The following is a 230,686-nucleotide window of genomic DNA, read 5'->3' as shown; positions in this document are numbered from 1 at the left end:
GCGGTGAGTCCGGCCAGAAGAACACCGGGCGCACCTCGGGATTCTTGATCGGCAGAAAGTCGTAAGGCCCGGCGAGACCGATCCAGCCGCGCAAATCCTTGGGCGACATGCCCACCGCCGCGAGCCACTCACCATCCAGCGCAAGCATCGCTGCGTTGTATCCGCCAGAGCTGTGACCCATCACATACAAGCGCTGCGGGTTGCCGGCAAACTCGCGGATATGCGCTTTGGTCCACGCCACCGCCCGCGCGCCGTCCTGCAGAAACAGTGGATAGCGCACCTGTGGATACAAACGGTAATCCGCCACCACCGTGACTATCCCCCGGGACGCCAGCGCTTCACCGACAAAGCGGTAGTCAACGCGCGAGCCACTGTTCCAGCTGCCGCCATAGAAAAACACCACCACCGGCGCGCCCGCCATCGGCTGATGCGGCACATACACATCGAGCTTCTGCCGAGGGTCGTCGCCATACGCGATGCCCATGGTTTTGTCGTAGGTGCTGTCCGGCGTCAGCGCGTTGAGCAACTGCACGGGCGAGCAACCGCTCAGCGCCAGCAGCAACACACTGCCGATCACAGCGCCCACCCCTTGCCGGAATAACCGTGTCATACGCGCCGAACCTCGCCTCAGGACTGATCGCCGCGCCACTGGCGTCGTACATGGTCAAGCCGCTGCTGTTGGGTCAAACCCACCGGCGGTGGCACCAGCACGGCACGCGGATGCAGCAAGCGTAGCCATAACCAGCCATCGAGCACGGTGCGGTCGCTGAATCCCAGCGCCAGGCCTTGTTGAACATGGGAGGACATCGTCGCGTAATCGGTTCCCAACGATTGGCACCAGCGCCAGATGTGCTGTTCCAGCAAGCAGGTTTGCAAGCGTTCGCGCTGGCGCCGGGTCAGGCTTTCTTCGATGCTCAGCGGTTCGACGGCAAGCCCCGGATTGCGCAACTGCTGCCAGCCCTGGCTGCCAATCGCGCGGTCGGCCCAAGTGCCGCCGAACCAGCGCAACTGACGGATCGGCCCGAGCCAGCGGCTCAATTCGGAGGCGTCGCAAGCGTCGAAAAAATAGCTCGCGGTCTGCCGGTTGTAATAGCTGAGCAACGCCCGATGACTCAATCCGAACGACACTGTGAGCATGCGCTGCAAATGCCTCAGCAACTGTTGCGCCGAGACCTCACTGCCCAGCAACAGCCCACGCCAGGTGTCCGGATCGCGGTGACACAACGCGGCCAATGCCGGGCAATCGCGCAACTCGATCAACACCGGGCCATGCTCGCTGACCGGTTCAAACTCGGTGCCATCGAACAGCTTGAAGCACCGCACATCGGCAAAGGCCTGGCGCAATACCAGCAAGGCCTGCGGTGCATCCGGGCCATCGAGCAACAGCCACTGCGCCATGGGCTCAAGCGCCGCGCCAGTCATGTTGTGCCGCTCTGTTCAAGGGCGGTGACCAGTCGACAACTGCACACCGGCTCTGCGCAGTGACTGAAACTGCCGCCGCCGGGGATCAGGCACAACAGCAGCAACGGCTCGCCGGACGCCAGCAGTTGCTGCAGGCCTTCACTCACCAGGCTGTCGGGCAGTGGCGGGGCATCGTCGGGCTCGGTGACGACAAGTGGCGGTTGCAGTACACCGCTGATCATCGGCTGATCCGGATCGCCCTCGAAAAAGCTCACCACCACCTCGACGCCATCGCTCAGCGCCGCCAATGGCGTTTGCGCCACGGATGGCGCGAGCGGTAGCCAACAGTGACTCGGCGCGGCGCCTTCGCCTTGATAGAGCCAATCGAATTGCACCGCCACCGGGCGCTGGCAATCAGGCTGCGGTTCGTCCACCGTCACCACCCACGCCCGTTGCAAGCTGTGCATGCGCGAGGGCGCAGTGGCTGATGCACACGGCACCTGCAACGCACCAAACAAGCGATTGGCATAAGGACGTTCGAGGGAGGGATCGGCGCGATGTTCAATGCGTGTGAGCAACCATGGGCGATTGCATTCGGCGAAAGGATGACCGGCCAATCGCAGCCAATGACCGCTGCGCAACGCCGCCAGCTCACTTTGTCCTTCGGCCTGTTGCTGGCCCGATGAGCTGGCCTGCACGGTCTCTTGCAACTGCCATTGGTGCAAGGTGCGAGAAGCGTTATGCCCATTGTCCTCGCGCTGATACCGCGCGGCACCGGCCAAGGGCAACTGCGCCGGATCATCGGCAAAAACCAGACAATGCCGGTCACGGTCGTGTTCAAAGTAATAGTGAATCCGCGCCTGCGCGCACAAGCGCTGGAGCAGTTGCAGATCGGACTCGCGGTATTGGGTGCAGAACGTCCGGGGCGCGTACTCCCCGCGTAACTCGAAGCGGCGCTGGGCACCGACGATGCCGTGCTCTCTGAGCACCTGTTCGATGATCTGCGGCACCGAACGGCCACTGAAGATTCGTTGGCTGAAGCGCAGCGCGAGGCAACCCAGTTTCGGCCCCAGACGGATCCGGCTCAACCGCAAACCCTGTCCATGATCATGCTCATGCTGGACAAGGCTCTGCAATTGCCCGTGCACACCCTCTCCCGACGGCCCGAAACAGAGGAACGCCGAACGGTAAAGCAGACCGGCGAGATCCAGGTGCGGATCGTCGATCAACACATCGATCTCGAACGCAAAGGATTCGCTGAGGGCTTCGCTACCGGTAAAGGCCAGGACTTCGAAGGGGTCGGACAGGCCCGCTACATCGAGACGAAACGACGACTCGTTGACTGGTTCGAACATGGGCGGATCTCTACAGGAGGGGCGGTCGGGGATTCTCGCCGAGAGCCATGGCCGAGTAGAGAGCTGAAGTACAACTTAGGAAATGACCTACGTGAAAAGCAGACCGGATGACTTTGCTGGCCGGGGATGCCAAGCATTTCGCGAAGATTTTGGGAGATATCCCACCGGGTCATGCGAATTTTCCACCACTTTCGGAAAAAATTCGGACAACCCGGCGAGATCGCCACCTGGCGTCAGGAGGACAGGTAGGAGGAACGGGTCAGGCCCAGACGCAAGGCATCGAGAAATTGCGTGCGCTCGCTGGCACTGATGCGGGCACTGGCGCACTTGTCGCGGTAGTGAGTCATCAGTTCTTCCGGCGACAAGTGCACGTAACGCAGCATGTCTTCGATGGTGTCGTGGGTCTCGATGCCAGCGTGGTACACGCTGCCATCGGCGTTCTGGTAGATGTTCACCGAGTCGGTGTCGCCGAACAGGTTGTGCATGTCGCCAAGGATTTCCTGATAGGCGCCGACCAGGAATACGCCCAGCAGGTAGTCTTCGCCTTCATTCAAACCGTGTACTGGCAGGCTGGTTTCGATGCTCTGCTCGTCGACGTACTGGTTGATCTTGCCGTCGGAATCGCAGGTCAGATCCTGCAACACCGCGCGGCGCAGCGGCTCTTCGTCGAGACGGTGCAGCGGGATGATCGGCAGGACCTGATCGATCGCCCAGGTGTCCGGCAGGCTCTGGAATACCGAGAAGTTGCAGATGTACTTGTCGGCCAGTTTGTCGTTGAGTTCGTCGAGCACCTGACGGTGCGAACGCTGACGCGCTTTCAGCGAGTTGTGCAGGCGACGGCAGACAGCGAAGTAGCATTGCTCGGCCAGGGCTTTTTCAGCCAGGGTCAGTTTGCCGTCGGCGTACTGCGCAGCCACATCGCTCATGTAGTGCGTGGCACGCCAGTAGGTTTCGGTGACCATTTCGATGTCGGTCGGGCCGAGCAGATCAACCAGCCACTGCACGGTTTCCGGCAGCGCTTCCTTGTTTTCGATCTGCGGGATTTCGTCGTTGTGCTTCTCGACGTCGGTGACCTGCACGACCAGCATCGCGTGGTGCGCGGTCAGCGAGCGGCCGCTCTCGGAGAAGATGTGCGGGTGCGGCAACGCCTGCGCGTCGCAGAACTCCTTGAGCATGCCGACCACGACACCGGCGTAATCGTCCATGTCGTAGTTGATCGAGCTGGCGTTGCGCGAGTGCGTGCCGTCGTAGTCGACACCGAGACCACCACCGACGTCGATGTGATCAACCGGCAGACCGAGGTTGCGCAGCTCGCCGTAGTAACGGATCGCTTCCTTGAAGCCGTGCTGGTAGTCGGCCAGGTTGGCGATCTGCGAACCCATGTGGAAGTGCAGCAGACGGATGCCCTGATCGAGACCGGCCGCGCGGAAACGCTCGACCACCGACAGCAGTTGCGCCGCCGACAGACCGAACTTGGATTTTTCGCCACCGGTGTCCGCCCACTTCGACGACGCCAGCGACGACAGACGCACGCGCAGGCCGACCTGTGGCTTGACCTTCAGCGAGGCAGCTTCTTCGATCACCAGACCGACTTCGGATTCTTTCTCGATGACGATGAACACGTTGTGACCGAGCTTCTGACCCATCAGCGCCAGACGGATGAACTCACGATCCTTGTAACCGTTGCAGACGATGGTGCCACCCTTCGGCGCCAGCGCCAGCACGGCCAGCAGCTCAGGCTTGGAGCCGGCTTCCAGGCCGATGGACACGTCCTGGGTAGCAATGATGTTCTCGATCACCGCTTCTTGCTGGTTAACCTTGATCGGGTACAGCGCGGTGTACTTGCTCTGGTATTCCAGACGCTCGATGTTGGCATCGAAGGCGCCGGTCAACTGGCGGACACGGTCTTGCAGGATGTCGGGAAAACGGACCAGCAACGGCAAAGACAAACCGCTCTTGCGCAGTTGGTCGACTTGCTCGAACAGGTCGATAGGCGAGCTGCTCGGGCCGTTCGGACGAACTTCGACGCGACCGGCGTCATTGATCGCGAAATACCCGGCCCCCCAATGGCGAATCCCGTAAACACTGCGGCTGTCCGCAACTGTCCATTGGCTGCCATCGTCTTTGCGTGTGCGTCGTACGGACATCGAAGTCCCCTATAAAGAAGTCATAGTGCGTCGCCTGATCGCAGGCCGGCGCAGTCTAAAGAATGAAAATGACGGTTCGTCAGTGCGGCGGTAGACCTCACTGACTGCGTGGAGTTTAGAAACCGGTCATGAACAGGCTCTGTGAAAACCATGGAGACGACGCCGGATCTGAAGTGTTTCAGCGCCGGATCAAGCCGCAGATGGATTTCACAGAGGCTGCTAGCCGCCGGACTTCTTCGCTTTGAAACCGTGCTTGATCAGCTCAGCCAAGAGTAGCTCGACATGATCGCCCTGGATTTCGATGATGCCGTCTTTCAACGCCCCGCCAGTGCCGCAACGTTTCTTCAACGTTGTCGCCAACTCTTTGAGCGCGTCTTCGGCCAGTGGCACGCCGGTGATGGTGGTCACCGTCTTGCCGCCACGGCCCTTGCTCTCGCGACGCACGCGGGCAATGCCGTCACCGGCCGGGATCACGGTTTGTTTGCAGATACAGGCGTCTACCGGCTTACTGCATTCCGGGCAATGACGACCTGCGTCGGTGGAAAATACCAGGCCACCAAGGGCGGCGAAGGATGCGGCTTTTTTGGCCACCGGCAATCCTCTTGGGAGGACAAAGACTGATCGCGACCTTGGGCAAGGTCATCGACCGCGAAGCCCCACTCAGGCAGGGGCAGCGCTACTGCACCGGATGCTTCAATAAAAGCAGGACGGTGCAGCTTGAAAAGGTCGCGCAGTGTAACGGCAAAAATCCCGATTGCTAAGTGCCAATCGGCGCCAATTTATGTGTTCTTTGCGACGTCGCTTTGCTGCGCCTTCAGATAGCGCTTCAAAGCGGCCAGAGAGTCCGGGCAATAAGGCTTCTGCTCGATTTCCCGCATGACCTGATCGACTGGAATAAACCGCGCTTCCAGCACTTCTTCAGGTTGCAGGTTCAACGGGCCGTCCCACACGGCAGAAAACGCCGAACACCACAGACGATTGCCGGTGTCTTCGAAGTAGAAATGGTCATGGGCCGTCAGCTCTACGCCGCTGACGCCCAATTCTTCTTCCAGCTCACGGGCCGCCGACTCGGCGTAGGTCTCGTCCGCCTGCACCATGCCGCCCGCCGCGACATCCCAGTAGCCGGGATAAATCGCCTTGCTCAAGGTGCGCCGGTGCACGCAAAGCTCACCGGCGGAATTGAACAACATGATGTAAGTGCCTCGACCAATCAGCCCACGCTCGCGCAGATCGGCACGGACGAGCGCGCCGAGCAGGTTGTCCTGCTCGTCGACCCAGGCGATCTGTTCGGCATCCGAGGCGGCGCGATGGGCCGCCTCTCTGGCGTTCTGACTCATGAATCAGCCCTGATTGAGCAGTTGACGCAAATCGATCACCGCGGCGTTGGCACGGGAAATATAGTTGGCCATGACCAGCGAGTGGTTGGCGAGGACGCCGAAGCCGCTTCCGTTAAGAATCATAGGACTCCAGACCGGTTCCTGCGAGGCTTCCAGTTCACGGATGATCTGACGCACGCTGACCGTGGCATTCTTCTTCGCCAGCACATCGGCGAAGTCGACCTCGATGGCGCGCAGCAGGTGCGACAGCGCCCAGGCCTGACCACGCGCTTCGTAGAACACGTTGTCGATCTGCATCCACGGAGTCTCGACGACTTCTTCGTCAACCTGTGGTACTTCGCCGATCGCCGGCACTTCGGTTTTCAGCGCGGTATTGAGTTTGACCCGGCCAACGCTGGCCGACAGGCGTTGCGACAGCGAACCGAGACGGGTGCCGACATCGCCCAGCCAGTTGTTCAGGTTGTCGGCGCGGGCATAGAACAGCGCGTTTTTCTGGGTTGGATCAGACAGGCGAGCCTGATAGCGGCTCAGCGAGTTGATGCCTTCCTGATATTCCGACTCACTCGACGGCAGGATCCAGCTTTTGTTGTCGAAGTTGAAACGCGGCTCGGCCTTGGCCAGATCGGCATCTTCCGCCGACTGCGATTGCGAACGGGCAAAGTCTTTACGCAGAGCCCGGGTCAGGTCACGCACCTGCACCAGAACGCCGTATTCCCAGCTTGGCGTGTTGTCCATCCACAGGCCTGGCGGGAAGCGGTCGTTGGAAATGTAGCCGCCCGGCTTGTTGAGCAAGGTGCCGGCAACGGTCTTCAGGGTTTCGACGGTGGTGTAGCCGATCACCATCTGCTTGCCTTCTTTCTCGGCCGCCACTTGCGCATTTTGCGCGACCGGAAACAGCGCCGGCTCCTGGCTCCAGTACCAGCCCAGGCCAATGGTCACCAGCAGATAGAGGCCGATCAGCGTGGCCAAAGCTCGGCTGAACAGCACCCCACCGACATAGCTGCGGGCGGCCGACTTGGGCTCGGCGGCACGTTCAGGCGCGCTGCCCGCGCGGTTTTTCCAGTCCAGCATGGCGATATCCTTTCAATCACTTGGGTTCAACGGTTCGACCACAACCATACAACAACGTGCCAAGGCCGGGCACCCGCGCGTAAAGATAAGCCGCAATTCGTATGGCCGAATGACGCTTCGACGATGACTAAGGGAATCCCCGATGCCCACGCTTCAGCCCATTGGCTTGAAAACCATCGCAAAGGTCACTCAGCGCTCGGGTAAAAGCACGACAGCGTGGTCATCCTGATCACCCTGTTTAGTCAGGGAGTGCCCGGTCTACGGGGACTTGTCAGACGCCAAGGTCAAAAACAAAACCGTCCGGTCAGAAACTGAATGGTGACGCATTGCAGATTATTGACGTACGACACTCGTGTAAGGGAAAAGAGGTGCTAGCATAGAGCCACCAGTCGATCTCAGCATGCAGCCTAACTAGTAGTCAGGATATGACCGAGCCAGAAGACCCCAGCCGTGAGCGTCTCAAGCACCACTTTGCCCAGCGGGTAATTCATCAGGCACGTCAGATTCTTGAGATATGGCAGCGCCTGCAACGCAGTGAGTGGTCCACTGTCGACCTCGCCGAACTGAGCGAGGCCAACCTGCGCCTGCTGCGTTTTGCCGAGCGCTTCGAACAGCCCGAACACACTCAACTGGCGCGGCACATCAGCCAGTCGCTGGAAGCGGTGGACGCCAACCGCGGACGCCTCAGCAGCGGCCTGATCACCGACCTCAATCGCTTGATGCAGCGCTTGTCGCGCACCGGCCTGCGCCACGGCGATCAACTCGACCAGACCTTCCTGCCGCCGCTGCGTAAACCGGTCTACGTGATGCTGCAGGATCACGACCGCGCCGAACGGCTGGCCAAACAACTGGAATTCTTCGGTCTGAGCGCACAGGCGCTGGACAGTGTTTCGGCCTTTCGCTCCTCGATGGTCGAGCGCCTGCCGGCAGCGATCGTCATGGACGTGGATTTCAGCGGCGCCGGCATCGGCCTGAAGCTCGCCGCCGAAGCCCAGGTCGGGCTGGAAGAGCCGCTACCGCTGCTGTTCTTCAGCCTGCACGAAACCGACACACCGACGCGTCTCGCCGCCGTGCGCGCCGGTGGCCAGGAATTCCTCACCGGCACTCTCGAAGCGTCGAGCCTGCTGGAAAAGATCGAAGTCCTCACCTGCGTCGCCCAGTACGAACCTTATAAAGTGTTGATCATCGACGACTCACGCGCGCAGGCCCTGCACACCGAACGCCTGCTCAACAGCGCCGGCATCGTCACGCGCACCTTGATCGAACCGATTCAGGCGATGGCCGAACTGGCAGATTTCCAGCCGGACCTGATCATCCTCGACATGTACATGCCGGCCTGCACCGGCACCGAACTGGCCAAAGTGATTCGCCACAATGATCGCTACGTCAGCGTGCCGATCATTTATCTGTCGGCCGAAGACGATCTGGACAAGCAACTCGACGCCATGAGCGAAGGCGGCGATGACTTCCTGACCAAACCGATCAAGCCGCGCCACCTGATCACTACCGTGCGCAACCGCGCCGCCCGCGCGCGCAATCTGAAAGCACGGATGGTCCGCGACAGCCTTACCGGCCTGTACAACCACACGCATATTCTGCAACTGCTCGAGGATTGCTCATTCCGCGCCCGCCGCGAGAACAAGCCGCTGAGCTTTGCCATGCTCGACATCGACCACTTCAAACGGGTCAACGACAGTCACGGCCATCCGATGGGCGACCGTGTGATCAAGAGCCTCGCGCTGTTTCTCAAGCAGCGTTTGCGCAAAACCGATTTCATTGGCCGATACGGCGGCGAAGAATTCGCCATCGTCATGCCCGACACTGATATAGAAGCCGCGCACAAAGTGCTCGACGAAATCCGCCAGCGCTTCGCCGAAATCCATTATCCGGCGCAGCCGCAGGATTTGTGGTGCACCTTCAGTGCCGGCGTGGTGGAAATGCACGATGACTGCGACAGCCTGATGATGGCCAGTCAGGCCGACGAAGCGCTGTACCGGGCCAAGGGGGCCGGGCGCAACCGGGTGCAGACCGCGCGCGACTCAAAGCAAAGTGCCACTTTTTCATCAGATTCCACTGATTCGGTCATAACCCTGTAACAGAACCGCAATAAATTCAGGCGCTTACCATTTCTGCCGTTGGTAGCCGTCATGCGCCTGAAGTTGCTCACCAATCTCAATACGCTGCTGCTGGTCGCCGTGTGCCTGGCACTCGGCGCTACGCTGTGGTGGTCGCAAAAAGCCCTCGAACGCCCGTATCTGTTGATGGAGCGTTATCTTGGGCTGTCGCAACAATTTCAGAACGAGGTGGCACGCAACGTTGAGGACTACCTCGGCAGCGGTGATGCCCTGCGCCTGAGCAGCGCCAGCCAGGCCATCGATAGCCTGCGCAAAGAACTCGATGAGTTGCCGCCGGCGCTGGCTGAAACGCTGCGCCCGAGCCTGTCGGGCCTGGATGAGTTCAGCAAAACCGACTTGCTCGCGGCCGGCAAACTGGCGGGTGATCCGCAGGCGTTGCTATTGCAGGCCGAGCGCGAATTGAGCGCCAGCCTCGATCAGTTCAGCACCTACGCCAACGGTAATCCGGCTTATCTGGCGCCGTTGCTCATCGCCTCTCAGCACTTGGGCAAACTGTCACTGGCGCGGGGCAAACTGGTCAGCAGCGGGCGCAGCGAACTGGCGGCCGATGTTGAGCGCGAAGTCACCAGTATTCGCTCGCAGGCTCAAGCGCTTGATGCCCTGCCGCTGCTCGGCGTCGTCGCCAACAATGAATCGGGCAGCGACGACTTCGCGGCGATGATGGGCATCGAGAACAGTGAAAAAACCGTCGCCGAAGATGTCGGGGTCGGCCTCAAGCGTGAACTCAACAGTTTGTTGGCCCGCTACCCGGCGGAGCTTGCGCGCACTCGCGACCAGATCCAGAAACGCGCCGACCTCAGCGCCGCCACTCACCAGAAAATCGCCGCCGTACAGCAAGCCATCGCCGGACTAGAGCCGGTGGTACGCGCCCAGCACGGCCAGATCCAAGACGAAGTACGCTTGATGCAAGGCGTGATGATCGGCCTGATTCTGCTGATCGCGTTGCTGATCGATACCTTGCAGCGCCGGCTCTCGCGCACCCTGACCAATCTGGCGCCGGCGCTTTCGACCTGGGCCGAAGGCGATTTCAGCCGCGATATTCAGTTGGGCAAGACCAACCGCGAACTGCACGACATCGAAGCCTCGCTAAACCGCTTACGTGCCTATCTGGTGGATCTGGTCGGGACGATTCGTGGCAACGCCGAACAAGTCGCGGGCAGCAGCCGCACCCTCGCCGAACTGAGCAACGACTTGCACAGCGGCGCCGAACATCAGGCCGGTGACACCGCGCTGATCCGCGATTCCCTCGGCGAACTTGAAGCGACAATCCAGCAAGTTGCCGGTGATGCACAACAGGCAGCAGAGGCCAGCCGTCACGCCGGACTGGCCGTTGTGCATGGCCAGACCGTGATCGGCCAAAGCCTGACCGGCCTGCACGCGCTGGTCGGTGAAGTTCAGGGCAACGCGCAGATGATCGAGCATTTGGCCGAAGAGTCGGCAACCATTGGCGGCGTGTTGACGGTGATCCGCTCGATTGCCGACCAGACCAACCTGCTGGCGCTGAACGCGGCGATTGAAGCGGCGCGCGCCGGGGAAATGGGCCGTGGTTTTGCCGTGGTGGCCGAGGAAGTGCGCTCGCTGGCACAACGCACCGCCGGTGCTACAGCGGAAATTCAGACGCTGATCGCCGGCCTGCAAACAGCGGCGCGGCAATCGGTCGAAGGCATGCGCGCACAGGTCGAACACGCCGAAGCCACAGCCAACCAGGCGCAAGCAGCGGATGGCGCGCTGGATAAAATCGTCGGCGCGATCCAGACCATCTCCGAGACGGCGATCCGCATTGCCGATGTCACTGCGCAACAGAGCGGCGCTGTCAGCGAGATTCGCGATCACAGTGAGCGGATTCATCAGTTGGGTGGGGATAACTTGCTGCGGATCGGCCAAGGTCGCGAACAGGGCGAGAACTTGCTGGTTCTTGGCGGGCAACTGCATACAGCCGTTCAGGCCTTTCGTGTCTGATAGACCGCTATCGCGAGCAGGCTCACTCCTACAAGGGATCGCATTCCAACTGTAGGAGTGAGCCTGCTCGCGATAGCGTCATTTGTATCACCGCCTATCTTGCAGAAATGACCGGATCAAATCACTTGGTCACATATTTCGCGCAAACATCGGCCATCGTGCTGGCTATTGCATAGAACTGGACAGTCACAAAGTCTTTGCGGCATAGTCGCCGGGTTCTGACGATTGCTCACCCATAACAAGGACTACGCAGATGGCAACCCTCCTGGTGCTGCACGGCCCCAACCTGAACCTGCTCGGCACCCGCGAACCCGGCACTTACGGTTCAACGACCCTGGCGCAGATCAATCAGGATCTGGAGCGCCGCGCCCGTGAAGCCGGCCATCACCTGCTGTATCTGCAAAGCAATGCCGAGTACGAATTGATCGACCGCATCCACGCTGCGCGCGGCGAAGGCGTCGATTTCATTCTGATCAATCCGGCGGCTTTTACGCATACAAGTGTCGCATTACGTGACGCGTTGCTGGGAGTGAGCATCCCATTCATCGAAGTGCATTTGTCCAACGTGCACAAACGCGAACCTTTCCGCCATCACTCTTACTTCTCCGATGTAGCGGTGGGAGTGATCTGCGGCCTTGGCGCCAGCGGTTACCGACTGGCCCTGGAGGCTGCACTAGAACAGCTTGAAACACAGGCAACGACTTGAACTACAAGCGTTAAGCGCCCCTGACCGACCCTTGGGAGTTGATGATTCATGGATATCCGTAAAGTTAAGAAACTGATCGAATTGCTGGAAGAGTCCGGCATCGACGAGCTCGAGATCAAGGAAGGCGAAGAGTCCGTACGCATCAGCCGTCACAGCAAGACCCCGGCTCAGCAGTACTACGCGCCGGCGCCGATGCAAGCGCCGGCTGCCGCACCTGTTGCTGCTGCTCCGGTGGCTGCCGCCGCCCCGGCTGCCGCTGCTGCTCCAGCGCTGAACGGCACCGTTGCCCGTTCGCCGATGGTCGGCACGTTCTACCGTAAATCTTCGCCAACCTCGCCGTCCTTCGTTGAAGTCGGCCAGACCGTGAAGAAAGGCGACACTCTGTGCATCGTCGAAGCCATGAAGATGATGAACCACATCGAAGCTGAAACCAGCGGTGTGATCGAGTCCATCCTCGTCGAAGACGGCCAGCCGGTTGAGTACGACCAACCGCTGTTCACCATCGTTTGAACTGCGGAGAGCCTTTGATGACTGCGAAGTTGGAAAAAGTTCTGATCGCTAACCGCGGTGAGATCGCCCTGCGGATTCTGCGTGCCTGCAAAGAGATGGGCATCAAGACCGTCGCCGTTTACTCCAAGGCCGACAAAGAGCTGATGCACCTGGGTCTGGCAGACGAATCCGTCTGCATCGGCCCGGCTTCTGCCGCGCACTCTTACCTGCACATCCCGGCCATCATCGCTGCCGCTGAAGTGACTGGCGCTACCGCCATTCACCCAGGCTACGGTTTCCTCGCGGAAAACGCCGATTTTGCCGAGCAGGTCGAGAACTCCGGCTTCGCTTTCATCGGCCCGAAAGCCGAAACCATCCGCCTGATGGGCGACAAGGTTTCGGCCAAGCACGCGATGATCGAAGCAGGCGTGCCAACCGTTCCAGGTTCCGACGGCCCACTGCCGGAAGACGAAGAAACGGCGCTGCGCATCGGTCGTGAAGTCGGCTACCCGGTGATCATCAAAGCCGCTGGCGGCGGTGGTGGTCGCGGCATGCGTGTGGTGCACAAGGAAGAAGACCTGATCGCCTTCGCCAAACTGACCCGCACCGAAGCTGGCGCGGCGTTCGGCAACCCGATGGTGTATCTGGAAAAATTCCTCACCAACCCGCGTCACGTCGAAGTGCAAGTGCTGTCCGACGGCCAGGGTCATGCGATCCATCTGGGCGACCGCGATTGCTCGCTGCAACGTCGTCACCAGAAAGTTCTCGAAGAGGCGCCGGCACCGGGCATCGACGAGAAGGCACGCGAAGAAGTGCTGGCTCGCTGCGTCAAGGCGTGCATCGACATCGGCTACCGTGGCGCCGGTACTTTCGAGTTCCTCTACGAGAACGGTCGTTTCTACTTCATCGAAATGAACACCCGTGTTCAGGTGGAGCACCCGGTTTCGGAAATGGTCACCGGTATCGACATCGTCAAGGAGATGCTCAGCATCGCCGCTGGCAACAAGCTGTCGTTCACGCAGGATGACGTGGTGATCCGCGGTCACTCGCTGGAATGCCGGATCAACGCTGAAGACCCGAAAACCTTCATGCCGAGCCCGGGTACGGTCAAGCATTTCCACGCCCCAGGCGGCAACGGCGTTCGCGTCGATTCGCACCTGTACAGTGGCTATGCGGTTCCGCCGAACTACGACTCGCTGATCGGCAAGCTGATCACTTACGGTGCCACCCGCGACGAAGCCATGGCCCGCATGCGCAATGCCCTGGACGAAATCGTGGTTGACGGGATCAAGACCAACATCCCGCTGCACCGTGATCTGGTTCGCGACGAAGGCTTCTGCAAGGGTGGTGTGAACATTCACTACCTCGAGCACAAGCTGGCTGGCGAGAAGCACTAAGCTTCAGCCCGCACCTGACAAAGCCGCCTTCGGGCGGCTTTGTTGTTTCTGCTGCAAAGTCAAAAGATCGCAGCCTGCGGCAGCTCCTGCCTTGGAATGCGAACTCCTGTAGGAGCTGCCGCAGGCTGCGATCTTTTGATCTTCAACCATGTTCGTGTTCTGCCGCGCGCTCGCGTAAACTTGCGCGCTTCTCGCCGGCCGCTAGGCTGCAATCAATATTTTTCAAAGGTGCCCGCCATGCCTTGGCTGCAAGTACGTCTCGCCATCAGCCCGGAACAAGCCGAAACCTACGAAGACGCTTTCCTTGAAGTCGGCGCTGTGTCGGTGACCTTCATGGACGCCGAAGATCAGCCGATCTTCGAACCGGAACTCAACACCACCCCGTTGTGGGCGCACACGCACCTGCTGGCGCTGTTCGAAGGCGGTACCGAACCGGCACCGGTTCTGGCCCATCTGGAACTGCTGACCGGCAGCCCGCTACCCGAGCATCACAGCGAAGTCATCGAAGACCAGGACTGGGAACGCAGCTGGATGGACGGTTTTGAGCCGATGCGTTTCGGCCAGCGCCTGTGGATCGTGCCGAGCTGGCACGCCGCGCCGGAACCTGATGCGGTCAACCTGCTGCTCGATCCGGGTCTGGCCTTCGGCACCGGCACGCACCCGACCACCGCGCTCTGCCTGGAATGGCTCGACGGTCAGGACCTGAAAGACTGCAACGTGCTCGACTTCGGTTGCGGCTCGGGGATTCTGGCGATCGCCGCCCTGCTGCTCGGCGCCAAGGAAGCGGTCGGCACTGACATCGACGTGCAGGCGCTGGAAGCTTCGCGCGACAACGCCGGGCGCAACAACATTGCCGATGAGCTGTTCCCGCTGTACTTGCCGGAAGATCTGCCGCAAGTTCAAGCCGATGTGCTGGTCGCCAACATTCTTGCCGGCCCGCTGGTTTCGCTGGCGCCGCAACTGTCCGGGCTGGTCAAGTCCGGTGGACGCCTGGCGCTGTCGGGCATCCTCGCTGAGCAGGGTGACGAAGTGGCTGCAGCTTACGCGCAGGACTTTGATCTCGACCCGATCGCCAATCGCGATGGCTGGGTGCGCATCACTGGCCGTCGGCGCTAATATGTCCGCCTGCATAATCCGGATCGCCGCATGACCGACAGTTTCGTCACCCAGTGCCCGCATTGCCAAACCAGTTTCCGCGTCAGCCATGCTCAATTGAGCGTGGCCCGCGGGGTGGTTCGCTGCGGCTCCTGCCTGCAAGTGTTCAACGCCGCCAAACAGCTGCTGGAACAACACGCCGGCAAGGACGCGGTGACGCCGGTTGCACCACCGCTCGCCGAGCTGCCTGTCGAGGCGTCGCCGAGCATTGCCGCGCCGCCTGTTGTCGAGCCCCCCGCCATTGAACCTGCGGCACCGCGTGCCATCAGCCAGAAACAATGGAGCGCCTCGGCGCTTGATCTCGACAGCCTCGATCTGGACGAAGAACTGGCCCGTCTCGAACAACGGGAAATCCAGCCCGCCACCGAACTCGGCCGCCCGCGCGAAGAGTCCCTGAGCGCCCGTCGCGACAGCCCCGAGCCCGATGATGCCGCATGGCCTGGCAGCCTGTTCAGCGAACCCGCCGATGAGCGGATCCCTGAGCCGGACGACGAGCCACAAGCCGACGACATTGAACCGCTCACCTCCGAGCGCACCGAGCCTTCGCTGTCGCTGGAACCGGTGGATGTGGATGACGAGCCGGCGATTCCGCATCTGCGCTTGCACGACCCGATCGACCCGAATGCCCGCCGCGAACGCTTGTCGGCCAGCGACGAGGTCGATGACGACGATTTGCCATCGATCGAACCGCTGCGCAAAAAGCGCGAGCGCGCAGAACCCGGCGTACGTGCCGAAGTCCTGCAGGACCTGACCGACGACCCACTGCAACTGGACTGGCAGAAACGCCGCTCACCGTGGGGACGCCGCTTGCTTTGGCTGTTGTTGGTCCTGCTGGCGGCAGGTGGACTGGCTGCCCAGTACATTTCCTATCATTTCGATGAACTGGCTCGACAGGATCAATACCGCCCGTGGTTTCAGCAAATCTGCCCGCAGATCGGCTGCACGGTGCCGTCCAAGGTCGACATCGCCCGGATCAAGAGCAGCAATCTGGTGGTGCGCAGTCACCCGGAGTTCAACGGTGCACTGGTGGTCGACGCGATCATTTATAACCGCGCGACGTTCTCTCAGCCCTTTCCATTACTGGAACTGCGCTTCGCCGACCTCAACGGTCACCTGATCGCCAGTCGTCGTTTCAAACCCGGCGAGTACCTTAGAGGAGATCTCGAAGGTCTGGCCGAAATGCCGCCGCAGACGCCGATCCATATTGCGCTGGATATTCTCGATCCCGGCCCCAAAGCGGTGAATTACAGCCTGAGTTTCCACTCACCCGAGTGAATCCCTGCATGGCTTTCGAATTGACGGCGGTTTTCTGACTTTGCCAGCCACGACCAAACCGGCGGCGATAACAGAATAACTGTTCAGATTTTGTTCAATTCAGCCTTTATCCAGTCATCGAGAGCGGGTATCATGCCAACCCTTTTTCGAACTCTCATGATCCGGCCCCACCTCAGGGAAGTCCTATGTCGGCGGTACGCATCGGCCCATACACATTGCAGAACGGCTTGATTCTCGCCCCGATGGCGGGCGTCACCGATCAGCCCTTTCGTCAGCTGTGCAAGCGTTTGGGCGCAGGGCTTGTAGTCTCGGAAATGGTCACCAGTGACATGAGCCTGTGGAACACCCGCAAGTCGCGCATGCGCATGATCCACGAGGGCGATCCCGAGCCACGCTCGGTACAGATCGCCGGTGGTGATGCACAGATGCTGGCGGACGCAGCGCGGGCCAACGTCGAACTGGGCGCACAGATTATTGATATCAACATGGGTTGCCCGGCAAAGAAGGTCTGCAACAAGGCCGCCGGTTCCGCGTTGTTGAAAGATGAAGCACTGGTCACCGAGATCCTGCAGGCCGTTGTGGCTGCGGTTGATGTGCCGGTCACCTTGAAGATCCGCACCGGCTGGGATCGCGACAACAAGAACGGCCTGACCGTGGCGAAGATCGCCGAGCAGGCCGGGATCACCGCGCTGGCAGTGCACGGCCGCACTCGCGCCGATCTGTACAAGGGTGAAGCCGAGTACGACACGATTGCCGCGATCAAGCAGGCCGTGTCGATCCCGGTGTTCGCCAATGGCGATATCGATTCGCCGGAGAAGGCCCGTTACGTGCTTGACGCGACCGGTGCCGATGGCCTGTTGGTAGGCCGCGCCGCCCAAGGGCGGCCATGGATTTTTCGCGAGATCGAACACTTCCTGCGTACCGGCGAGAAATTGCCGGCGCCGGAGCTGATCGAAGTGGAACACATACTGCTGGAGCATCTGGCCGCACTTCACGCTTTCTATGGGGACGTGATGGGCGTGCGCATTGCGCGCAAGCATGTGGGCTGGTATCTCGCAACCTTGCCGGGCGCCAGGGAGTTTCGCGCCCACTTCAATCGTTTGGATGGTACGGAAACACAATGCGCCAATGTTCGGGAGTTCTTCGCCGAGCATTACAAGAGCCTGACAGGGGACGAAGAAGGGGTGGCCGCATGACGATGATGACCGAGACTTTAGTGAGTGGAACAGCACCCGTGAGCGACAACGTGAATTTGAAACAGCACCTCAATACCCCGAGCGAAGAAGGCCAGACCCTTCGCGGGAGTGTCGAGAAGGCGCTGCACAATTATTTCGCCCACCTTGAGGGCGCGTCCGTCACGGATGTGTACAACCTGGTGCTCTCCGAAGTCGAGGCTCCCCTGCTCGAAAGCGTGATGAACTACGTCAAGGGCAACCAGACCAAGGCCAGTGAGCTGCTGGGACTTAACCGCGGCACGCTGCGCAAGAAACTCAAGCAGTACGATCTGCTGTAAGCATTCAATCAAACCAGAAAGGCGCCCGCGTAAAAAACGGTCGCCTTTTTTGCTGACTTCCTTTGCTTTTGATGGAAATTGAGATGACCGACCAGACTACCCGCCTGCCGATCCGCCGCGCCTTGATCAGCGTTTCCGACAAGACCGGGATCCTCGAATTCGCCAAGGAGCTTGAAGCCCTGGGCGTCGAGATCCTCTCCACCGGCGGGACGTTCAAGCTGCTGCGCGACAACGGTGTTGCCGCAGTGGAAGTCGCGGATTACACCGGTTTCGCCGAGATGATGGACGGTCGGGTGAAAACCCTGCACCCGAAAATCCACGGCGGCATCCTCGGTCGTCGCGGTATCGACGATGCAATCATGAGCGAGCACGGCATCAAGCCGATCGATCTGGTTGCCGTTAACCTCTATCCGTTCGAAGCCACCATCAACAAGCCAGGCTGCGACCTGCCGACCGCCATCGAGAACATCGACATCGGCGGCCCGACCATGGTCCGTTCGGCAGCGAAAAACCATAAAGACGTAGCGATCGTGGTAAATGCCAGCGATTACGCCAGCGTGCTCGAAGGCCTCAAGGCCGGTGGCCTGACCTACGCTCAGCGTTTCGACCTGATGCTCAAGGCCTTCGAACACACCGCCGCCTACGACGGCATGATCGCCAACTACATGGGCACCGTGAACCAGGCCGCTGAAACCCTGAGCACTGAAGGCCGCAGCGAATTCCCGCGCACCTTCAACAGCCAGTTCATCAAGGCCCAGGAAATGCGTTACGGCGAGAACCCGCACCAGAGCGCGGCGTTCTACGTGGAAGCCAAGCCTGCCGAAGTCGGCATCGCCACCGCGACCCAACTGCAAGGCAAAGAGCTGTCGTACAACAACGTGGCCGACACCGACGCCGCGCTGGAATGCGTGAAGAGCTTCGTCAAGCCAGCCTGCGTGATCGTCAAGCACGCCAACCCATGCGGCGTGGCAGTCAGCCCGGACGCTGAGGGCGGCATCCGTCAGGCCTACGAACTGGCTTACGCGACTGACACCGAATCTGCGTTCGGCGGCATCATTGCCTTCAACCGTGAACTGGATGCCGAGACCGCCAAAGCGATCGTCGAGCGTCAGTTCGTGGAAGTGATCATCGCCCCTAGCGTCAGCGAAGAAGCCCGCGCCATTGTTGCGGCGAAAGCCAACGTACGTCTGCTGGCCTGCGGCGAGTGGTCGGCTGACCGCGCTGCAGCGTGGGACTACAAGCGCGTCAACGGCGGCCTGCTGGTACAGAGCCGCGACATCGGCATGATCAGCGCCGATGACCTGAAAGTCGTGACCAAACGTGCGCCGACCGAACAGGAGATCCACGACCTGATCTTCGCCTGGAAAGTCGCCAAGTACGTTAAGTCCAACGCCATCGTCTACGCCAAGAACCGTCAGACCATCGGTGTCGGCGCAGGCCAGATGAGCCGCGTAAACTCGGCACGTATCGCCGCAATCAAGGCTGAGCACGCCGGTCTGCAAGTGGCCGGTTCGGTGATGGCATCGGACGCGTTCTTCCCGTTCCGTGACGGTCTGGACAACGCGGCCAAGGTCGGTATCACTGCGGTGATCCAGCCGGGTGGCTCGATGCGCGATGCTGAAGTGATTGCTGCTGCCGATGAGGCTGGCATCGCGATGGTGTTCACCGGCATGCGCCACTTCCGTCACTGATTATTGCTTGATCGTACCCACGCTCTGCGTGGGCACGCAGCCCGGGACGCTCCGCGTCCCTCGGACGCAGAGCGTCCGTAGAGGCATTCCCACGCAGAGCGTGGGAACGATCAGCCCCCACAGAATTAGCGTCATCCGAGGTTTTTGAAATGAATGTTTTGATCATTGGCAGCGGTGGCCGTGAACACGCCCTGGCCTGGAAAGTGGCTCAGGATCCGCGCGTGCAGAAGGTTTTTGTCGCTCCGGGCAACGCTGGCACCGCCATTGAAGCCAAGTGCGAAAACGTCGCCATCGACGTGCTGGCCCTTGAGCAACTGGCCGACTTCGCCGAGAAAAACGTTGCCCTGACCATCGTCGGCCCGGAAGTGCCGCTGGTGGCTGGCGTCGTTGACCTGTTCCGCTCCCGTGGCCTGGACTGCTTCGGTCCGACCGCCGGCGCTGCGCAACTGGAAGGTTCGAAAGCCTTCACCAAGGATTTCCTCGCCCGTCACAAGATTCCGACCGCCGACTATCAGAACTTCACCGAGATCGAGCCGGCCCTGGCTTATCTGCGTGAAAAAGGCGCACCGATCGTGATCAAGGCCGATGGCCTGGCCGCCGGTAAAGGCGTGATCGTCGCCATGACCCTGGCTGAAGCCGAAGACGCCGTGCGTGACATGCTCGCCGGCAACGCTTTCGGTGACGCTGGTTCGCGCGTGGTCATCGAAGAATTCCTCGACGGCGAAGAAGCTTCGTTCATCGTCATGGTCGACGGCAAAAACGTTTTGCCGATGGCCACCAGCCAGGACCACAAACGTGTTGGCGACGGCGACAGCGGCCCGAACACTGGCGGCATGGGTGCCTACTCCCCTGCCCCAGTGGTCACCGCCGACGTGCACAAGCGCGTGATGGATCTGGTGATCTGGCCGACCGTGCGCGGCATGGCTGAGGAAGGCAACGTCTACACCGGTTTCCTGTATGCCGGTCTGATGATCGACAAAGCCGGCAACCCGAAAGTCATCGAGTTCAACTGCCGCTTCGGCGATCCGGAAACCCAACCGGTGATGCTGCGTCTGCAGTCGAGCCTGGTGCTGCTGGTTGAAGCGGCGCTCGCGCAAGCGCTGGACAAGGTCGAAGCCCAATGGGATCCACGCCCGAGCGTCGGCATCGTGCTGGCCGCTGGCGGCTACCCGGGCGACTACGCCAAGGGCGCAGCGATCAACGGTCTCGATGCTGCGGCGAAGCTGGAAGGCAAAGTCTTCCACGCCGGCACGGCACTGAAAGACGGCAACGTCGTCACTGCCGGCGGTCGCGTGCTCTGCGCCACCGCAATGGGCGCCAGCGTCGGTGAAGCGCAGCAGCAAGCCTACAAGCTCGCGGCCGCCATCGACTGGGAAGGCTGCTTCTACCGCAAGGACATTGGCTACCGCGCCATTGCCCGTGAACGTGGCGAAACCCAGGAATAAGCTGTCGATCAAGTCCGGCGAGGGATACCGTTCCTCGCCGGGCTGTTCCGCCGCCGCGCATCGTTATATTCTGGCATCAACCTACGAAGGGATTTCGCCGTGCGCTGGCTCAGGATTGCCATAAGCTTCACCGTCACGTTGCTGACCTTGCTCTGCATGCTTCCGGCCCAGGCCGCGCAAGGCAGTGGCTGGTCGGTATTGCTCGACGATCAGGGCAATCTGCAACTGAGCGATATCCGCTCCGCTCGCTACACCAATCAATTCAGCCCCATCGACCTTGACCGCCTCACCGCGTCCGAACCCGATGGCGCCTTGTGGCTGCGTTTCAGGCTGGCACCGGGCAAGCACGAGCAAGTGCTGCGCATCTTTGCCCCCGACCTGTCACAGCTCAATCTCTACGTACTCGACGGCGACAAGCTGATCGAGCAGCGCAACACCGGCACCGACCAGCCGCAGGCCGAACGGCCGTTGCCGAGCAGCGACTTCATGTTGCCGTTGCCGCAGAGCGACAAACCCCTCGACGTGTATCTGCGCCTGGTGTCCGACCATCAGTTGCGCCCGCACGTCACCCTGCAATCGGCGGTGATGAGCGCGGCCAATCACAATCAGACGCTGGTCTTCGGTTTACTGTTCGGCTGCCTCGGCATGCTGCTGTTGCACAATCTGGTGCGCTACGCCTATTCCCGCTCGCGCAGCAGCTTATGGCTGGCGGTCTGCGAAGGCCTGCTGGGCCTGAGCCTGTTGCTGCTGCTCAACCTCGCCGGTCCCTGGCTGCCGAACTGGCATGCGGTGCAGACGCCGGGCGCCTATCTGGCGTTGCTGCTGACGGCGCCGGCCGGGCTGATGTTCGCCTATCGCTTCTTCGCCCCGCTCGGCCCGCATCCGCTGAACAAACTGTTGCTGGGCGACATTCTGTTTATCGTGACCTGCAGCCTGTTGCTGCTGTTCGTCAACACCCTGCCGCTGAACATCATCACTTATGCACTGGTGGCGCTGGCCGGCCTGAGCATGTTGTTCGTCGCGTTCTATCATTGGCAGAAGGGTTACCGCCCGGCGCGTTTGTTCGTCGCGGCGATGGTGGTGTTCAACATCGGCACGCTGATCATTCTTCCGGCCTTGCTGGGGCTGACATTGGTCTCGCCGCAAGGCTTGATCATGACCCTGATGGCATTCATCTGCATCAGCGGCCTGCTGATGAGCATCGCCCTCGGTGAGCGTCAGCGCAGCATCACCGAAAGCCGTTTCAGCGTCAGCCGCGACCTCGCCGCAAGCAATGCCGAGATCAACGCCAAAGCCGAATTCCTCGCCAAGATCAGCCACGAAATCCGCACGCCGATGAACGGCGTGCTCGGCATGACTGAACTGCTGCTGGGCACGCCACTGTCGGTCAAGCAACGCGATTACGTGCAGACCATCCACAGCGCCGGCAACGAACTGCTGACGTTGATCAACGAGATCCTCGACATTTCCAAGCTTGAATCCGGGCAGATCGAACTGGACGACGTGCAGTTCGACCTTAATGCCTTGATCGATGACTGCCTGAGCATTTACCGCGCCAAGGCCGAACAGCAGAACGTCGAACTGATCAGCTTCATCCAGCCGCAAGTGCCGCGAGTGATCAGCGGTGACCCGACCCGTCTGCGTCAGACGCTGCTGAGCCTGCTGGAAAACGCTCTGAAGAAAACCGATGAAGGTGAAGTGCTGATCGTCGTCGCGCTCGACGAACGCAGCAGCAAGCCACGCCTGCGCATCGCTGTGCAGGACAGCGGCCAACCGATGGATCAGGAAGAACGCGACGCGCTGATGCACGCCGAACTGCACAGCAAGCACTTCCTCTCGGCGAATCGCTTGGGCGGCAATCTCGGTCTGGTCATCGCGCGGCAACTGATTCGTTTGATGCAGGGCGAATTCGGCATCAAGAGCGGCGCCAATCAGGGCAGCACCTTATGGTTGACCCTGCCGCTGGATCCGGATCGCCTCGAACACCCGACCTCCGATCTCGACAGCCCATTGCAAGGCGCACGAGTGTTGGTGGTCGACGACAACGACACCTGTCGCAAAGTGCTGGTGCAGCAATGCAGCGCGTGGGGGCTGAATGTCAGCGCCGTGCCTTCCGGCAAGGAAGCGTTGGCCCTGTTGCGCACCAAGGCGCACCTGCGCGATTACTTTGATGTGGTGTTGCTCGATCAGAACATGCCGGGCATGACCGGCATGCAGCTCGCGGCCAAGATCAAGGAAGACCCGAGCCTGAACCACGACATTCTGCTGATCATGCTCACCGGCATCAGCAATGCGCCGAGCAAGATCATCGCGCGCAACTCGGGGATCAAACGCATCCTCGCCAAACCGGTGGCCGGCTACACCCTCAAGACTACGCTGGCCGACGAACTCAACCAGCGCAACAAAGGCCAAGTGGTGTTCCAGCCGCAAGTGGTCACCCCAGCCACGGCTGCCAAAGTGCCGAGCGACTTCCGCATCCTCGTTGCCGAAGACAACACGATTTCGACCAAAGTGATTCGCGGCATGCTCGGCAAGCTCAACCTGCAACCGGACACCGCCGCCAACGGCGAAGAAGCCCTGCAAGCGATGAAAGCCCAGCGTTACGACCTGGTGCTGATGGACTGCGAAATGCCGATTCTCGATGGCTTCTCGGCGACCCAGCAACTGCGCGCGTGGGAAGTCAGCAACCAACGCATCCGCACGCCGATCGTGGCATTGACGGCGCACATTCTCGCCGAGCACAAGGAGCGCGCGCGTCAGGCCGGGATGGATGGGCACATGTCCAAGCCGGTCGAGTTGTCGCAATTGCGCGAGCTGATCGAGCACTGGGTTGCCCAGCGAGATCAGCAGAATCGGACGGCGTCGACCTTCTGAGCAGGATCGTATTGTTATTCGATCAGATCTCCAGGCCATCAAGGTATTTGAGTGAGCCGGTGATGACGGAGTTTTTCACCTTTTCGCGAAACTGTGCGTAATGCAGCGTGTTGAATGTAATGGCAGCAATTTGTTCAACGCTGTTGTGGATGAGTGTTTCATCCTCGCTGAACAAAAACCCGCTGGCCTCTCTCTCGATCTGGAACTGGCGGTGATAGATGCCCATTTCCACTTTGTTCGGGCCACTCATCACGCAGGGGATCATTTGAAAATATCCGACATTGGCACGCAGGCTCGAGGACTCGAACAGCCTGAGTGCCAATGCGTCACGCTCCATCACCTGCAGCGCACGCCGCATAGGTTCGCAGAACTGTTCACCCAATACCGCCGCGATACGCTGCGTTGCCTGACTGGCCATCAGATTATTGCGCGACGGCGTCAAGGTTTGCGGTTTCGGCACGTCCCATCCGACAAATTTCAGGACATTCCTGTAGTACTCGAACCAGTCCCCCGATAGTCCGTCCTCGAACGCCGCGCGCGTTGCTCTTTGCGCATAGGCTGTGCTCATGTAGATGTCGTCTCGATGGGTCGCAGGCAGGCCACCGGCAAACGCCACGACACTGCCGCCCACCACCGCAGCCTGCGGTGTAATCAAGTCCTTCATGCCGTAATCTCCTTGGGCAGATTCAGCACTGCCACGCTGTCCGCAAGTTTGTCCCTGACTTTCCTGGCAATCGCCTCACGCGCGCCGCTGTAGCGAATTTCCGACAGACTTGCCCGGGCGTGATGCACATGGACCAAGCCTTGAACCTCTTCGCACTGATACAACTGTTGAAATGGATTTTGGCTTAACTCGAGTGACGCCTCGAACTCAACAAACGCGCTTGCTATCGAATCGGCAGCATTCGCGACAATTACCAGTAGATGTACCTTCGCCAACGGCGGCGGCATGCTGTCCGACTCGGCCGTAGCCGATATTTTCATGAAACTGCGCAATCGCTGGATGGCGAGTTCGTCGCCCGGTATTTGTGCCATTCGCTGCAGAACAGCACCCATTACTCGGGTTTCAGACATGGCATCATTGCTTAACGCTGTATTGAAAAACTCCAGCGCGGACTGACTTCCGGGATTGCTGACCTGCCATGTCTGCTTCGACTTCTGATGGCGCAACCAGAAATCATCAAGGACACTCACGTACGTGCCGTACCAATCCGGGGACAGGGATTTTTCACGTTTCTTATTGGCAACCAGTTGCGCCAGCAAAATCGAATTGACCAGATCGCTATAAACTTCCAGCCGTTCACCATCGGGAATAATCACCACACAAGCCCCGACAATCAGAACTAAACACTCATCATCCATGTTAGGCCTCCGTAATAAAAAAGGGCAGTCGCCATGACTACCCTTCTTCTGTCAATCAGATTTCATACTCTTCGATTTTCGATACCACGTTCAGACCCAGCTTAGTCCTGATGGCCATGCGCGCCTTATCAGCAACTTCGGTATTCTTGGCAAAGATCGTTTCACCGGTGTACAACTTCACATTGCGAATATCCACATCGACAAACATAACTTTAGTAGAAGTATTGCGACGCAGAAAACGCACAGCGCCGACGGCCATGATGGCTTCACCATTAACTTCGGTACAGACGCCAGCGGTGATGCCGCCAACGCCGTGGTTCAGCAGATTGCGCTCATACAGAGTCAATGCGGTGTCGCGTTTTTTCAAAGCGGCGATGGCGTCGCCCGCCGTCTTCAGCATCAGCGCAGTTGCAGGACCAGGCACCGCAAGACCCGCTACCACCGAGCCGAGAATTTCCAGGACCAGTTTATCCATCCGTACGCTGGTGCCCGCAACCTCCAGATCGTTGTAGTACTTGGTAACAGGCGTCCAGCCTGAGTTGGTCATGACCTCGCGAAACAGCAGATACCACTCCAGGCCCTGGCTTTCGAGCGGGAATTTCTTGTTGGCTACAAGTGTCGCGAAAAGAAAGGCATTTTGTGCGTCGGTCCGATTGTCATCCGTCAGATGAGCAGAAAATGCCAAAAGACCCTCGCCAACAACTGCCGCCTTTGTCGGCGCTTCCACGGCGTCACCCGAATTAAGGGTCAGGGCAACACCACGACCTTGAATAGTTGGAACCTCATCAATTTCATATTGCTGCAAAGCACTAATGCAGTTGGCGACATAGAGTTGTTGCATTACTGGGTTATCCACTTTCAATTCCTTATCATCATTTAAGCAAGCCTTCATTAACTTGCGAAAACGACCATAACCAAAGACACCAACACCCCACAAACAAAAACATGTAACACTACTTACCAAAGCAATAAAACCATAACTAACAAACAACTAAACCAATAACAATCAGCGCTATAAAAGTCGATACCCCAACCCCGCAAAGCGCTGATAGACTCCATCCCCACTCTCCTTCCCAGCGAGACATGACCATGCTCCACGTGTTGTTCAGCGTTTACCTGAAGATGCTGGTGCTCTACAGCCCGTTCTTCGTGCTGTCCTGTTTTATCAGTCTGACCCGCGGTTATTCGCGCAAGGAGCAACGGCGGCTGGCCTGGAAGGTCGCGGTGGCGACGCTGGTCTCCAGCGTCCTGCTGTATTTGTTCGGACGGGTGATTTTCGATGTGTTCGGCATCACCGTGGATGCGTTTCGCATCGGCGCCGGCAGTGTCCTGTTCATTTCGGCGCTGGGCATGGCGCAGGGCAAACCGGCGGTACAGGCCGACAACGTGCAGCAGGACGTCACCATTGTGCCGCTGACCATCCCGTTGACGGTTGGCCCGGGCACAATCGGTGCCTTGCTGGTGATGGGTGTCAGCCAGCCGCATTGGGACGACAAGCTCACCGCGATCATCAGTATCGCGCTGGCCAGCTTCACCGTGGGCGTGGTGCTCTACCTGTCCAATCGTATTGAGCGGATTCTGGGGGATCAGGGATTGCAGATCGTCAGTCGTTTAATGGGATTGTTCGTCTGCGCCCTGGCGGCGCAGATCATTTTTACCGGGATCAAAGGCTATTTGGTGCCCTGAAACCGGCCCCGGAGTGCGCCGGCCAAAATTAAAACGCCGCGAACGACAACGTTCGCGGCGTTTTGGTTTTCAGACGAATTCACCGGTCAGAGCAAATGGTCAGCCAGCACCGCCAGGCTGGCAGTTGCGTCATTGCCCTGCACGCTCGCCAAAGCCTTGAAGCATTGTTCGAGTGCGAACACGTACTGACGGCCAGCGATTTTGACAGCCAGTTCGCATGAACCCTGCTCCTCGATCCCGCGTACGATCAGACTGTGGCCATTGTCCGGATCGGCCAGTACCAGGTGGCCATCGATCCGCGACATCAGCCAATGCCCACACTCGGGCATATCCAGCACCAACAAGCCAGGTTCCGTCTCCTGCTCCGCGGATGGGCGCCGCACATCGACAACGATGCAATCGAGTCGCTGCCAGGTTGCGGCCGATATCCGATAACCCTCCGTGCGCGAACCGAAGGTCAGAATCAACCGTTCGACGCTGTCCGCAAGCAATGGCTGTACCTCAGTGAGGTCATCACTCACTTCCAGCACCATGACCTCCTCGTCACGGTGGGCGTAGCTACCCGGCAACCAGACGCCATCGACCGTTCCGGCGCTGAAGATCAATGGGTCAATCGGGTCGAACAGCAGCGGATTGGCCGCATCACGCGTACCAAGGAACGTAGCCCATTTTCCATCGTCCCGAGCAGACACCTCGAATAGTCGATCAAGCTTCGGCACGTAGTATTGGTAGCGATTGCCGGTATTTTCAACGGGAAGAAACGCGGCATGGTCTTGCCCGTCCAGCAGCTTTTTTAAACGCTCCTGCAATTGCACAGACGTCTGGCCCGGGACGTATGACCAGCGGTTTTCCATGCCGACAATGCGCGCCGGCTGCTGATCCTGCAGTTGCAGCGTCACACCTTCGCGGGTACGCCCGAGCAGCCCGTCGCCATGCGGCAGCACTTCGCAAAACGCCCACGATGACCAAACTCGCTCGGCCTGTGGCAACGCTTGGCGATGCAGCAACACGCTGCCTTTGCCGAACGCCGCGTGCATCTGCTCGAGAGCAACCAGCGTCTGGCGCCACAGCTGCCCGGAAGTAATATCAAGCAACCAAACTGCTTGCCGGTCGGGCGTTAGCCCCAGCAACGTAAGCTCGTGGCTGCCCATGGCGTCCATCAACACAAGTTTTTCGTCAATACACCACACTGGCAGAAACGTCTGACTCGCTTGGGCACGCAAGCCGATGATTGCAAACGCGGTGCTGCTGTATTCCATGGCAAGCGCCGGTAATGCCGTCAGCCAGTCGGGGTTTTGTTGCAGCCAACGTTGGCCGAGGCCGACAAATTTCAGCACAGGTCTATCAAGCTCGGACAGCCAATTGTCGTCCTTGGCGCCGAGGTCGACTTCGAACATTCGCCCATCGTCTTGGGTGGCCAGGAAGCTTTCGCCAACGCGCGTAACATCGATCACACCTTTCGCAAGCGCCTTGTGCCATGGCACGTTGTCACGCAGTTCTATGCCATGACTGAGCATTTGACTTTGCCGGCTGTAAAACAGCAGCGCAGCGGCGGGATCAGAGGCTCGCGGCATCAGCATCACCCTGTCCGCGTCACTGTCGGTGTCTGCTGGGAAGTACCTGTCGTGATGCGCGGCAATCCATGCCCGCTCAAGCAACTGATCGAAGGACCAGGCACGGGCGTGAATGTATGGCGCGTAGGTCCAGGTGCTGATGGGCGAAGCCATACCGGGTGTCTCGTCTACGTAGGGACGGCGTTGTTTCTGGCGATGGCGGAAAAACGCGATTCTCGTGCCCTCCTCGGGCTTGAGGAAAGATTTTTCCAGACCGGGCGACCACATGTGGATGTCCGTCAGGGTCACTTCGCGGTCGGTCAGATGAAACTCCAGTGTCGTGCGCACATTCATGGACTTTTGTTCTAGCAACTGCTGCGAGACTCGCAGAGTGCCGTCCGCCAGTTGCCCGAAAGCGCTGATTTTCGTACCGGGCTCCACACTCAATAACCGATAACGATGCACGACCAGGCCGCTGATCACAGCCACGCGCCAGACCGTGGCATGCTCGGGATGATAAAACCACGCATGGGCAGCGCTGGCGGCGCCCAGCATCAGGCCGTCGTTGACTTCGCGCGGCAGCTCGCGCGCGTACAACAAGCGTTTTCGAGCGACATCGTAAAAAGCGGTTGTGCGCACTGCGTGGCTGGCCGGATTGAACGGCACCCTGAACCGGTGAAGCGTGACGTAACCAGTGCCCAGACGCCCTTCATTGTCTCGCTGGCGCAGATGGGCAAGGACATCACGCGGATTGTCTTTAGCATCGTTGAGGGTGATGGAAAGCAGGCGCAGCGACTGACGTTGCCAGTCCAGTTGAAACAACTCTCCCCCGGCCAGTTCGATCAGCCCCTCGAAGGCCGACAGCACGATACCGTCGACCGTTAGTTGACGCCCCGCCAGGTATGTCTGCAGGGCGCCGTCGTCCATCGTGGATACGTCATCAAAGCAGACCTGCTCAATGCTGGCCCAAGGAGCATGCACCAGCCATTGCGTCGCTCCATTGAATTTCACGGTTTTCAGTCCCGGGGTCAGACGGAACTGGCAGCGGTCTGACGTGGCGCTGATTTCGTAGGACAGCTTGTGCTGGCACTCCATCGGCAAGGTCGGCACCGCTAGTTGGCGCACCTGCTCATCCAGCACCACGCTGATCGTTGTCGCTTTATAGACCGGATGCAGTTTGTAGAGGATGTGTTTGAAAGAGGGTGTGCTGTGCAGATAAAAACGCCGGTTGCCCTGCTCGTCGTATTCCAGCTTGTCCGCCGCACTGTCGCGCAATTGCGGATAGCGTGTGTGGATGCGCTTATCCAGATGTCTCGTCAGCGTATCGCCCAGTGCCGCGAACGGATTAAAGTACGAGTAAAAGTCTGGCTCAGGCATTTCACTGGCGTTACGAGGCTCGACCTGCTCTCCCGGCAGAGGCTCGTACACATAGCCCGCGCCTCCCAGTTGATATTCGTAGCCGTAATAGCAGAGTGGTGTGCAAGGCAGCACCACGGTATGCAGTGAAGCGGCCCCGTGGATATTCAGCGCTGCGCTCTCGGGGAGACCGAAAGCCTGGCGGATATTGAGGGAACGGTGTATCTGCTGCGGGTCATCGTTGTATTTCGGCAATTCGAGTGCGCCGCCGCCCCATGGATAAAAGCGCTGGCTGTCAAAGCTAACCCGCCTGTCCTGCAGATCCAGATGGGTGATCACGGCTTCTGGCGGGAACTGCAATACACCCTCTGCGACAGTGAAAGCGCCCGGTTTGTAAGCGTTGTGGATGGCACGCAAATGATTGCCGACCGCTGTTGCCTTGTCGGCAATCTGCCCAAGATTGCTGGCGATGGCCGTGGCACCGATGCCGATGCCGAGTAACGGCACAGACAGAAAAGCCGCCGCTGCGCCAACCGTTCCGCCTGCCGCCAATGCAGCAACATCCAATCCCAACGCTATTGTGTTGAACGCCAGAGACGTGGAGAACTGCGAGCGCTGCTCGTAATTTTGCGCCAGTGACAGGTTATGGATGTCGAAGCCGATGTTGACCAGCGAAAACGCAAAACCAACGCCGGTTGCCCCGCGACCGAGCACACGGCCGGACAACGACGATTGGCGCAGGACCAACGCCTGTTCACTGGCCACCACTTGCCGCACCAGGTTGATCATCTGTGCGGTGTCGCTGAGCACGCCAAAACCCAACTGCGCATAGCTGACGTAAACCTGGACTTGAAGCGCAATCGACAAGGCTGGCAACTGATCCCCGGCCTGGTATTCACGATGGCGCAGTTCGCTGATCAGCGTCTGGATCGCAAAGGCGAAACTCAAGCGGCTGCCTCCATCAGCCTCGGCCGGGCCACTGGGTTTGCCTGCCTTCACGCTCTGATGCAGATGCTGCTTGAGCTGAGTGAAGCGCGGGTCGGCCGTGCTCACGGTTCGCACTTGATGCGGATTCTGTGCATCGACCAACGTCAGCGAAAAGTCACCGTCCGCCTGAGGTGTGAGCGTTTCCAGCAACGGCAGATATTCACGCCCCAACGAGTGCTCACTGCGCAACTGCTGCATGGCCTGAGCAAACGCCTGCGCCCAATAGCGCGCATCCACTTGCGCCAGGTTGGCACCCATCCGCGCGTTTTCACCGAGCGAACGCTGGCGCGCCACGGCCTGCTTTGCCCAGACTGGGCCACTGCGTGAATCACGCGAAGGAATGCGCAAAAAACTGTCCAGGGGCAAACCCGTCGATAGCGTGCGGGCCGCCATTGCCTCAGTGTTCAACTCGATCACGTTGAATCGCGCCCCGGCCATGTCGCCCAGACCGTAGAGCCTGGCCAGTGCACTGTCGCCGGCGCTCAGATAACGCTCAACGCCAAGTTTCACCTGCGCGCTTTCGGCGAACGCATAAATGGCAAAGTTCGGGTCGTAGAATCGATAGACGAATTGACCTCCTGCCTGCACTTTGGCCACCAGCAAGGCGTGATCGCCGGTGTCGAGCAACAGGACGGTGGCTGCACTTTTCGCCTCCAGTGTCTGTATGACCGAGTCCAGACTCTGCAAGCCACGGGAGTCACCAATGGCACTGGCAGGCAAGGCTCGCAGTTCATTCAACGCACTGAGCAATGCCTGTGAACTGGGTTGCTGGTGGTTGATGTTGGCCGTGGCAACATGCCCCACCAGTGTCCGTTCGGCCGACTCACCGGCAGCCACCGCTGCGCCCATCAGCAACGCCAGCGGATAACACCGGCGCCCCGGATCACTGCTCGTGTGCATCAGCAAATCCTGCGACAGCTGCCGGGCCGAGGTCGCGCCGGCCTCGAAGAATATCTCGCGCACCTGCGCACTGCGCTGGAGAATCCGCGAGCGGAACTCGCCTTGCGCCGTGTGATTGATCTGCCCGATACGTTCGCCCCATTGGCGCAAGGTCAAGGGTTCAAACAGTGCCTGAACCTTGAGTTCGCGGGCTGTCAGGACGTCATGCGCTTGTCCACGCGCCAGCCCGGCCTCGAAGTCGGGCGACTGCCGCTGGCGCAGGGCTTTTTCAACCGCATCATAGCGAGCGAAAGTGCCGTCGCCGTCAGTCTCGACAGCAAGGTCGCGCACGGTTTGCCAGACGCTGGCAAAGCTCGCGTCGTCCAGACTTGTCGCGCCGAAAATCCCCCCGAGCATGACGCGCACCAACGGGCTGAGTTGTTCCAGCGGCAGAGAATCATGGGCGATGCGGCTGAGCAGTTCATTGAGGTTGCTTGAGGATTCGGCGCCCTGGGAAACGGGCAGCTCGCGCACAGGTTGCGCAAGGATCAACTGACGATTTTCAAAGCCGATGGAAAAGGCTTTGGTGAAGCTGATGTCACCGCTGAGTTTGTCCCTCATGGCTCGCACAAAGGGTTCGCCCAGATCATCCATCAATTGTTGCAGGACCGACGTCAGCAGCACCGCTTTACCGCCCACCACCGGCCAGCCTTGTTTGAACGTCAGCGTCTGTTGCGGCTGAAGCAGATCCGCCAGTTGCCCGGTATAGCGTGATTTGAGTTTGCCGGTTTTCCACTTTTCCTGCTCTTTGGCCAGCCATTGCTCGGCGTCATCATTGACGGTCCAACCGGAGATCGCTTCCTCCTCGGTCTGCACGTTGTAACCCTCGGCCAGTCGCAAGCGCTCCTGAACCGTAACCTCGTTGTGCGGCAGGAGGTGAGTCTCGACGTAATTTTTCAGCCCGGTCACCGCTGCACCGGGTCCGGTAAGCGCAATAGTGCCGCGCGATCCGACGCGAATACCATCACGGTAGTAGCTTAAAATCGCCTCGCTCAACTTACCCAGAAAATCCTGCAGCGTGCGCGTCAGTTGCCCCTGCTCGATTTTCTCGTTCATGACGTTTTCTATGACATCGAGCAATCGTTCAGTCTGTGACCAGTCTACCGACGATGCGATGGCCGCCTGCTCAACGGCCTGCAGGCAGTCATAGTTGAAGCGGATCAATTGCATGACCGCGAGCGTCATCTCGCTTTGCGGCTGTGCCAGCAGATAAGCGTTCATCTCTCTGCTGAATTGCGTGCCCATTCGCAGACCGTGTTGCGGGCTGACGACTTCACGCGGTGCGACAAATATATGCTTGACGCCGGGCTTGCTGCGGGCAAAGACCAGCAGTGCCTCGCGATGTGCGGCAGGCAAAGTGTCCGTGTGATCGGCGTAGCGCAGGCGGTCGCGACCGGGCATCAACGTTTCATCATGATTGAGCAAAAGCTGCAACACCCCCAGCCGTTGCTCGTCACTGAACCCGCTGATGTCGACACCGCCCAGTCTGTCAGCCAGCGGCGGCAGATAATCCATGTCGCTGTAACGACCACCCTCGGCATATTCGGTTTGCAAGCGAACAACATCGCTTGCCGCCGCAAAGTTACCGCGCATTGACACTTCGCGTTGATAGACATCCTCTAGAAAGTGCCCGGCGAACTCCCGTCGAACATCACGCAACTGCAAGTCGCTGCCGGCCATTTGCTGATGGCTTTGCAAGCAGCGTTGACGGAAGGCTTCCAGCGTCGTGCGGTCTTTGCCGTAAGCGCGCACCATCAGGTCGATCCGGGCCTGATCAGCTTTCCCTTGCCATTGCGGTTGTTGCAGGTACTCGAACATCTCGCGCTTTAATACACGCGCACGATCTTCGATCATCTTTGCAAGTTCATCGGGGTTGCTCACGGTGTCCCCGCCAGACTCCATTGCAGCAACTCTGGCGCTGTCGGATATAACCCGATTCATTTCGAAAGCCAGTAACGCATCGCTGTCGTACCAGAGATTGAACTGGTAATTCTCGGCAGCCAGCACCTGACGCCAGATGTTCATGTAATCGCGCTGGATATTGCCAACCTCACTGCCACCCACCCAGACGAAGTGCATGACTGCGGGTATCGGACTGGGCACGTCACTGAGCATGTTTACAGTGCCTGCCAAGCGGGCGATGTAAGCGCGCAATTGTTCTTCGACGGTATCGATCAACGCTATTGCGGGCGCTGAGTTACGCTTTGCCAAGCGTTCAAAATTTTCCAGAAAGAGTGTTACAACCTGCAGCTTTTCAGCGAGGCTGGTGGCTAGTCCGGCCTGCTCGTAAAGCGCCACCAACATTGCATATTCGGCAGAAGCGGAAAACGCCTTGAATGCGCGCTTTAACGCGGAGTATTCATCGGCGGAAATAAAATCAAACTCGTCAACATATTGCTCCATGACACCCATCAAACTTCATCCTTTATTCGTTGAGAGAATCCTCGACGAAGTTAGTCTGCCTGCGGGGTAACTTCAAAAAGCACAAAACTCAAATAGTTTCCCAAGAAATATCAAACAACAGACAAGTTGCTTCCGCGCACGATTCGGTAACAAACAGACGCGTGCCCCGTCGTTCGATAAACAAGCGAAGCGGCGCTCCCAACGGATGCACCGCCGTAATTCAAAATTAATCGTCCGGGAATGAATTTCGACTTGATGTCACACCGAGGCAACTTATTTACAACTTGCCTCGGCTCGGCACTCAGGAAAGCGGCTTTTCGCCGTACCAGCGCGGCGTGTAAACCCAATCACCACCGCTGGCACGCGCAAACGTGCAGGTGGTCGAAGAACCAATCAGCACCATGGTGCGCATGTCCACCTGCTCGGGAGTTAATGCGCCAAGTGTCGTGGTGCGCAGGGTCTGTCCCGGACGGCCGATGTCGCGGCCCAACACCACGGGGGTTTCAGCTGAGCGATGCTGCGCGACAATCTCCAGCGCCCGGCCCAATTGCCACGGACGTGCACGGGAGATCGGGTTGTAGAACGCCAAGGCCAGATCCGCTTCAGCAGCCAGATCCAGACGCTTTTCGATGATCGACCACGGTTTGAGGTTGTCCGACAGCGACATCACGCAGAAGTCATGGCCCAGCGGCGCTCCGGCTTGCGCGGCGGTGGCCAGCGAAGCGGAAACGCCCGGAAGGATTTCCAGATCGACGCTGTGCCACGCCGGATCAGCCGATTCGTGCAACGCTTCGAGCACTGCCGCAGCCATGGCGAACACACCCGGGTCGCCCGAGGACACAACGATCACCGAACGCCCCTCGGCGGCCAGTCTGAACGCGTGACGGGCGCGTTGCATTTCTTCGCGGTTATCGGTGCAGTGCTGCACTTGATCGTCGCGAAAAGGACCGGCCATGCGTACGTAGGTTTCGTAACCGAGCACATCGGTGGCGCGAGCCAATTCGGCTTTCACCGCCGGCACCATCAGTTCGGCAGCGCCGGGGCCGAGGCCGATCACCGCGAGACGACCGCGTGGCCGGCCAATGTTCGAAACATCCAACGGCTGCTCGGCAACCGCGATTGCCATGCCGTGGCTGACCACGACTGCAGCCTCAGGCACTGCGGCACGTGCCAGATTTTCGATGTCGCTTTGCGCCGCAACAAAGCGCAGCGGCACTCCCAGCTCAAGCGCCGCTTCACGCAAACGTGGCGAAGCCATTTGCGTCTCGCTGGCCAGCAGACAGGCCAGCGACGGCACGGCGATTTGCGCCTGCAGCAACGCACTGCGAACGGCATCCGCCAGGTCCACGATTTCAGCACTCACCGCCACCGCCACGCTGCGTGGATAGATCAGTAACTCACTGGCGCTCGCTTCACGCGCGGCACTGCCGATATGAATCGAGCGCTGCGCCTGTGGGTCTTCCGGCAGTTGCGCCTGATCCAGCCACGGCGCCGCGCCTTCGATGCGCACGCTGTGGCCGGCCAACAGATCAGAGACAAAACGCTTGCCCAGTTCCAGATCGCCCAGCGCGTAACCACTCGGGGGATTGAGCAGGCACGTACCAAAACGCAACTCGCCGCTGGTGGTGATCGCCGCAGCGACTTGCAGCCCGGCAGCGATGTCCCGCGCCATGACATTCACCCCGCCGAGGCCGCCCAACAGCGGCACCACGGCGCTGCCGTCTTCGGCCACCACGAGCACTGCCGGCTCGGCGCCCTTTTCCAGCAACAGCGGCGCCAGCGTGCGGATGACGATGCCGGCCGCGCACAGGGCAATGATCGGCGTGTCCTGCTGATACAGCGCGCGCAGGGTCGCGCCGAATTCCTGATAGGTGCAATCGGCGCCTTCGACGCGCCCGGCGAGGCCGTGGATCTGCGCCGCCGGATAGACCTGCTGAATGCGCCGTGCGGTGGCCAGGCTACCCTGACCGAGAATGACGATGGCTGGCGTGGATTGAGTCATCAGCCTTGCCACCGTTCGCCCGGCACGATGATCAGCGAGAAGTACGGCGACGACATCGGCTCGACCTGATCCATCGGCACGATCTTCTGATTGGCCATGGTTGCGCGCTCGACGTACAGCGCACGCTCGGCCAAGCCGAGTTCTTCCAGCACCTGACGCACCTTGGGGAAGTTGCGCCCCAGCTTCATGATCACCGCCGCGTCGGCATCGGCCAGACGTCGCTTCAGCTCTTCATGGGGCAACACGCCGGAAAGCACCGACAGGCTCTGATTGCGATACACCAGCGGCGCGCCCAGCACCGAAGCGCCGCCGAGCATCGAGCACACGCCCGGCACCACTTGCGCTTCGTAACGGCTGGCGAGGCGATCGTGCAGGTACATGTAGGAGCCGTAGAAGAACGGATCACCTTCACAGATCACCGCGACATCGCGACCGGCATCCAGGTGTGCCGCGATGGTTTCGGCAGCCTCATCGTAGAAATCGCTGATGACCTGTTCATACGAGAGCGGAGCCGGCAGCACTTCGGTGGTCACCGGGTACACCAGCGGCAGCAGATTCTGTGCGTCTTGCAGGTGCGCTTCGATGATGCCGAACGCGTTGCCCTTTTTGCCCTTGGCAACGAAGTACGCCACCACCGGCGATTCGCGCAGCAGGCGCAGGGCTTTGACAGTAATCAGTTCCGGATCACCCGGGCCGACGCCCAGACCAATCAAACGTCCTTTGGCCTGCATCATTCGATCTCCGTGGCGAGGGCATTGACGGCGGCGGCGGCCATGGCGCTGCCACCGAGACGGCCTTGCATGATTACGAACGGTACGCCACGGCTGTCGGCGGCCAGCGCGGCTTTCGATTCGGCAGCGCCGACGAAGCCGACCGGGAAACCAAGAATCAATGCCGGTTTCGGTGCCCCGGCGTCGAGCATCTCCAACAGATAGAAGAGTGCGGTCGGTGCGTTGCCGATCACCACTACGCTGCCTTCCAGGTGCGGACGCCAGAGTTCCAGTGCGGCGGCGGAGCGGGTATTGCCCAACTCGCGAGCCAGCTCCGGCACGCTCTCGTCGCGCAAGGTGCAGATCACTTCGTTATTGGCCGGCAGGCGTGCACGGGTCACGCCTTCGGAGACCATCCGCGCATCGCAGAGGATCGGCGCACCGGCGGCCAGCGCATCGCGCCCGGCCTTACCCGCACCTTCGGAGAATTGCAGGCCGTCGACGGCTTCGACCATGCCGCAGGCGTGGATCACCCGCACCGCGAGTTTTTCCAGATCGGCCGGGATGCGCGCCAGATTGGCCTCGCTGCGAATGATCGCGAAGGAGTTGCGATAAATCTCCTGACCGTCGCGGATGTAATCAAGCATCAAGGGGGCTCCGAGAGCGGGTGGCGAGCAGGGTCGCGACCGCTTCAATAGTAAGGTTGCGTGCGTGCAGCGCGCCGAAACCCGGCAGCGTCGCATCGCGAAAATAGAGGTCGTAAAGACCGGGATTGACGGCCAGCAACGTCACCGGGGCACAGTGGGCGGCGGCGCACGAGCGCGAGCAACCACTGAGGTGGATGTTGAGGGCAGCAGGCAGCAACGTCGCCAGAAGGCGGGCGTCCTGCTTGGTGTCGGCCAGGCCTTTGCCGCAGCCATTGGAACCGGTGCAGGCGATCAGCCGTGCAAGCGGTTCGCCAGCGCGGGTCTGCAGGTTCAGTCGCTGAAAACCTTCCAGCACTTGGACCGCATCACCTGCATTGACGTCGGGCAGCAGCAGGCTTTGCCAAGGGGTGAAGCGCAGGCTGCCATTGCCGAACTGGCGGGCCAGTTGCGCCGCCCCGCGCAGCATCACCGGATCAAGACGGCCCAGCGCCGGCACTGCACCGATGTACACCCGCCCCGAGGTATTTTGCGGATGAGCGCCGATGTGCAGATCGTCCGCCACGGCCGCGCGCTGCCAATGGCTGATCGGCTTGATCGGCAAGCGCGTGCTCAGTTGCCCGATAAACGCCGAGAGCGGCAACTCGTCGAGCAAATGGCGCATGCGCGTCTGCTCGGGCCGCGCCAACTCAAGAAACAATTCCAGCACCGCAACCACCAGTGCATGGCCGTGTTCCAGCGCCACTGCGCCGACCGCGCGATCCGTCGGGCAACCGGCCAGACCGAACGCCAACAAGGTTTCACCGTCACACTCGAACGCTGACAACCACAGATCATGGGGATGTTCGAGCATCGCCAGTGCTTCACCGCCATCGAGTTGCACGGCGAACTTGGCGCTCAGCTCGTGGAACCGGGGATGGCTTTGCAAGGTGTCGAGGATCTGCCCGGCGAGGCCTCGAGTGTCGAAATGCATCTGCCGATCAATCCCGGCCGCAGGGCTGAGCATCAGGTTGCGCACATCGTCAGCGGCCGCCGTGCGCGGACCAAGACCGGCGGCAAGCAAGCCTTCGATCAGTGCCGCAGATTGCTGGCCGATCCCACGGATTTGCAGATTGGCGCGGTTGGTCGCCTCGATAGCCCCGCCGAACTGTTCGGCAACGTCGGCCACCGCGTCAGCCTGATCGGCGCTGATCGAACCACCGTTGAGTTTGATCCGACAGATACCGCCGTCCAGTGCCTGGACGATACGCAGCAACCCCGGGCAGGCCGAGGGGCGTAAGGCGGTGGACATCGGGTGTTCGTTCAAGGGGCTGACCGGCTGCGTGGGAAAGGCGCTTCGCGGGCGAAGGCGCGGTATTATGCCTGCTTTGTCCGCTGGCATGAAAAGACTGCCCGTCGGAACGGCGTGTTTAGAGGAATATAGATGTCACCCTGGCTGACGGTAGTGGGAATCGGTGAAGACGGCTTCAAGGGCCTGGGCAAAAACGCCCGGCGTGCCCTGCTGGGCGCCTCGCGGATCGTCGGTGGCCAGCGTCAACTGGATTTGCTGCCGGTGTGTATTCGCGGCGAACGGCAATTGTGGCCCAGCCCGTTTGCCCTCGCGCCGGTGCTGGCGCAGCGTGGCGAAGCGGTCTGCGTGCTGGCCAGTGGTGACCCGATGTTCTACGGCGTCGGTGCCAGCCTCGCCCGCCAGGTGCCAAGCGAGGAAATGCTGATCCTGCCAGCGCCGTCGTCCTGTTCACTGGCTGCTGCTCGTCTCGGCTGGCCGTTGCAGGAGGTGGTGACGCTGTCGCTGGTGGCCCGACCACTGGCGGCACTCAATGCACAACTGTTCAGTGGCGTGCGTCTGTTGTTGCTAAGCAACGACGGCCAGAGTCCGACTGCTGTTGCGCAATTGCTCCGTGAGCGCGGATTTGGTTCGAGTCGCCTGAGCGTGCTTGAGCATCTTGGCGGTGACGCCGAACGGCGCATCGACAGCACCGCCAATGCCTGGAATGCGACGTCGGTGGCCGACCTCAATGTCATCGCTATCGAATGTCTGGCCGACGCCGACGCCCCGCGCCTGTCACGTTTGGCCGGACTGCCGGATTCGGCATTCCAGCACGACGGCCAGTTGACCAAGCGCGACGTACGCGCCATCACCCTCGCCCGTCTCGCCCCGACCCCCGGCGAACTGCTCTGGGATGTCGGCGCCGGCAGCGGTTCGATCGGCATCGAGTGGATGCGCGCGCACCCGAGTTGCCGCGTCTTGGCCATTGAAGCCGACGAAGGTCGCCAGCGATTGATCGAACACAACCGCGATGCGCTGGGTGTGCCCGGTCTGCAATTGATTCGCGGCAAGGCACCGCAGGCGCTGGTCGGACTGGAGCGCCCGGACGCGATTTTCATCGGCGGCGGCGTGACCCGTGAAGGCGTGTTCGAAACCTGCTGGGAACAGCTCAAACCCGGTGGCCGTCTGGTCGCCAACGCGGTGACCCTGCAAAGCGAAGTGGCCCTGATGAATTGGCGCGAACGTTACGGTGGCGAGCTGACGCGCATCCATGTCGCCCAGGCGCAACCGCTCGGCGAGTTCGACACCTGGCGGCAGGCGTTGCCGATCACTTTGCTCGATCTGGTCAAACCCCTCGATGCGTGACGAAACCGCCGAACAACCTGCGCCCCTGCGCAGCGGCCTGACCACCGGCAGCTGCGCCACCGCCACCAGCCTTGCCGCCGCACGCTTGCTGCTCGGCGGGCTGTCCGCCGATGCAGTGCAGATCGTGTTGCCGAAGGGCAAACAGGTGCAGATGCGCCTGGAGTTCTGTCGTTTGACCGACGACGGCGCCGAGGCCGGGACGATCAAGGATGCCGGTGACGATCCCGACGTGACCCACGGTGCGCTGCTCTACTCGCGGGTGCGGCTGCTGAGTGAGCCGGGAATTCGCTTCAATGCCGGTGCCGGCGTGGGCACCGTGACTCGGCCGGGGCTGGTGCTCGGCGTTGGTGAGCCGGCAATCAACCCGGTGCCGCGCAAGATGATCAGCGATCACCTGAGCCTGCTCGCCGCCGAGACCGGCTACGGCGGCGGCTTCGACGTCACTGTCAATGTCGAGGGCGGCGAAGCGCTGGCGCTGAAAACCATGAACCCACGGCTGGGCATTCTCGGTGGATTATCGATCCTCGGCACCAGCGGCATCGTCCGGCCGTTTTCCTGTGCGGCTTACATCGCTTCGATTCATCAGGGTATCGACGTCGCCAAGACCAACGGGTATCTGCACATCGCCGCCTGCACCGGCAACGCCAGCGAAGACACCATGCGTCGGGTCTACAACCTGCCGGAAATCGCCCTGATCGAAATGGGCGATTTTGTCGGTGCAGTGCTCAAGCATGTGCGCAAAGTGCCTGTGGATAAACTCAGCCTGTGCGGCGGCTTCGGCAAGATCAGCAAACTGGCCGCCGGGCACATGGACCTGCACTCGCGGCATTCGAGTATTGATTTGCCGCAACTGGCGGAGTGGGCGGCGGCGATTGGCGCCGATGCGGCGTTGCAGCAAGGCATTCGCGAGGCCAATACCAGTCAGCAAGCATTGGCCATGGCCAGTGCGGCGGGGATCGCCCTCGGTGATGAAGTCTGCCGCCATGCGCTGAATTTTGCCCGCAGCGTGGTGCCGGCGCAGGTGCAGGTCGAGGTGTTTGCGATTGATCGTCAGGGCGGGATTGTCGGGCAGGCCGGAGGTTTTGCATGAAGCGGATTTTGCTGCTCGGCGGCGTCACGGAAGCGCTGGCAATTGCTCGCACGCTGGGGGCAGAACATATCTATAGCCTCGCCGGGGTTGGCCGGGTGCCGACGGATCTGACTTGTCAGGTGCGCGTCGGTGGCTACGGGGGCGCTGAAGGTCTGGCGCAATTCATTCGTGACGAAGGCATCGATCTGTTGCTCGACGCCACGCATCCCTACGCCGCACAGATCAGCCAGAACGCCGCGACCGCCGCGCGACTGAGCGGCATCCCCTGCTGGGCTTTGCGCCGTCCGGCATGGCAGCCGCAACCCGGTGATGACTGGCGCGAAGTCAGCGACTGGGCCGAGTTGATCGCGACCCTCAAGCCGTTTCGCCGACCGCTGTTCACCCTCGGCCGCGAACCGCTGCAACACCTCGATGAAATCCCCGCCGACCAGTTCTGGACCCTGCGCGCCCTCGACGTCTATCCCGGCAACCAACGCTGCGAAGTCATCGGCGCGCGCGGGCCATTTCTGCTGGAGGATGAGCGAGCGCTGTTCGAGCGACGGCAGATCGATGTGTTGATCAGCAAGAACAGCGGCAGCACCGCGACCGAGCCGAAGCTGGAAGTGGCGCGCGAGCGTGGGGTGCCGGTGATTGTGTTGAAGCGACCGGGGTTGCCAGAGGTTGATCGGGAATTTCGATCAGCGTCTGAAGTCCTTGAAGCCCTGACGACGTCAGACTTTTCCTGACTTCGAATTTATTTGCGAATTTACCTGCAATTTTTGAGGACGCAGCCGACTGTTTTTCACTACATCCTCACCCCAATACTTCGGTTCCTTTAATCCCGACAAGCAGACAGCCAAGAAAAGCGGCTTGCCAGCTTGTATCCCAAGGAATACGATCCCGACATGATCGCTTTTGAACGATCCCGCATATTTTCCGAATGGCTCGACTCCTTGAAAGACATCAAAGGGAAAGGCCGAATCATCTCCAGAATTAAAACAGCCGAAAATGGCAACTTCGGTGATTGCGGGTTCGTCGGTGACACTGTTTATGAAATGCGTGTTCATTACGGCCCCGGTTACAGGATGTACTTCACACGCAAAGGCGAAGTGATTTATCTACTGCTGATCGGGGGCGACAAATCGACACAAAAAAGAGATATCAAACGCGCCGTGCAGATGGCTCATAACATCGGAAATGAGGAGTAAATCATGACCGAAGAATTCGCCCGTTTTGACGCCGCCGAGTACCTCAAAACTCCCGAGGACATGGCGGCGTATCTGGATGCCTGTTTTGACGACGATGAAGGCGACGGCGTCCTTATCCGTGCAGCGCTCAATGACATCGCCCGGGCTCAAGGCATGACACAAGTGGCGCGGGATGCAGGTTTGGGCCGCGAAAGTCTTTATAAAGCGCTGAGTAGCACTGGCAATCCCGAATTCGCAACTATCATGAAAGTCATGAAGGCTCTGGGTTTGCGATTGCATGCCGTAACACTGTGAACGCGCTGCGACACCAAACCGCACGACGCTTTTTTACTTATCGGCCCTGATCAGGCTAAATAGCCGCGCCTGATCGCCCACCCAATGGATCTGTCCCATGAACCGACACCGGCTAGCAATTGCCTGGATCGCCTGCTTTGCAGTGCTGTTCAACATGCTCGCCATGCCGATGACCGGGGCGATGGCGCAGGCGGCCAATTCACCGGCCGAACAGTTGCTCTGGAGCAGTTTCTGCACCGGCAGCGGGACCAAGATGGTGGCGATCAACATCGGCGCCACCGATCAGAAGGCCCCGAGCAACGACACTCATTCGAACATGCAGCATTGCTGGTGCTGCTCGGGCTCGGCGCCGTTGGTGGCGTTGCCGGGGCATTCGCCGCAGCTGTATTTCGCCCGCTACGAAAGCAACCGCAGCGTCGCACCCGCCTCGTTGCAAACACCCACTCCGCGCCAGCAATGGCCGAGTCTCAATCCCCGCGCTTCCCCTCTGGTTTGATTTGTTCGCGCAATTGACCTGCGTTTCAAATCGTTCTGGAGAACTGCCATGTTGAACAAACTCATCATCGTCGCTGCGCTGCTGTTGCCGGCGTGCTTTGCCCATGCCCACGAATACAAGGCCGGCGAACTTGAGATCGCCCACCCGTGGTCGCAGGAACTGCCGCCGAATGCGCCAACCGTTGCTGCCTATTTCATCATTCACAACGCAGGCAAGACTGATGATCGCCTGCTCAGCGTGAAAACGCCGATTGCTGAGGAAGCGCAACTGCACGAGCACGTCATGCAGGGCGATCTGATGAAGATGCAGCAAGTGAAGAGCGTGGCCATTCCGGCCGGTGGCAACGTGACGTTCGCGCCGATGGCCTATCACGTGATGCTGCTCAATCCGACCGATCGCAGCCTGCTCAGCGATGGCAAACGCTTCCCGCTGACGCTGCATTTCGAGAAGGCCGGTGACGTCACCGTCGAAGTCTCGGTGCAGAAGAAACCACCGGAAACCACGCAGGCCCACGCGCACGCTCAGTAAGCCTTCCGGCAGACTCCGCCCATGCGCCCGCTGAGCGCCAGGCCCTCCCGGCAACGCCGTCAGACTCAACACCTGACCCGCGGCAGCTGGATCGCCCTGTTCGCCATGTTGATGATCTTCATCGGCCCACTGATTTCTCAGTCGATGCCGATGGATCAACACGCCTCGACATCGATGCCAATGCGCATGGACATGTCGATGGACATGCCGGGCATGGATCACAGCGGCCACGACGCCAAGCCCTCAGCCGAACACTGCCCGCCACAATCCTCGCACCACGTGCTGTGGGAAAAGTGCGGCTATTGCAGCCTGCTGTTCAATTGCCCGGCACTGACCGGTGGCGGCGATTTCGTCGCCTTCAATATTCCGCCGCTGAACACCTTCACCCCGCCCTATCCACGTCTGGGCCACGCCCGGCAGACCTTCTTCCCCGGCGCCCGCACCCGCGCCCCGCCCGTCGCAGCGTAAACACCGCACCTTTGATTGCACACGGTGGAGAAGACAGCTTCAGGCTGCCGGCCGTGTCGTTTACGACTGTTTGATGGAAATTGTCATGTCCAGGTTTACTGCTGTTCCACGCTTGGGTTCTGCCCCGGCGTCCTTCGCTTTGAACGAATCGCGGATTCGTTTCAGGCACGCTACCGCCGTCCTTTGCGGCGTTCTGCTGTCCCCGCTGGTGCTGGCCGATGATCACGCCGCGCACAACGAAGAACTCAGCCCGACGGTGATTACCGCAATCGCCCCGAGCTCGCCGCTGACCATCGTCACCAATCCAAAAGATCCACGCCAACCAGTGCCGGCCAGTGACGGCGGCGATTATCTGAAAACCATTCCGGGCTTCGCACTGGTACGCAATGGCGGCACCAACGGCGATCCGGTGCTGCGCGGCATGTTCGGCTCACGCCTGAACATTCTCACCAACGGCAGCATGATGCTCGGTGCCTGCCCGGGCCGGATGGACGCGCCGACTTCGTACATCTCGCCGGAAACCTACGACAAACTGACCGTGATCAAAGGCCCGCAAACCGTGCTTTGGGGTCCGGGCGCGTCGGCGGGTACGGTGCTGTTTGATCGTGAGCCGGAGAGCTTCGGCGAACTCGGCACCCGCGTGAACGCAAGCATTCTGGCTGGCTCCCACGGACGTTTTGACAAGGTTGTCGACGCCGCTGCCGGTGGCCCGTTGGGCTACGTGCGAGTAATCGGCAACACCGCGCATTCCGACGACTACCGCGACGGCAACAACGACATCGTCGCCTCGCGCTACGACAAGTGGAACGGCGACATCGCGGTCGGCTGGACCCCGGACGCCGACACTCTGATCGAACTCACCGCCGGCAAGGGCGATGGCGAAGCGCGCTACGCCGGACGCGGCATGGACGGCTCGCAGTTCCTGCGCGAGAGCCTCGGTTTGCGTTTCGAAAAATCCAATATCACGGACGTGCTGGAGAAACTCGAAGCGCAGGTCTACTACAACTACGCCGACCACGTTATGGACAACTACACCCTGCGCACGCCGTCCGGCACCGGCATGATGGCGGGGCCGATGGCGTCCAATGTCGACCGCCGCACCCTCGGCGCGCGGATCAAAGCGACCTGGCGCTGGGCTGATATTCAGTTGATCACCGGCCTCGACGCGCAGACCAACGAGCACCGCCAGCGCAGCGGCATGGGCATCGACACCTACAAGGATCAGCCGTACAGCAAGGACGCCGATTTCCATAACTACGGCGTGTTCAGCGAAATGACCTGGTACGCCGCCGACCGTGATCGCCTGATCACTGGCGCCCGCGTCGACCGCGCTTCGGCCAAGGATTACCGGCAAACCACCGGCTCGGGAATGATGACTCGCCCGAACCCGACCGCCGACGACACCCGTGCCGATACCCTGCCGAGCGGTTTCGTCCGTTACGAGCATGACCTCGCCGACAGCCCGACCACGCTCTATGCAGGCCTCGGCCACGCGCAACGCTTCCCGGATTACTGGGAGCTGTTTTCGCCCAAGTCCGGCCCGGCGGGATCGGTCAACGCGTTCGATTCGATCAAACCCGAGAAGACCACCCAGTTCGACTTCGGCGTGAACTACAAGCGCGCCGACCTCGAAGCCTGGGCCTCGGGTTACATCGGTGTAGTCCGCGATTACATCCTCTTCGACTACTCCCCGGGAATGATGGGCATGAGCACCTCGCGCGCCGAGAACATCGACGCGCGAATCATGGGCGGTGAACTCGGTGCCGCGTACAAACTCACCGATAACTGGAAAGCCGATGCGACCCTGGCCTACGCCTGGGGCAAGAACAGCAGCGACGGCACGGCCCTGCCGCAAATGCCGCCACTGGATGCACGCTTCGGTCTGACCTATAGCGAAGACAACTGGAGCGCCGGCGCACTGTGGAGGGTGGTTGCCGCGCAGAACCGTATCGACCAGAACAAGGGCAACGTGGTCGGCAAGGATTACGACAAGAGTTCGGGCTTCGGCGTGTTCTCACTCAACGGTGCCTATCGGATCAACAAGAACTGGAAGGTCAGCAGCGGCGTCGACAACCTGTTCGGCAAAGCTTACGCCGAACACCTGAACCTGGCGGGCAACGCCGGGTTCGGCTACCCGGCCAATGACCCGCAAGCGATCAATGAGCCGGGGCGCACGCTCTGGACCAAGGTCGACATGAGTTTCTAACAAGAAAAGTCAAAAGATCGCAGCCCGCATGTACCCCTGTAGGAGCTGCCGAAGGCTGCGATCTCTTGATCTAGAAAAATTCGCCCAGCGGAGCACACGTGATGAAACAGCCCAAACCGAATTTCTACAACCTGGCCTGGCGTTGGCATTTTTACGCCGGTCTCTTCGTCGCCCCCTTCATGGTGATGCTGGCCCTGACCGGCATCATTTACCTGTTCAAACCGCAACTCGATTCGCTGATGTACAGCAGCCTGCTCAACGTCCCCGCAGGGCATCACACTGTCCCGGCCGATGACCTGCTGCAACGAGTGAAAAGTGCCTATCCGCAAGGCCAGGTCACCCAGTATCTGCCGCCAGTGAACGCCGAACGCAGCGCACAGTTTGTGGTGAAAAACGCCGGCCAGGAACTCAACATCTTCGTCGATCCGTACCACGGCGACATCCTCGGCGAGCAGGATGCCAAGCAGAACCTGCAGGCCATTGCCCGGGCGATCCACGGCGAATTGATGATCGGCACCGTCGGTGACCGCCTTATCGAAATGGCCGCCGGTTGGGGCGTGGTGCTGGTGGTGTCCGGCCTGTTCCTGTGGTGGCCGCGCGGTCAGGCCGCGGGGATTCTGTGGCCGCGGTTGAACAGTCGCGGTCGCGTGTTGTGGCGTGACCTGCACGCGGTCACCGGGTTCTGGGGCGCGACCTTGCTGCTGGTGATGTTGCTCAGTGGCATGACCTGGACCGGCTTCTGGGGCAAGCAATACGCGCAGGTGTGGAACGTGTTCCCGGCGGCGATGTGGGACAACGTGCCGACCTCCGACGTCGAGGCGCGAACCCTTAACAGCGCCACCCGCCAGACCGTGCCTTGGGCGATGGAAAACACGCCGATGCCGATGTCCGGCGACCACGCCGAACACATGAATCACGGCGCCACCAACGCGGAGCCCGCAGCACCCGCCATCAGCCTGCAAGACGTGCAAAACATCGCCACCCAGCGCAAAGTCGAGCCGGGCTACAGCATCACCCTGGCGACCACTGCCACCGGCGTGTTCACCATCGCTGTGTTCGCCGATGACCCGCGCAACGATGCGACCCTGCACGTCGATCAATACACCGGCAAGGTCCTCGCCGATGTGCGTTTCGAACAATACGGCAGCGTTGCCCGCGCCACGGAAATCGGCGTAATGCTTCACGAAGGCAAGATGTTCGGCACCTTCAACCAGATTGTCGTGCTGCTGATCTGCCTGATGATTCTGCTCAGCGCCGTCAGCGGTGTAGTGATCTGGTGGAAGCGTCGGCCGCAAGGCAAATTGGGTGTGCCGCCGCTGCGTCATGATTTGCCGAAGTGGAAAACCGGGGTGGTGATCATGTTGGCGCTGGCGGTGGTGTTTCCGCTGGTGGGGGCTTCGCTGGTGGTGGTGTGGTTGCTGGATCGATTGCTACTGGCGCGGATGAACCGACCAACCGGGTCTGCCTCGACTTCTTCCTGAACCCGCACTCGATCTTCTTCAACGCCAATCCCGTGCAGGGTCGCCTGCACGGGATTTTTTTGCGCCCCAATCTGGCGCGGCGGCCTGCACCAACGCGCCATGGACGTTCCTTCGTGGTGCATGCGCCATGCAGTCAACCGCTCTAACACGACATTTTCTTGCCAAAACCCGACCGGGCACAGCCCTTGCAAAACACCCTTCAGTCGTCCGCATCTGCCAACCAAAAAAACTTCAAACGTTCATGGAGATCGCACAATGAAGCGTCGCAGTTTGATCAAGGCTTTCACACTCACGGCATCCATTGCCGCGATGGGCATGACCTGGACTGTCCAGGCCGCCGAGACCATCAAGGTCGGGATTCTGCATTCGTTGTCCGGCACCATGGCGATCTCCGAAACGTCGCTCAAAGACATGGCGCTGATGACCATCGACGAGATCAACGCCAAGGGCGGTGTGAACGGCAAGATGCTCGAACCGGTGGTGGTTGACCCGGCATCGAACTGGCCGCTGTTCGCCGAAAAAGGCCGGCAGCTGCTGACTCAGGACAAGGTCGCCGTGGTGTTCGGCTGCTGGACCTCGGTGTCGCGCAAATCGGTATTGCCGGTGTTCGAAGAGCTCAATGGCCTGTTGTTCTATCCGGTGCAATACGAAGGCGAAGAGATGTCGCCGAACGTCTTCTACACCGGCGCCGCGCCAAACCAGCAGGCGATCCCGGCGGTTGAATATCTGATGAGCGAAGAAGGTGGCAGCGCCAAACGCTACTTCCTGCTCGGCACCGACTACGTCTACCCACGCACCACCAACAAGATCCTGCGCTCGTTCCTGCACTCCAAAGGCGTCGCCGACAAAGACATCGAAGAGGTCTACACGCCGTTCGGCCACAGCGACTATCAGACCATTGTTGCCAACATCAAAAAATTCTCCGCCGGTGGCAAGACTGCGGTCATCTCGACCGTCAACGGCGACTCCAACGTGCCGTTCTATAAAGAGCTGGCCAACCAGGGTCTGAAAGCCACCGACGTACCGGTTGTAGCGTTCTCGGTCGGCGAAGAAGAACTGCGCGGCATCGACACCAAACCGCTGGTGGGCAACCTCGCGGCGTGGAACTACTTCGAGTCGGTGGAGAACCCGCAGAACAAGAAATTCGTCGCTGACTGGAAGGCCTACGCGAAGAAACACAACCTGCCGGGCGCCGACAAAGCCGTGACCAACGACCCGATGGAAGCCACTTATGTCGGCATTCATATGTGGGCGCAGGCGGTGGAAAAAGCCAAATCCACCGACGTCGACAAAGTCCGCGAAGCCCTCGCCGGCCAGACCTTTGCCGCGCCGTCGGGTTACACGCTGACCATGGACAAGACCAATCACCACCTGCACAAACCGGTGATGATCGGCGAGATTCAGGCTGATGGTCAGTTCAACGTGGTGTGGCAGACCGAAGGGCCGATCCGCGCGCAACCGTGGAGCCCGTTCATTCAGGGCAACGACAAGAAGCCGGATTATGCGGTGAAGAGCAACTGAGGCGGATTCAGTTTTTGAGGCGGGCTTTAGATCCCCCCCCTCACCCCGGCCCTCTCCCTCAGGGAGAGGGGGAAAGGGAGCCGATCTTCATGCCTTTCAAAGCCTGAGTTCGGCTCGAATTCGCAGGTCGCAGCACATCGTTCAAACACCTCGGTCAGTCCCCTCAATTTCAAGAGGGAGAGGGGGAAAGGGAGCCGATCTTCATGCTTTTCAAAGCCTGAGTTCGACTCGAATTCGCAGGTCGCAGCACATCGTCCAGACACCTCGGTCAGTCCCCTCTCCCTCTGGGAGAGGGTTAGGGTGAGGGGGCGGTTGAACAGGACACCACTAATGCCCACTGCCATACACCGCTTTCTCATAGCCATCGCACTATTGCTGCCAATGCTGGCCCATGCCGGCGACGCCGAAGACTTCGTCGCGGCCAATCCTGTGCAACAAGCCAAACTGCTGGAAACCTGGGCCGCGCAGCCCGACCCGGCGCGTATCGAATTGCTCAACGCCCTGCAACAAGGCGAGCTGACGATCGACGGCCAACCGAAAACCCTGCGCCTGAACAATCGCCTGCGGGGTCTGATCGACACCGCGATGGCCAGCCATCAATTGCTCGCCGCCGACGCCAAAATCCGTCTGACTGCCGCGCAGCAATTGCAGAAAAGCGCGAAACCCGCGCAGCTGAAATTCCTCGACCAGCAACTCGCTGGCGAAAAAGATGAAAGCGTCCATGCCGCCCTGAGCCTGGCGCTGGCCAATCTGCAACTGGTCGACACTGATCCGGCCGTACGACTCGCGGCGGTGCGATTGCTTGGCGAAACCGGCGATCCACTGGCGCGCACGCGCCTCGAAGGTTTGCTCGAACCCGGCGTCGAAGCCGATGCCGGCGTACGCACGGCGGCCGAAACCAGCCTCGCCCAAGTCAAACGCAAACTGCTGATCGGCGAGATCCTCGGCCAGGCGTTCAGCGGCATGTCGCTCGGTTCGATTCTGCTGTTGGCAGCGCTTGGTCTGGCAATCACGTTCGGCCTGCTCGGCGTGATCAACATGGCCCACGGCGAGATGCTGATGCTCGGCGCCTACTCGACGTATGTGGTGCAGTTGATGTTCCAGCGCTACGCACCGCAAGCGATTGAGTTTTATCCGTTGATTGCGCTGCCGGTGGCGTTCTTTGTCACGGCGGCGATCGGCATGGCGCTAGAGCGCACGGTGATTCGCCACCTCTACGGCCGCCCACTGGAAACCCTGCTCGCCACCTGGGGCATCAGCCTGATGCTGATTCAACTGGTGCGCCTGTTGTTCGGCGCGCAGAACGTTGAAGTGGCCAACCCGGCGTGGCTGTCCGGCGGCATTCAAGTGCTGCCGAATCTGGTGCTGCCGTACAACCGCATCGTCATCATCGCGTTCGCACTGTTCGTCGTCGTACTGACCTGGTTGCTGCTGAATAAAACCCGCCTCGGCCTCAACGTGCGCGCCGTTACCCAGAACCGCAACATGGCCGCCTGCTGCGGCGTGCCGACCGGGCGCGTCGATATGCTCGCCTTCGGCCTCGGCTCGGGCATCGCCGGCCTCGGCGGCGTAGCGCTGAGTCAGATCGGCAACGTCGGCCCGGACCTCGGCCAAAGCTACATCATCGATTCATTTCTGGTGGTGGTGCTCGGCGGTGTTGGCCAGTTGGCCGGCAGCGTGCTTGCAGCCTTCGGCCTGGGTATCGCCAACAAGATTCTCGAACCGCAGATCGGTGCGGTGCTCGGCAAGATCCTGATCCTCGCGCTGATCATTCTGTTTATCCAGAAACGTCCGCAAGGCCTCTTCGCACTGAAAGGACGGGTGATCGACTGATGAACCAGCCTCTGTTAGTCACGGCCACGCAAAAGGCCGGGCCGAAAATCACCCTCGCGATTGGCGCGGTAATCCTCGCTCTGCTGATCGCCCTGCCGCTGCTGTCGTTATTGTCGCCCGACAATGCGCTGCACATCTCGGCGTACACGCTGACGCTGGTTGGCAAAATCCTCTGCTACGCCATCGTCGCCCTGGCGCTGGATCTGGTCTGGGGTTACGCCGGTTTGCTGTCGCTGGGTCACGGCCTGTTCTTCGCTCTCGGCGGTTATGCGATGGGCATGTACCTGATGCGTCAGGCCGCCGGCGATGGCTTGCCGGCGTTCATGACCTTTCTGTCGTGGAGCGAATTGCCGTGGTACTGGACCGGCACCAGCAACTTTATCTGGGCGATGTGTCTGGTGGTGTTGGCGCCGGGATTGCTGGCGCTGGTCTTCGGTTTCTTCGCTTTCCGTTCGCGGATCAAAGGCGTGTATTTCTCGATCATGACCCAGGCCCTGACCTTCGCCGGCATGCTCTTGTTTTTCCGCAACGAGACCGGGTTTGGCGGCAACAACGGCTTTACCAATTTCCGCACGATTCTCGGTTTCGGTATCACCGAACCGGGCACCCGTGCGGTGCTGTTTCTGGCGACGGTGTTGTTGCTGGTGGCGAGCCTGTTCATCGGCTGGCGCTTGGCGCAGAGCAAGTTCGGCCGCGTGCTGACTGCGCTGCGCGATGCGGAAAACCGCTTGATGTTCTGCGGCTACGACCCGCGCGGTTTCAAGCTGTTCGTGTGGGTGTTGAGTGCGGTGTTGTGTGGCCTGGCCGGGGCGTTGTACGTGCCGCAAGTGGGCATCATCAACCCGAGCGAAATGTCGCCAACCAACTCCATCGAAGCAGCGGTATGGGTTGCCCTTGGCGGTCGCGGCACGCTGATCGGCCCGCTGCTCGGCGCCGGTGTGGTCAACGGCATGAAGAGCTGGTTCACCGTGGCCTTCCCGGAATACTGGCTGTTTTTTCTCGGCGCGCTGTTCATTGTCGTGACGCTGTACCTGCCCAAAGGCGTGATCGGTCTGCTGAAGAAACGAGGTGAACAATGAGAGTCACGGCGAGCGCTGAATTCATGCTGGAACCGGCCTTCTTTCCCGTCGAACCGAACAAGGACGCCGGCACCAGCCGCGACTCGATCGGCCTCGGCCAGCGCGTCGGCCCGGGCCTCGACACCCGTCACGGCACGATCCTCACACTGGAAGACATCAGCGTCAGCTTCGATGGATTTCGTGCGCTGAACAATCTCAACCTGTACATCGGCGTCGGCGAATTGCGCTGCATCATCGGCCCTAACGGCGCGGGTAAAACCACGCTGATGGACGTGATCACCGGCAAGACTCGGCCGAGTCACGGCAAAGCCTGGTTCGGCGAAACGCTGGATCTGACTCAAATGAGTGAAGTGCAAATCGCTCAGGCCGGCATCGGCCGCAAGTTTCAGAAGCCGACGGTGTTCGAGGCGCTGAGCGTGTTTGAAAACCTGGAACTGGCGCAGAAAACCGACAAGTCGGTGTGGGCCAGTTTGCGTGCGCGCTTGAGCGGCGAGCAAAAAGATCGAATCAGCGAAGTGCTGGAGACGATTCGCCTGACCACCTCGGTCAATCGTCAGGCAGGCTTGCTCTCCCACGGTCAGAAGCAGTTTCTCGAGATCGGCATGTTGCTGATGCAGGATCCGCAATTGCTCCTGCTCGATGAGCCGGTGGCGGGTATGACCGATGCGGAAACCGAGTTCACGGCTGAACTGTTCAAGTCGCTGGCGGGCAAGCATTCGCTGATGGTGGTGGAGCATGACATGGGCTTTGTCGGCTCGATTGCCGACCACGTCACCGTATTGCATCAGGGCAGCGTTCTGGCGGAAGGCTCGCTTGAGCAAGTGCAGGAAAACGAGCGCGTGATTGAGGTTTACCTCGGCCGCTGAAGCTGCAAACACTCATCAAAACTGTGGGAGCTGGCTTGCCAGCGATGAGGCCGGCACATCCAGCATTAATGCCGACTGATCCACCGCTATCGCTGGCAAGCCAGCTCCCACAGGGTTCTGTGTGCAACAGGGAGAATTTGGAAATGCTGCAAGTCGACAAGCTGCACCAGTACTACGGCGGTAGCCACATCCTGCGTGGCCTCTCCTTCGACGTGAAAGTCGGCGAAGTCACCTGCCTGCTCGGCCGTAACGGTGTCGGCAAAACCACCCTGCTCAAATGCCTGATGGGCCTGCTGCCGGCCAAAGAAGGCGTAGTCAATTGGGAAGGCAAACCGATCACCACGTTCAAGCCACACCAGCGGGTTCACGCCGGGATTGCCTACGTGCCACAGGGCCGGGAAATCTTCGGCCGCCTGACCGTGGAAGAGAATCTGCTGATGGGTCTGTCGCGTTTTCCCGGCAGTGAAGCCAAGGAAGTCCCAAGTTTCATCTACGAATTGTTCCCGGTGCTGCTACAAATGAAGCAGCGTCGCGGCGGCGACCTCTCCGGTGGTCAGCAACAGCAGTTGGCGATTGGTCGCGCATTGGCCAGCCGCCCGCGCTTGCTGATCCTCGACGAGCCTACCGAAGGCATTCAACCTTCGGTGATCAAGGAGATCGGCGCGGTGATCAAGAAACTCGCGGCGCGCGGTGATATGGCGATTCTGCTGGTCGAGCAGTTCTACGATTTCGCCGCGGAACTGGCCGATCAGTATCTGGTGATGTCCCGGGGCGAAATCGTCCAGCAGGGTCGCGGTGAAAATATGGAGGCCGAGGGTGTACGCGGGCTGGTAACGATCTAGTACAACGAATTAATCTGTAGCTTCCTAACGATAATTACACACCATGAATTCGACTGTTGCACCTGCCCTGTTTACCCCGAGCTGGCACGCCGCGCTGGAACTCGCTTATGCCCGTTTCGGCGACTGCACGCGCCCGGTCATGCGCCGACACCTCGGGCCGCTGCGGGTGCAAAAGCACCTGTACGCCGAAGGCCCTGAAGTCTGTCAGCACATCATCGTCCACCCGCCGGGCGGGATTGCCGGCGGTGATCGGCTGGACATCAGCGCGCGCGTCGAAGCCGACGCCTGGGCGCAGATCACCAGCCCCGGTGCCGCCAAGTGGTATCGCGCGGGTGGGCCGGCGTATCAAAAACTGGATTTGAAAGTGGCAGCCGGCGGGACGCTGGAATGGCTGCCGCAGGAAACCATCGTCTATAGCGCCGCGCAGGCTGAGCTGAGCACTTCGATTGAACTTGAGGGTGATGCACGGCTGTTTTACTGGGATGTGGTGGCGCTGGGTCGCCCGGCCAGTGGCGAACGTTTTGACCACGGGCATTTTCAGGCGCACCTGGATATTCGCCGCGATGGCCGATTGCTCTGGCACGAGCGCCAGCGCATTGTCGGTGATGACGGTTTGCTTGATTCGCCGATTGGCCTGGATGGCAATCCGGTGTTTGCAACGTTGTTGGTGACCGGTGAGATTGAGGCTGAGTTGCTGGAGCGCTGCCGCTCGCTGGATCACCAGGTTCGCGGGGATTTGACGCAATTGCCGGGACTTTTGGTTGCCCGTTGTCTGGCCAGTGAAGCGTTGCTCGCACGGGCCTGGCTCATCGATTTATGGCGCTTGCTGCGTCCGGTGCTTCTGGATCGCGAGGCGGTGTCACCGAGAATATGGAACACCTGAAAGCAACCCTCACCCCCCGCCCTCTCCCGGAGGGAGAGGGAGCCCGACCGAGTCGTTTGAAATGAATTTAACTGACTGAACGAATACCGCTGACTGAACCGGCCATTGAAAACAACCGAGATCAGTCCCCTCTCCCTCGCAAGAGGGAGCCTGACCGAGTCGCTTGAAATGAATTTAACTGACTGAACGAATACCGCTGACTGAACCGGCCATTGAAAACAACCGAGATCAGTCCCCTCTCCTTCGCAAGAGGGAGCCTGACCGAGTCGCTTGAAATGAATTTAACTGACTGAACGAATACCGCTGACTGAACCGGCCATTGAAAACAACCGAGATCAGTCCCCTCTCCTTCGGGAGAGGGCTAGGGTGAGGGGCTGCTCCAACTGGCACCCCACACCGGCAAGAACCTCACAAATCTGCCCTGATGGAACCCCACAATGGACCTGACCCCACGCGAAAAAGACAAGCTGCTGATCTTCACCGCCGGCCTCGTCGCCGAGCGGCGTCTGGCGCGCGGCGTGAAACTCAATTACCCGGAAGCCATGGCCTACATCTCCGCCGCTCTGCTTGAAGGCGCGCGTGACGGCCAGACCGTGGCCGAGCTGATGCACTACGGCACCACCCTGCTCAGCCGTGAACAAGTGATGGAAGGCATCCCGGAAATGATCCCGGAGATCCAGGTCGAAGCGACGTTCCCCGACGGCACCAAACTGGTCACCGTCCACCAACCGATCGTCTGAGGCTACGCCATGACTTACACCATTCGCGACGCCGTCCACGCCGACCTACCGGCGATCCGCGACATCTATAACGATGCCGTAATCAACACCACGGCGATCTGGAATGAACAGGCCGTCGACCTCGGCAACCGCCAGGCGTGGTTCAGCGCGCGTCAGGCCCAGGCCTATCCGATTCTGGTAATCATCGACGGTGACAACAGCGTACTCGGCTACGCTTCATTCGGTGACTGGCGGCCGTTCGACGGCTTTCGCCACACCGTCGAACATTCGGTTTATGTGCGCAGCGATCAACGCGGCAACGGCCTCGGCCCGCAATTGATGGCAGCGCTGATCGAGCGCGCCAGAACCTGCGACAAACACGTGATGGTCGCCGCCATCGAAAGCGGCAACGCCGCCTCGATTCGCCTGCACGAGCGCGCCGGTTTCAGCATCACCGGGCAGATGCCGCAGGTCGGCACCAAGTTCGGCCGCTGGCTCGACCTGACCTTCATGCAACTGACCCTCAACCCTGGCGCGGAGCCGCCTGACGCCAACAAGGAGTGACACCGATGAACGCCGCCCAACTGCGCCGCGTCAATGCTGAAAGTTTTGCCCACTACCGTCAGGGCCTGATTGATCTGCTGCTTGATGCGGTCGGTTACGGCGCCAGTGTCGGCTTCATGGCCGACCTCGATGCGGCTCAGGCGCGCGCCTATTTCGATGAGGTGCAGGACAACGTCAACAAAGGCAGCGTGCTGCTCTGGGTGGTGGTCAAGGACGAGCAGGTGCTGGCCAGTGTGCAACTGGGCCTGTGTCAGAAGGCTAACGGTCTCAACCGCGCCGAGGTGCAGAAACTGCTGGTGCGCGAACACGCACGGCGTCGCGGTCTCGGTCAGCAATTGATGAGTGCGCTGGAACTCGAAGCGCCCAAACACAAGCGCGGCATGCTCTACCTCGACACCGAGGCCGGCTCGCCCGCCGAAGATTTCTACAAGGCGTTGGGTTACACCCGCGCGGGCCAGATTCCCGATTACGCCTGCGACCCGCACGGCACCTATCGACCGACCGCCCTCTATTACAAGATTCTGCAAGGAGCCCAGTGATGATTCCTGGCGAGTACCAGATCCAGCCCGGCGACATCGAACTCAACGTCGGCCGTCGCACCGTCAGCCTGAAAGTCGCCAACAGCGGCGACCGGCCGATCCAGGTCGGTTCGCACTATCACTTTTTTGAAACCAATGACGCGCTGACCTTTGATCGTGCAGCGAGCCGTGGCATGCGCCTGAATATTCCGGCGGGGACGGCGGTGCGCTTCGAGCCGGGGCAGAGTCGCGAAGTCGAGCTGGTCGATTACGCCGGGCATCGGCGGGTGTTCGGGTTTGCCGGACGGGTCATGGGTGATCTCTGATATCGGCGTGCACCGCTGCCCCTCACCCCAGCCCTCTCCCGAGGGAGAGGGAGCCGATCACCGACAGCCGCCCCACCGTGAACAGTCCCCTCTGCGGAGCTGATCACCGATAGCCGACCCACCGCGAACAGTCCCCTCTGCGGAGCTGATCACCGATAGCCGATCCACCGCGAACAGTCCCCTCTGCGGAGCTGATCACCGATAGCCGGCCCACCGCGCACAGTCCCCTCTCCCTCTGGGAGAGGGCTAGGGTGAGGGTCGATGGCTCACCACTATTTTCCTGAAGGACGCTGCATGAAAATCTCCAGACAAGCCTACGCCGACATGTTCGGCCCCACCGTCGGCGACAAGGTGCGCCTAGCCGACACCGAGCTGTGGATCGAAGTCGAACAAGACTTCACCACCTACGGCGAAGAAGTGAAGTTCGGGGGCGGCAAAGTCATCCGCGACGGCCAGGGCCAAAGCCAACTGCTCGCGGCCGAAGTCGTCGACACGCTGATCACCAACGCGCTGATCATCGACCACTGGGGCATCGTCAAAGCCGACGTCGGCCTCAAGGACGGGCGCATCGCCGCGATCGGCAAGGCCGGCAACCCCGACGTGCAGCCGAACGTGACCATCGCCATCGGCGCCGGCACCGAAGTGATCGCCGGCGAAGGCATGATCCTCACCGCCGGCGGCATCGACACGCACATCCACTTCATCTGCCCGCAGCAGATCGAAGAAGCGCTGATGAGCGGCGTCACCACCATGATCGGCGGCGGCACCGGACCTGCCACCGGCACCAACGCCACCACCTGCACCTCCGGGCCTTGGCACCTGGCGCGCATGCTTCAGGCCGCCGACGCCTTCCCGATGAACATCGGCCTCACCGGCAAAGGCAACGCCAGCCTGCCGGAGCCGTTGATCGAGCAGGTCAAGGCCGGCGCCATCGGCTTGAAATTGCACGAAGACTGGGGCACCACCCCGGCGAGCATCGACAACTGCCTGAACGTCGCCGACCAGTTCGATGTGCAGGTAGCGATCCACACCGACACCCTCAACGAATCCGGTTTCGTCGAAACCACCCTCGGCGCGTTCAAGGGCCGCACCATTCACACCTATCACACCGAAGGTGCCGGTGGCGGTCACGCACCGGACATCATCAAGGCCTGCGGCTTCCCTAACGTATTGCCGAGCTCGACCAACCCGACCCGGCCGTTCACCCGCAACACCATCGACGAACACCTCGACATGCTGATGGTCTGCCACCACCTCGACCCGAGCATTGCCGAAGACGTCGCCTTCGCCGAAAGCCGCATCCGCCGCGAAACGATTGCCGCCGAAGACATTCTTCACGACCTCGGCGCATTCTCGATGATCAGCTCCGACAGCCAGGCCATGGGCCGCGTCGGCGAAGTCATCACGCGCACCTGGCAGACCGCCGACAAGATGAAAAAACAGCGCGGCCCACTGCCGCAGGACGGCGCAGGCAACGACAACTTCCGCGCCAAACGCTACATCGCCAAATACACGATCAACCCGGCGATCACCCATGGCATCAGCCATGAAGTCGGTTCGATCGAAGTCGGCAAATGGGCGGATCTGGTGCTGTGGCGCCCGGCATTCTTTGGTGTGAAACCGACGCTGATCCTCAAGGGCGGTGCAATTGCCGCCAGCCTGATGGGCGATGCCAACGCCTCGATTCCGACACCGCAACCGGTGCACTACCGCCCGATGTTCGCCAGCTACGGCGGCTCGCTGCATGCCACCAGCCTGACCTTTATCAGTCAGGCTGCGCAGGAAGCCGGGCTGCCGGAAGCGTTGGGTTTGAAGAAAAAGATTGGCGTAGTGAAGGGCTGCCGTGACGTGCAGAAAACCGATCTGATTCACAACGACTATCTGCCGAACATCGATGTTGATCCGCAGACCTATCAGGTCAAGGCTGACGGGGTGTTGCTGTGGTGTGAGCCGGCGGAGACGCTGCCGATGGCGCAGCGGTATTTCCTGTTCTAACCAAAAAAAGGCCCTTCGGGGCCTTTTCAATGTTGAGTCAGAAACTCCGCGTTATCGTTCATCGCTGGCAAGCCAGCTCCCACAGGTTCTGCGCCGATCCGAGATCTACATTCCAACGCAAAACCCTGTGGGAGCTGGCTTGCCAGCGATTAGGCCAGCTCAGCCACAACAAGATTTTCAGGCTGACTACTCCACCACCAACCGCCCCAAGCGCTGCCGCAACATACGGTTCTCGGCACGCAACTCACGCACCTCTTCCAGCAGGTCCAGCGCCAGCGCAACGCCCTCCCACTCCAGCTCCAGATCACGGCGCAACTTCGCCGCACGTTTGGCCAACGCCAATTCGTAATCGGTGAAGCGCCACTCCCGGGGCTGCGCGCCCTGAGGTTCGAGGATGCCGTGCTCGACGATTTCGATCACGTAGACGTCCGACAAATCGGCCGCCTCACAGAATTCTGCCAGGTCCAGTTGAACGATCAGGGGGCTGCTCATGATGGGCTACTCCGTCGTCGAATTCAGAAGTTCTCGCGCGGGTTGAACGCGGCTTTCTTCGCCAGTTCCTGCCACAGCGCCTTGACCTCGTCGTCCGAGGTTTTCGGCATCACGGCTTTGAGCTGGACGAACAGGTAACCGCGCTCGCCTGCCTTGTTTTTCAGGCCATGACCCTTGGCGCGCATGCGCTGGCCGTTCTGGCTGCCGGCCGGAACCTTGAGGTTGATCTTGCCGGTCAGGGTCGGCACCGCCACTTCAGCACCCAGCGCCAGTTCCCACGGTGCCAGCGGCAAGGTGATGATCAGGTTTTCGCCTTCAACATCGAATTTCGGGTGTGGCGCAAAACGAATGGTCAGATACAGGTCGCCATTCGCCCCGCCACCGACGCCCGGTGCGCCCTGGCCTTTGAGGCGGATGCGTTCGCCGTCGGTCACGCCCGCCGGAATTTTCACGTTCAGGCTCTTGCTGGTATTGCTGACGTGCTGGCCGTTGGCGTTGTATTGCGGCACCTGGAAGGTGACTTTCTTCGATTCGTTAGCGAGCGTCTCCTCGAGGAAGATCGGCAGTTCCATTTCCACGTCTTGCCCTCGGCGCCCAGCACTGCGTTGTTGCCGACCTTCGCCGCCACCGAAACCGGGGCCGCGATTGCCGAAGATCGAACTGAAGAAGTCCGAGAAGTCGCCGGTGTCAGCACCGCCGCCGCCAAAGCCACCACGGCTCTGCCAGCCCGGTGGCCCCTGGAACGGCTGACCATGCTGGCCATAACGGCGCAGCTCGTCATATTCGGCGCGTTTGTCGGCGCTTTTCAGCGCTTCATAAGCTTCCGAGGCGTCTTTGAATTTGGCCTCGGCGTCTTTTTCCTTGCTGACATCGGGGTGGTATTTGCGCGCCAGCTTGCGATAGGCAGCCTTGATTGCCTTGTCGTCTGCTGTCGGCTCCACGCCAAGTATCTTGTAATAGTCTTTGAAGTCCATCGAAGGAATCACCATCCGTTATCGATTTCGCGCCGATGCCAGCATGCGCCGATTCGCGCGTGCCGGGTTGACCGATCTCAAGGTTGTGACCGGGTGGCGCAGCAGAAGTTTATCGGCAGTGGACGGCGGTTCTTGCGACCGCCGGTGGTTCTGCCGGCCCATGCCAGCAAGTTTGGGGCGAAGCTGCGATTTTCAACCAGTTTAGTCGTGAAATAGCAGATGACCGGCCTTCGATTCTGGCGCGCACTGACATACACTGCGCGGCCGTTTTTTTGACCGGAACCGAAAGACATGAAAGACGCCTCTCCAGCCCGTGCCTGCGGCATCGACTTCGGCACGTCCAACTCCACCGTCGGCTGGCTGCGCCCCGGCATGGAAACGATGATCGCGCTGGAAGACGACAAGATCACCCTGCCGTCGGTGGTCTTCTTCAACATCGAGGAACGCCGCCCGGTTTACGGCCGTCTGGCGCTGCACGAGTACCTGGAAGGCTACGAAGGCCGGCTGATGCGCTCGCTGAAAAGCCTGCTCGGTTCCAAGCTGATCAAGCACGACACCAGCGTGCTCGGCACGGCGATGCCGTTCAAGGACCTGCTCGGCCTGTTCATCGGCCAGTTGAAGAGCCGTGCGGAAACCGCCGCTGGTCGGGAATTCGAGCAGGTGGTGCTCGGGCGTCCGGTGTTCTTCGTCGATGACGATCCGCTGGCTGACCAGGAAGCGGAAGACACCCTGGTCGAAGTGGCGCGCAAGATCGGCTTCAAGGACGTGTCGTTCCAGTACGAACCGATCGCCGCCGCCTTCGACTACGAGTCGACCATCGAAAAAGAAGAGCTGGTGCTGATCGTCGACATCGGCGGTGGTACCTCCGACTTCTCGCTGGTGCGCCTGTCGCCCGAGCGTCGTGGCCTCGATAACCGTCACGATGACATCCTCGCCACCGGCGGTGTGCACATCGGCGGGACCGATTTCGACAAACAGCTGAGCCTGCAAGGTCTGATGCCGCTGTTCGGCTACGGCAGCCGCATGAAGAGCGGCGCCTACATGCCGACCAGCCACCACATGAACCTGGCGACCTGGCACACCATCAACTCGGTGTACTCGCAAAAATCCAGCCTGGCGCTGGGCAGCATGCGCTACGACATCGAAGACACTGGCGGCATCGATCGCCTGTTCAAGTTGATCGAACAACGCGCCGGGCACTGGCTGGCGATGGAAGTCGAAGAAACCAAGATCCAGCTGACCCACACCGACAGCCGCCATGTGCCGCTGGACCGGATCGAGGCCGGACTGAGCGTGGAATTGACGCGCGCGCTGTTCGAGTCGGCGATCGACGCGTTGCTGGAGCGGGTACGCGGCAGTGTCACACAGTTGCTGAACGATGCCGGTGTGGCGGTGGATCAGGTCGATACGGTGTTCTTCACCGGTGGTTCGAGCGGGATTCCGGCGCTGCGCAACAGCGTGTCGGCGATGTTGCCGAATGCGCGGCATGTTGAAGGGAATATCTTTGGCAGCATTGGTAGCGGTCTGGCGATTGAAGCGATGAAACGCTACGGCGCCATGAACTGATGATCGTTCCCACGCTCTGCGTGGGAATGTCGCCATGGACGCTCTGCGTCCGCTGTTGAGGTTGTGACGCGGAGCGTCACGGGATGCATTCCCACGCAGAGCGTGGGAACGATCACGGAGTGGTTAGACCATCCCGCCCAACTTCAACTCACTCTTCAGGTACGCATAATAAATCGGCCCCGCCACCACCCCCGGCAGGCCGAACGCGGCCTCGAACACCAGCATCGCCAACAGCAACTCCCACGACTTGGCACTGATCTGCCCGCCAACGATGCGCGCGTTGAGAAAGTACTCGAGCTTGTGGATAAAAATCAGATAGCCCAGCGCGGCAATCGCCACCCAGATCGACAGTGACAGGCCGACGATGGTGATCAGCGTGTTCGACATCAGGTTGCCGATCACCGGTAACAGGCCGAGCAGGAAGGTCAGCACGATCAGGGTTTTGGTCAGTGGCAACTTGATGCCGAACATCGGCAGGATCACCGCGAGGAAGATCCCGGTGAAGAAGGTGTTGAGCAGGGAAATCTTGATCTGCGCGAAGACAATGTTGCGGAAGGCCTGCACCAGCAAGTGCAAGCGATCAAACAGGGCCGCAGCCAGCGGTTTGCGCTTGGTCACGTCGGGGATGCGCTGCAAGGCAATGATCGCGCCGAGCACCATGCCGATCAGCAGCGTGACGAACATGTGTGCGGCGTCTTTGCCGACCAGTTGCAGGTCAGACAGGTGCTTGCTCATCCACTCGCCAATCGCCACGCGAAACTCGGCAGCACTGGCCGGTAGATAGGCGTCGATGAACGGCGGCAATTGCCCGCGCGCGCGGTCGACCACACCCATGAATTTGTCGAGGGAAGCGCCGGGGTTTTCCGCTTCATGCAGGAGAAAACTGATCGCGCCGGCGAAGATCAACGCCAGCACACTCACCACCAAAGTGCCGAGCAACGCCACCGCCAGCCAACGCGCGCGGCGGCCTTCGATCAGCCGTTGCAGTTGCGGGGTGAGCATGTTGACCAGTTCAAATACCAACAGCCCGGCCAGCAGACTCGGCAACAAGCGCAACGGTAGCACCAGCAGCAAACCGCCGAAAATGATGATGCAACTGACCCAGAACACTACATGACGCTCAGAAAACGTTGGCATACAGCCTCAAAACGAACGGCGTAAAAGGATTGGCAGTCTGCCAGCGTTCCGGGGGGAGCACTAGGGATATGCGGTGCTTCAGGTCCCCTCACCCTAACCCTCTCCCAAAGGGAGAGGGAACCGATCGAGGAATGGCGAAAAAATCCGGCGACCTGCCAGTCCTGTATTGAATCCAGAATCGGCCAGATAGTTCAGGTCGATGGATATCTGAAAACAACACGGTCAGTCCCCTCTTCCCTCCGGGAGAGGGGACCGATTGGGGGATGCTCTGGATACCCGGTGACCTGAAATAGCGCCATGGAATCCATAATCGACCGGTTTTTTCAGGTCGACGAGTTTCTTGAGACACCGCGGTCAGTCCCCTCTCCCTCTGGGAGAGGGTTAGGGTGAGGGCGCCCCCCACAGAACCAGGTTATTTTTTCTTCAGGCAATCACTCATGAACGTCTTGCGCGCATCGCCGGTCAGGGCTTTGGTGGCGGCATCGGCGTTGCAGGTTTTCATTTTCTGCTGCTGCGGGGTCAGGGCCTTGGCATCGTTGGCCGCTGGCGTTGCCTTGAGGCAGGTGCTCATGAAGGTTTTGCGCTCATCGCCTTTCAGACTCTTGGCGGTCGCATCGGCATTGCAGGTGGTCATTTTGTTCTGTTGCGCCGTGGCGGCGAAACCTTGGGAACACAGGAGCAAACCAATCATCAACAAAGGCACACGCAACATCTTCATGGAGTTTTCTCCTTGTCGCCGCACCGATGGGTGCGACCTCTGCTGAAGTGTAGCCAAATCCTGTTACACCTTCCTGCCTTCCAGATGGCTACGGCGATACTGTTCCGGCGTGCACCCGGCCTGCCGCGCGAACATGGCGATAAATGCCGAGCCACTGCTGTAACCGAGGTCGAAGGCGATCTCCTGCACACTGCGTGAAGTTTCCAGCGCCTCGATCGCGGCGAGATAACGCAGACGCTGGCGCCACTCGCCGAAACTCATCCCCAGCTCCCGAACGAATTGCCGGGCCAGCGTGCGTTCGCTGACGTGCACCTGCAGCGCCCAATGCGCCAGCGGCTGATTGTTGCCCGGTTCGGCCTGCAAGGTTTCGAGAATCGCCAGCAACCCCGGACTGCTCGCGTACGGCAGATAGCATTCGTGCACTGGCGCCTGTTGCAGTTGATCGACGAGAACCTGAGCCAGACGCTGATCGGCATCGAGTTCAGGGATCTTCACGTCACGGGCGGCGAAGTCTTTGAGAATCGCCTTGAGAATGTCGCTGATCGCCAGGGTACAGGCGCGCTTGGGCAGTTCGGCGCAGACCTTGGGGTCAAGGCACACCGCGCGATAGTTGACCGGTTGATGGCTGTAGAAACTGTGCTCGACCTGCGGCGGTACCCACACCGCGTACTGTGGCGGTGACATGAAACGGCTGCCGTCGACGTCCATGTGCAGCACGCCATGAGCGGCGTACTCCAGCGTGCCCCACGGATGGCGATGCGGCGCGGCGTATTCATGGGCATTGAAGTCGGCGTAGCGGAAGTACACCGCCGATGGGAGTTCGCTGAAATCCAGCAGATCGATGTGTTTGCTGTTCATGCTGTCCGGTTTCAGAGGCAGGTTGTCCGGTTCGAAGTATAGGCCTGCATCCAGACAAGGGATAATCGCCCTTCATCAACGTAATGGTTTCAACTCATGCAATACGCGTTTCCGCTGCTGGCGATTTTTATCTGGGCCGGCAATACCGTGATCAACAAACTCGCGGTCGGGGCAATCTTCCCCGCCGAGATCGGTTTCTATCGCTGGCTCCTCGCCGGTTTGCTGTTCACCCCGTTCATGCTCAAAGCGGTGATCGCGCACTGGCCGCAGATCCGCCCGAACCTGGGCAAGATTTTCATCCTCGGCGTACTCGGCATGGCGGTGTATCAAAGCCTCGCCTACTTCGCCGCAACCCTGACCACCGCCACCAACATGGGCATCATCCTGTCGCTGATGCCGTTGATGTCGCTGGCCATGGCAATCATCAGTCTCGGTCAGCGCCTGACGGCGGGGGCACTGGTCGGTGCGGTGTTGTCGTTTGCCGGTGTGCTGGTGGTGGTGTCCTCCGGCAGCCTCGGCGCTTTGCTGCAACACGGCGTGAACATGGGTGATGCGATGATGCTGATCGCGACCCTCGCGTATGCGATCTACAGCACTTTGCTGAAAAAATGGCAGCTGCGCCTGCCGCCGCTGGTGTTGCTGTATTTGCAGGTGCTGGTGGCGATTGTCGTGTTGTTTCCGCTATACGCAGCTTCGCCGAAGACCGGGCTGACTCTGCAGAACATTCCGCTGGTGCTGTATGCGTGCCTGCTGGCGTCGATGCTCGCGCCGCTGGCGTGGATGCAGGCTGTGCAGCGTCTGGGGCCGAGCCGCACGACGTTGTTCTTTAACCTGCTGCCATTGATTACCGCGCTGATTGCGGCGGTGGTGTTGAAGGAGCAGTTGGCGATGTATCACTTGGTGGGCGGGTTGTTGACATTGGGCGGGGTGATTCTTTCCGAGCGCTGGACGACCATGTTGGGCCGCCGAATCAGCGTTGCCTGATGGAAAAGATCGCAGCCTGCGGCAGCTCCTACATGAGTTCGGGGCGTTCACAAAATTTGTGTTCGACACTGAACCCGTAGGAGCTGCCGCAGGCTGCGATCTTTTGATCCTAAAGGCCTGCAGCCTTCAGCCGCGCCGCATGCTCGACAAACAGTCGCACCGGATCTGCACCCTTGCCGACCAGCCCCAGCGACTGATTGACGATATCGAAGTGGTCCAGCGGATAGTCATCACCAATCACCGTGCCCAGATGCGAGCTATACCGCCCGACCATCCCATCGCACTGCCCCGGTTCACGCACAAACGTTTTCGCAAACAACCGGCAACTTCGATTCGTCCCGTCAAACAGATTGCCGCCACGATCCGTCTTGCCCGGCTGCAATGTCCCCGACCACGAGTAATAGCGCACGCCGTTGACCTCTTCCGGCCCGTGCCCGCCCCACGTTTCCGGCAAGCCCTGTGGATAACGCTGGTTGAACAGCGCCACGCCCTCAGTGGTCAGCGATTGATGCGAGGCGTGAATATCCACCGGCAGTTTCGGCCCGTGGTAACCGGTTTCCATTAGCGCCATCAGCCAGCCGACAAAACGCAGCAATGCCTCAAGCACACGACCCTTGGCGCTGTCCGCCGGGTAATGTTTTTGCAGATAGTCGGCCAGTTCCGAACCATGATTCGGCCCGGCGACCGACGTCACCGAGGCCACCAGATCCGGCCGCTTCGCCGCCGCATAGCGCGCCGTCAATGAGCCCTGACTGTGGCCGAACAGGTTGACCTTTTGCGCCCCGGTTTCGCGCAAGACCTCATCGATGCGCGCCAGCAACTGCTCGCCGCGCACCTCTGTGGAGTTGAGCGGCGACACCTGCACCGCAATCACCGTCGCACCACCCCGGCGCAGTGCCTTGACGATGCCGTACCAGTACGGATAGAGCACCAGCCGGATAAACCCGAGCATTCCGGGCACCAACACCAATGGATAACGCGTCGACATGGGCAAACATCCTTGTGGTCGGTGAGTGGATGCCAGACGTGCAAAACGCCCGCCAAGCATCCTCCCTGATCATGACAACTCAACGACCAGCCTACTTCAGGCCCACCACCCCCGCCACAATCAGCCCTACCGAAACCAGTTTGACCAGCGTCAGGCTCTCACCCAACAGGGCAAAGCCGAGGAACACCGTGCCCAGCGAACCAATCGCGGTCCAGATCGGGTAAGCGATGCTCACCGGCAGCTCGCGCATCGCCAGGGTCAGGAAGTAGATCCCGCCGACCGCCGCAATCACCGCGGTCAACGAGGGCCACAGCCGGGTGAAGCCCTCGGCGTACTTCATGCCCATGGCGAAGGTCACTTCAAACCCGGCGGCGATCAGCAAGAACAGCCAGGCCACCTAGAACTCCCGGGCAAGGCTGAGCAAACGCTGCTCCGCCTCGGCCACCGATACCGCGAAAGTGCGTTCGGCGGACTCTTCGCCCTCGGCTGCGACCACGCTGACGTCATTGATGCCGATGAAACCCAGCGCCGTGCGCAACCATGGATCGGCGTGGTTCAAGGCTTCCAGTTCACCACCCGGACCGAAGCCGAAGCCACCGCGACTGGTGACGATCAAGGCTTTCTTGCCCTGCAACAAAGGCGTGTACTGGGCGACGCCATTGTCCAGCGTGTGATCGAAGGTCAGCCCCAGGCGCACGATCTGATCGACCCAGGCCTTGAGGCCGCTGGGCACACTGAAGTTGTACATCGGTGTGGAAATCAGCAGCAGGTCGTGCTCGAACAACTCGCCAACCAATTGATCGCTCAGGGCCAGATCGGCCTGCATCGACAGTGGGCGTGCTTCAGGCTGTGGATAAAACGCGGCGGCGACAAAGGCTTCGTTGACCGCCGGAATCAGTGCCCGCCCGACCTCGCGGCGAGTCACTTGCGCCTGCGGATGACGCACTTGCCAGGCACTGAGAAAATGTTCCGCCAGACGCCGCGAATGGGAACGGTCGCCACGTGGGCTGGCATGGATCGCAAGAATTTTACTCATCTGAAACTCCTTGAGGCTAGACTTGAGTTGGCGTGTCGTTGCAGATTGCAGGTGTCACCCCTAAGCCTCAAATGAGCAAAAGTCAGTCTGGATGAGTTTATTTCATCCATGGAGTTTTCAATGTTCGCCTCGCTGCCTCTCACCGCCCTGCGCGCTTTTGAATCGGCGTCACGGCTGCTCAGTTTCAAGGCTGCCGCCGAAGAACTGTCGGTCACGCCCACGGCGATTTCTCACCAGATCCGGTCGCTGGAAGACTGGCTCGGCCTCGCGTTGTTCGAACGCCTGCCACGCCAGGTGCGCCTGACCGAGGGCGGCGAGCGCCTGTTTCGCAGCCTGCACGGCGCATTGCTGGAAGTGGCGCAGAGCGTCGATACCCTGCGCCCGCAGCGCAACGCCAGCACGCTGACGCTATCGACCACCGCCGCGTTTGCCGCGTTGTGGCTGGTGCCGCGCCTCGGACGCTTTTATGCGCAGCATCCGAACATCAACGTGCGCCTCGACACCCACTGCGAAGTCATCGATCTGCATCAGGACGCCAGCGTCGATCTGGTGTTGCGCTACAGCCTCGACGACTACCCGAACCTGTACGGTCTGTGCCTGTTCGATGAATCGTTCGGCGTTTATGGCTCGCCCGAGCAAGTGGCGCTGTCAGCGCGGCGTACGCCAACGTTGATCAGCGTGCGCTGGCACAACTCGAAACTGTATGCCCATGGCTGGGAAGCGTGGTGCGCCAAGGCCGAGGAAAACTGGCTGAACCAGCAACCGGCGATCCGCGAATACGATGAAGAACATTACGCCCTGCAAGCGGCGATCGCCGGGCAAGGGCTGGTGCTGGCGAGCAATATTCTGGTGTCGGAGAGCGTCGCCAGCGGTTTGCTGGTGCCGTACAAGGGCGAGGTTCAGGTCGATGGCGCCGGTTACAGCGCGTTGTGTGTGCCGGGGCGTGAGCGGCATCCGCCGGTGCGGGCGTTTTTTGCCTGGTTGCGCGACGAAGCGCAGCGCTCGGGACTGGTGCCAACGTCGCAGCAAATCGGGTAAAACTTTTTGCAACGCTCATGACTCACAGCTTAGGTAGCGACCGCGTCCGCAGAACGTGGCGACAATCGGATTAGCCTCCAGGAGATCGAAATGAGCGACGACCTGCATCTGTCAGATGTTCAAACCTTGCGCGACCGTGCGCGCCAACATGTCGAGAATGGCGCCGTCACCGAGGGCTACAGCGCCGACCGTGAAGAGGTGCTGCGCTTGCTCAATGAATCGCTGGCCACTGAACTGGTCTGCGTGCTGCGCTACAAGCGCCACTATTTCATGGCCAATGGCGTGAAAGCCCATGTGGCCGCCGAAGAGTTTCTCGAGCACGCCACCCAGGAAGCCGAGCACGCCGACCGTCTGGCCGAGCGCATCGTGCAATTAGGCGGCGAGCCTGAGTTCAACCCCGACCTGCTGTCGAAAATGTCCCACGCGCAATATGTGGCCGGCAACACCCTCAAAGAGATGGTCTACGAAGACCTCGTTGCCGAGCGGATCGCCATCGACAGCTATCGCGAGATCATTCAGTACATCGGCGAGAAGGACCCGACTACGCGGCGTATCTTCGAAGATATTCTGGCGCAGGAAGAAGAACATGCCGATGACATGGCTGACATCCTGAACGACCTGTAACCCCTGACGACTGATCGTTCCCACGCTCCGCGTGGGAATGCAGCCCGGCACGCTCCGCGTGCCTTTTTATTGCCGAACGCGGAGCGTCCGTTGAGGCATTCCCACGCAGAGCGTGGGAACGATCAGAAAATCGCCTTCGCGAGCACCGATTACTTGGTCGGTTTTACGGTGACAGGCGCCTTGCCCGCCTTCATCTGCTCCAGCAACGGCGCGCACTGATTCGGCTCACCGCCACTCGGCGCCACCAGCGCCAACAGCCCCGCCGCCGGTGCGGCAATCACGCCCAACGCAACCATCCCCGCTCCACGCAACATCAGCGGCACGGCCTTCACGCCGGCATCCGGCTTGATGAACTTGCCCCGCACATACAGCGGCGAACGCAGGGAGATCAAACGCCAGCCCTTGGATTCCGGCGTTACCGTCAGATCCAGTTGCTCGGTGGCCATGTTCGCCGTGCCGTCGATATAGATGATCGCGTTCTCGGTATCGAAGACAAACAACTGCGTGGTCGCCAGACCGGTCTTGATGTCAAAGTCGGCGGCTGCGCAGTTGATCTTCACTTCCTTGTCGCCAAAGATCTTGCCGACCACATAGTTGCCGACGTTGAGCCCGGCCAGTTCCATCAGCTCACGGCTGATCGCGCCGTCGTTGATCAGCATCTTCAACTTGCCGTTGGCCCCGCCCAGCAGCTTGGCCACCGAGTTGCCGCGACCAGTGATATCGGCGTCGCCATTCAGCTCACCAAAACTGGTCTTCATCGGTTCGAAAGTCGGGAACAGCTCTTTGAGTTTGAACCTACGCGCAGTCAGCTTCGCCCGGCCTTCCAATGGTTCGGTGCGGCCATTGAGGCGAATCTGTGCATCGAGATTACCGCCAGCGACACCGAAGCGCAGCGGCTCCAGGCTGAGTTCGCCGTCGTTGAGTTTCAGGTGGGTATAAAGATCGTTGAACGGCAGTTTCTCGCTGTGGACGATGCGCTTGCCGGTGAACTCGACGTCGGCGTCCATCGCGCGCCAGCGATCAGTCTTGAACTCTTCCACCGGCAGCACTTTATCGGCCGGCTGTTTGCTCTCGCCACCGCGGGCCTTTTGCTTGTCATTGGAGTCGGCGCCGATCAGCGGTGCGAGGTCAGCGAACAACAGTTGATTGGAGAGCAACGCGCCGCTGAGTTTTGGTCGCGGCTGGCTGGCGACGTAGGTCAGGTCGCCATGAATATCACTGCTGCCGATCTTGCCGTTGAACTGCTCATAGGTAAATTTCGCCCCGGCCTCGTCATGCAGCTTGGCGATCAAATGGCCGTCGGTGGCGTACGGTGGCGTATCCGGCAGGGTCACGCCGGTCAGCGGATAGAGATTGCCGAGGCTGGCGCCGGCCAGTTTCAAGCGCAGATCGAGGGCGCCGAGATTGAGCGGATCGGTCAGCGTGCCAGCCAGTTCGATGCTGGTGTCGCCGATCTTCGCCTGGGCCTGCAGCGGGAATGGCTTGCGCGCATCCTGCAAAGCGAGCAACCCGCCGATCTTGCCTTGGCCGGTGAGGTTCTGCCCGTGGTATTGGCCTTTGACCTTCAAGGCAAACGCATAATCCTGCGGCGCACCGCCCTTGTCCTGCGCGGTTTTCGCCGCCTTGGCACCAACGATGTCGCTGTACGGGATCGGCTTGCCCAGCGGATCGATCAGCACATCGAGATTGGTCTTGAGTGTCTGATCGTCGAGGGTGACGTGCCCCTTGTCGAACCCGATCGCGCCGATGTCGACCACCCAGTTCGACGGTTCAGCGTTCGGATCTTTCGGGTCGAACTTGAACGTCCAGTTGGCGCGGCCATCGGCCAGACGCTGCAACTGGGCATTGGGCTCGGTCAGGTCGATGCGCGGAATCACCACCCGTTGCGCCAACAGCGCCAGCGGCGAGATACGCAGCTCAACGCGCTTGAGCGTGACCATCTGCGGTTGCTTCGACCAGTCCGGGTTGCCCAGGCTCAAGTCCTCGGCGACCACGTGCGGCCACGGCACCCACGCGCGCCAGCCACCCTCGTCCGGCTCGCGCTGCCAGATCACCGCGAGATTGCCGTTGATGGCAAACGGTCGGTGCAGTTCTTCCGAGACTTTGGCGTTGAGCGGCGGTTTGATCCGGTTCCAGTCGAAGAACACGATGATCAATACCAGCACGGCCAGTAGCAGCACGAGGATGGCGAAGGTCCAGCTGAAGATTTTTCCAGTGCGCGTCATGCACAAAGCTCCTGATCACGACCGCACGCAAAGACTGCGGCGCACGGCTGAAACGGCGGGCCAAAGCGGCCCTCATGAAATCTACGACTGGCAAACCAGCCGCAGGTTTAATCGAAAGGCCGATTACTGCGCAAAAAGTCGCGCGAAATCTGACCAATCAGTCGAACAGTGTTACCGCGACCGCACTTTTGCGAGGCGCGAGTGAGTCGGAAATACCCACCTCGGTGCAAAACCGTCGGCCGGAAAGCCGCGATCTAGAGCCTCCCGGCAGAACAATCAATTCTGTTGATTATTACCATTGCGTTTATGAACTTTTATATCGACTTATCGAGAGTAGCATTGCCCTCGTACCCACTTTATCGCCCTCCCAAGGAGCAACCCATCATGAAACGCCAATTACTGCTCAGCCTTACCCTGTCGATGCTAGCCAGCACTGCTTTCGCCCTGCCCGCTGCCGACCAAGCGACTCCGCAAGTTAAATCCAGCCACTCGGTATTCAGCCAAACCGTAGCAGCTGATGGTTCGGACCGTACTCCACAAGGCCAGACCCTGGCTGAAGGCGGCCGCGATCGCCTGGAAGAGAAAGGTCTGGTTCAAGACGGCTACGACAAGACTCCTCAAGGTCAAACTCTGGCGTCGGACGGTAGCGACCGCACTCCACAAGGCCAGACCCTGGCGTCCGACGGTAGCGACCGCACCCCACAAGGCCAGACCCTGGCGTCCGACGGTAGCGACCGCACTCCACAAGGCCAGACCCTGGCTTCTGACGGCGGCGACCGCACCCCACAAGGCCAGACCCTGGCTTCCGATGGCGGCGATCGCACTCCACAAGGCCAGACCCTTGCCGAAGGTGGTGGTGACCGTGTGATCGAACGCAACAGCGCTTTGAGCTAAGCCCATGGCGGCCTCGAAAAAAAGCCCAATCCACGGATTGGGCTTTTGACTTTTCCGTCCCGATAAAATCTTCCGCTGCATGCCCTCCCGTTCGACGCCGACAAAGCCGATTTGCTAGAGTGCGGCGCTTGTCCTGCCAAAGAACACACCCTGCGATGCTGCCCCGCGCCGAACAGAAACAACAGACCCGCAACGCCTTGATGGACGCTGCCCGCCACCTGATGGAAAGCGGCCGAGGATTCGGCAGCCTGAGCCTGCGTGAAGTGACGAAAACCGCCGGGATTGTGCCCACCGGTTTCTACCGGCATTTTGCCGATATGGACGAGTTAGGCTTGGTGCTGGTCAGCGAAGTCGGCCAGACCTTCCGCGAAACCATTCGCTTGGTGCGCCACAACGAATTCGTCATGGGCGGCATTATCGACGCCTCGGTGCGGATTTTCCTCGACGTGGTCAGCGCCAATCGCTCGCAATTCCTGTTTCTTGCGCGCGAGCAGTACGGCGGTTCGCTGCCGGTGCGCCAGGCGATCGGGCGCTTGCGCGAGAACATCAGTTCCGACCTCGCGGCCGACCTGACGATGATGCCCAAACTGCAGCATCTGGATGCCGCCGGTTTGAGCGTGATGGCTGACCTGATCGTCAAATCGGTGTTCGCTACCCTCCCCGACATCATCGACCCGCCCGCCGAAGCCCTGCCGGAGCATCTGACGCCGCAGGCGAAGATTACCCAGCAACTGCGCTTTATCTTTATCGGCCTCAAGCACTGGCAAGGGCTAGGCAGTACCGAGTAACAACCTCTTCCTTACTGATACATCCGGTCCCCTGTAGGCCTTCGCCTGCTCGCGATAGCGGTTTAACAGCTACATATTTGCTGACTGACACTGCGCTATCGCGAGCAGGCTCACTCCTACAAAGGTGCGGCGCCACAGCCTCCATTTGGTGCATTAAAAAATCTTCACGCACCAAAACCTTTCATATTCCCGCAACATCTTGAAACATCCACTACGCTCCGACAGGGATTTCCTACATCTCGTCCGATTGGCAAGGCCCTTGCTCTAGCCAGAGTATTGTCCATAGCTGGAAGCTTTCCGATGCTGGTGATTCACCGCAGAATCGACCCTCAACCCGTCTGGGCCGCCGAGTTGCACCTGACCTTCGAAGCACGGAGCAAAAGCCGTTTGCGCTGTTTCAGTGCCGAGGGCGAAGACGTCGGGTTGTTTTTGGAGCGCGGTCAGTCGCCGCTGTATGACGGCGAATGCCTACAGGCTGAAGACGGCCGCATCGTCCGCGTCTGCGCCCGTCCCGAACACCTGTTGCATGTCACCTGCGCCAACGCCTTCGAACTGACCCGCGCTGCCTATCACTTGGGTAACCGCCACGTCGCCCTGCAAGTCGGCGATGGCTGGCTGCGTTTGCTCGACGACTACGTGCTCAAAGCCATGCTGGAACAGCTTGGTGCGCAGGTCGAAGCGATCGAAGCGCCATTCCAGCCGGAGCACGGCGCCTATGGCGGCGGCCATCACCATTCACGCCACGGCGACGAAGACTTCAATTACGCGCCGAAACTCCATCAGTTCGGCGTACGCCTGTGAATCCGGCCTGGGCGCTGCTGCGCCTGGCCAGTCCGCAGCTGCCGATTGGTGGCTACAGCTATTCACAAGGCCTGGAAATGGCCGTGGATAACGGCCGCGTCAACAACCCGGACAGCGCGCGGCGCTGGATCAGCGATCAGTTGCTGCTCAACCTCGCTCGCTTCGAAGCGCCGCTATTGCTCGCGCATTGCCAGGCGGCGGCGGATGAACAGTGGGCTGATTTGCAGATCCTTTGCGAAAGCCATCGCGCCAGTCGCGAGACGCGCGAGTTGCATCTGGAGAGCCGGCAGATGGGCTATTCGTTGCAGCAGTTGCTCAACGGTTTGCCAGAACTCGACGCATCCGCCCGCAGCTTTCTCGATCAATGCACTGAACCGCATCTGGCCCTGTGCTGGGCGCTGGCCGCGCGCGCCTGGGGTATCAACCCGCAGGACGCGCTCGCCGCGTGGTTGTGGAGCTGGCTGGAAAACCAGCTCGCCGTATTGATGAAAACCCTGCCGCTGGGTCAGCAAGCCGCGCAACGCCTGACCAGCGAACTGCTGCCGCTGCTGCAACAGGCGCAGCAGGACGCCAGCCGAATCGATCCCGAACACATGGGCAGCGCCGCGTTTGGTCTGTCCCTGGCGTGCATGGCCCACGAGCGCCAGTACAGCCGACTCTTCCGTTCTTAGGAGAAACACTCGATGAACACACAACCTCTGCGCGTCGGCATCGGCGGCCCGGTCGGTTCCGGCAAAACCGCGTTGACTCTGGCCCTGTGCCTGGCCTTGCGCGAGCGCTACAACCTTGCCGTGGTCACCAACGATATCTATACCCGCGAAGACGCCGACTTTCTCGTGCGCAACGAAGCCTTGGCGCCGGAGCGGATCATCGGCGTGGAAACCGGTGGCTGCCCGCACACGGCGATCCGCGAAGACGCCTCGATCAACCTGGAAGCGGTCGATCAACTGAACCGGCGTTTTCCGGGACTGGATCTGATCCTGGTGGAATCCGGTGGTGACAACCTCTCGGCGACTTTCAGCCCGGAGCTGTCCGACCTGACCATCTACGTGATCGACGTTTCGGCCGGCGACAAGCTACCGCGCAAGGGCGGGCCGGGGATCTGCAAATCCGATTTGCTGGTGATCAACAAGATCGACCTCGCGCCGCTGGTGGGCGCCTCGCTGGAGATGATGGACAGCGACACAAAACGCATGCGCAACGGCAAGCCGTTCGTCTTCAGCAACCAGAAAACCGGCCAAGGCCTTGAAGCCATCATCGCCTTCATCGAACGCCAAGGCCTGCTGACCGCAGCCTGATTTAATTTTCAACAAGGAAGCTTCTTCATGACACTCAAACGTATTCTTGGCGCTGTGGCGCTATTGCTGACTCCGGCATTGGCCTTCGCTCATCCGGGGCATGGCGACAGCGGTTTGATCGCCGGTATCAGCCACCCGATCGGCGGCCTCGACCATTTGTTGGCGATGGTCGCTGTCGGTCTGTGGGCCGCGCAGCAGCAAGGCGCGGCGCGCTGGGCGCTGCCGTGCACGTTTGTCGGCACCATGCTGATTGGCGGCATGCTCGGGTTTGAAGGGCTGGAACTGCCGGCGCTGGAAAGCGGGATTGCCGCGTCAGTGTTGGCGCTGGGCTTGGCCGTGGCACTGGCGGTGCGTCCGCCGTTGGTCATGGCGGTGGTGGCGACGGCGGTGTTTGCGCTGTTCCATGGCGTGGCGCATGGCTTGGAACTGCCGGACATGAGCAGTCCTTGGGCGTATGCGGCGGGTTTTGTGGCCGCGACAGCTGCACTGCATGCGGCGGGTTATGCAGTAGTGCGTTTCCTGCCTAAGGCTGCGGCACCGTTGGTGCGCCTTGCAGGTGCTGCCTCAGCAATAACAGGCGCCTGGCTGCTGGCAGGCTAATCTCCATCGCCTGTACCGGCCTCATCGCTGGCAAGCCAGCTCCCACAAGGATATTTGGTGTTCACACAATTGTGGACTTACCCAATCACCTGTGGGAGCTGGCTTGCCAGCGATGACGGCCGATCAGACACCAAGACTCTAACGGCCGCCGCTCTGCTACCATGTCGCGCAATCGCCCCAGCCGTGACGACGTCCGCCCATGCCCCACGCTTCCCGCTCCACCTCCCTGCCTGAATTGACCGCCCTGTTTGGCGCTGTGCAACAGCACTTCGTCGACGTGATCGTGCCGCTCTGGCAAGGCCCGGGCTGGAACGCCGACATGGCGTTGCCCTATGAGGCGCTGGACGCCGCGCATCAGCCGCTGCCACCGCAGCGCTACCGGGCGATGGCCTGTGCGCGACAGCTGTATCTGTTTTCCAGTCTGATCGGAGTTGTGGATAACGCTGAAGTCCGTGCGGCGGCGCTGTTCCGCTCCTTGCAACGGCACTTTCATGATGCCGATCATGGCGGCTGGTTCTACAGCATCGATGCGCAGGGCAAGCCGCTGGATCAGCGCAAGGATCTCTACACCCACGCGTTTATCCTGTTTGCCTGCGCGCATTACTGGGCAAAGTCCGGCGATCCGCTGGTCGAGTCGACGCTGAACGCGGCCCTGGAAATCATTGGCCGACGCTTCGCCACCGGCGATGGATTGTACGAAGCCTGCCTGGAACGCGACTGGATCACCCTGCAAACCGGTCCGCTGCAAAACCCGTTGATGCATCTGGCCGAAGCATTCCTCGCGACCCTTGCCGTGCGCGAAGATGCCCAGACGCAGAAAGCACTGCTGGAGTTATGCACAGCCATGCACAAGCGGTTCGTCGATCCGCAATATGGCGTGTTGATGGAGAAGCCGCTCGGCGCTGTGGATAACTGGTATGAGCCGGGGCACCAGTTCGAATGGTATTTCCTGCTCGAATCGTCGCCGTTGTTGCGCGGTTCGAAATTGCACGCCGCACTGGATCGAGCGTTTGCGTTCACCGAGCAATACGGTGTGGTGCAGCCATCCGGCGCGGTGCGGGCAATGCTCGATCTGGAAATGGACGGACGCCCGCGAGACTCGACCCAGCGGATCTGGGCTCAGGCGGAATATCTGCGCGCGCTGACCTTGCGTCAGGGCAGTGAAGCGGTGGTGCTGCGCCAGTTGCAGGCGTTGCAGCAGCGATTCCTGCATGCGGGTGGCTGGCATGAGTGTCGGGATGAGTTGGGCGAGGTTAGCCGCAAGGACATGCCTTCGACTACGCCGTATCACTTGGCGACTTGCTATAGCGGCCTGGCTGAATATCTGCGCTGACGGATAAATAGCTATCGCGAGCAGGCTCACTTCTACAGGGGAACGCATTCCAAATGTAGGAGTGAGCCTGCTCCGGGCGGCGATCCGACGTATGGCCGTTACGCGGTCTTCAGGCAATCCACTTCTTGTCCCCGGTAAAGCTGATGGTCAACCATCGCGCCGCATCCGGCTTGCCCAGTTTCGCCGAAATCTCCTCGCGCAACGCATCCAGCTGTCCGACATTGCTCAACGCATAATCCGCCGGCAACACCACATGAATCTCGATAAACCGTGCCCGTCCGTGCTTCTGCACGTACGACACGTAATCATCGAAACCATGCTCGGTTTTCGCCGCCTCCATCACCTGCCGGACCTGATCATCCAGTGTATCCGGCGCAATCCCCAGCACATCGCGTAAGGCCGGGCCAAGGATCTTGAACGCTGGCGGCAACATGGTCAGCGCCAGCACGATCAGGATCAACGGGTCGACATACACTGCCCACTCGCCATAGCCCTGGGACTTGAGCAGCAACGCCGCGAGGAAACTGATCAACAGGCCCACGGACAGCATCGCGTCCACTAGCCAGCTGATGTTGTCGAACTGGATCAGGCTGGATTTGAGCTTGCGATTACGCCGACGCACGTAGAAGAAATAAGCGAACTCGACAACGGTAAACACCGCCGCATAAATGATCACCAGCCCCAGTTCGATCTCGCGGCCACCGTTGATGATGCCAAACACGCCGTTGAGAAACGCGTAGATCGCGATCAACATCAGGAAGCTGCCTTCGATCAGCAGCACCATCGGCTCCAGGTGCCAGAAACCGAACTGGAAACGGTGATTGCTTTCCTTGGCGATCAACTTGGCCGTGATCAACATCAGGACTTTGATGAACGTTGCGATCAGCGAGAAAAAACCATCGAACAGGATGGATTGCGAACCAGAAACAAAACCGGTGACGATCCCGGCAATCGCCACAGCCAACATCAGAATGGTCGATTGTTTGAGCAGTGCCTGCTCACCTCGGTTACTCACTTTGACTCCTCGAAAAACCTTGAAAACCGCGGGGTGCGGTTGGGTTGTTGCGAGGGGAGTTTACCTTATCGCCATTTTTTGCCTGTTCTGGCCTCATCGCTGGCAAGCCAGCTCCCACAAGTATCGAGCCGTTCACAAGATTTGTGTACGCCAATAAACCTGTGGGAGCTGGCTTGCCAGCGATTGGCCTTAACGCGGTGTCAGGCCTTATTGCGCTCAATGGCAAACCCGGCCCAGGTCTGGCTCACCGGCATCAATTCCAGGCTGTTGATGTTGATGTGCGCCGGCGCATTCATCACCCAGAAAATCGTTTCGGCGATGTCCTGCGGCTGGATCGGCTCGGCACCGGCGTAAGTCGCGTTGTAACGCTCCTGATCGCCAGCAAAACGCACCAGCGAGAACTCGCTCTCACACAGTCCTGGCTCGATGTTGCTGACCCGCACACCGGTGCCCTGCAAGTCGCAACGCAGGTTCAGCGAGAACTGTTTAACGAACGCTTTGGTCGCGCCATACACGTGGCTGCCCGGGTACGGATAGTTGCCCGCGATGGAGCCAAGGTTGACGATGCCGGCGCCACGGCCATGGGCAATCAGGCGCGGCAGCAGCAGGCGGGTTGCGTACATCAGGCCTTTGACGTTGGTGTCGACCATGGTGTCCCAATCGTCCAGATCGCACTTCGGCGCCGGGTCCACGCCCAGTGCCAGACCTGCGTTGTTGATCAGGCCACGCAGCTTGGCGAACGATGGCGGCAAGTTGGCAATCGCCTCCTCCATCGCCTTGCGATCGCGCACATCGAGCACCAGGCCATGCACTTCGGTCTGCTTCGACAGCTCGGCGCACAGCGCATTGAGGCGTTCTTCACGACGACCGGTCAGCACCAGTTTCCAGCCAGCCTCGGCAAAACGGCGGGCACAGGCTTCACCAAATCCGGACGTCGCGCCGGTGATAAACAGGGTGTTGGACATCGTGTTCTCCTTGCTTCGACCGCCGGGGCAGCCCTTGGAATAGAAAATCAGCAGGCAGCATGCCCGCCCGCGCATTCACGGGCAACACCCACAAGCTGTACAAAAAACAACCAATCGCACCAACGCTATAGCAACCGTGGCCTGTAGCCATGTGCACGCATGTTATCCACAGTCCCTTCCACAGTTTCCGGGGGCAAGTGCAAACGCGCAAAGCCGCGCCACACAAGGCTTTGCGGGCGAAATAGAAAGTTTTTTGCTTGACCCTGAAGTGGCGGATGTGCGGGACATGGCATTTTGCACGAGCGGACAGTCAACACAGTGATTGCGCGAGGCCAGTAATTACGGCCCTCAGCGCAGTCTTTCCAGAGTTTAATCACAGACTTATCCACAGGCTTGTTGACATGCAATGGCCGCTGAGGCGGCACCCAAAAAAAGGTTGACAACGACGTCTCCCGCTCTCGTAAAAATGCCTGATCAAAAAACAACCACATCCTTGCAGGCCACGGCGCACAAGGCGCGCAGCCAGATACACCCACGTTATTCACAGCCAGCTCCACAGTAACCGGGGACAAGTCAAAACTGTGGAAAAACAGCCATTTGCAGCGTCTATATGTCGCGCTTTGGCAGCTTGGGGAATTTGTTTTCCACAATTCCACGCAAGACTTGAAATCACTGATCAATTCCCTGTAGGAGCTGCCGAAGGCTGCGATCTTTTGATCTTTAAAGACAACATCAAAAGATCGCAGCCTTCGGCAGCTCCTACACAGGCGTGCGGTATGTTTGCGGAATGAAAAAGCCCCGGGACTTGCGTCGCCGGGGCTGTGCATAACGCTGGAAGAATCAGTGCCCGCCCAGATAGGCGTTACGCACCTCCTCATTCACTAGCAACTCTTTACCCGTGCCGGTCAGGCGAATCTCGCCGTTGACCATCACATACGCGCGGTCAGACAGTTTCAGCGCATGGTTGGCGTTCTGCTCGACCAGAAAAATGGTCATGCCGGTTTTCGCCAGTTCACGCAGGGTCGCAAAGATCTGCTTCACCACAATCGGCGCCAACCCGAGGCTAGGTTCATCGAGCAGCAACAGCTTCGGTCGACTCATCAGTGCCCGAGCAATGGCGAGCATTTGCTGTTCACCGCCAGACATGGTCATCGCCCGTTGGTTACGTCGCTCTTCCAGCCGTGGAAACAGCGTAAACATGCGCTGCATGTCCTCTTTGGCGTACTTGTCGCCAATCGGGATGGTGCCCATCAGCAGGTTCTCCTCGACGGTCATGTCGGGAAACACCCGCCGCCCTTCCGGCGACTGCGCAATGCCGTTGGAAGCAATGTAGTGCGAGGACTTGTGGGTGATATCGACGCCTTGATAAAGGATCTGCCCGCCCGCGGCCCGTGGCTGGCCGAAGATCGACATCAGCAACGTCGATTTCCCCGCCCCGTTGGAGCCGATCAGGCTGACGGTTTCCCCTTCATTGATCTGCAGCGACACACCTTTGAGGGCCTGGATCGGGCCGTAGAACACGTCGAGGTCTTTGAGTTCGAGGATCGGTTGCGTCATACCAGCTCCTCTTCGTCGGCGCCCAGATAGGCAGCGATCACTTTCGGATCGTTACGGATCACTTCAGGTCCGCCTTCGGCGATGACGATGCCGTGGTCCAGCACCACGATGTGATCGGAAATACTCATAACCATGCCCATGTCGTGTTCGATCAGCACCACGGTCAGATCGTGCTCGTCGCGCAGCAGCCGGATCATCGCGCTCAGCGCTTCGGTTTCCTGAGGGTTGAGTCCGGCGGCCGGTTCGTCCAGGCAGATGATCTGCGGCCGCGTGCACATGGCTCGGGCGATCTCCAGACGGCGTTGCTGACCGTAGGAAAGTTCACCGGCGAGACGGTTGGCACAGTCCACCAGATCGACCACTTCCAGCCAGTAGAACGCGCAGTCCAGCGCGTCACTTTCGGCCTTGCGGTAGCCCTTGGTGTTGAGGATGCCGGCGAGCATGTTGCGGTTGACCCACATGTGCTGGGCCACCAGCAGGTTTTCCAGTACCGACATTTCCTTGAACAGACGAATGTTCTGGAATGTCCGCGCCAGGCCTGCACGGTTTACCAGGTGCGTACCGCCGAACATCTTGTAGTACATGCGGCTGAGGAAGGATTTCGGCGAGACAAAATCCGTCGGTTTGAACGACTCGCCCAGCAACTGAATGACGTTGGTCTGCTGGCCGCGCACATTGAGTTCGATCTTGCCGCCGGTGGCTTTGTAGAACCCGGTCAGGCAGTTGAACACCGTGGTCTTGCCGGCGCCGTTGGGGCCGATCAGGGCGAAGATCGAGTTGCGTTTTACCTTCAGGCTGACATCGCTCAAGGCCTTGATGCCACCGAAATGCATCATCAGTTTTTCAACAGAGAGTACGACTTCACTCATGGCGCAGTCCTCTCATAATGAATGGCACCTTTGCGTGGAGTGACCCCGGTACGGCTGATGCGAATCAGCCCGCGTGGTCGCCAGATCATCATCAACACCATCAGGATGCCGAACAGCAGCACGCGATATTCAGCGAAGCCGCGCAGCAATTCCGGAGCGACGGTGAGTACGAACGCGGCAATCACCACGCCGATGGTCGAGCCCATGCCGCCGAGCACGACGATGGCGAGGATCAGTGCCGATTCGAAGAAGGTGAACGAGGTCGGGTTGACGAAGCCCTGGTAGGTGGCGAAAAACACCCCGGCCAGACCTGCGGTCGATGCACCGATAGTGAACGCCGAGAGCTTGACCAGCACGTGGTTGAGGCCCATCGAGCGGCAGGCGATTTCATCTTCACGCAAGGCTTCCCAGGCGCGACCGACCGGCATTTTCACCAGCCGATGCTTGATGTACAGCACAGCCAACACCACGAGGAACAACACCGCATAGATGAAGTAATACTTCACGTCCGGGTTGTAGGCGATGCCGAAGAACTCGTGAAACGGCACCCCGCCATCCTTCGCCCGTTTGCCGAATTCCAGACCGAAGAACGTCGGCAGTGGCGCTGGCATACCGTTCGGGCCGCCGGTCAGCGACAACCAGTTGTTGAGGACCAGGCGAATGATTTCACCGAAGCCCAAGGTCACGATTGCCAGATAGTCGCCGTGCAGACGCAACACCGGGAAGCCAAGGATGCACCCGGCCAGCCCGGCAGTGATCGCCGCCAGCGGCAACACCGTCCAAAAGCCCAGACCGAGATACTGATAACCGAGCGCCAGACCGTAGGCACCGATGGCGTAGAACGCCACGTAACCCAGATCGAGCAGACCGGCCAGACCGACCACAATGTTCAACCCCAACCCCAGCAGCACGTAGATCAATCCGAGGATCACCACGCCCAGCAGATAGGAGTTGGAAACAAACGGCACGATGATCGCCAGCACAATCAGCAGCGGGATGATCCAGCGCAGGCTCGATTTATGGTCGCTTGGCAGCACATGCACACCGGAACCGGTGCTCTCGAATCCGTCGAGGATTTTCAGGCCCTTGGGTGTTTGCAGGAACAGGCTGAGGGCGAAGCGGCCGATCATGACAATGCCGATAATCCACGCCACGCGGGTCGGCTCAAGATTGAAGCTGTAACCCTCGAGTACGACGCCGACAATCGGCCCGAATACGATCAGGGCAATCAGGCCGGCCAGAATCGCCTCAACCAGGCTTTTTTTGATATCAATGCTTTTTTGAGTGGTTGAAGACATCGCTTACACCTTCGACACAAGAGGACGGCCCAACAGGCCCTGCGGCCGGAAGACCAGAACAAGTACGAGCAGCGAGAAGCTGAACACGTCTTTGTAGTCGGAGTTGACCAGACCGGAGAACAGCGACTCGGAAATGCCGAGGATGATCCCGCCGAGCATGGCCCCGGGCAGCGAACCGATCCCGCCAAGCACCGCCGCGGTGAACGCCTTGATGCCGATGATGAAGCCGGCATAGAAGTCGAAAGTGCCGTAGTTCATGGTGATCAGCACGCCGGCCAGCGCCGCCATGGCTGCACCGATGATGAACACATAGGAAATGACCCGATCGGTATTGATGCCGAGGATCGAAGCCATCTTGCGGTCTTGCTGGGTCGCACGGCACATGCGTCCGAGCTTGGTGTACTTGATGACGTAGGTCAGCAGACCCATGCCGACGAACGCGGCCACCAGAATGAAGACTTTGGTGTAGGTCAGTTGCACGAAGCCAGTACCGACTTCAACACGCCACGCCCCGGTCAGCAGGGTAGGCACACCCTGTTGTTTGGCGCCTTGGGCGATCTGTGCGTAGTTTTGCAGGATCAGGGAGATACCGATGGCGCTGATCAACGGTGCCAGTCGGGTCGAGTTGCGCAGGGGTTTGTAAGCGACTCGCTCGATGACCCAGCCATACACCGCCGTGATTACGATGGTGAAAATCAGGGTGCCGAGCATCAGCAGCGGGAAGGATTCAATACCGAAGTACGCCAGCAGAGCCAGACTGATTGCCGCCAGGTAAGCAGAAATCATGTAAACCTCGCCGTGGGCGAAGTTGATCATGCCGATGATGCCGTAGACCATTGTGTAGCCGATGGCGATCAGGCCATAGACCGACCCGAGGGTCAGGCCGTTGACCAGTTGCTGCAGGAAAATACCATCCATAACGCAATCTCACGCAGTGAGAACCTGCACACCTGTGATGTGCGGTTCTTCTAGGAAAAATACAGATTTACGTCGGAGCAATGTCAGAGCGCGAACAGTTCGATCACCGCAGGACCTTGTGGGAGCTGGCTTGCCAGCGATAGCGGTAGAACATTCAACACAGTTGTCGACTGTCAGGCCGTCATCGCGGGCAAGCCCGCTCCCACAGGGATTTGCGGAGTTCAAACGGTCGCGTCAGCCCTTACTTCTGTTTTTCCAGCTGGTGATATTTGCCGTCCTTGTCCCACTGGTAAACCACGTAGTCGGAGACTTTCAGGTCGCCCTTGGAGTCCCAGGTTTTTTCGCCCATGACGGTTTTCACCGGATTTTTCTTCAGCCAGGCTGCGGCCTCTTCGCCCTTGTTGGACTTGGCACCGTTGAACGCGGCAGCCAGGGTCTGCACCGAAGCGTAGGCGTACAGGGTGTAACCCTCAGGCTCGGTACCGGCCTTGCGGAAAGCGTCTACCACAGTCTTGCTGTCTGGCAGCAGGCGCGGGTCGGCGCCGAAGGTCATCAGCACGCCGTCGACGAATTGCGGGCCACCGGCAGTGGTCACCAGTTCGTCAGTCACGATGCCGTCATCGGACATGAACTTGACGTCTTTCAGGCCTTGTTCACGCAGCTGGCGAACCAGCGGGCCGGCCTCCGGGTGCAGACCGCCGAAGTAGACGACGTCGGCGCCGGCGCCACGGATCTTGGTGACGATGGTGCTGAAGTCTTTTTCACCACGGGTCAGGCCTTCGTACAACACAGGCGTCACGCCACGCTTGACCAGTTGTGCCTTGGTGGCATCCGCCAAGCCTTGGCCGTAGGTGTCTTTGTCGTGCAGCACAACGACTTTCTTGCCCTTGAGCACGTCGACGATGTAGTCGCCGGCCACAATGCCCTGTTGGTCGTCACGCCCGCACATACGGAACATGGCGCTGAGGCCGCGCTCGGTGACTTGCGGGTTGGTCGAACCCGGGGTGATGGCGATGATCCCGGCTTCGTCGTAGATTTCCGACGCTGGAATGGTCGAAGAGGAGCAGAAGTGACCGACCACGCCGGCGACTTTCTGGTTGGTGAGGTCCTTGGCGACCGTCACGGCCTGCTTCGGCTCGCAGGCGTCATCGCCTTTGACCAGAACGATTTTCTCCCCGTTGACGCCACCCGCCGCGTTGACTGCATCAGCCGCTGCCTGTGCACCCTTCATGTACTGCTCGCCAAATGCCGCGTTGGCGCCCGTCATTGGACCCGCTACACCGATTTTCACATCAGCTTGAGCAAACGCAGAAACACCCAACGCAGTAGCCACTGCGAGGGCCAGAAAGCCTTTCTTGTAAAACGTCTGGGACATGAGGTGGTGCTCCAAGGTTTTTTTTAGTTGGCACTGCGACTTCACTTCACTGAATGCTCAGAGCAAGGGCCGTGCCATCGGTTTTTTATTCTTCAAAAAGTCGCTGCTTTCTTGTTATTTCGACTGTTTCGTTCCCATTTTCATTGGGCGTGCAACCGTCTAAACCGCGGAAGGTGAAACCATTTGTTTTTTCAGGCGCAACCCGCACGCGCCATCATTGCAACCGCGGCGCCAAACGACGTGCAACCAGCCTGTAACAGCCCGCGTCACCGAACTGCACACTGCTGGTGCGGGACTGCTACAACCCGCACCATTACAGGCTAGTCGCTGCATCGAAAAGCGCCGCTTCCGGCAACATATTTCAACACTCAAATGACGATGCGCAGGCACTGGCCCGCGTGATACAGCGAGAAACCGGCCTCATACAGGCAACTGCGCAAGCCCACGCCGGCCAAGGGCTGCATCGGTGCGAAGGGAATCGGCAGGGCTTGCGGATTGCCGTTACACAGATAATCAGCGAAAGCCTTGCCGACCACGGTGCCGGTAGTGACGCCACGGCCGTTGTAACCGGTGACGGCCACCAGTCCCGGCGCCGGCTCGAACAAACGCATGAGGTGATCGGGTGTAAACGCAATGCGCCCGGTCCAGGTGCATTCCCACTCGACGGGTTTCAGATTGGGGAAGTAATGCTGCTGCACGCGATCGGCCCAGGCCTTGAGAAACCAGGTCGGCTTCTGATTGCCGTTGCCGAGGCTGCCGAGCAATAACCGGCCTTCTTTGTCGCGACGAATGCTGCTCAGCACTTGCCGCGTATCCCACGAGCCCTGCCCGCCCGGGAGAATTTGCTGCGCGGCGTCTTCGGTCAACGGCACCGACGCGACCTGATAGTAGTAACCGGGGAAGAAGTTGCGCTTGAGCTCGGTCCAGTCGCCTTCGGTGTAGGCGTTGGAGGCGATGACCACTTGCTCGGCCAGCACCGAACCGTGCTCGGTCTGCACCGACCATTTCGTGCCCTGACGCTCAAGGCGAGTGACCGGTGAATGATCGAACAGTTGCCCGCCGAGACCGCTTACCGCATTGGCCAGCCCGGTGACATAAGCCATCGGATTGAGCGTACCGGCGCGGCGATCAAGCAACGCAGCGGCGATTTTTTGCGTGCCCGTGGCTTGCTCGCACGCCTTGCCAGTGAGCAATTCGACTGGCGCGCCACGGCGTTTCCATTGTTGTTCACGACTGCGCAGATCCGCTTCGCCCTTGGCGTTGTGCGCCATGTGCAGGGTGCCTTCGCGGCGTAACTGACAATCGATGTTGTACTTATCCACAAGGCTGAACACCAGCGCTGGCGCCGCCCCGAGCATGCGATTGAGCTGACTGCCGACCGCTTCGCCAAACCCGGCTTCGATCTCGTCCGGTGGAATCCACATGCCAGCGTTGACCAGCCCGACGTTGCGCCCGGAACCACCGTGACCAGCGCGATGGGCCTCCAGCACGCAGACGCTTTTGCCCTTTTCCAACAGATGCAGCGCCGCCGACAACCCGGTAAACCCGGCGCCGATCACGCAGACATCGACCTTCACTTCGCCCCGCAGCCCGGTGTTATCCGGCCTTTGCGGTGTGAGTTTTTCCCACAGACATTCTTCGCGTAACGGCATTGCCAGACTCCAACAGAAACCTAACAAACACTGCAAAATGATCGTTCCCACGCTCTGCGTGGGAATGCAGTCAGGGACGCTCTGCGTCCCAAAAGCGAACGCGGAGCGTCCGCTGAGGCATTCCCACGCAGAGCGAGGGAACGATCGATCTCAACCTATCAGTCGAATGTGATGCCCTGCGCCAGCGGCAGCTCCAGCGAGTAGTTCACGGTGTTGGTCTGGCGGCGCATGTACGCGCGCCACGCATCGGAGCCGGACTCACGACCGCCACCGGTTTCCTTCTCGCCACCAAAAGCGCCGCCGATTTCGGCACCGCTCGGGCCGATGTTGACGTTGGCGATACCGCAATCACTGCCCACCGCCGACATGAACTGCTCGGCTTCACGCACGTCCGTGGTGAAAATGCACGACGACAAACCTTGCGGTACAGCGTTATTCAGACGCAGCGCTTCCTGGAAATCGCTGTAGCCGACCACGTACAGAATCGGTGCGAAGGTTTCGCTACACACCACATCGCTCTGCTCCGGCATTTCAACAATCGCTGGCGAAACGTAATAAGCATTGGGGAACTGGTCTTCCAGTTGACGCTTGCCGCCAAATACCCGCCCCCCCTCGCTCAACGCCTGCTCCAGCGCGTCCTGCATGTTTTCGAAGCTGTGCTTGTCGATCAGCGGGCCGACCAGATTGCCTTCCAGCGGGTTGCCGATGCGCACTTTCGAGTAAGCGGCCTTGAGACGAGTTACGATTTCTTCTTTGACCGACTCATGAGCGATCAGACGGCGCAAGGTGGTGCAGCGCTGGCCGGCCGTGCCGACCGCACTGAACAGAATTGCGCGCACGGCCATGTCGAGATCCGCGCTCGGGCCGAGGATCATCGCGTTGTTACCGCCCAATTCCAGAATGCTGCGAGCGAAACGAGCGGCGACTTTCGGCGCCACTTCGCGGCCCATGCGTGTGCTGCCAGTGGCGCTGATCAACGCAACACGCGGGTCATCGACCAAGGCTTCGCCAGCGTCGCGGCCACCAATAATCACCTGGCAAAGATTCGCTGGGGCGTCGGTGAAATTCTTCACTACACGATCAAACAGCGCTTGGCAGGCCAACGCGGTCAGCGGGGTTTTCTCCGACGGTTTCCACACCACCGGGTTACCGCAGACCAGCGCCAGCGTGGTGTTCCACGCCCACACCGCCACCGGGAAGTTGAACGCGCTGATCACCCCGACCACGCCCAGTGGGTGCCAGGTTTCACGCATGTGGTGGCCCGGACGCTCGGAGGCGATGGTCAAACCGTACAACTGGCGGGACAGGCCGACGGCGAAATCGCAGATGTCGATCATCTCCTGCACTTCACCGAGACCTTCCTGGGTGATCTTGCCGGCCTCCCAGGAAACCAGCTCACCGAGATCAGCCTTGTATTCGCGCAGCACTTCACCAAACTGACGCACCAGCTCGCCGCGACGCGGGGCCGGCACCTTGCGCCATTGCTCGAACGCATGATCTGCGCGACTGATGTGCTGCTCGACTTCGGCCGGGCCTTCCCAGTTGACGGCGGCAATGCGGCTGCCGTCGATCGGTGAATGCACCGGCACTTTGCCGTTCTGATAAAGGGCCGGGTTCACACCAAGACGATCAAGCAATGCGGCAACCATGGGTCACTCCTCAAGCAAAAAACTGAATGTGTGCGGACGCTTTTTCGCGACCGGGCAGGCCTTTAGTTGTAGCGTCACAATGGCAAGGCAACAAACGACCTTTACGCGAGATATCATTCCGTTTATTCATGCTGGGCATAGAAAGACAAGAAAAGGATCAGCCATGCTGAACAAACGCCACCTGCCATCGATCACCGCATTGCAGTGTTTCGAGGCCGTGACCCGTCACCTGAGTTTCACCCGCGCCGCCGAGGAGCTGAACCTGACCCAGAGCGCAGTGAGCAAACAGGTCGCGCAGCTTGAAGAGCTGCTGCAGCACTTGTTGTTCCGCCGGGTGCGTCGGCGCTTGCAGATGACCCCGGCCGGGGATTTGTACTTGGTCGAAGTACGAAAAATCCTCACGCAAGTGGAAATGTCGACGCATTACCTGCGTTCCTACGGCGGCGAAACTGAAGTCCTGCGCGTGTCGACGCCATCGACCTTCGGCGCGCGCTGGCTGGTGCCGCGCCTGAAAGGCTGGCGGCTACGTCATCCTTCCATTCACCTGGATTTGTGCAACGAGCAAGAAGCGGATGACCTGCTGCAAGGGCGCAGTGATCTGGCGTTCTATTTTGGTCAGGGCTCACGGCCCGGCACTGAATGCCTGAAGTTGTTCGGCGAAGAACTGGTGCCGGTGTGCGCGCCGGGCAGCCTGCCGGACACGCCGTTCACTGATCCGACGCAACTTACCGATCTGGTCCTCCTGCAAAATGCCTCGCGCCCGCAAGCCTGGCACGACTGGTTCGACAGTCAGGGTTACCAGACCGAACACAGCTACCACGGGCCGCGTTTCGAAACCTTTTATATGTGCATCCGCGCCGCGCAGGTCGGTTGCGGTGTGGCGTTGTTGCCACGGTTTCTGGTGGAAGAGGAATTGGCCGACGGCAAACTGGTCATTCCCTGGCAGCATGCAATGCCCAGTTCCGACGCCTATTACCTGGCGTATCCAGAGCATGCGGCGGAAGTGCCAAAGGTACGGGATTTTGTGAAATGGATGCTGGAGCAGATCGATAGCCCGAATGACTGACCCGATTGAAAAATGTGAGAGCGAGCCTGCTCGCGAAGAGGCCGGCACATGCAATACCTATTTCGACTGAATTGACGCCTTCGCGAGCAGGCTCGCTCCCACCAGGGTTCTGCGGTGATCTAAAAAATTGCTGGCAATCTTCGTCCCTGATATGCGCCACTAGCGCCATTGTTTGAGACCGCGCACAGGCGCGGCGCACCTGGAGACCCCGTTATGAGCGAGAGCGTGTTTGCCGATCGCATCGTGCAGAACCTGCTCGACACCGACTTCTACAAACTGACGATGATGCAGGCGGTGCTGCACAACTACCCCAACGTCGAAGTCGAATGGGAGTTTCGTTGCCGTAATAGCGAAGATCTGCGCCCGTATCTGGCCGAGATCCGTTTTCAGATCGAGCGTCTGGCCGAACTGAGCCTGAGCGCCGATCAACTGAGTTTTCTTGAGCGGATCAGCTTCCTCAAACCGGATTTCCTGCGTTTTCTCGGATTGTTCCGCTTCAACCTGCGCTATCTGCACACCGGTATCGAGAACGGCGAACTGTTCATCCGTCTGCGCGGGCCGTGGCTGCATGTGATTCTCTACGAAGTGCCGTTGCTGGCGATCGTCAGCGAAGTGCGCAATCGCTATCGCTACCGCGAAACAGTGCTTGAACAAGCGCGCGAACAGCTCTATCGCAAGTTCGACTGGCTGACCGCCAACGCCTCGGCCGACGAGTTATCGCAGTTGCAGGTCGCCGACTTCGGCACCCGCCGGCGCTTTTCGTTCGGCGTGCAGGCAGAAGTGGTGAACGTGCTCAAGCACGACTTCCCCGGCCGTTTTGTCGGCACCAGTAACGTGCATCTGTCACGAGAACTGGACATGAAACCGCTGGGCACCATGGCCCACGAATGGATCATGGCGCACCAGCAACTCGGTCCACGGCTGATCGATAGCCAGATCGCCGCGCTCGATTGCTGGGTCCGCGAATACCGTGGCCTGCTGGGGATCGCGCTCACCGATTGCATCACCACCGATGCATTTCTCGGCGACTTCGACCTGTTCTTCGCCAAGCTGTTTGACGGCCTGCGCCATGACTCCGGCGATCCTGTGGTGTGGGGCGAAAAATGCATTGCGCACTATCACAAGCTCGGCATCGACCCGATGAGCAAGACCCTGGTGTTCTCCGACAGCCTGACCCTGCCCAAGTCGCTGGAGATCTTCCGCGCCCTGCACGGCCGGATCAATGTCAGCTTCGGCATCGGCACCAACCTCACCTGTGACATTCCGGGTGTCGAACCGATGAGCATCGTGCTTAAAATGACCGCCTGCAACGGCCAACCGGTGGCGAAGATCTCCGACGAGCCAGGCAAGTCCCACTGCAAAGACCCGAATTTCGTCGCTTATTTGCGACACGTTTTCCAGGTTCCTGCCGATTCCAGTCTATCTAGCAAGGAGTGAATTCATGCAAGCCGTACAGCGTGAGATTGCTGAACAGCTCAAGGTGCAACCGCCGTTCGCCGACTACCAGGCCCTGCAGGCCGAAGTCGCCCGGCGCATTACCTTTATTCAGGATTGTCTGGTCAATTCCGGGCTCAAGACACTGGTGCTGGGCATCAGCGGCGGCGTCGACTCGCTGACCGCCGGCCTGTTGGCCCAGCGGGCGATGCGTGAGCTGCGCGACCAGACCGGCGACAACAGCTACAAATTCATCGCCGTGCGCCTGCCGTACGAAACCCAGTTCGACGAGCACGACGCCCAAGCCTCGGTGGATTTCATCGCCCCGGACGAACGTCACACGGTCAACATCGGCCCAGCGGTGAAATCGCTGGCCAGTGAAGTGGCGGCGTTTGAAGGCAAGCACGCGGTGTCGGTGGACTTCGTATTGGGCAACACCAAGGCGCGCATGCGCATGGTCGCGCAGTACACCATCGCCGGCGCGGCGCACGGGTTGGTAATCGGCACCGATCACGCGGCAGAAGCGGTGATGGGTTTCTTCACCAAGTTTGGTGACGGCGCCTGCGATCTGGCACCGCTCAGCGGTCTGGTGAAGAATCAGGTTCGCGCGATTGCCCGCAGCTTTGGCGCGCCGGAGTCGCTGGTCGAGAAAGTGCCAACGGCGGATCTGGAAGATCTGTCGCCAGGCAAACCGGATGAAGCATCGCACGGCGTGACCTATGCCGAGATCGATGCGTTCCTGCACGGTGAGCCGGTGCGTCAGGAAGCGTTCGACATCATCGTCGCGACCTACAACAAGACTCATCACAAACGCGTGATGCCGTTTGCGCCTTAAGCGCTGATGGAATGAAAAAGCCCGCTGAGGAGTGATCCTCAGCGGGCTTTTCTTTGGCCATTGCTTTCATTGATGCGAATGGCCCCTTCGCGAGCAGGCTCGCTCCCACATTGATGGCGCAAACCTGTGGGAGCGAGCCTGCTCGCGAAGAACGATGACGCGGTTGACCGGCTTACTTGACAGTAATGGTGCCTTTCATCATCGAGATGTGGCCTGGGAACGAGCAGAAGAAGCCGTATTTATCAGTGCCGGCCAGCTTCGACACGTCGAAGGTTACCGAGTCAGTTTCCTTGGCACCGATGATTTTGGTGTGCGCGATCACGCGAGCATCGCCATCTTTCAGGTAGTTTTTGTCGATGCCAGCAGCCAGGCCATCAGTGGCGATTGGCTGCATGTCCGCTTCTTTGCTGATTACCAGGTTATGGCCCATGACGTTCTTCGGCAGGCTGCCGGAGTGAGTCAGTTCAACGGTGAAAGTCTTGCAGCTCTTGTCGATCACGATTTCCTTGGTGTTGAAGGACATCTGATCGGTGGAGTCAACGGTGGTTTTGCACTCGGCAGCCATCAATTGGCTGCTGGCCAGCGCCAGCAGGGATACCGCAACAACTTTGGAAAACATGGTGAATCTCCAAGGCAGGGTTAACAAAAACACGAATGGTGGAAAGACTGCCTGAAATCTTCGCAAGTTCCTATGACTTGAGTCAAAAATTGTATACAACTTTCAGGCTATGACACTCATCGAGACAATCTAACGGCCAGAATTCCGGGCCCGGCCTATGATCGGCGCATTTACTGAGACGGAGTGCCTGTCATGTTCTTTAACGGTCTGTTGTGCAGTTTGCTCGCCGCCTACGCCTGTGGCGCCAGCGGTACCTTTGAATCACCGGAACGCGAAGTTTAGCCCTTGGATCGAGGCGTGCCAGCCATTACCCTGTGACGGATTGACCCAGGAGGAAGGCATGTCTCTGAAATCCGTTTGTGTATTTTGCGGTGCCAACGCCGGCACTGTTCCGGCTTACACCGAAGCCGCCATCGCCCTTGGCCGGGCCTTGGCTGAACGCAAGTTGACCCTGGTCTACGGCGGTGGTGCTGTGGGTCTGATGGGCATTGTTGCCGATGCGGCGCTGGCCGCTGGCGGCGAAGTGATCGGCATCATCCCGCAGAGCCTGATGGACAAGGAAATCGGCCACAAAAGCCTGACACGCCTGGAAGTGGTCAACGGCATGCATGCGCGCAAGGCGCGCATGGCTGAACTCAGCGATGCGTTTATCGCCCTGCCCGGCGGCCTCGGCACACTGGAAGAGCTGTTCGAAGTCTGGACCTGGGGCCAGCTCGGCTACCACGGCAAACCGCTGGGCTTGCTGGAAGTGAACGGCTTTTACAGCAAACTCACCGCATTTCTTGACCATATCGTCGGCGAAGGCTTCGTTCGCGCGCCACACCGTGACATGCTGCAAGTGAGCGAATCGCCGCAAACACTGCTCGATGCCCTGGATAACTGGAAGCCGACCATCACGCCCAAGTGGGTCGACCAAAAACCCGGCTAACCACGAGGCACCGATACAGGGCAGAATATGCGCCGCTCAACCTCACCTTCGACCCAAGAGGATCGCCCATGGCCAAACCCAATTACTCCTTCGCCAAACGTCAACGAGACCTGGCAAAGGAACAGAAGAAAGAGGAAAAGCTTCAGCGCAAGAAACAAACCGCTGAAGAAGCAGCACTGAACCCTGACGGTGAAGTGGCGACGCAAGATGATGTTGATGCAACCGATGCGACTGAAACACCGAAAGATCAGGCGCCCGACGCCTGAACCCCACCGGGTTTGATGATCGAATCAGGCCCTGCGGATTTGTGACGGGGCTGGCAGTTTCACTGCTGGCCCTCACAGCCCTCCCCCTTCCCAAACACACCCAAATTCCCATGTGGGAGCGAGCCTGCTCGCGATAGCGGTGTGTCAGTTGAAATATTTGCTGCTGACACACCGCTATCGCGAGCAGGCTCACTCCTACAGTTTGATCGGCGTTAATCCAGAGGCATTACGGTGACGCGCACTTCCGGGTCGTGATTGCCGCCACCGAGGATCACCCCACGCAACGGCGACACATCAGAGAAATCCCGCCCCCACGCCAATGTGATGTGCTCCAGCGCCGGTTGCACATTGTTGGTTGGATCAAAATCCACCCAGCCCAGCACCGGACAAAATACCGACACCCACGCATGCGATGCGTCGGCGCCGATCAAGCGTGGCTGCCCCGGCGGCGGCTGCGTCAGCAAATAACCACTGATGTAGCGCGCCGCCAGCCCTCGCGAGCGCACGCACGCCAACATCAAGTGCGCGAAGTCCTGACACACCCCGCGTCGCCGCTCCAGCACTTCCACCAGCGGGGTCGCCACTTGGGTTGCTTCGGCATCGAAGGTGAACTCGCTGAAGATCTTCTGCATCAAGTCCTGCACGCCCAACAGCAACGGTAGGCCCGGCGGGAAACAACTCTGAGAGAACTCGACGAAACTGCGCTTCAAATGTACGTACGGTGACTGGAAGCGGTAGCGACAGGCTTCGAGCAACTCAGCGGACAACGGCTGGCTGCTGTAGGTCAGCGCATCGCGGGTCAGCTCCCAGGCGGGCGACTGATTGAAATCCAGCACAGGCCGCGCCAGCACTTCCACCGTGAGTTGTGCATTGACCTGCAATTCGTCATGCGGGCGTTCGAAGGCCAGTCGGGTCAACGGATTACCAAACACATCCAGCTCATCGCGCCGCGCTGTCGGGTCCGGACTGATCAGCAATTGCTGTTCGGTACAACGCTGCCAATCGCATTTCCGCGGCCACAAGTGCGCCAGTTGCTGCGCCAGGGAAACCGGGCTGTCGTAGTGATAACAGGTGTCGTGGAAAATCTGGTATCGAGCATTCATCAGACGGACACCGTGCGTTGGCTAACGTCATCGACATGAGCGAAATGACGCAGAGCCAAGCGATCCGAGACCTGCCCACTGGCCTCGGCAATCTCTTGCAGCAGATCCGCCAGACCGCTCAAAGCCGCTCGTACGCTGGACTCACCGAACAATGGATTCTCCAGACAACCCAGATCGAACCGTGCCAGACGCTCGACCAGTCGCGGCAACCCCGCTTCCCGTGGCGCGCCAAAATCATCGTTCAAACGTTTCAACGTGCGCGTGACCAGTTTCAACTGGAACAACACCGCGTGCGGGTTCTGCTCGTCCAGCAGCAATAGGTCGAGCACCGGAATCAATTGCGCCACGGCCAGATAACGTGAGCGATAGGTGATGCTGCTGTTGCCCAACTCCAGCAACCACTCCAGGCCCGCCTGATCGAAAGCACCGGCGCCACGCAGAAACGCCGCGAGGCTACTGCTGAGAAACTGCAGTCGCTCGATACGCCGGCCAATCATCAGAAAGCGCCAGCCTTCGTCGCGGGTCATGTCGTCGAGGGCAAACCCGGACAACGCCGCCAGCGACATCACCAGCCGGTTGAGGAAATCCAGCAGTTCGCCGAAGTCAGGCTCGTCGGTGTCCAGTTCCATCGCTTCGCGCTGCAACTCCACCAGCGCCTGCCAGTTCTCCCGCGAAAGCTTGCCGCGCACCTGTGACGCCGCCCACTGCAAGCGTTGCAGGTTGGAACGCAGGCTGAACGACCAGTCTTCACCGAGCAATGCAGCGAGCAAGCGCTCGGGCAGCTCTCCTTCATCCGGCAACAATGTCAACCGCTCACCGAGATCGACCGCCGCCTGCAACGCTTGCGGGTCATCACCATCGACATACCGCGCAAGCATGATGCGCAGCAGCCGCGCACTGTCGTCGCAGCGCTCGCAGTAACGGCCGAACCAGAACAGGTTCTCCACCACTCGCGAGGGTAGATATGGATCGCGCCGCACCAGATCGTGCACCCCTACATTACGCTGGCTCTTCCATTGCTCGCCGCTGGGTGGACGATCGCCAAGTACCCAAGTGTCCTTGCTCGCCCCGCCGCGCTGCATCGATACCACTTCGGCATCAGCCTCGGCGGCCACCCGGGTCAGACCACCGGGGAGCACACGATAACCATCACCACCGGCCACGGCGTACATGCGCATGCCGATCGCCCGCGGTTGCAGTTGACCGTTTTCGGCCTGCCAGATCGGCGCCTGGGACAGTTGAGCCAATTCTTGCGCCACATAAGCATAAGGGCGCGCCTGCATGCGCTCGGCAAGCGTGTGACGCTGTTTTTCACTCAGATCACGGCCAAATACAGGCGTGAAGCTTTGCGAGGGAAACGCCGGTTTGATCAACAGCTCAGGTAGTTTTTCCAAGGCCTGCGCCAGCACCGGTGGCTCGCCGCACCACCACGTCGCAATCGAGGGCAGGATCAGATCTTCGCCAAACAGGTATTGATTGATCTTCGGTAAAAAACCCAGCAAACCCGGCGATTCCAGAACGCCGCTGCCCAACGCGTTGGCAACCAGGACTCGCCCCTGACGCACGGCTTCGAGCAGACCGGGCACGCCGAGCGCCGAATCCGTACGCAGCTCCAGCGGATCGCAGAAATCATCATCGAGCCGGCGCATGATCGCGTGCACCCGACGCAGTCCGCTGAGGGTTTTCAGGTAGACAGTGGCATCGCGCACCGTCAGGTCACCGCCCTCGACCAGGGGGTAACCGAGCTGACGAGCCAGATACAAGTGTTCGAAATAGCTTTCGTTGAAGCGCCCAGGCGTGAGCAGCACCACCAGCGGCGCCTCATCGTCACTCGGTGCCTGCCGTGCAAGGGTTTCCTGCAATGTGCGGAAAAACCCGGCCAGATGCTGCACCTTCAGATCCCGGTACAACTCAGGAAAGGCGCGGGACACGATGGTGCGGTTTTCCAAAGCATAACCGGCGCCCGACGGTGCTTGTGTGCGATCCGCCGTGACCCACCAGCGCCCATCCGGCGTGCGCGCCAGATCCACGGCATACAGATGCAGGTACGCGTCTTCCGGCGGTGCAATGCCCTGACAAGGCCATAGGAAATTGTTGTGTCCAAACACCAGTTCAGCCGGCAACAGGCCTTCGCTGATCAATCGTTGCGGCCCGTACAAATCAGCCAACACCGCATTGAGCAGGCGTGCACGTTGAGCGATGCCCGCCGACAAATGCTGCCATTCATCTGCGGCAATCACGTGGGGCAACAGATCCAGCTCCCACGGCCGATCCGCGCCTTTGGGATCGGCATAGACGTTATAGGTGACACCGTTTTCCTGAATCTGCCGCGCCAGCAAAGACTGTCGCTGCATCAGTTGCGCCGGGGTGCTGCGCTGCAACTGATCGAACAGCCGCCGCCAGTGCGGGCGCACCGCGCCACTGCCGTCGAGCAGTTCGTGATAAGTGCCCGCCGTCAGCGGGTAGCGGTCTAGCAGGTCAGGCATGGAAAGCTCGGCAGACAGCAAAGAACGGTCAGACTAACGCAGGCACATGACATGCGGATATACGAAAAATCCGCATGTCGCGTGCGATCTAGAAACGTCGCAAATCGATTGTCATCGGTAGCTCGTCACTGATTTCCACGTTGGGTATAGGAAGTTTCCCCGGCGTGTGTCCGACGCGGAAGAATCGCGCCATGCGCCGGCTCTCCGCTTCGTTGGCATTGACCGGCAACGTCTCGTAATTACGCCCGCCCGGATGGGCAACGTGGTACTGGCAACCGCCCAGCGAACGGCCCATCCAGGTGTCGAGCAAATCGAACACCAGCGGTGCGTGCACGGGAATCGTCGGTTGCAGACAGTTGGCCGGTTGCCACGCACGGTAACGCACACCCGCGACGAACTCGCCCACGCGCCCGGTCGGGTGCAACGGCACCGCGATGCCATTACAGGTCAGCAAATAACGCTGCGGCGGCAGCCCTTTGAGCTTGACCTGCAGACGCTCCAGAGATGAGTCGACGTAACGCACCGTGCCGCCTGCCGCGCCCTCCTCGCCCAGCACATGCCAAGGCTCCAGCGCCTGACGCAGCTCCAGTTCGATGCCGTTGACGGCATAATCGCCGACCTTGGGAAAACGAAACTCCAGATGCGCGGCAAACCATTCCGCGCGCAGCGGATAACCGGCGTTGTTCAGCTCCACGATGACGTCGGCGAAGTCCTGCTCGATAAAGTGCGGCAGCAAGAAACGATCGTGCAGCTCGGTGCCCCAACGCGCCAGTTTCGGCGGCGCATAAGGCTCGCGCCAGAAACGTGCGACCAGCGCCCGCAGCAACAGCTGCTGGGCCAGGCTCATGCGCGCATGGGGCGGCATTTCAAAGGCGCGCAGTTCCAACAAGCCAAGACGTCCGGTGGCGCCATCCGGCGAATACAGTTTGTCGATACAGAACTCGGCACGGTGCGTGTTGCCGGTGACGTCGATCAGCAGGTTGCGCAGCAGACGATCCACCAGCCACGGCGCGCACTCCTCACCCGGCTCGGGCATCTGCGCGAAAGCGATTTCCAGTTCGTACAGTGCATCATTGCGCGCCTCGTCGACACGCGGCGCCTGCGACGTCGGGCCGATGAACAATCCGGAAAACAGATACGACAGCGACGGATGGTTTTGCCAGTAGCTGATCAGGCTGCGCAGCAGATCCGGGCGACGCAGAAACGGTGAATCCGCCGGCGTCGCACCACCGAGCACAAAATGGTTACCGCCGCCGGTGCCAGTGTGGCGACCATCGATCATGAATTTCTCGGTGGTCAGTCGGGTTTGCCGTGCCTCTTCATAGAGAAACTCAGTGCGTTCGACCAATTCGTCCCAGGTCGCCGACGGCTGCACATTGACCTCGATCACACCGGGATCCGGGGTGATGCGGAAGTTGCTCAGGCGCGGATCGCTTGGCGGCTCGTAGCCTTCCAGCAACACCGGGCAATGCAGTTCTTCAGCCGTCGCTTCGATGGCGGCCACCAGTTCCAGGTAATCCTCGACCCGTTCCAGCGGCGGCATGAACAGGTACAAACGTCCCTCGCGCGCTTCGGCGCAGAACGCGGTGCGGGTCAGCCAGTCGGCGGACTCGTCGATTTTCGGCGCGCGTTCGTCAGGCGCCGCCGCTTCTCCCGGACTGTTGAGCTGCGCGGTGTCTGGCAACGCGGCGAAGTCCTGATTCGGATCCTGTGGATGAATAAACGGATACTCGGCCGCCTTCACCCACGGCTGCGAACCCAGTGGCAAGCGATAACCCAGCGGCGAATCGCCCGGCACCAAACGGCAATGTTCGTCGCGCAGATACCAGCGCCCGCTCTGCCATTGGTCGCCCTTGGCAGTGCGCGCCAGCGGCAGCACCTGGCCGATCACCTTGTTCAGGCCCTGACTGAAGACCTTGCGCAGTCGCGCGCGCTCCAGCGGCTCCTCTAGACGCGAGTCTTCGGCGCTGACATTGCTCGGTAATGTGCCTTCGCGCCAGAGGTAATAGAAATTGTCCTCGTAGGCCGGGAAGACAAAGCGTGTAGGCAATTTCAGGCGTTCGGCAACGCTGGCGAGAAAGCGCCCAGCCAATTCGCTATTGGCGCCGTAATCCTGCTGTTCGTCGGCGATCAGCGCGGCGTTGCGCCAGATCGGCACGCCGTCGCGGCGCCAATAGCAATTGAGCGACCAGCGCGGCAGTTGCTCGCCCGGGTACCACTTGCCCTGACCGAAATGCACCAGACCATTCGGCGCGTAGTGTTTGCGCATGCGCTGGAACAGTTCGGCGGAGAGCTGACGCTTGGCCGGCCCCAGCGCAGCGGTGTTCCACTCGGCGCCATCCGGGTCATCGATGGAAACGAAGGTCGGCTCGCCGCCCATGGTCAGGCGCACGTCATCCGCCAGCAGGTCAGCATCGATCTGCCGGCCCAGCGCCTGAATTGCCAGCCACTGCTCATCGGTGTAGGGCTTGGTGACGCGCGGCGCCTCCCAGATCCGTTCCACCGACATCTCATGGCTGAACACACATTCGCACGGCTCGACCAAGCCACTGATCGGTGCCGCCGAGGACGGATCGGGACTGCAGGCCAACGGGATATGCCCTTCACCAGCAAACAGCCCGGACGTGGCATCCAGGCCGATCCAGCCGGCACCCGGCAAATACACCTCGCACCAGGCGTGCAGATCGGTGAAGTCGACGTCCGTACCGGACGGGCCGTCGAGGCTCTTCACATCGGCGGTCAGTTGAATCAGGTAGCCGGAGACAAAACGTGCCGCCAACCCGAGGTTGCGCAACAACTGCACCAGCAACCACGCCGAATCCCGGCAAGAGCCAGAGGCATGTTCGAGAGTGTGTTCCGGGGTTTGCACGCCCGGTTCCATGCGAATCAGATAGCCGATGTCTTCGCTCAGGCGCTGGTTGAGCGCCACCAGAAAATCCACCGCCGGCAACGGCGTGCGGTCGATTCCGTCCAGATAGGCCTTGAATTTCGGCGTTAGCGGTAAGGTTTCGAGGTACGGCGCCAGCTCCTTGCGCTCATCGGCGGCGTAGGCGAAGGGGATTTTCTCGGCGTAGGGTTCGAGGAAGAAGTCGAACGGATTGAACACGGCCATTTCGGCGAGCAGATCGACTTCAATACGCAACTCATTGGTCTTCTCGGGGAACACCAATCGGGCGAGGTAGTTGCCCTGCGGATCCTGCTGCCAGTTGATGAAATGCTGCTCGGGCGAAACTTTCAGCGCATACGACAGAATCCGCGTGCGGCTGTGGGCGGCCGGGCGCAGGCGAACGATCTGCGGGCCGAGTTCGACAGCGCGGTCGTAGCGGTAATGCGTGACGTGATGCAATGCGACATGAATCGACACGGCGTGCCTCCTGCGAGCCTAAGCGTATTCGAAAGCGCGCAAGACTTATGCCATGCAGAGGCTTGGGCGCTTTCCCGGAATGCTTAGGGCAGTACAGCACCAAAATCGGGCGATGCGGGGAAATGGTTTGGGCTGATTGCACGTAAATGTTGCGAAGAGCCCCTCACCCTAGCCCTCCCGAAACGTCGGACCGCCCATAGGGAGAGGGAACTGACCGACGTGGTTGTTGGAGATACGCCGACGTGAAAGTCCTGAGTCGAACTTCGATTTTGAAAAGCACAGCGATCGGCTCCCTTCCCCTCGCCCCCCATGGGGGAGAGGGCTGGGGTGAGGGGGATGGATCTCCCGGACAACGCAATATCCAGCCCCAGAAATGCAGAACGCCAACCCGAAGGTTGGCGTTCTGTTCAGCTCAAGCGATGTTTAGCGCGGTACGACCGGCTTGCGGGTCGGTTTCGGCCCCTTGCCTTTCGCGGCGTCTTTACGCTCTTTCGCAGCCTGCTGGTTGCGGGCAAACGCCGCCGCCTTGGCCTGTTCCCGCTTGTCCCAAGGATTACCGCCATCACTGGCACGCGGCGGCAGGCCGGTGTGCTGAGTGAGGATCTTGGTGGTCTTCTCTTTGCCTTCCTTCGCCACTTTATGGCTGCCGGCCGGCGTCGAGTTCTTGCGACGGGCGCTCTGGTAGCTGTCAGTCGCCGGCTGATGAGTCGGGATCAACTGATCCTTGCCCGAACCGATCAAGTCACCACGGCCCATGCGGATCAGCGCTTCACGCAGCATCGGCCAGCCTTTCGGGTCGTGATAACGCAAGAACGCCTTGTGCAGACGACGCTGCTCTTCGCTCTTGACGATGGTCACGCCGTCGCTCTTGTAAGTGACCTTGCGCAGCGGGTTCTTGCCCGAGTGGTACATCGCGGTGGCGGTGGCCATCGGCGACGGGTAGAACGCTTGCACCTGGTCAGCGCGGAAGCCATTGCCCTTGAGCCACAGGGCCAGGTTCATCATGTCTTCGTCGGTGGTGCCCGGGTGGGCGGCGATGAAGTACGGAATCAGGTACTGCTCTTTGCCCGCTTCCTTGGTGTACTTCTCGAACATGCGCTTGAACTTGTCATAGCTGCCAATGCCCGGTTTCATCATCTGGTTGAGCGGACCTTCCTCGGTGTGTTCCGGGGCGATCTTCAGGTAACCACCAACGTGGTGGGTCACCAGCTCTTTGACGTACTCCGGCGACTCGACCGCGAGGTCGTAGCGCAGGCCGGAAGCGATCAGAATCTTCTTCACACCCGGCAATGCACGGGCGCTGCGGTACAGCTGAATCAGCGAAGAGTGGTCGGTGTTGAGGTTCGGGCAAATGCCCGGGAACACGCAGGACGGCTTGCGGCACGCGGATTCGATTTCCGGCGTTTTGCAGGCGATGCGGTACATGTTCGCGGTCGGGCCGCCGAGGTCGGAAATGACGCCGGTGAAGCCTGGAACCTTGTCGCGGATCTCTTCGATTTCGCGAATGATCGACTCTTCGGAACGGTTCTGGATGATCCGGCCTTCGTGCTCGGTGATCGAGCAGAAGGTGCAGCCACCGAAGCAGCCACGCATGATGTTCACCGAGAAACGGATCATGTCGTAGGCCGGGATCTTCTCCTTGCCATACGCCGGGTGCGGAACACGGGCGTAAGGCATGCCGAACACGTAGTCCATTTCTTCAGTGGTCATCGGAATCGGCGGCGGGTTGAACCAGACGTCGACTTCGCCGTGCTTCTGCACCAGTGCGCGGGCGTTGCCCGGGTTGGTTTCGAGGTGCAGCACGCGGTTGGCGTGGGCATACAGAACGGCGTCGCCGCGGACCTTTTCAACTGACGGTAGACGAATCACGGTCTTGTCACGGGTCATGCGCGGGCTGGCCAGAATCTGTACGACCTTGGCTTCCTGCGGATCTTCAACCGGACCTTTTTCCTGCTCGATGGCGCAGGCCTGGGTGTCCTGGGTATTCACGTACGGGTTGATGATCTTGTCGACCTTACCCGGACGGTCGATACGCGTCGAGTCGACTTCGTACCAGTCTTTCGGCGTATCGCGACGAATGAACGCGGTGCCGCGCACGTCGGTGATGTCTTCGATCTTGTGCCCGTAGGACAGACGCTGAGCGACTTCGACAATTGCGCGTTCGGCGTTGCCGTACAGCAGAATGTCGGCGCTGGCGTCGATCAGGATCGAGTTACGCACGCGATCCTGCCAGTAGTCGTAGTGGGCGATGCGGCGCAGCGAGGCTTCGATGCCGCCGAGGACGATCGGCACATGCTTGTAGGCTTCCTTGCAGCGCTGGCTATAAACCAGGCTCGCGCGGTCCGGACGCTTGCCGGCCATGCCGCCAGGCGTGTAAGCGTCGTCGGAACGGATTTTCTTGTCCGCGGTGTAGCGGTTGATCATCGAGTCCATGTTGCCCGCCGCAACGCCGAAGAACAGGTTCGGCTCGCCGAGCTTCATGAAGTCGTCTTTGGACTGCCAGTTCGGCTGCGCAATGATCCCGACGCGAAAGCCCTGAGACTCCAGCAGCCGGCCAATGATCGCCATGCCGAACGACGGGTGATCGACGTAGGCATCACCGGTAACAATGATGATGTCGCACGAATCCCAGCCAAGCTGATCCATCTCCTCCCTGCTCATCGGCAGGAATGGCGCTGGCCCGAAACATTCGGCCCAATATTTTGGATAGTCAAATAACGGCTTGGCTGCTTGCATGTCGACGACCGGTGTTGAAGTGAAAATTCGCGGGCGCGGAATATAGCACAAAAAATAACCAATTCCGACGGCAATGGTCGGTTTCTCTTACAACCGGCGTCGAGCCTGCCCGATAACCCGTAACCGGCAAAAAATCATCGTTCAAACTTAACATTCATCAGTCCGGTGCCTGCGCCAACTGATATGGCAACCCTTCAAGGATGAAGCAATGTCACCCAAACAGCCCGCCAAGGGCAGCATTAAAGTCAACACACCAACCAGCCCGGATGCGCCGCAGCAAGGCAATACCGGGCGAGCGCCACGGACGGGGCCTGAACCGTCCCTGTCTGTCCACCCGGCAACGCGGCCGGGTGGCACTCACGGCGCTCACGGCACTGACAGCCCTGAGGTAACAAGACCACCGCCCGTCGTCATCACGCACACGACAACCGCCTCGGTGAAAACAGGCGCAACGGGACCAAAATCGCTGGAGAGTTACCGTATCCTCGCACCTGACCGTTTGCCCCGGGCCAATACCGAGGGCTTGAGGATGTACAAGGGCCGCGAATACGTCGATGTCGCGCACGACAGCATCGTGATGGTCGGGGTCGATCCGCAGACCGGCCTCTACCGCGCCCAACTCGCGGCCGAGCGCGTGGCCTCTGGTCCGCTACTGCTGCGCGACAGCGACAGCGGTCTGTGGCATTCGCTCGAGGACGGTGACGCCGTTACCTTGATCGACACTCACCTGCAGACGTTGCACACCAATCTCGATCTCACACGTGCCAAGGCCGACAGCGACGGGTTGTTGCGCCACGAGGGTCGGCTGTACCTGCCCCTGCACAATCAGGTTTATCAGGTCATGCACGATGTGAGTGCATCCACGGCGACACACAAAGCGTGGCGCATCGTCAATCCGAAAGACCCCGTGGCAATCGACAGCGCAAATATCTTCCGGGCCAGCCGCAGCGGCGAAACGCGGTCGGTCAGGCGTGATGAGGGCAATCGCTGGGTCTATCATTTGCCAGATCTGAAGGGAGGTATTCAGGACGCGGAGATTGTCCGCCTGAGTAAAGACACGTTGATGCAGATGTATGAGCCTTTTCACAAGGCCCACACGGAGTTGACGAACTCGTCGGACCGGCATAACACCCTCTGGGCGCAAACCCAAAAACTGGCGGAAGGCAGCGCAGAGCGAATCGCAAAACTGCTGAGTCTCGAAGTGCATTTGCTCAAGCATGTGCAGAAACAGGCGGATTTCGTGGAGTCGCTGGTGCTCAACAGGAAATGGCTGGTCCTTGCGAAAGCCAGCGGGCTGTTCAAGCAGGAACTGCACACCTTCCGCATAGAGCGCGCCGAGTTCCTGAACCGCCTCATGGCAGCCATGGATCTGCGGGTGAAGCCAACGATCTCCAGTCTCGATGCCGACAGTTGCAAGCGAATCATCCCTCACCTGAACAAGAAGCTGAGGTTTATCGAAGAACGTGAAGTGGTGCTGGCAGAAATCAGAAAAGCCGACCCCGGAGCGGCGCCGATACTCGAAGAAATCAGGCAGCAAGTTCCGTCGGCCGAGCGCATCAACTTCAACAAGCTGACCCTCTATATACACCTGTTTGCGGGCACACCCGAGCATTCGCCCAATACCACCATGCCCTCGCTTTCAGCCGTCGACCTGGTCACCGCAGACCTGAAAAACATTCCGCAACATGAGCATCCGATGGCGCTGCTTTTGAGCCTTGATCAGATCAGGGCGGACAAGTCCCGATTTGAAATGCAACTGGCCGCCAACGCTGACACCGATGCTTTGAGGGCCGGGTATCTGAGGGAAATCCTCGATCTGATTGATCCATTCGAGAAGCGAATCGAAAACCGGCTGAGCGACATTCTGGAGTCGATCGGGCGCGATCGCGAGCTGCCCAACATCGACCACGATATCGATTTCGATTTCCTTCCAGCACTGCCTGACCCTTCCGAAAGCCCCCGCCCGTCAGCCCCCAGAAAGATTTTCCGGGTCCGCCAGCACGGCACGTACCGGGTTCTGGTCGGCGAAACGGAAACGGCGCTGGACGGCAACGTCATCGTCAAGGTGCCGGACCCGTTGCGCCCCGGTTCGCCATCCGCCCGCTACGAAAAAAGACAGGGCGAATGGTTGCCAGTGCGGCCACCCATCGTCAGTACACCCAGACCACAACTGGTCGCCGAGGCAAAACGGTTACTGGTCGACGTTGAACAACACGTCGCCAAGGCCAAGGTGGACGAAGCGAAAAAAACCAATCCGACCGAGATTCTTGAAGGCTTGGGCAAAGAGGCGGAAAGCCTCAACGAGCAGGCAAGACGCCTGGAAAGCCATGATGACGCGACCAATGACGCCGAGATCCTCGCCCTGGCTGCGCGATTGCGCAGCGCTGCCGACTCACTGGATGCGCATGGCCAAAGTGTTCTGGTGCGCATGTACAAGAACAGGGACGTGCTCGACATCGTGCGTTTGAACTACCTGATGGATGCCAAAGAAGTCAGCGTGAGCAAAACCGTTGAGCGCAAGCAATCGGGCAAAGGCAGGGACAAGTCGTTTCTCGATGTTTATTCGATCACTGATCGCACCGACGGCACACCGTTATGGGAGGCACATTTCCACTATGACCAGCACAACGCCGCGCCGCTGAGTTTCACTACACGAGGCGGTCACCTCAAAACCCTCGAACAGAGCCGACGCGGCATCGACGCTCAGCGCCGCGATGAACAGGCTGGCTTGCCGCACGTGGCCATCTGGCGCCAGACCTTCGATGGCAAGACCGCGCGCAAAATATTTGCACTGGCCAGCCCGGCTGGCGTGCCTTCCAAGCCTGAGTAAAGAACTCAGGGCCATACGATCAATCAGGCAATGACGCCGTCCCTGCCATCAGCTCCCGCTCAGGCGAGCTGATGCGCAAACCTGCAAGGATAGAAAGACATGCCCGTTAAATCGCCTCCCAGAGGCAACAATTCCGGCAATCCCCCGGTTCGCCAAAACGCTGGGGCAGACGTGGACACCCCGCGCCTCGACTTGCCAGCGCGCGCAGATTTAGAGATCTCGATACCCGGTGGGCAAACGCCACGACCGGGCCGCTTACCAACGCCAGCCGATATCGATGCGATCGAGCCGGCTCCGAGCATCACGATTCATCGACCCGCGTTGCCGTTTGAAAATCCGCGTGCGCCTAGCCAGTCCCTGGAACATTACTGGGTGCCTGCGGCCACAGGTTTGTCGGATCGCAACGCTGACGGCTTGCGAACGCACAAGGGCCGCCAGTATGCCGATGTACCTGGCGGCATCGTGATGGTCAGCAAAGATGCGCAAACAGGACTGTATCGCGCCAGGCTGCCCAGCGAGTCCAGCCCCTCGGGGCCCGTGCTGCTGCGAGACTCCAGCGCGGGACTCTGGCATGAACTGGAACACTTCGAGCCCATCGGGGTGCCATTATCGAGCACCCGCCTGGAAGCTTTCCGTACGCCACTGGATTTCAGTGACGTTCAAAGGGGCAGCGATGGCCTCCACCGGCTCAACGGCAAGCTCTATGCGGTGATCGACAAGCACAGTTATCAGGTTCTGCACGACACCGATGCCTCTACCCCGTCGACACCGGTGATGCGCATCGTCCGCGCGCAAGATCCGGTTGCCGGCGACAGCACCAACACTTACATCGCCACACGTCCCGGGCGCTCGGAGCCGATCATTTTCGATGCTCGCGACGGCTGGCTGGGGACGCCGGTCGGCGGTGTCGGCGGCATGTTCCGCAGCGAGCCAGGCAGCCCCGCGCAGCCCGGCTTGCTGCAACGGTTTGCCACCGCGATCAATCATTTGCGCACGCCAGAGTCCCGCGCTCGAAAACTCTTCCCGGCCCTCAACAACGAGGAGATCACCCGGCTTCTGCATTCGCACGGGGATGACGTCCGCGGCTATCTGTCCCAACGCGAGGCCAGTTATAGGGCGCTCAAGGCGGATCTCGCTTCCTGGATCAGGAAGACATCCTCGCAGGCCCCCACCGAAGCTGCACATCCCGCGGTGGAGCGTGCTGTCGAAGAAATAAAACGTTGCTGGAAGCGGCAGACGGGGACGACGCTGAAACTTGATTTGGCAGAGGCAATCCTTGCGCCACTGACGGCTGATTTCAGCCATGTACGAACTCTGGAGCTGAAAGCGGTCGCCTGGTCGGACACCGCCGATACCTTCCTTGGCAGTTTTCCCAACCTCGAGAAACTGTCGGTGACTCACTCCACTCTGGATAAGCTGCCGACCGATATCGCGCCGATGACCGTTCTCAAGGCTCTGGAGCTGAACTCGAACCGAATCCAGCTCGATGAGCAGACAGCAGTAAAACTGGGCGCACTCGAACAGCTTGAACACCTCGACCTGTCGAGCAACCCGCTTGGCAGAGTCCCGGACTTTCGCGGCATGTCGCAACTTCGGTCATTGAACCTGAGCAACACTGGACTGGATCACTGGCCCAGCGGTTTACGCGATCAGGTGGCACTGGACGTGGTCGACTTGCGCAATAACCAACTGCGCGAAATTCCACAGGCGAACCTTGCCCCGTCAAGCAATGAACTACTGGCGATCGCCCGTATCAACTCGGTTACCCTGATTGAAGGCAATCCCTTCCCGGCCGGCTACTGGCGAACGCTTGAGGCCTATTGGCGCCGCGTAGTGGCCGACTATCCGGCGATGCGCACCGGCCCCCGCGCCGACGCGTTCAGACTGGATGGCGACATTCCCGAAGTGGCGATGGTGCGGCATATGTATCCAGACAAGGATCCGCAAGCCGCCAGGGAATATCTGCTCGCCCTGGGTGATGGCGCCGAAGAGCAGATCGCGCGACGCCTTGCCGGTTTCGCGTTACTGGAAACGCAACTGCAGGCCTACATCGCCGACAGTCAACCCGGCCCGGCCTATGCCAGGGGCCCGGAAAGAGTCAACGCCACCCGCCTGGCAAGGATCATCAGAGGCTGCTGGCTAGGCGAATCGGACGGCGTACTGAAACTGCCACCGCTGTACGGTCCATTACCCCTGCTGACCGTGGATTTCAGCCACATCAAATCCCTCAGTCTCGACTCGGTCATCTGGTCGGACACCGCCAATACGCTTCTGTCCAATTGCCCCAATCTGGAAAGCCTGAGCATCGTTAACTCCGGCATCGATAAACTGCCGCAAAAAATCGTCGAGATGGACAAACTCAGCTATCTGGACCTGAGTTCAAACCAGATAAAACTGGATGAGCAAAGCGCTTTGGCACTCGGTGCACTGCACCAGTTGAAACAGATCGATCTGTCCAACAATCAACTGCGGGCAGTGCCCGACTTCAGCACCATGTCCGGGTTGCAAGCCTTGAACCTGAAAAACACAGGCCTCAGTCAGTGGCCTGCCGGGCTGCTCGACAAAACCGCTTTGAACCACCTGGACCTGCGCGACAATCGCTTGAGCGAGGTTCCCCAGGCCAACCTCAACCCGACACCCGAGACGCTGGCTGTCGTCGCGCGGATCAACAACGTCACGCGGCTTGAAGGCAACGACTTCCCCTCTGCGTACTGGCGAAAATTCGACGGCTACTGGCGACGCCTTAAAGAGTCTCACCCCGAGCTGATGGAGCCGGCCCATCCCGCCGTATTCGATAGCGAAGACTCCAGGGCGCAGCGTTATCGAAACCTGTTCCCGAGCAAAACCATCAAGGAGTGCAGAGAGTTCATCTGGAATCATGACAAAGGCACCGTTGCACCACGCTTGCTCGGGCTGGAACAAGAATTCGATCTTTTGAAAACCCAGCTCGACGACTGGGTCTTTTCCGGGGGCGGCAACCGCCTGCGTTACGTGCGTGCCAATCAACTGCAGATCAACGCCACCACCCGCAATGACCGCACCGCAGCGCGGGATCGGATCATCAGTTGCTGGCGCCGCGAAACAGCGCAAAAACATGCATTCGACGGCACGCCGATCGGTCTGGAACTGGACTTGAGCGGCCTGACCTTGCCGACCCTGCCGGATCTGAGCATCGACTTCAGCCATGTTGGTTCACTCAGATTGAGCGGCATGAACCTGACGGAGTCACCGGAAGGCTTCCTCACCCGTTTTCGTCATGTGCGCTGGCTGGACATGTCGAACAATCGCCTCAGGGACTTGCCCCCGGCGGTAGGAGAAATGCACGGGATGACGCGCCTGTTTCTGCAGCACAACCAACTTGAGCTCAATGCAGAAACGGCACGGATACTGGCCGGACGCACAACACTCAGAGCACTCTGGATCGACAACAATCCCCAACTCGGTGTGATCCCGGACTTCAGCCTGATCACCGATATGCGCGAGGTCAGCCTGGCGAACACCGGCATCACGCATTGGCCAACCGGACTGTTTGATCAACCCCTGCTGACCCGGATCGATCTGAGCAATAACCAGATCACCACGATTCCCGACTTTGTCACTGCTCCGCCCCCGGAGCGCCTGGCGCATTCGGTCCAAGTGAACAGTGGCACGTTACTGACGAATAATCCGATTACTGATGAGACGCGGATACAAATGGGCGTCTATCGCATGCAACTGGACGAAGCGCAAACCGGGCTTCACAACAGATTCAACCTGTTCACAACGTCATTTCCTTTGGCTCAACGTCCCATTGCAAGGACCGCCGCAGAGCCCACCCCGATCTGGACCACCGGACTACCCACTGATCAAGCGTTCGCCAGAAACACTCAATGGCGCACGTTGCGCGAGCAGCCAGGCTCAGACGGCTTCTTCAACATCCTCGCAAGCCGTGCGCACCATGCCGATTTCCGGCGTCAGGTCTGGGATGTGATCGATGTCATCAGCCAAGACGATCCACAGTCGCGAACCTTGCGTCGAGAACTGTTCGATCGCGCGTGCGAAGCAGGTTGCACTGACCTTGCCGCAGCCACCTTCACCGACCTGCAAGTCCTGGCCATGACTTACAAGGCGCGCGTTCAGGCCAGGCTCGATTTGAATGGCGCCCCCTTGGTGGCGTTGTCCAAAGGATTGTTCCGGCTCAAACAGGTCGACGACATCGCCGCGGCAGAGATCGCTTCAAGCAGGGCAATCATTGACGATCCGGCAACCTCCCGGGAGCTGCGAAACAGCCACCACCTGCGCATACGCGATCCCCATGAAATGACCATGGCCTACCGCTTTGGTCTCAAGGATCGGCTGCAATTGCCGTTTCAGCCACAGGCACTCACGTTTATCGGCATGGCTGGCGTTACCCCGGCAATGCTGGATGCGGCGTATCGCAAAGTCTCGACGCTGAATGGTTCGCCTGAAGAGTTTCAGGCGTTGGTGTCGATGGATTTCTGGCAGGACTTCATCATTCACAAATACCAGGCGCAATTCGATGCGAGTCGCCAGCCGTTTCAGAATCGCCAGGAAATTCTCGACAGCCAGTCATCACAAGGCCTGCTGAGCGAGGCTCAATACAACATGCAAACCGATGATGTGACGGCGCAGTTGGCGATTGTCGAAGCGACATTGATCCAGACGCTGACGCGGCAGGAATTGCAGCCTCGAACAATGATCGAGGCGCCTCCTGCCGACGTCACGCCTGCGCAGGAAACCCCGGGAACGAGTGGTGCAATGCTGTAATCGATACGTCGCAGCAGGCCGATGGACTTCGGCCTGCTGTCACTCGTCGTCGTCGAAGTTGTAACTGCCTGGGGCAAGGTTTTCGAAACGGGTGTACTTGCCGATAAACGCCAGGCGGATAAAACCGATCGGGCCGTTACGCTGCTTGCCGATGATGATTTCGGCGATGCCCTTGTGTTCGGTTTCCGGGTGATACACCTCGTCGCGGTACACGAACATGATCACGTCGGCGTCCTGCTCGATCGCTCCGGATTCGCGCAAGTCGGAGTTCACCGGGCGCTTGTTGGGACGTTGTTCCAGGGAGCGGTTGAGCTGCGACAGCGCCACCACCGGGCAGTTGAATTCCTTGGCCAGCGCTTTCAGGGATCGCGAGATCTCGGAAATTTCGTTGGTACGGTTGTCACCGCTGGAACCGGGGATCTGCATCAGTTGCAGGTAGTCGATCATGATCAGGCCGACGTCGCCGTGTTCACGCACCAGACGCCGGGTCCGCGCACGCATTTCCGACGGGCTGATACCGGCAGTGTCATCGATGAACAGTTTGCGATCGTTGAGCAGGTTGACCGCCGAGGTCAGGCGCGGCCAGTCATCGTCTTCGAGTTGACCGGAACGCACTTTGGTCTGGTCGATGCGCCCCAGCGAGGAGAGCATACGCATGATCAGCGATTCGCCTGGCATCTCGAGGGAGTACACCAGAACCGCCTTCTCGCTGCGCAACACGGCGTTTTCCACCAGGTTCATCGCAAAGGTGGTTTTACCCATCGACGGACGGCCGGCGACGATGATCAAGTCGGACGGCTGCAGGCCGCTGGTCTTCTCGTCGAGGTCGGTGTATCCGGTGGACAAGCCAGTGATGGCGTTGTCAGTGTTGAACAAGGTGTCGATCCGGTCGATGGCCTTGGTCAGCAAATCGTTCACACCCACCGGGCCGCCGGTTTTAGGCCGGGCCTCGGCAATCTGGAAGATCTGCCGTTCGGCTTCGTCAAGAATTTCGGCGGCAGTACGACCTTCAGGGTTGAAGGCGCTGTCGGCGATTTCGGTGCTGATGCCGATCAACTGGCGCAAGGTCGCTCGTTCGCGAACGATCTGCGCATAGGCCTTGATGTTGGCGACGGATGGCGTGTTTTTCGCCAGCTCGCCGAGGTAACCGAGGCCACCGACTTGCGAGGTCTGACCTTCCTTGTCCAGTTGCTCGGACAGGGTCACGACGTCGATCGGCATGTTCTGATCGGCCAGTTTGGCGATCGCGCGGAAGATCAGACGGTGGTCATGTCGATAGAAATCGCCGTCGGAGACTTGATCGAGCACGCGTTCCCAGGCGTTGTTGTCCAGCATCAGACCACCGAGTACAGCCTGTTCGGCTTCGATGGAATGCGGCGGCACCTTCAGGGCAGCGGTTTGCAGATCGTATTGCTCGGGAGCGGAGATATCGTTCATGGCCACTTGTGTTGTTTGGAAAAACAGGGAATTCAGAAAGACAAAGGGCACGACCTGTATAACAGGATCGTGCCCGATGTTAACCGTCTGACGGACAAGCCGCCAGCCGATCAGTGTTGCTTAAGCTGCTACCACGACAACGCGTACGGTGGCTTCAACTTCGGCGTGCAGGTGCACAGCCACGTCGAATTCACCCACGTTGCGGATGGTGCCGTTCGGCAGACGAACTTCGCTTTTCGCAACTTCAACGCCGGAGGCGGTCAGTGCGTCAGCGATGTCGTGAGTACCGATCGAACCGAACAGCTTGCCTTCGTCGCCAGCGGTGGCAGTGATGGTCACTTCCAGCTCGGCCAGTTGGGCAGCACGGCTTTCAGCCGATGCTTTACGGTCTGCGGCAGCTTTTTCCAGCTCAGCACGACGCTCTTCGAACGCAGCCAGGTTGGCAGCGGTCGCAGCGGTAGCTTTGCCGAAAGGCAGCAGGTAGTTACGGCCGTAACCGGCCTTAACGTTTACTTTGTCGCCCAGGTTGCCCAGGTTGGCGATTTTTTCCAGAAGGATCAGTTGCATGTGAAAATCCTCTAACTTTTAACCTTCACCGTTCGCGCTGTCGGTGTCTTTCGACACGTGACGACCGCGAAAATCAATCAGGCTGTCGACAATGGCCAGGACCACGAGCAACGGATAGATCAGCTGCATGAACAACAGCAGCGTGACGTACAACCCCACCAGCCAGAAACCGGCCAGTCGCTTCTGCCCGACCAGCCCATGAATCAGGGCAAGTCCGGCGAACACCAGCGGTACACTGCACAACGGCGTCAACATGGCCATCTGTGCACCGAGATTCGGGCCCAGAAGCATCAACGCCAGCAGCAACATCGCCGGCCCCAGCGGGATCCCGATGGCGCGAAACTCGCGACCAAAACCACCCGGGTTGTACAACAACGCCTGCCAATGCCGCCCGACAATCAGGCTCAGCACGCTGACGATTTGCAACAGCGCCGCAATCAGTCCGGTCAGGACTGGTGCAATCAGGGACGCGAAACGCGCTTGCTCATCGACCGACAATTGCTTGTAGGTCTCACCGAGAAGCGCCGGCATGACCTTTATCAAGGCCTGCGCGAGCATCTCGATCTGGGCCGCAAACGCGGCCCCGAGCACCACCGAAAACACCACTCCAATCACTACGCTGACCAGCAGCGTGCGAACCCAGGACTCACTTGCGCGCAAAACCAACGCAAGTCCCGAAGACCCCAGCAGCACCAGAAGTGCGCGTGGATCATCGGCATACAGCCACCAGATCAATGCCGGCAGCAGCCCCAGAGACAGAACACCCAGGGCGTCCGTCAGTCCGCGCCGCAGCAGCACAAGGCTCCCGGCGGCAGCGCCCAACCAATACAACAACGGCAATGTTGCACATCCGGCCACCACGAGAGTGGCCTGCATACGGCCTCGCATGATGAACTCAGCTAAGGCACGCATGCATTCAATCCTTTGCTACTTGTCGACTGCCCGGTCTCAGCGGCCGTGGCTGTCGGTGTAGGCCAGCAGGGCCAGGAAGCGGGCGCGCTTGATAGCGGTGGCCAGCTGACGCTGATAACGAGCTTTGGTACCGGTGATGCGGCTTGGAACGATTTTGCCGGTCTCGGATACGTAAGCTTTCAGAGTGTTGAGATCTTTGTAATCGATCTCTTTCACGTCTTCAGCGGTGAAACGGCAGAATTTACGACGACGGAAGAAACGTGCCATTTGATAGGCTCCTTAATAAGGTCCGTGGATTACTCGTCAGCGTTATCGCTGTCGTTCTCTTCGCCTTCAGCGCTTTCAGCGCCTTCGTGCTCAGGACGATCGCGACGCTCACGGCGCTCACTGCGGTTTTCTTCAGCCTTGAGCATCTCGGACTGGCCGGTAACGGCTTCGTCGCGACGGATGACCAGGTTACGGATCACTGCATCGTTGTAGCGGAAGTTGTCTTCCAGCTCGGCCAGGGCCTTGCCAGTGCACTCAACGTTCAGCATCACGTAGTGAGCCTTGTGAACATTGTTGATTGCGTAGGCCAGTTGACGACGGCCCCAATCTTCCAGACGGTGGATTTTGCCGCCGTCTTCTTCGATCAGCTTGGTGTAACGCTCAACCATGCCGCCGACTTGCTCGCTTTGATCCGGGTGGACCAAAAAGATGATTTCGTAATGACGCATGAATGCTCCTTACGGGTTGTAGCCTGCCGCTCAAAAACGGTCAGACAAGGAGTGAATGACACTTATGGACTTGCTGGCGCGGGGCACATGCGTGCCTGCCGTCACAGCAAGGGGCGCAATTGTAGAGAAGGGACAGAAGAGGTGCAAGGCAATTGGTGATTATTTGAACAACCAACGATCTCGCCTTCCCACAAAACAATGTAGGAGTGAGCCTGCTCGCGATGAGGGGGGGTAACATTCAACTTTGATGCTGAATGTTGCACCGCTATCGCGAGCAGGCTCACTCCTACAGGGGATTTGCAGAAGATCAGGATTTCTTGGTGGCAGCCTTGGCTTTGGCACCGCGCTGACGCTGCGCTTCGAACAGGCACACGCCAGTTGCCACGGACACGTTCAGACTGCTGACACTACCGGCCATCGGTAGCTTCACCAGATAGTCGCAGTGTTCGCGAGTCAAGCGACGCATGCCTTTGCCTTCGGCGCCCATGATCAGGATGGTCGGGCCGGTCAGGTCCTGGTCATAAATGCTGACCTCAGCCTCACCCGCCGTACCGACAATCCACAGACCGCGCTGCTGGAGCTTTTCCAGAGTGCGCGCGAGGTTGGTCACCGCAACCAGCGGAATCACTTCCGCCGCGCCGCAAGCGACTTTACGCACGACCGGCGTCAAAGTTGCCGACTTGTCTTTCGGCACGATCACCGCCAGCGCGCCGGCCGCATCGGCCGAGCGCAGGCAGGCGCCGAGGTTGTGCGGATCGGTCACGCCGTCGAGCACCAGCAACAGTGGCGCGCCTTCGGTGCGGTCGAGCAGCTCGTCGAGCATCGCTTCACCCCAGACCTGGCTCGGGCTGACTTCCGCGACTACGCCTTGGTGAACACCTTCAACCCAGGCGTCCATTTCGCGGCGCTCGGCCTGACCGACCTGGACACGATTTTCGTTGGCCAGCTCAACCAGGGTCTGCACGCGCGGATCGTTGCGGCTTTCCGCCAACCAGATCTGCTTGACGCGTTTCGGGTGGTGACGCAGCAACGCTTCTACCGCGTGAACGCCGTAGATTTTTTCCAACTGACTCATGACTTCGCCTTCGGTTTACGTGCCCCGCCACTTTTGGCTGGAGCAGAACCCGCTTTTGGCGGGCCTTTACGGTGTTTGCTCGGTTTGGCTGGCTTGCCGCCGGAGGCCTTTTCAGGCGCCGACCGTCCGGTCTTTCCCCCGGACGCCGCTTTACCACCGTTTTTGGCATCGGAAAGCAGAGCTTTCTTCATTTCACGGCTTTTGCGCAGCTCGGCGTTTTTCGCTACGGCGTCGCTTGGGCGATAGGCTTCGGCAGCTTTCTCTTTAGCAGGGCGACGACCAGCGGTTTTCGCTGGCGCTGCTTCGGCTTTTTCCTTCGCGGCCGGTGCGGCAGTTTCAGCACCACGCTTTTTCCGACCGATCGGCGCGCTGATGGTTTTTTCCGCCATCTCGAAGTCGATCTTGCGCTCGTCGAGGTCGACACGCATGACGCGCACCTCAACGGTATCGCCCAGACGGAAGCTACGACCGGTGCGCTCGCCCGCCAGGCGGTGATGCACAGGATCGAAGTGGTAGTAATCGCCCGGCAGCGCGGTGACGTGCACCAGGCCTTCGACGTAGATATCGGTCAGCTCGACGAACAGACCAAAACCGGTCACTGCGGTGATCACGCCCGGGAACGATTCGCCCACGCGATCCTTCATGAACTCGCACTTGAGCCAGTTCACGACGTCGCGGGTCGCTTCGTCGGCACGGCGTTCGCTCATCGAGCATTGCTCGCCGAGCTGCTCCAGCGCTGCTTCGTCGTACGGATAGATGCGCGCCTTCGGAATGGTCATCGCACCGGCACGGCGAACGTGCGGGGTGTCCTGTTTCGAATGGATCACGCTGCGGATCGCGCGGTGCGTGAGCAAATCCGGGTAACGACGGATCGGCGAAGTGAAGTGGGTATAGGCTTCGTAATTCAGGCCGAAGTGGCCCTGGTTGTCAGCGCTGTACACCGCCTGGCTCAGCGAACGCAACATCACGGTCTGGATCAGGTGGAAATCCGGACGATCCTTGATGCTTGCCAGCAATGCCTGATAGTCCTTCGGCGATGGACCGTCCTTGCCTTTGTGCAGGGACAAACCGAGTTCGCCAAGGAACGCGCGCAGTTTTTCCAGACGCTCCGGTGGCGGACCGTCGTGGACGCGGTACAGCGCAGGAATTTCGTGCTTCTTGAGGAATTCGGCGGTGGCCACGTTAGCCGCCAGCATGCATTCCTCGATCAGCTTGTGCGCGTCGTTACGGGTGGTCGGACGAATTTCGGCAATCTTGCGCTCGGTACCGAAGATGATTCGGGTTTCCTGCGTTTCGAAATCGATCGCGCCACGGACGTGACGGGCAGCCAGCAGAACCTTGTACAGCGCATAAAGCTGCTTGAGGTGCGGCAGAACATCGTTGTACTCACCGCGAAGCTGACGCGCCTCGGTGATTTTCGGCGTTTCCAGCATCGCACTGACTTTGTTGTACGTCAGACGAGCATGGGAATGGATCACCGCTTCATAGAAGCAGTAGTCGGTCATTTCGCCGGACTTGGAGATGGTCATCTCGCAAACCATGGCCAGACGATCGACGTGCGGGTTCAGCGAGCACAGACCGTTGGACAGTTGCTCAGGCAGCATCGGCACTACACGCTCGGGGAAGTACACCGAGTTGCCGCGCACTTGTGCTTCGTTGTCCAGCGCCGAGCCGATCTTCACGTAGCTGGAAACGTCGGCAATCGCCACGTACAACTTCCAGCCGCCGGAGAACAGGCGCAGCTTGCCCGGTTTGGCTTCACAATAAACAGCATCGTCGAAGTCGCGGGCATCTTCACCGTCGATGGTGACGAACGGCAGATGGCGCAGGTCGACGCGCTTCTCTTTGTCTTTTTCTTCGACTTCCGGCTTGAGCTTGGCCGCTTCTTTCAGAACGGCTTCAGGCCAGACATGCGGAATGTCGTAGGTGCGCAGGGCGACATCGATCTCCATGCCCGGCGCCATGTAGTTGCCGACCACTTCGACCACGTCACCTTGCGGCTGGAAGCGCGGCGTTGGCCAGTGGGTGATTTTCACCTCAACGAACTGACCGATCTGCGCGTTAGCGTTACGGCCCGGCGTGACCAGCACTTCTTGCTGGATCTTCGGATTGTCTGCGACGACAAAACCGATGCCGCCTTCTTCGAAGTAGCGACCAACGATGGTTTCGTGAGCACGCGACACCACTTCGACGATCACGCCTTCGCGGCGACCGCGACGGTCAAGACCGGAAACACGCGCCAGTGCACGGTCGCCATCGAACACCAGACGCATCTGCGCCGGGCTCATGAACAGATCGTCGCTGCCATCGTCCGGCACCAGGAAGCCGAAACCGTCACGGTGACCGCTGATGCGACCAAGGATCAAGTCAAGCTTGTCGACCGGCGCGTACGTGCCACGACGGGTATAGATCAGTTGAGCGTCGCGCTCCATGGCGCGCAGGCGACGGCGCAGGGCTTCGATCTGGTCTTCTGTGGTCAGACCAAACTCTTCGACCAGTTGCTCGCGGGCAGCAGGCGAACCCCGATCGGCGAGGTGCGCCAGGATCAGTTCGCGGCTAGGAATAGGGTTTTCATATTTTTCCGCTTCACGAGCGGCCTCGGGATCGAGGGACTGCCAATCGGCCATTAGAGAGTTTTCACCTTGTCTATATGCGGGTTAGTTTGGCATAGGCGCCATGAAACGGGAAATTTCCGACTCTATAAGGCCCTTATCAAGGGCTGTAGCGTCACTTGAAAGCCGTTTTGCACACCGCCGGTAAAAAAAATCATATTTTTTGCTGAGAGGGGTTTACAGTTAAAAAGACGCTCCGTATAGTGCGCGCCATCGACGACGCACAAGTGTTGCCGATACTGCCCAGATGGTGAAATTGGTAGACACGCCAGCTTCAGGTGCTGGTGACCTTACGGTCGTGGAAGTTCGAGTCTTCTTCTGGGCACCAATTTCGAGCTTGAGACTAGATCAGTTTCAAGGCTCACACAAAACCCGCGAAAGCGGGTTTTTTGCATTCTAAGCCCAGGTTTTCTTAAAACTGATTTATTAAAATTAAATCAGGGGTTTACAGATCAAAAGTCGCTCCGTATAGTGCGCCACATCAACAGCGGCAACGCTAGCGATGATTGCCCAGATGGTGAAATTGGTAGACACGCCAGCTTCAGGTGCTGGTGACCTTACGGTCGTGGAAGTTCGAGTCTTCTTCTGGGCACCAATTCAAATTCAAGGTCACGACCTTGGATTTCACAGAAACCCGCGAAAGCGGGTTTTTGCGTTTCTGGCTTCCAGAAATCCAGAATCCCCCCTGCAGGAGCTGCCGAAGGCTGCGATCCTTTGATCCTGTTTTTAAAGCAAGATCAAAAGATCGCAGCCTTCGGCAGCTCCTACAGTTCAACGTAGAGGCCGTACCAGAGCTGGCAGCCTCTCGCAAGGCGCACTTGAGAAACAATATCGTTTATCATTGTTGCAAGTTTTTGCAATGCGACAGTGAGGAACCCTGCGAATGACGTTTCGAAATACCCTGCGCCGAGGCCTGACCTTCACCCTCCTCGGCCTGGCGCTCGCCACTCCCCTCACCCAGGCTGCCGATGCGGTTTCCCTGACTCTCTATAACGGCCAGCATAAAGAAGTCGGCGACGCGATCGCCAAAGCCTTCGAAGCCAAGACCGGCATTCACGTCAACGTGCGCAAAGGCAGCAGCAATCAACTCGCCAGCCAGATCATCGAAGAAGGCGACCGCTCCCCCGCCGACGTGATCTACACCGAAGAATCGCCACCGCTGAACAATCTCGGCGAACTGGGCCTACTGGCCAAGACCGATGACGCCACGCTGGCCGTGCTTCCGGAAAAATACGTGGCTGGCAACGGCACCTGGATCGGCGTGACGGCGCGCGTTCGTGTGGTCGCCTACAACCCGAAACTGGTCGACGAAAAAGACCTGCCGAAATCGGTAATGGAATTCTCCGACCCACAGTGGCAAGGCAAAGTCGGTTTCGTACCGACCAGCGGCGCCTTTCAGGAACAAGCCGTCGCCATCATCAAAATGCACGGTCGCGATGCCGCCGAGGAATGGCTGACCGGCCTGCGCGCGTTCGGCAAGACCTACAGCAACAACATGGTCGCCCTCAAAGCTGTGGAAAACGGCGAAGTCGCTACCGTACTGGTGAACAACTACTACTGGTTCGCACTGCAACGCGAGAAAGGCAAACTGGATTCGAAACTGCATTACTTCACCGGTGGCGACGCCGGCGGCTTGATCACCGTGTCCAGTGCTGCCGTACTGAAATCCAGCAAACATCCAAAAGAAGCCCAGCAATTCCTTGCCTATATGGCCAGCGAAGAAGGCCAGCGCGTGATCACCCAAACCACCGCCGAATACCCGCTGCACAAAGGCATGGAATCGGATCGCGGGCTCAAGCCGTTCAGCGAACTGGAAGCGCCGAACGTAACCCCGGCCGATCTGGGCAATGCCGAAGAAGCCTTGGAACTGGAACGTGAAGTTGGCTTGAACTGATGGCCGCATCGTTATCCGCCCCCGCCGCGCGCGGGGGTTACGTGCCAAAACGCAAGCGGCCTTCAATCTGGCTGGTATTGCCAGTTTTGTTGCTGGTGATACTGAGTCTGTTGCCGCTCGCCTATGTCGGGCTCAAAGCCTGGCAGGCCGGTTGGGCCGAAGCGCTGCACTTGTTGTGGCGCCCATATGTGTTCGGCCTGCTGCGCAACACCTTGGCGTTAATGGTTGGCGTAACCCTTACGTGCGGCGTGATCGGTCTGTCGCTGGCCTGGCTGCTGGAGCGCAGCAATCTGCCGGGACGACGCCTGTGGGGTGTGATTCTGTGCCTGCCGTTCGCAGTGCCGGCGTTTGTCAGCAGCTTCACCTGGGTGTCGTTGAGCGCGCAGTTCGAAGGCCTTGGCGGGGCGATTCTGGTCATGAGCCTGTCGAAATATCCACTGATCTTCCTGCCCGTGGCGGCAACCCTGCGCAATCTTGATCCATCCCTTGAAGAATCGGCCCGCACCCTTGGGCAGAATCGCTGGGGCGTGTTTTTCCGTGTCACCCTACCGCTGCTCTGGCCTTCACTGCTAGCGGGTTCGTTGCTGATCGCCCTGCACATGCTGGTGGAATTCGGCGCGTTGTCGATCATCGGCCTGCAAACCTTCACCACAGCGATCTATCAGCAATTCGAACTGGAATTCAGCAACGCCAACGCGGCGATGCTGTCGGCCGTATTGCTGGCGCTGTGCTTGATGTTGCTGTGGCTGGAACTGCGCGTACGCGGCAAAGGCCGGCATGTGCGCACCGGGCAAGGCGCGGCGCGTCAGGCTGAGCAGGTTCGGCTAGGACCATGGGCAGCGGTCGGTCAGTTGTATTGCCTGATGCTGGCGATTGTCGGCAGCGGAATTCCGCTGGGGATGTTGGCGTATTGGCTGGCGGTCGGTTCGTCGGCGGCTTTTCCGGTGGCCGCGATTACTGAAGCCCTGCTCTCGTCTTTGGCGCTTTCTCTTGGCGGGGCGGCTTTGTGCCTGGTGCTGGCAGTGCCAGTCGGATTGCTGGTAGTGCGCTACAAAGGCCAACTGGCGATCTGGGCCGAACGCTTGCCGTATCTGCTGCATGCACTGCCAGGATTGGTGATTGCGTTGACGCTGGTGTATTTCGCTCTGCATTACGTGCCGGCGCTGTACCAGACGTCGGGGCTGCTGCTGATCGCTTATGCGCTGCTGTTTCTGCCACTGGCGCAGGCGCCGATCCGCACGGCCCTGAACAAGGCTGCGCCACAGCTGGAAGAAGCTGCGCGGACGCTGGGCGCTTCGTCGTTCACCGCGTTTTGCCGGGTGACGTTGCCGATTATCTTCCCGGCATTGGGCGCGGCGTTTGCGCTGGTGTTTCTGGATGCGATGAAGGAATTGACGGCGACGCTGCTGTTGAGTCCGACCGGGCTCAATACGCTGGCGACCGAAGTGTGGGCGCATACCGCGAATGTCGAATTTGCGGCGGCGGCGCCTTATGCGGCGTTGTTGATTTTGGTATCGGGGTTGCCGGTTTATTTACTGACGACTCGAATGTATCTGAGTCGCTGATACCGCTATCGCGAGCAGGCTCACTCCCACATGTTGACCGAGTTCCATCAGAGGAACGCGATCTAATGTGGGAGCGAGCCTGCTCGCGAAGAGGCCCGCCCAGACGACCTCAAGCCCTGAACTGCCCCAGACTCGCCTTCAACTGCGCAGCCAAGCCATCCAGCACCTTGCCACTCGCCGTGGTCTCCACCACCGCCTGCGCCGCTTTCTCGGCCTGCGCATGAATCGTCTCGACGCGCCCACGCACCGCCTGCGCACCTTGCGCCTGATGCGCCGCTGCCTGGGTTGCCAGACCAATCGCCGCGTGCACCTGCTCGACAGACGTTTGTACCGACTGCTGCAACCGCGCGCTGTCACGCAACACCAGCAAACCTTCGCTGGCCTGACGCCCGGCCTGGCCGATTGCCTCGACCGCCTCACGTGCGCCCTGTTGCAACGCGACGATATGCGCCTGAATGTCGCCGGTAGAACTTTGTGTCTTGCTGGCCAGCGCCCGAACTTCGTCCGCTACCACCGCAAAACCACGCCCGGTCTCGCCAGCGCGCGCAGCTTCAATGGCAGCGTTTAGCGCCAGCAGGTTGGTCTGCTCGGCGATCCCGTGAATTACCGTCAGCACCACTTCAATCTGCTCGCTCTGCTGCGCCAGTCGCTCGATCACTTTTGCACCGGTATCGACTTGTCCGGCCAGCGCCTCGATCAGGCTGCCGACCTTGGCGGAGGTGCGGGTGTTTTCATCAGTGGCCTGGCGAATATCCACAACCTGCTTCAACGCCGCTTGCATCGCATGGCTTTCCGATTGCGCTTCATCCGCCATTTGCGAGAGTGCGCGCAAACTCTCCGCCACTTCATCACGCTGCATACCCGCCGCCGCATCTGCACCGGCATTGCGCAGGGTCATCGCACCAATCTCGACGCCGGTACGCTGCGCCACATCACCCGCCTCACGCACGATCGGTTGCAACTTATCCACAAAGCGATTGACCGCCGAGGCCATGTCGCCAATTTCATCGTTGCTGTTGATCTGCACACGCTTGGTCAGGTCGCCCTCACCCGCCGCCAGATCATCCATCGCGGCGTTGAGCATCTTCAGGCGATTGACGACGCGATGGCCGAGCACGACTGCCAGCAACAGCAACACGCCGCAACCGACCAACGCCAGGCCCATGCCGATCCGCCAGCGCAGGGTCGCAGCCGCCTCTTGAACAGTATTGGCGGTATTGGCTTTCATCTCGACGGCCGTTGACTGCGCCGATTGCAGGCGCGCCTGCATGGCTTTGGCACTGTCGGCAGCGGCGCCTTTGAGGCTATCGCCGACCAGTTGATCACTGCTCGCGATCAGCGCGGAGAAGCGCTTGTCCAGTGCCGCCAGATCGGTTTCCACCGACGCAGTGGAAACGCCCATCAGCACCTTGCCGATTTCCACGCCATTGGGATTGATCGAGGCCTCGAGGTAATAAACCGACGGATCGTTTTTCGCCGCATCCAGCACTTTATCCAGTGCACGCTCGCCCTGGCCTTTTTCCAGCAAAGCCTTGTTGATCGGATTTTCGCGATTGAGATAACGGGTCAAATGCTGGCCGGTAGCGTCATCGTAGACCACGAACAGCACGTTGGGATTGCGCTGGGCGCGACGGGCGAACTCGGACAGGGTCGGAACGTCGCTGTCCCACATGGCACGCGGCGCAACGGAGGCGAGCAATTGCGCCATGTCATTGGCCGAATCCTTTAGATCCTTTTCCAACGTCGCACGCAACTGCGCCTGCTCGTCTTTCAGTCGCAAAGACAGACCGGCAGTCAGCCGCTGGCGGGTGCTGGCAGACAAGGCATCGAGGCTCGACGTGACTTCACGCCCGGCCTGCTCCAGCTCAGCGGAGAGTTTCTGGCTGTCGGCGCCCAAGCGCACCGCCAAATCAGCTTCCAGCGCGGTGACGGTGCTCCGCGTCAGGGCAACGGCCACCAACACCTGCACCAAAAGGGCGATACCAAGGGTAACGAACACGGGCCGCAACAAACGGCTTTGTAACAGTGAGAGAACGGCCGACACTGTGAATCCCTCTACTTCTGACGCCATTAATTTGATGGCACTCTTGTAGACAGATTCACAGCAAAGGTCATGCCGTCCAACAGGCATAAACGACAAAGGCCCCGATGAAGGGGCCTTTGTGTTTTTACATCAACGACTTATCAAGCAAACGGATGACGCAGAACGATGGTTTCGTTGCGGTCCGGGCCCGTCGAAATAATGTCGATCGGCGCGCCGATCAGCTCTTCAACGCGTTTGATGTAGGCACGAGCGTTAGCTGGCAGTTCTTCCAGGGTCTTGGCGCCCACGGTCGATTCGGTCCAGCCCGGCACTTCTTCGTACACAGGCTGCAGGCCTACGTAGCTGTCAGCGTCGGTCGGCGCAACAGCATTGCCTTCGGCATCTTTGTAGCCAACGCAGATGTTGATGGTTTCCAGACCGTCGAGCACGTCCAGCTTGGTCAGGCAGATGCCCGAGATGCTGTTCACATCGATCGCGCGACGCAGGATAACCGCATCGAACCAGCCGCAACGACGGGCACGGCCGGTGGTCGCACCGAACTCGTGACCTTGTTTGGCCAGATGCGCGCCGACGTCGTCGAACAGCTCAGTCGGGAATGGACCCGAACCGACGCGAGTGGTGTAAGCCTTGGTGATGCCCAGAATGTAATCCAAGAACATCGGGCCAACGCCGGAACCGGTCGCCACGCCACCAGCGGTGGTGTTGGAGCTGGTCACGTACGGGTAGGTACCGTGGTCGATGTCGAGCAACGAACCCTGAGCACCTTCGAACATGATGTCTTTGCCGGCGCGACGCAGGTCGTGCAGCTCGGCGGTGACGTCAAGCATCAGCGGCTTCAGCAGCTCAGCGTATTCCTTGCACTCAGCCAGGGTCTTTTCGAACTCGATGGCCGGCTCTTTGTAGTAACCGACCAGCATGAAGTTGTGGTAATCCACCAGTTCACGCAGCTTGTCTTCGAAGCGCGGCATGTTCAGCAGGTCGCCAACACGCAGGCCACGACGAGCGACCTTGTCTTCGTACGCCGGGCCGATGCCGCGACCGGTGGTACCGATCTTCAACTCGCCACGGGCCTTTTCACGGGCCTGGTCCAGCGCCACGTGGAAAGACAGGATCAGCGGGCAGGACGGGCTGATACGCAGGCGCTCGCGCACCGGTACGCCTTTCTCTTCCAGCTTGGTGATCTCGCGCAGCAGGGCGTCAGGTGCAACCACCACGCCGTTGCCGATCAGGCACTGCACGCCTTCGCGCAGCACACCCGACGGAATCAGGTGCAGGACGGTTTTCTCGCCGTCGATCACCAGTGTGTGGCCAGCGTTGTGGCCACCTTGGTAGCGCACTACGGCTGCAGCATGTTCGGTCAGCAGATCAACGATCTTGCCTTTGCCCTCATCACCCCATTGGGTGCCCAGGACTACGACATTCTTACCCATAACACTTGTCCTCATTCGCGCAAACTTGGTGCCGGCGATGGCCGGCAGGAAAACTCAAGAAGCCAGTGGCGATACTTGCCAAAGCCCGTTCTGCTGAATCAATTGCCGGTCGCAGTCCGCATCACGGGCGGCGGCCAAAGGTTGTCCAGGCAACGCCTGAACGACACGCTGACCCTCACTGCGCAACTGGCAAACCTGCTGCCAGAGTGCCGCATCCGTACTGTCAGGCATCCAGATACCGCCAGACGGTAGCTCGATCTCAGCACGCCCCAGGGTCACCAGGGTTTTCAAATCGGTGGAGAAGCCTGTCGCTGGACGGGCGCGGCCAAAATCTGCGCCGATGTCATCGTAACGACCGCCCTGAGCGATGGACTGGCCAACGCCCGGTACGAACACCGCGAACACCACACCAGTGTGGTAGTGGTAGCCCCGCAGCTCGCCCAGATCGAAGTACAACGGCAGCTCCGGGAAGCGCGCCGACAGACGCTCGGCGATCGCCAGCAAATCTTCCAGTGCTGCCAGAACCGGCGCCGGCGCATTGGCCAGACGCTCACGGGCAGCGCTTAACACTTCACGGCCGCCGCACAGATCAACCAGCGCACGCAGCATGCCGGACAGGTCGGCCGGCAGGCCTTCGGTCAAGGTAATGACCTCGTCGATGGCTTTGCGTTGCAGCGCGTCGAACAACTGCTGCTCGACTTCACCGGACAGACCGGCGGCACGCGCCAGGCCACGGTAGATGCCGACATGACCAAGATCCATGTGCACATCCGGCACGTCGGCCAGTTGCAGCATGGCCAGCATCAGGCTGATCACTTCAACGTCGCTGCTCGGGCTGGCGTCGCCGTACAACTCGGCGCCCAACTGGATCGGGCTGCGCGAGGACGACAATGCCCGCGGCTGCGCATGCAGCACGCTACCGGCGTAGCACAGACGGCTCGGGCCTTCGCGACGCAGGGTGTGCGCATCGATGCGCGCCACTTGCGGCGTGATGTCGGCACGGAAACCCATCTGCCGGCCCGACTGCGGGTCGATGACCTTGAAGGTACGCAGATCCAGGTCCTGGCCCGCGCCGGTCAGCAGGGATTCCAGGTACTCGATATGGGGAGTCACGACAAACTCGTAACCCCAGCTCTGGAACAGATCCAACACCTGACGACGCGCGACTTCAATGCGCGCCGCTTCCGGTGGCAGTACTTCTTCGATGCCATCTGGCAGCAGCCAGCGGTCTACCGTTGCCATTACGCCATTCCCCTTTGATCCGGGCGGCCAGCCTGCGGGCGAGCCTTGAGTGAAGCAGAAAATGACCGGTCCGTTCAAAACGCACGCGCATGAACGACGCGGCGAAAGGCCTGTTACCGGCTTCGCCCATCACTTTCCTCGAAATACTCTCGGGCCATTCAACCCGATGCCTGCAACAAAAAACAGCAATCAAACGTGCAGACGCAAAAAAGCCGGGAATTTCCCGGCTGCCGCATCATACACACGTTTTCCCAAAGGATCACCCCGCCCGAGGTATTAGCCGCCGGGCGGAATGATTCAGGTCAACGGCGTATCAAGGCTTGGCCTTTTCCAGGTAGTGGAAAAAGTCGCTGCTTGGGTCGAGGACCAATACGTCGGATTTGTTCGCGAAGCTTTCACGGTAGGCGCGCAGGCTACGGTAGAAACTGTAGAACTCCTGATCCTGGCCGTAGGCCTTGGAGTAGATCGCAGCGGCCTGGGCATCACCGTCACCGCGAACCTCTTCGGATTCACGATAGGCTTCAGCCAGCAGCACGCGGCGTTGACGATCGGCGTCGGCACGGATGCCTTCCGCCAGCTCGTTACCCTTGGCGCGGTGCTCGCGAGCTTCACGCTCACGCTCGGTGCTCATACGTTCGAACACGCTGCGGTTCACTTCTTTAGGCAGATCGATGGTCTTGACCCGGACATCGACCACTTCGATACCCAGCTCTTTTTCCGCCATTTTGTTCAGCGATGCGGTGATGTCAGCCATCAGTGCATCACGCTCACCCGACACCACTTCGTGCAGGGTGCGCTTACCGAACTGGTCACGCAGACCGGACTCCAGACGACGGGACAGACGCTCGTCGGCGATTTGCTTCAGACCGGAAGTCGCGGTGTAGAAGCGCTCGGCATCTTTCACGCGCCACTTGGCATAAGCGTCGACCATCACGGCTTTCTTTTCCAAGGTCAGGAAACGCTGTGTCGGTGCATCCAGCGTCATCAGACGTGCGTCGAATTTACGCACCTGGTTAACGTAAGGCACTTTCACATGCAGGCCTGGCTGAACATCCGCCTGAACCACACGACCGAATTGCAGCAGCACCGCACGCTCGGTCTGAGCGACGATGTAGAAGCAGTTCCAGCCCACCAGCACGACAACGACGCCAACAATAAGGGCGATCAGCGATTTATTGCTCATCAGCGGGTCTCCCTTGTGCGCGATTGCGGCAGGTCAGTGACATGCGGCGTGACGTCCGTGTTGTTACTGGCGGCAGCCGAACCGGTGACCGGTGCATTGCTGCCCGAACTGTTCTGAATCATTTTGTCCAACGGCAGGTAAAGCAGGTTGCTCTGGCCGTTCTTGTTGCCGGTCACGAGTACCTTGCTGGTGTTGCTGAAGACTTCCTGCATGGTGTCCAGGTACAGACGCTGGCGGGTCACCTCAGGTGCCTTGCGATACTCGGCGACCAGTTTGGTAAAGCGGTCGGCTTCACCCTTGGCGCGCGAGACCGTCTCGTCACGGTAACCGTTGGCATCCTCAAGGATACGCTGGGCCTGACCACGGGCTTCCGGCACGACGCCGTTGGCGTAGGTTTCAGCCTGGTTGCGCGAACGCTGCTCGTCTTCACGGGCGCGGATCACGTCATCGAAGGCTTCCTGCACTTCACGCGGTGCCGCTGCGCTCTGTACGTTGACCTGAGTGACGGTGATACCGGTGCGATAGGTATCGAGGAAGCGTTGCAGACGCTCCTTGATTTCGCTGGCCATCAATTCACGACCTTCGGTCAGCACCTGGTCCATGGCGGTGGAACCCACCACGTGGCGCAGGGCACTGTCGGTCGCATGCTGCAGGCTGATTTCCGGCTGATCGACGTTCAGCACGAAGTCCTGCAGGTTGCTGATCTTGTACTGCACGGTCAGCGGCACTTCGACGATGTTCTCGTCTTCGGTCAGCATCTGGCCCTGCTTGGTGTAGGCACGCTCACGCGTGACGTTTTCCATGTACTTTTTATCGATCGGCGGGAAATAGATGTTCAGGCCCGGGCCGACAGTCTCGTAGTACTTGCCGAAGCGCAGCACCACGGCTTGCTCCTGCTCGTCGACCACGTAGACCGCGCTGTACAGCCAGACAGCCGCCAGCACAACGAGGCCGATGCCGAGCAGACCGCCGAAGCCGCCACTGCTCTTGCCCGAACCACCGCCGTCATCACCACGTTTCTTACCACCACCGAACAACCCGTTCAGGCTTTCCTGCAGCTTTCGGAAGGCCTCGTCGAGATCCGGTGGCCCCTTGCGGTCGCCATTATTGCGGCGTTTGCCACCCCAAGGATCCTGATTATTCGAGTTGCCACCCGGCTCATTCCAAGCCATAGCGCTCTCCATCTGATAAAGCAAAGACGCACCCACGGCGCGCCGACCAATGCTACAGAATGCCTGCCGTTGCGGCACAACCGCTTTGTCAGGCTTTTATTGCAAAGTGTGTTGCTCGATGAATTCCATCGGCTGCAATCCTTCGCGGCTTACCAGTCGATTCAACTCGACACGGGGCAAACGAACGGCCAGCAAACTGATGCCTTCTTCGTCGTGCTCTTCTTTCTGCACCGCACCGAGTTCGAAAAACTGCGCACGCAGTCGCGCGAATCGTTGCGGCAAGCGCAGGGTACCGATAAACAAATCACTGCCAAGTAATTCGGCGATGGCTTGTTCAAGCAATTCCAGACCACTGCCATCACGCGCCGACAGCCAGACCCGCTGGGGCTTGCCGTTTTCATCGCGCTGGATTTGTGGCTCAACGCCTTCAAGCAAATCGAGTTTGTTATAGACCTCGAGGATCGGCAAGTCCTGGGCACCAATCTCGCCCAGCACCACCATCACCTGCTCGATCTGCAACATGCGATCCGGTTCGGCCGCATCGATCACGTGCAACAGCAGATCGGAATTGCTCGACTCTTCGAGGGTAGACCGAAATGCCTCGACCAGCTTGTGCGGCAAGTGACGAATGAAGCCCACCGTGTCCGCCAGAACAATCGGCCCCAGATCGTCCAGTTCCAGACGACGCAGGGTCGGGTCCAGCGTGGCGAACAATTGGTCGGCCGCGTAGACATCGGATTTCGTCACGTTGTTGAAGAGCGTGGACTTACCGGCGTTGGTATATCCCACCAGAGACACGGTCGGAATATCGGCACGGGAACGACCACGTCGCGATTGCTCGCGCTGGCTGCGTACCTTCTCCAGCCGCCCCTTGATCTGACGTAGGCGAACCCGCAGCAAACGGCGGTCGGTTTCCAGCTGGGTTTCACCTGGGCCGCGCATACCGATGCCGCCACCCTGACGCTCAAGGTGAGTCCAGCCACGAACCAGGCGGGTGCTCATGTGGTCAAGCTGGGCCAGTTCGACCTGGAGCTTGCCTTCATGGGTACGGGCGCGTTGGGCGAAAATATCGAGAATCAGGCCGGTACGGTCGATCACGCGACACTCGAAAACACGTTCGAGGTTACGTTCCTGACTCGGCGTGAGGATGTGATTGAAAATCACCAGATCAGCTTCTTCAGCCTTGACCAGGTCGCGCAGTTCCTCGACCTTGCCGCTGCCGATCAGGTATTTGGCGGTTGGCCGATGACGCGGCACGTTAAAAAACGCAACGGTCTCGGCGCCGGCCGAATTAGCCAATTCCTGAAACTCCTGCGGATCTTCGCGCGCCTCAGGGTCCTGTCCATCCAAGTGAACGAGGATGACTCGTTCACCACCACCGTGGCGCTCAAAGAACAAAGGAGACTCCTATCAGGCGTTACCTGGCTCAGCGTCACCTGCTTCGGATTCGGTTGCGCTAGGCAGACGAATTGGACGAACCGGCACTACTGTCGAGATAGCGTGTTTGTAAACCATTTGGCTCACGGTGTTTTTCAGCAGGATCACGAACTGGTCGAACGACTCGATCGTGCCTTGCAGTTTGATACCGTTGACCAGATAGATGGAAACCCCAACTTTCTCTTTACGTAAAGTATTCAAGTAAGGGTCTTGTAGCGAATGCCCTTTTGACATGTGCCGCACTCCTTTAAGGATTCAATAATAAAAAATAGGTAATTCAGATGGCTTTGGCCGTCACACCCCCAAGGATAGACGGCAATTGCAAGGACTCAGCTCAATATGGAGATGGTCCCAAGGTATTTCAAGGCGCGTGGCAGATTGTCGCAATCAAGACTGTCCAGCCAGTGTATATCTTCCCAGCTGCGCAGCCAGGTGAACTGGCGTTTGGCCAATTGGCGCGTGGCGATGATGCCGCGCTCCTGCATTTCGGCCAACGTCAGCTTGCCATCCAGGTAGTCCCAGACTTGGCGGTAGCCTACCGCACGTATAGACGGCAACCCCGAATGCAGGTCACTTCTTTTACGCAGGGCTACGACCTCGTCGATGAACCCCTGTTCCAACATAATTGTGAATCTTTGTTTAATGCGCTCGTGCAGTACCTGACGATTCGCCGGGGCAATGGCCAAGTTCGCGACAGTATAGGGCAATTGTTGCAGTCCCGAAGCGGCTGCTTCAGTACTTTGCGCAGATTGTTGCTGGCGCAGCTCGGTCATGCTCTGACCGCTGACTCGATAAACTTCCAGCGCGCGACTCAGGCGCTGCGGATCGTTCGGGTGAATCCGCGCTGCGGATACCGGATCGATGGTCGCTAATTGGTCGTGCAGGGCTTGCCAGCCAAGGCGTGCAGCCTCTTCTTCGATCTGCGCACGGACCTCGGGATCGGCGGCCGGCATGTCTGCCAGGCCTTCGACCAAAGCCTTGTAATAGAGCATCGTGCCGCCGACCAGCAGCGGAATTTTCCCGCGCGCGGTAATTTCGGCCATGGCTTGCAGGGCATCACGACGGAAATCCGCAGCGGAATAGGCTTCGGCCGGATCGAGAATATCGATCAAACGGTGCGGATATTCGGCCAGCAGTTCTTTCGAAGGCTTGGCGGTGCCAATGTCCATGCCGCGGTAGACCAACGCCGAATCAACGCTGATCAGCTCGCACGGCAGCACCTTGGTCAGCTCGATGGCCAGATCGGTTTTGCCCGCAGCGGTCGGGCCCATCAGAAAAATCGCTGGAGGGAGTTGGCTCATCAACGACCGCGCAAGAACAGTTTGTCCAGATCGTCCAGGCCCAGTTGGGTCCAGGTCGGTCGGCCATGGTTGCATTGACCGCTGCGTTCGGTGTTTTCCATGTCACGCAGCAGGCCGTTCATTTCCGGCAGGGCCAGGCGCCGATTGGCGCGAATCGCGCCGTGGCAGGCCATGGTGCCGAGCAATTCGTTGAGGTGTGCCTGAATCCGGTCGCTGGTGCCGTATTCCATCAAATCCGACAGCACGTCGCCGACCAGACGGTTGGCTTCAGCCTGCTTCAATAACGCCGGAATCTGGCGGATCGCCAAGGTTTCCGGGCCCAGACGCTGCAATTCAAAGCCCAAACGCTGAAACCATGCCGCGTGCTCTTCAGCACAATCGGCCTCGCGCTGGCTCACGGCCAGGGATTCCGGCACCAGCAGCGGCTGGCCGCTGAGGCCTTCGCTGGCCATGGCGATTTTCAGACGCTCATACATGATCCGTTCGTGGGCGGCGTGCATATCCACCAACACCAGACCTTGGGCGTTCTCGGACAGAATATAAATGCCTTTGAGCTGCGCCAGCGCGTAACCGAGCGGCGGAATGTCTTCCTGACCGGCCGGCAATGCGTTGGCATTGGCTTCCGGCAGCGGTGCGAAAAACTCTCGATAAGCAGCTTGCGCCTCGGCAGCCGGCGGCACTGCCGATTGCGGACGTGGCGTGTATTGATACTGATAAGCCCCGCCAGCACTGGCACCGGACGAAGTATTGAACGCCGGTTGCGCCTGCGGTTGCTCCAGCAAGGCATTGGCCGCCAGACGCATTTCACCCTGTGGGCCGAACTCACCGGCATCGAGGCCCGTTGGCCGCACGACGGCTGTGGTCACGGAACCGGCAAGCTGATCTTCCGGACGCACATCGCCCAACGCTCGGTGCAAGGTGCCATAAAGGAAGTCATGCACCATGCGCCCGTCACGGAAGCGCACTTCGTGTTTGGTTGGGTGCACGTTGACGTCGACCGCCGCCGGATCGACTTCGAAAAACAGTGCAAAGGTCGGGTGCCGGCCGTTGAACAGCACGTCGCGATAGGCCTGACGCACAGCGTGGGCGACCAGTTTGTCGCGCACCGCTCGGCCATTCACGAAGAAATACTGCAAATCCGCCTGACTACGGTTGAAGGTCGGCAAACCGACCCAGCCCCACAGGTGCAAGCCGTTGCGCTCGATCTCGATCGGCAACGCCTGCTCAAGAAACCCCGAACCGCAGATCGCCGCCACACGCCGAGCGCGGGCCGCATCATCGTGGGCTTCGTGCAGGCTGAGAATGGTCTTGCCGTTGTGGCGCAGATGAAACGCGACGTCGAAACGCGCCAGCGCGAGACGCTTTATCACTTCTTGCAGGTGATCGAATTCGGTTTTTTCGGTCTTGAGAAATTTGCGTCGCGCCGGGGTGTTGAAGAACAGGTCGCGGACTTCCACCGAGGTGCCGACCGGATGCGCAGCTGGCTGAACCCGAGGCGCCATGTCGCGGCCTTCGGTTTCCACCTGCCAGGCCTGATCGGCGTCGCGGGTGCGCGAGGTCAGAGTGAGGCGCGCCACGGAGCTGATCGACGCCAGTGCCTCACCACGGAAACCGAGGCTCATCACCTGTTCAAGGTCTTCCAGGTTACGGATTTTACTGGTGGCGTGACGAGCCAGGGCCAGCGGCAGATCATCGGCGGAAATACCGCTACCGTCGTCGCGCACGCGCAGCAGCTTGACGCCACCCTGCTCGACGTCGACATCAATGCGTCTGGCGCCGGAGTCGAGGCTGTTTTCCAACAGTTCCTTGATCACCGAAGCCGGGCGTTCAACCACCTCACCGGCGGCGATCTGGTTCGCCAGCCGTGGGCTGAGCAGTTCGATGCGGGCAGCAGCGTTCAACACTTCGTTCATTCTTTGGACGCCAGTTCGGTGCCTGGAATGGTCAAGTGTTGACCGACTTTCAGCTCATCACTTTTCAGGTTGTTGGCGGCGCGGAGCGTGGCCGGCGATACCTGATAGCGCACGCCGATCATCGCCAGCGTTTCGCCCGGACCGACGCGATGATCGCGCGGGCCTTGGACAATTTTGCCGGAATCACGCAACCAGGCGATGTAGGTGCCCGGTGGCGGGTTCTGCTGGAAGAACTGACGCACGCCGCTGCTGATCGAACGCGCCAGCGCTTGCTGGTGGCTCGACGCCGAGAGTTTGTTCGCTTCGTTGGCGTTGGAGATAAATCCGGTTTCGACCAGGATCGACGGAATATCTGGCGACTTCAACACCATGAACCCGGCCTGCTCCACCCGCTGTTTGTGCAGCGGCGTGACGCGACCGATATTGGTCAGGACTTTCTGGCCGACGTTTAGGCTGGAGGTCAGCGAGGCCGTCATCGACAGGTCGAGCAATACGCCGGCGAGCATGCGGTCCTTATCGTCGAGGCTGACGTTACCGGCCCCCCCGATCAAGTCAGAACGGTTTTCGCTGTCGGCCAGCCAACGCGCGGTCTCCGACGTTGCACCACGATCAGACAGGGCAAACACCGACGCACCAAACGCTGCGGCAGATGGCGCGGCGTCGGCGTGGATCGAGACAAAAAGGTCGGCGCCTTTCTTGCGGGCGATTTCGGTACGGCCGCGCAACGGGATGAAGTAGTCGCCGGTACGGGTCAGCTCGGCGCGGAAGCCTTTCATGCCGTTGACCTGACGCTGCAGTTCGCGGGCGATCTGCAATACCACGTCTTTCTCACGCTGACCGCGCGAACCGGACGCACCCGGGTCTTCGCCACCGTGGCCGGCGTCGATCACCACAATAATGTCGCGCTTGCCGGCCGGGGCTGGCGGCAACTTGATTGCAGGCTCGGTCGGGGTTACCGGCACCGCTGGCACGGTCGCCACCTGCGGCGTTGGCGCCGGCGGCGGTGCGGCGTCGGCCGGGTTGTCGAACAGGTCGACCACCAGACGGTTGCCGTACTGCGCGTTCGGCGCCAGCGAGAAGCTTTTCGGGGTGACGGCTTTCTTCAGGTCGATGACCACGCGCAGGTCGGTCGGCGTGCGCTGGGCCGAGCGCATCGCGGTGATCGGCGTGTTTGCGGTCTGCACATTCAACGGAGCACCGAGGGTGGCACCGTTGATGTCGATCACCAGCCGGTCCGGTGAGGTCAAGGTGAAGACGCTGTGCTGCACCGGGCCACTCAGGTCGAAGACCAGTCGCGTGTTGTCCGGCGCCCGCCACAGGCGCACGCTGTTGACCTTTGAATCGGCCACAGCGTTGACGGTTACTGCCATCAACAACAGTCCAGCGGCAGCCACCAACGCGCGAAAGCGCATACCTAACCCCATCATTTAATTGGATTCCAATGCCAAAGCGGCACACCAGGCCTCGCCACGCGAACCCTGGGATAAAATTTTCAGCGAACGCCCGCTGTCTTGCGGGCTAATGGTAATGGTCAGGTCAGGCTTTGGCAAAAAGCCTGCACCTTTATCGGGCCATTCGATCAGGCACATCGCATCGTCTTCGAAGTAGTCGCGGATGCCGAGAAACTCCAGTTCTTCCGGATCGACCAGGCGATACAGGTCAAAGTGGAAGGCGCGGATGTCACCGATTTCGTAAGGTTCGACCAAAGTGAAGGTCGGACTTTTTACCGCGCCGACATGGCCCAGCCCGCGAATGATGCCTCGCGACAGGGTGGTTTTGCCCATGCCCAGATTGCCTTCGAGAAAAATCAGGCCATGGCCTTGAGTCACGCGGGCGATCCGTGCGCCAAAGTCGCTCATGGCCTGTTCATCGGCCAGGTACAGGGTTACTTCAGACACGGTGCTTGCTCCTCCAACAACTGACGAATGGCTGGAATCAGATCACTGGCCGCCAGCCCACGGCCGAATTTTCCTTGTTGCCTACCGGCATTGGCGTGCAGCCAGACGGCCAGACACGCGGCCTCGAAACCGTCCAGGCCTTGCGCAAGCAGCGCACCGGTCAAGCCCGCCAGCACGTCGCCGAGTCCAGCGGTGGCCATGGCCGGGTGGCCTTGGTGACACAACGCCAGACGGCCATCGGGATGCGCGATCAGACTGCCCGCGCCCTTCAACACGACCACAGCTGTATATTTTTTGCTCAATGCCAGCGCCGCCGCCGGACGATCCGCCTGCACTTCGGCCGTACTGATGCCCAGCAATCGCGCCGCCTCTCCCGGATGCGGGGTGATCACGCAATCCTTGGGCAGCTCAACGAAACCGCTTGCCAGCAGATTCAGCGCATCGGCGTCCCACACTTGCGGCAATGCCGCGTTGGCCGCCGCCGACAACAGTGCGCGCCCCCAACTGGCCTGCCCCAATCCCGGACCGACCACCAGCACAGAAACTTTCTCCAGCAAACCCATCAACTGATTGGCCGATGAGGTGCCAAGCGCCATGGCTTCTGGCACACGAGTCAGTGCTGCCGCGACATGCTCTGGGCGAGTCGCCAGCGAAACCATACCCGCGCCGCTGCGCAAGGCCGTTTCGGTGCTGAGCAGAATCGCCCCGCCAAAGCCGTGATCGCCACCCATCAACAGCACATGACCAAAGCGGCCCTTGTGCGAAGTCGGTGCACGCGCCGTCAACCCCGGAAGATTAGCCGTGTTGAGCCGTTGGCCGATGATCGGAATGTCACGATAGATGTCGGCGCTGGCCTGTAAATCGTTAAACACCAATTGGCCGACATGATCCGCCGCGTCGCCGGTGAACAGGCCGATTTTCAGCCCGATAAAGGTCACCGTAAGATCAGCCTGCACAGCGGCGCCCAGAACATGCCCGGAGTCAGCGCTTAGACCTGAAGGGATATCGACGGCAGTCACCGACAAACCACTGGCGTTAATTGCCTTGATCGCCGAGACATAAGGCTCGCGCACATCCCCGCTCAGCCCCGTGCCGAGCAACGCATCGAGAATGATCCCGCGCATTTCGCTTTCAGCCTGCCAGCCCTGCACCACAACACCTTCAGCCAACGCCTCGGCACGGGCCTGCGCGGCATCGCCCTGTAAACGCTGCGGATCGCCGACCGCCAACACGCGCACCGACCACCCGGCTCGCTGCGCCATGGCCGCGACCAGATAACCGTCACCGGCATTGTTGCCGTGCCCGGCCAGCACCGTCAGTTCAGTTGCCGACGGCCATTGCCGCACCAACGCACGCCAGGTCGCATGCGCCGCGCGCTGCATCAATTCGAAGCCCGGCGTACCCGCGGCAATCAGCCGTGCATCGAGTTCGCGCACCTGCGCGGCGCCATACAGCGCGTCGGGTAATTGATCTTTCGTGTGCGGCATGCGTCTTCGGGCTCCGATGTCTGGCAGAATTATACGCACCTCAGCTCCGGTTTCTCTCGCCTCATGTCCGCCATCACCACAGACCTGCCCGCCCTCGCCCAATCGATCAAGGATTGGGGCCGCGAGCTGGGCTTTCAGCAAGTCGGCATCAGCGGCCTGGATCTCGCCGAGCATGAACAACATCTGGAGCGCTGGCTCGCGGCCGGCTACCACGGCGAAATGGACTACATGGGCGCCCACGGCAGCAAACGCTCACACCCGGAAGAACTGGTGCCGGGCACATTGCGCGTGGTTTCGTTGCGCATGGACTACCTGCCGGGCGACACCGAAATGGCCAAACGCCTGGCCCAACCGGAAAAAGCCTACGTGTCGCGTTATGCCTTGGGCCGCGATTACCACAAATTGATCCGTAAACGTGTGCAGCAATTAGCCGACAAGATTCAATCCGAGATCGGCCCGTTCGGTTTTCGGGCCTTTGTCGACAGCGCGCCGGTGCTGGAAAAAGCCATCGCCGAGCAGGCCGGGCTGGGCTGGATCGGCAAAAACACCTTGGTGCTGAACCGTAAGGCTGGCAGCTATTTTTTCTTGAGCGAGTTGTTCGTTGATCTGCCGTTGCCAGTGGATGATCCGCACAGCACCGAACATTGCGGCCGCTGCACCGCGTGCCTCGACATCTGCCCGACCAATGCCTTCGTCGGCCCCTATGTGCTGGACGCGCGACGCTGCATTTCGTACCTGACCATCGAACTGAAAAATGCGATCCCCGAAGACCTGCGCCCACTGATCGGCAACCGCGTGTTCGGCTGCGACGACTGCCAGATCGTCTGCCCGTGGAACCGTTTCGCCAAACCCTCTGGGGAGAGCGACTTCAAACCACGGCACAATCTGGACAATGCGGAACTGGCTGAGTTGTTTATGTGGGACGAGGACAAATTCCTCAGCAGCACCGAAGGCTCACCGCTGCGCCGCGCCGGGTATGAACGCTGGTTGCGCAATCTGGCGGTAGGGCTCGGTAACGCGCCGTCGAGCATTCCAGTGCTGGAAGCGTTGAAGGCACGGCGGGATTATCCGTCAGAGCTGGTGCGCGAGCATGTGGAGTGGGCGCTTAGGCAGCATGCTGAACGCAGCAGCTAACGTCATCGCTGAATTCCGACTGGTTTTCTCCACTTCGCGCTGCGCCCCTTACCGGTAGGCTCAATCAACCCTTCGGCCTTCAGGGCGCGCAGAACTGAACGTACTGTGTCTCGGCTCACTCCGGGGCAAGACTCCTCAATTTCTGTAATAGAAAAAGGCAGATTCCTGCCCAAAGCTATCTCCCTGACCCGATCACTTTTTCCGCCACGGCGCGTATCGATAGTCCCGACGCGCTCTTCGAACTCTTTGTACGCTCGAAGTAATGCACCCCAAAAATAATCCAACCAGGGTTGCACGTCGTGCGTGCCGTCGTGCCATCGTTTAGAGCTGATCTCCAGCGTCTCGTAATAGCCTTCCTTTGATTCCTCAAATATCCGCTCAAGACTGATGAAGCGACCGACTCGATAGTCGAACTGGTAAAGCAGTAGTAACGTCAACAAACGAGCTACACGGCCATTACCATCCGAGAAAGGATGGATGCATAGAAAATCCAGGACGGTGAGCGGTATCAGGACAAGAGGGTCAGCTAGATTTTGCTGAGCTGCCAGATGGTATTGCATCAGCATTTCAGCCATTGCAATAGGCGTTAGATGCGCGGCCACTGGTTGAAAGCGAATCCGCGAAGTTCCGTCGGGGTTACGTTCGATGATGTCGTTGTTTGTCGCTTTCCAGTCACCACCCGACTGCGGCAGATAGCGGTATAGCAAACTGTGTAGCTGCCTCAGGACACCCTCAGAAAAGGGCATGTCCTCGGCCGCCTCGTGGATGAGTGATAACGCATCGCGATAACCCGCAATTTCCTGTTCAGATCGACTCTGCGGATCGCTGGTTTTGCTCATCAGCGATTTCAAGCGCGCGGGCGTGACAGTCACACCCTCCAAGCGGTTGGACGACTCCGTTGATTCAATTACAGCAAGCTGTTTCAGATCGTCTAAAACCTGAGGGGATTGAGCTATGAATAGCTGTTGCTTGCCTCGGAATTCTCCCAGTGTTCTCAGCGTCGCGATCTGCGATCCGTTATAGCGCAAGGAACCGAGAAACTCAGGAGTCAGGGAGTGCATTTCAGGATGCCTTTTAAATGGGGGAAGAAATGGCTAAATGGGGTATTTAAAGTTTCAAATACCCCATTTAATTCATTTTTTACCCTATTTACACCCCGCAAACTATTCAACTATCCCTACAGAATATTTCGACCGCAGCGCCCACCCGATTTCAGGGCGCGTCGTTGTAAACGAACTTAGGCATTTCCCAATGGAAGCGGATCGCTAGCAGCCGCAGCAGGAAACCGCCGAACAGCGTGATCGGAATCGCCTGTTCGCTTGGCACATTCAGATACAGGCAAAGCATGTAGCACCACGCCGCCGCGAACGAGACGCTGGCGTAGAGTTCTCGGCGGAAGATCAGCGGGATGTCGTTGCAGAAAATATCGCGGAGGATGCCGCCGAAGACGCCGGTGATCACGCCGCTGACGGAGGCAACCAGCATGCCGTGGCCCATTTCCAGTGCGGTCATGCAGCCGATCAGGGTGAAGGCCACCAGACCGACGGCGTCGAGCACCAGAAACAGTGAGCGCAGGTGGCGCATCCAGCGGGCGGTGAATACTGTGAACATTGCTGCGACCGAGGTCAGCACCAGGTATTCCGGGTGTTTGACCCACGTCAGCGGGTAGTGCCCGAGCAGTACGTCGCGCACCGAACCGCCGCCCAACGCCGTGACGCAGGCGATCAGCACTACACCAAACCAATCCATGCCGCGGCGGCCGGCGGACAGCGCGCCGGTCATGGCTTCAGCGGTGATGGCAATCAGATAGAGCATCAGCAACATGGTGGCGATCCAGTCAGGAAGGCGCGCAGTCTAGCCATTTCGGTGCGGCACCAAAAGAGGGCACCACAGCAAACACAAAACCCCGTAGGAGCTGCCGCAGGCTGCGATCTTTTGATCTTGATTTTCAGGTTCAAAGAAAGATCAAAAGATCGCAGCCTTCGGCAGCTCCTACAGGGATCGCATCAGAACTTGATGAAGTGCTGGCGGTAGTGCTGCAGCTCGGCGATCGATTCGCGAATATCGTCCAGCGCCAAATGGGTGCTGCCCTTTTTGAAGCTGTCGCGTACGTCCGGTGCCCAGCGTGCCGCCAGTTCCTTGAGCGTCGAGACGTCGAGGTTGCGGTAGTGGAAGTAGCTTTCCAGCGCTTTCATGTGGGTATAAAGGAAGCGCCGATCCTGGCAGATGCTGTTGCCGCAGATCGGCGACTTGCCCTTCGGCACCCATTTCTCGAGGAAGGCGATGGTTTCCGCTTCGGCTTCGGCCATGCTGATGCGGCTGTCGCGCACGCGCTGAGTCAGGCCGGAGTTGCCGTGGGTGCGGGTGTTCCACTCGTCCATGCGCGCGAGCACTTCGTCGCTGTGGTGGATGGCGATCACCGGCCCTTCGGCCAAGGTGTTGAGATCACTGTCGGTGACGATGGTGGCCATTTCGATGATGACGTCGTTGTCCGGGTCAAGGCCGGTCATTTCGAGGTCGATCCAGATCAGATTCTGCGGGTTTTGCATGTTTCGGCTCCTGAGCAATGCTGCGCAGTTTAGCCTAGGCCGGCTGCCGGGCGTGCTAAACTCGCGGCCGTTTTACCTAATCGCTGCATTCTTCAGACGGAACACCCATGGCCAAACGCCAACTCAATCGTCGTCAAAACTGGCGCATCGAAAAGATTCAGGGCGAACGCGCCGCACGCGCCGCCAAACGCGAGTCCTCGGCTGTCGAAGCCCTGGAGGGCGGCGACCTGGGCCCGGAACAGACCGGCCTGGTGATCGCTCACTTCGGCGTGCAAGTCGAAGTCGAAGCCATTGACGGCGAACAGGCTGGCCAGGTTTTCCGCTGCCACTTGCGCGCCAACCTGCCTGCGCTGGTGACCGGCGACACGGTTGTCTGGCGTGCCGGCAATCAGGGCATCGGTGTGATCGTCGCGCAACTGCCGCGTACCACCGAACTCTGCCGTCCGGACAGCCGAGGCCAGTTGAAGCCGGTCGCGGCCAACGTCGACATGATCGTCATCGTCTTCGCCCCGCTGCCCGAGCCGCATGCCAACCTGATCGACCGCTATCTGGTCGCCGCCGAACACGCCGGCATCCGCCCGTTGCTGTTGCTGAACAAATTCGACCTGATCGACGAGCACAACGCACCGGCGCTCAATGCGCTGCTGGCGGTGTACCGCACGCTGGGTTATCCGGTGCTGGAAGTGTCGGCGCACCACGGTGACGGCATGGAACAGCTGCAAAAGCAGCTCGACGGACGCATCAGCGTGTTCGTCGGTCAGTCCGGTGTCGGCAAGTCGTCGCTGGTCAACAGCTTGCTGCCTGAAGTCGAAACCCGCGTCGGGCCGCTGTCCGAGTTGTCCGGTCAGGGCACGCACACGACGACCACCGCGCGCCTGTTCCACTTCCCCGGCGGCGGTGAGCTGATCGACTCCCCGGGTATCCGTGAATTCGGCCTCGGCCACGTCAGCCGCGCCGATGTTGAAGCCGGTTTCATCGAGTTCGACGACCTGCTCGGCACTTGCCGTTTCCGCGACTGCAAGCACGACCGCGAACCCGGTTGCGCCTTGCTCAAGGCACTGGAAGACGGCCGCGTTCAGCAACAGCGCATGAACAGCTACCGCTCGATCATCGCCAGCCTGCCCGAAAACGGCTATTAAACAGTCGCACCGGCAGCCCTTTCCCCAAGGGCTGCCGGATGTCGGTTTTCCCCTGACACCCTCCTCCCTTTTTTAAACACCGGTCTTTTCTGTAGGACTTTTGCACGCCTGTTTGCAGGACATTTCTCTTTCTTCGCCCAAGCCTTGTGGGCACGTTTCATGAGCCTACATTGAGTTCCTCGTCGCACGTTCGCGCCCCTGAGGAACCCCCATGCAAACCTACCATTTGTTCATCAGCCACTCGTGGAACTACTCCCACGCCCACGACAATCTGGTGCGCCTGCTCAGTGCCCACCCCGACTTCACCTACAAGAATTTTTCGGTGCCGCCGCACAACCCGATCATGGGCGCGCAGACCGAAAAACAGCTCGAAGAAGCCATCGAAAACAAGATTCGTCCGTGCTCGGCGGTGCTGATCATGGCCGGCATGTATTCGACCTACAGCAAGTGGATCAACAAGGAAATCGAGATCGCCAAGCGCATGGGCAAGGTGATCATCGCGGTGAAACCGTTCGGCGCCGAGCGCATTTCCACGGTGGTGCGTAACGCCGCACACGCCGAATGCGCGTGGAACACCAACAGCATCGTCGGCGCGATCCGCCTGCACACGGCGGCCTGATCATGCGCAAGGGACTGTTTATCGGCATCAACGACTACACGCATATTTCGCGCCTGAGCGGGTGCAGCAATGACGCCATGGCCATGGCCTCGGTGCTGAAAACCGACGCCGACGGCGACCCCAACTTCAAGAATGTCGTGCTGACGTCGGCTGAGGATTACCTGGGCCGGGAGATGCTCGAAGACCAGATCCGCGAGCTGTTTTCCGGCGACTGCAATGTCGCCCTGCTGTATTTCGCCGGGCATGGCGGTTTCGATACCGACAATGACGAAGGCATGTTGCTGCCCCAGGATTATCGCAACGCCAAGGACGGCATCCGCATCAGCGACATCCTCAACTGGGCGAGCAAAGCCACGCGCATCAAGAACAAAGTGATCATCCTCGATTGCTGCCAAAGCGGCGCCGCCGGTGAAGTGCGCGCCTTGCGCAGCGAAAGCAGTGTGGTCGGCGAAGGCATGACCATTCTGACCGCGTGCAAAAAGGAAGAACCGGCCATGGAAGGCGCGCAACACGGCGTGTTTACCGGTTTACTGCTGCAGGCTTTGCACGGTGGCGCGGCGAACATTCTCGGCAAGATCACGCCCGGCAGCCTCTATTCCTTTGTCGATAACGCGCTCGACGCTTGGGAACAACGCCCGGTGTTCAAGACCAATGTGTCGCAGTTCATTTCCCTGCGCGAAGTCTCGCCGCTGATCCCCAAAGAGATCCTGCGCAAATTGCCCGAATGGTTTGCCGAAGCCGAATCGACCTACCCGCTCGACCCCAGCTACGAACCGACCGAGGCCAGCTTCAATCCGGAACACGGCGAGGTCTTCGCGCAACTGCAGAAGTGCAATCGCCACAGCCTGATCGAACCGGTCGACGCCGAGCACATGTACTACGCCGCCCTCCACTCCACCGGCTGCCGCCTCACCGCGCTCGGCGCCTACTACCGCGAACTCGCAATCAAAGGACACTTCTGATGCCTGTGTTTATCAGCTACCGCCACATGGATCGTATGCAGGCCATGGCGATCAACAGTCGCCTGAAACAGGCGAACATCAAGACCTACCTGGATGTGCTCGATCCGGAATCACAGACCACCGACGACATCACCGGCGTCATCACCCGCAACATCACCGAGTGCACGCACTTGCTGGCGGTGGTGTCGGAGCGGACGGCTTCGTCGTGGTGGGTGCCGTTCGAGATTGGTGAGGCGACCATCAGCAACCGGCGGATCTGCTCGTTCAAGACCGGGCCGGCGGAGCTGCCGCTGTATCTGGATAAATGGCCGAAATTGAGTACGGATAAAGATCTGGATTTCTTTATTGATGCTTATCGTGAGGAAGTGACGAATAAGCGTTCGGTGATGCTGGATTCGATGAGTGAGTCGATGAAGGGGACTTACAAGAGGAATGCTGAGCAGTTTCATGATCAGTTGAAGGGCAGGATTCGGCGGGGGTTTTGATTGTTCGGCTTGGCTTGATAGCCCCTCACCCTAGCCCTCTCCCGGAGGGAGAGGGGACTGACAGCGGTGATTGTGCGAGGTACGCCGACCTGAAATTCCTGAGTCGTACTCAGGTTTTGAACTGCACAAAGATCTGCTCCATTTCCGCAGTCAAACGCAAATTCTGAACAGCATGAAGATCGGCTCCCCTCCTTCAGTCAAACGCAAATTTTGACAACCACGAAGATCGGCTCCCTTTCCCCTCTACCCCTTGGGGGAGAGGGTTGGGGTGAGGGGGTGCTCTTGGCGCCACACCAAATCTCAAACCGCCAGCCACAAAAAAAGCCGACATCTCTGTCGGCTTTTTCGTCTCTTACTGCTTCGGCGCAGGAGCCGGCGCTGGCACCGCACTCCCCGGTTCCGCCGGTTTCGGCGCGGCGTCATCAAACAAGTTCAGCCGCTCACGCAACTCATGCGGCGGCACCGGTTGCTGATCCGCCGGCAAAGCATTCGGATCAACCGGCGTTGTCGGGGTGGCGCCGTTGTGGCTTTCATCGACTGGTTTCGCCGCGTCCGCACCTTGCGCACCCTCGATCGCTTCCTGGGCCTTTTTGGTCAAGACGACGATGTCGATGCGGCGGTTGACCGGGTTGAACGGATTTTCCCGGTCGAACAACGCCGACGAGGCATAACCGACGACCCGCGCCACTTGCGCATCCGGATAGCTCCCCGCCACCAGTGCACGACGTGCAGCGTTGGCGCGGTTGGCCGACAGCTCCCAGTTACCGAAATCGCCCGTGCCGGTGTAAGGCTTGGCATCGGTGTGGCCGCTGATGCTGATCTTGTTCGGCACGGCTTTGATGGTGTCAGCCATGGCCAGCAGGATGTCTTCGAAGTACGGCTTCAGGCGTGCAGAACCGGAGTCGAACATCGGCCGGTTCTCGGCGTCCATGATCTGGATACGCAAGCCGTTCGGCGTGATCTCGAAGAGAATCTGATCCTTGAATTTCTGCAGTTGCGGGTTCTCGTCGACCTTGTTCTGCAGTTCTTGCAGGAGCAGCTCCAGACGTTCCTTCTCGACCTGCTCGGCCATGCCTTCAACCTGCTCGGTGTCGACCGTGACCTTGTCAGGCTGCGGTTGCGACTTCACTTCCGGGTTGAGGGTGTTTTCCGGGGCCAGGGTCGGCGTGCCGCCCAGGTCGATGATGTAAGGCGTGCCGCTTTCGGAGAAGCCGACCGGGTCTTTGAAGTAACCGGCGATGGCGATCTTCTGCTCCGGTGTGGCGGTGGACAGCAGCCACAACACCAGGAAGAACGCCATCATCGCCGTGGCGAAGTCGGCGAAGGCGATTTTCCACGCCCCGCCGTGATGCCCGCCGGCTATGCGCTTGACGCGCTTGATGATAATCGGCTGATTATTTTCCATTTCTTAGCGACCGCGAACGGCTTGTTCCAGCTCGGCAAAGCTTGGACGGTGGGCCGGGTACAGCACCTTGCGACCAAACTCGACCGCCAGCGATGGCGGCATGCCGGAAGCCGAAGCCACCAGCGAGGCCTTGATGGCTTCGTAGACGTTCAGCTCTTCCTTGGCATCGTGCGCCAGGGAGTGCGCCAGCGGGCCGAAGAAACCGTAGGCCGCGAGAATACCGAAGAAGGTACCAACCAATGCCGCACCGACGTGCAGACCGATGGACTTCTGGTCACCTTCACCCAGCGAGGCCATGGTCACCACGATACCGAGTACCGCCGCGACGATACCGAAACCCGGCATGGCGTCGGCGATGCCGTTCACCGCGTGGGATGGATGCTCAAGGTCTTCCTTGAGGCTGTACAGTTCCATGTCGAACAAGCCTTCCAGCTCGTGCGGGGCCATGTTGCCGGACGACATGATGCGCAGGTAATCGCAAATGAACGCGGTCATGCGCTCGTCTTTGAGCACCGCCGGGTACTTGGCGAAGATCGGGCTCGCAGCGGCGTCTTCGATGTCGCCTTCGATGGCCATCATGCCTTCGCGGCGGCTCTTGTTGAGGATCTCGTAGATCAGCCCGAGCACTTCCAGATAGAACGTGTGGCTGAAGCGCGAACTGAACATGCTCAGGGATTTCTTGAGCACGTGCATCGTCATGTAGCCGGGGTTGGCCTGGAGGAATGCACCCAGTGCCGCACCACCGATGATCAACACCTCAAAGGGCTGGATCAGGGCGGCAATCTTGCCGTGGGAGAGCACGTATCCGCCGAGCACGCTCGCGAATACGACGATGATGCCGATAATTTTAGCCATAGGTAGAAAGTACTTACTTAAGTCGGGTTCAAGGTCATATTCGGAAGTTAAAAAATCTCTTCTTCTACTTATCGGCAAAACTGCGCCAGACTATAGCCAGTTCAGGCGAAAAGCCAATTTAGCCCATGCCGGGCGCGTCTACAGTCAGTGAAGATCCCGTCCAGACATGGCTAATGAAACGAACGTCCCACACGCAAAACCGACCACGCTCGACGGCTGGGTAAAGTTGCTCGATGGCGTGCGACTGCCCGTGCCGCAAGAGGCTCACGACAAAGTCTGCCGCGCGATCCGTGACAATCGCAGCTCGCTGCGCGACATCGCCGACCTGATGCAGGACAGCCCGGCACTGGCCTTGAGCATCATCCGTGAGGCGAATCGTCACACCCACGGCACCATGGCCACACCAGCGGAAAATCTCGAGGTGGCGATCAATCGTCTGGGCCTGGCACGGACCGAAGAACTACTGGCGCGCCTGCCCGCTGAACCGCAGATGCAAATCCCCAAGGCCCTGCGCCAATTGCAGATGATCAGCCAGCACGCGACGCAACAGGCCAACGGTTTTTTCGCCAGTCGCCTGGCGCGGCTGTGGCAGGACATTCATTGGGGCAGCCTGCTGTTTCTGTCGCCGCTGTGGCCGTTGGCGCTGACCTATCCGCAATTGCTTGAAGAATGGGAACTGCGGGTTATCCACAAGGGCGAATCGGCGCGCGTGGTCGAGAAGCAATTGTTCGGCGTGCGCCTGCTGAAAATCGCCGAGGCGCTGGTGCAAGTCTGGCACCTACCGATCTGGGTGCAGCAAGGCTATAAACTGCTGCTCAGCGAACAGCGCGAACTGGTCAAAGTCCTGCGCATCGCCCGTGACAGCGAACATCCGCTGCGCCAGCAAAACCGCCTCGACGATGATCCGACCCTGCGCCGCTGGCTCAATCAGCCGGCCAACACCGTGCTGCTGGCCAACGGTCTGGCACTGTCGGCGCAACAGGCCTGGGACAGTCCGCACAGCGAACGCTGGCAGTACCTGACCAGCCTGTATCTGCAGATTTCCATGGACGAGGTGCAACAACAGTTGCACCAGCAAGCCGCCAACAGCGCGCGTCATCATGCGATGCCGGACTTGTGGCACCCGGCGGTTTCGTTGCTGTGGCCGTGGGGCACCCGTCGTTTGCCGGCCGGCATGTTGCCGGCCGCCGCGCCCACCGCTGAAGACCTGGGCCAGTGGCGCAAGCAATGCGCCGAACTGCTCGCAGAACCGAGCCGCTTCACCAATGCCATGAGCCTGACGGTCGCCGCTCGCGACGCATTGGTCGCCAGCGGCATGCGCCGCGTAATGATCCTGATGGCCGACCGCACGCAGTCCAATCTGCGCGTGCATCAAACCGCCGGGCTGCCGAAAGAAGCGGCGGCGCTGAATTTTGTCGTCGGTCAGAGCAAGGTCCTGCAACGGCTGCTTGCGCAACAGGCGCAGGTACGCATCACTCCAGAGAACGATGCGCAATTCTCCGCCCTGCTGCCAGCGAGCCTGCGCACGCTGTTTCGCGGCGAGCATCTGTTCCTGCGTTCACTGGTCAACAACGGGCGGGTGATCATGATCGTCGTCGCCGATCAGGGCGGCGGGCCGTTCGCCGACATCACCGTGCAGGCCTTTGGCAAAACCGCGCAGTGCATCGAAAAAGCCCTGCACAGCTTTAGCAGCCGTGGCCGATGAGGCTGCGCTACAATTCCCCCCTTTGTGCTCTGGAGACCTCACATGTCTGACTTCTCTGGCTTGCCGCTCGTCATCGAGCCGAGCGACCTGCTCCCGCGCCTCGATTCCCCTGAACTGATTCTGGTGGATCTGACCAGCGCTGCCCGCTACACCGAAGGTCATCTGCCCGGCGCACGCTTTGTCGACCCGAAACGCACCCAGCTCGGTCAGCCGCCGGCGCCGGGTCTGCTGCCGGCCAAAGCCGATCTGGAAGCTCTGTTCGGTGAACTGGGCCACCGCAAAGATGCGGTCTACGTGGTCTATGACGACGAGGGCGGCGGCTGGGCCGGGCGCTTCATCTGGTTGCTCGACGTGATCGGTCACGACAAGTACCACTATATAGACGGTGGTCTGCCGGCATGGCTGGCAGATGGCATGCCGATGTCGATCCAGGTGCCTGCAGCCGTCGGTGGCCCGCTGCCGTTGACCTTGCACGACGGGCCGACTGCCACGCGCGAATATTTGCAAAGCCGTCTCGGTGCTGCTGATCTGGCGATCTGGGATGCGCGCGGGCCGCTGGAGTATTCCGGTGAGAAAGTGCTGGCCGCCAAGGCTGGGCACATCCCCGGCGCGGTCAATTTCGAATGGACTGCCGGCATGGACAAGGCCCGTCAGCTGCGCATTCGCACCGACATGCCGCAGATCCTCGAAGACCTCGGGATCACCAAGGACAAAGAAATCATTACCCACTGCCAGACCCATCACCGGTCGGGCTTCACTTATCTGGTGGCCAAATCCCTCGGTTATCCGCGGGTCAAGGGCTACGCCGGTTCCTGGGGCGAATGGGGCAACCACCCTGACACGCCAGTCGAGATTTAAGGTTTTTAAGGACAACTAATGAAAGAGCGTCTGTTTATCCTCAGCCAGTACCTGCTGCCTCATCACCTGCTGTCGCGCCTGGCCGGCTGCGTTGCCGAGTGCCGCGTGCGCTGGTTCAAGAATGCCTTTACCCAGTGGTTCGCCAAGCGTTACCAGGTGGACATGTCGCAAGCACTGGTCGAAGACCTGACCGCTTACGAGCACTTCAATGCCTTCTTCACCCGCGCTCTGAAAGACGGCGCGCGTCCGCTGGACGAAACCCCGGGCGCGATCCTCAGCCCGGCCGACGGTGCGGTCAGCCAGCTCGGCCCGATCGAGCACGGTCGCGTGTTCCAGGCCAAGGGCCACAGCTTCAGCGTGCTGGAACTGCTCGGCGGTGATGCGGCCAATGCGGCGCCGTTCATGGGCGGCGACTTCGCCACCATCTACCTGTCGCCAAAGGACTACCACCGCGTGCACATGCCGCTGGCCGGCACCCTGCGCGAAATGGTCTACATCCCGGGCCGGATTTTCTCGGTCAACCAGACCACCGCCGAAAACGTCCCGGAACTGTTCGCCCGTAACGAGCGTGTGGCGTGCATCTTCGACACCGAGCGCGGGACGATGGCCGTGGTGCTGGTGGGCGCGATGATTGTCGCTTCGATTGAAACCGTGTGGGCCGGTCTGGTCACGCCGCCGAAGCGCGAACTGAAAACCTTCCGCTACGACGAAGCTGCGCGTGCGCCTATTCATCTGGAAAAAGGCGCGGAACTGGGGCGCTTCAAACTGGGTTCGACCGCCATCGTGCTGTTTGGGCCGGATCAGGTGAAATGGGCTGAAGAGCTGGCGGCAGGTTCGCCGGTGCAGATGGGCCAAGGCCTGGCGCTGCCAAAAGCCTGATGCAGATTTTGCGGGAGCAGCGTTGTGCTGGTCCCGCAGATTCCACTATTTGCTGCTATGGTTTTTGGCATGAGCCAGACCATCTCTCCCCCACCGTTGCGCGCCTCGATCCCGACGCAATCGCGCCTGTCGTTTTGCGAAGCCACCCCGCGCGACCTCAAGCGCTGGATCGCCGGCCTGCCCAAGGCCAACATCGGCGAAACCGCTCGCCTGCTGTATCAAGGCCTGGGCGAACTCAACCAATTGCTCACACCCAGCGACAACCGCCTCAACCTGCTGGAGCTGTTGCGCCCCGAGGTTTATTTCGTCTGCCAGCATCTGGAACGACACTTCCTGCATCAAGCGATCATGCTCGACGAACGTTCGCGCAAAATCAGCAATCTGTGCCAGGCGCTGCAAAGCCATCTGGCCATCGGCTATAAACAGATCGTGCTGCGGATTGCGCCGAAGTACAGCAAGGATCGCGCGGCATTGGTCAGCACGGCCCTGCAACGGGCGGCCCATGCACTCAAAGGCCAGTTGCTGCGCGCCACGCAGCTGTATAGCTCGCCGCCGGAGCATGTGTGGTTCGAACTGCATCAGCTGTATCGCACCGCCTGCGAACTGCAGCTCCAACAGCGCCGGGTCCATGACGACCTCGCCAGCCTCACCACCGAACTCAGTTTCGAACAGACTTACATCGCCGCTCTGCTGCTGGGCAGCGCACGCTGCAATCAATTGCGGCAAAACCAGATCGCCCGATTGGCCGAAGTAATCGAACCGTGGAGTGCCCTGCTCAAATTGCATCCCGGCCGTACGAGCGAAGGCCTGTTTGCAATCAGCCCGGCAATCGATGCCGGCCCGCGCTACCGCAACATGTTTCGAAATGAAGAACAGGCCGGATTGCTCGGCTTCGATCCGCAGCCGCTGGTGAACGCCATCGAAGCGCATTTGCAGCATCAGCACACCTCACCCTCCCTGCCAGTACCGACCGGACTGAGCCTCGATACCCTGCAGCACCTGCATGCCACTTGGGGACAGGCCGCCGAGCGCAGTTTTCAGCGCACCGTCGGCCAGGGCCATCTGACCGTGTGTGTGGGCATGAGCGCTCTGCACTTCTACCTCGGTGGCGAGCGCAGCTTCAGCGAACTGCTCAAACATCCCGGAACGCGCTCGGCGAACTTCAGCAGCGCCGTGATCAAGGGTGAAAAGGACAGTTGGAGCCAGGCCTTCGACGCGGCACCGCAGAGCAAGGCTGATGAGTTTTTGCCGTACGAGGAAATCCAGTACGACCATTTGCCCGAGGATGAAAACGGCACGGACAGTACGCCGCACTACCCGACCCATGTCCTGCCGGTGATCAATCACAGCCCCGGCGGATACTGCCTGGCGTGGCCAAATGAAGTGCCCGCCGAGTTGCAGGCCGGAGAAATGCTCGGCATCCAGGACAGTGTCAGTCTGGGCTGGAGCATCGCGGTCATTCGCTGGATCCGCCAGGTACGCGGCGGCGGCACGCAAATGGGTATTGAACTGGTGGCGCCACATGCCCAGCCTTGCGGCCTGCAACTGGTGCGCTCGCGGGACGATCACAGTCAGTATTTGCGCGGATTATTGTTACCGGAGATCAGCGCGATCGATCTACCGGCAACCTTGCTGGCACCGCGCTTGCCGTTTCAGGAAGGCAACAAGGTGATGATCAACACCCAGGGCGAAGAGCACCGCGCCGGGCTGGATCGGCGGGTGGCGAGTACACACAGCTTCAATCAGTTCGCCTATCGCTCGCTGGAGACTGCGCGCAATGGCGGGAGCGAGGAGGATTTTGATTCGTTGTGGAAGTCACTTTGAAGCAAAAGATCGCAGCCTGCGGCAGCTCCTACAGAAAAACGCATATTCCTCTGTAGGAACTGCCGCAGGCTGCGATCTTTTGATCTTGATTACAACTGCCCGTCGCGATCGCGGAAACCCAGCAGATACAGCACGCCATCCAGACCCAACGTCGAGATTGCCTGCTTCGCCGATTGTTTCACCAGCGGCTTGGCGCGGAACGCCACGCCCAGCCCGGCAATCGCCAGCATCGGCAAGTCATTCGCGCCGTCGCCGACCGCGATGGTCTGTTCCAGACGCAAACCTTCCTTGTGCGCCAGCTCTTTGAGCAAATCAGCCTTGCGCTGCGCATCGACAATCGGCTCGATCGCCACGCCGGTGCACTTGCCGTCGACCACTTCCAGCTCGTTAGCGAACACGTAGTCGATGCCGAGTTTGGCTTGCAATTGCTTGGCGAAATAAGTGAAGCCACCGGACAGGATGGCGGTCTTGTAGCCCAGACGCTTGAGTTCGGCGAACAGTGTTTCGGCGCCCTCGGTCAGGCGCAGGGAAGCGCCGATCGAGTCGAGCACGCTGACATCCAGACCTTTAAGCAAAGCCAGACGTTCTTTGAAACTGGCGCGAAAATCCAGCTCGCCGGCCATCGCCCGCTCAGTGATTTCGGACACCTGCTCGCCCACCCCGGCAGCCTTGGCCAGCTCGTCGATGACCTCGGCTTCGATCAGCGTCGAGTCCATGTCGAACACCGCCAGACGACGATTGCGACGGAACAGCGAATCTTCCTGGAAGGCGATGTCGACGTTCAGCTCTTGGGCAACGCTGAGGAATTCGGCACGCAGCGCCTGCGGATCAGCCGCTTCGCCACGCACGGAAAACTCGATGCAGCCCTTGCCCTTATCAGCCGGGGTGTCCAGCGGCATGCGACCCGACAGACGGTCGATGTGATCGATGTTCAAGCCATATTTGGCGGTGATCGAGCTGACGGCCTGCAACTGGCCGGCGGTGACTTTGCGGGTCAGCAAGGTAACGATGTGGCGTTTCTTGCCCTGATTGCCCACCCATTGCTGGTAATCCTCTTCGGACACCGGGGTGAAGCGCACCTGCTGGTCGAGCTCATAGCCCTTGAACAGGATGTCCTTGAGCACGGATTTACCCTGCTCGGAATCGGGGATTTCGACCAGGATGCCGAACGACAGGGTGTCGTGGATCACCGCCTGACCGATGTCGAGAATGTTCACACCACCTTGTGCCAGAACGCCGGTAATGGCCGCAGTCAGACCCGGACGGTCGACTCCCGTGATGTTAATCAGGACGATTTCGCGCAACGCGCACCCCCGCAACTGGAAAAAAACCGCATTCTACCCACTTTCAGTGACCATCGGGCACCGCGAGCGCTTTGCCGGTCTAGGGCCTGTCGCTATACTGCGCGTCAACTTCACGGACAAAAGAGCCGAGCTCAGTGAACCGGCCAACGCCAGTTAAAACCGATAACTTCTTCCTGCTGATCTTCCGTGCACTGCGCCACCGCCGTGTACCGATTGCATTGCGCATTGCCAGCCATAACGTGATCCTGGTCGCTCTGGCCCTGGTGATCTATGCCGGCGTGATGGGTTTGCAATTCAAGCAGGCCATGCACCAGCAGGCCGATGCGCTGGGCGAAAGCCTGACTACGCAGACCGCGACCTCTGCCACGGAGCTGTTGGTGTCCAACGACATCCTCAGCCTCAACGTGCTGCTCAACAACCTGACCAAGAACAAACTGGTGGCCCACGCGGCGATCTACAGCGTGGATAACCGCATCCTCGCCGAGTCCGGTCAGCGCCCCAAGCACAGCCTGCTGGGCGAAGCCGAGGGCATGTACGAGAGCAAGATCACTTTCCAGGACGTCACTGCCGGGCAACTGCGCATCAGTCTGGACATGGATCAGTTTCAGCAGCCGATGACCATCAGCCTGCAAAGTATGGGCATTCTCAGCGGGATCCTGTTGGCGCTGTCGCTGGCCCTGAGCCTGCGCATGGGCCGCTACCTGTCGACGCCGTTGCTGCAACTGCGCGTCTGGTTGCGCCGCATCGACGAACACACGCCGGGCATCGACCGTCAGGATGAAATCGGCGATCTGGCGCGTCAGCTGCACGCCAACTACGCGCCGGAGCCTGCACCTGAACCGGAGCCGGAATTCGAAGACGAAGAAGACGAGCCGGAATTCGAGGTGCGCAACTTGCGTGATCCGAGTTTCGACGAAACCCGTCCGATGGCCGCGCAGAAGCCTGCACCGCGACATCTGGTCAGCACCGTCGAAGACGATGATGACGATGACGCATTCGCCGACCTGCGCGACGAGTCGCTCAATGGCGCGCCGCAACCTGTCGCCCGCCAACCGTCGCCAAGCGTGCCGCAGCACACCGCCGTGCTGGCCGTGCAACTGGGCTCGCAGGAGCAGCTGCGCCGCTTGCCACGGGCACGTCTGGAAGAGTTGCAGGAGCGCTATCGCGACTGCCTCGACCAGGCCGCTTCGCTGTATCAGGGCGAAATCGAAACCCTGAACGACGGCAGCACGCTGATGCTGTTTCACACCGAAGACAGTGGCGATGATTACCTGACCAACGCGATCTGCTGCGGCGAGCTGCTGCGCGCGCTGGGCCATCAGTTGCAGATTGAGGTCGCGGACAGCGGCATCACCCTGCAATTGCAACTGGGCCTGACCTTGGGCGATGAATTGTTCGGCCTGAGCCAGATCGATCTGCTGCTGACCGATTCGGCACAGGACGCACTGGCCTTGTCGCAGCACAGCCGCAACCTGCTGCTGGTTGAGCGCAAGATCAGTGATGACGCGCTGATTCGCCAGCGTGCGCGGATCCGCCCGATTGCCAGCCCTGAGGGTGCCTGCTGTGTAGAGCGGTTGATGGAGCCTTATCCGTCGATGCTGGAACGGCAACTGGCGCGGATGCATGAGCGTCGGGCTTAAGTTGTAGGAGCTGCCGAAGGCTGCGATCTTTTCGCTGCTAAACATAAGGCTCGCAGACGAGTGATTGTCTGCGGGCTTTTTTGTGGGTAATAGAAAAGCCCCTCACCCTAGCCCTCTCCCGGAGGGAGAGGGAACCGATCCGGGAATACTGAAGACCTACAGCGACTTGAACGCCCAGCGGTGAATCCATAATCGCCAAGATCTTTCAGGTCGATATATAACGCCAGACACCACGGTCGCCCCTGCTCTACCGAATCCATAATCGCCAAGCTCTTTCAGGTCGATGCATAGCGCCAGACACCACGGTCGGCTCCCTCTCCCTCTGGGAGAGGGCTGGGGTGAGGGGCTTTTGATCTTGCCTACCAAACCCCAGACACAACAAAGCCCGCACAAGGCGGGCTCTGTTCTGACTCGGTCCAGGCTTAGAAGCGGAACACTTCCATATCTGTCCGAATCGGCGAGGCCATCGGAATCTTCGGCTGCTTCTCGGCTTCCGCTGCTGGCGCCGCCGGCTTCGGTGCCGATTTACGCGGCGCCTCGGCCACCGGCGGCTGATTGGCCAACGGCTTCAGCGCCACCGACAATTGCTCGGCCAGACGCTGCAGCAAAATACCCTGTGCCTGCACCTGCGAAGCCGTACTGCCGGCATGCAGCTCTTGCAGGTGAACGATGCGGTTATCGCGCACCTGACCACGACGGTCGATCAAACGCCATTGCGCATCAAGTATCGCCGGTTGTTTCTGGCCAGAGTCCAGACGTGTAATGGTCAACAACACCTGCACATCCGGAGTGAACCCCGTTGTGGCCGGTGCCAGCACCACACGTTGGCTGTCCAGATGGCCAGCGACCTGACGCATCAGCAACTGATCGATATCCGACGAAAGGCTGCCAGCCCAACGACCGTCGGTCGCCGCTTGCAGACTGCCGTCTGGTTGACGTTGCAGTAATGTTTCACGTTGCAGGTAATCGGCTACGACTACCGGGCCTAATAAAACCGCCATGCCTGCGCTTTGCGCAGGCTGAACCGGACTTCCGCTGTCCAGTTGATACAGCGACACCGGCTGGTGAACGCTGCAACCCGCCAGGCCCAAAACGCCGGCGAGCAGGAAAATAAGGGGGCGCAGAGCTGTCATCATCCCGTCCAGGTGGCCGCCACAAGGCTGACCACAGTGAAAATACTCAATAAATATGAAGAACGCTCAGCCACGCCGGCGCTTGGAAAGGCCATATCATCCGTGAATATGCGTTCCGACTCCAGCGCCAAAGCGTCGATCTACGCGTTAAATCGTGGATCGACGCCTCTAGGACGCCTAATTGAGGTTTTCGACGAGCAGCGCATCCACTCTCTGGAAGCCCCTTGGAAGCTTATTGCCACGACGTCCACGTTCACCTTTGTAGTGTTCGAGGTCGTCGGCCTTCAGCGACAGGGTGCGTTTTCCGGCCTGCAGCACCAACGTGGCGCCTTCCGGAATGACCGCGATGTCCGTGACATATTCTTCGCGACTGGCCACGCGCTCACCGGAAATACCGATGATCTTGTTGCCTTTGCCCTTACCTAATTGTGGCAGATCGCTGATTTTGAAGATCAGCAGGCGACCTTCGGTCGTGACCGAGGCCAGCCAGTTGTGCTCACGATCAGCTACCGGACGCGGCGCGATGACTTTGGCGTTGTTCGGCAGGCTCAACAGGGCTTTACCGGCCTTGTTCTTGGCTTGCAGGTCTTCGCCTTTGACCACGAAGCCGTAACCGGCGTCGGAGGCGATCACGTACAACGCATCGTCTTCCGGCATCAGCACACACTCGAACGAGGCGCCCGGCGGCGGCGTCAGACGACCGGTCAACGGTTCACCCTGACCACGCGCCGACGGCAACGTGTGCGCGGCGACCGAATAGCTACGGCCGGTAGAGTCAATCACCACGGCAGACTGGTTGGAGCGCCCCGCCGCCGAGGTCTTGAAGCCGTCGCCGGCCTTGTACGACAGGCCGGTAGCATCAATGTCATGACCTTTGGCCGAACGGATCCAGCCTTTTTCCGAGAGGACGACGGTGACTTTCTCGTTCGGCAGCAGATCGTGCTCGGTCAGCGCCTTGGCTTCGGTACGTTCGACGATTGGCGAACGGCGGTCATCGCCATAGGTTTCGGCGTCCTTGATCAGCTCGGTACGCACCAGTTTCTTCAGCTTGGCTTCGCTGCCCAGCAGCGCTTGCAGCTTGGCTTGTTCCTTGAGCAGTTCGTCCTGCTCGTCGCGCAACTTCATCTCTTCCAGTCGCGCCAACTGCCGCAGACGGGTGTCGAGGATGTAGTCGGCCTGAATTTCGCTGAGGGCGAAACGCTCGATCAGCTTGGCCTTCGGATGCTCCTCGGTGCGGATGATGTGGATCACTTCATCGAGGTTGAGGTAGGCAATCAACAAACCGTCCAACAGGTGCAGACGACGCTCGACCTTGTCGAGGCGGAATTGCAGGCGGCGACGCACGGTCAGCACGCGGAATTCCAGCCACTCGACCAGCAAGGCACGGAGGTTTTTCAGCTGTGGTTTGCCGTCCAGACCGATGATGTTGACGTTGACCCGGTAGGTCGACTCCAGCTCGGTGCTGGCGAACAGGTGCTGCATCAGCGCTTCGTGATCGACGCGGCTGTTGACCGGAATGATCACGATGCGGCACGGGTTTTCGTGGTCGGATTCGTCGCGCAGGTCAGCGATCTGCGGGGCTTTTGACGGCTTGGCCTGCATCAGCGCGGCGATCTGCTCCAGCACCTTGGCACCGGACACCTGGTGCGGCAGCGCGGTGACGATGATGTCGCCGTCCTCGACGTGGTAGACGGCGCGCATGCGCACCGAGCCTTTGCCGGTTTCGTACATCTTCAGCAGGTCGGCACGCGGCGTGATGATTTCTGCTTCGGTCGGATAGTCCGGGCCTTGAATGTGTTCGCAGAGTTGCTCGACCGTGGCTTTCGGCTCATCGAGCAGGCGCACGCACGCGGTGGCGACTTCGCGCAGGTTGTGCGGCGGCACGTCGGTGGCCATGCCCACGGCGATACCGGTGGTGCCGTTGAGCAGAATGTTCGGCAGGCGCGCCGGCAGCACCAGCGGCTCCTGCAGGGTGCCGTCGAAGTTCGGCCCCCAGTCGGCAGTGCCCTGGCCCAGTTCGCTGAGCAGCACTTCGGAATAACGCGACAGACGCGCTTCGGTGTAACGCATGGCGGCGAAGGACTTCGGATCGTCCGGCGCACCCCAGTTACCCTGACCGTCGACCAGCGTATAGCGATAGCTGAATGGCTGGGCCATCAGCACCATCGCTTCGTAGCACGCCGAGTCACCGTGCGGGTGGAATTTACCGAGCACGTCGCCGACGGTACGCGCCGACTTCTTGTGCTTGGAATCGGCGTCCAGGCCCAACTCGCTCATCGCATAAATGATGCGACGCTGCACCGGTTTCAGGCCGTCGCCGATATGCGGCAAGGCACGGTCCATGATCACGTACATGGAGTAGTTGAGGTAGGCACTTTCGGTGAAGTCGGCCAGCGAGCGGCGTTCTACACCGTCCAGGCTGAGATCAAGGGGGTTGCTCATGCAGGCCTCATCGGTTCGTTGTCTGGCGCAGCAGCATGGTGCCACCGCGCTGAGTAAATTCAAGTTTGTTCAGGGCGCTCATGCCAAGCAACACCTGATCGCCATGCAGCCCCGGCGCCACCAGTGCGCGGACGTCGCGCAGCACGATGTCGCCCAGTTGCAGGCGGTCGATTTTGGTCCGGTAGCCCTGGCTCAGGCCGTTGGCCGTGCTCAGGGTCACACCGAAACCTTCTTCCAGTTTCAAACGCTTGGCCAGATCCGCCGGGATCGCCACATCGGTCGCGCCGGTGTCGAGCATGAACTCCACCGGCTCACCGTTGATCTGACCGCTGGCGACAAAATGCCCTTGGGCGTTGCCGGCCAGCTTCACCTCGATAAAACCTTCGCCCTGCTCCGAACTGACGACGACGTTCGGATTCTGCTGACGTTGCTCCCACTGGCCGAAAAACCGCGTGGCCAGAAACAGCGCCGCGCACCACGCCAGAATCATCAGCACCCGACCGGCGCGCTTGCCCGGCGGCTGTTGACTCATGGCTTGGCGCTCCAGCCGCCATCAGGTGCGGCGAAGCGCCAGACGATCGGCCGAACCTCACCGTCGGCCCGCGGGCCGAAATTATTGTCGACGCCGACCCATGCACCATCAGCGTCAACGATCAGCGCCTCTTCCAGCCCGAAGTTCTGCGAATAACGGCGGTTGGCCTGTAACAGTTCAGCGGCGTACGACCAGCAACGCTCGACCTTGGCGGTCTGCGCATCGCGCCGACAAATCTGGAAAGCGTTGCGCTCAAGGGTAAACAATTTGCCGTTGAACAACGAAAGGTCGGAAAAGTCTCGGTCGACCGCTCTAGCCTTGGGGAACTGCGGCGGCTGCATTTCCTTGCCGCCCTCGCTGAGCAGCACGCAACGACCGTCGCAATCCCACACTGTCTGCTGGCGCTTGATCAGCAGCAAGCCACGGCTTTGCCGCTCGGCGGCCAGCCACATCTGATCGCCCGCCGGGCTGATCGCCAGGCCTTCGAAAATCGCATTGAAATGCAGGAGCATGCCGCTGGCCCGCGCTTCGCGAACCATCATCGGCGAGATCTTCAGCCAGTTGACCGGGCCGCTGACGGGCACCTGCAAGACCGCCGCATGGCCCTCGCTGACAATGTAGCGATTGCCGGTGCTGTCGCAACTGATGCCTTCGAAATCCAGGTCGCCACCGCGCACGAACGATGCGGCCCAATTGCGCGAGCGCAACCCCCACGGTAGACCGGTCTCCGGCACCAGGGGCACGTCGATGTGCAAGGCTTCGGCCTGCCAGACCTGATCGGCGGTATTGAGCCGATAGATCTGATCATCATCGCGGTCCGACACCGTCCACAACTCGCCGCCACACATGGCCAGCCCCGACAGGTTACCGCCGCGCATGCCGTCGACGGGGTGTTCGGAGAGCACGCGCAATTCCTGCAAAGGCTCGGCCGACACGCTCATCACACTCAGCAGCAACACACCCGCCAAGGCCCAGCCAAACCGCATCAGGCCAGCACCTCGGCGAGGTTGCCTTTGGATTCGAGCCAGGTCTTGCGGTCACCGGCGCGTTTCTTCGCCAGCAGCATGTCCATCATTTCCGAGGTTTCGGCAAAATCCTCGCCCAGCGTCAACTGCACCAGACGTCGCGTGTTCGGGTCCATGGTGGTTTCACGCAGCTGCGGCGGGTTCATCTCACCCAGACCTTTGAATCGGGTGACCTGCGGTTTGCCGCGTTTCTTCTCGGCGACCAGGCGGTCGAGAATGCCGTCGCGCTCGGCTTCGTCGAGAGCGTAGTAGATCTCTTTGCCCAAATCGATGCGGTACAGCGGCGGCATGGCGACGTAGACGTGACCGGCATCCACCAGCGGGCGGAAATGCTGGACGAACAACGCGCAGAGCAAGGTCGCGATGTGCAGACCGTCGGAGTCGGCGTCGGCGAGGATGCAGATCTTGCCGTAACGCAACTGGCTCATGTCCGCCGCGCCCGGGTCGACACCGATGGCCACGGCGATGTTGTGCACTTCCTGACTGGCCAACACTTCACTGCCGTCGACTTCCCAGGTGTTGAGGATCTTGCCGCGCAACGGCAGGATCGCCTGGAACTCTTTGTCCCGCGCTTGCTTGGCGGAACCGCCGGCGGAATCACCTTCGACCAGAAACAGTTCGGAACGCATCGGATCCTGCCCGGCGCAGTCGGCCAGTTTGCCCGGCAACGCGGGGCCTTGAGTGACGCGTTTACGCTCGACCTTCTTACTCGCCTTGAGACGACGACCGGCGTTATTGATTGCCAGCTCAGCCAGGGCCAGACCGGTTTCCGGGTTGGCGTTGAGCCACAGGCTGAACGCATCCTTGACCACACCGGAGACAAACGCCGCCGCTTCACGGGACGACAGACGCTCTTTGGTCTGGCCGGAGAATTGCGGCTCCTGCATTTTCATCGACAGGACGAACGCGATGCGCTCCCAGACGTCTTCCGGCGCCAGCTTCACGCCGCGCGGCAGCAGACTGCGGAATTCGCAGAACTCGCGCATGGCGTCGAGCAAACCCTGACGCAAACCGTTGACGTGGGTACCGCCCTGCGCCGTCGGGATCAGGTTGACGTAGCTTTCCTGCACCGCGTCGCCACCTTCCGGCAGCCACAGCAGCGCCCAGTCGACCGCTTCTTTATTACCGGCGAAAGCGCCGCAGAACGGCTCGTTCGGCAGGCGTTCGAATTCGCTGACGGCGTCGACCAGATACGAGCGCAGGCCGTCTTCGTAGTGCCACTCGACTTTCTCGCCGGTGCCTTTGTCTTCGAAGCTGACCAAAAGGCCCGGGCACAACACGGCCTTGGCCTTGAGCACGTGCTTGAGGCGGCTGATGGAGAATTTCGGTGAATCGAAATACTTCGGATCCGGCGCGAAGTACACGCTGGTGCCGGTGTTGCGCTTGCCGACGGTGCCGACGATTTCCAGCTCGGTGGCTTTGTAGCCATCGGCGAACGTCATCTGGTATTCGTTGCCGTCACGCTTTACGCGCACGCGCACTTCGGTCGACAAGGCGTTGACCACGGAAATACCCACACCGTGCAAACCGCCGGAGAACTGGTAGTTCTTGTTGGAAAACTTGCCGCCCGCGTGGAGTTTGGTGAGGATCAGTTCGACGCCCGATACGCCCTCTTCCGGGTGGATATCGACCGGCATGCCACGGCCGTCATCGCTGACTTCCAGCGAGTGATCGGCGTGCAGGATGACCTGCACCGATTTGGCGTGGCCAGCCAGGGCTTCGTCGACACTGTTGTCGATGACTTCCTGGGCGAGGTGGTTCGGCCGACTGGTGTCGGTGTACATGCCGGGGCGTTTGCGCACCGGGTCGAGGCCCGAGAGGACTTCGATGGCGTCGGCGTTATAAGAGCTAGCGCTGGGAGTGGCCATAGGGTCTCGTCGTCAGTCATTCATGAAATAGGGGCAAGACTTCACAGTGCGGTGAAATCGATTGCCTGATACACATCGGCACCAATGCCGGCAAAACTCAGCAACGCCGGCAATTGCCCGGCAAAGCCTTGGAAACTGTGGTCGCCGCCGGCCTGAATGCGCAAGGCACAGGCGCGGTAATACTGCTGGGCGAGGCGATAATCCAGTGTTTCATCGCCGGTCTGCAACCATACCTGATAGCGCTGGGCGTCCTGAGGCGCCGGCACTTCCAGTTCGGCCAGGGCCGTGACGTGGTCGTGGGTCAATTCCCAGGTTTCATCGGTATACAGGTTTTTCTGCGTGCCCAGATAGCCGTCGAACATCCGGTGCGGGCTGACCGCCGGGTTGACCAGCAGGGCTTTCAGGCCATGGCGCTCGGCCAGGTGAGTCGCATAGTAGCCGCCGAGTGAGCTTCCCACCAGCAGCGGGCTGCCCAGTTCGGCAATCGCTTGTTCCAACTGACCGATGGCTTCACGCGGGTGGTGATGCAGGGCCGGGACACGCAGTTTGTCGCTCAAACCCAGCTGCTCCATCACGGAGACCAGCTGACAGGCCTTTTTCGAGGCCGGGGCGCTGTTGAAACCGTGGATATAGAGGATCGAACCGGACATTTGAGCTCCCTGGGTGTCGGTTTGGGTTTGCGGAGTTTACAGGGAGAGAAGAGCGGATTGGGGGTGGTTTCGAGAAATTGGTTATTCAGCAGGGGCGGCCCTCACCCTAGCCCTCTCCCAAAGGGAGAGGGGACTGAATGGGGAATATTCAAGAACTACACCGACCTGAAAGTGATTGGGCGAATCCATAATCGACTCGGTATTTCAGGTCGGCGCATGACGCAATACACCTCGGTCGGCTCCCTCTCCCTCTGGGAGAGGGCTGGGGTGAGGGGCTCTTGATCGAAAATCAGTAACCTTCGGAACCGTAATCAACGGTAAAAGCAAATCCAGTCACACGCTCAACGCCGGTTTCAATTCGCCCATCCGGCAACAACCGCAACCACCGATACCCCGGCGCTTGCTCCCCCACCTTGAAGTCCACACTCCCCGGCTCGAACTGAATGCACGTCGAAGGCGAAGCCATCAAGCGCACGCCATTGCGCTCACGATCAATCTCCTGATGCACATGCCCCCACAACACCGCGCGAGCCTGTGGAAAACGATCCAGCACCTCGAAAAACGCCTCGGGATTGCGCAAACCAATCGGCTCCATCCACGCGCAACCGATCGACACCGGGTGATGATGAAAACAAACCAGATGATGGCGCTCCGGCGCTTCGCTCAGGGAGCGGGCCAGCAGCTGCAATTGATCATCCTGAAGATACCCCGGCACCGAACCCGGCACCGCCGAGTCCAGCAGCGTCACCCGCCAGTTACCGATATCGACTACCGACTCCAGCAACGCGCTCTGCACGGCGGCCTGGGCCATGATCATCGGTTCGTCGTGATTGCCGGGAATCCAGCGCGCCGGTGCGTCGATCTGCGCGCTCATCTGGCGAAACTGCTGATACGACGCCAGCGTGCCGTCCTGCGAGATATCGCCGGTGGCCAGAATCAGGTCGATCTGCGGCTGCTGCTCCAGCACCAACTCGATCACCTGTTGCAGGCTCTCGCGGGTGTTCATGCCCAGCAGCGTACCGTGCGCTTCAGCGAACAGATGGCTGTCGGACAACTGCACCAGCAGCGGCGAATCGGCGGAGGTCAACGTGGATACGCTCGGCAAGGCGCTCTCCCAAGGCAAAAGCACGGAATCGGTAGTGCCGCAATTATGCTGGGGGATCACTGAAAGAGGAAACTGCCGAACCGGACGCAGTTCACAACTAGCGTACGACTTCGTACTCGTGCCCCAACGCCAGGCAATGACTCAGCCATTCCCCCAGGAACAGATTGAGCTGGGCCTTTTCATCTGGCTGATGCATGGCCGCGTTCGGGTAAGGATAGATGCCGCGAAAGCGTCGTGCATGTTCGGCGCTGACCACTTCGGCCATGCGCGCGTCGTGATAGACCTGCACTTCCAGTTGCGGCACCGGCAGCCACGGCAGGCTGTGTTCCTGACGCACTTGCAACGTTGTGGTGTATGGGCAGGTTTGCAGCACTTCGAGGGCCAGCACGCCGAGCATCTGCTCGCCCTGGGTCACGGCGATGCGCCGCGCCTCGGGCTCGTTGCGCATGTCCGGCAGCAGTCGCATCAGGCGCGCGTAGTTGGCCTCGCAGGCGGCTTGCAGCCCCGCGAGGTCGACTCGATAACGATCGCGCAACTTGTTTACGACCATAACCCCCTCACTTCGGCGCGGTTCAGCGCCAGCCACTGCAAAGCGATGATGCTCGCCGCGTTGGCAATGCGACCGTCACGGACGGCCTGCAAGGCATCTTCAAAGGCCCAGACCGTGACGCGGATATCTTCTGCCTCTTCTTCCAGGCCATGCAGGCCGCCAACGCCGTCAGTGCTGCAACGCCCCAGATACAAATGCACGAACTCGTTGCTGCCGCCCGGCGACGGGAAATACTTGGTCATCGGCCACAGGGCCTTGATGTCCAGCCCAGCTTCCTCCTGCGCCTCGCGGTGAGCAACTTCTTCCGGCTGTTCATCCTTATCGATCAGACCAGCGACCAGTTCGACCAGCCACGGGTTGTCGGTCTTGCCCATGGCGCCGACGCGAAACTGCTCGATCAACACCACCTCGTCGCGCTGCGGATCGTAAGGCAGCACACACACGGCATCGTGGCGTACAAAGACTTCACGGTTGATCTCGCGGCTCATGCCACCGGCGAACAATTCATGACGCAGGTGCAAACGGTCGAGTTTGTAAAAACCCTCGTAGCAGCGCTCGCGTCGCACGACGTCGACGGTGGTCGGAATGGCGTTGGCAAAATCAGTCATGAGCATCCTCTTTTACTGCAGATCCATTACGAGTTGCCGCTTGTTACTGGCAACCTCGACTTCGCGCCATCCTAACGCGCCCGCACCGTTTGATGCAGCCCCTTTACCGTCAGCGGGATGGACGGTGGAGGCGAAACCCACTCTAATTAGCTTAGTGGCGAACTGACTGCTTCTGCGAGAGTCGAAGCGGATATCTTTTTGCCTTCCCCTGCTTTCGAAAGGACGCCCATGTCGCTTTTCAAAATTGCCTCCGTGGCCGCCATTGCCCTGACTCTGGGTGCGTGCGCCAGCCTGTTCCAGCCCAACTACCGCACGCCGCTGGAAACCACCCGCGATGCATCGGAACAACTGAAACCGGGCTGTTCCAACCCTGATTGCCCACTGGTGAACATCGACACCCTGCGCTTCCCGGCCGAACCTGCGCTGGACGGCATCATCGAAAAACGCCTGCTGCAAATGACCCGCACCGAGAAAAACGCCCAAGTAGCGCCAACCCTGGCGGCCTATCGCGAGCAGTTTTTGGCCAGTGCCGGCCCGCGCAACAGCAGCTATCTGCAAGCGAAAGTACGCGAGCAGCATGACGGCTTGGTGATCATCGAAGTGTCGAGCTACCTCGACACCGGCGGTGCGCATGGCACCCCGGGGCGCGGTTTCATCAACTATTCGCGCCAGCAGCACAAGGTGCTGAACCTGTCCGACATGCTCGTGCCGGGTCAGGAAGAGGCGTTCTGGAAAGCGGCGCAGGTCGCGCACAACAGTTGGTTGATCAGCACCAAGCTCGATCAGGAGCCGGAGTTCGTGGCGAACTGGCCGTTCGTGAAGACCCCGAACGTGGCGCTGACCTATGGCGGCGTGATCCTCAAGTACGACGTGACCACCATCGCGCCTTACGCGCTGGGCCACGTCGAACTGAAGATTCCTTATCCGCGTCTGAACGGCATTCTCAAGCCTGAGCTGTTTCCCGGCCGTAACTGAAGGTCCGGCCCAGCACTAGTTGCAACAGCCCTGCCAGCACCAGCGCCGGCAGGGTTGCGCCGACATCCGGATACAGATTCGCCAGCAAGTGGTAGGTGCTCACACCACCCAGCCACGCTAACAACGCCGGCCAGCGCAATGCCGCCGAAGCGACCTGAGCGCTGCGCTTGCGCAGGATGAAGTGATCGACCAGCACCACGCCGAACAGCGGCGCAAACACCGAGCCGATCAGCAGCAGGAAATTCTGGTACTGCGCCAACGGCGCCAGCAGGGCGATCAGCGTGCAGATCACGCCAATGGCCAAGGCCAGATGCTCGACTTTCAGGCGCAACAGAATCCCGCTGGAAACCGCTGCCGAGTGAATGTCGGCGAAGGCGTTTTCCGACTCATCCAGCAGAATCAGCAACAGCGGAATGCCCAGACCTGCACCGGCCAGTGCCAGCAGCAACGCATTGACTTCACCGCTCGGCGCGAACGCAAGCGTGTAAGCGACGCCAAGGCTCATCAGCCAGAAGTTGCCGATAAAGAAACCGACCGCAGTGCCACCAAAAACATTCTTCGCACGCTTGCCGAATCGCGAGTAGTCGGCGATCAGCGGCAGCCACGACAGCGGCATCGCAATGGCAATGTCAAAGCCCACAGCGAATGGCATCGAACCGTCACCAGCACGCGACCAGAGATCGGCCAGATCGGCTTTGGCAAACAGGTTCCAGGTCAGCCACAGGCACGCCGCCAACAGCAGCCAGATGCCCCACTTGCGCAGGATCTGCCGCACAAAAGTCAGCGGCCCGCTAACAGCAAGCAACGTCGCCAACGCCCCGAAAAACAGTGTCCACAAAACCGGGTTCGACCACAGCGAACCTTCGCTGAACGCGCGGGTGCCGAGCAGGCTGGCAGCGTCGCGCATGACGATGATTTCGAACGAGCCCCAACCAATCAGTTGCAGCAGGTTGAGCAGCGCCGGCAGGCTCGCGCCTTTGCTGCCGAGGCTGAGTTTCAGCGCGGCCATCGAGGACAGACCGGTGTCGCTGCCGATCACGCCAACGGCGGCCAGCAACAGTACGCCGACCAACGTGCCGAGGAAAATCGCCAGCAGCGAACCGGACAGGCCCAGACCTGGCGCGAGTAATGCGCCGGTCTGCAAAACCATCAGGCCGATGCCGAGGGAGAACCACAAGGAAAACAGATCGCGACCACCGAATACACGCTTGTCGACGGGTACGGCGAGGTCGGGGGAATAAGTGCTGGGTTGAATGCTCAAGGGTGTTATCTCAGAGGGACACTTGTTGTGATCGTTCCCACGCTCCGCGTGGGAACGCCTCTAGGGACCAGTGACGCGGAGCGTCACGGGCTGCATTCCCACGCAGAGCGTGGGAACGATCAGTACGGGCTCAAACCTTTTTGTACAGCTGACTGCCTTCCTTCTTGAACCGCTCGGCCTGTTCCGCCAGGCCTTGGGCGACGTCCACGTCGACCGCGTCGATCCGCTGGTTGGCCGCATACTCGCGGACTTCCTGAGTGATCTTCATCGAGCAGAATTTCGGCCCGCACATCGAACAGAAATGCGCGACCTTCGCCGAATCCTTCGGCAGGGTTTCATCGTGATACGAACGCGCGGTATCCGGATCCAGACCCAGGTTGAACTGATCCTCCCAACGGAACTCGAAACGCGCCTTGCTCAAGGCGTTGTCGCGAATCTGTGCGCCCGGATGCCCTTTGGCCAAGTCCGCTGCGTGCGCGGCGATCTTGTAAGTGATGATCCCGGTCTTCACGTCATCCTTGTTCGGCAGACCCAAGTGTTCCTTCGGCGTCACGTAGCAAAGCATCGCGCAACCGAACCAGCCGATCATCGCCGCACCGATACCCGAGGTGATGTGGTCGTAGCCCGGCGCAATGTCGGTGGTCAGCGGGCCGAGGGTGTAGAACGGCGCCTCATCGCAGCACTCCAACTGCTTGTCCATGTTCTCTTTGATCAACTGCATCGGCACGTGGCCCGGGCCTTCGATCATGGTTTGCACGTCGTGTTTCCAGGCGATCTTGGTCAGTTCGCCGAGGGTTTCCAGTTCGCCGAATTGAGCAGCATCGTTGGCGTCGGCAATCGACCCCGGACGCAAGCCATCACCCAGCGAGAAGCTGACGTCATAGGCTTTCATGATTTCGCAGATTTCTTCGAAATGCGTGTAGGCGAAGTTTTCCTTGTGATGCGCCAGGCACCACTTGGCCATGATCGAACCGCCACGGGAAACGATACCGGTCACGCGTTTGGCGGTCAGCGGCACGTAACGCAGCAGCACGCCGGCGTGAATGGTGAAGTAGTCGACGCCCTGCTCGGCCTGCTCGATCAGCGTGTCGCGGAACAGCTCCCAGGTCAGGTCTTCGGCCGCGCCGCCGACTTTTTCCAGCGCCTGATAGATCGGCACTGTGCCGATCGGCACCGGCGAGTTACGGATGATCCACTCGCGGGTTTCGTGAATGTGCTTGCCGGTGGACAAGTCCATGATGTTGTCCGCGCCCCAGCGAATGCCCCAGGTCAGTTTCGCCACTTCTTCTTCGATGGACGAACCCAACGCGCTGTTGCCGATATTGCCGTTGATCTTCACCAGGAAGTTACGGCCGATGATCATCGGTTCCAGTTCGGTGTGGTTGATGTTGGCCGGAATGATTGCGCGGCCACGGGCGATCTCTTCACGGACAAATTCAGGGGTGATGATTTTCGGCACGCTGGCGCCGAAGCTGTGACCCGGGTGTTGCTGATCCAGCAGGCCGGCGGCGCGGGCCACCTCAAGCTTCATGTTTTCGCGGATGGCGACGAATTCCATCTCGGGCGTGATGATGCCCTGACGCGCATAGTGCATTTGCGTGACGTTGGCCCCAGCCTTGGCGCGGCGCGGGTTGTTGACGTGGGCAAAGCGCAGCTTGGTCAGTTCCGGATCGGCGAGGCGCTCGCGACCAAAGTTGGAACTCAGACCCGCCAGGCGCTCGGTGTCGCCACGGTCATCGATCCACGCAGAACGCACATCGGCCAGGCCTTTGCGTACGTCGATCACCACGTTCGGATCGGTGTAGGGGCCCGAGGTATCGTAAACGGTGACCGGTGCGTTGATTTCACCGCCGAAGTCAGTCGGGGTCACATCAAGGGTGATTTCGCGCATCGGCACGAGGATGTCCGGGCGCGAGCCCTGAACGTAGACTTTTTGCGAACGGGTGAACGGCTTGACCGATTGCTCGTCGACCTTGGCCGAGTCACTCAGGTTGATCGCGTTTTTTGATTTTGTAGTCATCACGGGCTCTCCAGACAGCATCCAGGCAGTGGATTGTCGGAGCAGAACCTGAAAGGCACGGACGCACCAGGACCGGTGCTGTGCATCGTCGTCGAGCGTTCGATTGTCGAACAATTTCCCGGACGAAGCACAAGAGGACTCGCCGGGTGACGAGAAATCTTGTTCCCTACGCAGGCGCTAACCTGATCAGGTTCAACGGGATCCGAAATTATTCGATCTCAGCCTCATAGCAAGGCACCCCGACAAGAACCCGGCCAGTCTAGACACAACCGGCAAAGAACGCCAACACCGCAGCAAACACCATGATGAATGGCATAAATACAGGGGCTTGGCCGATTGTTGTGAGGCAAATGCGCAACTACACTCGCTTTGCCCCGCCACGCCTTGACGCTGCGGGGCCTGCGCCTTACCTTTGGCGCCCGGATTACTTCCATAATATTAATGCTAGGGATCGCCTCATGCTGCGCAAACTCTCACTGGCTGTTGCCGTGTCTTGTGCGTCCAACGCAATGGCCTGGGCAGCAGAAGCGCCCTTGTCGACCAAAACCGACCTGGTCAGCGTCTATCAGGAAGCGGTCGACAACAATGCTGATCTGGCCGCCGCCCGCGCTCAGTACGGTGCGCAGAAAGAAGTCGTGCCACAGGCCCGCGCCGGGTTGCTGCCGAACCTGTCGGGCGGTGCCGAAGTGGCCAATGTGCGCACGTCGATCGATCAACCCTCGGCCACTGCCAATCGCAGCGCTCACTCTTATCAAGCGACTCTGGCCCAGCCATTGTTCCGCGCCGATCGCTGGTTCCAGTACCAGGCCGCGAAGGACGTCAACGAGCAAGCCGCCCTGCAACTGTCGGCGACTGAGCAGAACCTGATCCTGCAATCGGCCGAAAGCTATTTCAACGTGCTGCGCAGCCAGGACAACCTCGCCTCGACCAAGGCTGAAGAAGCCGCATTCAAGCGCCAGCTCGACCAGTCCAACGAGCGCTTCGATGTCGGCCTGTCGGACAAGACCGACGTGCTGCAATCGCAAGCCAGTTACGACACCGCACGAGCCAACCGCATCGTTGCCCAGCGTCAGGTCGATGATGCCTTCGAAGCGCTGATCACCCTGACCAACCGCCAGTACAACTCGATTCAGGGCATCGTCCATACGCTGCCGATCCTGCCGCCGGCGCCGAACGATGCCAAGGCGTGGGTCGACACAGCGGCGAAACAGAACCTTAACCTGCTGGCGAGCAACTTCGCCGTCAGCTCGGCCGAAGAAACGTTGAAGCAGCGCAAGGCCGGCCATTTGCCAACCCTCGACGCCGTGGCCAAATACGAAAAGGGTGACAACGATGCGCTGGGATTTGCCAATCCGAACTCGTTCGGCACGCCTTATCACGGCAACGTCGAGCAGAGCACAGTCGGCTTGCAACTGAACATCCCGATCTACAGCGGCGGGTTGACCAGCTCGCAAGTGCGCCAGTCGTATGAGCAACTGAATCAGAGCGAACAACAGCGCGAATCCCTACGCAGGCAGATCGTCGAGAACACCCGCAACCTGCACCGTGCGGTGAACACCGACGTCGAGCAAGTGCAGGCGCGTCGTCAGTCGATCATTTCCAACCAGAGCGCGGTGGAAGCTACCGAGATCGGTTATCAGGTCGGTACGCGCAACATCGTTGACGTGCTCGATGCGCAGCGTCAGCTGTACACCTCGGTGCGCAATTACAACAACACGCGTTATGACTACATCCTCGACAACCTGCGTTTGAAGCAGGCGGCGGGGACACTGAACCCGGGTGACCTGGAAGATCTGCGGCGGTATCTGAAGGCCGATTACAACCCGGACAAGGATTTCCTCCCGCCGGATCTGGCCAAGGCCGCCGAGGCGCAGCTCAAGGCTCGGCCTTAAGCCTTAAAAACAAAAGATCGCAGCCTCCGGCAGCTCCTACAGGAAACGTATTCCAATGTAGGAGCTGCCGAAGGCTGCGATCTTTTTGCTTAATTGATCAATCTTCCCAAGCCATCCAGCAAGCGCTGCAACGCGCCCTGATTGCGGCGCATCACCGCCAGCCCGGCGTCGGCCATACGCTGCGCATCACGCGGCAATTCGAACAAGCGCTGCACCTCCACCGCCAGCCCTTCGGCATCATCCACTTCGGCCAACGCTCCGGCTTCACGCATTTGCGCGGCGATGTCGAGGAAGTTGAACAGGTGCGGGCCGCTGATCACCGGTTTGGCCAAGGCTGCCGGCTCCAGCAGGTTGTGCCCACCGTTAGGCACCAGGCTGCCGCCGACAAACGCACTGTCCGCCAAGGCATAGAGAAACAACAATTCGCCCATGGTGTCGCCGAGCAGTACTGAAGTCTTTGCATCGACCTGAGCTGCGGTCGAGCGTCGCACCGTGGCAAAACCTTCGCGCTGACACAGTTCGAACACCGAGTTGAAACGTTCCGGGTGACGCGGCACCAGGATCAGCAGGGCATCCGGATGATTGGTCAGCAAGCGGCGATGGGCATCGAGCACCACTTCGTCTTCGCCTTCGTGGGTGCTGGCGGCGATCCACACCGGGCGCTCCAGCGCCTGCCACTGCCCGCGCAGTTCGGCCGCGCGTTGCAGCAGTTGCGGGTCGATGGTCAGGTCGAACTTGATCGAACCGGTGACTTCGACTGTTTCCGCACGCGCACCCAGATCGCGGAAGCGCTGGGCTTCGGCTTCGGTCTGCACGGCGAACAAACTCATCTCGGCCAGCATCGGCGCGGTCAGCTTGCTGAAGCGGCCATAGCCGCGTGCGGAGCGCTCGGACAAGCGTCCGTTGGCCAGCGCCACCGCAATTCCACGCTTGGCGCACTGATGAATGTGGTTAGGCCACAACTCGGTTTCCATGATCACCGCAAGCTTGGGCTGAACGCGATCAAGAAAACGCGACGCCGCACACGGCAAGTCGTAGGGCAGATAGCAATGCTGAATGCGCGGCTCGTTGGCGAACAGCGCCTGAATCCGCTCCGACCCGGTCGGGGTCATGCAGGTCACGGTAATTGGCAACTGTGGATAACGTTGCAACAAAGCGCGGATCATCGGTGCGGCAGCGATGCTTTCGCCCACCGATACCGCGTGCACCCAGATGCCGCCGGGTTGCAACCTCGGCATGCCGTAGGAAAAACGTTCGCCAATCCGCTTGGCATACGCCGGCGCCTTGCGCGCCCGCAGCCATAGCCGAATCGCCACCAATGGCAGCCCCAGGTAAAACAGCGCGGTGTAGAGAGTTCTATTCATGGCGGCGGAGTTTATCGACTTTTGCCACCGATCGCCCGCAAGTGCACGGCAAAACGTTCGGCCAGCCAACGCGCGGCCGGGCCGAGCGGTTCGTCGCGGCGCCAGACCAGCTCAACCACCAGCGCCGGCGGCGTCCACTCACTGTCAAGTTCAACCATCAAGCCCTGATACGCCGAGTACTGCACCACATGGCGCGGCAACCAGGCCCAGCCCAGATCGCGCACCAGCCATTCGGACATCACGTAGAAACTGTCGGCGCGCCACACCTGCGGGCTGGCCGGCTCGTTGCCGGGATAGACGCTGGTTTGCGTCGACATCAGCAATTGTCGGTGTTGCGCCAGTTGTTGGCAGGTCACATAGGACTGCGCCGCCAGCGGGTGCTTGATGCCACAGACCGTGACCATCTCCACGCTGCCGAGGACGCGGCGCTCCAAGGCTTCGGGGATTTCATCGTGATAGAAAAGCAGGCCGAGGTCGGCGCGACGTTCGACCAGTTTTCGCGCGACCTCGCCTTGCGCGGCGCTGGTCAGTTGCACTTCAAGGCTGGGGAATTGCTCGGCCAGTTCACCGAAACTTTCCACCAGCGCCTGATAGGGCATCGCCTCGTCCTGGGCCACGCGCAGTTGCGCTTCCTGACCACGCATCATTGCCATCGCCCGGCCATTCAGACGCTCACACTGGCGCAGGACTTCCCGCGCTTCTTCGAGCAATGCTTCGCCCGCTTCAGTAAGGCTTGGCTGGCGACCGCTGCTACGCTCAAACAGGCTCACGCCCAGATCATCTTCAAGCATGGCAACAGCGTTGCTGATCGCCGATTGCGCCTTGCGCTGCTGGCGCGCCACGGCGGAAAACGAGCGATGTTCGGCCACATCGACAAACACCCGAAGTTGATCCAGATTCCACTGCATGCTGATTCGCCAACCCATCTTCAGAACAGATAGGTAATGACTTTACCCCATCTGGTGAATCACTAGAATGCCGCCTCAGCAAGCAACGTTTTACATTGAGGATCTGAACCATGAACGCCTACGCCTACCTGGCCATTGCCATCTGCGCCGAAGTGATCGCCACCGTATCGATGAAGGCCGTCAAAGGCATCAGCACCCCCCTGCCGCTAGTGCTGGTCATCGTCGGCTACGCGATTGCGTTCTGGATGCTGACGCTGGTGGTGCGCACCGTACCGGTCGGCGTTGCCTATGCGGTCTGGGCGGGTATGGGCATTGTGATGGTCAGCGTCGCGGCGCTGTTTATCTACGGGCAAAAACTGGATATCCCGGCGATGCTGGGGATGGCGTTGATCGTGCTGGGCGTCGTCGTGATCCAGTTGTTCTCGAAAACTGCCGGGCACTAAAGCCCAACCACATTCCCTTGTAGGAGTGAGCCTGCTCGCTCCCACATTTGGATTTGTGTTCGGCCTGTTGATCATCGACAAATCCGCCCCTTTCCCGAGTCTGTATACTGCGCCCTCGTCTTGAACACTGAGGTCGTTGCATGCCATCCGTTATTTCCACCGACGTTCTGATTGTCGGCGCTGGTGTCGCCGGCCTCTGGTTGAACGCGCGTCTGCGCCGCCAGGGTTTTTCGACCGTGCTGGTGGAAAGTGCCAGCCTCGGCGGCGGGCAAAGCGTTAAATCCCAGGGCATCATCCACGGCGGCGCCAAATACGCGCTGCACGGTGCTCTGACCGGCGCCTCGGAAGCCATCGCCGACATGCCGCGCCGCTGGCGTGAAGCGCTGGCCGGCAATGGCGAGCTGGACCTGTCCGGTGTGCGCCTGCTGTCCGAGGCCCATTACCTGTGGTCGCCGGGGACCCTCGCCGGCAACCTCACCAGTTTCTTCGCCAGCAAAGCGGTGCGCGGCCGCGTTGATCAGGTCAAGGGCGAGCAACTGCCGCCAGCCCTGCAAGACAAGCGCTTCAAGGGCAAGGTCTATCGTCTCGCCGAACTCGTCGTGGATGTGCCAAGCCTGATCCAGCGTCTGGCCGATCTGGCCGGCGATGGCCTGCTCGCCGGGCAAACCATCGAGCCGTTGCTGGAAGCGGGCGTGCTGGTCGGGTTGCAAGTCGACGGCCGCGAGATTCGCGCTCAGCGCATCGTCCTCAGCGCCGGCGCGGGTACCGCCCAACTGCTTGAAGACCTCGGTCTGAGCCAGCCGGCCATGCAACGCCGGCCGCTGCACATGATCCTCGCCAAAGGCCCGGGCCTGAAACCGTTGTACGCCCACTGCCTGGGTGGCGGCAGCAAACCGCGGATCACCGTGACCACACACCCGGCGGCTGACGGCCAATGGGTCTGGTACATGGGCGGCGACATCGCCGAAAGCGAAGGCGTGCACCGCGAGCCGGCCGAGCAGATCGCCACCGCGCAGAAAGAGATCGCACAGTTGCTGCCGTGGATCGACCTCAGCGCCACGCAATGGGCGACCCTGCGGGTTGACCGTGCCGAACCACTGCAAACCGGGCTGACACGCCCGGACAACGCCTTTCTCGCCGAGCAGGGGCGCTTGCTGGTCGGCTGGCCAACCAAACTGGCGCTGGCACCGGACTTCGCTGACCGGGTCATCGCCTCTCTCGAGCGCGACGGCATCCAGCCGCAAGCCGCCGAACCTTTGCCGGCGCTGCCAAAACCACCCATGGGCGTTCCCGCCTGGGAGCAACTGCTGCCATGACCATTGCCAATCTGCACGACCTTCATCGACCGTTGGGCAGCACCGGCCTGATGGTTTCGCCACTGGGTCTGGGCACGGTCAAACTCGGCCGTGACCAAGGCGTGAAATACCCCAACGGTTTTCAGATTCCCGGCGACGACGAAGCGCGCATGCTGCTGCGTCAGGCGCGGGAATTGGGCATCAACCTGATCGACACCGCCCCGGCCTATGGCCGCAGCGAAGAGCGTCTCGGCCCGCTGCTGCGTGGCCAGCGTCAGGACTGGGTAATCGTCAGCAAGGTCGGCGAAGAGTTTGCCGATGGTCTGTCGCGCCACGATTTCAGTGCAGCACACACACGAATGTCGGTGGAACGCAGCCTGCAACGTCTTGAAACCGATTTTATCGACCTGGTGCTGGTGCATTCCGACGGCAACGACATGGCAATTCTCGAGCACGAAGAGGTGTACGCCACCCTCGCGGCGCTCAAGGCCGAAGGCAAGATTCGCGGCTTCGGCTTTTCCGGAAAAACCGTCGAAGGTGGCCTCAAGGCACTGGAGCAAGGTGACTGCGCAATGGTCACCTACAATCTGAACGAACAAAACGAGAAAGCTGTCATTGACTATGCTGCTGTCCACGGCAAAGCCATTCTGGTGAAAAAAGCCTTGGCCAGCGGTCATGTCTGCCTGAGCCCGGGCGTCGACCCGGTGCGCGCCAGCTTCGAATTGCTGTTCGCACAGCCTGGCGTGGCCAGTGCTATTGTCGGCACGATCAATCCGCTGCACCTCGCCCACAACGTTGCGACCGTTGCCCAGGTCCTACGTGGTCACTGACGCCGCCTCGCGGCCTTAAGCAGGAGCCGATATGCCGCGCACGCTCATCAGAAAGAACCCGAGCAACTTCAAGACCCTGCCGCTGTACGTCGAAGCCACCCCCGAAGGCCTGACCTATCAGAGCGTCGGCATGCCGCTGAACTTCGCGCAGACCTTGCAGCGGCGCAAACCGGTGAGCGTGGCCGACACTGAGCGCTTCTCGCTGGAGCTGGCCAATCTCGGCGTTTCGGTACGTCTGACCCTGCATTGGCAGAATCGCGATTATTGGGTGCTGGTGCGCCAGCGCCGACAGGACCGTGGCGACGTCGTGCTCAAATTGATTTCCGGTTACGTGCCGGCTCATGAGCTGAATATCCCGCTACACACGGCCATTCAGGAAATTGCTGAAGAGTGTTTGCTCGAGACACCGGAAGGCTGGCTCGGCGGGCGCTTCAACGACACTTGGCTGCCAGCCCCCTACTCTGCAGCTCTGCATTATCGCGAAGCCCTGCCGTTTCGCCTGACCCCGTTGTCCGGCTCAGCGCGACCGATCCGTAGCGCCAATCTGCAATTGCTCGAACGGCCTCGGGCCTACGTACACCTGCCGACCGCGTCACTGCAATTGATCTACGACTTGCGCCTGGATGTGCCCAAGGAAGCCAAGTCCCTGAGTCTGTTCCACGTCGACGAGCGTCTGGAAGGTGATCAACTGGTGGCCAGACTCGACCGCAAGCGCCCCGACCTGTACTTGATGCCACTCAAGGACGGCGCGCCACTGGCCGAGCTATACACGCTCAAGCGCGACAAACTGGTGCCGGCCAGCACCCGAGGTCTGTATCTGGCCGAGAGCTTTGCGACACAAACCGGCTGGGTCGTGCGCGAGGAGCGGATTCGCTGGAAGGACTGGCTGGTGCAACAGGGTCTGCAACCGGCGAAAGCCCCGCGTCAGGGGCTCAAGCAGTTGAGCATCAAGGCGCTGCGTTTGGTCGGGCTGGGCAAAAAAACCGCCAAATAGCGGTTTAGCGGCGGCGATCCCACCACGTGCGCAACGCGGCGAAGAAATGGAAGTAGCGGTTTTCGCGCTTGCCCATGCCGCGCTTGGGCGAGAACGACTCCTCGGCAAATGCGCCGGTAATGCGCACTCGTGATGCCTGAGTCGGCAGTGTGCAGATTTTGGCATCCACCTGCTGCAACGCATATTTGAGCAAGCGCTCGGAATGCAGCTTGCGACCTGTCGCCTTGCAGAAATCGAAAATGCGCTCGACCCGTTTGCCGTACGCGACATAGTTATCGCGCCCGCAAACCGCGAAACGGTCGTTCAAACCACCCCACCACTGCCAATCAGGAATGTAGGCGTTGTGTCGCCGCGCCTGCGGATGATTGAACACATAGCCGGGCAGCGCGGTGTGGAAGAAATTGTCCGGGCGCACGAACACAACGAAATCCGGATCGAAGGATTCGATCATCAAGGTCACGGTGTGCAACGAGTTGAGCTGATAGATCAGATTACGCAGCGACGCATAGTCATCGGCCCAAGTGTCGCCCTGTGCTTTGACCTGCTCGAAATCCCAGCGCTCCAGCACACCTTCGGTCGAGGTGAGCGTGCCGGTCATCGACTCGAACGGCTGGTAATTGTCCGCCTTCAGTTCACCCTTCTCGCCGGACCGCGTGTTCTGCACCTCATCGATCTTGTACAGATGGTAGAAGCACTTAACGTCGCTGCCCGCAGGCAACTGCGCAAGAACGTTCTGTTCGATAGAGGGGAAGCAGATTGTCGAATTTCTCGGGATCCCGAAAAAAGCCACGGCAATTTTCAACACTCAACAGCACCTTTTGAAAATGGTTCGGGCCTGACGGCAACCGGATTCACGATGTGGCTTACTTTTGCCGAAACAGCTTTTGCCACCAGCGACGGGGTGGCAGCGGCACCACAATGACGTGCGATTTCTGCAGCCAGTCGCGCTCGTAATCCCAGGCATGGCCACCCCACAGCTTTCCTGCTTCGTTGGAAAACCCCAGGGTCATCAGCTGATAGGTATAACCGGCGTGATCACGTAACCAGTCGAACAACACCAGCGTGTTAAAACCCGTGGACGGCCCGACGTAGCGTTTACCGCCCGGCCGGTTGACCGGGTAGTTCCACAGCGGCGGCAGCGGAATGCGATCCCAATACATCGCCACACGCGGCAATGGGCACATCGGTGCGGCACAGCCCACCAGCATGCTGAAACAGCGTTCATTCGCCTGTTCGAACATGCGCTGCACCGGCGGCGCGTAAGGCAGACCAAAAAAATAGGCGTCCTGCGCGTTGTAGCCATGCACGAAGACATTGACGTTGTGCTTGTTGAGCAGCGCCGCTTTGATGCAGGTATTGAAGCTGACGACGACATCATCGGCGCCAATGTCCAGCGCCTGAAAGTCTGCCGCGGTGATAGCCGGATTGTTGGCAACCAGCACGACCCGAGGTGCACGGCCGAGACGCTCGAGAAGGTCTGCAGGCAGAGCGCCCAGAACGGACTGATCACCGCCGGGCAGCGCATCCAGCGCCATGTGTTCGTCGGGTTGCGACGCTTGATGATCCTTCATTCAGACTGGCACCTTCATCCCGTAGCGCAGTTTCACCCAGAACCGTGTGAACGCCGAAGGCGGCTGCCATGGGCGCATCTCACGCTGGATTTCCGTGGCCAGTGCCTGACCGACACGGGCAAAGGAATAACGGCTTTGCGCAAATTCCTGGCCGTTGCGGGCAATGCGCTCCGCGAGTTCCGGATCGCTCTGCAACAGCTTGATCTTCTCCACCGCCTCTTCTTCGCTGCGGTAGAACACGGTGTTGTGCATGTCTTCAAAACCGAGCAAGCGGTCTTCTTCGCCTTGGCTCCAGGCCAGCAACACACAGCCGCAAGCCATGGCCTCGTAGTTCTTGATCATGAACTCGTTCATGCCGATGTCGGCGCTGACGAAAATCCTTATGCGATTGAGCGTCTGCAGGTATTCCTCACCCGACTTGGTGCGGGTCACCAGCATCCCGGTCCGCTGCGAGAGCGACTCGAGCATGGCTTTGCGCTCGGCATATTCGGTACTTTTCAGGCTGCCCAGAAAGCCGATGGGAATATCCCGCTCGACGCCGGTGTTGTGCAGCATCTGCTCGTCATAACCCTTGGAGACGAACACCGTGTCGATGCCCTCAGCCAGCATCTTGCGCGCGACCACAGCACCGGACACCAGCGCCCGACAACTCGGCAGGCGACGGTAGAGGCGTGAATACACGCCACGATACTTACTCGCCGGCATGTAGTTCTGGTAGGCGTCGTGTTCGAGGAAGACCAGCCCGGGAATGCACTTGAGCACCCGCAATTGCGGGGCCAGGCGCTTGACCCTGGAAAAGATGACCACACGATCGAAGTTCTGATAACCAACCGAGGCCAGAAACGGCCCCAGGTTCATTTGTTGCCGTTTGCTCAAACGATAGATGAAACATTCATCACAGTTCTGCTGCACGATGTCGTAGAGCCGGTCGAGAATGACCCGCTGCTCGTCCATCACCAGGAGCATGACTTTCATAGATTAATTGACCACGCGACGTAGGCAGGCAAGCGCATCGGATTCAAAGCTGCCTACATCAACGGAAACGGTAAAATCCCCAAGGCACAATCCGTTCACACGCAGTACACAACAGTAAAAATTCATCTGATCAACGACTGCGGATCTTCTCGACAATCGCAGTTGTCGAGCTGTTTTCCACAAGCCCCAAGACCTTCACGGTGCCGCCATAAGCGCTGACGATATCAGCGCCGACCACCTGATCGATGCCGTAATCGCCGCCCTTGACCAGCACGTCCGGTTTGACCTCGCGCAGCAGGTTTTCCGGGGTGCCTTCAGGGAAACTGATCACCCAGTCCACCGCGCCGAGGCCGGCGAGAACGGCCATGCGCCGGTCGACGCTGTTGATCGGACGGCCCGGGCCTTTGAGGCGGCTGACCGAAGCATCATCGTTGACCGCGACAATCAGGCGATCGCCCTGTGCCCGCGCTTGTTCCAGATAGGTCACATGCCCGGCATGCAGGATGTCGAAGCAACCGTTGGTGAAGACGATCTTCTCGTTGTGCGCGCGGGCATCGGCCACGGCGAGCAGCAACTGCTCAAGACCCAGCACACCACGCTCGGAACCTTCTTCACGCTGGATGGCGCGACGCAGCTCCGGAGCACTGATGGCGGCCGTACCGAGCTTGCCAACCACGATGCCGGCGGCCAGATTGGCCAGCGCAACGGCGTGGGGCAGGTCTTCACCGGCGGCAATCGCTGCGGCCAGAGTCGAAATCACCGTATCACCGGCACCGGTGACATCGAACACTTCACGGGCACGGGCCGGCAAGTGCAGTGCCGGCTGGTCAGGACGCAGCAGGGTCATGCCGTGCTCGCCGCGCGTCACCAGCAGCGCACCAAGCTCCAGGTCGTGCATCAGGGCGGCGCCCTTGCTCACCAGTTCATGCTCATCGACACAACCGCCGACGATGGCTTCGAATTCGCTGAGGTTCGGGGTGATCAGGCTCGCGCCGCGATAAATCGAGAAATCCTTGCCCTTGGGGTCAGCCAGTACCGGAATGTTCTTCGCAAAGGCGGCCTGGATCAACGCCTGATGGTTTTTCAGGGCGCCTTTGCCGTAGTCGGAAAGTACCAGGACCTTGATGCCTTCGAGCAGGTCGTCGACCTGTGAACCGAGGGCCAGGGCATCGGTGGCGAACGGCTCTTCAAAGTCGATACGCAGCAGTTGCTGGTGCCGGCTCATGACCCGCAGCTTGACGATGGTTGGCTGGTGCGCAATGCGCTGGAACAGGGCACGTACGCCCGCGCCTTTGAGACTGTTGCTCAGGCTGTCGGCGGCTTCGTCGTCACCGGTCACACCGACCAGAGACGCCGGTGCACCCAGCGCGGCAATGTTCAAGGCAACGTTCGCGGCACCGCCCGGACGATCTTCGATCTGCTCGACCTTAACGACCGGCACCGGCGCCTCAGGGGAAATCCGTGAGGTTCCGCCATGCCAGTAACGGTCGAGCATGACATCGCCGACTACCAAGACCGGGGCTTGATCGAAACGCGGCATGGACAACTTCATGGAGCAACCCACATACAAAATGAACAGGGGCGCGATATTAACACAGGGTAAAGCGCCGTCCGCCTCAATCTGAAAGGTCGCGCACCCAGAACAATTCGTGACGCCGGACCGCCTTGCGGAAAAACTCGTTACTGCCTGTTGCTGGCCAGCGACGACCCGCCAGGACTTGCTGGATCCAGCGGCGTAATTGCCGCTTGAACACTTGCCCGCCCTGCAGATCGTGCTCCATGGCCAGTGCCATGGCTTTGTCCAGTTGCACATCTGCTGACAACAGCGGACTCCACAGCCGGTCAGCCGGCAATGGCTCGATGGCCGGCGGCAGCGCAATACCGGCACCGGCTGGGCCCATCGGCCAGCGATCGTTGTCGTGCAGGTGATTGGCGTACATCAGCAGGGTTGTCGGTTTCCACTGACTCAGCTCGATAGCCTCAAGCAGCGCCTGGGTAGACGCCACATGATCGCTGTGAGGATCGAGCTCAGGATGGGGCGTCACCACCACTTCTGGACGATAGTGCTCAAGCAGGGCCTTCAGGTCGCCCAGCAGATTTTGCCAGGTCGGCTGCCCATCGATGTCGGCGGGCAGGCTCAACGGATTGTGCCGGCGCACGCTGCGCACATCGTTTTCCTGCGACTCACGGGAGCCGAACGCCTTCACAGGCGCTTCGGCCATCGACGGCAGTTGCAAGCAGTAATAACCCAATTGCACACAGCGATCGGCAGGCACGCCCCCCCAAAGCGGGATCACCAGACTGTCCCAACTGCGCAAACGGCCCTTCAAACGTGCCGCTGCGGCTTGATCAAGGCCAAGACGCTGGAAGTCTTCAGCCTCGATCTCGCCCTGGGTCAGGGTGACGATACTGACGTCTTCGCAACGGCTGTACAGGCCGAATGCGGCGAGTTCGGCATCATCGGCATGGGGAGCAATGACCATCACCCGCTGGCGGGAATAATCAGGATTGGCCATGACCCACAACACACCGGTCGCGGCGGGTACGCAATATCGGCCACGCAGCGCCAGAGCACCTTGCGCCAGCGCAGTGGCCTGCCCGGACAGATTAAGGAAACGCCGCCCTTTGACGCCACGCTCGAAGTCTTGGCGATCATCGCCCACCTCGACGCAGGGATCGAGCCAACGCCCCAGCCAAGTGGATTTCACTTCCAGCTCGAGTACCAGCGTCTCGCCCTGCGCCAGCGGCTCGCTCAGTTGTACGACACCGCCCGCAAGGCTCACCGCCTGCCGCGCGGTTTGCGCCGGGAAGTTGTAGTAATAGTCGTCAGCAGGCCGATAGAACAGATGATCGGCGAACCAGGCCTCGTGTGCGACCCAGGCCAGCACCAGCACCAACGGCACCAGCCACCACGCAACCAACCATCCGATCAGCAACAACCCCACCAGAAAGGCGACCAGGAACAGACGCTTGTTGCGCCGATGGGCCTTGAGAAGCTGTTGCTTGCGAGTGCTCATGGATTCAGACCTTGAAGACCGGCACCTTATGGCACCAGCGATCCTTGTACTCCCGGTCGGCGCGACCGAATGAATAACGCAAAGGCTTGCCCAGCGCTTGCGCGTTCGCCCAGGCGTCTTGGGTGTTGACGAAACTCAGCACACTGCCGGGACTGAACTCGCGGCTCTGCGGGTCAACGCCACCATTGATGTACTCCAGCGACACCCATTGCGGGGCCTCGACGCGATACAGCACCTGAATGGCCACGGGCGCCGAATCGAGCATCACCACCGAACCGGTCATGAACTCGCGCAGCAACGTAAACACTTCAACCAGCCCGGCCTTGCCCGGCACCTCAAAACCCCAGCGACGCTGAAACAGATCGCCGTAAGCGGCAGCCTGTTCCTGCGGGGTGAAGTCGGACATCGGCACCAGCGATCCGCCCGCCTCTTCCAGCAGACGCTGTTCGCGACGCTGGTTGTAGCGGAATTTCTTCGAATACTCTTCCGGCAACCGGGCAAGGGCCAAACCCTCAGGCTGCGGCTTTAACGTACTGATCTGCTCGGCATTGAGTTGCGATACATACGCCACGCGCTGACGCACCGGCACGCTGACATCGGGGGCAATCGGCAGAATGATTTCCGCGTTGCCCATGTCCAGCAAGCCACGCTTGCCCTCGCGCTTGAGCACTTCCTTGGACAAGGCGACATGTCGGCCCCAGCAAGGGATGGCGGCAAGCACATCACCGCCAACGATCCAGCCCAGGTAGCGCAGCTCGATGCCTAGGAATGTCGACAAGCGCTCGACGACTTCCGGATGCGTGGCAAAGCTGCCGCCAAATCGCTGCCAGGCCCGGGCGTAGCTGTCCCGGTCGATCTCGGTCCAGCCACGTTCGCGAAAGCTGCGAAACATCGTCAGCATACGTCGGTCGCGTGTGCCGGCTGAGGCTCGTCACCCTCTTCGAACTCTTTGGCATGCAGACGGGCGTAATAGCCGTTTTGCTCAAGCAATTGCGCGTGAGAGCCGCGCTCGACGATACGGCCTTCGTCCATGACCAGAATCAGGTCGGCCTTTTCAATAGTGCTCAAGCGGTGCGCGATCACCAGGGTCGTGCGGTTTTTCACCACATGATCCAGGGCAGCCTGAATATGCCGCTCCGACTCGGTATCCAGCGCAGAAGTGGCCTCATCGAGAATCAGCAACGGCGCATCCTTGAGCAGCGCCCGGGCAATGGCGATACGCTGACGCTGACCACCGGACAGCAGGACGCCGTTTTCGCCGACCATGGTTTCGTAGCCCTGCGGCATCTTGATGATGAACTCATCGGCATACGCCTCGGTGGCTGCGCGCTTGACCTCATCGAACGGCGCGCCGGCCAGGTCGCCGTAGGCGATGTTGTTGGTCACCGTATCGTTGAACAGCGTGACCTGCTGGGTCACCAGAGCAATCTGCCGACGCAGGCTGCGCAGGGTGAAATCCTGCACCTGCACACCATCGAGCAGAATCTGGCCCTGAGCATGATCATGCTGATAAAAGCGCGGAATGAGGCTGGCCAGGGTCGACTTGCCACTGCCCGAGCGGCCAACCAACGCGACCATTTGCCCCGGCTCGACAACAAAGCTGATGTCGTTGAGCACCGCTTTGTCGGTGTCGGGGTAGTGGAAGCTCAGATTGCGCACTTCCAGACGACCTTCGAGACGATCCTGCTCGACCGTGCCCCGATCCACTTCCGCCGGCTCATCCAGTTGCTCGAAAATACTTTCGGCACCGGCCACACCCTTCTGGATGGTCGAGCTGACTTCCGACAACTGACGGATAGGCTTGGGCAACAGGCCTGCCATGGTGATGTACGCCACCAGATCGCCCGGCGAAGCGTCACCGCGCAGATACAGCACGAGGAACATGACCACGGCCATGGCACTGTACGTGACCAGTTGCAGCATCGGCGTGTAGACCGCACCGGTCTTGGTCATCGTCAACTGCTTGTCGGTGTTGCTCTGGCTGGCATCGCGAAAGCGATCCTTTTCGTACTGCTCGCCGCCGAAGCTGCGCACAACGCGGTAGCCATGAATGGTCTCGGAGGCGACGTGCGTGACGTTCCCCATCGAGACCTGAATCTTCTTGCTTTGCTTGCGGAATTTCTTGCTGGTGCTGTTCACCATCAAACCGATCAACGGCAGGATGGCGACCATCACCAAAGTGAGTTTCCAGTTCATCCACAACAGTGTGCAGAACAGGAAAATCACGGTCATGCCTTCACGGATGACGACTTTGATCGCATCCGTTGCAGCACCGGTGACCATCGTCACGTTGAAGGTGATCCGGGAAATCAGATGGCCGGAATTGTTCTTGTCGAAGAAGCGATTGGGCAACTCCAGCAATTTATTGAACAGCACCACCCGCAGGTCATGCACCAGCCCCAGCGAAACCCGCGCCAGGAAGAAGTTGCCCAGGTACGAGCCCACGCCCTGCCACAGCGCGATGAAGACAATCATCAGTGGCACGGTTTCGAGCAACTGCAGCTTGCCCAGATAAGGGTTGCCCGGGAACAGACTGGCTTCAGGATTGGCCAGACCGTCGACAAAGTATTTGAGGATATAAGCGAGCATCGGTTGAGTCGATGCGAAGATCAGAAACCCGACGATGCTGAGAAGGAAAAGGCCGGCATAAGGCCGCACGTAAGCCAAAAGGCGGAAATAGATCGCCAGCGTGGACTGGGCTTTCGGTTCAGGACTGCTCATGGTGATCCGCGCAATTCAGTGAGGCGCCGATGATATCACACGCGTTTTTGCCCCGATAAACATGACTTCAAGCCAGCCTTCGACCAAGTCGGTTAAGATACCCCGCTAATGATGGGGAGCCCGATATGCAATCGATTGATCACAGCACTTACGAGGCACTGCGCAAAGGTGCACACGTACTGGAGGCCGACGGTTCCGGCGACAAGGTGCTCAGATTGGCCGATGGACGCATGCTCAAGCTGTTCCGCCGCAAGCGGCTGCTCAGTTCGGCGCTGTTCTACCCCTATGCACAACGCTTTGCCGACAACACCCGGGCACTCGAACAGCGTGGCATCCTCTGCCCGAAAGTCATCGCGGTCTATCGCATCCCGAGCATCGAGCGCGACGGCGTGTATTACAGCCCGCTGGAAGGCAATACAGTGCGTCAGTTACAAGGCACTGACGAAGAGGCTGACACACTGAGATTCCAGCTGGGCGGGTACTTCGCCCTGCTGCACGAAAAAGGTGTGTACTTTCGGTCGCTGCACTTCGGCAACGTCGTGCAAACCCCCGACAACCGTCTGGGACTGATCGATATCGCCGACCTGCGCTGCCAGAAGCGCGCACTCAGTGACAGTAAACGCCTGCGCAACTTCGCTCACTTGCTGCGCTACAAGGAAGACCGCCAATGGCTGCTGGGCCAGGACGCCGGCGAAACCTTTGTCGAAGGCTATCGCCAGGCCTTGCCGAGCCACCGACAAGCGCCGCTGATCTCACGCCTGCGTCCGCTGCTCGGTTAAGCCTTAGCGTCCGATGATCACCACGGTGGCACCTTTGCGATTGGCGAAATGCTCGATGATGCGCAGCTTGTGCGCCACCAGCCAATCCTTCAGCCAAGGCTCGTCACCTTTGGCCTCGATGAGGAAATATTGATAGTCGCCAGCGTGAGCTGCCGACATTGCTTCCTCTGCGGTCAGCACCGGCATCACGTAGCCGCGACCGGCGTAATAGCTGATCCGCCCATCCTCGAAATAGGTCTTCGCCCCTGGCTCGACGTGGGCAGACATCCAGCGCCCGGCCTCTACATAATGGGTTTTGCCGGCGCCGGTAGAGATGACATTCGAGAGCATCACCAACATCCCTAGAACCACCAGCCACTTGCCGCAACGCGGGAAGTCGCGAACGAACGCCGCCAGCCCCATCGCCAACACGGGCACAAACAACAGATTCAGAAAGCTCAGGTAGCGCGTATTCATGAACTGTTGTTTGATGAAAAACAGCACCAGCACCACCAGATAAAGCAGCGCCGCCCAGGCGAAGGGGCGATAGTCGCGCCAATAGATTCCCAGAACCCCCCAGTTGCGCCGCAGGACGAAGGGGACGGCGAAAGGCCCCATCAGCTTCACGAAACTGATGGTCATGGTCGCCAGGATGCCGAAGAAAATGATCCGGCCAGATTCATCCTGGGAGTACTTGTTGATGAGCGAATTGGCAAATTGATCGCACAGCATCCGGAAGGAAGCAAACACGCTGTGTGGCGCAATCATGTCCAGATACAGCATCACGCGCGCCGACAGGAGCACACCTGAGACCGAAACAGCCAGCAGCCCTAGAACCGGCAACAGCGAAAACTGAACGAACTGCATCCGCCGGTTCGACGACCACAGATTGGGCAACTGCCACAGCGCCAACGCCGGAACCAGCAGCAAAGCCTCCAGCCGAAACAAGGCTGCCGCGACGATAGCCACATGAATGAATGCCGCCCGCAGCCAGCCGCCACGGGCTTGCCAGCGCAGCGCGAGCCAGAGTGTCAGGGTGCAGAAGAACCAGAAACCGCATTCACGGATGATGTCGTTTCGAAAGGCATTCACCGCAGGCATTGCCAATACCACCAGACAAGCCCAACCGGCGAGATGTACCGACCGTTGACGTACGCAGTCCACCATCAGCGCGCTGGTGCCGGCAAAAAAGAGCGCGCACCAAAGATATGCACTCAGCTCCAGCGGCAAATGCAGGACGGTATGAGTAGCGGCCAGCAATAAGGAAAACCAGGGCCAGTCGAAAGCGGCCCAGGCCACATTAGGCCCGTGCTCGGTGACCTGTTGCGCGATATCAATGTACAGCGCGGCATCACGCCCCACTGTGGCGGTGCCCATGACCGCTATCAGCGATAACAGCGCACTGCCCAGAAACGCCAGCCAAACCGGATATTCGTCGATGATTCTGGAGACTTGAGCTCCCACCTTGCCGCCCTTACCTTTCACCCAGCCACCTCACCGACATCCATTACAGGGTCCGCATAGTCTCCGCGACCCGTTTACCGAAACAGCACCCGCAACGCCTTGCGCGTGTAGGACCAGCGCGAAAACGTCCGCCAGTCTGCACGCAAGGCCTTAAAGTAAAACGATTTGGCCAGTTTGTACTCGCCATGGGAATAACAGTCGCGAAACAACGACAGGCAACGCTGCGCCATAAACGCCTGGCGCAAATCAAACATTTCCTCGGGCATCCGCCGACTGGAAAAAACTTCGCTGACCACCTGCTCCGTTCCGGCAGCAAGGCTTTGGCGCAGATCATGGCGCATGCTGTCGGCGTGCTTGTAAATCAGCGCCAGGGGCTCGTCCAGAACGGTGCAGGGGTAGCGCGCCAGCACTTGGGCGAATACTGGCAAGTCCTCGACGTTGCGCAAATTTTCCGGGTAATTACCCAAAACGAATACATCGCGGTGCATCGCACAGGCACCGTTGGAAATCGACACCGTCTTGTTCAGCAGGTAACCCTGCAGGCGCTGGCGGGGCGTCACAGGCAGCGGCTTGGCCGCCTGCAAGCTGCGTCGCCCGTCTGCAAACACCGACCAGTGCGCGCCGATCACCATCAGGCTGTTTGGATTACTTTCGAGGTGCTGCGAAAGTGCAGCCAAGGCACCGGGCGCCATTTCATCATCAGAGTCGAGAAACACCAGATACCGTCCGGTTGTCTCTTCCAGCCCTCGATTGCGCACCGACGACAATCCGCCGTTACTTTTGCGCAACGCACGAAAACGCCCGCCGTGCTTGAGCAGGAGTTTTTCGACTACCTCGGGCGTATCGTCCGTCGACCCGTCGTCGATGACCAGCAGATCCGCGGTCGCTTCATCCAACTGCGCCAACACCGATTCCACTGCACGTGGAAGCGTTCGCGCATAGTTGTAAACCGGAATGACGACGCTGATCAGTGTTTCAGTCAAGTTCGTATCCTTTTACACCCGCTTTTACGACCAGAATATCTTCCATGATCAGGTATTCCAGGTCAGAACCGAAAAACATGTTCAGCGCGTCGGTCGGCGAGCAGATCATCGGTTCGCCACGACGATTGAGCGAGGTGTTCAGCGATACGCCGTTACCGGTCAGGTTTTCCAGCGCCTTCATCATGTCGTAGTAGCGCGGGTTGTATTCACGCTTGAGCACCTGGGCACGGGAGGTGCCGTCTTCATGGACGACTTCCGGCACGCGGGTCTTCCACTCTTCCGCCACTTCGAAAGTGAAGGTCATAAACGGTGCCGGGTGATCGATCTTGATCATTTGCGGCGCAACGGTGTCGAGCATCGACGGGCAGAAAGGCCTCCAGCGCTCGCGGAACTTGATCTGGTGGTTGATGCGATCAGCCACGCCAGCCACGCTCGGGCAACCAATGATCGAGCGCCCGCCCAATGCACGCGGACCGAACTCCATGCGCCCCTGGAACCAGGCGACCGGATTACCATCGACCATGATTTTGGCAATCTGTTCCGGCATGTTGTCGAGCTTGCGCCAGGTCGGCTTGCTCTCATGACGGGCGCAGGCGGCGATCACGTCCTCGTTGCTGTACGACGGGCCGAGATAGACGTGCTCCATCTTCTCGACCGGCACGCCTCGGGCGTGGGACACGTAGGCAGCCGCACCAACCGCAGTGCCGGCATCGCCGGACGCAGGTTGCACGAACAGTTCCTTGATGTCGTCGCGGGCAATGATTTTCTGGTTCAGTTTGACGTTCAGCGCACAACCACCGGCGAAGGCCAGTTTGCCGGTTTCCTTGAGTACGTCGCCCAGATAGTAGTCGATCATCTGCAACGCCAGTTTCTCGAACAGCGCTTGCATGCTCGCGGCGTAGTGGATGTAAGGCTCGTCAGCGATGTCGCCTTCGCGCTTCGGACCCAGCCACTCGATCAGTTTCGGCGAGAAGTAGAAGCCTTTGCCCTTCTCTTTGTAGCGACGCAGGCCGATGACGTTGGCGTAGTCGGTGTTGATCACCAACTCACCGTTTTCGAACGAGGCCAGACGCGAGAAATCGTACTTGCTGGCATCGCCATACGGCGCCATGCCCATGACCTTGAACTCACCGTCGAGCATCTCGAAACCGAGGAACTCGGTGATCGCACCGTACAAGCCACCGAGGGAGTCAGGATCGAAGAATTCCTTGATCTTGTGGATCTTGCCGTTTTCGCCATAGCCGAAGAAGGTCGTGGCGTACTCACCCTTGCCGTCGATACCGAGGATCGCGGTTTTTTCTTTGAAACCGGAGCAATGGTAGGCACTGGAGGCGTGAGCCAAGTGGTGTTCGACCGGCTCGATCTTGATCTTTTTCGGATCGAAACCCAGTTGCTCCAGGCACCAGACAATCTTGTTGCGGTAGCGCTTGTAGCGACGGTTACCCATCAGGATCGCATCAAGGGCGCGATCCGGTGCATACCAGTAACGCTTGGCGTAGTGCCAGCGCGCTTTGCCGAACAGGCTGATCGGGGCAAATGGAATCGCGACCACGTCAACATCGGACGGCTTGATGCCGGCCTGTTCGAGACAGAACTTCGCCGATTCGTAGGGCATGCGGTTCTTTGCATGTTTATCGCGTACGAAGCGCTCTTCTTCAGCCGCCGCCACCAGCTTGCCGTCGATGTACAAGGCCGCTGAAGGATCATGGCTAAGGGCGCCGGACAGGCCAAGAATCGTCAATGCCACAGGGGTCTAGCCTCTTTAGTCTGCGTGCAGGCGCAATGCGCCTTGAAAATTGATGTGCCCTCGCACAGGGCGAGTGACAGCTAAAGGGCGGGATTATAGCGTAAACGAGTGGGGAATTACCCTGCGCGATTGCCCCAGGGCGAATGGTTTGAAGAAACCTCGCCCCGCTACTCAATAACCGCCCTTGCGCCAGTAAATAGCAAGGTTGCCGTCGGTGACCTGACGATAAACCGTATAGGGCAACGCTACTGTATCGAATACACCGGACAATGGCAGATCCAGAAGCACGAATGGCAAAAGAACCCCACTCGGATCGGGAGGCGCGTTCAACACGCAGAAGTCGAAGGCCAGACCGCTGTAAATCCGCGGAATGGATTGGCAGTAGGTTTTTTGCTTGCGCATGTCGCGGGCGACGTCGGCATCGTCCTGCAATACGGTCATGGTGCTGCCACAGCCAGCCAGAACCCATGAAAATACACCCAGCGTTGCAGCCTGTTTGATAGTCAAGATTCGCCCTCCAAGGTCGTTGGGCAAATTAGCATCGGGACTGCACAGGACACAGTTCATGGATTCTGGAGATACTGTAGGACAAGTCGCTGAATCCTGTCCTCTACTGCTGTACTGGTTTGACTCAGACCGTGTTGGCGATTTTTTTCGGTAAACGCTGATCTATGACCTGATACAACGCACTGCTCTCGGGCCAATTACGCATGAATCGCGCACGGTCACGTATATAAGCCGGGGCGAAACTGCCGGCGGATCCGTGCTGGCACATCGAATCCAGATCGATCAGCGCCCAGCGATCGTGCTGCCAGAACAGATTATGCCCTTTGAAATCGCCATGGCTGATGCGCTCGTCAATCAGTCGAGCGAACAACAGGTCAAGTGCCTGCAGCTCCGCCTCAGGCGCTTCGCCACTTTCAACATAGGGCGCAAAGCGTTCGATGATGTCCGGCCCGGGCAGGAACTCGGTTACCAGATACGCACGACTGCGCAGCCACAAAAAGCGCTTCTCCAGTACCGCCAGCGGCTTTGGCGTCGCGATGCCGAGGAACGCCAGTCGATTACCTTCGCGCCACGAATGCCAGGCCCGACTCGGCCGCCAGAAACGCTTGAGCCAATGCGCAAAGCCCTTGATGTTGTAGCGCTTGATCACCAGCGTGCGCGCGCCCGCCTGAACCTTGCCGACGCTCGCCGCACCACCGGTCTTGTACAGATGCCCCTGATCCAGCAGCGCATCGGCCTGATCCAGCACTGGAACCATGGCCGACTCTTCTTCGCGGCGGATCGCGCGCAGACCGAACGCTCCACGCCGCACACTGAACAGCGTGCACTCGCGACCGACCTTGATCAGAAAGTCTTTCAAACGCCAGCGACGCACTTTGTCGATCTGCTTCTGCAAGGCTTCCAGCGGCAATGCGTGCTCGCTGTTGCTCAACAGGTAATACACCAGCAGCTCTTCGGTGAATGGCTCCAGCGCCTTGGGCAACTGAGCGAAAAATACGCCGAGGTTCTCCAGGACTTTTTGTCGCGACAACGGCTGACCGGCGGTTTCTGCGCAAATGCCCGCACCGTCAATCAAGTACAACTGACCGCCGTGACGCAGCAGATTGTCCAGGTGCAGGTCCTCCTGCCAGAGACCTTTGCCGTGCAATTGGGCAATGGCGCCCAGCGCCTCGGCCAATACCGCCGACTGTTCATCAGCGAGCAACGGCAGCGACTCGACCTTGGTCCAGGCATCGCCAAGGCTTTCGGCGCCCTCAAGGAAATCGAACAGCAGCCAGCCACCTTCGTCACTTTTCAAACCATCGGCCAGCAGCAAGGGTGTCGTCATGCCTTGCGCGGCTAACAAGCGCACCCCTTCCAGTTCACGCTGAAAATGCCGGGCGGCTTTGCCACCGACCAGCAATTTGGCCAGCACCGGACGGCCACGCCAGACACCGGCGCCGACGTAGCGTTGCCCTGGCAGCACCCGCAGCAAACTCAGCAGTTGCAGATCCGCACTCCCGGCCGCATCGGCCAGGGTCACGGTCAGCGGCAGTGACGGGGTTCGCCCGACAGGGGCCAGCTCGGACAATTGCATCAGCGCGTCTCCTTGTGACTGCGGCGCGCGGTCAGCCGGACGAGCCAGCTGTCGAGCAGCGAGCTGTCAGTGGGCTGATCGAGATAAGCCGCCAGCAGTTCACGCAGTTGTGCCTCGTTCCATTCCGGCGCGCGGCGTTGCAACGGCTCCAGGTCCTTGATCCGGTCACGCACGCCGAACAACAAGGGACGGGTTTTTTCCAGGTCGATCAATTGCGCCTGATACCCGTCACCGGTGGCGCGCAGAAAAATATGCTTGGGATAAAAGCAGCCGTGCACCTGACGCACACCGTGCAGATGTCGCGCCAGCAATCCGCAGGCCTTGAGAATGGCCGACTGCTGCGCGGCACTGAGCTGCGCCCAACGCTGCAACAGCGACTCCAGATCATTCCAGCCATCGAGTGCCCGGGTCAGCAGGATCGCGCGAACCTCGCCGTCGACCTTGCGCTCACCGAAAAACGCCGCTTGCAGCGCCGGAATACCGAGCTTGCGATAGCGGCTGATATTGCGAAACTCGCGGGCAAAACTGGGCTCACCGAAAGGCGCGTGCAAGGTGCGCGTCAGATAATTGCTCTGGCGCTTGAGGTAATAACCCTGCCCTTCCACGTCCAGGCGGAAGACGCTGCTCCAGCCGCCACGGGCGGTATTGGGTTCGTCCACAGCTTCAAGCTGTTTGGCCCACAGTGCGTCAAAAGTGCCGAGACCATGGCGTTCGAGCAGTGCACGGTCTTCAGCGGCAAGAAAATCAGTCATTCGCGTCCCTCGAAAAATCTCACCACGTGCCGAATCCGTTTCTTGTCGGCGCTATCAAGCCGATCGCACTGGCGGTATTGCTTATAGAAGCGCAGGCGTTGGGTATTGGACAGGTGGTATTTGGCGAGTTTATCGAGACAGGCCAGATCCTTGGTGATCCGATACTTGAGCCAGAAGCCGCGCCAGAACTCGCCGTTAGGGCAATCGATCAGAAATATGCGGGCCTGCTCATCGATCAACAGGTTGCGCCATTTCAAATCGTTATGGGTAAATCGGTGATCATGCATCGTCCGGGTATAGCCGGCCAGTTGCCGACTGACGCCATCGACCCAGGCGCGATCCTTGAGTTTCGGATCCTTGCGCTCGGCGAGCGCCGAAAGGTCTTCGGTGTTGGGCAATTCGCGCGTGATCATGGCGCCGCGATCATACGCCGCGCCACGTCGCTCCAGGCCCCAGGCCACCACCTCTGCAGTGGGAATGCCCCACTTGGCGAAGCGTTTGAGGTTCTGCCATTCCATCTTCACTCGCGGCTTGCCGAGGTAGCGGCGCAAGCCTTTACCGGCGCCGACGTAGCGTTTGACGTAATAGTTGACGCCGTTGCGCTGCACGCGGATCACTTCCGACAGCGGGTCGCGGGTCAGGCGCTCGCCCTGCAACGCAAAGACGGCTTCGAGGCTGCCAAAATCATCGGCGAGCTCGCTGTATTGCGACTCGAGAGTCCAACCCGCCATCAGAGCGCATCCCCGTAACGCTGCTTACGTGCATAGAGCTTGTTGGCTTTGCCTTCGAGCCAGTTCAGCAGCGGCGCTTCTTGCACCAGGATCTGGCGCAGCGGTTGCTGGAAATAGCCCTTGAGGAAGCGCAGCTTGTCGCGGCGGGTCAGGCCGATGTCCAGCGCGGAAAAGTACAGCGCGGCCAGATCCTTGTTGCGCCAGCGCTGGGTGATTTTCGCGCGGGTCTGGGCACGGTGCAGGTCGATCACCGACAGTTTGAAGTCGTCCGGCGTCACCGGTTTATCGGTGTGCAACAGGAAGTGGCAGATGTAGCAGTCGCGATGGTTGACGCCGGCGCGGTGCATCATGCCGGTCATGCGCGCGACTTCGGCGATCAGCGCGCGCTTGAGCGTTGGCTCCGGCGGCTGCTTGACCCAATCAATGCTGAAGTCTTCCAGGCTGACGGTCGGCGCCAGTTCTTCGGTGACGATAAACGAGTGCTGATCCGCCGGGTTGCTGCCCTTCTCGCCGTACGCGACGGCGGTCATGGTCGGCACGCCGACTTCCTGCAGACGCTGGATGGCCTTCCATTCCTGACCCGCGCCGAGTACCGGCAGCTTGGCGGTCAGCAGGTTTTTGAAGATTTCACCCCAGCCGATGCCACGGTGGATCTTGACGAAAAATCCGTTACCGTCGACTTCCGTGCGCAGTGTCCGGCGTGCTTCCAGCTCGCGGTATACCTCGCCCTGCAAGCCTTCGACTTCGGCGAACGGGTCGCGTCCGGCCCAAAGGCTTTTGAACGGTTCAGCCAGCATCAACTTCATTAAGCGTGCTCCGCCAGAATCACATCGGCCGCGTGCTGCGGCATGCTGTAGAGGTCGGCCGTCTCGGCATAAGCCAGACCATTGCGGCTCCAGGCCGCCCGTGCAGCGTCATCTTTCAACATGTCAGTCAGGTATTGCGTGAGCTGCGCCTGATCGAATGGCTCGTCCAGCACTCGCCCGGCATCGGCCTCGGCAATGTAATGGGCGTAACCGCAGACCGCGCTGACCAGCACCGGCAAACCGGCGACCAGCGCTTCCAGCAACACGGTACCGGTGTTTTCGTTGTACGCCGGGTGGATCAACAGATCGGCGCCAAGCAGGAAACGCGGGATATCGCTGCGCCCTTTAAGGAACGTCACGTTATCGCCCAGACCCAAAGTTGCACTCTGCATCTGGAACAATTTGGGGTCATCCTGGCCGATTACAAACAGCCGGGTGCGTTTCTTCAGTTCGGCAGGCAATGCAGCCAGTGCTTTCAGGCTGCGATCGACACCTTTGGTCTTGAACCCGGAGCCGATCTGCACCAGCAGCAGTTCGTCGTCCCTGAGATTGAATTCAGCGCGGAACCCGGCGCGAATCTCATCGGCATCCGCCGGGCGGCGACGATCCTGGGCAATGCCCGGCGGCAACAGGTGGAAACGCTCAAGCGGCGTGTCGTAATGCTTGATGAACAGCGGTTGCTGCACTTCGGAAATCATCAGCACTTCGGTCTTTGCGTCTTTGGCGAATACCGCGCGCTCGTATTCGGCAAAGTGGCGATAACGGCCCCAGCGGCGATACAGCGAATGGCGCAGGTTCTGCGCCTTGTCTTCGAAGCAGCCATCGGCGGCGTAATAGACGTCCAGACCCGGCATCTTGTTGAAACCGATCAAGCGATCAACCGGGCGCTTGGCCAGATCCGCCTCCATCCATGCGCTGAGCTTTTCGTTGCGACGGTGATTGAAGAACGCCTTGACCGGCGCCACCAGCACTTCGAAACCGGGCGGCACGTCGCCTTCCCAGATCAGCGTGTAGACGCGGATCTTATGACCGCGCTTCTGGCATTCGAGGGCGATGCGCATGAAGTCGCGCTGCAAGCCACCGAACGGGAAATATTTGTACAGGACGAATGCCAATTGCATCAGCGCAGCTCCTCAGCCATTAACAACGTGCTCAGTCGGCTGGCGACACGCTCGGGGTTCAAACGCGTGAAGCACAGCGGCTGTTCACGCTTCAGGTCAAACTGACGGGCATCCTGCGCGGTCGGTTGATAGGTACATTTCTTTTGCAGGCACGGCGCGCACGGGAAGTCGCTGGCCAGGTGAATCTGCAATTTTCCGTACGCGCCGGTCAGGCCCGGGTTGGTCGGGCCGAACAGCGAAATGGTCGGCACGTCCAGTGCGGCGGCCAAATGGCCAAGACCGGTGTCCACCGCCACGCAAGCCTGCGCGCCGGCAAGGACTTTGCCGACGCCGGCCAGATTGAGTTTCGGCAGCACTTCAGCGTGTTTGAAGCCTGCGGCAATCCGCTCGGCGCGAGCCTTTTCCTGCGGGCTACCCCACGGCAGTTTGACGCCGACGCCGAGGTAACCGACGCGCTCAGTCAGTTCACGCCAATAACTTTCCGGCCAGTGCTTGGTGTCCCAAGTGGTGCCATGCAGGAACACCACGAAGGCGTTTTTTCGCGGCAACTCGACCAGACGTTCGACGTTGAGGCCGTAGTCGCCGAGGCCTTTTGGCAGGTCGTAACCGAGGGCGATGGCGAACAACTGCCGCACCCGCTCGACGGCGTGCTGACCACGGGCGACGGCCAATTTGCGATCATAGAAACGCGAGGCCATCGGTTCACGGGCCGAACCTTTATCGAGTCCGGCTACCGGGGCTTTGACGTAACGGGTCAGCCAGGCGCTTTTCAGCAAGCCTTGGGCGTCGATCACCAAGTCGTATTTGTTGGCGCGCACGCTTTGCTTGAAGCGTTTCCACTCGCCGCTGGTAATGGTTTTCCAGATGTTTTTGCGCCAGCGGCGGATCGCCACCGGAATCACTTTGTCGACGGCCGGGTGCCAGGTGGGAATCTCGGCGAAGCCTTCTTCAACGACCCAATCGAATTTGATCCCGGGGATCGCCCTGGCGGCGTCAGTCAGCGCCGGCAACGCATGAATCACGTCGCCCAGCGATGAAGTCTTGATCAGCAGTACCCGCAACTTAATGAACCTCGACCACTGAGCCCTGCAATTTCTGCAAGGCATCGTTGACCGCGTCCGGCATCAGCTGGCGCAGGCAGTTGTAATGACCGAAGCGGCAGGTGCGGTCGAAGCACGGGCTGCAATCGAGGCCCAGACGCACCACTTCGACGTGTTCGGCCAGCGGCGGGGTAAAGCCCGGCGAAGTCGAGCCGTAGACCGCCACCAATGGGCGGTTCAGCGCAGCGGCAACGTGCATCAGGCCGGAATCGTTGGAGACCACCGCATCGGCGCAGGACAGCAGGTCGATGGCTTCGGCGAGCGAGGTTCCGCCACTGAGGTTGACTGATTCTTCACGCAGGCCCGGGATCAAGCGTGCGCGGATATCTTCACCGACGGCGTGATCGTTTTTCGAACCGAACAGCCACACCTGCCAGCCTTCGCGAATGCGCGCTTCGGCGACTTTGGCGTAATGCTCGGACGGCCAGCGCTTGGACTCGCCGAACTCGGCACCGGGGCACAGCGCCAACACCGGGCGATCAAGGGTCAGGCCAAACTTGGCCAGCGCCGCTTCACGGGTCACCGGATCGATTTGCAGACTTGGGCGCGGATACGGCTTCGGCAGCTCGGCGTTCGGCTCATAGGCCAACGCCATGAACCGCTCGATCATCAGCGGATAGCGTGCTTTATCAAGGGTGCGTACGTCGTTGAGCAGGCCGTAACGGAACTCGCCGCGCCAGCCCGTGCGTTTCGGGATGCCGGCGAAAAACGGCACCAGCGCCGATTTCAGCGAGTTGGGCAGCAGGATCGCCTGATCGTACTGGCCACGCAGGGACTTGCCGATGCGCCGACGCGTCGCCAATTCCAGCGCGCCGTGGCCGAGCGGGAAGCTCAAGGCCTTGCGCACTTCAGGCATGCGCTCAAGGATCGGCCGGCTCCACTCGGGGGCCAGCACGTCGATTTCGCATTGCGGGTGGCGCTGCTTGAGACACTGAAACAGTGTCTGCGCCATCACCATGTCACCGACCCAACTGGGCCCAACGATCAGAATATTCATGTGGTTTCCATAAACGAACCGGGGAGGCATTTACGCCTCCCCGCCTCGAGAATCACTGAGGGAGCGGCACTGCTTGCGATGGGTCATTACCTTCAACATGACTGTCGACTGTCACTCCGCTATCGCGAGCAGGCTCGCTCCCACATGGTTTTGCCTCTGTTCACACATCTGCGACTCACCGCAGATTCATTGTAGGAGTGAGCCTGCTCGCGATGGGGTCGTTACATTCAACATTGTTGTCGTCTGATACTCCGCTATCGCGAGCAGGCTCACTCCCACAGGGTTTTGCATTCATTCTTACATCTGCGTTTCAGCTTAGCCCCATCTCTTTCCATATCCGCAAAACCTGCCGCCGTTCTTCGACAAACTGGTCTCCGGCAATCACCCCCGGGTCCTTCTGCAAGGCCTGCCGGTGGGCGGCGGAGCGGTAGGCTTTATAGGCCTCGCGCAACAGGCTGGCATCTTCGGCAGGCATCAGCCCTTCGTGTTCCAGCTCTTCCAGAATGCGGATGTTATCGGTCCAGCGCAGCAGTGGCGGGTGGCTGTGCGACCACGCCAGGGCCGCGTATTGCACCATAAATTCAATATCGACGATACCACCGGCGTCCTGCTTGAGGTCGAACGGCGCCGTGGCGTCGAAGGCATTTGCTGCGGTACCGGCTGCGGTGCTCTTGGTGCCAAGGTTATCGCGCATCTTCGCGCGCATCTCGCTGACTTCCTGTTGCAACTTGGCCAGATCACGCGCCTTGCCCAGCACCTGGGCGCGAACTTTCTCGAACGCCTGACCGACATCCTGACTACCGACCAACACCCGCGCCCGCACCAGGGCCTGATGTTCCCAGGTCCAGGCTTCATTTTCCTGATAGCGGGCAAACGCACCCAACGAACTGACCAACAGCCCCGAAGCACCGGATGGGCGCAGACGCATGTCCACTTCGTAGAGCTGACCGGAGTTGGTCTGCGCCGTCAGCAAGTGAATGATCCGCTGCCCCAGGCGCGTGAAAAACTGCGCGCCATCAATCGACTTCGGTCCGTCGGTTTCCGCCTGTGGATCGCCGTCGTGGATAAACACCAGGTCCAGGTCCGAACCATGGCCCAATTCCAGACCGCCGACTTTGCCGTAACCGACAATGATGAAACCTGGATCGCACAAGGTGCCGTCGGTGCGCAGCGGCGTGCCGTACTTGGCCACGGTCTGGCGCCAGGCCAGGGCCAGCACTTGCTCGAGAATCGCCTCGGCTAGCCAGGTCAGGTAATCGCTGACTTTCATCAGCGGCAGGCTGCCGGCAATTTCCGAGGCGGCGACGCGCAAGCGGTGCGCCAGTTTGAAATGGCGCAGGGCTTCCATTTGTTGTTCGAGGTCATCTTCGGGAATCCGCGTCAACCGCTCGCGCAACTCGGCGGCCAGTTCCGGCGCCAAGGGCGGCTTGAACAAACGACCTTCGTTAAGCAATTCATCCAGCAGCAGCGGGAAGCGGGTGATCTGCTCGGCGATCCACGGGCTCGCTGCACACAGCGTCAGTAAGCGTCGCAGGGCGCTGGGGTTTTCCGTCAGCAAGACCAGATAAGCCGAACGCCGGGCAACTGCTTCCACCAGCGGCAGCACGCGTTCAAGCACCAGATCCGGATTGGCATGCTCGACGGCCTGCGCCAACAGACGCGGAATAAAGGCGTCGAGACGCTCACGCCCCAACCGCTGCATCGCCCGCAGTTGCGGACTGCTGCGCAATCCGGCCAGCGCCTTCAGAGCTTTGCTGGCATCGGCAAAACCGCCCTCCTCCAACTGCCGGCACGCGGCCTCTTCGTCCTGCGCCTCTTCCCACAGCGGCAGCCATTCACCACCGACCACCACTTCACTTGCGGCGCCTTCATCCTCGTCGGGATCGGCGATCACCTGGGCGAAGTGCCAGGCGACGCGGCCACGCCAAAACATCAGTTTCTCGTGAAAAGCATCCCAATCGGCGAAACCGAGCATGAAGGCAATGCGTGCCTGATCCTGCGCGCCATCCGGTAGCATCTGGGTCTGGCGGTCGGCGATAGCTTGAATGGCGTGTTCGGTGTAACGGAGAAATTCGTAGCCTTCGCGCAACTCGCTGATCACTGCCGGCGGCAAATAACCCTGCCCTTCCAGCGTACTCAGCACCTTTAATAGAGGACGCTGTTGCAGGCTCAGGTCGCGGCCACCGTGGATCAACTGAAAAGCCTGAGCGATAAACTCGACCTCGCGGATGCCACCGGAACCGAGCTTGATGTTGTCGGCCATGCCCTTGCGCCGCACTTCCTGCTGGATCAACTGCTTCATGGTGCGCAGCGCTTCGATCGCCGAAAAATCGAGGTAACGTCGATAAACGAACGGTCGCAACATGTCGAGCAACTGCGCGCCCGCGACCTGATCGCCGGCCACCACCCGCGCCTTGATCATCGCGTAGCGTTCCCAGTCGCGCCCCTGATCCTGGTAATACTGCTCCAGCGCATTGAAGCTCAGCACCAGCGCGCCGGACGAACCGTACGGGCGCAGGCGCATGTCGACACGGAATACAAAACCGTCGACGGTCATCGGGTCCAGCGCCTTGATCAGGCGCTGGCCGAGACGAATAAAGAATTCCTGATTATCCAGCGAGCGCTTCACGCCCACCGTTTCGCCACCCTCGGGGTAGGCGAAGATCAGGTCGATGTCCGAAGACAGGTTCAACTCGACGGCGCCGAGCTTGCCCATGCCGAGAATGACCATTTGCTGCGGCTCACCGCTGCGGCGGCCGGTCGGCGTACCGAATTGTTCGCAATGGCGGCTGTACAACCATTGATAAGCCTGGTCGATAGTCGCGTCGGCCATATCCGAGAGATCGCGGCAGGTCTGCACCAGATCGGCCTGACGGGTGAGATCGCGCCAGATGATCCGTACTTGATGGCGGGCGCGCTGACGACGCAGGGCGCGACCGAGTTCATCTTCGTTCTGGGCTGCGTTCACCGCGGCGGCAATCTGCGTGCACAATTCACCCGGTGCGAACGCCCGGTCGAGTTCGCCGGACTGCACCAGTGCAAGCAACATCAAAGGGTCACGAACGCTCTGTTCAATGACGAATTCGCTGGCGGCGGTGACGCGGGCGAACTGCGCCCAGCGCTCTGGCGTCCAGTTCGCCAGGCCGTGATCGTCTTCCAGCGCGGCGACGGCCGTACGGAACGACTGCTCGGATCGAGTGACCAACGGCAGGAGAATGGCAGGCAGTTCGGCAAGCACGGGCAGGGTCATGGTCTATCCTTGATCGGCGTATAAATGGCCGCTTGTAGTGATTGGTGAAAAGCCGCTACCCGGAGGACTGTCGAACAAAAGTTAGAAATAGCTGAAATTTCTTTCTCTTTGGCAGCGAACATCAAAGTTTCACCTTTTTCGGATGGCAAAAGACCAACCTTAACGATTATTCTCACAACGCAGCCGGAGGCCACAAGCCATTCTTCTGTAGTTTTACTACTCGTCTATACATTCGAAAGGCTGAAATGCCGGAAGATTTGTAGTAAAACTACACGCCGCCGGAACAACCTATCGGCAATCCAAGAATTTTAAATCGTCTGCCCACAAGGCCAGTCGCAAACTCAGGCAACCGATTCTGGAAGCCTTTCCGCCCTGGAGCAAGCCATGCAAGACCTCGATCCCGTCGAAACCCAGGAATGGCTGGACGCCCTGGAATCGGTTCTCGACAAAGAAGGCGAAGACCGTGCTCACTATCTGATGACCCGTATGGGCGAACTCGCGACCCGCAGCGGCTCGCAGCTCCCTTACGCCATCACCACGCCTTACCGCAACACCATCCCGGTAACCCACGAAGCACGCATGCCTGGCGACCTGTTCATGGAACGCCGCATTCGCTCGCTGGTGCGCTGGAACGCGATGGCCATGGTAATGCGTACGAACCTGAAAGATTCTGACCTGGGTGGTCACATCTCCAGCTTCGCTTCCAGTGCGACCCTGTATGACATCGGCTTCAACTACTTCTTCCAGGCCCCGACCGACGAACACGGCGGCGACCTGATCTACTTCCAGGGCCACACCTCGCCAGGCGTTTACGCCCGCGCATTCATGGAAGGCCGCATCACCGAAGACCAGATGAACAACTTCCGCCAGGAAGTCGACGGTCAGGGCCTGTCGTCCTACCCGCACCCTTGGCTGATGCCTGACTTCTGGCAGTTCCCGACCGTATCCATGGGTCTGGGTCCGATTCAAGCGATCTACCAGGCACGCTTCATGAAGTACCTGGAACACCGTGGCTTCATCCAGCCGGGCAAACAGAAAGTCTGGTGCTTCCTGGGCGACGGCGAGTGCGACGAGCCGGAATCCCTGGGCGCCATCTCCCTGGCTGGCCGCGAGAAGCTGGACAACCTGATCTTCGTCATCAACTGCAACCTGCAGCGCCTCGACGGCCCGGTTCGCGGCAACGGCAAGATCATCCAGGAACTCGAAGGCGTGTTCCGTGGTGCTCAATGGAACGTGACCAAAGTCATCTGGGGCCGTTTCTGGGACCCACTGCTGGCCAAAGACGTCGACGGTATCCTGCAACGTCGTATGGACGAAGTCATCGACGGCGAGTACCAGAACTACAAAGCCAAAGACGGCGCGTTCGTCCGTGAACACTTCTTCAACACGCCAGAACTCAAGGCGATGGTTGCTGATCTGTCCGACGACGAGATCTGGAAACTCAACCGTGGCGGCCACGACCCGTACAAGGTCTATGCGGCGTACCACGAAGCGGTCAACCACAAAGAACAACCAACCGTCATTCTCGCCAAGACCATCAAAGGTTATGGCACCGGTGCCGGCGAGGCGAAAAACACTGCGCACAACACCAAGAAAGTCGACGTCGACAGCTTGAAGTTGTTCCGCGATCGTTTCGACATCCCGGTCAAGGACGAAGAGCTGGAGAACCTGCCGTTCTTCAAGCCAGAGCCAAACAGCGCCGAAGCCCGCTACCTCAGCGAGCGTCGCACTGCACTGGGCGGTTTCGTCCCGCAGCGCCGCGCACAGAGCTTCAGCGTGCCGACTCCGGACCTGGACACCCTCAAGGCTATCCTTGACGGCTCCGGCGACCGTGAAATTTCCACTACCATGGCGTTCGTGCGGATCCTCGCGCAACTGGTCAAGGACAAGGAAATCGGCCCGCGCATTGTTCCGATCATCCCGGACGAAGCCCGTACCTTCGGTATGGAAGGCATGTTCCGTCAGCTCGGCATCTACTCGTCCGTCGGCCAGCTCTACGAGCCAGTCGATAAAGACCAAGTGATGTTCTACAAGGAAGACCAGAAAGGTCAGATCCTTGAAGAAGGCATCAACGAAGCAGGCGCCATGAGCTCGTTCATCGCGGCCGGTACTTCGTACTCCAGCCACAACCAGCCGATGCTGCCGTTCTACATCTTCTACTCGATGTTCGGCTTCCAGCGTATTGGCGACCTGGCCTGGGCCGCTGGCGACAGCCGTACCCGTGGCTTCCTGATCGGCGGCACCGCCGGCCGGACTACCCTGAACGGTGAAGGTCTGCAACACGAAGACGGTCACAGCCACCTGCTGGCCGCGACCATCCCGAACTGCCGCACCTACGATCCAACCTACGGCTACGAGCTGGCGGTGATCATTCAGGACGGCATGAAGAAGATGACCGAAGAGCAACAGGACATCTTCTACTACATCACCGTGATGAACGAGTCGTACCAGCAGCCAGCCATGCCGGCCGGTGCCGAAGAAGGCATCAAGAAAGGCATGTACCTGCTCGAAGAAGACACCCGCGATGCGGCGCACCACGTACAGCTGATGGGCTCCGGCACCATCCTGCGTGAAGTCCGTGAAGCGGCGAAGATTCTGCGTGAAGAGTTCAACGTTGGCGCCGACGTGTGGAGCGTTACCAGCTTCAACGAACTGCGTCGCGACGGCCTCGCTGTCGAGCGCAGCAACCGTCTGAAGCCTGGCCAGAAGCCTAAGCTGAGCTACGTCGAAGAGTGCCTGAACGGCCGTAAAGGTCCGGTCATCGCCTCTACCGACTACATGAAGCTGTTCGCCGAGCAGATCCGTCAGTGGGTACCGTCCAAGGAATTCAAAGTCCTCGGCACCGACGGTTTCGGCCGCAGCGACAGCCGCAAGAAACTGCGTCATTTCTTCGAAGTCGACCGTCATTTCGTGGTGTTGGCAGCCCTGGAAGCACTGGCTGACCGTGGTGATATCGAACCTAAAGTCGTGGCTGAAGCCATCGTCAAGTTCGGCATCGACCCGGAAAAACGCAACCCACTGGACTGCTGAGGAGACATTTTGTGAGCGAACTCATTCGCGTACCTGACATCGGCAGCGGTGAAGGTGAAGTAATTGAACTGTTTGTGAAGGTCGGCGACCGTATCGAAGCCGACCAGAGCATCCTGACCCTGGAATCGGACAAGGCCAGCATGGAAGTGCCGGCCCCGAAAGCCGGCGTCATCAAGAGCCTGAAAGTGAAGCTGGGCGACCGTCTGAAAGAAGGCGACGAACTGCTTGAACTGGAAGTCGAGGGCGCCGCTGAAGCGGCCCCTGCTCCGGCTGCTGCTCCGGCTAAAAAGGCCGAAGAGAAACCGGCCGCCGCTCCTGCCGCGGCTGCGCCTGCCGCTGCTCCTGCTGCCGCTTCGGTTCAGCAAGTGCACGTGCCGGACATCGGCTCGTCGGGCAAAGCCCAGATCATCGAGATCCAGGTCAAGGTCGGCGACACCGTCGAAGCTGATCAATCTTTGATCACTCTGGAATCCGACAAGGCGAGCATGGAAATCCCGTCGCCTGCCGCTGGCGTGGTCAAGGCCATCAGCGTCAAGCTCAACGACGAAGTCGGCACTGGCGACCTGATTCTGGATCTGGAAGTGGCGGGTGCTGCGGCCCCTGCTGCTGCCGCTCCGGCTCAGGCTGCTGCACCGGCCGCTGCCGCTGCGCCTGCTCCGGCAGCCGCGCCAGCAGCACCGGTTGCCGACAGTGTTCAGGACATCCACGTTCCGGACATCGGTTCGGCTGGCAAAGCCAAGATCATCGAAGTGTTGGTCAAGGCTGGCGACAGCGTTGAAGCCGACCAGTCGCTGATCACTCTGGAATCCGACAAGGCGAGCATGGAAATTCCATCGCCTGCCGCTGGTGTGGTGGAAAGCGTTTCCATCAAGCTGGATGACGAAGTCGGTACCGGCGACCTGATCCTCAAGCTGAAAGTCAAAGGCGCGGCCCCTGCTGCTGCCCCGGCTCCAGCTGCCGCTGCTGCTCCGAGCGCTCCGGCACCTGCCGCTGCTGCTCCGGCTGCCGCTGCACCTGCTGCTGCCGCTCCAGCCGCCGCACCGGCCAAGCCGGGCGCGAAAGTTCACGCCGGTCCCGCCGTGCGTCAACTGGCCCGCGAGTTCGGCGTCGAGCTGAACGCTGTCGGCGCCAGCGGCCCGCACGGTCGTATCCTCAAAGAAGACGTGCAGACCTACGTCAAAGCGATGATGCAGAAGGCCAAGGAAGCACCGGCCGCTGCAGCGGGCGCAACCGGTGGCGCGGGCATCCCGCCGATTCCGGTCGTTGATTTCAGCCGTTTCGGCGAAATCGAAGAAGTGCCGATGACTCGCCTGATGCAGATCGGCGCGTCGAGCCTGCACCGCAGCTGGTTGAACATCCCGCACGTGACTCAGTTCGATTCGGCTGATATCACCGAGCTGGAAGCGTTCCGCGTCGCGCAGAAAGCCGTTGCAGAGAAGGCCGGCGTCAAGCTGACCATCCTGCCGCTGCTGCTCAAGTCGTGCGCGCACATGCTCAAGGAGCTGCCGGACTTCAACAGTTCGCTGGCGCCAAGCGGCAAGGCGATCATCCGCAAGAAATACGTGAACATCGGCTTCGCCGTCGACACCCCGGATGGCCTGCTGGTACCGGTCATCAAGAACGTCGACCAGAAGAGCCTGTTGCAACTGGCAGCCGAAGCTGCTGCGCTGGCCGCCAAAGCCCGCGACAAGAAGCTCACCGCTGACGACATGCAGGGCGCTTGCTTCACCATTTCGAGCCTCGGCCACATTGGCGGCACCGGCTTCACGCCGATCGTCAACGCGCCGGAAGTGGCGATCCTCGGTGTTTCCAAGGCAACCATCCAGCCAGTCTGGGACGGCAAAGCCTTCCAGCCGAAACTGATGCTGCCGCTGTCGCTGTCCTACGATCACCGTGTGATCAACGGCGCCGCTGCCGCACGCTTCACCCAGCGTCTGGGCAGCCTGCTGGCCGACATCCGCACGATCCTGCTGTAACTCGGTCGGCCCTCCAGCAACGGAGGGCCGATTGCTGCACCCTTTCGAGCGCCACACGCTCGTACCTCAACCCCGTCAGTTTGGCGGGGCTTTTTTTTGCCTGAAGAAACATACCCTCTCGTCTTTTTCCCACACGTCGCGCTGACATCGGCCACAACCTCGGTCGACTTGGCCCCGATCTTTTTTATTCGATACGCAACTAACCTAGCCCCAACCAATTCAACTAAGAAAAATTAGTAGAACCCTGTTAATCAAAGTTAACTCGAATGGATTCGACATGTTAAAACCAACTATCGGCCCGATTGTCGGCCACGTCACAACTGATCACGCGCGCATCTTCATGCGGGGCGATCAGCAGAATAAATCGCCGGTATTTGCCGCAGTGCGTTTTCGCAGTTCCGGTACACAACAATGGTCGAAAGGTAACTTCGCCCGCTTGAGCGAATTACGCGACATGTCTGAAGTATTCGCCCTCAACAATTTGAGTAGCGACACCGAATATGAATATCAGGTCGGCTGGTTCAGCCCGATGAATCCGGTGCACACCCCGGACAGCGTCGCCGAACTGCCGCTGCAATGGCCACGAGAGATCTATCGTCTGCGCACCCGCTCCAGCAAAGCCCTGCAACCCAAAGCCTATATCGTCGGCTCCTGCCGCTACCTGCGCATGACCGCCGGCATCGCCTCCCTGCCGCAATTGGGCGACCGGATCTTCGCGTCCATCAACCAATTGATCGAGGGCATACAACCACCGATCAGCGCGGTATTGATGACCGGCGATCAAATCTACGTCGACGATTTGAATCTGCTTGCACCGGATCGCGAATATAAAGACATCCTGAGCAAGTACCGTGCGGCTTTTTCTCAACAGAATATAAAACGACTGATGGCCAGCACTTCGACTTACATGATTCTCGATGATCACGAAATCGAAGATAACTGGCCCGCCAATGCCAGCAAGTCCGACGGTGACTTATACCGTAATGCCATGGCCGCCTATGAGTTGTATCAGGCCAGTCACAGCCCGGCACATCCGCTGACAACTAACGGAGATATAGATCACGCAACACTCGAGCATTACTGGTATCAATTCAGCGATGGCGATATTGAATGGTTTGTGACTGACAGTCGCACCCGCCGCAACTTGTCAGCCGATGACCGACGCATCCTCGACGAGGCACAGGAACAGGCCTTGTTGAAATGGCTGAGCAACAGCGAGGCGCGGGTCAAGTTCGTGGTCACCAGCGTGATGTTCTATCCGGATCGCAAACTTCATGGCGATGACGCCTGGAAAGCCTTCCCCGAACAGCGCCTGCGCCTGCTGGAAACCATCCGCACCCAGCGTATCAAGAATGTCGTGTTCATTTCGGGTGACGTACATGGCTCGCTGACCGCTCGCCTGAGCCACAGCGAAGACCCGGACTTCGAAGTCCACACCGTGGTGTCCTCGCCGCTGTGCAACAGCAAACTGCTGCCGTACGCCAAAGCGTCCACGTTCATTCTGGATCAACCGCTGGTGCGCACGGCGGCGGGCGATTATCGGCATGAACTGACGAGCAGCGTGGTGAGTGAAGACAATTTCGCTCATCTGGTGGTCGAGGCGGGCCAGATTCAGGTCAATTACCACGACCGCGATGGCAAACGCCTGCAATCGATCACCCTCCCACTGCGTTGAATTGCCGGCCAAAAAGACGCCGTTGCGGGACACAAACCGCTCTGCAACGGCAGTCTTTCAATGCAACAGGATTACTTTTTACCGCACGCTGGAGAAATCTTCAGCGCAGCCGACATATTCTTATAGCACTTGGCCTTCATGTCTCTTGTCAGTCGGTGCCGCAATGATGCAACCTTGCCGCAGGCAACAGTAAAGAGGGCGAGAGCCCGGCGCGTTCAGCATATTTCCAAGCGAGTTCCCTTCATGAAGAGCCAACCCGATGCCGCCAGCCGTATGGCGGCCGAGGTAGTGACGCAGTTGCCTGTGCCCTCGCGGCTCGGCATGCTGCGTTTCGAGCGCTTGAATGAAGCCAGTTGGGCCATGCTGTTTCTCGATCCCAACTGCGAACGCCAGTTCGGCCAGCCGGCCGTTGAGCTTTGCGCGCTGGTCGGCTCACCCTACGCCAGCCTGATGGAACCCGAAGCGCGCTATCAACTGCACGATGCGATTCAGCAACAGCTGACCGCCAGCCCGCATTATCTGGTGCGATACACCCTGCACACGGCTGCCGGTGCGCTGAACATCCTTGAGTTGGGCGAAGCCTACAAACAGCACAATCGTCACCTGCTGCGCGGCTATCTGCTGGCGGTCGATCACGTCTTCGACGAAGTGTCGCTGCTACCCTCCGTCGATCTCGAAACACAGAATTCGCGCCTGCAAATCGCCCTCGAACTCAACCAACGGGCGCAGCAGGAACAACTGCAGCACCTGGAACGCGTACGCGCCCAACAGGACCTGATTCTGCTGCTCGCCCGTCAGCGCTACAGCACGCATAACTCGCTGCAGGAAGCCGCCGAGCTGATCACCCGCTGCGCCTGCGATATCTATGAAATCGACTGCGCCAGCCTGTGGAACCTCGAAGGCCAGCAGTTGGTGCCGATCTCCGCGTACCACCGCGCGACCCAGGAATACATCCTCCCGGACGTGATCGACATCAGCAGTTTCCCCGACTACATGGAAGCTCTGCACAGCAGTCGCGCCATCGACGCACACAACGCGATGCGCGACCCGCGCACCCGAGAGATGGCCGAAGCGCTGCGCCCGCGCGACGTCAACGCCATGCTTGATGCGAGCATTCGCGTCGATGGCCAAGTAGTCGGCGTGCTGTGCCTGGAGCAGACCGGCGTCACCCGCGCCTGGCAGTCCGACGAAATCGCCTTTGCCGGCGAGCTGGCCGACCAGTTCGCGCAAGTCATCAACAACCACAACCGCCGCACCGCCACCAGCGCCCTGCACCTGTTCCAGCGTGCGGTCGAGCAAAGCGCCAACGCCTTTTTGCTGGTCAATTGCGACGGCGTGGTCGAGTACGTCAACCCGAGTTTCACCGCGATCACCCAGTACACCACCGAGGAAGTCCACGGCCAGCGCCTGTCCGAGCTGCCGGCACTGGAGAACCTCAGCGAACTGCTGTTCGACGCGCCCTCGGCGCTGGCCAAGAGCAACAGTTGGCAGGGCGAATTCAAGAGCCGCCGGAAAAACCTCGAACCGTACTGGGGCCAGCTGTCGATCTCCAAGGTCTATGGCGACAACCGCGAGCTGACGCACTACATCGGCATCTACGAAGACATCACCCAGACCAAACTGGCGCAGCAGCGCATCGAGCGTCTGGCCTACACCGACAACCTGACCAACCTCGGCAATCGCCCGGCATTTATCCGTAATCTGGACGAACGCTTCGCCCGCGATAGCGATACGCCGATCAGCCTGTTGCTGGTGGATATCGACAACTTCAAACGGATCAACGACAGCCTCGGTCACCAGACCGGCGACAAACTGCTGATCAGCCTGGCCCGACGCCTGCGCAACAGCCTGAGCCCAAGCGGCAGCCTCGCGCGGTTCGCCAGTAACGAATTTGCCGTGTTGCTCGACGACACCGATCTTGCCACCGGCCAGCAGATCGCCAACCAATTGTTGGCGACGCTGGATAAACCGATGTTCGTCGACAACCAGTTGATCAGCGTTACCGGATCGGTCGGCCTGGCCTGCGCGCCGCTGCACGGTCGTGATCCGCAAACGCTGATGCGTAACGCTGGCCTGGCGCTGCACAAGGCCAAGGCCAACGGCAAACATCAGGTGCAAGTCTTTACCGAAGCGCTGAATGCCGAGGCCAGTTACAAACTGTTCGTCGAGAACAACCTGCGCCGCGCCCTGACCCAGAATGAGCTGGACGTGTTCTACCAGCCCAAGCTGTGCCTGCGCAGCGGGCGCCTGCTGGGCATGGAAGCGCTGCTGCGCTGGAACCACCCGGAACGCGGCATGATCCGCCCGGACCAGTTCATCAGCGTCGCCGAAGAGACCGGCCTGATCATTCCGATCGGCAAGTGGATCGCGCGCCAGGCCTGCCGCATGAGCAAGGCACTGACCGCCGCCGGCATGGGCAATCTGCAAGTGGCGATCAACCTGTCACCCAAGCAGTTCTCCGATCCGGATCTGGTCGCCTCGATCGCCAACATCCTCAAGGAAGAAGCGCTGCCGGCCTATCTGCTCGAACTGGAACTGACCGAAGGCCTGCTGCTGGAAGCCACCGAAGACACGCACTTGCAGCTCGATCAACTCAAGCGTCTCGGGCTGACGCTGGCCATGGACGACTTCGGCACCGGTTACTCGTCGCTGAGCTATCTGAAGAAATTCCCGATCGACATCATCAAGATCGATCGCAGCTTCATCCATGAAATCCCCGACAATCAGGACGACATGGAAATCACCTCGGCGGTGATCGCCATGGCGCACAACCTGAAACTCAAGGTCGTGGCCGAAGGTATTGAGACCGCCGAGCAACTGGCGTTCCTCCGTCGTCATCGTTGCGACGTCGGCCAGGGTTACCTGTTCGACCGGCCGATTCCGGGCGGCGAACTGATCCAGGCGCTGAAACGCTACCCGCGCGGCCCGCTCTGCCTCTGATCTCGCCGCTCCCTCATGTAGGAGCTGCCGCAGGCTGCGATCTTTTGATCCTGTTTTTTAAAGACAAGATCAAAAGATCGCAGCCTTCGGCAGCTCCTACATTGGATAGTGCGAAGTCGGGCATCATTCGGCACACTGGCGGTCTGACTTTTTACATCCAACCTGACTGAGAGGAACGATCATGGTTCTGCGCTCGGAAATTCTGGTGAACAAAAACGTGCTCCCGACTAAAGAACAAGCTCTGCCCGGCCGCGAAACCGCGATGACCCTGCCTGAAAAGCACTTCGTCTTCGAAGAAACCCCGCTGCTTGGCCCGTTTTTCCAGGACGTCGACTTTGCGATCTTCGGTCTGGGCTGCTTCTGGGGCGCCGAGCGCCGTTTCTGGCAGCGTGAAGGCGTGGTCAGCACGGTCGTCGGTTATGCCGGTGGTTTCACGCCGAACCCGACCTACGAAGAAGTCTGCTCGGGCCTGACCGGCCACGCGGAAGTGGTACTGGTGGTGTATGACAAGGCCAAAGTCAGCTATGAAGAGCTGCTGGCGATGTTCTGGGAACTGCACAACCCGACGCAGGGCATGCGCCAAGGTAACGACATCGGCACGCAGTACCGCTCGGTGATCTACGCGACTTCGCCTGAGCACCTGGATGCGGCGCTGAAGAGCAAGGCGACCTATCAGGCTGAACTGTCGAAGGCGGGTCTGGGCGAGATCAGCACCGAGATCGAACAGGCGCCGACCGTGTACTTCGCCGAGGCGTATCACCAGCAGTATCTGGCGAAGAATCCTGAGGGTTACTGTGGGATTGGCGGCACCGGTGTGTGCATGCCAGCGAGCCTGGCAGGCAATTAACCCGCCGACTGATCGTTCCCACGCTCTGCGTGGGAATGCAGCCCGGGACGCTCCGCGTCCCAACAGCGGACGCAGAGCGTCCATTGAGGCATTCCCACGCAGAGCGTGGGAACGATCGCTCAGTGATCAGCTCTCGGCGATTAGCCAATCCATCTGCCAGCCGCCCTGGGTCTGCCCCAGCTTCTGCGACAACCACGGCAGCAGCTCACGCAATTCTTCCTCCAGCCCCCACGGCGGATTGGCAATCGCCATGCCCGAACCGTTCAGGCTGTTCGGCGTATCCAGCGGATGCACCAGCAGCTCCACGCGCAGCAACTTCGGCGCACCCGTGCCAGCCAGATCCTGATAGAACCTGCGCAACGCACGCTGATCCTTCACCGGATACCAGATCGCCGCCACGGTTTGACGCATGCGGCCAATCGCTTCTTTCAACGACGCCGCGCAACGCTGCATCTCGTCGAGCTGCTCGAACGGCGGATCAATCAGCATCACCGCACGCTTCTCCTGCACCGGCAACATCGCCCGCGCCACGTGCCAACCCTCACCCAGATGAACCTTGACCCGACGATCACCGGCCATGTTGTCCTTGAGCAGTACGCCGTCTTCCGGGTGCTTCTCGTTGAGCATCACCCGATCCTGCGGGCGGGTCAGGCGCCGCGCCAGTTCCGGCGACCCCGGGTAGTAGCGCAACTGGCCATCCGGGTTCATCTCGTGCAGCACCTTCATGTAGTCGGCGGTCAGCGCTGGTAAATCCGGCTGATCCCACAAGCGCGCGATGCCTTCCAGGTACTCACCGGTACGGTTGGCCTGATCACCCTGCAAGTCATACAGACCGATGCCGGCGTGCGTGTCGAGATAGGCAAACGGCTGCTCCTTGCGCGACATCAGGGCGATGAGGCGGGTCAAGGTCAGGTGTTTGAACACATCGGCGTGATTGCCGGCATGGAAGGCGTGACGATAATTCATGGCTGCTCCTGCGAAGGGCGCAAAGTTTACCTTTTACCGGGCGGCAAGTCAGGGGCTGGCGGCTGAGCGGACAAAAGCCTTTCCCTCACCCTAGCCCTCTCCCGGAGGGAGAGGGGACTGACGGTGGTGATCTTGCGAGTTACATCGACCTGAAAGATCGGCGTGATCTCAGGCTTGGCCAAGCGAAGATCAGCGCGGAAGTCGCAAGTCGGCGTTCATCGTCCAGACAACTCGGTCAGCCCCCGAAACAACACCACCATCCAGGCTTGGCCAAGCCAAGTTCACCACTGAAGTCGCAAGTCGGCGTACACCGCCCAGACAACTCGGTCAGTCCCCGAAACAACACCACCATCCAGGCTTGGCCAAGCCAAGTTCACCACTGAAGTCGCAAGTCGGCGTACACCGCCCAGACAACTCGGTCAGTCCCCGAAACAACACCACCATCCAGGCTTGGCCAAGCCAAGTTCACCACTGAAGTCGCAAGTCGGCGTACACCGCCCAGACAACTCGGTCAGTCCCCGAAACAACACCACCATCCAGGCTTGGCCAAGCCAAGTTCACCACTGAAGTCGCAAGTCGGCGTACACCGCCCAGACAACTCGGTCAGTCCCCTCTCCCTCTGGGAGAGGGGCTTTGCTTTTATGGCGTTAAACTGTCTAACCATGAACGACAGGAAGTCAAAAACTCATGCGATATCTGATCATCTGCTTATTCAGTCTGCTTAGCCCATACCTTGCCCTTGCCGACGAAACCCACATTGAGCAGGCACGCCAGACACTTAAGAACTACGGCCTGAGCCACTGCATTCTGAAGCCATTCAACGAGCGCTCCGCGCTGGAAAAAGACATTGCTCTGTCCGCCAATGCCTATTCCGTCATGGGCAAAGGCATGCATTCCATCCTGCAAAATGAAGACACGCTGCAAGTGCTGCACGATCCCTACAAAGAAACCCGAAACTACGTGTTGGCGGCTTACGAGCAGACACCTTCAAACAGCAAATACTCGAATGAAAAAGTAGTGTTCCTTGCGTGCCTGAAGGTCTACAACTCCGATGCGTTCAACAGCTTTATCAACTCTCAGGATGGGTACATCCCTGACTGACTAACTGATTTCCTTCAACGTCAAAAGATCGCAGCCTTCGGCAGCTCCTACGGGGCGAACGCCAGTCCCGTGTAGGAGCTGCCGCAGGCTGCGATCTTTTGATCTTTTTCAGGCAGGCATGCTGCGCAGGCGCCTGCCGATCACATCGAGCACATCACAGCCGTCGCGCAGAGGGATCACGCAGAGCTGGGCGAAGTCGCTGAGGATGACGGAGTCGCATTCTACCGAGCCGCGCATGCACATGTTTTCCAGCACCTGGATCACGGCGCGCAGGCGGTGATTGGCCGCGTCCATGAGGATGTCGAGGGGCACGTGGGTGTCGATGAACAGGGTCGGCATGTCGCTGCAATTGCCGGTAAGTGCCATGAAGCGGTTGTCGGGATGGGGGACGATTTTTTCGTAGGGTGGAGCCGGTTTAAGCGTTGTCATATTTTGTACCTCAACTGATTAAATGAGGCTACCAATGACCTTCCTACAGGTTTGGGTGGCAGCCGTACGCGAGAGTAGGAAACTGAGGAACCAGCCAAAAACTCAGCTACGCCGAAGCGTTCCCGCGCACAGCCGCCGCGAAAGATGTTACGGACACAGGTTTGGTGCCGCAATCAGACAACTGGGCTGGTGCACGGTAAATTCCAAGGGTTCCTACACCCTGTCACCGCTCTCGCAGTGACAACGAAAAGACTATCCCTGCAACCCACCGTCCACCAGTTCATGAAAACCGCCGCAACTCGAAGGAATCGTCCGAGACCTTCGCCCCGAAAACTCACTCCGACTCTGCCAGCAAAAACGCCAGCAACGCCGATTGCGACGATTCTTCCGACATAGAAACCTGAAAAAACCGCCTCACTTTGCAGCGCAAAATCGCCTCAGGGACGGCCTCGAAAACTGCCGGATGTTCCTCGCTCAACCACTGCAACGCATTGGCCGTTCGAACGTCATTGCCCTGCTGCGCCAGCACCGAAGCCGGTACCTGCCACCACGGAAATACCCTTTCCGAAACCTGCGCCCTGCCGCCAATTTCCAGCGCCTGCCCATTGATCAGACAACGCCCGATCAGCGGAAACAGCTGCGCCGCATCGACCTCATCGGCCTGAAGAATCGGCAACAGAAACCGCCCGTCCCAAAAACGAAAAAACACCGTTTTCCCGCCAGGCATCAGCACTTGGGTCAGGCTGCGAAAGTGCGCCACCACCTCTTCAAGGCTCGCCGAAGACACCGCCAGCCAACCCCAATCCCGCGACTCGGTGGTGGTGACCCAATGCAGAAACTCACTGTCGGCAGCGACAATTCCCACGCAAGGCATCACCGCATCCCACTCGGCATAAATCGTCTCGGCCCAGATCGGGCTCGCCGTTTCTCGCCAAGCGGCAGGCGGTTTTGCCTCATTGGCATTACTGAAAACCGCAAACAACTGCTCGGAAGTTTTCAACCGTTCACGCGCCAACCATTCGGCAGGCAATAGAAAATCAGGCTGCACAGAGACCGTCCTTGCAACGTTCACACTCTTCGCAGAATGGCGCGTCACCCTTGAAGCTCATGATTTGTGCAGCCGTCAGCATGGCAGCCGGCGCGGCGGCGAGTTTCTCCGGCAATCCCGGTACAACCGGCGCGGCACTCATCGCCGCCATCGGCGCACCACCCACTACAATCGGCACGCTGCTGAAAATGCCGCCGGGACCGATGTTGATCCACTGCCCACCGGCCTGAATCGTCGCACTCGCGCCACCGTCGATGACCACTTGCTGACCGGCGCTGACGTGGAATTGCCCACTGGCGCTGATCGCCTGATTGCTCACGCGAATATGCCGGTCGCCGCTCACGCTCAGATGGTCGTCCTGCTTCACTTCGGTCTGCCGCTGACCGTGAGTAATGCGCTGCTCATCAGCCTTCAACTCGTGCCGAGCGGTCCCGGTGACAACAATGCTGCGCTGGTTATCAACCTGCACCTGTTGATCATTCAACACATGCTGCGTCCAGTTACGCTGGGCGCGCAGGTAGATTTCCTCGGCACCTTTGCGATCCTCGATGCGCAGTTCGTTGTAGCCGCCACCGCCGGGGCTGCTCTGGCTACGGAAAATGCTGCGGGTCTTGTCCGCCGGCAGATCCAGCGGGATCGGCGTCGCGGCGTTGGGCAGGCAGCCCACAACCAATGGTTTGTCGGCGTCGGCATCGATGAAGCCGACCAGTACTTCCATGCCGACTCGCGGAATCAGCACGCTGCCGTAACGGTCATGGGCCCAACCGCTGGCAACGCGCAACCAACAACTGGAATGCTCGTTCAATTCACCGTCGCGGTCCCAAGCCAGTTGCACCTTGACCCGGCCATACTCGTCGCAGTGGATTTCCGTATCTTTCGGCCCGGTCACAACCGCCGGTTGATAGCCGAGCATGCGCGGTTTTTCAGGCCCCTGCGCCGGGCGGAAAAACACGTCCCACGGCGTGGCGAGAAAGCTATTACGGTAACCCTGAAATCCCTCGCCATCGCTGGTCACCGATTCCTCCAGCACCTGCGGCTGGCGGCCATGATGCTCGATGACGGTCAGCAGCCACAGGTCATTCCAGTCGTGGCGCGGATGCTCAGTCAGTTGCAGGAAATGTCCGCAAACCAGTGCAGATTCGTCGCTGCTGCCTTCGGCCTGACGGTAATCGGCGACATGTCGCTCAAGTGCCCGCTGGGCGAGATGCTTGCCGGTTTCCCGATCGTTGAATTGGCCGGGGAAGTGATAGTCCTCGAGCACCGGGCGCTGCTCGCCGTCGACTCGGCTTTGCAATTGCAGCCGCGGTTTTTCGAAGTTGTAGTCGCGCCGGGTGACCACGCTGGTGCGGGTTTCCACGCGAACGTTGAAACGCTTGACCGCCGGGGCTCCGGCAGACATGCCACTGCCCGGCAGATAAAGGGTCGGCGTAGCCAGTTTTGGAAACACCGTCTGGTCATCACCGAACACCAGTACGTGCGCGTCGGGACTGTGTTGAAAGTGGTAATGAATACCCACTTCGGCACACAGGCGTTGAATGAACGCCAAGTCGCTTTCAGCGTACTGCACGCAATACTCGCGAACCGGGTATTCGCTGCCCAACCGAAACTCGAAAGCATCACGAAGGATCGCGTGATCCTTAAGCACCTGCGCAACAATTTGCGGCACGCTCTGATGCTGGAAAATCCGCTGATTGATGCGGTGTTCCAGATACGTCAAACGTGGGACAAGGCTTAAGTGATAACGCGTCAGACGTTTCCCGGAGTCGCCCTGCCCAACCTGATAAATCTGACCGTGAATACCGGAACCTTGAGCATCAAAGCTCAGAAACGCCTGACAGTGCAGCAGGCTCTCGAGGTCCAGATCCGGTCGCTCACTGACCAGTTCCAGCTCGAAACGAAAGGGTTGGCTGATAGCTTCCTTGCCCGTGAACTCAAGGACCTTGAGGTCATGTTGGGCGCCTTCGAGGGTCACCGTGAAACGCGGTTGATTGGCAGGCGCGAACATCCGATGTCTCTCTGCAGTGTGAGGGCGGGCGATTCTGCATGAGGGGCAACGGGTGATGAATGGGTGACGAGAAAATCAGATTTCCCCTACTTTCATTGACGAAAAACCCTGCAAAAAACGGCGCTTTCAACTACAGACAAAACCCTCAAGTCATCCATAGAACCCTGTGGGAGCTGGCTTGCCAGCGATAGCGATGCGTCAGTTACTGAATGTTCTGAATGTGCCGCCCTCATCGCTGGCAAGCCAGCTCCCACAGGTTTCCTCAGCGTCGGCAAGAAATCACAAGCACAAAAAAACGGCCCGTCTCCTGTGGAAACGGGCCGTTTTTGGATGAGCCTCAGCTCAGAACAATTACTTGTTCAGGTGGAAATCTTTTTCCGCCGCTTCGAAGCGCTGCACCATGCCTCTGGTCGGCTCGCCCATCTTGCTGACGATGTAGATGGCCAGGCTGGCGAAGATGAAGCCCGGGATGATTTCGTACAGACCCAGCAGTTCGAAATGCTTCCAGACCACCACGGTGATCGCGCCGACCAGAATACCGGCCAGTGCGCCGTCGCGAGTCATGCCTTTCCAGATAACCGAGATCAGTACAACCGGACCGAACGCAGCACCGAAACCGGCCCAGGCGTAGGACACCAGGCCCAGTACGCGGTTTTCCGGGTTGGCCGCCAAGGCGATCGCGATCAGTGCAACCAACAGCACCATGGCGCGGCCGACCCAGACCAGCTCCAGTTGCGAAGCGGATTTACGCAGGAAGGTTTTGTAGAAGTCTTCGGTCAGGGCGCTCGAGCACACCAGCAACTGGCAGCTCAGGGTGCTCATCACAGCAGCCAGAATGGCCGACAACAGCACACCGGCGATCCATGGGTTGAACAGCAGTTTGGCCAGTTCGATGAACACGCGTTCGTGGTTCTCGGTCACGGGACCGGCAACTTCCGGGTGCGCCGAGAAGTACGCGATACCGAAGAAGCCCACCGCCACAGTGCCGCCCAGGCACAGGATCATCCAGGTCATGGAAATGCGACGCGCCTTGGCGATCGACTTAACCGAATCCGCCGCCATGAAACGCGCGAGGATGTGCGGCTGACCGAAGTAGCCCAGACCCCAGCCCATCAGCGAGATAATGCCGATGAAGGTGGTGCCTTTGAGCATGTCGAAGTTGCTCGGATCTTGCGCCTCGATCGCCAGGAACGTGGTATCGACGCCACCAGTAGCCAGCAGGACGATGATCGGCGTGAGGATCAGCGCGAAAATCATCAGCGTGGCTTGTACGGTGTCGGTCCAGCTCACCGCGAGGAAACCACCAATAAAGGTGTAAGCAATCGTCGCCGCAGCACCGGCCCACAGCGCAGTCTCGTAGGACATGCCGAAGGTGCTTTCGAACAGACGGGCACCGGCCACGATGCCGGAAGCGCAGTAGATGGTGAAGAACACCAGAATCACGATCGCCGAAATGATCCGCAGCAGACCGCTTTTATCTTCAAAACGGCTGGCGAAGTAATCCGGCAGGGTCAGGGCGTCGCCGTTGTGCTCGGTCTGCACGCGCAGACGGCCGGCAACGAACAGCCAGTTCAGGTAGGCACCGATGACCAGACCGATGGCGATCCAGCTTTCGGACAGACCGGACATATAGATGGCGCCCGGCAGGCCCATCAACAACCAGCCACTCATGTCGGACGCACCGGCGGACAGCGCGGTGACGACGCTGCCGAGGCTGCGACCGCCGAGAATATAGTCAGAAAGGTTGTTGGTGGAGCGATAGGCCATCAAGCCGATCAGCACCATTGCTGCGATGTAGATCACGAACGTGATCAGGGTTGGATTGCTTACGCTCATTGAGTTACGCCCTGGCTTTGTTTTTATGTAGCGGCGGTGGTGAACCGCACGCAAACGACGACGTTTGGCAGACGATCCGGGATCCCGCGCATTTAGGACTGATGTTTCCCCAGGAAAGCCATCAGCCGGTACACCGGGTTAATCCCGGTTGCACCTTGGGCGCGAATGCTATGCAACAAATCAAATAAGGTGCAACCAGTTTCGTGAGAATTAGTTGCACCTAGTCGGAATTATCGACGATCACCCCGTTTTTGCTCCCTTTTGTGGCAGTCATGGCCCTTTGCTAGAAGCAAAAGCACCAAGCAGGAGCAGCACTTTCGTACCAGAAAATAATTCCTGACGAGCTGCCTATTATTCCGACAAAAAAAGGGTTGCACCCGGTTGCACCTCTTTCAGCGCACGGCTAATCTTGCGGCCAGCTGATGCCACGCAACTGTGGCAACCATGAGGATAAAAATATGGCTACCACCACCCTTGGGGTCAAACTCGATGACCCGACCCGCGAGCGCCTGAAGGCGGCCGCGACCTCGATTGATCGCACACCGCACTGGCTGATCAAGCAGGCAATTTTCAATTACCTGGAAAAACTCGAGGGTGGTGCAACCCTGACCGAGCTGAACGGTTTGACCGCCAAGGACGCCGACGAGGCGGGCGAAGTCCACACTGATCACGCGCACCAATGCTTCCTCGAATTCGCCGAAAGCATCCTGCCGCAGTCCGTACTGCGCGCATCGATCACCGCCGCTTACCGCCGCCCTGAGCCGGAAGTGGTGCCGATGCTGATCGAGCAGGCTCGCCTGCCGGCACCAATGGCCGAAGCCACCAACAAACTCGCCGCCTCCATCGCGGAAAAACTGCGTAACCAGAAAAGTGCCGGCGGTCGTGCGGGCATCGTTCAAGGTCTGCTGCAGGAATTTTCCCTGTCGTCCCAGGAAGGCGTGGCGCTGATGTGCCTGGCCGAAGCGCTGCTGCGTATCCCGGACAAAGGCACCCGCGATGCACTGATCCGCGACAAGATCAGCACCGGCAACTGGCATCCGCACTTGGGCAACAGCCCTTCGCTGTTCGTCAACGCGGCCACTTGGGGCCTGCTGCTGACCGGCAAACTGGTCTCGACGCACAACGAAGCCGGCCTGACGTCGTCGCTGAGCCGCATCATCGGCAAGAGCGGCGAGCCGATGATCCGCAAGGGCGTCGACATGGCCATGCGCCTGATGGGCGAGCAGTTCGTCACCGGCGAAACCATCGCCGAAGCGCTGGCCAACGCGAGCAAGTTCGAAGCCAAGGGCTTCCGCTACTCCTACGACATGCTCGGTGAAGCGGCACTGACCGAGCACGACGCGCAGAAGTACCTGGCGTCGTACGAACAAGCCATTCACTCGATCGGCAAAGCCTCCCACGGCCGTGGGATTTATGAAGGCCCGGGCATTTCCATCAAGCTGTCGGCATTGCACCCGCGTTACAGCCGCGCGCAGTACGAGCGTGTGATGGACGAGCTGTACCCGCGCCTGCTGTCGCTGACCCTGCTGGCCAAGCAATACGACATCGGCCTGAACATCGACGCCGAAGAAGCCGACCGTCTCGAACTGTCGCTGGATCTGCTTGAGCGCCTGTGCTTCGAGCCGCAGCTGACTGGCTGGAACGGCATCGGTTTCGTTATCCAGGCGTACCAGAAGCGTTGCCCGTACGTGATCGACTACGTGATCGACCTGGCTCGCCGCAGCCGTCATCGCCTGATGATCCGCTTGGTGAAAGGCGCGTACTGGGACAGCGAAATCAAGCGCGCCCAGGTCGAAGGCCTGGAAGGCTATCCGGTCTATACCCGCAAGGTGTACACCGACGTTTCCTACATCGCTTGCGCACGCAAACTGCTGTCGGTGCCGGAAGTCATCTACCCGCAGTTCGCCACGCACAACGCCCACACCCTATCGGCCATTTACCACATTGCCGGTCAGAACTATTACCCCGGCCAGTACGAATTCCAGTGCCTGCACGGCATGGGAGAACCGCTCTACGAGCAGGTTGTAGGCAAAGTTTCCGAAGGCAAGCTGAACCGTCCGTGCCGCGTGTATGCACCGGTCGGCACTCACGAAACCCTGTTGGCGTATCTGGTACGTCGACTGCTGGAAAACGGCGCGAACACTTCGTTCGTCAACCGCATCGCCGACCAGTCGATTTCGATTCAGGAATTGGTGGCCGATCCGGTGGCGCAGATCGAGCAGATGGCAACCGTGGAAGGTGGTTTCGGCCTGCCGCACCCGCGCATTCCGCTGCCGCGTGATCTGTATGGTTCCGAACGCGCCAACTCCAGCGGCATCGACATGGCCAACGAACATCGTCTGGCTTCGCTGTCCTGCGCCTTGCTCGCCACTGCGCATAACGACTGGAAAGCCGCGCCGATGCTCGGTTGCGCCTCCAGCAACGAAACGCCGGCAGCCGTTCTGAACCCGGCCGATCACCGTGATGTGGTCGGTCATGTTCAAGAAGCCACCGTCGAAGACGTCGACAACGCCATTCAATGCGCACTGAACGCCGCACCGATCTGGCAGGCCACCCCGCCGGCCGAACGCGCGGCGATTCTGGAACGTGCCGCTGACTTGATGGAAGGCGAGATTCAGCCGCTGATGGGCCTGCTGGCTCGCGAAGCCGGCAAGACCTTCGCCAACGCCATCGCCGAAGTCCGCGAAGCCGTCGACTTCCTGCGTTATTACGCAGTGCAGGCGCGCAACGATTTCAGCAATGACGCCCATCGCCCACTGGGTCCGGTGGTGTGCATCAGCCCGTGGAACTTCCCGCTGGCGATTTTCAGCGGTCAGGTTGCTGCGGCACTGGCTGCCGGTAACCCGGTACTGGCCAAGCCTGCCGAACAAACGCCGCTGGTTGCCGCGCAAGCCGTGCGCTTGCTGCTCGAAGCCGGGATCCCGGAAGGCGTGCTGCAACTGCTGCCGGGTCGCGGTGAAACCGTCGGCGCCGGTCTGGTTGGCGATGAACGCGTCAAAGGCGTGATGTTCACCGGTTCCACCGAAGTCGCGCGCCTGCTGCAACGCAACATTGCTGGCCGTCTCGACAGCCAGGGCCGTCCGATTCCGCTGATCGCCGAAACCGGCGGCCAGAACGCAATGATCGTCGACTCTTCGGCACTGACCGAGCAAGTCGTGATCGACGTGGTGTCGTCGGCGTTCGACAGCGCCGGTCAGCGTTGCTCGGCACTGCGGGTCCTGTGCCTGCAGGAAGATTCCGCCGATCGCGTCATCGAAATGCTCAAAGGGGCCATGGCGGAAAGCCGTCTCGGCAACCCGGAGCGCCTGTCCGTGGACATCGGCCCGGTGATCGACGCCGAAGCCAAGGCTGGCATCGACAAGCACATCCAGGGCATGCGCGACAAAGGTCGCAATGTGTACCAAGTGGCGATTGCCGATACCGAAGAAGTCAAACGCGGCACCTTCGTCATGCCGACGCTGATCGAGCTGGAAAGCTTCGACGAGCTGCAACGCGAGATCTTCGGCCCGGTGTTGCACGTGGTGCGCTACAAGCGCAAAGAAATCGATCAACTGATCGGCCAGATCAACGCTTCCGGTTATGGTCTGACGCTGGGCGTGCACACGCGCATCGACGAGACCATCGCCAAGGTGATCGACAACGTCAACGCCGGTAACGTCTACGTAAACCGTAACATCGTCGGTGCCGTGGTTGGCGTGCAGCCATTCGGCGGCGAAGGCCTGTCGGGTACTGGCCCGAAAGCCGGTGGCCCGCTGTACCTGTACCGCTTGCTGGCGACACGCCCTACCGACGCTATCGAACAATCCTTCGCTCGCGGTGATGCCGTTATCGCCCCGGACGTTCGTTTGCGCGATGCCATGAGCAAACCGCTGAACGCTCTGAAAGCGTGGGCTGAAAGCAACAAATACGCCGACCTGAGCACCCTGTGCGTGCAGTACGCTGCGCAATCGCAGAGCGGCATCACCCGCGTACTGGCCGGCCCGACCGGTGAGAAAAACAGCTACGCGATCCTGCCGCGTGAGCACGTGTTGTGCCTGGCGGAAGTTGAAGGTGATCTGCTGACGCAACTGGCGGCGGTATTGGCCGTGGGCGGTTCGGCAGTTTGGCCGGAGTCCGAGATCAGCAAGGCCTTGTTCGCACGCCTGCCGAAGGAGATTCAGGCGCGGATCAAACTGGTTGCCGACTGGAATAAAGACGACGTGGTGTTCGATGCGGTTCTGCATCACGGCCATTCCGACCAGTTGCGCGGCGTTTGCCAGCAGATCGCCAAGCGTGCCGGCGCGATTGTTGGGGTTCAGGGCTTGTCCCAGGGCGAGACCAACATTGCCCTGGAGCGCCTGGTGATCGAGCGGGCGTTGAGTGTTAACACTGCGGCGGCGGGTGGTAATGCCAGCCTGATGACGATCGGCTAAACCGCTGTAACTCCAGGCGACCGCAACGATCGCCTGGAATGAAATCCCCTGTAGGAGTGAGCCTGCTCGCGATAGCGATCTATCAGACACATTTGTTTGACTGACAGACCGCTATCGCGAGCAGGCTCACTCCTACAAAAGATCAAAAGATCGCAGCCTTCGGCAGCTCCTACAGGAATTGGTGTAGGAGCTGCCGAAGGCTGCGATCTTTTGCTTCTGTATCACGCCCATCAATCATCCTGTTCAGCCTTTATCAGCACGCCTAGACTCGGCCCAACCCCAATTTCAGGTAGGCCGCCATGTCCGAGACGCTGCTCAGTTCCCGCAATCTGGCTTTCGAGCTGTATGAAGTCCTTGATGCCGAGGGCCTGACCCGGCGTGAGCGCTTTGCCGAGCACAACCGCGAGACCTTCGACGCCGCCATCGGCACCGCGCGCAACATCGCCGAGAAGTACTTCGCCCCGCACAACCGCAAGGGCGACGAGAACGAACCGCGCTACGAAGATGGCAAGGCGATTCTGATTCCTGAAGTGAAACCAGCGGTGGATGCCTTCCTTGAAGCCGGATTCCTCAACGCCGCGAGAAGTTTCGACGCCGGCGGCATGCAGCTTCCTACACTGCTGTCGCAAGCCTGCTTCGCGCATTTCCAGTCAGCCAACGCGGCGTCGACGTCCTACCCGTTCCTGACCATGGGCGCGGCGAACCTGATTGAGAGCTTTGGCACGGACGAACAGAAACAACGCTTTCTGCAACCGATGATCGACGGCCGCTTCTTCGGCACCATGGCCCTGACCGAGCCCCACGCAGGATCATCGCTGTCGGATATTCGTACGCGCGCCGAGCCGGCGTCCGACGGCACTTATCACCTCAAGGGCAACAAGATCTTCATTTCCGGCGGCGATCACCCGCTCTCGGAAAACATCGTGCACATGGTCCTGGCCAAACTGCCCGACGCACCTGCGGGCGTTAAAGGTATCTCGCTGTTCATCGTGCCGAAGTTTCTGGTCAACGATGACGGCAGCCTCGGCCAGCGTAACGATGTTCTGCTGGCCGGGCTGTTCCACAAGATGGGCTGGCGCGGCACCACCTCCACAGCGCTGAACTTCGGCGATAACGGTGAGTGTGTTGGTTATCTGGTGGGAAAACCGCACCACGGCTTGAGCTACATGTTCCAGATGATGAACGAGGCGCGGATCGGCGTCGGCATGGGCGCGGTGATGCTCGGTTATGCCGGTTACCTGTACTCGCTGGAGTACGCCCGCGAGCGGCCACAGGGTCGCGTGCCGGACAGTAAGGATCCGACCACAGCACCGGTGGCGATCATTCAGCACGCCGATGTCAGACGTATGCTGTTGACGCAAAAGTCCTACGTCGAAGGGGCATTTGACCTCGGCCTCTATGCAGCGCGGCTATTCGATGACACCACGACGCTTGAATCCGAAGCCGAGCGCAAACAGGCGCATGAGCTATTGGATTTACTGACACCGATCGTCAAATCCTGGCCGTCGGAGTTCTGCCTCAAGGCCAACGAACTGGCGATCCAGATTCTTGGCGGTCACGGTTACACCCGCGAATATCCGGTGGAGCAGTATTACCGCGATAACCGCTTGAACCCGATTCATGAAGGCACCCATGGCATTCAATCGCTGGACTTGCTCGGGCGTAAATTGGCGCAGAACGGTGGCGCGGGACTGAAGCAATTGATTCGTCTGATCGCCACCACGGCAGAGCGCGCAACGGCGCATGAATCGCTGACCGCACTGCGTGAGCCGCTGGAAAAACTGGTCGCGCGCCTGCAAACGGTGACCATCGGTTTGTTGACCGACCTGGCACAGGGCAAGGTCAATAGCAGCCTGGCGAATTCGGCGCTGTACCTGAAGGTGTTCGGCCACACGGTGATTGGCTGGCGCTGGTTGGAGCAGGCGATTCGTGCCGAGGAAGGGTTGGCCAAGGGTAATGCGGCGGATGCTGACTTCTATAAGGGCAAGTTACAGGCGGCGCGGTATTTCCTGACGTGGGAAGTGCCGGGCTGTCACCATGAGTTGGCGTTGCTGGAGGCGCGGGATGATACGTGTCTGGCGATGCAGGATGCGTGGTTCTAAAAGCCAACCCTCACCCCAGCCCTCTCCCAAAGGGAGAGGGGGCCGACCGAGGTGTCTGACGCTATACATCGACCTGAAAAACCGCATCGACTATGGATTCAGTACAGTACTTTCAGGTCGGCGTACCTCCTGAATTTTCCACGCTCAGTCCCCTCTCCCTCTGGGAGAGGGCTAGGGTGAGGGGCTTTTCTGGCTCAACACTCAACTCAACTTGAACCCACCCATCTGCCGCGCCAGATCATCCGCCAGCCTCTGCAACATCTGACAATCCTCACGACAGGCCCGAACCTCCCCCGCCGTCGCCCGCGCCAGATCGGAAATCCCCTGCACATTGCGGTTGATCTCCTCAGTCACCGCCGACTGCTCTTCCGTCGCCGTCGCGACCTGATGGTTCATATCGCTGATGCGCTCGACCTGCCCGGTAATCGCTGTCAGCGATGCCCCGGTGCGCTGGCTCGATTCAACCCCGGTGCCAGTTGCCGCCTGCCCCGTGCGCATCGACGACACGGCGTTTTCCGCGCCTTGCTTGAGGCTGCCGATCATCTGCTGGATTTCGTCGGTGGAGGCCTGCGTCCTGCGCGCCAAAGTGCGCACTTCGTCAGCAACAACCGCGAAGCCGCGCCCCATATCACCGGCGCGCGCCGCTTCGATGGCGGCATTGAGCGCCAGCAGATTGGTTTGCTCGGATACCCCGCGAATCACCGCCAGCACCGAATCAATCGACGCCACTTGATGCGCCAGCTCGCCGACCGCACCCGCCGCTACGCCAATCTCATCGGACATGCTTTCAATATGCTTGATCGAGCCGCCGACCACTTCCCGCGCCTGCATCGCCTCATCCCGCGCAGTTTGCGAAGCGAGTGCCGCGTTACCAGCGTTCTGCGCAATCTCCTGCACGGTCAGGCCCATCTCGTGAACGGCGGTCGCGACCATGTCGGTCATTTCCTGCTGGCGGCCCGAGCGCTCGGCGGTATTTTCCACCACTTTCGCCACTTGCCCCACAGCAGTGCGCAAACGCTCGCTGGTGGTCAGTACCTCAGCGATCATCCCGCGCTGGCTGTCGAGGAAACGATTGAAGCCTCGGGCGAGATCGCCCAGCTCGTCGGCGCGACTGGAATCTAACCGGTGGGTCAAATCTCCACCGCCGCTACCGATTGCTACCAGCGCCGCTGTTACCTGACGAATCGGCCGCACCAGCCCTTGCGCCAGCCACACCACCAAAGCGAGGCACACCAGCGCTACGGCCAGACCGATACCGCCGCTCATCCACATCGCTTTACGGGCTTCGGCGTAGATCTGCGACTGCGGCACTTCGGCCACCAGAGTCCAGCCCAAATCGCGCAAGGGCAGGCTGAAGGCGAGGAAGTCTTCGCCATCCCTCTGGAAGCTGCTGCTGATCGCCGTTTTCTGGCCCATGACGGACTGCGCCGCATTGGCGCCAATCTGCTCGCTCAAGGTGCGTTTGCCGCTGAACTGCGCTTCGGGATGCACCTGGATCAAACCGTCGGAACGCACGAGATAGACCTTGCCGCGCTCACCAAAGCTGAAGTTGTGAATCAGCTCCGACAGCTCTTTCATGCTCAAACCGAGCCCAGCCACACCGACCACTTTACCGGCCTGCTCGACCTTCAAATCGATGAACAGCGCCAGTTCTCCGGTGGCGCCGTCGTTGTCGATATTGAGAGTGCGCGGCTGATTGCTGTCGAGGAAGGAATAAAACCACGCGTCAGCCGGTTTGGAGCGACTGAGGGTGCGATCCAAGCCTTTTTCGGTGATGTAATGATTGGATTCGGTGCCGATGATCAAAGCGGTGAAAGCTTTATGTTCGGCGCGGATGCCTTCCAGATACTGCGCGAAGCCAGCCGTTTTGCTGCTGTCTTCGCCTGAGGCGAGCCAGTCGCGGACCATCGTATTGCTGGCGATATCCTTGGCCGCTGTCAGCGGTTGCACAAGGATCCGTTCGATATCGTTGCGCGTCGCTTCGATGCTCGACGGCAGAGCTTGTTCGACCAGATAGCTCTGGGCGAGGCGGTTGACCACCAGGGTATAAATGCCAACCACGATCAGGATACTGACCAGCAGGGCGGTGCCCATGCTGAGAATCAGCTGCCATTGAATACTGCGTCGCCACAACTGCATGGAGCACCCCCAAAGAATAAGTGGCCGAGACAATGCAACAGCCGTGCCGATTGTATACAACCCAGTCGACAATCTATTCTTTGGTTGTGCGCAGCTCCATCAACCCTGGTTAATGGTCTTGGCGATAGTGTCGACCGTGGCGCTGACTTGCTCTTGGTAACGGTCGAGTTCTTCCTGGTGCTGCTTCTTCATTTCGATCTGCTGCGAGCACAGATTCATCGCGGCCAGCACCAGCAAGCGGTCACCGATCAGCGTCGGGTATTTGCGTTTGGTGTCGGCCAACGCGGCCTTGAGCATCAGTGCCGCGTCCAGCAGGGTCTGTTCTTCCCCGGCCGGTGCCTTGATCGAATAGTCCTCCCCGAGAATGGAGACGACTTTTACCCCTGCTGTGTGGTGGTTCATGCGCTGACCGGACCTGCGTTGACGCGATCAACCAGGGCTTGAATGCGGGCGGCGGTGGCGCCGTGCTTTTCTTCCTGCTCCATCAGGTTCAGTTGCAGGCTTTCGTTTTCATCCTTGGCCTGGGCCAGTTCCGTGGACAGGGTCTGGTTGGTTTGCGCGAGGGTCTGGTTCTGTTGCACCAGGTCGCTGACGAGCTGTTCCAATTGGCTGAGGGATGCTTCCAACATTTTGATCTTCCAAGCGTTTTTCAAAGGGCGCGTACGATAAAGAAAAGTCATCACGGATGCCAGGGTTAAACCGGCGCAAAGCCTTGATTTTCCTGGCGGCCGACCGTTCTCGCGAGTTTTAAAGACTGTGATCTGCCGATCTGGTTCCTGCACTTCGTCGCCCAAGCCCTTCTGCGACAAATACGCACAGCACCTCAAGACTTTAGTCGCATGACCGATAAGTCATCCATACAGCAGTCTCAGCCCGCATGGACGCGGCCCTCTCTTGGTATCCGCCCCATGTCCCTTCGCAATATGAATATCGCCCCACGGGCGTTTACCGGCTTCGCCCTGATCGGCGGCCTGATGCTGGTTCTCGGCGTGTTTGCGCTTAATCAGATGAGCAAAATCCGCGCAGCAGGCGAAGACATCGCCACGGCCAGTGTGCCTTCGATCAAGGCCCTCGACGAGTTCACCCAACTGACCCTGCGCCTGCGTGTTTTGTCGTATCGGTTGCTGATCAACCGTGAACCGGACGTTCAACAAAAGACTGTCGAACTGTTCGAGTTGCGCAACAAGCAGATCGCCGACGCCCAGCGCGCCTACGAGCCGTTGATCGACGGCCCGCAAGAACGCGCGGCTTATGATCAATACATACAGTTGCTCGCGCAGTACCGCCAGCTCGAAGACCGGATGAAAACCCTGTCGCGCAACAATCAGATCGATGAACTGCGGCAGATGCTCAACTCGGACTTGCTGAGCAACTCGGAAGCGGTGAACACCGCCCTCGCGCGTTTGCTGGAGATCAACACTCAGCAAATCGCCGAGACGGATAAAGGCGCGAGCGATCAGTTTTCGATGTCTTTCAACCTTGTGGTCACGCTGTTGGTGATCGCCACTGGCCTGACATTTCTCTTCGCATGGCTGCTGACCGTCAGCATCGCCAAGCCGATCTCCAAAGCATTGGAAGCTGCGGAAACCATCGCCGAAGGCAACCTGACCCAGCCGATCCACGTCGACGGTGAAGACGAAGCTGGCCGCCTGCTGGCAGCCATGGCGAAGATGCAATCGAAGCTACGTGACACCCTGCAGCGTATTTCCGGCTCGGCGACTCAGTTGGCTTCGGCAGCGGAAGAACTGAACAGCGTCACCGACGAAAGCGCGCGTGGCCTGACTCAGCAGAACAACGAAATCGAACAGGCGGCCACTGCTGTCAATGAAATGACCAGCGCTGTGGAAGAAGTCGCGCGCAACGCAGTGAGCACTTCGGAAGCCTCGAAGAATGCCACCACCTCGGCCGGTGATGGTCGTGATCTGGTCCAGGAAACGGTCAGCGCCATCGAACGCATGAGCGCCGATGTGCAAAGCACTGCGTCGTTGATCGGCGATCTGGCCAATGAGTCCCGCGACATCGGCAAAGTGCTGGATGTGATTCGTGGTCTGGCCGATCAGACCAACCTGCTGGCACTGAACGCAGCGATTGAAGCGGCACGCGCCGGTGAAGCCGGCCGTGGTTTTGCGGTGGTGGCGGATGAAGTACGTGCCTTGGCGCATCGCACTCAGCAGTCGACCAGCGAAATCGAGCGGATGATCGGCAGCATTCAGAGCGGCACCGAACACGCCGTGGATTCGATGCGCAACAGCACCGAGCGTGCCGAGTCGACCCTGAACATCGCCCGTGGTGCCGGCATGTCGCTGGACACCATCAACACCGCCATCGTCGAGATCAACGAGCGCAACCTGGTGATCGCCAGCGCCGCCGAAGAGCAGGCGCAAGTGGCGCGGGAAGTGGATCGCAATCTGGTGAATATTCGTGATTTGTCGGTGCAATCGGCGACTGGCGCGAATCAGACCAGTGCGGCGAGCAATGAGCTGTCGCGGTTGGCGCTGGATTTGAACAACATGGTTGGGCGGTTCAGCCTGTAAATTTTGAGATTAAGGTCAAAAGCCCCTCACCCCAGCCCTCTCCCAGAGGGAGAGGGGGAAAGGGAGCAGATCCTCATGCTTTTCAAAGTCTGAGTTCGACTCGAAATTTCAGGTCGATGTAGCTCGCACAAACATCTCGATCAGTTCCCTCTCCCTCCGGGAGAGGGGGAAAGGGAGCAGATCTTCATACATTTCAAAGTCTGAGTTCGACTCGGAATTTCAGGTCGGCGTACCTCGCACAAACGCCTCGATCAGTTCCCTCTCCCTCCGGGAGAGGGGGAAAGGGAGCAGATCCTCATGCTTTTCAAAGTCTGAGTTCGACTCGGAATTTCAGGTCGGCGTACCTCGCACAAACACCTCGATCAGTTCCCTCTCCCTCCGGGAGAGGGTTAGGGTGAGGGCAGCAATCGCCCGCCGAACACAAAACCTGATGCCACACTGAAAAACCTTTTTGACAGCATCACATTTCAACAGGTTAGAATCGCTGGCACGCAGACTGCATGGTCAGTTTGTGCCCGTCTTTACGCTTCTGGAGTACTGCCTTTGAATGCGACGACCATCAACAGCCTGTTCTTGATCGGCGCGTTGCTGGTAGGCGCAAGCATTCTCGTCAGCTCCCTCTCCTCCCGTCTCGGCATCCCGATTCTGGTCATTATTCTTGCAGTCGGCATGGCCGCCGGGGTCGATGGCGGCGGGATCATTTTCGATAACTACCCGACGGCCTATCTGGTCGGCAACCTCGCACTGGCGGTGATCCTCCTCGACGGCGGTTTGCGCACGAGGGTGTCGAGTTTCCGCGTGGCGCTATGGCCGGCGTTATCGCTGGCCACGGTCGGGGTGTTGATTACCACTGGCCTGACCGGCATGGCAGCGGCATGGCTGTTCGACCTCAATCTGATTCAAGGCCTGCTGATCGGCGCCATCGTTGGCTCAACCGACGCCGCAGCGGTGTTCTCGTTGCTTGGTGGCAAAGGCCTGAACGAACGGGTGACGGCCAGCCTGGAAATCGAATCCGGCAGCAACGACCCGATGGCGGTGTTTCTCACCGTGACCTTGATCGACATGCTCGCCAGCGGCCAGACCGGCCTGCACTGGAGCCTGTTGACCCATCTGATCCGCGAGTTCGGCATCGGCGGCGTGATCGGTCTCGGTGGCGGCTGGCTGATGCTGCAACTGGTCAACCGGATCAATCTGGCCGCCGGCCTGTATCCGATTCTGGTGAT

183 protein-coding genes, 2 tRNA genes, 2 pseudogenes and 1 riboswitch (2 of these 188 only partly in view) are annotated in these 230,686 nt (G+C 60.0%); of the genes and pseudogenes, 84 read left to right on the top strand and 103 right to left on the bottom strand.

Features of this window, described 5'->3' with window-relative positions:
• The 7 genes from ACZZ0A_RS28950 to ACZZ0A_RS28920 all read right to left on the bottom strand — a co-directional run.
• A protein-coding gene (locus ACZZ0A_RS28950; protein ID WP_007914619.1) for an alpha/beta hydrolase crosses the window boundary here: on the bottom strand, positions 1-610 show its 5' portion. It extends 266 nt beyond the left edge of the window; the window shows 610 of its 876 coding nt (coding positions 1-610); the start codon lies at positions 608-610; its stop codon lies off the left edge, out of view.
• Between the two features lie 17 nt (positions 611-627).
• Positions 628-1,422, bottom strand: a complete 795-nt coding sequence (locus ACZZ0A_RS28945; RefSeq protein WP_007914618.1) for a DUF4123 domain-containing protein — start codon at positions 1,420-1,422, stop codon at positions 628-630.
• On the bottom strand, positions 1,419-2,756 hold the full coding sequence (locus ACZZ0A_RS28940; RefSeq protein WP_007914616.1) for a type VI secretion system Vgr family protein: 1,338 nt from the start codon (positions 2,754-2,756) through the stop codon (positions 1,419-1,421). Before ACZZ0A_RS28940 ends, ACZZ0A_RS28945 begins: the two co-directional genes overlap by 4 nt.
• Before the next feature lie 233 nt (positions 2,757-2,989).
• Positions 2,990-4,903, bottom strand: coding sequence for an arginine decarboxylase (speA, locus tag ACZZ0A_RS28935; protein ID WP_007914615.1), 1,914 nt, complete (start codon positions 4,901-4,903; stop codon positions 2,990-2,992).
• A gap of 219 nt (positions 4,904-5,122) precedes the next feature.
• Positions 5,123-5,494, bottom strand: a complete 372-nt coding sequence (locus ACZZ0A_RS28930) for a translation initiation factor Sui1 (protein ID WP_007914613.1) — start codon at positions 5,492-5,494, stop codon at positions 5,123-5,125.
• Positions 5,495-5,682: 188 nt separating this feature from the next.
• Positions 5,683-6,240, bottom strand: coding sequence for an NUDIX hydrolase (locus ACZZ0A_RS28925; RefSeq protein WP_463544050.1), 558 nt, complete (start codon positions 6,238-6,240; stop codon positions 5,683-5,685).
• A 3-nt stretch (positions 6,241-6,243) separates the two neighbouring features.
• On the bottom strand, positions 6,244-7,311 hold the full coding sequence (locus ACZZ0A_RS28920; protein ID WP_007914608.1) for a DUF2333 family protein: 1,068 nt from the start codon (positions 7,309-7,311) through the stop codon (positions 6,244-6,246).
• 425 nt (positions 7,312-7,736) lie between these two features.
• On the opposite strand from ACZZ0A_RS28920, the gene gcbA reads away from it, so the two are divergent.
• From gcbA to ACZZ0A_RS28860, 12 genes and pseudogenes are all read left to right on the top strand, one after another.
• On the top strand, positions 7,737-9,407 hold the full coding sequence (gcbA, locus tag ACZZ0A_RS28915) for a diguanylate cyclase GcbA (protein WP_463544049.1): 1,671 nt from the start codon (positions 7,737-7,739) through the stop codon (positions 9,405-9,407).
• Between the two features lie 1,491 nt (positions 9,408-10,898).
• Positions 10,899-11,405 (top strand): annotated as a pseudogene (locus tag ACZZ0A_RS28910) (methyl-accepting chemotaxis protein); the annotation flags it as partial.
• Positions 11,406-11,658: 253 nt separating this feature from the next.
• Positions 11,659-12,111 (top strand): type II 3-dehydroquinate dehydratase, encoded by a 453-nt coding sequence (aroQ, locus tag ACZZ0A_RS28905; protein WP_007914604.1) that lies wholly within the window; start codon positions 11,659-11,661, stop codon positions 12,109-12,111.
• Positions 12,112-12,159: 48 nt separating this feature from the next.
• The gene (accB, locus tag ACZZ0A_RS28900) at positions 12,160-12,621 is read left to right on the top strand and encodes an acetyl-CoA carboxylase biotin carboxyl carrier protein (RefSeq protein ID WP_007914603.1); all 462 of its coding nucleotides are present in this window, start codon (positions 12,160-12,162) and stop codon (positions 12,619-12,621) included.
• 17 nt (positions 12,622-12,638) lie between these two features.
• The gene (accC, locus tag ACZZ0A_RS28895) at positions 12,639-13,997 is read left to right on the top strand and encodes an acetyl-CoA carboxylase biotin carboxylase subunit (RefSeq protein WP_007914602.1); all 1,359 of its coding nucleotides are present in this window, start codon (positions 12,639-12,641) and stop codon (positions 13,995-13,997) included.
• A 237-nt stretch (positions 13,998-14,234) separates the two neighbouring features.
• Positions 14,235-15,113: a 50S ribosomal protein L11 methyltransferase gene (prmA, locus tag ACZZ0A_RS28890; protein WP_007914600.1), complete on the top strand. Its 879-nt coding sequence runs from the start codon at positions 14,235-14,237 to the stop codon at positions 15,111-15,113.
• Positions 15,114-15,143: 30 nt separating this feature from the next.
• Complete coding sequence (locus ACZZ0A_RS28885; protein ID WP_007914599.1) at positions 15,144-16,427, top strand: DUF3426 domain-containing protein; 1,284 nt, start codon at positions 15,144-15,146, stop codon at positions 16,425-16,427.
• 185 nt (positions 16,428-16,612) lie between these two features.
• Positions 16,613-17,623 carry a tRNA dihydrouridine synthase DusB gene (dusB, locus tag ACZZ0A_RS28880; protein ID WP_007914598.1) on the top strand — a complete coding sequence of 337 codons (1,011 nt, stop codon included), beginning with the start codon at positions 16,613-16,615 and terminating at the stop codon, positions 17,621-17,623.
• A complete protein-coding gene (gene fis, locus ACZZ0A_RS28875) occupies positions 17,620-17,940 on the top strand; it encodes a DNA-binding transcriptional regulator Fis (RefSeq protein ID WP_003221275.1) in 321 nt (106 codons plus the stop codon). The genes dusB and fis overlap by 4 nt, the downstream gene beginning before the upstream one ends.
• 83 nt (positions 17,941-18,023) lie before the next feature.
• Positions 18,024-19,631, top strand: coding sequence for a bifunctional phosphoribosylaminoimidazolecarboxamide formyltransferase/IMP cyclohydrolase (purH, locus tag ACZZ0A_RS28870; protein WP_007914589.1), 1,608 nt, complete (start codon positions 18,024-18,026; stop codon positions 19,629-19,631).
• Between the two features lie 149 nt (positions 19,632-19,780).
• Positions 19,781-21,076, top strand: coding sequence for a phosphoribosylamine--glycine ligase (purD, locus tag ACZZ0A_RS28865; RefSeq protein ID WP_007914586.1), 1,296 nt, complete (start codon positions 19,781-19,783; stop codon positions 21,074-21,076).
• A gap of 99 nt (positions 21,077-21,175) precedes the next feature.
• On the top strand, positions 21,176-23,950 hold the full coding sequence (locus ACZZ0A_RS28860) for a hybrid sensor histidine kinase/response regulator (protein WP_007914583.1): 2,775 nt from the start codon (positions 21,176-21,178) through the stop codon (positions 23,948-23,950).
• Between the two features lie 22 nt (positions 23,951-23,972).
• On the opposite strand, the gene ACZZ0A_RS28855 is transcribed toward ACZZ0A_RS28860, so the two are convergent.
• From ACZZ0A_RS28855 to ACZZ0A_RS28845, 3 genes are read right to left on the bottom strand one after another with little or no spacing between them, the layout of a single operon-like run.
• Positions 23,973-24,614 carry a hypothetical protein gene (locus ACZZ0A_RS28855; RefSeq protein WP_007914580.1) on the bottom strand — a complete coding sequence of 214 codons (642 nt, stop codon included), beginning with the start codon at positions 24,612-24,614 and terminating at the stop codon, positions 23,973-23,975.
• A complete protein-coding gene (locus ACZZ0A_RS28850) occupies positions 24,611-25,312 on the bottom strand; it encodes a hypothetical protein (RefSeq protein WP_463544048.1) in 702 nt (233 codons plus the stop codon). Before ACZZ0A_RS28850 ends, ACZZ0A_RS28855 begins: the two co-directional genes overlap by 4 nt.
• 55 nt (positions 25,313-25,367) lie before the next feature.
• Complete coding sequence (locus ACZZ0A_RS28845) at positions 25,368-26,168, bottom strand: hypothetical protein (protein WP_463544047.1); 801 nt, start codon at positions 26,166-26,168, stop codon at positions 25,368-25,370.
• A 233-nt stretch (positions 26,169-26,401) separates the two neighbouring features.
• Between ACZZ0A_RS28845 and ACZZ0A_RS28840 the strand changes: the two genes are divergently transcribed.
• A complete protein-coding gene (locus ACZZ0A_RS28840) occupies positions 26,402-26,998 on the top strand; it encodes a MarC family protein (RefSeq protein ID WP_007914577.1) in 597 nt (198 codons plus the stop codon).
• An 86-nt stretch (positions 26,999-27,084) separates the two neighbouring features.
• Here the strand turns inward: ACZZ0A_RS28840 and ACZZ0A_RS28835 are convergent, their stop codons facing one another.
• The 5 genes from ACZZ0A_RS28835 to cobG all read right to left on the bottom strand — a co-directional run bounded on the left by ACZZ0A_RS28835 (position 27,085) and on the right by cobG (position 38,883).
• Positions 27,085-34,245: a TcdA/TcdB pore-forming domain-containing protein gene (locus ACZZ0A_RS28835; RefSeq protein WP_463544046.1), complete on the bottom strand. Its 7,161-nt coding sequence runs from the start codon at positions 34,243-34,245 to the stop codon at positions 27,085-27,087.
• Positions 34,246-34,537: 292 nt separating this feature from the next.
• Positions 34,538-36,238 (bottom strand): precorrin-3B C(17)-methyltransferase, encoded by a 1,701-nt coding sequence (cobJ, locus tag ACZZ0A_RS28830; RefSeq protein WP_463544045.1) that lies wholly within the window; start codon positions 36,236-36,238, stop codon positions 34,538-34,540.
• Positions 36,238-36,972, bottom strand: a complete 735-nt coding sequence (locus ACZZ0A_RS28825; RefSeq protein WP_007914574.1) for a precorrin-2 C(20)-methyltransferase — start codon at positions 36,970-36,972, stop codon at positions 36,238-36,240. The genes cobJ and ACZZ0A_RS28825 overlap by 1 nt, the downstream gene beginning before the upstream one ends.
• Complete coding sequence (locus ACZZ0A_RS28820; protein ID WP_007914573.1) at positions 36,969-37,595, bottom strand: precorrin-8X methylmutase; 627 nt, start codon at positions 37,593-37,595, stop codon at positions 36,969-36,971. Before ACZZ0A_RS28820 ends, ACZZ0A_RS28825 begins: the two co-directional genes overlap by 4 nt.
• Positions 37,588-38,883 carry a precorrin-3B synthase gene (gene cobG / locus ACZZ0A_RS28815; protein ID WP_463544044.1) on the bottom strand — a complete coding sequence of 432 codons (1,296 nt, stop codon included), beginning with the start codon at positions 38,881-38,883 and terminating at the stop codon, positions 37,588-37,590. Before cobG ends, ACZZ0A_RS28820 begins: the two co-directional genes overlap by 8 nt.
• Positions 38,884-39,015: 132 nt before the next feature.
• Here cobG and cbiE point away from each other — a divergent pair, with 132 nt between their 5' ends.
• The 21 genes from cbiE (at position 39,016) to ureC (ending at position 59,123) form a co-directional block, all read left to right on the top strand.
• A complete protein-coding gene (gene cbiE, locus ACZZ0A_RS28810) occupies positions 39,016-40,227 on the top strand; it encodes a precorrin-6y C5,15-methyltransferase (decarboxylating) subunit CbiE (RefSeq protein WP_463544043.1) in 1,212 nt (403 codons plus the stop codon).
• A complete protein-coding gene (locus tag ACZZ0A_RS28805) occupies positions 40,220-41,317 on the top strand; it encodes a cobalt-precorrin-5B (C(1))-methyltransferase (protein ID WP_007914569.1) in 1,098 nt (365 codons plus the stop codon). Before cbiE ends, ACZZ0A_RS28805 begins: the two co-directional genes overlap by 8 nt.
• Entirely contained in the window at positions 41,314-42,042 is a 729-nt protein-coding gene (locus ACZZ0A_RS28800; RefSeq protein ID WP_463544042.1) for a cobalt-precorrin-6A reductase, read from the top strand. The genes ACZZ0A_RS28805 and ACZZ0A_RS28800 overlap by 4 nt, the downstream gene beginning before the upstream one ends.
• A gap of 159 nt (positions 42,043-42,201) precedes the next feature.
• Positions 42,202-42,504 (top strand): type II toxin-antitoxin system RelE/ParE family toxin, encoded by a 303-nt coding sequence (locus tag ACZZ0A_RS28795; RefSeq protein ID WP_122606498.1) that lies wholly within the window; start codon positions 42,202-42,204, stop codon positions 42,502-42,504.
• A gap of 3 nt (positions 42,505-42,507) precedes the next feature.
• Positions 42,508-42,798 (top strand): addiction module antidote protein, encoded by a 291-nt coding sequence (locus ACZZ0A_RS28790; RefSeq protein WP_007914567.1) that lies wholly within the window; start codon positions 42,508-42,510, stop codon positions 42,796-42,798.
• 97 nt (positions 42,799-42,895) lie between these two features.
• Positions 42,896-43,294: a DUF2946 domain-containing protein gene (locus tag ACZZ0A_RS28785; protein WP_007914565.1), complete on the top strand. Its 399-nt coding sequence runs from the start codon at positions 42,896-42,898 to the stop codon at positions 43,292-43,294.
• A 48-nt stretch (positions 43,295-43,342) separates the two neighbouring features.
• A complete protein-coding gene (locus ACZZ0A_RS28780; protein ID WP_150693060.1) occupies positions 43,343-43,822 on the top strand; it encodes a copper chaperone PCu(A)C in 480 nt (159 codons plus the stop codon).
• Between the two features lie 21 nt (positions 43,823-43,843).
• Positions 43,844-44,290, top strand: coding sequence for a DUF2946 domain-containing protein (locus tag ACZZ0A_RS28775; protein WP_150693059.1), 447 nt, complete (start codon positions 43,844-43,846; stop codon positions 44,288-44,290).
• Positions 44,291-44,375: 85 nt separating this feature from the next.
• The gene (locus ACZZ0A_RS28770; protein WP_463544041.1) at positions 44,376-46,496 is read left to right on the top strand and encodes a TonB-dependent copper receptor; all 2,121 of its coding nucleotides are present in this window, start codon (positions 44,376-44,378) and stop codon (positions 46,494-46,496) included.
• A 101-nt stretch (positions 46,497-46,597) separates the two neighbouring features.
• Positions 46,598-47,977 (top strand): PepSY-associated TM helix domain-containing protein, encoded by a 1,380-nt coding sequence (locus tag ACZZ0A_RS28765; RefSeq protein ID WP_463544040.1) that lies wholly within the window; start codon positions 46,598-46,600, stop codon positions 47,975-47,977.
• A 255-nt stretch (positions 47,978-48,232) separates the two neighbouring features.
• Positions 48,233-49,498, top strand: a complete 1,266-nt coding sequence (gene urtA, locus ACZZ0A_RS28760; RefSeq protein WP_007914554.1) for an urea ABC transporter substrate-binding protein — start codon at positions 48,233-48,235, stop codon at positions 49,496-49,498.
• Between the two features lie 330 nt (positions 49,499-49,828).
• Positions 49,829-51,331 (top strand): urea ABC transporter permease subunit UrtB, encoded by a 1,503-nt coding sequence (gene urtB / locus ACZZ0A_RS28755; protein WP_095113528.1) that lies wholly within the window; start codon positions 49,829-49,831, stop codon positions 51,329-51,331.
• Entirely contained in the window at positions 51,331-52,410 is a 1,080-nt protein-coding gene (urtC, locus tag ACZZ0A_RS28750) for an urea ABC transporter permease subunit UrtC (protein WP_007918912.1), read from the top strand. Before urtB ends, urtC begins: the two co-directional genes overlap by 1 nt.
• A complete protein-coding gene (gene urtD, locus ACZZ0A_RS28745) occupies positions 52,407-53,276 on the top strand; it encodes an urea ABC transporter ATP-binding protein UrtD (protein ID WP_007918913.1) in 870 nt (289 codons plus the stop codon). Before urtC ends, urtD begins: the two co-directional genes overlap by 4 nt.
• Before the next feature lie 143 nt (positions 53,277-53,419).
• Entirely contained in the window at positions 53,420-54,118 is a 699-nt protein-coding gene (gene urtE / locus ACZZ0A_RS28740; protein WP_007918914.1) for an urea ABC transporter ATP-binding subunit UrtE, read from the top strand.
• Between the two features lie 43 nt (positions 54,119-54,161).
• A complete protein-coding gene (locus ACZZ0A_RS28735; RefSeq protein ID WP_414893222.1) occupies positions 54,162-55,001 on the top strand; it encodes an urease accessory protein UreD in 840 nt (279 codons plus the stop codon).
• Positions 55,002-55,438: 437 nt separating this feature from the next.
• Positions 55,439-55,741, top strand: coding sequence for an urease subunit gamma (ureA, locus tag ACZZ0A_RS28730; RefSeq protein ID WP_003221215.1), 303 nt, complete (start codon positions 55,439-55,441; stop codon positions 55,739-55,741).
• Positions 55,742-55,750: 9 nt separating this feature from the next.
• Positions 55,751-56,284: a GNAT family N-acetyltransferase gene (locus tag ACZZ0A_RS28725; protein WP_007915950.1), complete on the top strand. Its 534-nt coding sequence runs from the start codon at positions 55,751-55,753 to the stop codon at positions 56,282-56,284.
• 5 nt (positions 56,285-56,289) lie between these two features.
• Complete coding sequence (locus tag ACZZ0A_RS28720) at positions 56,290-56,823, top strand: GNAT family N-acetyltransferase (RefSeq protein ID WP_016984790.1); 534 nt, start codon at positions 56,290-56,292, stop codon at positions 56,821-56,823.
• On the top strand, positions 56,823-57,128 hold the full coding sequence (locus ACZZ0A_RS28715) for an urease subunit beta (protein ID WP_007915947.1): 306 nt from the start codon (positions 56,823-56,825) through the stop codon (positions 57,126-57,128). The genes ACZZ0A_RS28720 and ACZZ0A_RS28715 overlap by 1 nt, the downstream gene beginning before the upstream one ends.
• Positions 57,129-57,422: 294 nt before the next feature.
• Complete coding sequence (gene ureC, locus ACZZ0A_RS28710) at positions 57,423-59,123, top strand: urease subunit alpha (protein ID WP_007915945.1); 1,701 nt, start codon at positions 57,423-57,425, stop codon at positions 59,121-59,123.
• Positions 59,124-59,309: 186 nt separating this feature from the next.
• On the opposite strand, the gene ACZZ0A_RS28705 is transcribed toward ureC, so the two are convergent.
• The gene (locus ACZZ0A_RS28705; RefSeq protein ID WP_016984795.1) at positions 59,310-59,615 is read right to left on the bottom strand and encodes a chaperone modulator CbpM; all 306 of its coding nucleotides are present in this window, start codon (positions 59,613-59,615) and stop codon (positions 59,310-59,312) included.
• A gap of 23 nt (positions 59,616-59,638) precedes the next feature.
• Entirely contained in the window at positions 59,639-60,589 is a 951-nt protein-coding gene (locus tag ACZZ0A_RS28700) for a DnaJ C-terminal domain-containing protein (protein ID WP_007915937.1), read from the bottom strand.
• A 291-nt stretch (positions 60,590-60,880) separates the two neighbouring features.
• Between ACZZ0A_RS28700 and ACZZ0A_RS28695 the strand changes: the two genes are divergently transcribed.
• Positions 60,881-62,155 carry an Hsp70 family protein gene (locus ACZZ0A_RS28695; protein ID WP_007915935.1) on the top strand — a complete coding sequence of 425 codons (1,275 nt, stop codon included), beginning with the start codon at positions 60,881-60,883 and terminating at the stop codon, positions 62,153-62,155.
• 123 nt (positions 62,156-62,278) lie between these two features.
• Here the strand turns inward: ACZZ0A_RS28695 and ACZZ0A_RS28690 are convergent, their stop codons facing one another.
• From ACZZ0A_RS28690 to ACZZ0A_RS28680, 3 genes are all read right to left on the bottom strand, one after another.
• Positions 62,279-63,292, bottom strand: coding sequence for an AI-2E family transporter (locus ACZZ0A_RS28690; RefSeq protein WP_007915933.1), 1,014 nt, complete (start codon positions 63,290-63,292; stop codon positions 62,279-62,281).
• A 412-nt stretch (positions 63,293-63,704) separates the two neighbouring features.
• A complete protein-coding gene (locus ACZZ0A_RS28685; RefSeq protein WP_038360460.1) occupies positions 63,705-64,010 on the bottom strand; it encodes a PsiF family protein in 306 nt (101 codons plus the stop codon).
• A 63-nt stretch (positions 64,011-64,073) separates the two neighbouring features.
• On the bottom strand, positions 64,074-64,868 hold the full coding sequence (locus ACZZ0A_RS28680; RefSeq protein ID WP_016985402.1) for an AraC family transcriptional regulator: 795 nt from the start codon (positions 64,866-64,868) through the stop codon (positions 64,074-64,076).
• Positions 64,869-64,964: 96 nt separating this feature from the next.
• Between ACZZ0A_RS28680 and ACZZ0A_RS28675 the strand changes: the two genes are divergently transcribed.
• Entirely contained in the window at positions 64,965-65,852 is an 888-nt protein-coding gene (locus ACZZ0A_RS28675) for a DMT family transporter (protein WP_463544039.1), read from the top strand.
• 109 nt (positions 65,853-65,961) lie between these two features.
• On the opposite strand, the gene ACZZ0A_RS28670 is transcribed toward ACZZ0A_RS28675, so the two are convergent.
• From ACZZ0A_RS28670 to ACZZ0A_RS28660, 3 genes are all read right to left on the bottom strand, one after another.
• Entirely contained in the window at positions 65,962-66,840 is an 879-nt protein-coding gene (locus ACZZ0A_RS28670; RefSeq protein ID WP_007915924.1) for an esterase/lipase family protein, read from the bottom strand.
• A 91-nt stretch (positions 66,841-66,931) separates the two neighbouring features.
• The gene (locus tag ACZZ0A_RS28665) at positions 66,932-67,237 is read right to left on the bottom strand and encodes a DMT family transporter (protein WP_463544038.1); all 306 of its coding nucleotides are present in this window, start codon (positions 67,235-67,237) and stop codon (positions 66,932-66,934) included.
• Positions 67,238-67,876 (bottom strand): FMN-dependent NADH-azoreductase, encoded by a 639-nt coding sequence (locus ACZZ0A_RS28660; protein WP_095113521.1) that lies wholly within the window; start codon positions 67,874-67,876, stop codon positions 67,238-67,240.
• Positions 67,877-67,984: 108 nt separating this feature from the next.
• On the opposite strand from ACZZ0A_RS28660, the gene ACZZ0A_RS28655 reads away from it, so the two are divergent.
• Together ACZZ0A_RS28655 and ACZZ0A_RS28650 are read left to right on the top strand one after the other, a co-directional pair.
• The gene (locus tag ACZZ0A_RS28655; RefSeq protein ID WP_463544037.1) at positions 67,985-68,914 is read left to right on the top strand and encodes a LysR substrate-binding domain-containing protein; all 930 of its coding nucleotides are present in this window, start codon (positions 67,985-67,987) and stop codon (positions 68,912-68,914) included.
• A gap of 90 nt (positions 68,915-69,004) precedes the next feature.
• Positions 69,005-69,538, top strand: coding sequence for a ferritin-like domain-containing protein (locus tag ACZZ0A_RS28650; RefSeq protein ID WP_007915920.1), 534 nt, complete (start codon positions 69,005-69,007; stop codon positions 69,536-69,538).
• Positions 69,539-69,687: 149 nt separating this feature from the next.
• Here ACZZ0A_RS28650 and ACZZ0A_RS28645 read toward each other — a convergent pair whose 3' ends face one another.
• A complete protein-coding gene (locus ACZZ0A_RS28645) occupies positions 69,688-71,763 on the bottom strand; it encodes an AsmA family protein (protein WP_414893217.1) in 2,076 nt (691 codons plus the stop codon).
• Positions 71,764-72,147: 384 nt separating this feature from the next.
• Between ACZZ0A_RS28645 and ACZZ0A_RS28640 the strand changes: the two genes are divergently transcribed.
• The 7 genes from ACZZ0A_RS28640 (at position 72,148) to ACZZ0A_RS28610 (ending at position 77,477) form a co-directional block, all read left to right on the top strand.
• A complete protein-coding gene (locus tag ACZZ0A_RS28640; protein WP_463544036.1) occupies positions 72,148-72,657 on the top strand; it encodes a hypothetical protein in 510 nt (169 codons plus the stop codon).
• Positions 72,658-72,812: 155 nt separating this feature from the next.
• The gene (locus tag ACZZ0A_RS28635) at positions 72,813-73,445 is read left to right on the top strand and encodes a TetR family transcriptional regulator (RefSeq protein ID WP_007915913.1); all 633 of its coding nucleotides are present in this window, start codon (positions 72,813-72,815) and stop codon (positions 73,443-73,445) included.
• A 300-nt stretch (positions 73,446-73,745) separates the two neighbouring features.
• Positions 73,746-74,246, top strand: a complete 501-nt coding sequence (ureE, locus tag ACZZ0A_RS28630; protein ID WP_007915912.1) for an urease accessory protein UreE — start codon at positions 73,746-73,748, stop codon at positions 74,244-74,246.
• On the top strand, positions 74,243-74,917 hold the full coding sequence (locus ACZZ0A_RS28625; protein ID WP_007915911.1) for an urease accessory protein UreF: 675 nt from the start codon (positions 74,243-74,245) through the stop codon (positions 74,915-74,917). The genes ureE and ACZZ0A_RS28625 overlap by 4 nt, the downstream gene beginning before the upstream one ends.
• 12 nt (positions 74,918-74,929) lie before the next feature.
• On the top strand, positions 74,930-75,544 hold the full coding sequence (gene ureG / locus ACZZ0A_RS28620) for an urease accessory protein UreG (RefSeq protein ID WP_053116815.1): 615 nt from the start codon (positions 74,930-74,932) through the stop codon (positions 75,542-75,544).
• A gap of 27 nt (positions 75,545-75,571) precedes the next feature.
• Positions 75,572-76,144, top strand: coding sequence for a HupE/UreJ family protein (locus ACZZ0A_RS28615; protein ID WP_007915909.1), 573 nt, complete (start codon positions 75,572-75,574; stop codon positions 76,142-76,144).
• 199 nt (positions 76,145-76,343) lie between these two features.
• Positions 76,344-77,477, top strand: a complete 1,134-nt coding sequence (locus ACZZ0A_RS28610; protein WP_007915908.1) for an AGE family epimerase/isomerase — start codon at positions 76,344-76,346, stop codon at positions 77,475-77,477.
• A 109-nt stretch (positions 77,478-77,586) separates the two neighbouring features.
• On the opposite strand, the gene ACZZ0A_RS28605 is transcribed toward ACZZ0A_RS28610, so the two are convergent.
• From ACZZ0A_RS28605 to amaB, 9 genes are all read right to left on the bottom strand, one after another.
• Complete coding sequence (locus ACZZ0A_RS28605) at positions 77,587-78,492, bottom strand: cation diffusion facilitator family transporter (protein WP_007915907.1); 906 nt, start codon at positions 78,490-78,492, stop codon at positions 77,587-77,589.
• A 200-nt stretch (positions 78,493-78,692) separates the two neighbouring features.
• On the bottom strand, positions 78,693-79,457 hold the full coding sequence (locus ACZZ0A_RS28600; protein ID WP_007915905.1) for an SDR family oxidoreductase: 765 nt from the start codon (positions 79,455-79,457) through the stop codon (positions 78,693-78,695).
• An 840-nt stretch (positions 79,458-80,297) separates the two neighbouring features.
• A complete protein-coding gene (locus ACZZ0A_RS28595; protein WP_007915900.1) occupies positions 80,298-81,014 on the bottom strand; it encodes an ABC transporter ATP-binding protein in 717 nt (238 codons plus the stop codon).
• Positions 81,011-81,883 (bottom strand): ABC transporter ATP-binding protein, encoded by an 873-nt coding sequence (locus ACZZ0A_RS28590; protein WP_095113517.1) that lies wholly within the window; start codon positions 81,881-81,883, stop codon positions 81,011-81,013. The genes ACZZ0A_RS28595 and ACZZ0A_RS28590 overlap by 4 nt, the downstream gene beginning before the upstream one ends.
• A complete protein-coding gene (gene livM, locus ACZZ0A_RS28585; RefSeq protein WP_007915896.1) occupies positions 81,880-83,181 on the bottom strand; it encodes a high-affinity branched-chain amino acid ABC transporter permease LivM in 1,302 nt (433 codons plus the stop codon). Before livM ends, ACZZ0A_RS28590 begins: the two co-directional genes overlap by 4 nt.
• A gap of 3 nt (positions 83,182-83,184) precedes the next feature.
• Positions 83,185-84,099, bottom strand: coding sequence for an ABC transporter permease subunit (locus ACZZ0A_RS28580; RefSeq protein WP_007915894.1), 915 nt, complete (start codon positions 84,097-84,099; stop codon positions 83,185-83,187).
• Between the two features lie 241 nt (positions 84,100-84,340).
• On the bottom strand, positions 84,341-85,474 hold the full coding sequence (locus ACZZ0A_RS28575; protein ID WP_007915892.1) for an ABC transporter substrate-binding protein: 1,134 nt from the start codon (positions 85,472-85,474) through the stop codon (positions 84,341-84,343).
• 368 nt (positions 85,475-85,842) lie between these two features.
• Complete coding sequence (amaA, locus tag ACZZ0A_RS28570; RefSeq protein WP_463544035.1) at positions 85,843-87,126, bottom strand: L-pipecolate oxidase; 1,284 nt, start codon at positions 87,124-87,126, stop codon at positions 85,843-85,845.
• A gap of 158 nt (positions 87,127-87,284) precedes the next feature.
• Positions 87,285-88,775 carry an L-piperidine-6-carboxylate dehydrogenase gene (gene amaB, locus ACZZ0A_RS28565; RefSeq protein WP_007915887.1) on the bottom strand — a complete coding sequence of 497 codons (1,491 nt, stop codon included), beginning with the start codon at positions 88,773-88,775 and terminating at the stop codon, positions 87,285-87,287.
• A 163-nt stretch (positions 88,776-88,938) separates the two neighbouring features.
• Here amaB and ACZZ0A_RS28560 point away from each other — a divergent pair, with 163 nt between their 5' ends.
• From ACZZ0A_RS28560 to nadE, 3 genes are all read left to right on the top strand, one after another.
• Entirely contained in the window at positions 88,939-89,841 is a 903-nt protein-coding gene (locus ACZZ0A_RS28560; protein ID WP_007915885.1) for a LysR family transcriptional regulator, read from the top strand.
• A 213-nt stretch (positions 89,842-90,054) separates the two neighbouring features.
• Entirely contained in the window at positions 90,055-91,278 is a 1,224-nt protein-coding gene (gene pncB, locus ACZZ0A_RS28555) for a nicotinate phosphoribosyltransferase (RefSeq protein ID WP_095113512.1), read from the top strand.
• Between the two features lie 4 nt (positions 91,279-91,282).
• Positions 91,283-92,110, top strand: coding sequence for an ammonia-dependent NAD(+) synthetase (nadE, locus tag ACZZ0A_RS28550; RefSeq protein WP_007915880.1), 828 nt, complete (start codon positions 91,283-91,285; stop codon positions 92,108-92,110).
• 172 nt (positions 92,111-92,282) lie between these two features.
• On the opposite strand, the gene azu is transcribed toward nadE, so the two are convergent.
• On the bottom strand, positions 92,283-92,729 hold the full coding sequence (gene azu, locus ACZZ0A_RS28545) for an azurin (protein WP_007915878.1): 447 nt from the start codon (positions 92,727-92,729) through the stop codon (positions 92,283-92,285).
• Between the two features lie 340 nt (positions 92,730-93,069).
• Here azu and ACZZ0A_RS28540 point away from each other — a divergent pair, with 340 nt between their 5' ends.
• Positions 93,070-93,657, top strand: a complete 588-nt coding sequence (locus tag ACZZ0A_RS28540) for an LOG family protein (protein WP_123376907.1) — start codon at positions 93,070-93,072, stop codon at positions 93,655-93,657.
• 68 nt (positions 93,658-93,725) lie between these two features.
• Entirely contained in the window at positions 93,726-93,923 is a 198-nt protein-coding gene (locus tag ACZZ0A_RS28535) for a hypothetical protein (protein ID WP_095113509.1), read from the top strand.
• Positions 93,924-94,135: 212 nt separating this feature from the next.
• On the opposite strand, the gene ACZZ0A_RS28530 is transcribed toward ACZZ0A_RS28535, so the two are convergent.
• The 4 genes from ACZZ0A_RS28530 to ACZZ0A_RS28515 form a co-directional block, all read right to left on the bottom strand.
• Positions 94,136-95,026 (bottom strand): transglutaminase family protein, encoded by an 891-nt coding sequence (locus ACZZ0A_RS28530; protein ID WP_463544034.1) that lies wholly within the window; start codon positions 95,024-95,026, stop codon positions 94,136-94,138.
• Positions 95,026-97,512: a circularly permuted type 2 ATP-grasp protein gene (locus ACZZ0A_RS28525; protein ID WP_463544033.1), complete on the bottom strand. Its 2,487-nt coding sequence runs from the start codon at positions 97,510-97,512 to the stop codon at positions 95,026-95,028. Before ACZZ0A_RS28525 ends, ACZZ0A_RS28530 begins: the two co-directional genes overlap by 1 nt.
• Before the next feature lie 88 nt (positions 97,513-97,600).
• A complete protein-coding gene (locus ACZZ0A_RS28520) occupies positions 97,601-100,876 on the bottom strand; it encodes a transglutaminase family protein (protein ID WP_463544032.1) in 3,276 nt (1,091 codons plus the stop codon).
• A 423-nt stretch (positions 100,877-101,299) separates the two neighbouring features.
• Positions 101,300-103,612 (bottom strand): YgiQ family radical SAM protein, encoded by a 2,313-nt coding sequence (locus ACZZ0A_RS28515; RefSeq protein ID WP_007915855.1) that lies wholly within the window; start codon positions 103,610-103,612, stop codon positions 101,300-101,302.
• 208 nt (positions 103,613-103,820) lie between these two features.
• Here ACZZ0A_RS28515 and ACZZ0A_RS28510 point away from each other — a divergent pair, with 208 nt between their 5' ends.
• Positions 103,821-106,442 (top strand): hypothetical protein, encoded by a 2,622-nt coding sequence (locus tag ACZZ0A_RS28510; protein WP_463544031.1) that lies wholly within the window; start codon positions 103,821-103,823, stop codon positions 106,440-106,442.
• Between the two features lie 372 nt (positions 106,443-106,814).
• Positions 106,815-111,209 (top strand): NEL-type E3 ubiquitin ligase domain-containing protein, encoded by a 4,395-nt coding sequence (locus ACZZ0A_RS28505; protein WP_463544030.1) that lies wholly within the window; start codon positions 106,815-106,817, stop codon positions 111,207-111,209.
• Between the two features lie 39 nt (positions 111,210-111,248).
• On the opposite strand, the gene dnaB is transcribed toward ACZZ0A_RS28505, so the two are convergent.
• The 7 genes from dnaB to rnr all read right to left on the bottom strand — a co-directional run bounded on the left by dnaB (position 111,249) and on the right by rnr (position 118,543).
• Positions 111,249-112,646: a replicative DNA helicase gene (dnaB, locus tag ACZZ0A_RS28500; protein WP_007915846.1), complete on the bottom strand. Its 1,398-nt coding sequence runs from the start codon at positions 112,644-112,646 to the stop codon at positions 111,249-111,251.
• Between the two features lie 120 nt (positions 112,647-112,766).
• Complete coding sequence (gene rplI, locus ACZZ0A_RS28495) at positions 112,767-113,213, bottom strand: 50S ribosomal protein L9 (protein WP_003186385.1); 447 nt, start codon at positions 113,211-113,213, stop codon at positions 112,767-112,769.
• Positions 113,214-113,231: 18 nt separating this feature from the next.
• Entirely contained in the window at positions 113,232-114,125 is an 894-nt protein-coding gene (locus tag ACZZ0A_RS28490) for a hypothetical protein (protein ID WP_463544029.1), read from the bottom strand.
• Positions 114,126-114,161: 36 nt separating this feature from the next.
• A complete protein-coding gene (gene rpsR, locus ACZZ0A_RS28485; protein WP_002551829.1) occupies positions 114,162-114,392 on the bottom strand; it encodes a 30S ribosomal protein S18 in 231 nt (76 codons plus the stop codon).
• A gap of 29 nt (positions 114,393-114,421) precedes the next feature.
• Positions 114,422-114,841, bottom strand: coding sequence for a 30S ribosomal protein S6 (gene rpsF / locus ACZZ0A_RS28480; RefSeq protein ID WP_007915844.1), 420 nt, complete (start codon positions 114,839-114,841; stop codon positions 114,422-114,424).
• Positions 114,842-115,148: 307 nt separating this feature from the next.
• Positions 115,149-115,916: a 23S rRNA (guanosine(2251)-2'-O)-methyltransferase RlmB gene (gene rlmB, locus ACZZ0A_RS28475; protein ID WP_007915843.1), complete on the bottom strand. Its 768-nt coding sequence runs from the start codon at positions 115,914-115,916 to the stop codon at positions 115,149-115,151.
• Positions 115,913-118,543, bottom strand: a complete 2,631-nt coding sequence (gene rnr / locus ACZZ0A_RS28470; protein WP_095120626.1) for a ribonuclease R — start codon at positions 118,541-118,543, stop codon at positions 115,913-115,915. Before rnr ends, rlmB begins: the two co-directional genes overlap by 4 nt.
• 226 nt (positions 118,544-118,769) lie before the next feature.
• On the opposite strand from rnr, the gene ACZZ0A_RS28465 reads away from it, so the two are divergent.
• The 4 genes from ACZZ0A_RS28465 to ACZZ0A_RS28450 all read left to right on the top strand — a co-directional run bounded on the left by ACZZ0A_RS28465 (position 118,770) and on the right by ACZZ0A_RS28450 (position 121,987).
• Positions 118,770-118,856, top strand: a tRNA-Leu gene (locus tag ACZZ0A_RS28465).
• 180 nt (positions 118,857-119,036) lie between these two features.
• Positions 119,037-119,123: transfer RNA gene (locus tag ACZZ0A_RS28460), tRNA-Leu, on the top strand.
• 288 nt (positions 119,124-119,411) lie between these two features.
• Positions 119,412-120,422, top strand: coding sequence for an extracellular solute-binding protein (locus ACZZ0A_RS28455; RefSeq protein ID WP_007915841.1), 1,011 nt, complete (start codon positions 119,412-119,414; stop codon positions 120,420-120,422).
• Entirely contained in the window at positions 120,422-121,987 is a 1,566-nt protein-coding gene (locus tag ACZZ0A_RS28450; RefSeq protein ID WP_463544028.1) for an ABC transporter permease, read from the top strand. Before ACZZ0A_RS28455 ends, ACZZ0A_RS28450 begins: the two co-directional genes overlap by 1 nt.
• A 109-nt stretch (positions 121,988-122,096) precedes the next feature.
• Here ACZZ0A_RS28450 and ACZZ0A_RS28445 read toward each other — a convergent pair whose 3' ends face one another.
• The 12 genes from ACZZ0A_RS28445 to ACZZ0A_RS28390 all read right to left on the bottom strand — a co-directional run bounded on the left by ACZZ0A_RS28445 (position 122,097) and on the right by ACZZ0A_RS28390 (position 137,094).
• A complete protein-coding gene (locus tag ACZZ0A_RS28445; protein ID WP_123376901.1) occupies positions 122,097-124,031 on the bottom strand; it encodes a methyl-accepting chemotaxis protein in 1,935 nt (644 codons plus the stop codon).
• A 140-nt stretch (positions 124,032-124,171) separates the two neighbouring features.
• Positions 124,172-125,461 (bottom strand): adenylosuccinate synthase, encoded by a 1,290-nt coding sequence (locus ACZZ0A_RS28440; RefSeq protein WP_007915835.1) that lies wholly within the window; start codon positions 125,459-125,461, stop codon positions 124,172-124,174.
• Between the two features lie 54 nt (positions 125,462-125,515).
• Positions 125,516-126,703, bottom strand: a complete 1,188-nt coding sequence (locus ACZZ0A_RS28435; protein ID WP_007915833.1) for an ATP phosphoribosyltransferase regulatory subunit — start codon at positions 126,701-126,703, stop codon at positions 125,516-125,518.
• A gap of 313 nt (positions 126,704-127,016) precedes the next feature.
• Positions 127,017-127,886 carry a protease modulator HflC gene (hflC, locus tag ACZZ0A_RS28430; protein ID WP_007915830.1) on the bottom strand — a complete coding sequence of 290 codons (870 nt, stop codon included), beginning with the start codon at positions 127,884-127,886 and terminating at the stop codon, positions 127,017-127,019.
• A complete protein-coding gene (gene hflK, locus ACZZ0A_RS28425; RefSeq protein WP_007915828.1) occupies positions 127,886-129,058 on the bottom strand; it encodes an FtsH protease activity modulator HflK in 1,173 nt (390 codons plus the stop codon). The genes hflC and hflK overlap by 1 nt, the downstream gene beginning before the upstream one ends.
• A 96-nt stretch (positions 129,059-129,154) precedes the next feature.
• Complete coding sequence (gene hflX / locus ACZZ0A_RS28420; RefSeq protein WP_007915827.1) at positions 129,155-130,456, bottom strand: ribosome rescue GTPase HflX; 1,302 nt, start codon at positions 130,454-130,456, stop codon at positions 129,155-129,157.
• A gap of 12 nt (positions 130,457-130,468) precedes the next feature.
• Positions 130,469-130,729 carry an RNA chaperone Hfq gene (hfq, locus tag ACZZ0A_RS28415; RefSeq protein ID WP_007902656.1) on the bottom strand — a complete coding sequence of 87 codons (261 nt, stop codon included), beginning with the start codon at positions 130,727-130,729 and terminating at the stop codon, positions 130,469-130,471.
• Positions 130,730-130,824: 95 nt separating this feature from the next.
• Positions 130,825-131,796 (bottom strand): tRNA (adenosine(37)-N6)-dimethylallyltransferase MiaA, encoded by a 972-nt coding sequence (miaA, locus tag ACZZ0A_RS28410; RefSeq protein WP_095113497.1) that lies wholly within the window; start codon positions 131,794-131,796, stop codon positions 130,825-130,827.
• The gene (gene mutL, locus ACZZ0A_RS28405) at positions 131,796-133,697 is read right to left on the bottom strand and encodes a DNA mismatch repair endonuclease MutL (protein WP_463544121.1); all 1,902 of its coding nucleotides are present in this window, start codon (positions 133,695-133,697) and stop codon (positions 131,796-131,798) included. The genes miaA and mutL overlap by 1 nt, the downstream gene beginning before the upstream one ends.
• An 8-nt stretch (positions 133,698-133,705) precedes the next feature.
• On the bottom strand, positions 133,706-135,079 hold the full coding sequence (locus ACZZ0A_RS28400; RefSeq protein ID WP_409212662.1) for an N-acetylmuramoyl-L-alanine amidase: 1,374 nt from the start codon (positions 135,077-135,079) through the stop codon (positions 133,706-133,708).
• Positions 135,080-135,136: 57 nt separating this feature from the next.
• Positions 135,137-135,607, bottom strand: a complete 471-nt coding sequence (gene tsaE / locus ACZZ0A_RS28395; protein ID WP_007915806.1) for a tRNA (adenosine(37)-N6)-threonylcarbamoyltransferase complex ATPase subunit type 1 TsaE — start codon at positions 135,605-135,607, stop codon at positions 135,137-135,139.
• Complete coding sequence (locus ACZZ0A_RS28390; protein ID WP_463544027.1) at positions 135,595-137,094, bottom strand: NAD(P)H-hydrate dehydratase; 1,500 nt, start codon at positions 137,092-137,094, stop codon at positions 135,595-135,597. Before ACZZ0A_RS28390 ends, tsaE begins: the two co-directional genes overlap by 13 nt.
• 63 nt (positions 137,095-137,157) lie before the next feature.
• Between ACZZ0A_RS28390 and queG the strand changes: the two genes are divergently transcribed.
• Positions 137,158-138,228, top strand: a complete 1,071-nt coding sequence (gene queG / locus ACZZ0A_RS28385; protein WP_007915804.1) for a tRNA epoxyqueuosine(34) reductase QueG — start codon at positions 137,158-137,160, stop codon at positions 138,226-138,228.
• 2 nt (positions 138,229-138,230) lie between these two features.
• Here queG and ACZZ0A_RS28380 read toward each other — a convergent pair whose 3' ends face one another.
• The 3 genes from ACZZ0A_RS28380 to orn all read right to left on the bottom strand — a co-directional run bounded on the left by ACZZ0A_RS28380 (position 138,231) and on the right by orn (position 140,777).
• Positions 138,231-139,289, bottom strand: a complete 1,059-nt coding sequence (locus ACZZ0A_RS28380) for a Fic family protein (protein ID WP_007915803.1) — start codon at positions 139,287-139,289, stop codon at positions 138,231-138,233.
• A 151-nt stretch (positions 139,290-139,440) separates the two neighbouring features.
• The gene (locus ACZZ0A_RS28375) at positions 139,441-140,052 is read right to left on the bottom strand and encodes a trimeric intracellular cation channel family protein (RefSeq protein ID WP_007915802.1); all 612 of its coding nucleotides are present in this window, start codon (positions 140,050-140,052) and stop codon (positions 139,441-139,443) included.
• Between the two features lie 182 nt (positions 140,053-140,234).
• A complete protein-coding gene (gene orn, locus ACZZ0A_RS28370; protein WP_007915801.1) occupies positions 140,235-140,777 on the bottom strand; it encodes an oligoribonuclease in 543 nt (180 codons plus the stop codon).
• A 107-nt stretch (positions 140,778-140,884) separates the two neighbouring features.
• Here orn and rsgA point away from each other — a divergent pair, with 107 nt between their 5' ends.
• The 4 genes from rsgA to ACZZ0A_RS28350 all read left to right on the top strand — a co-directional run bounded on the left by rsgA (position 140,885) and on the right by ACZZ0A_RS28350 (position 143,982).
• Entirely contained in the window at positions 140,885-141,916 is a 1,032-nt protein-coding gene (gene rsgA / locus ACZZ0A_RS28365) for a small ribosomal subunit biogenesis GTPase RsgA (RefSeq protein WP_007915800.1), read from the top strand.
• A 211-nt stretch (positions 141,917-142,127) separates the two neighbouring features.
• Positions 142,128-142,535, top strand: a complete 408-nt coding sequence (locus ACZZ0A_RS28360) for a TIR domain-containing protein (RefSeq protein WP_123376895.1) — start codon at positions 142,128-142,130, stop codon at positions 142,533-142,535.
• 2 nt (positions 142,536-142,537) lie between these two features.
• On the top strand, positions 142,538-143,497 hold the full coding sequence (locus tag ACZZ0A_RS28355; protein WP_053116762.1) for a caspase family protein: 960 nt from the start codon (positions 142,538-142,540) through the stop codon (positions 143,495-143,497).
• Positions 143,497-143,982: a toll/interleukin-1 receptor domain-containing protein gene (locus ACZZ0A_RS28350; protein WP_053116761.1), complete on the top strand. Its 486-nt coding sequence runs from the start codon at positions 143,497-143,499 to the stop codon at positions 143,980-143,982. The genes ACZZ0A_RS28355 and ACZZ0A_RS28350 overlap by 1 nt, the downstream gene beginning before the upstream one ends.
• Before the next feature lie 352 nt (positions 143,983-144,334).
• On the opposite strand, the gene motB is transcribed toward ACZZ0A_RS28350, so the two are convergent.
• Both motB and motA read right to left on the bottom strand, forming a co-directional pair.
• On the bottom strand, positions 144,335-145,387 hold the full coding sequence (motB, locus tag ACZZ0A_RS28345) for a flagellar motor protein MotB (RefSeq protein WP_123376894.1): 1,053 nt from the start codon (positions 145,385-145,387) through the stop codon (positions 144,335-144,337).
• 3 nt (positions 145,388-145,390) lie between these two features.
• Positions 145,391-146,242 carry a flagellar motor stator protein MotA gene (gene motA / locus ACZZ0A_RS28340; protein ID WP_007915795.1) on the bottom strand — a complete coding sequence of 284 codons (852 nt, stop codon included), beginning with the start codon at positions 146,240-146,242 and terminating at the stop codon, positions 145,391-145,393.
• A gap of 166 nt (positions 146,243-146,408) precedes the next feature.
• Between motA and ACZZ0A_RS28335 the strand changes: the two genes are divergently transcribed.
• The 4 genes from ACZZ0A_RS28335 (at position 146,409) to ACZZ0A_RS28320 (ending at position 151,508) form a co-directional block, all read left to right on the top strand.
• Positions 146,409-147,947, top strand: a complete 1,539-nt coding sequence (locus ACZZ0A_RS28335) for an HDOD domain-containing protein (protein ID WP_007915793.1) — start codon at positions 146,409-146,411, stop codon at positions 147,945-147,947.
• A gap of 42 nt (positions 147,948-147,989) precedes the next feature.
• A complete protein-coding gene (gene rhdA / locus ACZZ0A_RS28330) occupies positions 147,990-148,805 on the top strand; it encodes a thiosulfate sulfurtransferase (RefSeq protein WP_007915787.1) in 816 nt (271 codons plus the stop codon).
• An 18-nt stretch (positions 148,806-148,823) separates the two neighbouring features.
• Positions 148,824-149,684, top strand: coding sequence for an archaetidylserine decarboxylase (gene asd / locus ACZZ0A_RS28325; RefSeq protein WP_463544026.1), 861 nt, complete (start codon positions 148,824-148,826; stop codon positions 149,682-149,684).
• 69 nt (positions 149,685-149,753) lie between these two features.
• On the top strand, positions 149,754-151,508 hold the full coding sequence (locus ACZZ0A_RS28320) for a molecular chaperone (RefSeq protein WP_463544025.1): 1,755 nt from the start codon (positions 149,754-149,756) through the stop codon (positions 151,506-151,508).
• An 89-nt stretch (positions 151,509-151,597) separates the two neighbouring features.
• Here the strand turns inward: ACZZ0A_RS28320 and serB are convergent, their stop codons facing one another.
• Positions 151,598-152,812, bottom strand: a complete 1,215-nt coding sequence (serB, locus tag ACZZ0A_RS28315; protein ID WP_008079219.1) for a phosphoserine phosphatase SerB — start codon at positions 152,810-152,812, stop codon at positions 151,598-151,600.
• Between the two features lie 134 nt (positions 152,813-152,946).
• Here serB and ACZZ0A_RS28310 point away from each other — a divergent pair, with 134 nt between their 5' ends.
• Entirely contained in the window at positions 152,947-154,452 is a 1,506-nt protein-coding gene (locus ACZZ0A_RS28310) for an AhpA/YtjB family protein (RefSeq protein ID WP_463544024.1), read from the top strand.
• Positions 154,453-154,874: 422 nt separating this feature from the next.
• Here the strand turns inward: ACZZ0A_RS28310 and ACZZ0A_RS28305 are convergent, their stop codons facing one another.
• The 9 genes from ACZZ0A_RS28305 to ACZZ0A_RS28265 form a co-directional block, all read right to left on the bottom strand.
• Positions 154,875-155,585, bottom strand: a complete 711-nt coding sequence (locus ACZZ0A_RS28305) for a PqiC family protein (protein ID WP_007915780.1) — start codon at positions 155,583-155,585, stop codon at positions 154,875-154,877.
• A gap of 177 nt (positions 155,586-155,762) precedes the next feature.
• Entirely contained in the window at positions 155,763-158,027 is a 2,265-nt protein-coding gene (parC, locus tag ACZZ0A_RS28300) for a DNA topoisomerase IV subunit A (protein ID WP_007915778.1), read from the bottom strand.
• A 7-nt stretch (positions 158,028-158,034) separates the two neighbouring features.
• Positions 158,035-158,559, bottom strand: a complete 525-nt coding sequence (locus ACZZ0A_RS28295; RefSeq protein ID WP_007915776.1) for a retropepsin-like aspartic protease family protein — start codon at positions 158,557-158,559, stop codon at positions 158,035-158,037.
• On the bottom strand, positions 158,556-159,545 hold the full coding sequence (locus tag ACZZ0A_RS28290; protein WP_007915773.1) for an esterase-like activity of phytase family protein: 990 nt from the start codon (positions 159,543-159,545) through the stop codon (positions 158,556-158,558). Before ACZZ0A_RS28290 ends, ACZZ0A_RS28295 begins: the two co-directional genes overlap by 4 nt.
• Positions 159,545-161,452: a DNA topoisomerase IV subunit B gene (gene parE / locus ACZZ0A_RS28285; RefSeq protein ID WP_007915770.1), complete on the bottom strand. Its 1,908-nt coding sequence runs from the start codon at positions 161,450-161,452 to the stop codon at positions 159,545-159,547. Before parE ends, ACZZ0A_RS28290 begins: the two co-directional genes overlap by 1 nt.
• Before the next feature lie 41 nt (positions 161,453-161,493).
• On the bottom strand, positions 161,494-162,102 hold the full coding sequence (locus ACZZ0A_RS28280; RefSeq protein WP_095113482.1) for a YqiA/YcfP family alpha/beta fold hydrolase: 609 nt from the start codon (positions 162,100-162,102) through the stop codon (positions 161,494-161,496).
• Between the two features lie 289 nt (positions 162,103-162,391).
• A complete protein-coding gene (gene cpdA / locus ACZZ0A_RS28275; RefSeq protein WP_463544023.1) occupies positions 162,392-163,207 on the bottom strand; it encodes a 3',5'-cyclic-AMP phosphodiesterase in 816 nt (271 codons plus the stop codon).
• Positions 163,208-163,304: 97 nt separating this feature from the next.
• Positions 163,305-163,757, bottom strand: a complete 453-nt coding sequence (locus ACZZ0A_RS28270) for a DUF1249 domain-containing protein (protein WP_095113480.1) — start codon at positions 163,755-163,757, stop codon at positions 163,305-163,307.
• The gene (locus ACZZ0A_RS28265) at positions 163,748-164,365 is read right to left on the bottom strand and encodes an NUDIX domain-containing protein (RefSeq protein WP_463544022.1); all 618 of its coding nucleotides are present in this window, start codon (positions 164,363-164,365) and stop codon (positions 163,748-163,750) included. The genes ACZZ0A_RS28270 and ACZZ0A_RS28265 overlap by 10 nt, the downstream gene beginning before the upstream one ends.
• Before the next feature lie 228 nt (positions 164,366-164,593).
• On the opposite strand from ACZZ0A_RS28265, the gene ACZZ0A_RS28260 reads away from it, so the two are divergent.
• Positions 164,594-165,340, top strand: coding sequence for an RsiV family protein (locus ACZZ0A_RS28260; RefSeq protein WP_007915753.1), 747 nt, complete (start codon positions 164,594-164,596; stop codon positions 165,338-165,340).
• On the opposite strand, the gene cytX is transcribed toward ACZZ0A_RS28260, so the two are convergent.
• Both cytX and thiC read right to left on the bottom strand, forming a co-directional pair.
• Complete coding sequence (gene cytX / locus ACZZ0A_RS28255; protein ID WP_463544021.1) at positions 165,309-166,601, bottom strand: putative hydroxymethylpyrimidine transporter CytX; 1,293 nt, start codon at positions 166,599-166,601, stop codon at positions 165,309-165,311. The two genes, ACZZ0A_RS28260 and cytX, sit on opposite strands and share 32 nt — an antisense overlap.
• Positions 166,602-166,731: 130 nt before the next feature.
• On the bottom strand, positions 166,732-168,621 hold the full coding sequence (gene thiC, locus ACZZ0A_RS28250) for a phosphomethylpyrimidine synthase ThiC (protein WP_007915736.1): 1,890 nt from the start codon (positions 168,619-168,621) through the stop codon (positions 166,732-166,734).
• 146 nt (positions 168,622-168,767) lie between these two features.
• Positions 168,768-168,873: riboswitch (TPP riboswitch) on the bottom strand.
• A gap of 206 nt (positions 168,874-169,079) precedes the next feature.
• Between thiC and ACZZ0A_RS28245 the strand changes: the two genes are divergently transcribed.
• Positions 169,080-170,513 carry a TolC family outer membrane protein gene (locus ACZZ0A_RS28245; RefSeq protein ID WP_007915734.1) on the top strand — a complete coding sequence of 478 codons (1,434 nt, stop codon included), beginning with the start codon at positions 169,080-169,082 and terminating at the stop codon, positions 170,511-170,513.
• A gap of 89 nt (positions 170,514-170,602) precedes the next feature.
• Here ACZZ0A_RS28245 and waaA read toward each other — a convergent pair whose 3' ends face one another.
• Positions 170,603-171,877 (bottom strand): lipid IV(A) 3-deoxy-D-manno-octulosonic acid transferase, encoded by a 1,275-nt coding sequence (gene waaA, locus ACZZ0A_RS28240; RefSeq protein ID WP_414893197.1) that lies wholly within the window; start codon positions 171,875-171,877, stop codon positions 170,603-170,605.
• A gap of 11 nt (positions 171,878-171,888) precedes the next feature.
• Positions 171,889-172,791, bottom strand: a complete 903-nt coding sequence (locus ACZZ0A_RS28235; protein ID WP_176472350.1) for a LysR family transcriptional regulator — start codon at positions 172,789-172,791, stop codon at positions 171,889-171,891.
• Between the two features lie 104 nt (positions 172,792-172,895).
• On the opposite strand from ACZZ0A_RS28235, the gene ACZZ0A_RS28230 reads away from it, so the two are divergent.
• The 4 genes from ACZZ0A_RS28230 (at position 172,896) to ACZZ0A_RS28215 (ending at position 176,347) form a co-directional block, all read left to right on the top strand.
• The gene (locus tag ACZZ0A_RS28230; RefSeq protein ID WP_007915730.1) at positions 172,896-173,228 is read left to right on the top strand and encodes a DMT family transporter; all 333 of its coding nucleotides are present in this window, start codon (positions 172,896-172,898) and stop codon (positions 173,226-173,228) included.
• Positions 173,229-173,368: 140 nt separating this feature from the next.
• Complete coding sequence (locus tag ACZZ0A_RS28225) at positions 173,369-174,544, top strand: NAD(P)/FAD-dependent oxidoreductase (RefSeq protein ID WP_095113477.1); 1,176 nt, start codon at positions 173,369-173,371, stop codon at positions 174,542-174,544.
• Positions 174,541-175,353, top strand: a complete 813-nt coding sequence (locus ACZZ0A_RS28220; RefSeq protein ID WP_123376886.1) for an aldo/keto reductase — start codon at positions 174,541-174,543, stop codon at positions 175,351-175,353. The genes ACZZ0A_RS28225 and ACZZ0A_RS28220 overlap by 4 nt, the downstream gene beginning before the upstream one ends.
• 31 nt (positions 175,354-175,384) lie before the next feature.
• Positions 175,385-176,347, top strand: coding sequence for a metal ABC transporter ATPase (locus ACZZ0A_RS28215; RefSeq protein WP_414893196.1), 963 nt, complete (start codon positions 175,385-175,387; stop codon positions 176,345-176,347).
• Between the two features lie 4 nt (positions 176,348-176,351).
• Here the strand turns inward: ACZZ0A_RS28215 and ACZZ0A_RS28210 are convergent, their stop codons facing one another.
• From ACZZ0A_RS28210 to msbA, 7 genes are all read right to left on the bottom strand, one after another.
• Positions 176,352-177,152, bottom strand: coding sequence for a hypothetical protein (locus ACZZ0A_RS28210; protein WP_463544020.1), 801 nt, complete (start codon positions 177,150-177,152; stop codon positions 176,352-176,354).
• A 58-nt stretch (positions 177,153-177,210) separates the two neighbouring features.
• The gene (locus tag ACZZ0A_RS28205; protein ID WP_463544019.1) at positions 177,211-177,918 is read right to left on the bottom strand and encodes a hypothetical protein; all 708 of its coding nucleotides are present in this window, start codon (positions 177,916-177,918) and stop codon (positions 177,211-177,213) included.
• A complete protein-coding gene (locus tag ACZZ0A_RS28200) occupies positions 177,919-178,893 on the bottom strand; it encodes a glycosyltransferase family protein (protein WP_007915723.1) in 975 nt (324 codons plus the stop codon).
• Positions 178,894-179,023: 130 nt separating this feature from the next.
• A complete protein-coding gene (gene hldE, locus ACZZ0A_RS28195; protein ID WP_463544018.1) occupies positions 179,024-180,445 on the bottom strand; it encodes a bifunctional D-glycero-beta-D-manno-heptose-7-phosphate kinase/D-glycero-beta-D-manno-heptose 1-phosphate adenylyltransferase HldE in 1,422 nt (473 codons plus the stop codon).
• 64 nt (positions 180,446-180,509) lie between these two features.
• Positions 180,510-181,910 (bottom strand): PIG-L deacetylase family protein, encoded by a 1,401-nt coding sequence (locus tag ACZZ0A_RS28190; protein ID WP_123376883.1) that lies wholly within the window; start codon positions 181,908-181,910, stop codon positions 180,510-180,512.
• A 4-nt stretch (positions 181,911-181,914) separates the two neighbouring features.
• Positions 181,915-182,811, bottom strand: coding sequence for a GNAT family N-acetyltransferase (locus tag ACZZ0A_RS28185; protein ID WP_463544017.1), 897 nt, complete (start codon positions 182,809-182,811; stop codon positions 181,915-181,917).
• Positions 182,805-184,631, bottom strand: a complete 1,827-nt coding sequence (gene msbA, locus ACZZ0A_RS28180; RefSeq protein ID WP_007915714.1) for a lipid A export permease/ATP-binding protein MsbA — start codon at positions 184,629-184,631, stop codon at positions 182,805-182,807. The genes ACZZ0A_RS28185 and msbA overlap by 7 nt, the downstream gene beginning before the upstream one ends.
• Positions 184,632-184,756: 125 nt before the next feature.
• Here msbA and ACZZ0A_RS28175 point away from each other — a divergent pair, with 125 nt between their 5' ends.
• Entirely contained in the window at positions 184,757-185,410 is a 654-nt protein-coding gene (locus ACZZ0A_RS28175; protein WP_007915712.1) for a protein kinase family protein, read from the top strand.
• Positions 185,411-185,413: 3 nt separating this feature from the next.
• On the opposite strand, the gene ACZZ0A_RS28170 is transcribed toward ACZZ0A_RS28175, so the two are convergent.
• The 12 genes from ACZZ0A_RS28170 to glnE all read right to left on the bottom strand — a co-directional run bounded on the left by ACZZ0A_RS28170 (position 185,414) and on the right by glnE (position 200,423).
• Positions 185,414-186,874 (bottom strand): hypothetical protein, encoded by a 1,461-nt coding sequence (locus ACZZ0A_RS28170; RefSeq protein ID WP_007915710.1) that lies wholly within the window; start codon positions 186,872-186,874, stop codon positions 185,414-185,416.
• Between the two features lie 53 nt (positions 186,875-186,927).
• The gene (locus ACZZ0A_RS28165) at positions 186,928-187,836 is read right to left on the bottom strand and encodes a glycosyltransferase family 2 protein (protein WP_007915704.1); all 909 of its coding nucleotides are present in this window, start codon (positions 187,834-187,836) and stop codon (positions 186,928-186,930) included.
• Positions 187,829-189,583 (bottom strand): carbamoyltransferase family protein, encoded by a 1,755-nt coding sequence (locus ACZZ0A_RS28160; protein ID WP_007915701.1) that lies wholly within the window; start codon positions 189,581-189,583, stop codon positions 187,829-187,831. Before ACZZ0A_RS28160 ends, ACZZ0A_RS28165 begins: the two co-directional genes overlap by 8 nt.
• A gap of 171 nt (positions 189,584-189,754) precedes the next feature.
• On the bottom strand, positions 189,755-190,090 hold the full coding sequence (locus tag ACZZ0A_RS28155) for a YceK/YidQ family lipoprotein (RefSeq protein ID WP_007915693.1): 336 nt from the start codon (positions 190,088-190,090) through the stop codon (positions 189,755-189,757).
• A 124-nt stretch (positions 190,091-190,214) separates the two neighbouring features.
• Positions 190,215-191,666, bottom strand: a complete 1,452-nt coding sequence (locus ACZZ0A_RS28150; RefSeq protein WP_463544016.1) for a lipopolysaccharide kinase InaA family protein — start codon at positions 191,664-191,666, stop codon at positions 190,215-190,217.
• Positions 191,666-192,418 (bottom strand): lipopolysaccharide kinase InaA family protein, encoded by a 753-nt coding sequence (locus ACZZ0A_RS28145; protein WP_007915690.1) that lies wholly within the window; start codon positions 192,416-192,418, stop codon positions 191,666-191,668. The genes ACZZ0A_RS28150 and ACZZ0A_RS28145 overlap by 1 nt, the downstream gene beginning before the upstream one ends.
• Complete coding sequence (locus ACZZ0A_RS28140) at positions 192,415-193,149, bottom strand: lipopolysaccharide kinase InaA family protein (RefSeq protein WP_007915688.1); 735 nt, start codon at positions 193,147-193,149, stop codon at positions 192,415-192,417. Before ACZZ0A_RS28140 ends, ACZZ0A_RS28145 begins: the two co-directional genes overlap by 4 nt.
• A complete protein-coding gene (rfaP, locus tag ACZZ0A_RS28135; RefSeq protein ID WP_123376882.1) occupies positions 193,149-193,955 on the bottom strand; it encodes a lipopolysaccharide core heptose(I) kinase RfaP in 807 nt (268 codons plus the stop codon). The genes ACZZ0A_RS28140 and rfaP overlap by 1 nt, the downstream gene beginning before the upstream one ends.
• Positions 193,955-195,076 carry a glycosyltransferase family 4 protein gene (locus ACZZ0A_RS28130; RefSeq protein ID WP_007915686.1) on the bottom strand — a complete coding sequence of 374 codons (1,122 nt, stop codon included), beginning with the start codon at positions 195,074-195,076 and terminating at the stop codon, positions 193,955-193,957. The genes rfaP and ACZZ0A_RS28130 overlap by 1 nt, the downstream gene beginning before the upstream one ends.
• Positions 195,076-196,137, bottom strand: coding sequence for a lipopolysaccharide heptosyltransferase I (gene waaC / locus ACZZ0A_RS28125; RefSeq protein ID WP_007915685.1), 1,062 nt, complete (start codon positions 196,135-196,137; stop codon positions 195,076-195,078). Before waaC ends, ACZZ0A_RS28130 begins: the two co-directional genes overlap by 1 nt.
• A gap of 1 nt (position 196,138) precedes the next feature.
• Positions 196,139-197,173, bottom strand: coding sequence for a lipopolysaccharide heptosyltransferase II (waaF, locus tag ACZZ0A_RS28120; RefSeq protein WP_042704930.1), 1,035 nt, complete (start codon positions 197,171-197,173; stop codon positions 196,139-196,141).
• Positions 197,174-197,483: 310 nt separating this feature from the next.
• Complete coding sequence (gene glnE / locus ACZZ0A_RS28115) at positions 197,484-200,423, bottom strand: bifunctional [glutamate--ammonia ligase]-adenylyl-L-tyrosine phosphorylase/[glutamate--ammonia-ligase] adenylyltransferase (RefSeq protein ID WP_463544015.1); 2,940 nt, start codon at positions 200,421-200,423, stop codon at positions 197,484-197,486.
• A 384-nt stretch (positions 200,424-200,807) separates the two neighbouring features.
• On the opposite strand from glnE, the gene aceE reads away from it, so the two are divergent.
• From aceE to msrA, 5 genes are all read left to right on the top strand, one after another.
• Entirely contained in the window at positions 200,808-203,453 is a 2,646-nt protein-coding gene (gene aceE, locus ACZZ0A_RS28110; protein ID WP_007915682.1) for a pyruvate dehydrogenase (acetyl-transferring), homodimeric type, read from the top strand.
• Positions 203,454-203,464: 11 nt separating this feature from the next.
• Positions 203,465-205,429: a dihydrolipoyllysine-residue acetyltransferase gene (aceF, locus tag ACZZ0A_RS28105; RefSeq protein ID WP_123376879.1), complete on the top strand. Its 1,965-nt coding sequence runs from the start codon at positions 203,465-203,467 to the stop codon at positions 205,427-205,429.
• 277 nt (positions 205,430-205,706) lie between these two features.
• A complete protein-coding gene (locus tag ACZZ0A_RS28100; RefSeq protein ID WP_123376878.1) occupies positions 205,707-207,104 on the top strand; it encodes an alkaline phosphatase D family protein in 1,398 nt (465 codons plus the stop codon).
• A 243-nt stretch (positions 207,105-207,347) separates the two neighbouring features.
• The gene (locus tag ACZZ0A_RS28095) at positions 207,348-210,044 is read left to right on the top strand and encodes a putative bifunctional diguanylate cyclase/phosphodiesterase (protein ID WP_007915678.1); all 2,697 of its coding nucleotides are present in this window, start codon (positions 207,348-207,350) and stop codon (positions 210,042-210,044) included.
• Positions 210,045-210,225: 181 nt separating this feature from the next.
• Positions 210,226-210,891: a peptide-methionine (S)-S-oxide reductase MsrA gene (msrA, locus tag ACZZ0A_RS28090; RefSeq protein ID WP_038360208.1), complete on the top strand. Its 666-nt coding sequence runs from the start codon at positions 210,226-210,228 to the stop codon at positions 210,889-210,891.
• 126 nt (positions 210,892-211,017) lie between these two features.
• On the opposite strand, the gene ACZZ0A_RS28085 is transcribed toward msrA, so the two are convergent.
• Positions 211,018-211,857: a 23S rRNA (adenine(2030)-N(6))-methyltransferase RlmJ gene (locus tag ACZZ0A_RS28085; protein WP_447783310.1), complete on the bottom strand. Its 840-nt coding sequence runs from the start codon at positions 211,855-211,857 to the stop codon at positions 211,018-211,020.
• Between the two features lie 687 nt (positions 211,858-212,544).
• On the opposite strand from ACZZ0A_RS28085, the gene ACZZ0A_RS28080 reads away from it, so the two are divergent.
• Complete coding sequence (locus ACZZ0A_RS28080; protein ID WP_463544014.1) at positions 212,545-212,958, top strand: hypothetical protein; 414 nt, start codon at positions 212,545-212,547, stop codon at positions 212,956-212,958.
• 108 nt (positions 212,959-213,066) lie between these two features.
• Here ACZZ0A_RS28080 and ACZZ0A_RS28075 read toward each other — a convergent pair whose 3' ends face one another.
• From ACZZ0A_RS28075 to putP, 4 genes are all read right to left on the bottom strand, one after another.
• Positions 213,067-213,387, bottom strand: coding sequence for a hypothetical protein (locus tag ACZZ0A_RS28075; RefSeq protein ID WP_123376875.1), 321 nt, complete (start codon positions 213,385-213,387; stop codon positions 213,067-213,069).
• A gap of 334 nt (positions 213,388-213,721) precedes the next feature.
• Entirely contained in the window at positions 213,722-214,435 is a 714-nt protein-coding gene (locus ACZZ0A_RS28070) for a DUF4123 domain-containing protein (protein WP_463544013.1), read from the bottom strand.
• Positions 214,425-216,440: a type VI secretion system Vgr family protein gene (locus ACZZ0A_RS28065; RefSeq protein WP_463544012.1), complete on the bottom strand. Its 2,016-nt coding sequence runs from the start codon at positions 216,438-216,440 to the stop codon at positions 214,425-214,427. Before ACZZ0A_RS28065 ends, ACZZ0A_RS28070 begins: the two co-directional genes overlap by 11 nt.
• A gap of 351 nt (positions 216,441-216,791) precedes the next feature.
• Positions 216,792-218,276: a sodium/proline symporter PutP gene (gene putP, locus ACZZ0A_RS28060; protein ID WP_007909537.1), complete on the bottom strand. Its 1,485-nt coding sequence runs from the start codon at positions 218,274-218,276 to the stop codon at positions 216,792-216,794.
• A 458-nt stretch (positions 218,277-218,734) separates the two neighbouring features.
• Between putP and putA the strand changes: the two genes are divergently transcribed.
• Both putA and ACZZ0A_RS28050 read left to right on the top strand, forming a co-directional pair.
• Positions 218,735-222,688, top strand: a complete 3,954-nt coding sequence (gene putA, locus ACZZ0A_RS28055; RefSeq protein ID WP_463544011.1) for a trifunctional transcriptional regulator/proline dehydrogenase/L-glutamate gamma-semialdehyde dehydrogenase — start codon at positions 218,735-218,737, stop codon at positions 222,686-222,688.
• Between the two features lie 299 nt (positions 222,689-222,987).
• Entirely contained in the window at positions 222,988-224,790 is a 1,803-nt protein-coding gene (locus tag ACZZ0A_RS28050; RefSeq protein ID WP_463544010.1) for an acyl-CoA dehydrogenase, read from the top strand.
• A gap of 201 nt (positions 224,791-224,991) precedes the next feature.
• On the opposite strand, the gene ACZZ0A_RS28045 is transcribed toward ACZZ0A_RS28050, so the two are convergent.
• The 3 genes from ACZZ0A_RS28045 to ACZZ0A_RS28035 all read right to left on the bottom strand — a co-directional run bounded on the left by ACZZ0A_RS28045 (position 224,992) and on the right by ACZZ0A_RS28035 (position 227,558).
• A complete protein-coding gene (locus ACZZ0A_RS28045; RefSeq protein WP_463544009.1) occupies positions 224,992-226,929 on the bottom strand; it encodes a methyl-accepting chemotaxis protein in 1,938 nt (645 codons plus the stop codon).
• Between the two features lie 99 nt (positions 226,930-227,028).
• Positions 227,029-227,331, bottom strand: a complete 303-nt coding sequence (locus tag ACZZ0A_RS28040; protein WP_007909527.1) for a cell division protein ZapA — start codon at positions 227,329-227,331, stop codon at positions 227,029-227,031.
• Positions 227,328-227,558 (bottom strand): hypothetical protein, encoded by a 231-nt coding sequence (locus ACZZ0A_RS28035; RefSeq protein WP_007909525.1) that lies wholly within the window; start codon positions 227,556-227,558, stop codon positions 227,328-227,330. The genes ACZZ0A_RS28040 and ACZZ0A_RS28035 overlap by 4 nt, the downstream gene beginning before the upstream one ends.
• 210 nt (positions 227,559-227,768) lie before the next feature.
• On the opposite strand from ACZZ0A_RS28035, the pseudogene ACZZ0A_RS28030 reads away from it, so the two are divergent.
• From ACZZ0A_RS28030 to ACZZ0A_RS28020, 3 genes and pseudogenes are all read left to right on the top strand, one after another.
• Positions 227,769-228,560: pseudogene (locus tag ACZZ0A_RS28030) on the top strand (MCP four helix bundle domain-containing protein); the annotation flags it as partial.
• Positions 228,561-228,590: 30 nt separating this feature from the next.
• Positions 228,591-229,463: a methyl-accepting chemotaxis protein gene (locus tag ACZZ0A_RS28025; protein ID WP_371042268.1), complete on the top strand. Its 873-nt coding sequence runs from the start codon at positions 228,591-228,593 to the stop codon at positions 229,461-229,463.
• A 543-nt stretch (positions 229,464-230,006) separates the two neighbouring features.
• Positions 230,007-230,686, top strand: partial view of a potassium/proton antiporter gene (locus ACZZ0A_RS28020; protein ID WP_007909521.1) — the 5' end (the start) only. Its footprint extends 1,063 nt past the window's final position; the window shows 680 of its 1,743 coding nt (coding positions 1-680); its start codon is at positions 230,007-230,009; its stop codon lies beyond the right edge, outside the window.

It is taken from the genome of Pseudomonas sp. AC242, from assembly GCF_979258655.1.
The sequence above is the reverse complement of the archived record's forward strand: the minus strand, read 5'-3'. Positions and strand labels throughout refer to the sequence as shown.

What these genes read in the sequence shown, in the direction of transcription:
- ACZZ0A_RS28945 (WP_007914618.1), bottom strand. Translation starts at nt 1,422, where the DNA reads ATGACTGGCGCGGCGCTTGAGCCCATGGCGCAGTGGCTGTTGCTCGAT.
- ACZZ0A_RS28940 (WP_007914616.1), bottom strand. Translation starts at nt 2,756, where the DNA reads ATGTTCGAACCAGTCAACGAGTCGTCGTTTCGTCTCGATGTAGCGGGC.
- speA (WP_007914615.1), bottom strand. Translation starts at nt 4,903, where the DNA reads ATGTCCGTACGACGCACACGCAAAGACGATGGCAGCCAATGGACAGTT.
- ACZZ0A_RS28925 (WP_463544050.1), bottom strand. Translation starts at nt 6,240, where the DNA reads ATGAGTCAGAACGCCAGAGAGGCGGCCCATCGCGCCGCCTCGGATGCC.
- ACZZ0A_RS28920 (WP_007914608.1), bottom strand. Translation starts at nt 7,311, where the DNA reads ATGCTGGACTGGAAAAACCGCGCGGGCAGCGCGCCTGAACGTGCCGCC.
- gcbA (WP_463544049.1), top strand. Translation starts at nt 7,737, where the DNA reads ATGACCGAGCCAGAAGACCCCAGCCGTGAGCGTCTCAAGCACCACTTT.
- aroQ (WP_007914604.1), top strand. Translation starts at nt 11,659, where the DNA reads ATGGCAACCCTCCTGGTGCTGCACGGCCCCAACCTGAACCTGCTCGGC.
- accB (WP_007914603.1), top strand. Translation starts at nt 12,160, where the DNA reads ATGGATATCCGTAAAGTTAAGAAACTGATCGAATTGCTGGAAGAGTCC.
- accC (WP_007914602.1), top strand. Translation starts at nt 12,639, where the DNA reads ATGACTGCGAAGTTGGAAAAAGTTCTGATCGCTAACCGCGGTGAGATC.
- prmA (WP_007914600.1), top strand. Translation starts at nt 14,235, where the DNA reads ATGCCTTGGCTGCAAGTACGTCTCGCCATCAGCCCGGAACAAGCCGAA.
- ACZZ0A_RS28885 (WP_007914599.1), top strand. Translation starts at nt 15,144, where the DNA reads ATGACCGACAGTTTCGTCACCCAGTGCCCGCATTGCCAAACCAGTTTC.
- dusB (WP_007914598.1), top strand. Translation starts at nt 16,613, where the DNA reads ATGTCGGCGGTACGCATCGGCCCATACACATTGCAGAACGGCTTGATT.
- fis (WP_003221275.1), top strand. Translation starts at nt 17,620, where the DNA reads ATGACGATGATGACCGAGACTTTAGTGAGTGGAACAGCACCCGTGAGC.
- purH (WP_007914589.1), top strand. Translation starts at nt 18,024, where the DNA reads ATGACCGACCAGACTACCCGCCTGCCGATCCGCCGCGCCTTGATCAGC.
- purD (WP_007914586.1), top strand. Translation starts at nt 19,781, where the DNA reads ATGAATGTTTTGATCATTGGCAGCGGTGGCCGTGAACACGCCCTGGCC.
- ACZZ0A_RS28855 (WP_007914580.1), bottom strand. Translation starts at nt 24,614, where the DNA reads ATGAAGGACTTGATTACACCGCAGGCTGCGGTGGTGGGCGGCAGTGTC.
- ACZZ0A_RS28850 (WP_463544048.1), bottom strand. Translation starts at nt 25,312, where the DNA reads ATGGATGATGAGTGTTTAGTTCTGATTGTCGGGGCTTGTGTGGTGATT.
- ACZZ0A_RS28840 (WP_007914577.1), top strand. Translation starts at nt 26,402, where the DNA reads ATGCTCCACGTGTTGTTCAGCGTTTACCTGAAGATGCTGGTGCTCTAC.
- ACZZ0A_RS28835 (WP_463544046.1), bottom strand. Translation starts at nt 34,245, where the DNA reads ATGGGTGTCATGGAGCAATATGTTGACGAGTTTGATTTTATTTCCGCC.
- cobJ (WP_463544045.1), bottom strand. Translation starts at nt 36,238, where the DNA reads ATGACTCAATCCACGCCAGCCATCGTCATTCTCGGTCAGGGTAGCCTG.
- ACZZ0A_RS28825 (WP_007914574.1), bottom strand. Translation starts at nt 36,972, where the DNA reads ATGATGCAGGCCAAAGGACGTTTGATTGGTCTGGGCGTCGGCCCGGGT.
- ACZZ0A_RS28820 (WP_007914573.1), bottom strand. Translation starts at nt 37,595, where the DNA reads ATGCTTGATTACATCCGCGACGGTCAGGAGATTTATCGCAACTCCTTC.
- cobG (WP_463544044.1), bottom strand. Translation starts at nt 38,883, where the DNA reads ATGTCCACCGCCTTACGCCCCTCGGCCTGCCCGGGGTTGCTGCGTATC.
- cbiE (WP_463544043.1), top strand. Translation starts at nt 39,016, where the DNA reads ATGTCACCCTGGCTGACGGTAGTGGGAATCGGTGAAGACGGCTTCAAG.
- ACZZ0A_RS28805 (WP_007914569.1), top strand. Translation starts at nt 40,220, where the DNA reads ATGCGTGACGAAACCGCCGAACAACCTGCGCCCCTGCGCAGCGGCCTG.
- ACZZ0A_RS28800 (WP_463544042.1), top strand. Translation starts at nt 41,314, where the DNA reads ATGAAGCGGATTTTGCTGCTCGGCGGCGTCACGGAAGCGCTGGCAATT.
- ACZZ0A_RS28795 (WP_122606498.1), top strand. Translation starts at nt 42,202, where the DNA reads ATGATCGCTTTTGAACGATCCCGCATATTTTCCGAATGGCTCGACTCC.
- ACZZ0A_RS28790 (WP_007914567.1), top strand. Translation starts at nt 42,508, where the DNA reads ATGACCGAAGAATTCGCCCGTTTTGACGCCGCCGAGTACCTCAAAACT.
- ACZZ0A_RS28785 (WP_007914565.1), top strand. Translation starts at nt 42,896, where the DNA reads ATGAACCGACACCGGCTAGCAATTGCCTGGATCGCCTGCTTTGCAGTG.
- ACZZ0A_RS28780 (WP_150693060.1), top strand. Translation starts at nt 43,343, where the DNA reads ATGTTGAACAAACTCATCATCGTCGCTGCGCTGCTGTTGCCGGCGTGC.
- ACZZ0A_RS28775 (WP_150693059.1), top strand. Translation starts at nt 43,844, where the DNA reads ATGCGCCCGCTGAGCGCCAGGCCCTCCCGGCAACGCCGTCAGACTCAA.
- ACZZ0A_RS28770 (WP_463544041.1), top strand. Translation starts at nt 44,376, where the DNA reads ATGTCCAGGTTTACTGCTGTTCCACGCTTGGGTTCTGCCCCGGCGTCC.
- ACZZ0A_RS28765 (WP_463544040.1), top strand. Translation starts at nt 46,598, where the DNA reads ATGAAACAGCCCAAACCGAATTTCTACAACCTGGCCTGGCGTTGGCAT.
- urtA (WP_007914554.1), top strand. Translation starts at nt 48,233, where the DNA reads ATGAAGCGTCGCAGTTTGATCAAGGCTTTCACACTCACGGCATCCATT.
- urtB (WP_095113528.1), top strand. Translation starts at nt 49,829, where the DNA reads ATGCCCACTGCCATACACCGCTTTCTCATAGCCATCGCACTATTGCTG.
- urtC (WP_007918912.1), top strand. Translation starts at nt 51,331, where the DNA reads ATGAACCAGCCTCTGTTAGTCACGGCCACGCAAAAGGCCGGGCCGAAA.
- urtD (WP_007918913.1), top strand. Translation starts at nt 52,407, where the DNA reads ATGAGAGTCACGGCGAGCGCTGAATTCATGCTGGAACCGGCCTTCTTT.
- urtE (WP_007918914.1), top strand. Translation starts at nt 53,420, where the DNA reads ATGCTGCAAGTCGACAAGCTGCACCAGTACTACGGCGGTAGCCACATC.
- ACZZ0A_RS28735 (WP_414893222.1), top strand. Translation starts at nt 54,162, where the DNA reads ATGAATTCGACTGTTGCACCTGCCCTGTTTACCCCGAGCTGGCACGCC.
- ureA (WP_003221215.1), top strand. Translation starts at nt 55,439, where the DNA reads ATGGACCTGACCCCACGCGAAAAAGACAAGCTGCTGATCTTCACCGCC.
- ACZZ0A_RS28725 (WP_007915950.1), top strand. Translation starts at nt 55,751, where the DNA reads ATGACTTACACCATTCGCGACGCCGTCCACGCCGACCTACCGGCGATC.
- ACZZ0A_RS28720 (WP_016984790.1), top strand. Translation starts at nt 56,290, where the DNA reads ATGAACGCCGCCCAACTGCGCCGCGTCAATGCTGAAAGTTTTGCCCAC.
- ACZZ0A_RS28715 (WP_007915947.1), top strand. Translation starts at nt 56,823, where the DNA reads ATGATTCCTGGCGAGTACCAGATCCAGCCCGGCGACATCGAACTCAAC.
- ureC (WP_007915945.1), top strand. Translation starts at nt 57,423, where the DNA reads ATGAAAATCTCCAGACAAGCCTACGCCGACATGTTCGGCCCCACCGTC.
- ACZZ0A_RS28705 (WP_016984795.1), bottom strand. Translation starts at nt 59,615, where the DNA reads ATGAGCAGCCCCCTGATCGTTCAACTGGACCTGGCAGAATTCTGTGAG.
- ACZZ0A_RS28700 (WP_007915937.1), bottom strand. Translation starts at nt 60,589, where the DNA reads ATGGACTTCAAAGACTATTACAAGATACTTGGCGTGGAGCCGACAGCA.
- ACZZ0A_RS28695 (WP_007915935.1), top strand. Translation starts at nt 60,881, where the DNA reads ATGAAAGACGCCTCTCCAGCCCGTGCCTGCGGCATCGACTTCGGCACG.
- ACZZ0A_RS28690 (WP_007915933.1), bottom strand. Translation starts at nt 63,292, where the DNA reads ATGCCAACGTTTTCTGAGCGTCATGTAGTGTTCTGGGTCAGTTGCATC.
- ACZZ0A_RS28685 (WP_038360460.1), bottom strand. Translation starts at nt 64,010, where the DNA reads ATGAAGATGTTGCGTGTGCCTTTGTTGATGATTGGTTTGCTCCTGTGT.
- ACZZ0A_RS28680 (WP_016985402.1), bottom strand. Translation starts at nt 64,868, where the DNA reads ATGAACAGCAAACACATCGATCTGCTGGATTTCAGCGAACTCCCATCG.
- ACZZ0A_RS28675 (WP_463544039.1), top strand. Translation starts at nt 64,965, where the DNA reads ATGCAATACGCGTTTCCGCTGCTGGCGATTTTTATCTGGGCCGGCAAT.
- ACZZ0A_RS28670 (WP_007915924.1), bottom strand. Translation starts at nt 66,840, where the DNA reads ATGTCGACGCGTTATCCATTGGTGTTGGTGCCCGGAATGCTCGGGTTT.
- ACZZ0A_RS28660 (WP_095113521.1), bottom strand. Translation starts at nt 67,876, where the DNA reads ATGAGTAAAATTCTTGCGATCCATGCCAGCCCACGTGGCGACCGTTCC.
- ACZZ0A_RS28655 (WP_463544037.1), top strand. Translation starts at nt 67,985, where the DNA reads ATGGAGTTTTCAATGTTCGCCTCGCTGCCTCTCACCGCCCTGCGCGCT.
- ACZZ0A_RS28650 (WP_007915920.1), top strand. Translation starts at nt 69,005, where the DNA reads ATGAGCGACGACCTGCATCTGTCAGATGTTCAAACCTTGCGCGACCGT.
- ACZZ0A_RS28645 (WP_414893217.1), bottom strand. Translation starts at nt 71,763, where the DNA reads ATGACGCGCACTGGAAAAATCTTCAGCTGGACCTTCGCCATCCTCGTG.
- ACZZ0A_RS28640 (WP_463544036.1), top strand. Translation starts at nt 72,148, where the DNA reads ATGAAACGCCAATTACTGCTCAGCCTTACCCTGTCGATGCTAGCCAGC.
- ACZZ0A_RS28635 (WP_007915913.1), top strand. Translation starts at nt 72,813, where the DNA reads ATGCTGCCCCGCGCCGAACAGAAACAACAGACCCGCAACGCCTTGATG.
- ureE (WP_007915912.1), top strand. Translation starts at nt 73,746, where the DNA reads ATGCTGGTGATTCACCGCAGAATCGACCCTCAACCCGTCTGGGCCGCC.
- ureG (WP_053116815.1), top strand. Translation starts at nt 74,930, where the DNA reads ATGAACACACAACCTCTGCGCGTCGGCATCGGCGGCCCGGTCGGTTCC.
- ACZZ0A_RS28615 (WP_007915909.1), top strand. Translation starts at nt 75,572, where the DNA reads ATGACACTCAAACGTATTCTTGGCGCTGTGGCGCTATTGCTGACTCCG.
- ACZZ0A_RS28610 (WP_007915908.1), top strand. Translation starts at nt 76,344, where the DNA reads ATGCCCCACGCTTCCCGCTCCACCTCCCTGCCTGAATTGACCGCCCTG.
- ACZZ0A_RS28600 (WP_007915905.1), bottom strand. Translation starts at nt 79,457, where the DNA reads ATGTCCAACACCCTGTTTATCACCGGCGCGACGTCCGGATTTGGTGAA.
- ACZZ0A_RS28595 (WP_007915900.1), bottom strand. Translation starts at nt 81,014, where the DNA reads ATGACGCAACCGATCCTCGAACTCAAAGACCTCGACGTGTTCTACGGC.
- ACZZ0A_RS28590 (WP_095113517.1), bottom strand. Translation starts at nt 81,883, where the DNA reads ATGAGTGAAGTCGTACTCTCTGTTGAAAAACTGATGATGCATTTCGGT.
- livM (WP_007915896.1), bottom strand. Translation starts at nt 83,181, where the DNA reads ATGTCTTCAACCACTCAAAAAAGCATTGATATCAAAAAAAGCCTGGTT.
- ACZZ0A_RS28580 (WP_007915894.1), bottom strand. Translation starts at nt 84,099, where the DNA reads ATGGATGGTATTTTCCTGCAGCAACTGGTCAACGGCCTGACCCTCGGG.
- ACZZ0A_RS28575 (WP_007915892.1), bottom strand. Translation starts at nt 85,474, where the DNA reads ATGTCCCAGACGTTTTACAAGAAAGGCTTTCTGGCCCTCGCAGTGGCT.
- amaA (WP_463544035.1), bottom strand. Translation starts at nt 87,126, where the DNA reads ATGCCGTTACGCGAAGAATGTCTGTGGGAAAAACTCACACCGCAAAGG.
- amaB (WP_007915887.1), bottom strand. Translation starts at nt 88,775, where the DNA reads ATGGTTGCCGCATTGCTTGATCGTCTTGGTGTGAACCCGGCCCTTTAT.
- ACZZ0A_RS28560 (WP_007915885.1), top strand. Translation starts at nt 88,939, where the DNA reads ATGCTGAACAAACGCCACCTGCCATCGATCACCGCATTGCAGTGTTTC.
- pncB (WP_095113512.1), top strand. Translation starts at nt 90,055, where the DNA reads ATGAGCGAGAGCGTGTTTGCCGATCGCATCGTGCAGAACCTGCTCGAC.
- nadE (WP_007915880.1), top strand. Translation starts at nt 91,283, where the DNA reads ATGCAAGCCGTACAGCGTGAGATTGCTGAACAGCTCAAGGTGCAACCG.
- azu (WP_007915878.1), bottom strand. Translation starts at nt 92,729, where the DNA reads ATGTTTTCCAAAGTTGTTGCGGTATCCCTGCTGGCGCTGGCCAGCAGC.
- ACZZ0A_RS28540 (WP_123376907.1), top strand. Translation starts at nt 93,070, where the DNA reads ATGTCTCTGAAATCCGTTTGTGTATTTTGCGGTGCCAACGCCGGCACT.
- ACZZ0A_RS28535 (WP_095113509.1), top strand. Translation starts at nt 93,726, where the DNA reads ATGGCCAAACCCAATTACTCCTTCGCCAAACGTCAACGAGACCTGGCA.
- ACZZ0A_RS28530 (WP_463544034.1), bottom strand. Translation starts at nt 95,026, where the DNA reads ATGAATGCTCGATACCAGATTTTCCACGACACCTGTTATCACTACGAC.
- ACZZ0A_RS28525 (WP_463544033.1), bottom strand. Translation starts at nt 97,512, where the DNA reads ATGCCTGACCTGCTAGACCGCTACCCGCTGACGGCGGGCACTTATCAC.
- ACZZ0A_RS28515 (WP_007915855.1), bottom strand. Translation starts at nt 103,612, where the DNA reads ATGCAAGCAGCCAAGCCGTTATTTGACTATCCAAAATATTGGGCCGAA.
- ACZZ0A_RS28510 (WP_463544031.1), top strand. Translation starts at nt 103,821, where the DNA reads ATGTCACCCAAACAGCCCGCCAAGGGCAGCATTAAAGTCAACACACCA.
- dnaB (WP_007915846.1), bottom strand. Translation starts at nt 112,646, where the DNA reads ATGAACGATATCTCCGCTCCCGAGCAATACGATCTGCAAACCGCTGCC.
- rplI (WP_003186385.1), bottom strand. Translation starts at nt 113,213, where the DNA reads ATGCAACTGATCCTTCTGGAAAAAATCGCCAACCTGGGCAACCTGGGC.
- ACZZ0A_RS28490 (WP_463544029.1), bottom strand. Translation starts at nt 114,125, where the DNA reads ATGCGTGCCTTAGCTGAGTTCATCATGCGAGGCCGTATGCAGGCCACT.
- rpsR (WP_002551829.1), bottom strand. Translation starts at nt 114,392, where the DNA reads ATGGCACGTTTCTTCCGTCGTCGTAAATTCTGCCGTTTCACCGCTGAA.
- rpsF (WP_007915844.1), bottom strand. Translation starts at nt 114,841, where the DNA reads ATGCGTCATTACGAAATCATCTTTTTGGTCCACCCGGATCAAAGCGAG.
- rlmB (WP_007915843.1), bottom strand. Translation starts at nt 115,916, where the DNA reads ATGAGTCAGTTGGAAAAAATCTACGGCGTTCACGCGGTAGAAGCGTTG.
- rnr (WP_095120626.1), bottom strand. Translation starts at nt 118,543, where the DNA reads ATGGCCGATTGGCAGTCCCTCGATCCCGAGGCCGCTCGTGAAGCGGAA.
- ACZZ0A_RS28455 (WP_007915841.1), top strand. Translation starts at nt 119,412, where the DNA reads ATGACGTTTCGAAATACCCTGCGCCGAGGCCTGACCTTCACCCTCCTC.
- ACZZ0A_RS28450 (WP_463544028.1), top strand. Translation starts at nt 120,422, where the DNA reads ATGGCCGCATCGTTATCCGCCCCCGCCGCGCGCGGGGGTTACGTGCCA.
- ACZZ0A_RS28440 (WP_007915835.1), bottom strand. Translation starts at nt 125,461, where the DNA reads ATGGGTAAGAATGTCGTAGTCCTGGGCACCCAATGGGGTGATGAGGGC.
- ACZZ0A_RS28435 (WP_007915833.1), bottom strand. Translation starts at nt 126,703, where the DNA reads ATGGCAACGGTAGACCGCTGGCTGCTGCCAGATGGCATCGAAGAAGTA.
- hflC (WP_007915830.1), bottom strand. Translation starts at nt 127,886, where the DNA reads ATGAGCAATAAATCGCTGATCGCCCTTATTGTTGGCGTCGTTGTCGTG.
- hflK (WP_007915828.1), bottom strand. Translation starts at nt 129,058, where the DNA reads ATGGCTTGGAATGAGCCGGGTGGCAACTCGAATAATCAGGATCCTTGG.
- hfq (WP_007902656.1), bottom strand. Translation starts at nt 130,729, where the DNA reads ATGTCAAAAGGGCATTCGCTACAAGACCCTTACTTGAATACTTTACGT.
- miaA (WP_095113497.1), bottom strand. Translation starts at nt 131,796, where the DNA reads ATGAGCCAACTCCCTCCAGCGATTTTTCTGATGGGCCCGACCGCTGCG.
- ACZZ0A_RS28400 (WP_409212662.1), bottom strand. Translation starts at nt 135,079, where the DNA reads ATGGCAGTAACCGTCAACGCTGTGGCCGATTCAAAGGTCAACAGCGTG.
- ACZZ0A_RS28390 (WP_463544027.1), bottom strand. Translation starts at nt 137,094, where the DNA reads ATGCCGCACACGAAAGATCAATTACCCGACGCGCTGTATGGCGCCGCG.
- queG (WP_007915804.1), top strand. Translation starts at nt 137,158, where the DNA reads ATGTCCGCCATCACCACAGACCTGCCCGCCCTCGCCCAATCGATCAAG.
- ACZZ0A_RS28380 (WP_007915803.1), bottom strand. Translation starts at nt 139,289, where the DNA reads ATGCACTCCCTGACTCCTGAGTTTCTCGGTTCCTTGCGCTATAACGGA.
- ACZZ0A_RS28375 (WP_007915802.1), bottom strand. Translation starts at nt 140,052, where the DNA reads ATGTTGCTGATGCTCTATCTGATTGCCATCACCGCTGAAGCCATGACC.
- orn (WP_007915801.1), bottom strand. Translation starts at nt 140,777, where the DNA reads ATGCAAAACCCGCAGAATCTGATCTGGATCGACCTCGAAATGACCGGC.
- rsgA (WP_007915800.1), top strand. Translation starts at nt 140,885, where the DNA reads ATGGCCAAACGCCAACTCAATCGTCGTCAAAACTGGCGCATCGAAAAG.
- ACZZ0A_RS28360 (WP_123376895.1), top strand. Translation starts at nt 142,128, where the DNA reads ATGCAAACCTACCATTTGTTCATCAGCCACTCGTGGAACTACTCCCAC.
- ACZZ0A_RS28355 (WP_053116762.1), top strand. Translation starts at nt 142,538, where the DNA reads ATGCGCAAGGGACTGTTTATCGGCATCAACGACTACACGCATATTTCG.
- ACZZ0A_RS28350 (WP_053116761.1), top strand. Translation starts at nt 143,497, where the DNA reads ATGCCTGTGTTTATCAGCTACCGCCACATGGATCGTATGCAGGCCATG.
- motB (WP_123376894.1), bottom strand. Translation starts at nt 145,387, where the DNA reads ATGGAAAATAATCAGCCGATTATCATCAAGCGCGTCAAGCGCATAGCC.
- motA (WP_007915795.1), bottom strand. Translation starts at nt 146,242, where the DNA reads ATGGCTAAAATTATCGGCATCATCGTCGTATTCGCGAGCGTGCTCGGC.
- ACZZ0A_RS28335 (WP_007915793.1), top strand. Translation starts at nt 146,409, where the DNA reads ATGGCTAATGAAACGAACGTCCCACACGCAAAACCGACCACGCTCGAC.
- rhdA (WP_007915787.1), top strand. Translation starts at nt 147,990, where the DNA reads ATGTCTGACTTCTCTGGCTTGCCGCTCGTCATCGAGCCGAGCGACCTG.
- asd (WP_463544026.1), top strand. Translation starts at nt 148,824, where the DNA reads ATGAAAGAGCGTCTGTTTATCCTCAGCCAGTACCTGCTGCCTCATCAC.
- ACZZ0A_RS28320 (WP_463544025.1), top strand. Translation starts at nt 149,754, where the DNA reads ATGAGCCAGACCATCTCTCCCCCACCGTTGCGCGCCTCGATCCCGACG.
- ACZZ0A_RS28305 (WP_007915780.1), bottom strand. Translation starts at nt 155,585, where the DNA reads ATGACAGCTCTGCGCCCCCTTATTTTCCTGCTCGCCGGCGTTTTGGGC.
- parC (WP_007915778.1), bottom strand. Translation starts at nt 158,027, where the DNA reads ATGAGCAACCCCCTTGATCTCAGCCTGGACGGTGTAGAACGCCGCTCG.
- ACZZ0A_RS28295 (WP_007915776.1), bottom strand. Translation starts at nt 158,559, where the DNA reads ATGAGTCAACAGCCGCCGGGCAAGCGCGCCGGTCGGGTGCTGATGATT.
- ACZZ0A_RS28290 (WP_007915773.1), bottom strand. Translation starts at nt 159,545, where the DNA reads ATGCGGTTTGGCTGGGCCTTGGCGGGTGTGTTGCTGCTGAGTGTGATG.
- parE (WP_007915770.1), bottom strand. Translation starts at nt 161,452, where the DNA reads ATGGCCACTCCCAGCGCTAGCTCTTATAACGCCGACGCCATCGAAGTC.
- ACZZ0A_RS28280 (WP_095113482.1), bottom strand. Translation starts at nt 162,102, where the DNA reads ATGTCCGGTTCGATCCTCTATATCCACGGTTTCAACAGCGCCCCGGCC.
- ACZZ0A_RS28270 (WP_095113480.1), bottom strand. Translation starts at nt 163,757, where the DNA reads ATGGTCGTAAACAAGTTGCGCGATCGTTATCGAGTCGACCTCGCGGGG.
- ACZZ0A_RS28265 (WP_463544022.1), bottom strand. Translation starts at nt 164,365, where the DNA reads ATGACTGATTTTGCCAACGCCATTCCGACCACCGTCGACGTCGTGCGA.
- ACZZ0A_RS28260 (WP_007915753.1), top strand. Translation starts at nt 164,594, where the DNA reads ATGTCGCTTTTCAAAATTGCCTCCGTGGCCGCCATTGCCCTGACTCTG.
- thiC (WP_007915736.1), bottom strand. Translation starts at nt 168,621, where the DNA reads ATGACTACAAAATCAAAAAACGCGATCAACCTGAGTGACTCGGCCAAG.
- ACZZ0A_RS28245 (WP_007915734.1), top strand. Translation starts at nt 169,080, where the DNA reads ATGCTGCGCAAACTCTCACTGGCTGTTGCCGTGTCTTGTGCGTCCAAC.
- waaA (WP_414893197.1), bottom strand. Translation starts at nt 171,877, where the DNA reads ATGAATAGAACTCTCTACACCGCGCTGTTTTACCTGGGGCTGCCATTG.
- ACZZ0A_RS28230 (WP_007915730.1), top strand. Translation starts at nt 172,896, where the DNA reads ATGAACGCCTACGCCTACCTGGCCATTGCCATCTGCGCCGAAGTGATC.
- ACZZ0A_RS28225 (WP_095113477.1), top strand. Translation starts at nt 173,369, where the DNA reads ATGCCATCCGTTATTTCCACCGACGTTCTGATTGTCGGCGCTGGTGTC.
- ACZZ0A_RS28220 (WP_123376886.1), top strand. Translation starts at nt 174,541, where the DNA reads ATGACCATTGCCAATCTGCACGACCTTCATCGACCGTTGGGCAGCACC.
- ACZZ0A_RS28215 (WP_414893196.1), top strand. Translation starts at nt 175,385, where the DNA reads ATGCCGCGCACGCTCATCAGAAAGAACCCGAGCAACTTCAAGACCCTG.
- ACZZ0A_RS28205 (WP_463544019.1), bottom strand. Translation starts at nt 177,918, where the DNA reads ATGAAGGATCATCAAGCGTCGCAACCCGACGAACACATGGCGCTGGAT.
- ACZZ0A_RS28200 (WP_007915723.1), bottom strand. Translation starts at nt 178,893, where the DNA reads ATGAAAGTCATGCTCCTGGTGATGGACGAGCAGCGGGTCATTCTCGAC.
- hldE (WP_463544018.1), bottom strand. Translation starts at nt 180,445, where the DNA reads ATGAAGTTGTCCATGCCGCGTTTCGATCAAGCCCCGGTCTTGGTAGTC.
- ACZZ0A_RS28190 (WP_123376883.1), bottom strand. Translation starts at nt 181,910, where the DNA reads ATGAGCACTCGCAAGCAACAGCTTCTCAAGGCCCATCGGCGCAACAAG.
- ACZZ0A_RS28185 (WP_463544017.1), bottom strand. Translation starts at nt 182,811, where the DNA reads ATGCTGACGATGTTTCGCAGCTTTCGCGAACGTGGCTGGACCGAGATC.
- msbA (WP_007915714.1), bottom strand. Translation starts at nt 184,631, where the DNA reads ATGAGCAGTCCTGAACCGAAAGCCCAGTCCACGCTGGCGATCTATTTC.
- ACZZ0A_RS28175 (WP_007915712.1), top strand. Translation starts at nt 184,757, where the DNA reads ATGCAATCGATTGATCACAGCACTTACGAGGCACTGCGCAAAGGTGCA.
- ACZZ0A_RS28150 (WP_463544016.1), bottom strand. Translation starts at nt 191,666, where the DNA reads ATGCAATTGTCCGAGCTGGCCCCTGTCGGGCGAACCCCGTCACTGCCG.
- ACZZ0A_RS28145 (WP_007915690.1), bottom strand. Translation starts at nt 192,418, where the DNA reads ATGACTGATTTTCTTGCCGCTGAAGACCGTGCACTGCTCGAACGCCAT.
- ACZZ0A_RS28140 (WP_007915688.1), bottom strand. Translation starts at nt 193,149, where the DNA reads ATGGCGGGTTGGACTCTCGAGTCGCAATACAGCGAGCTCGCCGATGAT.
- rfaP (WP_123376882.1), bottom strand. Translation starts at nt 193,955, where the DNA reads ATGAAGTTGATGCTGGCTGAACCGTTCAAAAGCCTTTGGGCCGGACGC.
- ACZZ0A_RS28130 (WP_007915686.1), bottom strand. Translation starts at nt 195,076, where the DNA reads ATGCAATTGGCATTCGTCCTGTACAAATATTTCCCGTTCGGTGGCTTG.
- waaF (WP_042704930.1), bottom strand. Translation starts at nt 197,173, where the DNA reads ATGAATATTCTGATCGTTGGGCCCAGTTGGGTCGGTGACATGGTGATG.
- glnE (WP_463544015.1), bottom strand. Translation starts at nt 200,423, where the DNA reads ATGACCCTGCCCGTGCTTGCCGAACTGCCTGCCATTCTCCTGCCGTTG.
- aceE (WP_007915682.1), top strand. Translation starts at nt 200,808, where the DNA reads ATGCAAGACCTCGATCCCGTCGAAACCCAGGAATGGCTGGACGCCCTG.
- ACZZ0A_RS28100 (WP_123376878.1), top strand. Translation starts at nt 205,707, where the DNA reads ATGTTAAAACCAACTATCGGCCCGATTGTCGGCCACGTCACAACTGAT.
- ACZZ0A_RS28095 (WP_007915678.1), top strand. Translation starts at nt 207,348, where the DNA reads ATGAAGAGCCAACCCGATGCCGCCAGCCGTATGGCGGCCGAGGTAGTG.
- msrA (WP_038360208.1), top strand. Translation starts at nt 210,226, where the DNA reads ATGGTTCTGCGCTCGGAAATTCTGGTGAACAAAAACGTGCTCCCGACT.
- ACZZ0A_RS28085 (WP_447783310.1), bottom strand. Translation starts at nt 211,857, where the DNA reads ATGAATTATCGTCACGCCTTCCATGCCGGCAATCACGCCGATGTGTTC.
- ACZZ0A_RS28080 (WP_463544014.1), top strand. Translation starts at nt 212,545, where the DNA reads ATGCGATATCTGATCATCTGCTTATTCAGTCTGCTTAGCCCATACCTT.
- ACZZ0A_RS28075 (WP_123376875.1), bottom strand. Translation starts at nt 213,387, where the DNA reads ATGACAACGCTTAAACCGGCTCCACCCTACGAAAAAATCGTCCCCCAT.
- ACZZ0A_RS28065 (WP_463544012.1), bottom strand. Translation starts at nt 216,440, where the DNA reads ATGTTCGCGCCTGCCAATCAACCGCGTTTCACGGTGACCCTCGAAGGC.
- putP (WP_007909537.1), bottom strand. Translation starts at nt 218,276, where the DNA reads ATGAGCGTAAGCAATCCAACCCTGATCACGTTCGTGATCTACATCGCA.
- putA (WP_463544011.1), top strand. Translation starts at nt 218,735, where the DNA reads ATGGCTACCACCACCCTTGGGGTCAAACTCGATGACCCGACCCGCGAG.
- ACZZ0A_RS28050 (WP_463544010.1), top strand. Translation starts at nt 222,988, where the DNA reads ATGTCCGAGACGCTGCTCAGTTCCCGCAATCTGGCTTTCGAGCTGTAT.
- ACZZ0A_RS28045 (WP_463544009.1), bottom strand. Translation starts at nt 226,929, where the DNA reads ATGCAGTTGTGGCGACGCAGTATTCAATGGCAGCTGATTCTCAGCATG.
- ACZZ0A_RS28040 (WP_007909527.1), bottom strand. Translation starts at nt 227,331, where the DNA reads ATGAACCACCACACAGCAGGGGTAAAAGTCGTCTCCATTCTCGGGGAG.
- ACZZ0A_RS28035 (WP_007909525.1), bottom strand. Translation starts at nt 227,558, where the DNA reads ATGTTGGAAGCATCCCTCAGCCAATTGGAACAGCTCGTCAGCGACCTG.
- ACZZ0A_RS28025 (WP_371042268.1), top strand. Translation starts at nt 228,591, where the DNA reads ATGGCGAAGATGCAATCGAAGCTACGTGACACCCTGCAGCGTATTTCC.